Below are 228,990 nucleotides of genomic sequence, written 5' to 3'. Positions count from 1 at the left end.
CTGGCGCGGCCCCCTCGGATGAGGCGGTGCCGTGAAGCTGCGGAGCGAGGGGTGCCGTTTTGGAACGCCGGGCCGTACTGGGGTTGGTACAAGGCCGTGCAGTAGAACGCGCCCGGCGGCGCGGTGACTGGCGGTGACTCTAAGCGCAGGTGGGGAGGGTCGGGGAGCGCCGAGGTCAGGATGTGACTGTCTTGTTATGCCGACGGGGAAAGAGTGTGCGCGTCGGCTGGGAATACCGGGACAATAGGGTCTGTAATGCGGTGTTCACATAGTGAGAACGCGCAGTTCCGCTAAGGGGCTTGAGCGATTCTTGGTACTGACGGTCCGCTCAGCGGACTCTCCGGATATCGGACAACGGCAGAAAGCTGAGCGGACGAACCGGCCCCTCCGCTTCAGCTTTCGCCGACCCTTGTGTATGTGACACAGCGTGACGGAAACGGGCGCCCGGGGCGGGCCCGGAACGCCGAAGGGGCGGCACCCGTAGGTGCCGCCCCATGGTCGTGCGTCGCTGGTCAGGCCTCGTATGTCACCGCTCAGCCGTTCGAGGTGTCCGGAATGCTGGACGCGTCCTTCGCGGTGACCTCACGCAGCAGACAGGTCAGCCGCGCCGAGCAGACCCGCTTGTCCTGCTCGTCGGTGATCACGATCTCGTACGTGGCGGTCGACCGCCCGCGGTGCACCGGCGTCGCCACACCGGTCACCAGACCGCTGCGCACCCCGCGGTGGTGGGTGCAGTTCAGATCGACACCCACCGCGATCTTCGACACCCCGCCGTGCAGCATCGAACCGATGGAGCCCAGCGTCTCGGCCAGCACCGCCGAGGCGCCCCCGTGCAGCAGACCGTACGGCTGGGTGTTGCCCTCCACCGGCATGGTGCCGACGACCCGCTCGGCGGAGGCCTCCAGGATCTGGACCCCCATCCGGTTGCCGAGGTGCCCGGCCGAGAAGAGCGCCGGGAGGTCGACACCCAGCGCCGCGTACTCGTCGAGGACCTCCTGCGGGAACTTCACGTGCTGCTGCTCACCCATGCCCGGCTCCGTTCGTTTCGTACGTCTTCGTACGGCTGGTCTTCCTGAGCTGCCTGAGCAAACGCTTAGGCGGAGGCGGATTCTTCCAGACGGACGATCACGGACTTGCTCGCGGGGGTGTTGCTGACGTCCGCCGTCGACTCCAGGGGGACGAGCACGTTCGTCTCCGGGTAGTAGGCCGCCGCACACCCCCGCGACGTCGGATAGTGCACCACCCGGAAGCCGGGCGCCCGCCGCTCGCTGCCGTCCGTCCACTCGCTCACCAGGTCCGCGTACGACCCGTCGGCGAAGCCGAGCGCCGCCGCGTCCTCGGGATGGACCAGGACGACCCGGCGGCCCCCCTTGATGCCCCGGTAGCGGTCGTCCAGGCCGTAGATCGTGGTGTTGTACTGGTCGTGCGAGCGCAGCGTCTGGAGCAGCAGCCGCCCCTCCGGCACCCTCGGGTATTCGACCGGTGCCGCCGTGAAGTTCGCCTTCCCCGTCCTCGTCGGGAAGCGGCGCTCGTCGCGCGGACCGTGCGGCAGCCGGAAGCCGCCCGAGTCGGCCGCGAGACGCGCGTTGAAGTCCTCGAAACCGGGCACCACGCGCGCGATCCGGTCCCGGATCGTGGCGTAGTCGGCCTCGAACTCCTCCCAGGGCGTGGCCGATTCGGCGCCCAGGGTGGCACGGGCCAGCCGCGCCACGATCGCCGGCTCGGACAGCAGGTGCGGGCTCGCGGGCGGCAGATTGCCGCGCGAGGCGTGCACCAGACTCATCGAGTCCTCCACCGTCACGAACTGCTTGCCGCTCCGCTGCACGTCCTTGTCGGTGCGCCCCAGCGTGGGCAGGATCAGCGCGCGCGTGCCCGTGACCGCGTGCGAGCGGTTCAGCTTCGTCGAGACGTGGACGGTGAGCCGGGCCCGGCGCATCGCCGCCTCCGTCACCTCCGTGTCCGGCGTCGCCCCCACGAAGTTGCCGCCCATCGCGAAGAACACCTTCGCCTCGCCGTCGCGCAGCGCCTGGATCGAACGGACCACGTCGAAGCCGTGGTGGCGCGGGGAGACGATCCCGAACTCCTTGTCCAGGGCGTCGAGGAAGGCCGGCGCCGGGCGCTCGAAGATCCCCATGGTGCGGTCGCCCTGCACGTTCGAATGACCGCGCACCGGGCACACCCCGGCACCCGGCCGGCCGATGTTGCCGCGCAGCAGCAGGAAGTTGACCACCTCGCGGATGGTCGGCACGGAGTGCTTGTGCTGGGTGAGGCCCATCGCCCAGCACACGACGGTCCGCTCCGAGGCGAGCACCATCTCCAGGGTCCGCTCGATCTCGGCACGCCCGAGACCGGTCGCGGCGAGTGTCTCGTCCCAGTCGGCCTCCCCGGCCGCCGCCACGAACTCCTCGTACCCATGGGTGTGTTCGCGTACGAACTCCTCGTCGACCGCCCCGGCCGTCTCCAGTATCAGCTTGTTGAGCAGCCGGAAGAGGGCCTGGTCGCCGCCGATGCGGATCTGGAGGAAGAGGTCGTTGAGCGCGGCACCCCTGAGCATGCCCTGGGGGGTCTGCGGGTTCTTGAACCGCTCCAGGCCCGCCTCGGGCAGGGGATTGACCGAGATGATCCGCGCGCCGCCCGCCTTGGCCTTCTCCAGGGCCGACAGCATGCGGGGGTGGTTCGTGCCGGGGTTCTGCCCGGCCACGATGATCAGGTCCGCCCGGTGCAGGTCCTCCAGCGAGACGCTGCCCTTGCCGATGCCGATGGTCTCCGTCAGCGCCGACCCCGAGGACTCGTGGCACATGTTGGAACAGTCCGGCAGGTTGTTCGTGCCGAACTCGCGGGCGAAGAGCTGGAGCAGGAACGCGGCCTCGTTGCTCGTCCGCCCCGAGGTGTAGAAGAGCGCCTCGTCGGGGGAGCCGAGCGCCCGGAGCTCCTCCGCGACGATCGCGAAGGCCCGCTCCCAGGTCACCGGCTCGTACCGGTCGCCGCCCTCGGACAGCAGCATCGGCTCGGTGATCCGGCCCTGCTGGCCCAGCCAGTACCCGCTGCGGGTCGCGAGGTCCGCCACCGGGTGCGCGGCGAAGAACTCCGGGGTCACCCGGCGCAGCGTCGCCTCCTCGGCGACCGCCTTCGCCCCGTTCTCGCAGAACTCCGCCACATGGCGCTTGTCCTCCTCGGGCCAGGCGCAGCCGGGGCAGTCGAAGCCGCCCTTCTGGTTGACCTTGAGGAGGGTCCGCGCGGTGCGCCGCAGACCCATCTGTTCCTGGGCGATCCGCAGGGTGTGCCCGATGGCGGGCAGCCCGGCGGCGGCGTGCTGCGGCGGCGTGACCTGCGGTGCGTCCTGGACCGGGTCGCCGACCGGCGGCTTGCTGACCATCGCGCTCTCCCTTGAGCGGTAATCCTGAGGCGTACGTCTCCGATCCTGTCACGCGGCGGTGACAGGGCGGGACCCCGCCGGTGCCGACCGGAACGGTGGGAGGGAATGTCAGTCGTCCGTGGCAGGATCGTCATGTGGCCGAGACAGCATCGAAGAACCCCGCAGACACCCGTCCCCGCCTGCTCCTCATGGACGGGCACTCCCTCGCGTACCGGGCGTTCTTCGCGCTGCCCGCGGAGAACTTCACCACCGCGACCGGGCAGCCGACGAACGCGATCTACGGATTCGCCTCGATGCTGGCGAACACGCTCCGCGACGAGGCCCCCACGCACTTCGCGGTCGCCTTCGACGTCTCCCGCAAGACCTGGCGGTCCGAGGAGTTCCCCGAGTACAAGGCGAACCGCTCCAAGACCCCCGACGAGTTCAAGGGGCAGGTCGAGCTGATCGGCGAGCTCCTCGACGCGATGAACGCGCCGCGGTTCGCCGTCGACGGCTTCGAGGCCGACGACGTCATCGCGACCCTCGCCACCCAGGCCGAGGCCGCCGGCTTCGAGGTCCTGATCGTCACCGGCGACCGGGACTCGTTCCAGCTGGTCTCCGAGCACACCACCGTGCTCTACCCGACCAAGGGCGTCTCCGAGCTCACCCGCTTCACCCCGGAGAAGGTCCAGGAGAAGTACGGCCTCACGCCCTCGCAGTACCCCGACTTCGCGGCCCTGCGCGGCGACCCGTCGGACAACCTGCCCGGCATCCCCGGCGTCGGCGAGAAGACCGCCGCCAAGTGGATCAACCAGTTCGGCTCCTTCGACGAGCTCGTCGAGCGCGCCGAGGAGGTCAAGGGCAAGGCCGGCCAGAACTTCCGCGACCACCTGGAGTCGGTCAAGCTCAACCGCCGGCTGACCGCGATGGTCACGGACGTCGAGCTGCCGAAGGGCGTCACGGACCTCGCCCGCGAGCCGTACGACCGCGGGGCGGTCGCCCTCGTCCTCGACACCCTGGAGATCCGCAACCCCTCGCTGCGCGAGCGGCTCCTCGCCGTCGACCCGGGCTCCGCCGAGGACACCGCCCCGGCCCCGGAGGCGGGCGTCGAGATCGACGGCACCGTCCTCGGCGCCGGAGAGCTCGCCCCCTGGCTCGCCGAGCACGGCACCGAGCCCCTCGGCATCGCCACCGTCGACAGCTGGGCCCTCGGCACGGGGAACGTCGGCGAGATCGCCCTCGCCGCCGCCGGAGGCGCCGCCGCCTGGTTCGAGCCGAGCGCGCTCGACGAGGCCGACGAGCGGGCCTGGGCCGCCTGGATCGCCGACCCCGAGCGGCCGAAGGCCATGCACAACGCCAAGGGCGCCATGCGGGTCTTCCCCGAGCACGGCTGGAGCATCGCGGGCGTCACCATGGACACCGCCCTCGCCGCCTACCTCGTCAAGCCCGGCCGGCGCTCCTTCGCGCTCGACGCGCTCTCCGTCGAGTACCTCCACCGCGAGCTCGCCCCCGCGGCCGCCGCCGACGGCCAGCTCGCCTTCGGCGCCGACGACACCGCCGAGGCCGAAGCCCTCATGACCCAGGCGCGGGCCGTCCTCGACCTGGCCGCGGCCTTCGAGGAGAAGCTCGGCGAGGTCGGCGCCCGTGAGCTCCTCCACGACGTGGAGCTGCCCACCTCCGCCCTCCTCGCCCGCCTGGAGCGGCACGGCATCGCCGCCGACCGCGATCACCTGGAGGCCATGGAGCAGCAGTTCGCCGGCGCGGTGCAGCAGGCCGTGAAGGAGGCGCACTCCTCCGTCGGCCACGAGTTCAACCTCGGCTCGCCCAAGCAGCTCCAGGAGGTCTTCTTCGGCGAGCTGAACCTGCCGAAGACCAAGAAGACCAAGACCGGGTACACCACCGACGCCGACGCGCTCGCCTGGCTGGCCGGCCAGACCGAGCACGACCTGCCCGTGATCATGCTCCGGCACCGCGAGCAGGCCCGGCTGCGCTCCACCGTCGAAGGGCTGATCAAGACGATCGCCGCCGACGGGCGCATCCACACCACCTTCAGCCAGACGGTGGCCGCCACCGGGCGCCTCTCCTCCACCGAGCCCAACCTGCAGAACGTGCCGGTACGGACGGACGAGGGACGCGCCATCCGGCACGGCTTCGTCGTCGGCGAGGGCTTCGAGGCCCTCATGACCGCCGACTACAGCCAGATCGAGCTCCGCGTCATGGCCCACCTCTCCGAGGACGAGGGCCTCATCGAGGCCTTCACCTCCGGCGAGGACCTCCACACCACCGTCGCCTCCCAGGTCTTCTCGGTCGAGCGGTCCGCCGTCGACGCCGAGATGCGCCGCAAGATCAAGGCCATGTCGTACGGCCTGGCCTACGGTCTGTCCGCCTTCGGCCTCTCGCAGCAGCTGAACATCGACCCGGGCGAGGCCCGCGGCCTGATGGACACCTACTTCGAGCGCTTCGGCGGGGTGCGGGACTATCTGCGCCGGGTCGTCGACGAGGCCCGCGCCACCGGATACACCGAGACGATGCTGGGCCGCCGCCGCTACCTGCCCGACCTCAACAGCGACAACCGCCAGCGCCGCGAGGCCGCCGAGCGGATGGCGCTCAACGCCCCGATCCAGGGCACCGCCGCCGACATCGTGAAGGTCGCGATGCTGGGCGTCGACCGGGCGCTGACCGAGGCGGGTCTCTCCTCCCGGATGCTGCTCCAGGTCCACGACGAAATCGTGCTCGAACTCGCCCCCGGCGAGCGCGAGCGGGTCGAGGCCCTGGTCCGCGAGCAGATGTCGGCGGCGGCCGACCTCCGTGCCCCCCTCGACGTCTCCGTCGGTGTCGGCCACGACTGGGACTCCGCGGCGCACTGACCCACCCGGACCTCCGTGCCGGGTCCCGCACCGCACGGTGCGGGACCCGGCACGGAGGCGTGTCCGGGGTGGACCGGCGGCGGGGCCGGTGGGCGAGCGGGTCCCGAGGGCCGTGGCCCGGGCACGTCGGCGCGCGTCCGGCCCGCGGGAGCGGAGCGGATCAGCGAGATCCCTGACGGGAGCGTTCCGTCGAAGCGGCCCGGTCCGGCGCCTCCGCCGGCGGGGCAGGGGTGGCCGGGGCGTCCTGCCCCGGCGCGGGCGGCGTCCCCAGCAGCCGTACCCCCGTCCCGTACAGCACGAGGCCGACGGCGAGCCCCGCGCCGGCCCCGAAGCAGGCCGTCGGAATGACGTCCAGGGGCGTCTCGATCCTGCCCCAGCCCCAGTACGCGGCCCAGCGCAGCACCCGGTGGGCGATCCCGGCGAGGACACAGCCACCGATCAGACCGGCCGCCAGCAGCCGGCCGCGCCGCCCCGGGACCCGCACCCGGGCCGGCAGCTCCACCCCCGGGCCCGCGGCGCGCAGCGCCCGCGCGGTGAACAGCACGAGGAGCCCGAGGGCCAGCGCCGAACCCCCGTACTGCGCGTAGAGATAGACGGGGAACCCGGCCACCACGTCACCGAGGAACGGGACCGCCCGGGTCCCCCAGCGGTCGAGGTGGGTGAACGAGTCCCACACCACATGGGTCGTCGCGCCGAGGACCGCGGAGAGGGCGAACCACCCCGCGAGCACGGCCGGATGCCGCCCGCTCCGGACGCGGCCCCGGAGCAGCCCGTACACCGGCCCGCGCCAACGGGCGGGCAGCAGCGCCACGAGCGGTTCGCGAACGGTCAGCCACAGGGCCACCAGCACGGCGGCGATCCCGATGTCGGCCGTGACGATTCCCACGGGGGAGTGGGTGACGTCCCCGAGGACCATCGCACCGGGGAACGCCGTGGCGGCGAAATAGGTCATGTCGGGCGCGAACGAGCCCGCGACGAGGGCGGACGCGACGAGTGGTCCGCGCGCGGTCCCGTCCCGGCGCAGTCCGGGCAGCACGGCGGCGGCATGGCTCAGGGTGAACGGCAACGGGACTTCCCCCAGGTTCAGGTGGTGGCGGCCGGAGTACGTCGTCGGCCGCAGTGCAAGAGGGGTCCGACCCTCCGCCCGGTTCCCGCCCGGCGGCCGTTCGGAGACTCCCGGCACCCCGCCCGACCGCCGTTCGGACGCTCCCGGCCTTCCGTCCCGCTGCCGTTCGGGGGCTTCCGCCATCCCGCCCCGGCGGCGTCGGCGACGAGTTCCGTAAGCGGCCGAGAGGTGGCGAAACCGTGAAACACGGTCAGGCGCCGGTGCCCGGCGGACCGGAGTTGGCATAGGGTCGCCGGAGGTCTCGCGCGGGGAGCGCGGGACCTCCGTCGAGGGGGAAGGGACCACGGAGATGTCAGCGCACTTGGGCCGCAGGCTGCGCAAGGGGGCCACCAGCGGTGCGGTGATGGCGGCGGCGGTCGCCGCACTCGCCGCCTCACAGGCGCCGGAGATGATCCCGCCGCCCGCCGACAACGCCGGCGGTGACCGGGCCATCGGCGCGGGAGACACCGCGCCGCCGTCCGGCGACGGCTCCGCCACCGGCGATTCGCCGTACTACACGGTCCTGCCGCCGCTGAACACGCCGAACAAGCCCGGCACGAGCATCAACCTGCCGGTGATCACCGGCCCCGCCGAGGCCGGCATACCCGCGTCCGTGCTCTCCGCCTACAAGCGCGCCGAGCAGTCCATACGCTCGACCGACCCCGGCTGCAACCTGCCCTGGCAGCTGCTCGCGGGCATCGGCAAGGTCGAGTCGGGCCAGGCGCGCGGCGGCAAGGTCGACGCCAACGGCAGGACCCTCTCGCCGATCCTCGGGCCCGTCCTCAACGGTGTCGGCTTCGCCAACATCTCCGACACCGACCGCGGCGCCTACGACGGCGACTCCACGCACGACCGCGCCGTCGGCCCGATGCAGTTCATCCCGTCCACCTGGGCCACCTGGGGCCAGGACGCGAACAGCGACGGGAAGCGGGACCCGAACAACATCTACGACGCCGCGCAGGCCGCCGGTCTCTACCTCTGCGCCAACGACCGCAACCTCGCGCTCAAGGCCGACCTCGACCGGGCGATCCTCAGCTACAACCGCTCGCGGGAGTACCTGAACACGGTCACGTCCTGGTTCGAGTACTACAAGCGCGGCACCCACCAGGTCCCGGACGGCACGGGAGTGTTCCCGGTCGACCGCAGCGACGACCGCGGCCGGGGCAACCGTCCCACGCCGCCGTTCTCGCCCCTCCCGACGTCTCCCGACCCGAAGCCCTCCGACACGGGCGCCCCGAAGCCGAAGCCGACGCGGCCGGGCGAGCCCTCGAAGGTCACGCCGCCGCCGACGAAGCCGACCACGCCGACCAAGCCCCCGGTCACTCCGCCGACGAAGCCGCCCACCGTCCCGCCGGCCGTCAGGGTCGACCGGCTCACGACCGTCTCCACGGGGCAGCTGACCGCGACCACCGAGAGCGTCTTCGCCAAGGCGCCGACGGTCGCGGCGCTCGACGCCTCGGGCGCGCCGGTCGCCGGGGTGACCGTCCGCTTCGAGATCACCGGCACCACCGACGCCCGCTTCGCCGGCGGTGCGACGACCGTCACCGTCACCAGCGGATCGGCCGGTATCGCCGCCGCCCCGGCGCTGCGGGCCGGCGAGAAGATCGGTGCGTTCACCGTCAGGGCCGTCGTCGTGGGCAACAGCGCGAAGGCCGCCGAGTTCACCGCGACCGTCACCGAACGGCAGGCGGACGCCCTCGCCCGGGTCGCCGGCGACCCGCTGTCGGCCACCACCGGGACCGCCTTCACCCAGCCGGTGCAGGCGAAGGCCACCCTCAAGGGCGCGGTCGCCGCCGGCGTGCTCGTCGAGGCCAAGGTCGTCGTCTCCGCCACGGCCACCGAGGAGAGCACGGAGGGGCCGTACTTCAAGAACGCGGCGGGCGACACCGTCCGCACGCTCGTCCTGAAGACCGACGCCAACGGCCTGATCTCGCTGCCCGAGCTCCTCGCGGGCGACAAGGCCGGCGAGTACGTGCTGATCCTGACCGCACGCGGCGGCGTCAGCACGGAGATCAAGCTGACGGTCACCGCGCCCGCCGCGACGCCGACCCCGACCCCGACGTCGGATCCGTCGCCCTCCGGCACCGGATCGCCCGAGGCCTCCCCCTCGCCCTCGGCCTGACCCGCCCGCGCCCTCGCGCCGCGTCCCTCCGCGCCGCTCCTCCGCCCCCACCGGGCGGCGGGGCGGCGCTCCGCGTTTCCCGGACGCGGGGACGCCCACGGTGCAACGTGTTCTCATCTCGCGGTCGCGTTGCTACGGTGCCCCCGCCCTGACGACCTATCAGATCGCATCCCGGGAGGCCGACCATGCGCGCCCTCGTCGCCGCCGCCATCGGACTCGCCCCAGTCCTCCTCTTCGTCCTCCTCGTCTCCGTGGTCGATCTGCCGCCCGACGGACCCACCTCGCCCAAGCCGCTCCTGACCGCCGATCCCGGCCCCAAGAAGTAGGGGGCGACCGTGCGCCGCCGAGCCAGCCTCGTCCTGCTCGCCCTCGCCGTCTTCTGCGCCGCGATGGCCCCGACCCTGCGCTGGTACGCCTTCCCCCGCCTGGCGAAGATCCCGCCGAACCAGTACCAGGAGACCGTCCTGGAGGCGAAGCCCGCCACCCTCCTCAACTACTCCACGCTCAAGGCGGAGAAGGTCGAGAAGATCACGATCATCCAGACCCTCAAGGGCAACGTCGAGGAGTCGCGTCGCATCGAACGCGACGCCGGACGCGATGTCGTCGTCTGGGACGCCCTCGCCCACGTCACGGGCCCCGACGGCAAGATGGTCTCCCAGATCCCCGAGCGGTACATCTTCGACGCCCACACCCAGGACCCCGTGCACGCCACCGGTGAGTCCGTCGACGGCGACCCGGTCCGGCGCGAGGGCATCGAGTTCAAGTGGCCCTTCCTCACCGAGAAGCGCGACTACCGGTACTTCGACGCCCAGACCCGCACCTCGGCCCCCATCCACTACAAGGGCACCCGCACCTTCCGCGGCATGGAGGTCTACTACTTCGAGCAGACCGTCCCCTGGACCAAGGTCCCCATGCCGAAGACCATGCCGGTCAAGGGCATCACCCCGAAGCTCCTCGCCGACTCCGGCCTCACCCGCTGGTACACGACCAAGCGGATGTTCTGGATCGAGCCGGTCACCGGCGCCCCCGTCAACGGCGAGGAGATCCACAAGGAGGAGCTCCGCAACGCCAAGGCGCTGATGGGCCGGGACACCCTCACCGTCTTCGAAGGACACGTGAAGATGCGCGAGGACTACATCGAGAGCGTCGGCGAGATGGTCGCCGCCAACCGTCTGACGGTCCTCCTCCTCGTCTCCTACCTCCCGTGGAGCCTCACCTTCGCGGCGCTCCTCCTCCTGGCCCTCGCGCTCTGGCTGGAGGCCCGCTCCCGCCGTCCCGGGCCGCGACCGGCCGTCACCCCGGTCACCCCTCCCGTCTGAGCCGCGCACTCGTGAACCGGGTCGGCTCCGCCGCCGACGGGTCCTCCGGCCACGGGTGCTTCGGATAGCGGCCCCGCAGCTCCGCCCGCACCGACCGGTAGCCGTCCCGCCAGAACGACGCCAGGTCGGCGGTCACCGCCGCCGGCCGCCCGGCGGGGGAGAGGAGATGGACGAGCACCGGGACACCCGCCACCCGCGGCGTCTCGGCCAGACCGAACATCTCCTGGAGCTTCACCGAGAGCACCGGCCGCCCACCCCCGTACTCGACCCGGATCCGTGACCCGCTCGGCACCTCGATCCGCTCGGGAGCCAGCTCCCCCAGCCGCCCCGCCTCGCCCGAGGCCCAGGGCAACAGCCGCCGCAGCGCCTCACCGGCGGAGATCCGCCCCAGGTCGGCCCGGCGCGCCGCCCGGGACAGCTCCGGCTCCAGCCACTCCCCGGCCCGGTCGACCAGCGCCCCGTCCGCCACGTCCGGCCACGGGTCCCCCACCTCCCGGTGCAGGAACGCCAGCCGCTCGCGCAGCTCCCCGGCCTCCCGGCTCCACCGCAGCAGCCCCGGCCCCTCGCGCCGCAGACCGTCGAGCAGCGCCTCCCGTACCAGTGCGGGCTCCGCCTTCGCCCCGAGCGGCCGGACCGTCAGCTCGACCGCGCCGAGCCGGTCCACCGAGCGCGCGACCACGTCCCCGTCCTCCCACCGGACCTCCTCGCCGGTGGACCGCAGATGCCCGGCCGCCCGCCGCGCCATCTCCTCGTCCACCACCGCGGCCAGCCGCACCCGAGCCGTGGCGTCCCGCGCCGTACGGTCCGCCACCGCGACGGCCAGCCACGGGGCGGCACGCAGCCCGGAACCCTCGGCGAGCCGGGCCCCGCTCCCCGACACCATCAGATAGCCCCCCTGCTCCCGGGCCCTCGCCACCCGCTCGGGGAAGGCCAGCGCCGTCACGAGACCGGCCACCGCGTCCTCACCGGTCACAGGGGTCGCGGGGGTCGCGGCGGTTCCTCGGACGGCGGGGGTGCCGGCGTCTCCGGGGGCGCCCCCCGCTTCCGGCGCGCCCCCGCTCCCCGCCTCGGCAGCCGACCGCTCCAGGCGCCGTGCCTCCGCCTTCCAGCGGGCCCCGTACCCGTCGGACCCCCGCCTGGCGGCGCGCCAGGCCGCCGCCAGATCGTCCCCGTAGTCGCGCGGCGGCTCCTCGCTGAGCAGCGCCACCACCTCCGCGGCCCGCCGCGCCCCCACCTCCACCGCACCGTCCAGGAGGGCGCGACCGAGCCGGGGATGGAGCCCGAGCCGGGACATCCGCACCCCGCGTTCGGTGGCCCGGCCGGCCGCGTCCACCGCTCCGATCGACCCGAGGACCGAGCGGGCCGCCGTCATCGCCCCGGCGGGCGGCGCGTCGAGCAGCGCGAGCCCCTCCGCCGTCGGGTCGCCCCAGCAGGCGGCCCGCAGAGCGAAGTCCGCCAGATCGGCGACCTTGATCTCCGGGGACGGGAAGCGGGGCCTGCCCCCGTCGTTCGCCTCCGCCCAGCAGCGGTAGACGGTTCCCGGGGCCTCACGGCCGGCGCGGCCGAGGCGCTGGGTCGCCGTGGCCTCGGAGACCGTCACCGTCGCCAGCGAGCCGAGGCCGCGGGCGTGGTCGGTGCGCGGCTCACGGGCGAGACCCGAGTCCACGACGATCCGCACCCCCGGCACCGTCAGGCTGGACTCCGCCACCGAGGTCGCGAGCACCACCCTGCGCCGCCCACCGGGCTGGGTACCGCGCAGCACCGCGTCCTGTACCGCCGCGGGCGCCCGCCCGTGCAGCTGGAGCACCTCGGCGTCGACGTCGCCCAGCATCCCGGCGGTCCGCGCGATCTCCCCCGTGCCCGGAAGGAAGCAGAGGACGTCCCCGTCGTGGCGCTCCATCGCGAGCCGGACCGTCGCGGCGACGTGCCGGAGCAGCGCGGGGTCCACCCAGGTGCCGTGCGCGGGCCGGACGCCCGGGGGCGGCGCCGCGAAGAAGACCCGGCAGCCGTGCCCCTCGCCCTCGCTGCGCACCACCGGCGCGGGCCCGTCATCGTCCAGGGCGGTGAGGAGATCCGCCCAGGCCGCCGCGTCGCTCGTCGCCGACGCGGCGATCAGCTCCAGCTCCGGCCGCAGGGTGGCCCGTACGTCCACCAGGAACGCCATCGCCGTGTCGGCGTCCAGGTGCCGCTCATGGCACTCGTCGAGCAGGACCACGTCCACGCCCGCCAGCTCGGGGTCGCGCTGGAGCCGCTGGAGCAGGATGCCCGTGGTCACCACCTCGACCCGCGTCGAGGGTCCGGTCCGCCGCTCGCCGCGCACCGAGAAGCCGACCGTGCCGCCGACCTCCTCGCCGAGCAGCCACGCCATCCGCCGGGCCGCCGCCCGCACCGCCATGCGGCGGGGCTCGGCCACCAGGACCCGCCGCCGCCGGCCGTCCCCCACGAGTCCCGCGAGCGCGAGCGGCACCAGCGTCGTCTTGCCCGTGCCCGGCGGCGCGGACAGCACGGCCGTACCGCGCCGGTCGAGCGCTGCCAGCAGCTCGGGGACGGCATGGCGGACGGGAAGACGGTCGAGAGCGTCATGTCGGATCACGCACTCAGTCTCGTACGCGACGCGAAAAGGCGGGCCCCGTTGTCCACAGGGCCCACCTATAAGTACGACAGATATGAGGCGTCGGTCGGCCGCTACTCCGCGCGCTCGCAGACGAAGATCGCCGTCCCCGGGATCAGATTCCCCCGCAGCGGAGACCAGCCGCCCCACTCCTGGTTGTTCCACGCCGGCCACTCCGGCTCGACCAGGTCCAGCAGACGGAACCCGCCGGCCACCACGTCCCGCACCCGGTCGCCGATCGTCCGGTGGTGCTCCACGTACACGGCCCTGCCCTGCTCGTCCTGCTCCACATAAGGGGTGCGGTCGAAATAGGAGGCCGCGATCGACAGGCCCTCGGGGCCGGGCTCGTCGGGGAACGCCCAGCGGATCGGATGCGTCACCGAGAAGACCCACCGGCCGCCGGGCCGCAGCACCCGCCGCACCTCCCGGAACACCTTCACCGGGTCCGCCACGAACGGCACCGCGCCGTACGCGGAGCACGCCAGGTCGAAGGAGCCGTCCCGGAACGGCAGTGCGCCGGCGTCGGCCTCCACCAGCGGGACGTCCCCGCCGATCCGCAGCGCGTGCTGGAGCTGCCGGTGCGAGAGGTCGAGGGCCACCGGCCGCGCGCCCTGCGCCGCCAGCCACCGCGAGCACTGCGCCGCGCCCGCGCCGATCTCCAGGACGTCGAGGCCCTTCAGCGAGGAGGCCGGTCCGAGGAGCCCGGCCTCGGCCTCGTCGAGTCCCTCCGGCCCCCAGACGAACCGGTCGTCCCCGAGGAAGGAGCCGTGATCGCTCTGGTACTCGTCGGCGTTCCTGTCCCACCAGCCACGGCTGGCACGGCTGCTCTCCGCGTCCCCCGCGTCACGCCGGGTGGCCTCCGCCTCGTCCTCTGCCGAGTAGGGGGGGACTTCGTGTTCGTACTCTTGGTTCATCTCGCCCGCCGATGTAGTTTGCGCTCAGTGCCGCCGTGCGGAGCACCCGCCGTCGCGGCGTGGAAAGACACGAGTGGTGCCGGAGTTGAGTAGATCTGCCCCGGGTGCGCGCTTCGCGCATTGACCCTGTCCGGCCGCCCCCGTATGCTAAAGGTTGCGCTGCGGGCCTGCGCGCCTCAGACGGAGCAGGCCGCGCTCGTACCTGTTGTATGTCCCCTCGGTTTTCGAGGCTCCTCCCGTTCGCGGGAAGGCCGCCTCATTGGCTGTCCGGCTTCTCTTGGTGCGATACGGGCTCTCGGCGTAGCAGTACCTACGACTTTCTGTCCGTAACCGGAGCCCTTTCCCACATGACGAGCAGCACCGAGACCACCGCCACCAGCACCACCCCGCAGGTTGCGGTCAACGACATCGGTAACGAGGAAGCCTTCCTCGCCGCGATCGACGAGACGATCAAGTACTTCAACGACGGCGACATCGTCGACGGCGTCATCGTGAAGGTCGACCGGGACGAGGTCCTGCTCGACATCGGTTACAAGACCGAAGGCGTGATCCCGAGCCGTGAGCTCTCGATCAAGCACGACGTCGACCCGAACGAGGTCGTCAAGGTCGGCGACGAGATCGAGGCCCTGGTTCTCCAGAAGGAGGACAAGGAAGGCCGCCTGATCCTGTCCAAGAAGCGCGCTCAGTACGAGCGTGCCTGGGGCACGATCGAGAAGATCAAGGAAGAAGACGGCATCGTCACCGGTACCGTCATCGAGGTCGTCAAGGGTGGTCTCATCCTCGACATCGGCCTCCGTGGCTTCCTGCCGGCCTCCCTCGTCGAGATGCGTCGCGTCCGCGACCTCCAGCCCTACGTGGGCAAGGAGCTCGAGGCGAAGATCATCGAGCTGGACAAGAACCGCAACAACGTGGTCCTGTCCCGCCGCGCCTGGCTCGAGCAGACCCAGTCCGAGGTTCGCCAGACGTTCCTCACCACCCTGCAGAAGGGTCAGGTCCGCTCCGGCGTCGTTTCCTCGATCGTCAACTTCGGTGCCTTCGTGGACCTGGGTGGCGTCGACGGTCTCGTGCACGTCTCCGAGCTGTCCTGGAAGCACATCGACCACCCGTCCGAGGTTGTCGAGGTCGGCCAGGAGGTCACCGTCGAGGTTCTCGACGTGGACATGGACCGCGAGCGTGTCTCCCTGTCGCTGAAGGCGACGCAGGAGGACCCGTGGCAGCAGTTCGCCCGTACGCACCAGATCGGTCAGGTCGTCCCGGGTAAGGTCACCAAGCTGGTTCCGTTCGGTGCGTTCGTCCGCGTGGACGAGGGCATCGAGGGTCTGGTCCACATCTCCGAGCTGGCCGAGCGCCACGTGGAGATCCCGGAGCAGGTCGTCCAGGTCAACGACGAGATCTTCGTCAAGGTCATCGACATCGACCTCGAGCGTCGTCGCATCAGCCTCTCGCTGAAGCAGGCCAACGAGTCCTTCGGTGCCGACCCGGCCTCGGTCGAGTTCGACCCGACCCTGTACGGCATGGCCGCGTCCTACGACGACCAGGGCAACTACATCTACCCCGAGGGCTTCGACCCCGAGACCAACGACTGGCTCGAGGGCTTCGAGACCCAGCGCGAGGCCTGGGAGACCCAGTACGCCGAGGCGCAGGCTCGTTTCGAGCAGCACCAGGCTCAGGTCATCAAGTCCCGCGAGGCCGACGAGGCCGCCGCTGCCGAGGGTGCTGCCGCCCCGGCCGCCGGCAACGCCGGTGCGGGCATCTCGGGTGGTTCGTACTCCTCGGAGTCGGACGACAACTCCGGCGCCCTGGCGTCGGACGAGGCGCTTGCCGCCCTGCGCGAGAAGCTGGCCGGCGGCCAGAGCTGAACAGGCTCTCCGCTGAGCGCTAGCCGCTAGCGAAACGAGGCCCGCTCCCCTTCGGGGGAGCGGGCCTCGGTCGTTCTCCGGCCCCGTTCGCGTACGGACCGGCTCGGGGAGCCGAGCCGGTGGGTGGTTCAGGGGCACTCCCGAGCGGTGGTTCAGGGGGTGACGGGGATGTTCGTCAGGCCGTTGCCTCCGGTCACCGTGTTCGAGGCGTACACCGTGGTCGGGCAGGAACCGCTCCGGTTGGTGACGTTGATCGCGAGCCGCTGGGAGCCGGTCGCGCCCGTCAGGTTCGAGCGATTGCCCCGGAAGACGGTCCCGCAGCCCCAGCCGCTCTGCTGGGTGTGGGTCTCGAAGCCGTTGTTCGTCGTGTTCACCCCGGTGTTGCCCTCGACGAGGACGCCGTTGCCCTTCACGTCGACCCAGGAGTCGTCGTAGTTGGCGCCGGTGAGACCACGCCCGTCGAAGGTGTTGCCGACGATCCGCGCCCCGGTGGTGCCCTCCTTGATGTCGACGCTCTCGCCGCCGACGTCCGGCCCGATGACGTTGTTCAGGATCTGCGCGTTGTCGCTGCGGTCGGCGAGGTTGCCGGCGCTCCCGACGTACACCCCCTCGCCCATGCCCCGGCCGTCGTTCCCCGTGTCGTAGATCCGGGAGTTCTTGAGGACGCCGTTCTTGCTGGAGTTGCGGAAGTGGACGCCTTCCATGTCCAGGTCGTGCACGGTCACCCCGTCGATGACCACGCCGTCGGCGGTGTCGGCCATGATCCCCTTCTGGCCGCCGGTGAGGGTGATGCCCTTGACCGTCCAGTACGAGGCGCCGTTGAGATGCAGCCCGTAGCCGCCGCCGGCGGTCAGCACCGCGCGCGAGGAGCCGGTCAGGGTGATCCGGGCCGAGGAGGTGCCCGGGGTCGTGGCCTTGAAGTTCCCGGTGTACGTGCCGTCCGCGAGGTGGATCGTGTCGCCGGGCCGGGCGTTGGTGAGCGCCGTCTTCAGCTGGGCGGCGGTCGAGACCTCGACGGTCGCCGCCGAGGCGGGGGTGGTGACGAGGGGGACGGCGAGGAGGGCGGGGAGCAGGGGGAGGAGCAGCGTTCGGGTGCGCATGGGATGCCTTCCGTACGGGGGCGAGGGGGGTGTTCCTGTATGTGCACGATGGTCGGGATGCTGAACGCGATGCTGTCCCGAGACGGTAGGGAGGGGTGGTGGGCATGTCAAGGTCTGGACCAGTGGCCGGAGTTCGCCGACCCCGGGCGCGGCAGGTCCGTGAGCGACGTCGGTGGCGGAGCGCGCGCCGGAAGATCACGCCGCACGGGAATGGCGGTGCGGTGCGAGACGTTCCCAGAGAGGACACGAGGAGGAGCGGTAATCGTGCTTGATCCCCAGGATTTGTACGAATGGGACCCGAAGGGCCTGGCCGTCGTCGACCTGGCTCTGGCGCAGGAGTCGGCCGGGCTGGTCATGCTGTACCACTTCGACGGCTACATCGACGCGGGCGAGACCGGTGAGCAGATCGTCGAGCGGCTGCTCGACACGCTGCCCCACCAGCTGGTGGCCCGCTTCGACCACGACCGGCTCGTGGACTACCGGGCCCGCCGCCCGCTGCTGACCTTCCGGCGCGACCGCTGGACCGCGTACGAGACACCGTCCATCGAGGTCCGGCTCGTCCAGGACGCGACCGGCGCGCCCTTCCTGGTCCTCTCCGGCCCGGAGCCGGACGTGGAGTGGGAGCGCTTCGCCGTCGCCGTCCGGCAGATCATCGAGCGCCTCGGCGTGCGTCTCTCCGTCAACTTCCACGGCATCCCCATGGGCGTGCCGCACACCCGTCCCGTCGGACTCACCCCGCACGGCAGCCGCACCGACCTCATGCCGGGCCACCGCAGCCCCTTCGACGAGGCCCAGGTCCCGGGCAGCGCCGAGGCCCTCGTCGAGTACCGGCTCACCGAGTCCGGCCACGACACCCTCGGTGTCGCCGCGCACGTCCCGCACTACGTCGCCCGCTCCCCGTACCCGGACGCGGCGCTGACCGCCCTCGAGGCCGTCACGGCCGCCACCGGCCTCGTCCTCCCCGGTGTCGCCCACTCCCTGCGGACCGAGGCCCGGCGCACCCAGACCGAGATCGACCGCCAGATCGGCGAGGGCGACGAGGAGCTGGTCGCGCTCGTGCAGGGTCTCGAGCACCAGTACGACGCGGCGGCCGGCGCCGAGACCCGCGGCAGCCTGGTCGCCGAGCCCGTCGACCTGCCGTCGGCGGACGAGCTCGGCCGAGAGTTCGAGCGCTTCCTCGCCGAGCGGGAGGGCGACGCCTGAGCCGCCGGGGCAGGCCCGACGCCCGGGCCGCCGGAGGCAGGCCCTAAGCTGCCGCTCATGCTGAAGGTGGGCCTGACCGGCGGGATCGGCGCCGGCAAGAGCGAAGTGTCACGGCTGCTCGTCTCGTACGGGGCCGTGCTGATCGACGCGGACCGGATCGCCCGCGAGGTCGTCGAGCCCGGAACGCCGGGGCTCGCGGCCGTCGTCGAGGCCTTCGGGGACGACATCCTCACCGAGGAGGGGACGCTCGACCGGCCCAGGCTCGGCTCGATCGTCTTCGCCGACGCCGACCGCCTGGCCACGCTCAACGCCCTCGTCCACCCCCTCGTCGGCGCCCGGTCGGCGGAGCTGGAGAGCCGTGCGGGTGAGGGCGACGTCGTCGTCCACGACGTACCCCTGCTCACCGAGAACGGCCTCGCGCCGCTGTACGACCTGGTCGTGGTCGTGGACGCGTCCCCCGAGACCCAGCTCGACCGGCTCGTACGGCTCCGCGGCATGGCCGAGTCCGAGGCGCGGGCCCGGATGACCGCCCAGGCCACGCGGGAGCAGCGACTGGCGGTCGCGGATCTCGTGATCGACAACGACGGGCCGCTCGACGCGCTCGCACCGCAGGTGCGGAAGGTCTGGGACGAGCTGGAGCGCAGGGCGGCGACGGCATAGCGTCCGGCCCGCCGTGCGCCCGCGGAATGCGGGTGCCGGGTCCGGTGTTCAACCACCGGATCGAGGGGGAAGGATCCCATGGTGGCCGACAGAAACCCGGAAACGCACGTCATCGACTTCCGCGCCGCCGAGCATCTGCTGGCCGCGCGGGACCCTCGGGGCGCCCTGAAGCTGCTGGACTCGGTGATCGCCGCCCATCCCGAGAACACCGCTGCGCGCCTGCTGCGTGCCCGGGCGTTCTTCGCCGCCGCGCAGCTGCGTCCGGCGCAGCTGGAGTTCGAGCTGGTCCTGGAGCGTGAACCGGACAACGCGTTCGCGCACTTCGCGCTGGCCCGCACCTTCGAGCGCTCGGGTCTGACCGCCCAGGCGACCCGCCACTTCCGACTCGCCGCCGCGCTCGACCCCAAGCCGGAGTACCTCCAGGCGGCGGGCTTCGACACGGAGCGGTAGGGCCGGTGCGGCGGGGCCGGGTCGGCGGGGCGCTCAGCGTCCCCTTCCGCCGTGATCCGGCTCGTACGGCGGGATGTTCCGGCCCGGCTGCCAGTGCGGGCCCTGACGCATGTGCCGCACCACCATCACCAGGTCGCAGACGACCACCAGGAACAGCACCCCGCACGCCGCGGCCCAGCCGGGACGGCCCACCAGCGAGAACACGGTCGTGCCGAAGGCGGCCCACAGCAGTCCCCACACACCCAGCCAGAACCGCATGCGCAGGGGACTGCGCGCGGTCGCCGGTTCGTTCCCGGAACGCATGACGCTCACCGTCTCCCCTCCGAGCCCCTCGGAGGACACCTCCAGGATGGACCCGGCGGAGGGGTCGGGGGAACCGGTCAGTGGACGACGCTGTAGCTGCGCCACGGCAGGGCGCCCGGCGCGACCCGGTAGCTGGTGTTCATGGGGAGGTAGATGTTGTGCTCCCCCTTGCAGTCGGGCGTCGCGTACAGCCTGATGTCGACCAGGGTGTTGTTCTCGACCCGGTGCACCCCGCTCGGGGCGAGGAGGCGGTGGCAGCCGTTCACCGAGGGGCTCGTCACGGTCACCACGACCTCACGCTCCGTCTCGTACGAGAGCGTGCCGACCATGGTGCGGCCCAGGCTCGAACAGCCGGCGACGGCGAAGGTGAGCAGCACGGCCCCGGCAGCCGTCGTGAGACGCCGGCGAACGGACATGGCGGTTCCTCTTCTGTCGGAGTTCGGGTCCGCGGTGCGGCGGCACCTCGGGTTCCACCCGGTACAGGCCACCTTCGTGCCCGGGGGGTCCGGTGTCATCCGCTGCTGGGCCGCCCGGGCGAACCCGCCTGGCGGCCGTTGTCAGACCCCGGTCGTAAGGTCGGAGGTCCGGTCGTCGATCGTCACCCGGTGGAAAGGAGCGCGGAGCCGTGGCACACACCTGGATCAGCAGCGCCGCCGTGTTCCTGCCGGCCGCCCTGCCCCGCGAGGGCCGGGTCGCCTTCTGGGCCCCGGACGGCGGTGCGCTTCCCGACCCGGCGCACGGCGGCGCGGAGCGCGTCGAGCTGACCGTCGCCCGGCGCCACGGCAGCGGCGCCCGGAGCCGTGCCGTCCCCGCCCTGACCCTGCCGATCGACTCCGCCCTGCCCCATCTCGTCGCGGCCCGCCACCACCCGGCCGCGCACCCCGCCACGGCCGGCTGGGGAGCCGCCGCGCTGCACGCCCTGCACCTGGCGGCCCGCGGCCGCATGCTGCCGGGGCTCACCGCCGACGACCTGGACGCCTGGCGGGCCGGGCCCCTGGACGCCGACGACATCGCCCATCTGCGGGCCGTCGCCGCCGCCCTGCCGTACGAGGCGCACGCCGTGCCCGTTCCCGGGCGCGGCGCGCTGCGGCTGCCCGATCCCGAGGCCCTCGTCCGCGCCTTCCTCGACGCGGTCGCCGACACGCTGCCCCGTACCCCTGCCGCCGCTCACGCGGTGGGGGCGCCGTTCGCGGCCCGCGCGCCCCAGCACCTGCCCCGCGCGCGTGCCTGGGCGGCGGAGGCGGCGGCCGGGATGGACGCGGGCGTCCGTGTCTCGCTCCGCCTGGACCTCTCGCCGTACGAACTGTTCGACGCGGATGCCGGCGGCACCACCGACGGTGCCGCCGCGACTCCGAGGGGCGAGCGGCACGCCGCCGCCGCGCTCCTCCAGATCCACAGCCTCGCCGATCCGACCCTCGTCATCGACGCCACGGCCCTCTGGGCGGGGGACGGCGAGCACTTCGGGCCCCGGGCCCGGATCGACGCCGTGCTCGCCCTGCGCCGGGCCGCCCGCGTCTGGCCCCCGCTCGCCCGGCTCCTGGAGCGGGACGTGCCCGACGTCCTCGCGGTCACCGAGGACGAGCTGTACGAGCTGCTCGGCCCGGCCGCCGCCCGGCTCGCCGACGCGGGGGTCGCCGTCCACTGGCCGCGCGAACTCGCCCGCTCGCTCGGCGCCTCCGCCGTCGTCAGGGCCGCCCACGCCGCACCCGGCTCCGCGACCGACGGCACCGCCTTCTTCGACAGCGAGGAACTGCTGCGGTTCAACTGGCAGCTGGCCCTCGACGGCGATCCGCTCACCGAGCGCGAGATGGACCACCTGGCCGAGGCCCACCGGCCCATCGTGCGGCTCCGGGACCAGTGGGTCGTCCTCGACCCCGATCTCGTCCGCAAGGCCCGAAAGCGGGAGCTCGGCCTGCTCGAACCGGTCGACGCCCTCGCCGTCGCCCTCACCGGCACCGCCGAGGTGGACGGGGAGACCGTGCCCGCCGTCCCCGTCGGGGCACTCGCCGCGCTCCGCGACCGGCTCCTCGCCGGCCCCGAGGACGTGGAGGCTCCGCCCGGCCTCACCGCCACCCTCCGCGACTACCAGCTGCGCGGCCTCGCCTGGCTGGACCTGATGACCTCGCTCGGACTCGGCGGCTGCCTCGCCGACGACATGGGCCTCGGCAAGACCGTCACCCTCATCGCCCTCCATCTGCGCCGCGCCCGCCGCGCCCCCACCCTCGTCGTCTGCCCGGCGTCCCTGCTCGGCAACTGGCAGCGGGAGGTGGGGAAGTTCGCCCCCGACGTGCCCGTCCGGCGCTTCCACGGCGCCGAGCGCGACCTCGACGCCATCGAGGGAGGCTTCGTCCTCACGACCTACGGCACGCTGCGGACCAGCGCCGCCCAACTGGCCCGCCGCGAGTGGGGGATGGTCGTCGCCGACGAGGCCCAGCACGTCAAGAACCCGTTCTCCGCGACCGCGAAGGCGCTGCGCGAGATCCCCGCACCCGCCAGGGTCGCCCTCACCGGCACCCCCGTGGAGAACAACCTCTCGGAACTCTGGGCGCTCCTCGACTGGACCACCCCCGGTCTCCTCGGCCCGCTCAAGGCCTTCCGCTCCCGGCACGCCCGCGCCGTCGAGAACCACGAGGAGATCGAGCACGAGGAGGCCGTCGAGCGGCTCGCCCGGCTCGTGCGCCCCTTCCTGCTGCGCCGCCGCAAGTCCGACCCCGGGATCGTCCCCGAGCTGCCGCCCAAGACGGAGTCGGACCATCCCGTCTCCCTCACCCGGGAACAGGCCTCGCTCTACGAGGCGGTCGTCCGCGAGACCATGGCGCGGATCGAGGAGGCCGAGGGCATGGCCCGCCGGGGCCTCGTCATGAAGCTGCTGACCTCCCTCAAGCAGATCTGCAACCACCCCGCGCAGTATCTGAAGGAGGAGGCCCCGCGCGGCAGCGGGACCGCTCGGCTCGCGGGCCGCTCGGGGAAGCTCGCCCTGCTCGACGAGCTCCTCGACACGATCCTCGCCGAGGACGGCTCGGTGCTCGTCTTCACCCAGTACGTGTCGATGGCGCGGCTCCTCGCCGACCATCTGGCCGCCCGCGGCATCCAGGCCCAACTCCTCCACGGTGGCACCCCGGTGGCCGAGCGGGAGCGGATGGTCGACCGTTTCCAGGCCGGTGAGATCCCCGTCTTCCTGCTCTCCCTCAAGGCCGCGGGCACCGGCCTCAACCTCACCCGGGCCGGCCATGTCGTGCACTACGACCGCTGGTGGAACCCGGCCGTCGAGGAACAGGCCACCGACCGGGCCTACCGCATCGGCCAGACCCAGCCGGTGCAGGTCCACCGGCTGGTCGCCGAGGGCACGGTCGAGGACCGGATCGCCGAGATGCTCCTCGCCAAGCGGGCGCTGGCCGACGCCGTCCTCGGCTCGGGCGAGGCCGCCCTCACCGAACTCACCGACCGGGAGCTCGCCGACCTGGTGTCCCTGAGGAGGCCTTCGTGACCACGCCACGGGGCGCGCGGGGAGCCGCCCCCCGCCACGACGACCGCCGCCGCAGCTTCCCGCAGGTCGCACCCCGCGAGGCCCCCGACGGGCGGTTCGCCGCCACCTGGTGGGGCAACGCCTGGGTGGACGCCCTGGAGGACACCGCCCTCGACCCGGCCCGCCTCGCCCGGGGGAAGGCGTACGCGGGACGCGGCCATGTCGACGCGATCACCGTCACCCAGGGCCGGGTCGTCGCCTACGTCCACGGCAGCAGGCCCCGCCCGTACCGCACCGAGATCAGGATGCGGACCCTGGGCGACGACGGCTGGGAGCGGTTCCTCGAGGAGGCCACCGCACGCCCCGACCACATCGCCGCCCTGCTCGACAAGGACGTGCCCCACGCCCTGGAGGCGGTCACCGGACTGCTGCCCGCGCCCGGCGATCTCGTCCCCGACTGCTCCTGCCCGGACGACGGTTACCCCTGCAAGCACGCCGCGGCCCTCTGCTACCAGGCCGCCAGACTCCTCGACGAGGACCCGTTCGTCCTCTTCCTGATGCGCGGCCGCGGGGAGCAGGAGCTCCTCGCCGAGCTCACCCGGCGCAACGCCGCGCTGTCCGCCGCCGAGGCGACCGCCGCCCCGCCCCCGATGCCCACCGTCCCCGCCCGCGCGGTGATCGCCGCGACGGAGCGCCCCGCGCCGCCGCTTCCCCCGCCGCTGCCCCTCCCGGACCGGCCCGGCCGCCCCGCGGTCTTCCCGCCCGACCCCGACGCCCCCGACCCGCTCGCCCTCGACCTCCTCGCCTCCGAGGCCGCCGTCCGCGCCCACACGTTCCTCGTCACCGGGCACGACCCGGTCGCCGCGCTCACCCCGTGGCAGGACGCCGTCCGGCTGGCCGCCGCGCACCCGGGTTCCGGGCTCACCGCCTCGACCCGCGCCCTCTACCGCGACCTGGCCTACGCGCTCGACCGCACCCCCACGGACCTCGCCCGGGCCGTCGCCGCCTGGCGGCAGGGCGGCGCCGCCGGTCTCGCCGTGCTCGAGGAGCCCTGGGACCCGCCGGCGGGTCCGTTCGACCGGGCCCGACCCGCCCTGCTCGCCGCCGACTTCCCCGCCTTCCGCCCCTGGCGCAACCGGCTCTCGACCGAGTCCCTCCAACTCCGCCTGGGCCGGGACGGCCTCTGGTACGGCTACGAGTCGGACGCCGGCCGTGAGGACTGGTGGCCGCGCGGCGCCCCCGATCAGGACCCGGTCGGCGCCCTCACCGACCTGCTGGGACACTGACCGACACTCGAACGGACCCCACTCGATGGAGTGAAACCGGTCAACGGCCGGATCCGGCACGTGCGTTTGTCGCGTTGATTCCGGTACGGGCACTTGCCCGCACACCTCCGGAAGGCAGGAAGCCATGAGGCAGATTCGCCGAAGTGGTCTGGCCACACTGTTGGTCACGGGTGGGGCGCTCGCCCTCTCGGCCGGCGCCGCGCACGCCGACTCCGGCGCGCAGGGCGCCGCGGTCGGTTCGCCGGGCGTCGGCTCCGGCAACACGGTTCAGCTGCCGGTGCACGTGCCGGTCAACGTCTGCGGGAACACGGTCAACGTCGTCGGTCTGCTCAACCCGGCCTTCGGCAACCGGTGTTCCAACCACTCCACCGAGAAGGAGCCCGACGGCTACGGCTCGGAGGACGGCGGCGGCCGGTCCCACAAGGACCTGCCCGGCACCCCGCGCGGTGGCGAGCAGGCCGGCGGTCAGCACGGTGGCGGATCCTCCGACGGCGGCTCCTTCAACGGCGGCGGGTCCACGTCCGAGACCCATGTCGCGGGATCTCCCGGCGTCCTCTCCGGGAACGGCCTCCAGCTCCCCGTCGACCTCCCCGTGAACATCAGCGGGAACTCGGTCAACGTGGTCGGCATCGCCAACCCGGTCTTCGGCAACACCTCGGTGAACGGCCCCTCGAAGCCCGAGCAGCCGATCGAGACGCCGACCCCCCGCCCGCAGACCCCCGTCCGGAACGTGCCGGTCCCGCAGACCGAGACCGAGACGGAGAAGCCGGCCCCCGCGCCGCAGGGTGAGACGAGCCCGGTCGCGCTGGCCGCCACCGGTTCGGACAGCGTCGGCTACGCCGCCTCCGCGAGCGCCGCGCTGCTGCTCGGCGGGGCCCTGCTGTACCGTCGCGCGCGCCGCGCCGGAGACCAGGCCTGAGGGTCCCGCCCTCGCGGCCCGGCCGACGTGCGCCGACACCCGAGCTGTCAGCCCCGTCCACGGCCGGGGGCGCTCTCGCCGCCGCGACGCCAGGCCCGGAGCACCGTCTCGATGGCGGGAGCGACCCTCGTCCGGGCCTGGTGTCGGGGAACCCCGCCCATCAGCAACGAGTCGTACGGTGTGTCGACATGCCGTACGGAGGCGCGCACCGCGGCCGTGACGGCGCCGCGGTCGAGCGAGCGGCCCGCCGCGGTGCGCCCCACTCGCCCGCTGCCCTTCGCCGAGGCGTGGACGGCGATCTCCGTGGCCCGGTCCGCCGGGCAGGACGGGAAGAGCCGCACGATCTCGGCGAGGAGGACCTCGGTGATCTCCGCGTCGAGTGCCGCACGACGCACCGCGTCCCGCGCCCGGCGCCTGGCCCGGGCCTCCGCGTCGGCCAGGCAGGCCGATTCCGCTTCGGCGAGAGCGGTCTCCTCGACGAGGAGGCCCTGACGCTCGTACCGCGTACGGCGCCGGTTGTGACGTACGACCACGGCCCAGAGGGCGCTGCCCTCGCGGGCCCGGCGGGTGAGCGCCGTGTCGCCCCGGCGCAGGAAGACGAGATGCCCGAGGTCGGCGCAGTCGAGACAGACCGGGGAGTTGAACTCGACGATCATCCGCTCCAGCGGTCCCCGCAGGCACTCCGAGCAGCGGCGGCGACGCAGCGGTTCGACGACGACGGGGGCGACGAGGTCCATGTCCGCACCCCGTTCAGCGGAGGCCGGGCGCGGCGGCTGCGATGAACACGGCGAGTGCCTCCTTCGCCTGCGCGGAGCGGCGGGCGCGTTCCGCCTCGCCCTCCGCCTCGTGCATGCAGTGGGTCTCCTCGAAGGCACGCTCGGCCAGTCGTCGCACGTCCGGGTCGTCGCACACCAACTGGACGCGGAACAGGGCCTGCCGGGCGTTGGTGCGCCGACGGTAGGAGGCGTGACGGGACTCCTCGGCCTCCTCCGAGCCGGGCTCCTTGAACGCCCGGAACCAGCGGTCGTTCTGGCTGTGCCGGTAGTCGACGACCGCGCCCGCGTAGGCGCTGTAGGTCGCGATCCGTTCCTGGCGCAGTTGTTCCGTCCGGGCCAGCGAAGCCGTGCGCTCGGTGGCCCGTCCCTGGAACCAGTGGGTGGCGATGACGCCCAACAGGGTTCCCGCCACGGCTATCAGCGCCACATCCATGACCGACCGCCCCTCCCGTCCCCCTCGGACCCTCCGGCCCGTGGATCCTCAGTCCTTCAGATCATGACAGGAGGGAGGGGGGAACGTCACTGCCGGTAGCCGCTGAGGAAGCGGCCGATGCGGCTGATCGCGGCGTCGAGGTCGTCGGCGTACGGCAGGGTCAGGATGCGGAAGTGGTCCGGTCGGGGCCAGTTGAAGCCGGTGCCCTGGACGACCTGGATCTTCTCCCGCAGGAGCAGGTCGAGGACGAACTTCTCGTCGTCGTGGATCTTGTGCACCTTCGGGTCGAGGCGCGGGAAGGCGTACAGCGCCCCCTTCGGCTTCACGCAGGAGACGCCCGGGATCTCGTTGAGCTTCTCCCAGGCTCGGTCGCGCTGTTCGCGCAGCCGGCCGCCCGGGGCGGTGAGTTCGTGGATCGACTGGCGGCCGCCGAGCGCGGCCTGGATGGCGTACTGGGCGGGGGCGTTGGGGCAGAGCCGCATGGAGGCCAGCATGGTGAGCCCCTCCAGGTAGTTCCTGGCGTGCTGCCTGGGTCCGGTGACGACCAGCCAGCCGGAGCGGAAGCCCGCGACCCGGTAGGTCTTGGAGAGCCCACCGAAGGTGAGGACGACCAGGTCGGAGGCGAGGGAGGCGGCCGGGTAGTGGACCGCCTCGTCGTAGACGATCTGGTCGTAGATCTCGTCGGCGAAGACCATCAGGCCGTGGCGGCGGGCGAGATCGAGGATCCCCTCGACGATCTCCTTCGGGTAGACCGCGCCGGTGGGGTTGTTGGGGTTGATGATGACCACGGCCCGGGTCCGGTCGGTGATCTTCGACGCCATGTCGTCGAGGTCCGGGTACCAGTCGGCCGACTCGTCGCAGAGATAGTGCACGGCCTTGCCGCCGGCGAGGGTCGTGACCGCCGTCCACAGCGGGAAGTCGGGGGCGGGGATCAGGACTTCGTCGCCGTCCTCCAGAAGCGCCTGCACGGCCATGGAGACGAGCTCCGAGACGCCGTTGCCGAGGAAGACGTCGTCGACGTCGACCTCGGGGAGACCCATGGCCTGATAGCGCTGGGCCACGGCGCGGCGGGCGGAGAGGATGCCCCGGGAGTCGGTGTACCCGTGGGCCTTGGGAAGCATCCGGATCATGTCCTGGACGATCTCCTCGGGCGCCTCGAAGCCGAAGAGCGCCGGGTTGCCGGTGTTGAGGCGCAGGACGCTGTGGCCCGCCTCCTCCAGCGCGTTGGCGTGCTCGATGACCGGGCCCCGGATCTCGTAACAGACCTCGCTCAGCTTGCTCGACTGCCGGAACTCCATGTCCGACCTCCCCAGGTCCCCGGAATCAGTGTTGCTTGGTTTTACCAAGTTCCAGCTTGGAAAGTCCAACAACATGTCTAGACTGCGTCGCATGCCACGTCAGCCACGCCGCCGCAGCTACGACCAGCACTGCGCCGCCGCGCGCGCCCTCGACCTCGTCGGCGACCGCTGGACCCTGCTCGTCGTCCGCGAACTCCTCGCCGGGCCGCGCCGCTACACCGACCTCCATGCCGACCTCCCCGGCGTCAGCACCGACATGCTCGCGGGCCGTCTCAAGGACATGGAGGGCGCCGAGCTCGTCACCCGCCGCCGACTGCCCCCGCCCGCCTCGGCGTTCGTCTACGAACTCACCCCGCGCGGCCGTGACCTGCTGCCCGTGCTGCGCACCCTCGCGGCCTGGGGCGCGCCCGACCTGGGCGAGCCGCGCCCCACCGACGCCGTCCGCGCGCACTGGTACGCCATCCCGCTCCTCGGGGCGATCGCCGAGCTGGGCGCGGGGGTCGTCCAGGTGACCCTGGACGAGGGCGAGTTCCATGTACGGGTCGGGAACGACGGAACGGCGTCCTACGGGGACGGGGTGTTCGGGGTCGGTACGACGGAGGTGCCGGACGCCCGGCTGAGGACCGACACGGCGACCTGCCGGGCGCTCGCGAGCGGGGAGCTGACGCTGGCCGAGGCGATCGAGGCGGGGCGGGCGGCTCTCGAACGGCCCGTGGGGGCGGCCGGGGCGTAGCCCGACCGCGGGCGCGATCGGCCGAACCGCGATCGGCCGGACCGCGATCGGGCCGGTCGGGATCGGCTCGGCCGCGGTCGGTCCCGTCGGGTCCGGTGTCACCGGGATCGGCTCGGCCGTGGTCGGCCCGTCAGCGGCCCGACTCCACCGCCAGGCTGCGTGCCAGCCGGTCCCGGGCCTCGGTCTGCGCGGCGATCCGCGCGTCGAGCACGGCCAGCCGCTCACGGGCGATCTCCAGGCCACGGGCGGACGGCGGGGCCGAGGGCATGTCCCCGTCGAGGCAGGAGCGGAACGCGGAGACGTCGTCCAGGGTGAGCCCCGCGGCCAGCAGATACCGGATGTTCGCCACGCGGGTGACGGCACCGTCCCCGTACACCCGGTAGCCGTTGGCCGCGCGCTCCGACGCGATCAGCCCCGCCGTCTCGTAATGGCGCAGGGCGCGCGGCGACGCCCCCGTCCGCCGGGCCAGTTCACCGATACGCACGGGCGCCACCTCCTCGCCCAGTCGTATCACGCGACCAGCGCGCCCCCGTCGACGGGCAGCACGGTCCCCGTCAGGAAGGCGGCCTCCGGCGCCGCGAGCGTGGTGATCGCCCAGGCGACCTCCTCGGGCCTGCCGATCCGCCCCAGCGGGGTGTGCGCGAGCTGCCATGCCCGCAGTGCCCTCAGCTTCTCGGGGGAGAGGCCCGAGTGGTCCGCGATCGGGGTCTCGATCGCACCGGGAGCGACCGCCACCACGCGTACCCCGTCGGGCGCGAGCTCCACCGCCCAGCAGCGGGTCAGGGTCTCCAGGGCGCTCTTCGTCGCCGGATAGACCGAGTTGGCCGGCCAGCCGCGCTGCCCGATCGTCGTCGTCACGTTCACCACGACGCCCCGGGACGCGCGGAGCGCGGGAACGGCGGCCCGGGTGAGCAGGACCGGGGCGACCAGATTGGTCTCGAGGAGCGGGGCGATCACGGAGCGGTCGAGGGTTTCCAGCGGGCCTCCCTTGGCGATCCCGGCGTTGTTGACGAGCACGTCGAGACTGCCGTGGGCGGTCAGGGCCGCTCCGACGACGTCCTCGGGGGCGCCCTCCGCGGTGATGTCGGCGACGAACGGGTGGATGCCGGGATGCCCCTCGGCGGTCTCCCGCAGCGGCTCCTTCCGGCGGCCGACGGCGAGGACCGTCGCCCCCTGCGCTGCGAACGCGCGGGCGGTGGCGCGGCCGATGCCGGTGCCCGCGCCGGTGACGACGACGACCCTGCGGGGTGCGGTGCCGTCCATGGAAGCGGTGGTCATGAAGGGAGTGGTCATGAATTCGATGGTCGGACCCTGACGCCAATGGCAGGGTCAAGGCGTGACGTACGACGAACCGCACGAACTGTGGTCGGCCCTGACCTGGGAGACCCGCCGGCACGTGGACGCCGAGGTGATCCGGCGGAGACGGCTCACGGCGGTCCTCGCGATCCGGGAGTCCGGCCTCCTGCCCGAGCCGGATCTGAACGACTGCGTCGCCCTCGTCGGCGTACGCGAGGAGATCCTGGCCGACCGGCTCGTACCGCTGCCGCGCACGGACGTGGACACGCTCGCGGCGGATGTCGCGGTGCTGCCCCGCCGGCCCGTCGCCCTGGAACTGGAGTGGGACGGGGACACCTGGGGCTGGATCCTGCTGCTCGTCGCCGTCCTTCCCGGCCCCGAGTCGCGGCCGCACCAGCTGGCCCAGTGGCAGGAGGTCGTCTGGGAGGAACCCCTCGCCACGGCGCGGGCCCTCGCGGACCGGCTCGGCGTGCCCCTGAGCGGCCCCGGGGACGACGGGCCCGCGGGCCTGCGGGCAGGATGAACGGATGAGCGGGATGCGATACGAGGCGATCACCTGGGAACGGCTGGCGGAGACGCTCGCCGGGCGGCTCGACGCGCCGGCGCCGGCGGAGGGTGACGCGTGGCTCAAGGTCGGCATCGACGGACCGCCCGCCGCACCCGGGGGCGAGCTCGCCGGGCTGCTCGCCGAGGCGCTGCGGACGCGCGGGCGCTCCGTCCTCGTCGTGGGGACCGCCGGCTTCCTGCGGCCCGCGTCGCTGCGGTACGAGTACGGGAAGCAGGACCCCGACGCGTACTACGACGGGTGGACCGACACCGGGGCGCTGTGGCGGGAGGTCTTCGGGCCGCTGGACCCCGGCGGCACCGGGAGGGTGCTGCCCGATCTCTGGGACCCGGTGAGGGACCGCGCGACCCGCAGCCCGTACGCGACGCTGCCCCCCGGTGGGGTGCTCCTCCTGCACGGACCCTTCCTGCTCGGCCACTGGTTCCCCTTCGACCTCACCGTGCACCTGCGGCTCTCCACCGCCGCCCTCGCCCGGCGTACCGAGGAGGCCTGGACCCTCCCCGCCTTCGCCCGGTACGAGACGGAGGTCGAGCCCGGTACGGCCGCAGACGTGGTCGTCCGCGCGGACGACCCGCGCCACCCGGCCTGGACGGGGTTCGGAGACTAGGCCGTCTCTTCCGGATCTCGCCCGGCCGGGGCCGACGGGTCCGCGCCGCCCCGGCCTGCGCCTCCCGGCACGGGCCTTCCGGTCCGCGCCTCCCGGCACGGGCCCGTCGGCCGTCCGTCACCGTCAAAGTCACGGTCACCGTGACCGTCGGGCCGTCCCCTCATCCCGTCAGCCGGCCACCCGGTTCGTTCGCCGGTCTGCCGCCCATCAGCGTTACCGCCTCCGCGCCCGCCCGGCAGCCCGCCTCGGTGGCCTTCGCCGGGTCGGCTCCCGCGAGCCGGGCCGCCAGGAAGGCGCCGGTGAACGCGTCACCCGCGCCCGTCGAGTCCACCGGCCGCGCCGGAGGCGCCGCCACCCGCGCGGTGACCGCGCCGTCCTCGGCGACCAGGGCGCCCGCCGCCCCGAGGGTGACCACGACCAGCGGGAACCGGCGGCTCAACTCGGCCGCCGCCACCTCCGGATCGTCCCGGCCGGTGAGCGACCGGGCCTCGTCGGCGTTGGGCAGCAGGACCTCCGCGCCGTCCGCGGCCGCCAGGAACAGATCCACCCCCAGCTCCGCCAGGAACCCCGCCGAAGCCGGGTCCACACTCACCGGGACCCCCGCGTCCCGGGCGTCCCGCAGCGCCAGCCGGGCGGTCTCGCGGCTCGGCGCGGCGAAGAACAGATAGCCGGAGAGATGCAGCCGGGCCACGCCGTCGAGCAGGCCGGCCGACCAGTCGCCGGGGGAGAGGCGCAGGGCGGCGCCGCTGTCGGTCAGGAAGGTGCGCTCCGCCGAGGAGTCCACGAGCGCGATCACGGTCGCCGTCGCCGCCTCCGCGTCCCGGACCAGCAGGGGGCGCACGCCCGCACCCCGCAGCGCCCGCTCGTGCCAGTCGGCCGCGTCCGTCCCGACCCGGCCGAGGATCCGGACGTCGGGGCAGCCGGAACGCACCGCCCAGCAGGCCGCGTTGGCTCCGGCGCCGCCCGGCAGCGTCCGTATCTCCGCCGCCGTGTCGGTCGCGGGCGCCAGTGGGGTCCGGTGCCGGGCGACGACGTCCGTGACCACGTCCCCGACGACGAGCAGCGCACCCGCCGCCGGGCTCACCGGCCGCCCGCGCCGAACGAGGCCCCGCCGCCGGACGCCGCCCCGGAGCCGCGCGCGGGGTCGGCGGTGCGCGCCGCCCCCGCCCCGTACGCCCCGGCGATCCTCGCCGCGAGCCGCACATTGCCCCGGACCGCCGCCAGGTTGGCCTCCAGGGACGCCCCTTCCGTGTGCACCGTCAGATATTCGAGGAGGAACGGTGTCACCGCCTGCCCGGTGATCCCCTTCTCCTTCGCCGCCGTCAGGCCGCCCGCGAGCACCCGGTCGTGCAGGGCGGGATCCAGCTGCTCCGCCGGCGGCACCGGGTTGGCCACGATCAGCGCCGCCCGCGGCCCGCCGAGCCGGTCCTGGGCCCGTATCACCCCGGCCACTTCCTCAGGGGTCCGCAGCGTCCAGTCCACGGGCTCGCCCGAGGAGGCGAGATAGAAGCCGGGGAAGTGGTCCGTGCCGTACCCGACGACGGTCACACCGAGCGTCTCCAGACGCTGGAGCGTCGCGGGCACGTCGAGGATCGACTTGACCCCGGCGCACACCACGGTGATCCCGACCCGGGCGAGCAGCCGCAGGTCGGCGGATTCGTCCTGGGTGTCGGTCCACTCCCGGTGCACCCCGCCGAGGCCCCCGGTCGCGAACACCCGTATGCCGGCCGCGTCCGCGAGCCAGGCCGTCGCCGACACCGTCGTCGCCCCGGTCACGCCGGTCGCCAGGGCCGGGGCCAGGTCGCGGTGCCCCAGCTTCCGTACCGCGGGGTCCTCGGCGATCCGGGTCAGGGCCGGCCGGTCCAGGCCGACCCTGGCCGTGCCGTCGACCACGGCGATCGTGGCGGGGACGGCGCCCCCGGCCCGCACCAGCTCCTCCAGCTCCAGGGCCACGGCCAGGTTCCGCGGGCGCGGCAGGCCGTGGGCGATGATCGTCGATTCCAGCGCGACGACGGGACGCCCCTCGTGGAGCGCCTCGCGTACCTCTTCGGACACCTGTGTGGACATGTCCCATTCCTGGCGCGACCACAGGTCCCGCAAACCTCGCCGGCGAGCTCCGGCCACCCGGTGGGGGCGCCTTCGGATTCCGTCACGGAGCTCCCGGAGTCGTCCTCCGCGGCGGCCGCGCCACCCGTCCGGCGCTGCGGCGAAGGGCTCGTGCGGATTTCGTCGCCGCCGCTGGATCCGGGTATCGCGCCTGGTGGGAGGCGAAACGGAGGGTTTCCCTCCAGCCGGTCCCGGCCTCGGACCGGCTCCGGACCCCCGCTACAGTCACCGCCCATGACGACACATGACCAGCCCTCCTTCGCCGTGCACATCCCCGACGCGGAGCTCGAGGCGGAGCCCCTCGACCCCGCCCAGATCGTCTCCGGCACGCCCGAGGTGACGGGCAGGGTGCTGTGGGAGTCCGCCGACGGCAAGCAGCTGCGCGGCATCTGGCAGATCACGCCCGGCGTCGTCACCGACACCGAGGCCGACGAGCTCTTCGTGGTGGTCTCCGGCCGGGCGACCGTCGCCGTCGAGGGCGGGGCCACCCTGGAGATCGGACCCGGCGACGCCTGCGTGCTGCGCGAGGGCGACAGGACGACCTGGACCGTCCACGAGACCCTGCGCAAGGCGTACCACATCAGCCTCTGAAGTGGCCGGGGACGGCCGCGAGTCGAGAGTCTGGTAGGAAACCTTCCTATCGGCTAGCATCCCCGGCAGCGGCTTGGCGCGGCGCCCCACCCCAAGGGGCGTGACGCGCTCAGCGAGAGCTCTGACCCGGCCGCCGAGCACCACCCCGCCGTGTGGCGCCCCGAATCGCCACCCGGCCGGTCGCCCGTGTCCGTACCCCACGGCACGGGCGCCCCGGCCCGCCGCCGCGCGGCCGGCCCGTGGTGCGCAGCACCGGTGTCCAGCTCTCGCCGACCCCCAGGCCAGGGAGCCCAGGTATGCGCCTGAACGCCTCCGCCCCACCACGCCGCACCACCACCCCCCTCCCCTTCGTCCTCGCCGCCGTGCTGCTGCTCGTCGGCGGCCTCCTGCTCGCCCTTCCCGACCGGGCCGGAGCCGCCGCCGACGTCCTGATCTCCCAGGGCCGCCCGGCCACGTCCTCCTCCGTCGAGGACAGCACCTTCGGCCCGGAGAAGGCCTTCGACGGCGTCTCCACCACCCGCTGGGCCAGCGCCGAGGGCGTCGACCCCCAGTGGATCCGGGTCGACCTCGGCCCCTCGGCCACCGTCTCCCGCGTGAAACTCGTCTGGGAGGCCGCGTACGCCAAGGCCTACCGCGTCGAGATCTCCGCCGACGGCACCACCTGGACCCGCCTCGCCACCGAGACGGCGGGCAACGGCGGCACCGACGACTGGACCGGACTCACCGGCCAGGGCCGCCACCTCCGCGTCTACGGGACCGCCCGCGGCACGTCGTACGGCTACTCGCTCTTCTCGGTGGAGGTCTACGGCACCACCGGCACCACGGAGCCGCCCACCGGCGCCTTCACCGTCGTCGCGGCCGGTGACATCGCCGCCCAGTGCACGGCCTCCAGCAGTTCCTGCGCCCACCCCAAGACGGCCGCCCTGGCCCAGCGGATCGCGCCGTCCTTCTACCTGACGATGGGCGACAACCAGTACGACGACGCCCTGCTCTCCGACTTCCGCAACTACTACGACAAGACCTGGGGCGCCTTCAAGGCGAAGACCCGGCCCGTGCCCGGCAACCACGAGACCTACGACCCGGCCGGCCCGCTCGCCGGCTACAAGTCGTACTTCGGCTCGATCGCCTACCCGCAGGGCAAGCCCTACTACAGCTACGACCAGGGCAACTGGCACTTCGTCGCCCTCGACTCCAACTCCTTCGACGACGCCGCGCAGATCCAGTGGCTCAAGGACGACCTCGCGCGGAACACCAAGGGCTGCCTCGCCGCCTACTTCCACCACCCGCTGTACTCCTCCGGCGGCCACGGCAACGACCCGGTCTCCAAGCCGGTCTGGCAGATCCTCTACGGGGCCAAGGCCGACCTGGTCCTCAACGGACACGACCACCACTACGAGCGGTTCGCCCCGCAGGACCCCAACGGGCGGGCCACCGCCGACGGCATCGTCGAGATCGTCGGAGGCATGGGCGGCGCCGAGCCCTACGACATCGAGACCGTCCAGCCCAACAGCCAGAAGCGGATCAGCGGTCCGTACGGCGTCCTGAAGCTGGACCTCACCGACACCACCTACACCTGGCAGTACGTCGGCACCGACAACCAGGTCAAGGACTCCGGCCCGACCTACACCTGCCACTGATGTACCTCGCGACCACCGGTCGCCGCGACGCGCCGCCCACCCCCTCGGGGGTCCGGCGGCGCGTCCCGGGCACCGTCCTCGCCCTCGGCGCGGTCAGCCTGGTCACCGACATCTCCTCGGAGATGGTGACCGCCGTGCTGCCGCTCTACCTGGTCCTCGGACTGGGCCTCTCCCCGCTCCAGTTCGGGCTGCTCGACGGCCTCTCCACCGGAGCCACCGCACTCGTCCGGCTCCTCGGCGGCGCCACCGCCGACTGCGGCGGCCGCCACAAACAGGTCGGCGGAATCGGCTACGCGCTCTCCGCCTGCTCCCGGCCCGTCCTCCTCCTCGCCGGCGGCGCGACCGGCTGGATCGCGACCGCGCTCGCCGCGGACCGGCTCGGCAAAGGCGTCCGCACCGCCCCGCGCGACGCCCTCATCACGCTGCACAGCCCACCCGAGGACCTGGGCCGGGCCTTCGGTACGCACCGCGCCATGGACACCACCGGCGCCCTCCTCGGACCCCTGGCCGCCTTCGCCCTGCTGTGGGCGACGGCCGACGCGTACGACGCCGTCTTCGCCGTCAGCTTCTGCGTCGGCGCGTTCGGTGTCCTGCTCTGGGTGCTCCTCGTCCCCGGGCGGAACCCGGCCGACGGGAAGAGCCCGACCGATCCGCCGCCACGCGCGCGTGCCGGGTCCCGCGCCGGGCTCCCCGCCGGCTTCCGCGCCGGGCCCCTCGCCGGGCTGCGCTCGCCCGCGTACCGCCGGATCGTGCTGTGCGCCGGGCTCCTCGGAGCCGCCACCGTCGGCGACTCCTTCCTCTATCTGCTGCTCCAGCGGCGGCTCGCGTTCGACGCGACCTGGTTCCCGTTCCTGCCGCTCGGCGCGGCCGCCGTCTATCTGCTGCTCGCCGTGCCCGCCGGACGCCTCGCCGACCGGACCGGACGGCGCGGACCCTTCCTGTACGGGCACGGGGCCCTGCTCCTCGCCTACGGACTGCTGCTCGCCCCGCTGCCCGACACCGCGGTCCTCGTGGGCGTCCTGCTGCTGCTCGGCGTCTTCTACGCGGCCACCGACGGCGTCCTGATGGCCCTCGCCGGGCCCTTCCTGACCGAGGGCAGGCACGCCGGCGGCCTCGCGGTCGTCCAGACCGCGCAGGCCCTCGCCCGGGTCGGAGCGGCCGTCGCGTTCGGTGCCGTCTGGACCGCGAGCGGGCCCGGGACCGCGCTCGTCGCGGCCACGATCGCCCTCACGGCCGCCCTCTGCTGCGCCGCGCGCCTGCTGCCCGCCACCCCCTCGGGCAACGGCGACCCTCAGCCGTCCGAGAGCCTCGCCCCCGATCCCTCCGAGAGGACCGACTGACCCATGTCCGCCCCGACCGGCGCCCGTCCGTCCACCCGCACGCGCGTGTGGATCCTCGTCCTCGCCCTGCTGCTGCTCGGCGGCGGGGCCACCGCCTACACCCTGCGGGCGGCCTCGGGGCGCGAGGCCGCGACCACCGGCACCGCCGACCCCGGCTTCACCCTCGACGCCGCCACCGGCGCGCTCTACACCCGGGACACCGCGAGCGGGCGGGTCGCGCGCGTCGACCCGTCCGCGCCCGGCGGCCGGGTGGCGGGCGGCCCCTCCTGCGACCGTTTCCACGCGGCCGGTTCCACCGCCCTGTGCCTTCGGCGCAGGCCGGGCGTCCCGGCCCGCTCGTACGCTCTCGTGCTCGACCGGCGGCTGCGCGAGGTGCGCCGCATCGCGCTGCCGGGCATCCCCAGCAGGGCCCGGGTCTCGGCCTCCGGGAACATGCTCTCCTGGACGATGTTCGCGACCGGCGACTCGTACGCGCGCTCGTCCTTCTCGACCCGCACCTCGATCCTCGACCTGCGTACCGGGTACCTGGTGAAGAACATCGAGCAGATCCCCCTCACCCTCGGCGGCCGCCGCCACCACGCCCCCGACGTCAACTACTGGGGCGTCAGCTTCGCCGCCGACGACAACCGCTTCTACGCCACCGTCTCCACGGGCGGCCGCACCCATCTCGTCGAGGGCGACATGCGGAACTGGTCGGCCCGGGCCCTTCGGGAGAACGTCGAATGCCCGTCGCTCTCCCCGGACGGCACCCGGATCGCCTTCAAGAAACGGGTCTCCGAGGGCCCGCGCGAGCCGTGGCGGCTGTATGTGTACGAGGTGGCCACCGGACGCGAACACGCGGTCGCCGAACGGCGCGGCATCGACGACCAGGCCCTGTGGACCGACCCGGACACCCTGGCCTACGGGTACGGGGGAGACGTCTGGGAGGTGCCGGCCGACGGCACGGGAGCGCCACGCCGACTGGCGAGCGGGGCGTCCTCCCCGTCGGTGCCGAACTGACCGACGACCGTACGGAGGTGACGTACCGGCCGGCGGAGGTGCCGCACCGGCCGGCGGCGGTGCCGCACCGGCGGTGCCGCCCGGACCGGCCGCGCGGACCTCACGCCTTCCGGAGCGAGCCCCGGATCGCGAGCGCCGCCATCGGCAGCAGCAGACACGCGGCGATCGCGTTCAGCGAGCCGTACCCCGCCCGCGCGACGATCAGACCCGCCGCGAGCCCGCCGACGCCGGCGGCCGTGTTCATGATGAAGTCGGAGAGCCCCTGGACCGCCGCGCGGGCGGCCTGCGGCACCGAGTCCGTGAGCAGCGCCGAACCGGACACCAGCCCCGCCGACCAGCCCAGACCGAGGATGAACAGGCCGAGGGCGGTGCGGCCGTGGCTGGGCCCCGCCGTGCCCGCGACGAGCGCCGCCAGACCGATGAGACCGACCGCGAGCCCGATCACCGACAACCTCCCCAGCCGGTCGGAGAGCCAGCCCATCAGGGGCGAGAAGGCGTACATGCCGGCGATGTGCCCACTGATGACGAGCCCGATCAGCTGGATGTCCGCCCCGTGGTGGGTGAGGGCCACCGGCGTCATCGACATGATCGACACCATCGCGGTGTGCGAGCCGGCGACGGTGACCACGGCGAGCCGGGCCTTCGGGGACTCCCGTACGGCCCGCATCCCGGCCCGCAGGGAGCGTTCCTCCGGCGCCTCGCCCGTGCCCGTCTCGTGGAGCGCGCGGGCGGTGAGGAGCGGATCCGGGCGGAGCAGCACGGCCACCACGACCGCCGCCGCCACGAAGACTCCGGCGGCCCAGACGAAGGGGCCTGCGGTGGCCGGTATGCCCAGGCCGGCGACGCTCTCCCCGGCCGGCGCGGCGATGTTCGGGCCGAGCACCGCCCCGATCGTCGTCGCCCACACCACCGTGGAGATGGCCCGCGCCCTCCGGTCGGGTTCGGCGAGGTCGGCGGCGGCGAAGCGGGCCGCCAGGTTGGCCGAGGACCCGGCGCCGAAGCCGACGAGACCGAGCAGCAGCAGCGGGAAGCTCTCCACGACCGCCCCGAGCACCGCCACCCCGGCACCGACCGCGCCGATGAGGTACGCGAGGACCAGCCCGGCCCGGCGCCCGCGCGAGGCCATCAGGGCGGCCAGCGGCATGGCGAGCAGCGCGGGCCCGGCCACGGTCGCCGTCGACGCCAGCCCGGACAGGGCCTCGGAGCCGCTGACGTCCCTGGCCAGGACGGCGGAGAGCGCGACGCCGGTGGCGATGCCGAGGCCGCCGAGTATCTGGGTGGTGATGAGTACGGCCTGCACGCGCCTGCGCAGGGCCGGGAGCTCGGCGGGGGTGACGGAGGCGGATATGTGCGCGGGCAGGATGGCGTCAGGGGCACCGGGGCTGTGGGTCACTGACGTGAGTGTGCCAGCCGTCCCATCCGAGGGGAACGGCCCGTACCCCGGAGGTGAAACCCCTGATCAGAACAGGGGCGCGGGCAGTACGCCCTCCAGGGCGAGCAGCTGCCGCTTGGTCTCCGTACCGCCCCCGAAGCCGCCGAGTCCGCCGTCGCTCTCCACCACGCGGTGGCACGGCACCACCACCGGCAGCGGATTGGAGCCCATGGCCGCGCCGACCGCCTGGGCCGCTCCCGGCTGCCCCACGCGCCTGGCCAGCTCCCCGTACCCGACGACCGTGCCGTACGGCACACCGCTCGCCAGCTCGCGCAGCACCGTCCGGTTGAAGCCGGTCGTCAGGCTCCAGTCCAGGGGCAGGTCGACATCGCCCGGCTCGCCGGCGAAGTACCGGTCGAGACGGCATATCGCTTCCGCGAGCAGTCCCGAGGCGCACTCCACCGGCGCCGTGCCGAGCCGGCTCGCCAGCCGGCCGAGCATGTCCTCCCGCCGTGCCGCGTCGGCGTGGAACTCGACCCGCACGAGCCCCCGCCCGGTCGCGGCGAGGAAGAGCGGCCCGATGGCGCTCTCCATGACCGTCCACTCCACCGGGACGGCCCGCCCGTCACCCGTCGGCCCCGCTTCGATGTCCATGCCGCCCACGGTACGGCCCGCCACCGACAGCGGGGTCGCGAACGCCTCCCGCCCCCCGACCCGCCGCCGCTCCGCCACCGCCCGCGGACGCCTCCGGGAGGGCCGGGGCATCGCCGCCAAGATCACGGACCGGTCTCGCTCAGGTCTCACGACCGGAAATTCCCCGGTCACGTGGTCGTGAGGCGCGCGGCGCGCCATAATCTCGCCCCGGTAGTACTACCCAGCGGTACCGACTGTTTTCGGACGACGTGGCACCAGGGGTGGAGGACACACGCTCATGCAGGGCACGGTCGACGGATTCAGCTACGGGCTCGTCACGCCGGTGGCGGCCTTTCTCATGGCGTGCCTGGGCGGCGCCCTCGGCCTCCGGTGCACCACGAGATCGCTCCGCCACCGCGACAGCTTCAAGGCGGGCTGGCTCGCCCTCGGCGCCACCTCCATCGGCACCGGCATCTGGACCATGCACTTCATCGCCATGATGGGCTTCTCGGTCCGGCAGGCGCCCATCAACTACGACCTGCCCATCACGTTCGCCAGCCTGGGCGTCGCCGTGCTCATGGTCGGCATCGGGATCTTCATCGTCGGGTACCGGGGGGCGACCGCCCTCACCCTGGTCACCGGCGGCACCATCACCGGCCTCGGCGTGGCCACCATGCACTATCTGGGCATGGCCGGGATGCGTCTCCAGGGGCGCATCGAGTACGACACGCTCACCGTCGCGCTGTCGGTGGTCATCGCCGTCGTGGCCGCCACCACGGCCCTCTGGGCGGCCGTCTCCGTCCATGGATTTCTGGCCAGCCTCGGCGCGAGCCTGGTGATGGGCGTGGCCGTCAGTGGTATGCACTACACCGCCATGTCGGCCGTGAGCGTGCACCTGCACGGCACCGAGCCCGTCACCGGCACCGGCGACACCGCCACCTCGCTGTTGCTGCCGATGCTGATCGGCCCGGCGGTCTTCCTCATCCTCGCCGCGGTCGTGGTCATGTTCGACCCACTGCTAGTCATGGGCGACCCGGATTGGCAGCGGTCCGCGGCCCGGGCCCCGCGCCGCCCGGGAGTGCCCGCTCCGCGCCACGTGCCCTCCTACGGCGAGCCCGCCAACTGGACGGCCCGGCCCGCCGGCCGGGGGGCCCGCAGGAGCGTCCCCCGGGGCGGCCACCGCTCACAGGACTGGTGACGGAGGGCCGCCGCGGGCCGATCGCCCCCCGAGTGTCAGTGCCGGGTCGTACGGTGGTTGCATGCGGCCCGTTTCCAAGATCGAACGTTCGGTGGCGCCCTTCGAGGTCGTCAGCTCCTACCAGCCCAGCGGCGACCAGCCGACGGCCATCGCCGACCTGGAGCGGCGTATCCGCGCGGGCGAGAAGGACGTCGTGCTCCTCGGTGCCACCGGTACCGGAAAGTCGGCCACCACCGCGTGGATGATCGAGAAGCTCCAGCGCCCCACCCTGGTGATGGCGCCGAACAAGACGCTGGCCGCGCAGCTGGCGAACGAGTTCCGCGAGCTCCTGCCGAACAACGCGGTGGAGTACTTCGTCTCGTACTACGACTACTACCAGCCCGAGGCGTACGTCCCGCAGTCGGACACGTACATCGAGAAGGACTCCTCCATCAACGAGGAGGTGGAGCGGCTCCGCCACTCCGCGACGAACTCCCTGCTCACCCGCAGGGACGTCATCGTCGTCGCCTCCGTCTCCTGCATCTACGGCCTCGGCACCCCCCAGGAGTACGTGGACCGGATGGTCCCGCTCAAGGTCGGCGAGGAGCTCGACCGCGACCAGCTGCTGCGCCGCTTCGTCGACATCCAGTACACGCGCAACGACCTGGCGTTCACCCGCGGCACCTTCCGGGTCCGCGGCGACACCATCGAGATCTTCCCGGTGTACGAGGAGCTCGCCGTCCGCATCGAGATGTTCGGCGACGAGATCGAGGCCCTCTCCACCCTCCACCCGCTGACCGGCGAGGTCATCAGCGAGGACCGCGAGCTGTACGTGTTCCCCGCCAGCCACTACGTCGCGGGTCCCGAGCGCATGGAGCGCGCGGTCAACGACATCGAGCGCGAGCTGGAGGGCCGGCTCGCCGAACTCGACAAGCAGGGCAAGCACCTGGAGTCCCAGCGTCTGCGCATGCGGACCACGTACGACCTGGAGATGATGCGCCAGATCGGCTCCTGCTCCGGCATCGAGAACTACTCGATGCACTTCGACGGACGCGACCCCGGCTCCGCGCCCAACACCCTCATCGACTACTTCCCCGAGGACTTCCTGCTCGTCATCGACGAGTCGCACGTCACCGTGCCGCAGATCGGCGCCATGTACGAGGGCGACGCCTCCCGCAAGCGGACCCTGGTCGACCACGGCTTCCGGCTCCCGTCCGCCCTCGACAACCGCCCGCTGAAGTGGGAGGAGTTCCAGGAGCGGATCGGCCAGACCGTCTACCTCTCCGCGACCCCCGGGACGTACGAGCTCTCGCGCGGCGACGGCTTCGTCGAGCAGATCATCCGCCCCACCGGGCTCGTCGACCCCGAGGTCGTCGTCAAGCCCACCGAGGGACAGATCGACGACCTGGTCCACGAGATCCGGCTGCGCACCGAGCGGGACGAGCGGGTCCTCGTCACCACCCTCACCAAGAAGATGGCCGAGGACCTCACCGACTACTTCCTGGAGCTCGGCATCCAGGTGCGCTATCTGCACAGCGACGTCGACACCCTGCGCCGCATCGAGCTGCTGCGCGAGCTGCGCGCCGGTGAGTACGACGTCCTCGTCGGCATCAACCTGCTCCGGGAGGGCCTCGACCTCCCCGAGGTGTCCCTCGTGGCCATCCTCGACGCGGACAAGCAGGGCTTCCTGCGCTCCGGGACGTCCCTGATCCAGACGATCGGCCGTGCCGCGCGAAACGTCTCGGGTCAGGTCCACATGTACGCGGACCGGATCACCCCCGCGATGGAGCAGGCCATCGACGAGACCAACCGCCGTCGCGAGAAGCAGATCGCGTACAACACGGAGCACGGCATCGACCCGCAGCCGCTCCGCAAGAAGATCAACGACATCGTCGCGACCATCGCGCGCGAGGAGATCGACACCGAGGAGCTCCTCGGCAGCGGCTATCGGCAGGGCAAGGAGGGCAAGGGCGCCAAGGCCCCCGTCCCCTCGCTCGCCGCGCACGGCGCCAAGGGCGGGGGCAAGGCCGGCTCGACGGTGCAGCTGGGCGACCGGCCCGCCACCGAACTGGCCGCGATCATCGAGGAGATGACCGACCGGATGCGCGCCGCGGCCGCCGAGCTGCAGTTCGAGGTGGCCGCCCGGCTCCGCGACGAAGTGGGAGAGCTGAAGAAGGAGTTGCGCCAGATGAAGGAAGCGGGACTCGCCTGACCGGACACGGTCCGGTGTGTTGCAAGACCGACACAAATCCGGACCGCGGCTCTGCGGTGTCAGTACCTCTGCGTAGGGTGCTGACAACCGCACGCACCGGACAGCGGGCGCGGGGAACGCCAAACGAGAGGGGCAAGCGCGTGACGGTCAACATGACCAAGGGTCAGGCCATCAGCCTGGAGAAGCAGGGCGGAGGCAGCCTCAGCCAGGTGCGGATGGGGCTCGGCTGGCAGGCGGCACCGCGTCGGGGCCTCTTCGGCAAGCGCACGCAGGAGATCGACCTGGACGCCTCGGCCGTCCTCTTCGCGGACAAGCAGCCGGTCGACGTGGTCTTCTTCCGTCACCTGGTCAGCGACGACGGCTCGGTCAAGCACACCGGCGACAACCTCGTCGGCGGCGCCGGCCAGGGCGGGGACGACGAGGCGATCCTCGTCGACCTCCAGCGGGTCCCGGTCCACATCGACCAGATCGTCTTCACGGTGAACTCCTTCACCGGTCAGACGTTCCAGGAGGTGCAGAACGCCTTCTGCCGGATCGTCGACGAGGCGAACGGCCAGGAGCTCGCGCGCTACACCCTGGACGGCGGCGGCAACTACACCGCGCAGATCATGGCGAAGGTGCACCGGGTCGGTTCCGGCTGGCAGATGACGGCCCTCGGCAACCCGGCGAACGGCCGCACGTTCCAGGACCTGATGCCCGCGATCCTGCCGCACCTGTAGGCGGCCCGCGCAGCACGCACCCACAGCTCCCGGAGGCGGCAGGCCACCGGGAGCTGTCCCGCATGAGTCACACCATTCACCGAACCATGTGCACCGCTTCCACCACGTGCACCGCATGAGCCGCATGAACCGCGCCGGGAAACGCTGAGGGGACAGAGTCGATGACGGCCGAGCTGGTCCGGGGGCAGAACCACCCCCTGCCCGACACCCGACTGGAGATCCGGGTGTCGGCCGGTCACCCTGTCCTCGCCGGAGCCACGCTCTGCGACGAACAGGGCAGAGTTCCGGGCGTGGAGTGGATCGCCCACCCCGGCTCGCCCTCCCTCCCGGGCGTCGACGTCCCCCGGCAGGCGGCCGCCGACCACCGTCTCACCGTCGACCTGGAGGCCGTGCCCGGCGCCGTCCACCGCGTGTCGGTGCTCCTCGCGCTGCCCGGCCCGCGCACCGGTGGAACCACCCGCTTCGGAACGGTCGCCGCCCCCTTCGTCGCCGTCACCGATCACGACGGCACCGCGATCGCCAGCTACACGATCACCGGCCTCGACAGCGAGTCCGCCGTCGTCGCCCTGGAGCTGTACCGGCGCCAGGGCAGCTGGAAGGTCCGCGCCATGGGTCAGGGGTACGAGGGCGGGCTCGCCGCCCTCCTCGGCGACCAGGGCCTGGAGCGCCCGGCCGACCTGGCCGCGTCGATCCTGGCGGCGGTCGCGCCGGAGCCCGCCCCGGTCACCGCGCCGCAGCACGTCCCGGAGGCGGAGCGCGTACGCCGCACGGCGCCGGCGACCGCGTCGGACCCGGCCCCGACCGCCCCGGTGACACCGCCGCCGACCCCGGCGACGGGAACGGGCCCGGGCACGGGCGCGCCCACCCCGGCCATGGGCTCGACCACGCCCACCCCCGCGGCGGGCACCTCCGCCTCCGCCTCCTCCGCCTCCGGCGGCCCCGTCGACTACTCCCACCCGCGCCGCCGGGCGACACCCGCGTCCGCACCGGCGCCCGCGCCCGAGCCCCGGCAGGCTCCGCCCACTCCGGTCGCGGGGGACGCGTCGGGCTGGTCCATGGACGAGCGCCTGTACAACCAGGTCTGGGGCATGTTCGAGGACCTGGCCCGGACCGCCGCCGCCTACCGCAGCGCCTGCGACTTCGCGGAGTCCCGGCTCGACCGTGAGCTCGACGAGACCCTCTCCGACTACCGAGCCCGGGGCGGCGGCGCGAACGACGCCGCGCGGACCGCCGCCCGCGCCCGGCACGACGAGCTGGTGGAGCGGGCGCGCGAGGTCCTGGACCGGGACCTCGCCCAGCTCGCGGCCGAGTCCGAGGTCGTCGAGCCCGCCCTGCCGGTGGCGTTCGCCCGCTGGGACAACCCCGTCTGGCACGCCTACCGGGTCCCGGACGGGGACCCGATGGCCGTCCGGCTCGGCGACCTCCACCTCCCCGAGCGGACCGACCTGCGGATTCCCATGCTCGTCCGGCTGCCGCTGGAGCGTGGTCTCTGGGTGGACAGCGGCCGCGGCCGCTCCGAGGCCGCCGGCCTCCTCGACGAGGTCGAACTGCGGCGGCTCGCCCTGGACAGCGCTGTCGCGCACACGGCCCGGCTGCTCGCGGCGCATCCGGCGGGACAGTTCACCGTCCATGTCGTCGACCCGGCGGGCGCGGGCGCCGCCGCGCTCGCGCCGCTCGTGGAGACGGGCGTCCTCGCGGCCCCGCCGGCCCGGGGCGCGGCCGGGGTCTCGGCCGTCCTGGAGCAGCTCACCGAGCGGGTCGACCTGCTGCAGATGGCGCTGCGGGCCGGTGCCTCCGACGCCCTGCCGCCCGGTCTGGACACCGCTCGGCAGCTGCTGCTGGTGCACGACTTCCCGCACGGTTTCGACGACCGGGCGGTCACCCGGCTGCGCTACCTCGCCGACGAGGGCCCGTCGGTCGGTGTCCATCTGCTGATGGTCGCGGACCGGGAGGACGCCTCCGCGTACGGGCCGCTGCTCGATCCGCTGTGGCGCTCGCTGCTGAGGCTCACACCGGTCCCCGACGACCACCTCGCCGATCCCTGGGTCGGCCATGCCTGGTCGTACGAGCCGCCGATCCTTCCGCCGGGCAGCGGAGTCCTCCGGCAGGTCCTCGCGCGCGTGGCGGCCGCCCGCCATGGAAAGGGCTTCTGACCTGCGCTCTTGGGGGCTCTTTACCCTGCGCTTTACCTTTTCTTGGTCATTCGGGTAATGTTCTCGGCGCGGAGGGGAGTACTCCCCATGCGCGGCGTACCCGTCAATACGGACGGATCCTCAGGGTCCGATCCCGGGGCGTCGGCCCGGCGGCGATCGCATCGTCTCGGGTGGAAGAGACCTCCGGCAGCGACGACGCTGATCAGTAGCCGTACGACGCCGGAGGCGCAGTGGACGTTTCAATGACCATGTGGGTGCTGACCGTTCTCGGTCTGTGTGCCCTGATCGGTGCCGACTTCTTCATCGGGCGCAAGCCCCATGACGTGTCGGTGAAGGAAGCGGGGATCTGGACGGGCGTCTGGATCGTCCTCGCGGGTCTGTTCGGGCTCGGCCTGTGGTTCGCCGGTGAAACCCAGGCCTCCGGAGAGTTCTTCGCCGGCTACATCACCGAGAAGTCGCTCAGTGTCGACAACCTGTTCGTCTTCGTCCTGATCATGGCGAAGTTCGCGGTCCCCTCCCATCTCCAGCAGCGTGTGCTGCTGGTGGGCGTGGTGATCGCCCTGGTGCTCCGTACGATCTTCATCGCCGCGGGCGCCGCGATCATCGCGAACTTCTCGTGGGTCTTCTACATCTTCGGCGCGTTCCTGATCTACACCGCCTGGAAGCTCATCCAGGAGGCGCGCTCCGACCAAGAGGACGAGATCCCGGAGAACCGCGTCCTCAAGATGGCCGAGAAGCGGTTCGGCGTCGCCGACCGGTACCACGGCACCAAGCTGTTCATCAAGGTCAACGGCAAGCGGGTGATGACCCCGCTGATGGTCGTCATGCTCGCCATCGGCACCACCGACATCCTCTTCGCCCTCGACTCCATCCCGGCGATCTTCGGCCTCACCCAGGACCCGTACATCGTCTTCACCGCCAACGCCTTCGCCCTCATGGGTCTGCGGCAGCTGTACTTCCTGATCGGCGGCCTGCTCAAGAAGCTGGTCCACCTCAGCTACGGCCTGTCGGTGATCCTCGGCTTCATCGGCGTCAAGCTCGTGCTGCACGCCCTGCACGAGTCCGGGGTGCACGTCCCGGAGATCTCCATCCCGTTCTCGCTCGCGTTCATCTGCCTCGTCCTGATCGTCACCACGATCACCAGCCTCATCGCCTCCAAGCGACAGGCTCAGCGGGAGGCCGCCGAAAGCGTGGCCGACGCCGACGGTGCCGAGAAGGACAGCATCGGCGCCTGACGCGGCACACACGGCGACGGCCGGCCGGGGATCTCCCCGGCCGGCCGTCGCCGTTTCCGTCTCAGGTGGAGACGGGCTCCGGGGCGGGCCGCTGCCCGGCCCGGGCCGGGAGGGTCTCGGGCAGGAGGGCGAAGCAGGCCAGGCTGACGAGCGCGACCAGCGTCAGATAGGCCGCCACACCCCAGGGCGGGCCGGAGCCGCCGTCGGAGAGGGCGGTGGCGACCAGCGGAGTGAGAGCGCCGCCCAGGACGCCGGCGAGGTTGTAGCCGACGGCGGCGCCCGTGCAGCGGACCCGGGGCTCGTACAGCTCCGGGAGGTACGCGGCGACCACCGCGAACATCGTGATGAACGCGAGCAGCGCTCCCAGGAAGCCCAGGAACATCAGGAACGGCCGTGCCGTGTGCAGCAGCGCCACCATCGGGAACATCCAGAGCGCGGAAGCGGCGCACCCCGCGAGACAGAGCGGCCGGCGGCCCCAGCGGTCGCCGAGGAGGGCCACGAAGGGGGTGGCCGCGCCCTTGATCGCGACGGCCGCCATGACACAGGTCAGCATCACGGTGCTGCTCACCCCGAGCCGCTCGGTGCCGTAGGCGAGGGCCCAGGTGGAGACCGTGTAGAAGGTGGCGTACCCGACCGCGAGCGCCCCGGCCGTCAGCAGGACGAGCCGCCAGTGGTCGCGCGCGACCTCCGCCAGCGGGGCGCCCGCGCGCTTCCCCGCCGCGGACAGCTCCTCGAACTGGGGGGTCTCCGCAAGGGAGGAGCGCAGCAGCAGTCCGGCCGCCGCGAGCACACCCGCGGCCCAGAACGGCACCCGCCATCCCCAGGAGCGGAACTCGGCGTCGCTCAGGCCGGCCGAGAGCGCCAGCATCACCCCGTTCGCCAGGAGGAAGCCGACCGCCGGACCGATCTGGGGGAAGCTCGCCCACAGCGCACGCCGGTGCGCGGGGGCGTGCTCGGCGGTGAGCAGGACCGCCCCGCCCCATTCGCCGCCGAGGCCCAGGCCCTGGAGGAAGCGGAGGACGAGCAGCAGCACCGGGGCGGCGATGCCGAGCGTCGCGTACGTGGGGACGCAGCCGACCGCGACGGTGGCGCAGCCGGTCAGGAGCAGTGAGGCGAAGAGGACGGGGCGGCGTCCGTACCGGTCGCCGACGTGCCCGAAGAGGATCGAGCCCAGCGGCCGGGACACGAAGCCGACGGCGAAGGTGCCGAAGGCGGCCAGGGTGCCGGCGAGCGGGGAGAAGGTCGGGAAGAAGAGCGGCCCCAGGACGAGGGCGGCGGCGGTCCCGTAGACGAAGAAGTCGAAGAACTCGATGGCGGTGCCGGCGAGCGAGGCGGCGGCGACCCTCCCCATCGACGGCGGGGCGGCCGGCACGGGTGGAACACGGGGAGCGGGCAGCGACGGAGAGTGACTGGGGTCCATGCCGCGCCAACTACCCTGCCGCCGTCCGGGTTACGGGGGCGTGCGGAAGCGCGCGGCTGCTCAGCCGCGCGCTCTCGGTCGCCGGTGGATCACCAGCCGCGCTCGCGCCACTCCGCCAGGGACGGGCGCTCGTCACCGAGCGTGGTGTCCTTGCCGTGGCCCGGATAGATCCAGGACTCGTCCGGGAGGACCGCGAAGAGCTTGGTCTCCACGTCGTGGATCAGGCTCGCGAAGGCCTCCGGGTCCTTCCGGGTATTGCCCACGCCGCCGGGGAAGAGGCAGTCGCCGGTGAAGACGTGGGGGTGGCCGTGCTGGTCGTCGTAGACGAGGGCGATCGAGCCCGGGGTGTGTCCGACCAGCCGGCGCGCGGTCAGCTCGACCCGGCCCACCCGGATCGTGTCGCCGTCCTCGACGGGCACGTCGGTCGCGACGGGGATGCCCTCCGCGTCGTACGCCCCCGCGTAGGTGACGGCGCCGGTCGCGGCGACCACCTCGGCGAGCGCCTGCCAGTGGTCGCCGTGCCGGTGGGTGGTGACGACGGCCTTGATGCCGTCGTCACCGATCAGCGTGAGGAGCGTCTCCGCGTCGTTGGCCGCGTCGATGAGCAGCTGCTCGCCGGTCGCCCGGCAGCGCAGCAGATACGCGTTGTTGTCCATCGGACCGACCGCGACCTTGGAGATCATCAGGTCCGTCAGTTCGTGCACATCGGCCGGTCCGCCGACCTTCACCGCTCCGCTGTACGTCATGGGCTCAGCCTATCGCCGGGCACCGACGGGCGGGCGCCCGGCCGACGGCCTACAGCGGCGGGAGCTCCGGAAGGCCGTCGCCCTCGAGGACGGCGAGATGGGCGCCCTTGAGGTCGCGGCCGGAGAGCCAGCCGAGCAGCTCCACGGCGGGGCCGCCCAGGACGACGGGGGTGCCTTCGGCGCCGCCGGTCGTCCACGCGGGGCCGTTCTCCTCGTACCCGACGCGCAACGTCACCGGCGGGACCTCGGGGCGGCCGGACCAGCGGTCGGCGAGGAAGTCGATCTCCCGCAGGACGAACTCCTCGGGAAGGTCCTTCAGGTCGTAGCCGATCCCCAGGTCCACATGGTGCAGGTCCACCTCGACCCAGCGTCGGAAGGGGATGCGGGCGGCCGCGTCCGTGACGCCGTTGCGGAGTTCGACGGTCCGCGCCCAGTCGGCGGGTTCGGCGCCCACGGCCTGGAAGCGCTCGGCGCTCTCGCGCAGGTCGGCGACGTGGACGTCCAGTGGGCGCGGGGCGTCGCGCTCGATGTCGGTGTCGCGGGTCGCGGCGTCCTCGTACATGGGCCGGCCCCGGAGGACGTTCACCAGGGCATCGGCGTTGCGGGCGATGTGGGCCAGAACATGGCCACGGGTCCAGCCGGGAAGCCGTGACGGCTCGGCCAGCGCCGCGTTGTCCAGGGAGGCGGCCGCGTCGAGGAGTCGCTCGGTCGCTTCGCGTACAGAGGCCAGGTCACGCACATGGTCGATCATGGCGCCGACCCTAGCGCCGCCACTCGATCGGGTGAAGCGGTGCGATCGAGGCCGGAAATCGAATGTACGTGCTATAGGCTCGACGGAAGCATCCGGCATCCTTGGTTGTTGGGTACTCAGGCACATCAAGACATCTTTGCGACCCGCACTCTCTGTGCCTCCGCTCTCTCAAGAAAGGTGCGGACCGGCGTGACCGACCGTCTCATCGTCCGTGGCGCTCGTGAGCACAACCTCAAGAACGTCTCGCTCGACCTCCCGCGTGACTCCCTGATCGTCTTCACCGGGCTCTCGGGGTCGGGCAAGTCCTCCCTCGCGTTCGACACGATCTTCGCCGAGGGGCAGCGCCGGTACGTCGAGTCGCTCTCCTCGTACGCCCGGCAGTTCCTCGGCCAGATGGACAAGCCGGACGTCGACTTCATCGAGGGTCTGTCGCCCGCCGTCTCCATCGACCAGAAGTCGACCTCGCGCAACCCGCGCTCGACGGTCGGCACCATCACGGAGGTCTACGACTACCTCCGCCTGCTCTTCGCCCGCATCGGCAAGCCGCACTGTCCCGAGTGCCGGCGGCCGATCTCCCGCCAGTCGCCGCAGGCCATCGTCGACCGGGTCCTCGAGCTCCCCGAGGGCAGCCGCTTCCAGGTGCTCTCCCCGCTCGTGCGCGAGCGCAAGGGCGAGTTCGTCGACCTCTTCGCCGACCTCCAGACCAAGGGCTACAGCCGCGCCCGAGTCGACGGCGTGACCGTACAGCTGAGCGAACCGCCGACGCTGAAGAAGCAGGAAAAGCACACGATCGAGGTAGTCGTCGACCGCCTCACCGTGAAGGACAGCGCCAAGCGCCGCCTCACCGACTCCGTCGAGACCGCGCTCGGACTCTCCGGCGGCATGGTCGTGCTCGACTTCGTCGACCTCCCCGAGGACGACCCCGAGCGCGAGCGGATGTACTCGGAGCACCTGTACTGCCCGTACGACGACCTGTCCTTCGAGGAGCTCGAGCCGCGCTCCTTCTCCTTCAACTCGCCCTTCGGCGCCTGCCCCGACTGCACCGGCATCGGCACCCGGATGGAGGTCGACCCGGAGCTGATCGTCCCGGACGAGGACAAGTCCCTCGACGAGGGCGCCATCCACCCCTGGTCGCACGGCCACACCAAGGAGTACTTCGGCCGGCTCATCGGCGGTCTCTCGCAGGCCCTCGGCTTCAGCACGGACATGCCGTACGCGGGACTGCCGCAGCGCGCCAAGAAGGCGCTGATGTACGGGCACAAGACCCAGGTCGAGGTCCGCTACCGCAACCGCTACGGGCGGGAGCGGGCGTACACCACCCCAGCCTTCGAAGGTGCCGTCTCCTTCGTCAAGCGGCGCCACACCGAGGCCGAGAGCGACTCCAGCCGTGAGCGCTTCGAGGGCTATATGCGCGAGGTGCCCTGCCCCACCTGCGAGGGCACCCGTCTGAAGCCGATCGTCCTCGCGGTCACGGTCATGGAGAAGTCCATCGCCGAGGTCTCCGGGATGTCGATCAGCGACTGCGCCGAGTTCCTCTCCCGCCTCACGCTGAACGCCCGGGACAAGAAGATCGCCGAGCGGGTCCTCAAGGAGGTCAACGAGCGGCTGCGGTTCCTGGTCGACGTCGGCCTCGACTACCTCTCGCTCAACCGGGCCGCCGGCACCCTCTCCGGCGGCGAGGCCCAGCGCATCCGGCTCGCCACCCAGATCGGCTCCGGCCTGGTCGGTGTGCTGTACGTGCTCGACGAGCCGTCCATCGGTCTCCACCAGCGCGACAACCACCGGCTCATCGAGACCCTCGTACGGCTCCGGGACATGGGCAACACGCTCATCGTCGTCGAGCACGACGAGGACACGATCAAGGTCGCGGACTGGGTCGTCGACATCGGCCCCGGCGCCGGTGAGCACGGCGGCAAGGTCGTCCACTCCGGCACCATGAAGGAGCTCCTCGCCAACGAGGAGTCGATCACCGGGCAGTACCTGTCCGGCCGCAGGGCGATCCCCACCCCGGACATCCGCCGCCCGGTGGACCCCGGACGCCGGCTCACCGTGCACGGCGCCCGCGAGAACAACCTGCGGGACATCGACGTCTCCTTCCCGCTGGGCGTCCTCACCGCCGTCACCGGCGTCTCCGGCTCCGGAAAGTCGACCCTGGTCAACGACATCCTCTACACCCACCTGGCGCGCGAGCTGAACGGCGCCAAGTCGGTGCCCGGACGCCACACGCGAGTGGACGGCGACGACCTCGTCGACAAGGTCGTGCACGTCGACCAGTCCCCGATCGGCCGCACCCCGCGCTCGAACCCGGCGACCTACACCGGCGTCTTCGACCACGTCCGCAAGCTCTTCGCCGAGACGATGGAGGCCAAGGTCCGGGGCTACCTGCCCGGCCGCTTCTCCTTCAACGTCAAGGGCGGCCGCTGCGAGAACTGCTCCGGCGACGGCACCATCAAGATCGAGATGAACTTCCTCCCGGACGTCTACGTCCCGTGCGAGGTCTGCCACGGCGACCGGTACAACCGGGAGACCCTGGAGGTCCACTACAAGGGCAAGTCCATCGCCGAGGTCCTGAACATGCCGATCGAGGAGGCCCTCGACTTCTTCGAGGCCGTCCCGACGATCTCGCGCCACCTGCGCACGCTCAACGAGGTCGGCCTCGGGTACGTCCGGCTCGGCCAGTCCGCGCCGACGCTCTCCGGCGGCGAGGCGCAGCGCGTGAAGCTCGCCTCCGAGCTCCAGAAGCGCTCGACGGGCCGCACGGTCTACGTCCTCGACGAGCCGACCACCGGTCTGCACTTCGAGGACATCTCGAAGCTGATCAAGGTGCTGTCCGGCCTGGTCGACAAGGGCAACTCGGTGATCGTCATCGAGCACAACCTCGATGTCATCAAGACCGCCGACTGGCTCATCGACATGGGCCCCGAGGGCGGCAACGGCGGCGGCGTGGTCGTCGCCGAGGGCACGCCGGAGGAGGTGGCCTCGGTCCCGGAGAGCCACACCGGCAAGTTCCTGCGCGAGATCCTCGGCGCGGACCGGATCAGCGACGCCGGGGTGACGGTCCCGGCGGCCCGGGGCACGAAGAAGGCGGCGGCGAAGAAGGCCCCTGCCAAGAAGGCCGCGACGACCAAGGCCGCCGCGAGCAGGACCGCGGCCACCAAGGCCGCCGCTCCGGCGAAGAAGACGGCCACGAAGGCGACGGCCACGAAGGCCGCCGCCAAGAAGACGGCGACCCGGGCCCGCAAGGCCTGACCTCGGAGGCAGGGCCCCCGCCACGGGGGCCCTGCCGCACGGGGCACGCACCCCGGGCCCGGAGGTCGGCGCCGCGCACCACGCCGGTATCGTCGGTTCGGTCACGCCTTGCCCCGATCCACCGTGGAGCGCCCATGTCCGGCCAGTCCAGCCGCCGCACCGTACTGAAGGGCGCCGCTCTCGCCGGTGCCGCCGGGCTGGGAGTCGCCGCCTGCTCCACCGATTCCAAGCTCGGCCACGCCGAGGTGCCCACCCCGACCGCTCCGGTCGCCCTCGGCGCCCCGGACGAGGTCCCCGTCGGCGGTGCCAAGCTCTACCGCGAGCAGCGGGTCCTGGTGAGCTGTCCGGCCAAGGGCCAGTACAAGGCCTTCAGCGCCCAGTGCACCCACGCCGGCTGCGTCCTCGACAAGATCGAGAACAACGAGGGCAACTGCCCCTGCCACGGCAGCCGCTTCGACGTCACCACCGGCAAGGCGCTCAAGGGCCCGGCCACCGTCCCGCTTCCCGAGGTCCCGGTCCGCGTCGAGAACGGCAAGCTGGTCGCCGGCCCCGAGGCCTGAGCCCCGAAGCCCGAGCCCCGAAGTCCGAGCCGTCGACTGCAGGACTCCCCGGCTCCCCGGATTCGCGGGGTCGCCCGGGTCACGTCCAGTCCCAGTCGACCCCCAGGATCCCCGGGCGTACGCCCTGCTCCACGACGTGCACCGCCCGGTGCCGGCCGCTCAGGGTCAGCTCCGCACGGCCCCCGCGCGGCGCACCCGTAGACGCCTGCGCGAACCTCCGGCACCGCACCGGCAGGGCCGCCTCGTCGAAGCGCACCTGAAGCACGTACTGCCCGCCCGCGAAGCTGAACCCGCGGACGTACTCCCCGCTCGGCCCCGCCGTACCGTCCTCGAAGCCGTACGAGAAGAGATACGTGTCCCCGGCCCGCAGCCGGGCGTCGAAGAGCAGCTCCGCGATCAGCACCCCGGTCCCCGCGTGCCACCGCACCCGCCCGGTCCGGCAGTTCTCCACCGCCCGCACGGCCACCCGGGACGGATCGCAGCCGGGATCGCCGTGGTGGATGGCCAGATAGCGGTCCACACCGTCCCGGTGCGCCCGCACCACATGCTGCGACTCGCGTCCCACCAGCTCCCGCCCGGCCCCGATCCGCACCCGCTCGTGGTGCCCCACCGTGTGCAGCCCGCCGTCCGTAGGTGACTCCAGCTCCGCGAGCAGCTCCTCGACCGAGCCCGACGCCTCCACCAGGGAGCGGTACGACCGGGCCGCTGGGCGCTCCACCTCGGACCGCGCCGCCGTGTCGTCCGTGAGCAGCCGCAGCAGCGAGTTCCCGGGCAGCCGGAGCACCTCCTCGAGGGCGCTGACGGCCTTCAGCGACTCCGGCCGCTGGGGTCGGCGGGCGCCCTGCTGCCAGTAGCTCAGACTCGTCACCCCGACCTTGACGCCCCGGTGCGCGAGATGGTGCTGGACCCGCTGGAGCGGCAGTCCGCGCACGGCCAGCGCGGTCCGCAGGGCCAGATGGAAGGGGCCGGTGTGCAGTATCTGCACGAGATCTGCCTCGGTGTGGCTCACGAGGACTCCTCAGTGAACATTCACGGTGGGGGTGCGGACCGTCGCGCCGCGTGGGGTGGGCGGGCTGGTGGGCCGAGGGCGTCCGTTCACACCCGGGTCACACCGTTCACAGTCCGATGTCACCCCGCATTGAAGCGTGTTGACCGGATCCGGACAACGGAAGATGCTCCTGACCAGCGTCCGGACGTGCTCCTGCACCCCCCCATCCCCACCCCCCGCCCCAGGGAGGAACGCGATGCGCAGAAGAAAGCTGAACCTCGCGGCACTCGCCGCAGCCGCCCTCTTTCTCGTCCCCACCACCTCGGCGTCCGCCGCACCCGCTGCCGAGGACGCCGCCGCCCTCGGCTCCAAGCGGCTGAACATCACCATGCAGGCCCAGCAGAAGACCAACTGGTGCTGGGCGGCGGGCGGCAACACCATCGCCACCTGGTTCGGCCGCAACTACAGCCAGAACCAGTTCTGCAACGCCGCCTTCAACCGTCAGCAGGGCTACGACTGCCCCAACAACCAGGCCACCCTCGGCAACGTCCAGACCGGGCTGAGCTGGGCGGGCGTCAACCCCGGCTCGTACGTCACCGGCTGGCTGCGCTACTCGACCGTACAGACCGAGATCAACGCCGACCGGCCGATCGAGACCCGCATCCAGTGGTCCGGCGGCGGCGGACACATGCACGTGATCTACGGCTACGACGACGCCAACAGCTGGGTGTACTGGGGCGATCCCTGGCCCTCCAGCGACCGCTACAACTGGGCCTCGCACGCCTGGTACGTCGACAACAGCTCCTTCTCCTGGACCCACTCGCTCTACCGGATCGGGGCGTGACGGCCATGAACGCACGTGCCACGGGCGCCGGCCTCCTCACCACCGCCGCCCTCGTCCTCCTCGGGGCGCTGCCGGCGGACGCCGTCGAGGCCCTGCCGCCCGCTCCGACCCCCGAACAGGCCGCGTCCGCGCCGGGGACCCTGGACACCCTGTCCCGGTTCTTCGCCCGGGACGGCGCCGTCGCCCGCTCGGCCGCCGCGCCGCGCGTCGAGGGCGGATCCGTGCCGGTACGGATCCTCTCCCCGGACTTCGTCTCGGGGAAGGCCGGTGCGCCGGTCGCCCGGGTCGAGTTCCGGGCCAGCAGGGCGGTGTCCTCGGACGGCCAGAAGGCCTCGCTGTGGACGGTGAAGCGGGGCGGCGGCTGGCAGGTGGTGAACATCGCCACCGGCGACGACGAGATCCGCTACACGGAACAGGGCGGGCGGGTGCTGCCCGGCGGTCTGGTGTTCCGTGAGCCGCAGATCGACGCGTGGTACGTCCAGAAGGGTGCGAGGGTGCTCCCGCTGGACGAGGACGCGATACGGGCCGTCGGCCGGAACGGGACGAGCCTCGGCGCGTACCGGGAGCGGGTCGTCCGCGCGTACGGCGACAAGCTGCCCGGCTCGGCCTACGCGAAGAAGGGGGTGGCGGGCGGGTACGGGCCGCAGGCAGGAGCACCGGCGCCCGCGCCGGCGTCCCGATCGGCCGCCGCCGCCCACGCGGAGCCCGCCGTCACCGTGGCTTCGGCCACGGCGGGCGCGGGCGCGGCCCTGGGCCTGGTCCTGATGTCCGCGGCGGCGGTGCGTCGACGCCGCGGGGCGAAGGAGACCTGAGCCGCCCGGCGCCGGGGGCGGGCCGCACCGGCCCGCCCCCCGGCGCCTCCGGACGGCGCCCCGGACCACCCGGGGTCCGGGGCGCCGCTCAGAAGCGGAACCGGGCCTTGACCGGGTAGTGGTCCGACTGGCCCGCGTCGGCCGTCACCTCGCACGAGACGACCGTCCCGGTGGACGGGCCGAACAGGTAGTCGATCTTGATGCTGCGGCCGGTCAGCGGCTTCGTGGACCGGCCGTCGCGCGGCCGCGTGCTCGAAAGCCCCTCGTCGCACTCCTCGTCCGCCGCGTAGGCCGAGGTCAGGACGTCCTTGGGAAGGTCCGACGAGGCCGAGTCCGGCGGGGTGACGTTGAGGTCGCCGCCGTAGACGGTCCGGTAGCCGGGCTGGGTGTACGCGTGGACGATCTCCTGGAACTTCGCGGCCTGCTCCCTGCGCTTCGAGCCGTCCGCGTCGTCCGTCTTCAGGCCGGCGCTGAAGTGGGCCGTGCAGAACTGCAGCGCCTGGGCCGGGAGAACGGCGCAGATCGCGGTCCGCTGCTCCATGCGCTCCCAGACGCCGTCGACGGTCCTGTTCTGCGGCGAGGGCAGGTCGTACGAGTGGTACCAGACGTTGGCGTCCGGCACCGCCAGACCGATGCCGTAGGAGCCGCGGTCCTTCCAGGCCCCCGCCGAACCGGAGTTGTCACAGGTCCGGGCGGCCTTCACCGAGGACTTGTCGACGGCGAAGGCGATGGGAGCGAAACGTACGTCCCATCCGGTCCCCGTCCTCGCCTCCAGCTGTGCCTCGATCGACTTGGCGTGCGACTCGCACATCTCCTGGAGGAACACGGCACGGTACTGCTGCGCCTCCGCCGTGGTGCCCATCCGGTCGGTGATCCGGGAGCCCAGGGCGGACCCTTCGACCCGGTGGTTCCCGCAGGCGGAGTTGTGGTTCGCGCAGACGTTCCACGACATCACGCGGAAGTCGGCCGCCGGGGCGGGGGAGGCGGGGGCGGGGCGGCCGCCCGCGTCGCTCGCGTTCTCCTCGCCCAGGGCGACGAGCTGGAACTTCTGCCAGGAGCCGACCGTGTCCCCCCGTGCCCGCAGCAGCCCCGCGTCGGTTCCGGGGTCCTGCACCTCGGCGGTCACGTACTTGGGGCCGTCGTTCGTGACGGCCTTCAGGGCGTAGGTTCCGTCGGTCTGCTTCTCCAGCTGGAGCTTCTCCCAGTCGCCGGACGTGGTGCCCCGGGCCCGGAGCAGGTTCTGACGGCTGCCGGTGTAGCCCCGCTCGGTCGTGACGTAGTTCCCGTTGGCCTCCGAGCGCAGGGTGGCACTCGCCCCCTTGTCGTCGGTGTGCAGCGTGAACTTCTCCCAGGAACCCAGGTCGTCGAGCGAGGCCGCGGCCTTGCGGGCCCGCAGCATGGCCTGCCCGCTGCCGACGGTCTCGACCTCCACCGACACATAGAGCCCGCCGGCGCCCACGGACCTCAGCGCGTACTTGTCGCTCGCCGTGACGGGGACCGGACGGGCCTCCACCGCCTGGGCCTGCGCGGGTGTCATGGCGATCACCGCGAACAGAGCGGAACACAGCACCGCCAGGCGGCGCGCTGCCTGTCTCATCTTCTTACCCCACCTCGGGCCGGGAACGGACAAGCGGCGCACGGTACGGCACCTCCGCGACCGCGATCAACGATCACGAGGAGCGTCCGTCATGTCCCGCGGTGCCCGGGGCCGTGTCCCGTCGCGGGGCGGCGGGGTGTCACCGGGCCAGATACCCGCCGTCCACCGGCAGGATCGCTCCCGTCACGAACGACGCCTCGTCCGAGGCCAGGAAGAGGATGGCCGCGGCCACCTCCTCCGGCGTGCCGAAGCGGCCCATCGGATGGGCCCTGACGATCTCGGAGAGGTACTCGGGGCCGCCCGGCTCCACGCGCGCGGCGGCCACCCGTTCCGTCTCGATGGTGCCCGGGGCCACCGCGTTCACCCGGATCCCGTGGTCCGCCCACTCCACCGCCAGGTGCTTGGTCAGACCGGTGGCCACGAACTTCGCCGGACCGTAGACCGCCTGCCGGGCCTGACCGGCGACGCCCGAGATCGACGAGGTGCACACAATGGCCCCGCCGCCCGAGACGAGCATCGCCTCGATCGCGTACTTGCAGGTCAGGAACATGCCCCGGCCGTCCACCGCCATCACCTCGTCGAAGTCCGCACCCTCCGCCTCCGTGATGTCGAGCAGCGGGATCACGCCCGCGTTCGCGACCAGGACGTCCAGCCATCCGAAGCGGTCGACGGCCGTCGCGACGATCCGCCGGGCGTCGTCCTCCTTCGACACGTCGCCGACCACCGGGACGACCCCTTCGAGGGTCGCGAGCCGGTCCGCGTCGATGTCGGCGGCGACCACGTGCGCCCCCTCGCGGAGGAACCGTTCCACCGTCGCGCGCCCGATTCCGCTCGCCGCGCCCGTGATCACGCACACCCGGTCCGCCAGCCGTCCCGCCACTTGATTCGCCATGCCTGGCCAACGAGCGCGCGAGGCCGGAGTGTCGGTGCCCGCCAGTAGGGTGGGGAGCATGGCAGACCCCTCCAGCTACCGCCCCAAGCCGGGTCAGATCCCCGACTCCCCGGGGGTCTACAAGTTCCGCGACGAGCACCGCCGGGTGATCTACGTGGGGAAGGCGAAGTCCCTGCGGCAGCGGCTGGCGAACTACTTCCAGCCGATCACGAGCCTGCACCCGCGCACGGCCACCATGGTGACCACCGCCGCCTCCGTGGAATGGACCGTCGTGTCGACCGAGGTCGAGGCGCTCCAGCTGGAGTACTCCTGGATCAAGGAGTACGACCCCCGGTTCAACGTCAAGTACCGGGACGACAAGAGCTACCCGTACCTCGCGGTGACCATGAACGAGGAGTACCCGCGCGTCCAGGTCCTGCGCGGCCACAAGAAGAAGGGCGTGCGCTACTTCGGGCCGTACGCGCACGCGTGGGCGATCCGCGAGACCGTCGACCTGATGCTGCGGGTCTTCCCGGTGCGGACCTGCTCCGCGGGCGTCTTCCGGAACGCCGCCTCGGCGGGCCGCCCCTGTCTCCTCGGCTACATCGGCAAGTGCTCGGCGCCCTGCGTCGGCCGGGTCACCCCGGAGGAGCACCGCGAACTCGCCGAGGAGTTCAGCGACTTCATGGCCGGCCGTACCGGTACGTACATCCGCCGGCTGGAGAAGCAGATGATGCTCGCCGCCGAGGACATGGAGTACGAGAGGGCGGCGCGGCTCCGCGACGACATAGAGGCGCTGCGCCGGGCCATGGAGAAGAGCGCGGTCGTGCTCGCCGACGCCACCGACGCCGACCTGATCGCCCTCGCCGAGGACGAGCTGGAGGCCGCCGTGCAGATCTTCCACGTCCGCGGCGGACGGGTCCGCGGCCAGCGCGGCTGGGTCACCGACAAGGTCGAGGCCGTCGACACCGCCGGGCTCGTCGAGCACGCCCTCCAGCAGCTGTACGGCGAGGAGACGGGGGACACGGTGCCCAAGGAGGTCCTGGTCCCCGCGCTCCCCGAGGACGCCGAGGCCGTCACGGCCTGGCTGTCGGGCCGCCGCGGGTCCAACGTCTCGCTGCGGATCCCGCAGCGCGGCGACAAGAAGGACCTCATGGAGACCGTCGCGCGCAACGCCCAGCAGTCGCTGGTCCTGCACAAGACGAAGCGCGCCAGCGATCTGACCACCCGATCCCGGGCCCTGGAGGAGATCGCCGAGGCCCTGGACCTGGACTCGGCGCCGCTGCGGATCGAGTGCTTCGACATCTCGCACCTCCAGGGCGAGGACGTGGTGGCCTCGATGGTGGTCTTCGAGGACGGGCTGCCCCGCAAGAGCGAGTACCGCCGCTTCCAGATCAAGGGCTTCGAGGGCCAGGACGACGTCCGGTCCATGCACGAGGTGATCGGCCGCCGCTTCAAGCGCTATCTCGCCGAGAAGGAGAAGACGGGGGAATGGGACCCCGACGGCGTCGTGGAGGACCCGGACGAGGCCGGGCGGCCCAAGCGCTTCGCGTACCCGCCGCAGCTCGTCGTGGTCGACGGCGGGCAGCCGCAGGTCGCCGCGGCCCGGCGGGCCCTCGACGAGCTGGGGATCGACGACATCGCGGTCTGCGGGCTCGCCAAGCGGCTGGAGGAGGTCTGGCTGCCCGGCGACGACGACCCGGTGGTGCTGCCCCGCTCCAGCGAGGGCCTGTATCTCCTCCAGCGGGTACGTGACACGGCTCACGACTTCGCCATCCGCTACCAGCGCTCCAAGCGCGCCAAACGCATCCGGACCAGCCCACTCGACGCCGTGCCCGGTCTCGGTGACACCCGGAAAATGGCGTTGATCAAGCATTTCGGCTCGGTGAAGCGGCTCCGGCAGGCGACAATCGAGCAGATCTGCGAGGTTCCGGGCATGGGCCGGAAGACCGCGGAGGCGGTCGTCGTGGCCCTCGCACAGGCGGCCCCGGCCGCACCCGCCGTGAACACGGCGACAGGAGAGATCATGGAAGACGACGGGGGCGGCACGGCATGACCGCGCACGAGCAGCACACGCACGAAGAGCACGACCGAGAAGACGGAGCAGGACACGTGAGTACGGGCACGAAGGAGACCCCCGGCGACAACGGCGCCGAGGCGGCCATTCCCGAGCTGGTGATCATCTCCGGCATGTCCGGGGCGGGCCGGTCCACCGCGGCGAAGTGCCTGGAGGACCTCGGCTGGTTCGTCGTGGACAATCTGCCGCCCGCGCTGATCCCCACCATGGTGGAGCTCGGCGCCCGCTCCCAGGGCAATGTCGCCCGGATCGCCGTCGTCGTGGACGTCCGCGGCCGGCAGTTCTTCGACAACCTCAGGGAGTCCCTCGCCGACCTGGACGCCAAGCAGGTCACCCGCCGGATCGTCTTCCTGGAGTCCTCCGACGACGCCCTCGTCCGGCGCTTCGAGTCCGTCCGCAGGCCGCACCCCCTCCAGGGCGACGGCCGCATCACCGACGGCATCGCCGCCGAGCGCGACCTGCTGCGCGAGCTGCGCGGCGACGCCGACCTGGTCATCGACACCTCCAGCCTGAACGTCCACGAGCTGCGCGCCAAGATGGACGCCCAGTTCGCCGGCGACGAGGAGCCCGAGCTGCGGGCCACCGTCATGTCCTTCGGGTTCAAGTACGGCCTCCCGGTCGACGCCGACCTCGTCGTCGACATGCGCTTCCTGCCGAACCCGCACTGGGTCCCCGAGCTGCGCCCCTTCACCGGCCTCAACGAGGAGGTGTCGAACTACGTCTACAACCAGCCCGGCGCCAAGGAGTTCCTCGACCGCTACACCGAGCTGCTCCAGCTGATCGCCGCGGGCTACCGCCGCGAGGGCAAGCGGTACGTGACCATCGCCGTGGGCTGCACCGGCGGCAAGCACCGCTCCGTGGCCACCGCCGAGCGGCTCGCCGCCCGTATCGCCGCCGAAGGGGTCGAGACCGTCGTCGTGCACCGGGACATGGGGCGCGAGTGAAGCCGTACCGCCGTCGTGCCTCCACCCTCTCGGTGCGGCGTACGCTCCGCAGGCGCGGCGCCCAGCCGAAGGTGGTCGCGCTGGGCGGCGGGATGGGCCTCTCGGCCTCCCTCGCCGCCCTCCGCCGGATCACCGGCGACCTCACCGCCGTCGTCACCGTCGCCGACGACGGGGGCTCCAGCGGCCGGCTCCGGGAGGAGCTGGGCGTCCTGCCCCCGGGCGATCTGCGCAAGGCGCTCGCCGCGCTCTGCGGCGACGACGACTGGGGCCAGACCTGGGCCCGGGTGATCCAGCACCGTTTCCAGTCCAAGGGCGAGATCAACGGCCACGCCGTCGGCAATCTGCTGATCGTCGCGCTCTGGGAGCAGCTCGGCGACCCCGTGCAGGCCCTCGACCTGGTGGGCCGGCTGCTCGGCGCCCAGGGCCGGGTGCTGCCCATGTCCGCCGTACCCCTGGAGCTCCAGGCCCTGGTGAAGGGCCATGACCCGGAGCGTCCCGACGACGTGGACACCGTCCGCGGTCAGGCGACCGTGGCCCTCACTCCCGGCGACGTGCAGTCCGTCCACCTGGTGCCGAACGACCCGCCGGCGGTGCCCGAGGCGGTCGAGGCGGTCCTGGACGCGGACTGGGTGGTCCTCGGCCCCGGCTCCTGGTTCTCCTCGGTGATCCCGCACCTTCTCGTGCCCCAGCTGCTCGACGCGCTGGCCGAGACGAAGGCCCGGAAGGTGCTCTCGCTGAACCTCGCGCCGCAGCCCGGAGAAACCGAAGGCTTCTCCCCGCAGCGTCATTTGGAGGTTTTGGGACGACACGCCCCTAAACTCGCCCTGGACGTGGTGCTGGCCGACGAGGCCGCCGTGCCCGACCGCGAGTCCCTCGCCGATGCCGCCAAGCGGCTCGGTGCCGCGGTCGAGCTGGCGCCGGTGGCCGGGCCCGACGGCTCCGCGAAGCATGACCCGGAGCTGTTGGCCGCCGCGTACGACCGTATTTTTCGGATGCATGGAAGGATCGGCCCATGGCGATGACGGCAGCGGTGAAGGACGAGATCTCCCGGCTTCCCGTCACCCGGACCTGCTGCAGGAAGGCAGAGGTCTCGTCGATCCTGCGGTTCGCGGGCGGGCTGCACCTGGTGAGCGGCCGCATCGTGATCGAGGCGGAGCTGGACACCGCGATGGCGGCCCGCCGCCTCAAGCGGGACATCCTGGAGATCTTCGGGCACAGCTCGGAGCTGATCGTGATGGCTCCCGGCGGACTGCGGCGCGGCTCGCGTTTCGTGGTGCGGGTGGTGGCCGGAGGCGACCAGCTGGCCCGGCAGACGGGTCTCGTGGACGGCAGAGGCCGTCCCATCCGGGGCCTCCCCCCGCAGGTGGTCTCCGGGGCGACCTGTGACGCGGAGGCGGCCTGGCGGGGCGCGTTCCTCGCGCACGGCTCGCTGACGGAGCCCGGCCGGTCCTCCTCCCTCGAGGTGACCTGCCCGGGTCCGGAGGCCGCGCTCGCCCTGGTCGGCGCGGCGCGCCGGCTCTCCATCGGGGCGAAGGCCCGCGAGGTGCGGGGGGTGGACCGGGTCGTCGTCCGTGACGGCGACGCGATCGGCGCCCTGCTCACCCGGCTCGGCGCACACGAGTCGGTGCTCGCCTGGGAGGAGCGGCGGATGCGGCGCGAGGTCCGCGCCACCGCCAACCGCCTGGCCAACTTCGACGACGCCAACCTGCGCCGCTCGGCCCGCGCCGCGGTCGCCGCGGGGGCCCGGGTGCAGCGTGCCCTGGAGATCCTCGGCGAAGAGGTGCCCGAGCACCTCGCCGCCGCCGGCCGCCTCCGGATGGAGCACAAGCAGGCCTCCCTGGAGGAGCTGGGCGCGCTCGCCGACCCGCCGCTGACGAAGGACGCGGTGGCCGGCCGGATCCGTCGGCTGCTCGCGATGGCGGACAAGAGGGCGCAGGACCTGGGCATTCCCGGGACCGAGTCCAATCTGACCGAGGAGTTGGACGACAGCCTCGTCGGATGATCCGTACGGAATCCTGAACTCCGGGCTGCCGGTGCCTTTCTGAGGCACCGGCAGCTTTTTCGTACACCCGCGAGGCACCCTTGACAGGCCCATGGGCGCCCATGAGCCTGGCGTCTGTTCACCTTCGTGACAGACGACAACAAGGGGGGCTCATGAGACGCAGAGCGAGATCGATCCTCGCAGCGGCTTCACTGTTGATCGCGGGCGTGGCGGCGGCGCCCGTCGCCGGAGCGCAGCCGAACGACCGGGACGGCGGTGACGGCCTCTCCGTATGGCGGGCCCAGGTCACCAAGGAGCAGGTTCCGCTGCTCCTCGAAGCCGGTGCCGACGCCCATGAACTCACCGAACAGGTGCCCGCGAAGGGCTCCGCCACGGTCGAGCTCTTCCTCACCGGCCGGCAGGCCGGTCAGCTGCGCGGCCAGGGCGTCGAGCTCGCCGAGCACCAGCTGACCGCCCAGGCCGAGAAGCGGGTGGCCGCCGCGGGCGACGGCGTCTTCCGCCCGTACGGGGGCCCGAACGGCCTGAAGCAGGAGATCCTGGACACCGCCCGGGCCAACCCCGGGATCACCAAGGTCGTCTCCATCGGCAAGACCCTCAAGGGCCAGGACATCCTCGCCCTCAAGGTCAGCAAGGGCGCCCAGCGCGCCAAGGACGGCTCGAAGCCCGCCACGCTGTACATGTCCAACCAGCACGCGCGCGAGTGGATCACCCCCGAGATGACCCGGCGGCTGCTCCACCACTACCTCGACGGGTACGGCAAGGACGAGCGGATCACCCGGATCGTCGACACCACCGAGCTGTGGTTCGTGCTCTCCGCCAACCCGGACGGCTACGACTTCACGCATGCCGACCCCGACAACCGGCAGTGGCGCAAGAACCTCCGCGACAACGACGGGGACGGTCGGATCGCCCCCGGTGACGGCGTCGACCTGAACCGCAACTTCGCCTACAAGTGGGGCTACGACAACGAGGGCTCGTCCCCCGACCCCGCCGACGAGACCTTCCGCGGCAAGGGCCCCATGTCGGAGCCCGAGACCAAGGCCCTCGACGCCTTCCAGAAGCGCATCGGCTTCGCGTACGGCATCAACTACCACTCGGCCGCCCAGCTCCTGCTGTACGGCGTGGGCTGGCAGGTCGCCACCGACACCCCCGACGACGTGGCCCTCAAGGCCCTCGCCGGCACCCCGCAGAACTCGGCCGTGCCCGGCTACCGGCCGCAGGTCTCCTCGGAGCTCTACATCACCAACGGCGAGGCGGACGGACACGCCGCCAACGTCAACGGGACGCAGATGTTCACCCCGGAGATGTCGACCTGTGCCACCGCCTCCCGGGTCGACCCGAACGACGCCTGGAACCCGGCCGACTGCGCCTCCGTCTTCACCTTCCCGGACGACGAGAAGCTGATCCAGGCCGAGTTCGCCAAGAACATCCCCTTCGCGCTCGCCGTCGCCGAGACCGCGGCCCACCCGGACCGGCCCGTCTCCCCGGTCGGCATCGAGGCCCCCGACTTCACCCCGAAGACCTTCGCCACCTCCTACGCCCGCGGCGGGGAGCAGGAGATCGCCGTCACCGCGCGCAAGTCCCTGCGCGGCAAGACCCTGAAGTACCGGATCAACGGCGGTCGCACCCACAGCGAGGAGCTCGACGCCTGGAAGGGCGGCGAGACCTTCGGAGGCGAGGACAACCTCTACTTCGACGAGTACCGCGCCGAGGTCGAGGACGCCCGGCCCGGCGACTCCGTCGAGGTCTGGTTCACCGCCCGCACCCGCGAGGGCCGGGCCACCGCCTCCGCCCCCTTCACCTACAAGGTCGCCGAGCGGCCCCGCGGCGACGTGCTCGTCCTCGCCGACGAGGGCGGCACCACCGCCGCCCGGCACACCGCCGCCTATGTGAAGGCGCTCGCCGACAACGGCCGCAAGGCCGCCGTCTGGGACGTCGCCACCCAGGGCACCCCGGACGCCCTCGGCGTGCTCTCCCACTTCCGTACGGTCGTCTGGTACACCGGCGCCGAGCGGCCCTCCGGAGCCACCCAGCTCGCCGTCCGCGCCTACCTCAACGACGGCGGCAAGCTGATCAACGCCGGCGAGAAGTCCGGCGGCCTCACCCGGGTCGGCCTGGCCGAGACCAACGACTTCGCCCAGTACTACCTCGGCGCCTACCACCGCGCGGGCCTCAAGAACCCGCCCGCCTTCGCCGGCACCGGAGCCTTCGCGGGCATCGGCGCGGGCCTCGGCGCCGCCGCCGACAACCCGCTGGACAACGCCGGCGCGTACACCGTCACCTCGGACACGCTGAAGGCGAAGGACTTCCCGCAGTTCGCGAGCAGCGCCTCCGCCGGCGACTACCCGGGCATCCGCACCCCCTTCGAGCCCGCCGAGGGCGCGACCTTCGCGGCCGTCAAGCACGCCGACGACACCTGGGCCCGGCTCAGCAGGACCGTCGACCTCACCGGTGTCGCGGCCGCGGCCGCACCGCGCCTGGACTTCCAGGTCAGCTACGACACCGAGCCCGGCTACGACAACCTCGTCGTCGAGGCCCACACCGTCGGCCAGGACGACTGGACGACCCTGCCCGACCTCAACGGCGGCACCTCCGCCGAGCCCCCCGCCGACTGCGGCGAGGGCTACTACGTCCGCGGCCACCCCTTCCTCGCCCACTACCTCACCGTCGGCGAGGACGGCTGCGCCGCCACCGGCACCACCGGCTCCTGGAACGCCTTCACCGGCCCCTCCAACGGCTGGCGGCAGGCCTCCGTCGACCTGAGCGCCTGGGCGGGCAGGAAGGTCGAGCTCTCGATCTCCTACGTCTCCGACCCCGGCACGGGAGAGACGGGCGCCTTCGTCGACGACACCCGCCTCGTCACCGCGACCACCACCGAGGCGGAGGGCTTCGAGACCGCCTTCGGCGCCTGGACCGTGCCGGGCGCGCCCGCCGGCAGCCCCGGCAACGGCTCCGACTGGACGCGCTCCGCGGCCCTCTTCCACTCCCAGGCCGCGGTCACCACCCGCGACACCGTCCTCCTCGGCTACGGCCTGGAGCACGTGCCCGGCGCGACCGAGCGGGCACGCCTCGTCGGCCGCGCCCTCGGGGTGCTCCGCCGCTGACGGAGAGTAGTGGGGACAAAGGTCCCACGACGGCCCGTACCCGTTGGTAGGTACGGGCCGTCGGCCGTTTTACCTCACTTTCCGGGCTCGTACGGATGCGGCCGATGTCACTCGGGGCCCCCTGTGGGGGTAGGGTCGTAAGCGGTCGGGGACATCCCAAAAAACAAAAATCTCGCCGGCGTCGAGCACACCGGCGTACCTAACGAGGAGATCGGTTCGTGACGATCCGCGTAGGCATCAACGGCTTTGGCCGCATCGGCCGGAACTACTTCCGCGCGCTCCTTGAGCAGGGTGCTGACATCGAGATCGTGGCTGTCAACGATCTGGGTGACACCGCGACCACGGCACACCTGCTGAAGTACGACACCATCCTGGGCCGCCTCAAGGCCGAGGTGACCCACACCGCCGACACCATCACGGTCGACGGCCACACCATCAAGGTGCTCTCCGAGCGCAACCCGGCCGACATCCCCTGGGGTGAGCTGGGCGTCGACATCGTCATCGAGTCGACCGGCATCTTCACCAAGAAGGCCGACGCCGAGAAGCACATCGCCGGCGGCGCCAAGAAGGTCCTCATCTCGGCTCCGGCCAGCGACGAGGACATCACCATCGTCATGGGCGTCAACCAGGACAAGTACGACGCGGCGCAGCACCACGTCATCTCGAACGCGTCCTGCACCACCAACTGTGTCGCGCCGATGGCCAAGGTTCTCGACGAGAACTTCGGCATCGTCAAGGGCCTGATGACCACGGTCCACGCGTACACGAACGACCAGCGCATCCTGGACTTCCCGCACAAGGACCTGCGTCGCGCCCGCGCCGCTGCGGAGAACATCATCCCGACCACGACCGGTGCCGCCAAGGCCACCGCCCTGGTCCTCCCGCAGCTCAAGGGCAAGCTGGACGGCATCGCCATGCGCGTCCCGGTCCCGACCGGCTCCGCCACCGACCTGGTCGTCACGCTCGACCGCGAGGTGACGAAGGACGAGGTCAACGCCGCGTTCAAGAAGGCCGCCGACGACGGCGACCTCAAGGGCATCCTGTACTACACCGAGGACCCCATCGTGTCCTCGGACATCGTGAGTGACCCGGCCTCCTGCACCTTCGACGCCTCCCTGACCATGGTCCAGGACGGCAACACGGTGAAGATCCTGGGTTGGTACGACAACGAGTGGGGCTACTCCAACCGTCTCGTCGACCTCACCGTCTTCGTCGGCGGCCAGCTCTAAGCTTCAGGGCGGGCTTTCGATGTGAGCAGGGCTCGGGCAGCGCAACGCCGCGCTGTGCGAGCCCTGTTTGTGTGCTCCACCGCGTACCAAGGAGTCTGTGACAGATGAAGACGATCGACGAGCTTCTCGCCGAAGGCGTCTCCGGCAAGCGGGTGTTCGTCCGCGCCGATCTCAACGTGCCGCTCGACGGCACCACCATCACCGACGACGGCCGCATCCGCGCCGTCGTTCCCACGGTCAAGGCGCTCGCCGACGCGGGTGCCCGCGTCGTGGTCGCCTCGCACCTGGGCCGCCCGAAGGGCGCCCCGGACCCGGCGTTCTCGCTCGCCCCGGCCGCCGCGCGGCTCGGCGAGCTCCTCGGCGCCGAGGTGGCCTTCGCGACGGACACGGTCGGCGACTCCGCCACCGCCACCGTCGCGGGCCTCGCCGACGGCGGGGTCGCCGTGATCGAGAACCTGCGGTTCAACGCCGGCGAGACCTCCAAGGACGACGCCGAGCGCGGCGCGTTCGCGGACAGGCTGGCCGCCCTCGCCGACGTCTACGTCGGCGACGGCTTCGGCGCCGTGCACCGCAAGCACGCCTCGGTCTTCGACCTCCCGGCGCGCCTGCCGCACGCCGCGGGCTACCTCATCGCCACCGAGGTCGGCGTCCTGAAGAAGCTCACCGAGGACGTCAGGCGGCCGTACGTGGTCGCACTCGGCGGCGCCAAGGTCTCCGACAAGCTCGGCGTGATCGACCACCTCCTGGAGAAGGCCGACCGCATCCTCATCGGCGGCGGCATGGCGTACACCTTCCTCAAGGCCCAGGGCCACGAGGTCGGCATCTCGCTTCTCCAGAAGGACCAGATCCCGGCGGTCCAGGAGTACCTGGACCGCGCCAAGGAGCGCGGCGTGGAGTTCGTCCTCCCCGTCGACGTCCTGGTCTCGCCCGAGTTCCCGGACCTCAAGACCAAGGCTCCCGCCAACCCGACCACGGTCGCCGCGGACGCCATCCCGGCGGACGAGGAGGGCCTGGACATCGGTCCGGAGACCCGTAAGCTCTACGCCTCGAAGCTCGCCGACGCCGGAACCGTTTTCTGGAACGGTCCGATGGGCGTCTTCGAGCACCCTGACTACGCCGAGGGCACCAAGGCCGTCGCCCAGGCGCTCGTCGACTCCCCGGCCTTCACGGTCGTCGGTGGTGGCGACTCCGCCGCCGCCGTCCGCATCCTGGGCTTCGACGAGAAGGCATTCGGCCACATTTCGACCGGCGGCGGCGCCTCCCTCGAGTACCTCGAGGGCAAGACGCTTCCCGGCCTCGCCGCACTGGAGGACTGAACCTTTCATGAGCAGCACCCGCACCCCGCTGATGGCGGGGAACTGGAAGATGAACCTCAACCACCTCGAGGCCATCGCCCACGTCCAGAAGCTCGCCTTCGCCCTGACCGACAAGGACTACGACGCCTGTGAGGTCGCGGTCCTGGTCCCCTTCACCGATCTGCGGTCCGTCCAGACCCTGATCGACGGCGACAAGCTCAAGATCAAGTACGGCGCCCAGGACATCTCGGCGCACGACTCCGGTGCCTACACCGGCGAGATCTCGGGCCTGATGCTGTCCAAGCTGAAGTGCGCCTACGTGGCCGTCGGCCACTCCGAGCGCCGGCAGTACCACGCCGAGAACGACGAGGTCTGCAACGCCAAGGTGAAGGCCGCCTTCAAGCACGGCGTGACCCCGATCCTCTGCGTCGGCGAGGGCCTGGACATCCGCAAGGCCGGCAACCAGGTCGAGTACACCCTCGCCCAGCTCGACGGCGGCCTGAAGGACGTCCCCGCCGAGCAGGCGGAGACGATCGTGATCGCCTACGAGCCGGTGTGGGCCATCGGCACCGGCGAGGTCGCCACCCCGGACGACGCCCAGGAGGTCTGCGGGGCGATCCGCGGCCGCCTCGCGGAGCTGTACTCGCAGGAGCTGGCCGACAAGGTCCGCATCCAGTACGGCGGCTCGGTCAAGTCCGGCAACGTCGGCGCGATCATGGCGCAGCCGGACGTCGACGGCGCCCTCGTGGGCGGCGCGGCCCTGGACGCCGACGAGTTCGTCAAGATCGTCCGCTTCCGCGACCAGTGAGTATGCGGTAGCGGAGTTACGTCGTACCCTTGCGGGGGTCGGGCAGGTGCCCGGCCCCCGTCCGTATAAGTCCGAGGAAGTTGGTCCAGCCGTGGTTATGGGGTTCTCGATCGCCCTCATCGTCTTCAGCGGGCTGCTGATGCTGCTCGTGCTGATGCACAAGGGGAAGGGTGGCGGCCTCTCCGACATGTTCGGTGGCGGAATGCAGTCTTCCGTCGGTGGGTCCTCGGTCGCCGAGCGCAACCTGGACCGGATCACCGTCGTGGTCGGTCTGCTCTGGTTCGCCTGCATTGTCGTACTTGGTCTGCTGATGAAGTTGGACGGGTAACTCCAATCACTGGACGCGCGTTGGGCCTTACGTAGACTGGGGCATCTTCGAGCACCATCACGCAGGGAGTTACGACCGTGGCAAGTGGCAACGCGATCCGGGGAAGCCGGGTCGGAGCGGGGCCGATGGGCGAGGCCGAGCGGGGCGAATCGGCGCCGCGCGCCCGCATCTCCTTCTGGTGCTCGAACGGGCACGAGACGCAGCCGAGCTTCGCCAGCGACGCGGCGATCCCGGAGACCTGGGACTGCCCACGCTGCGGCTTCCCGGCGGGCCAGGACCGGGACAACCCGCCGGACCCGCCGCGCACGGAGCCGTACAAGACCCACCTCGCCTATGTGCGTGAGCGGCGCAGCGACGCCGACGGCGAGGCGATCCTCGCCGAGGCGCTGGCCAAACTGCGCGGCGAGATCTGACAACGGTGTGACGGTGTGACGAACGGGCCTTGCCCGCGAACTCGGTTCGCGGGCAAGGCCCGTTCGTGCGTCCGTGCGCGGAAGTCCCGTTGTCGGTGGCATCCCCTACCGTCGGTCGGAGACGGACCACGAGGTCCGACGGGACGCGGGGGAGAGGGACCGTATGACGACGACGACGGCGCCGGCCGGCGTCAAGGCCGTGCCCACCTGGCGGGGTGGCTTCGGGAGACTCTGGACGGCCGCCGTCGTCTCCCGGTTCGGCGACTCGCTGCGCACCGCCGCGCTGCCCCTGCTCGCCGCCTCGCTCACCGACGACCCCCTCCTCATCGCCTCCGTCACCGCCTGCGGCTTCCTGCCCTGGCTGCTCTTCGGACTCCTCGGCGGAGCCGTCGCCGACCGCGTCGACCAACGGCGCGCCATGTGGGTGGTCGACCTCGTACGGGGCGGCCTCATGGCCGCGTTCGCCGTCGCCGTCGCGCTCGGACACGCGGGCATAGCCCTGCTGCTCGTCCTCGCCTTCGCCCTCACCACCCTGCAGACCCTCTTCGACAACGCGGCCACGGCACTGCTGCCCGCCCTCGTGCCCACCGAGGCCCTGGCCGCGGCCAACGCCCGCCTGATGACCGGACAGCAGTTCGCCGGCGGACTGCTCGCCGCACCCGTGGTGCCCGCCCTGCTGCTCGCCGGGCCCGCCGTGCCGTACGCGGCCGACGCCGCCACCTACATCCTCGCCGCGCTCCTCATCGCCTCCCTGCGGACCGGAGCGCCCGAGCGGCCGCCCCGGCCGGCCGGGTCCACCCTCCGCGCCGAGATGGCCGAGGGGATCGCCGTCCTGCGCGGCGACCGGTCCCTGTGGTGGCTCTGCGCGGCCACCACCCTCTGCAACATCGGCATGGGCGCCCTGATCGCCACCCTCGTCGTCCTCGTCACCGACGGCCTCCACGCCGGGAACACCGGATACGCGGCCACGATCACCGGCTTCGCCGTCGGAGGTGTCGCCGGAGGCTTCCTCGCCCGGCGGATCGCCGAACGGACCGGACGCGTACGCGCGGTGTTCCTCGCCGGGACCGTCCAGACCGGCTGTCTCGTCCTGCTCGGGACGGTGCCCGTCCTCGGGGTGTCGATCGGCGCCATGGCGGTGTTCGGCTTCATGGGGACGGTGTGGAACGTCCAGCAGACGACCCTCATGCAGGAACGTGCCCCCGAGGGCATGCTCGGCCGCATCGCCGCGGCCTTCCGCACCCTCGCCGTCGCGGGTGCCCCGCTCGGGGCGCTGCTCGGCGGAGCCGCGGCCGCCGGCTGGGGACCGCACACACCCGCCCTCCTCGCGGCGGCGCTGTTCGCGCTCGCCGTCGCGTCGTTGGCCCCTCTGATCAATTAGGTTGGAGACGCAGCGGGGCAGACAAGCAGTACGAGAAGAAGTGGGCGATGTCCGAGATGAACAACGAAGGCCGCACCAGGCTCAACCGGCTGCCCGAGTGGGCGGCCCTCGGCAAGCACCGTGAGCAGCTGGGCGAGACCCATCTGCGTGACCTGTTCGCCGCCGAGCCGGAGCGTGGCACCGGCTACGCCCTGCGCGTCGGCGACCTCTACCTGGACTACTCCAAGCACCTCGTCACCGACGAGACGCTGACCCTGCTGCGCGAACTGGCCGCCGCCACCGGCGTCGCCGAGCTGCGCGACGCCATGTTCCGCGGCGAGAAGATCAACACCACCGAGGACCGGGCGGTCCTCCACACCGCGCTGCGCGCGCCCCGCGGGGCCGTGATCGAGGTCGACGGGGAGAACGTCGTCCCCGGCGTGCACGCCGTCCTCGACAAGATGGGCGCGTTCGCCGACAAGGTCCGCGCGGGCGAGTGGACCGGCCACACCGGCAAGCCGGTCAAGAACATCGTCAACATCGGCATCGGCGGCTCCGACCTCGGCCCCGCCATGGCCTACGAGGTCCTGCGCTCCTTCACCCAGCGGGACCTGACGCTCCGTTTCGTCTCCAACGTCGACGGCGCCGACCTGCACGAGGCCGTCCGCGACCTCGACCCGGCCGAGACGCTGTTCATCGTCGCCTCGAAGACCTTCACCACCATCGAGACGATCACCAACGCCACCTCCGCGCGGAACTGGCTCCTCACCGGTCTGAAGGCCGACCAGGACGCCGTCGCCAAGCACTTCGTGGCCCTCTCGACCAACGCCGAGAAGGTCGAGGAGTTCGGCATCGACACGGCGAACATGTTCGAGTTCTGGGACTGGGTCGGCGGCCGCTACTCCTACGACTCCGCCATCGGCCTCTCCCTGATGATCGCGATCGGCCCGGAGCGCTTCCGCGAGATGCTCGACGGCTTCCACCTCGTCGACGAGCACTTCCGCACCGCCCCGCCCGAGGAGAACGCGCCGCTGCTGCTCGGTCTCCTCGGCGTCTGGTACGGCGCCTTCTTCGACGCCCAGTCGCACGCCGTCCTGCCGTACTCCCACTACCTGTCCAAGTTCACCGCCTACCTCCAGCAGCTCGACATGGAGTCCAACGGCAAGTCGGTGGACCGCGAGGGCAACCGGGTCGACTGGCAGACCGGACCGGTCGTCTGGGGCACCCCGGGCACCAACGGGCAGCACGCGTACTACCAGTTGATCCACCAGGGCACCAAGGTCATCCCGGCCGACTTCATCGGCTTCGCCCGGCCGGTCGCCGATCTGCTGCCCGGTCTCGTCGCCCAGCACGACCTGCTCATGGCGAACTTCTTCGCCCAGACCCAGGCCCTCGCCTTCGGCAAGACCCCCGAGGAGGTACGGGCCGAGGGCGTCCCCGAGGAGCTCGTCCCGCACAAGACCTTCCAGGGGAACCACCCCACGACGACGATCCTCGCGGACGAACTCACCCCGTCCGTCCTCGGCCAGCTCATCGCGCTGTACGAGCACAAGGTCTTCGTCCAGGGCGCCGTCTGGAACATCGACTCCTTCGACCAGTGGGGCGTCGAACTCGGCAAGGTCCTCGCCAAGCGGATCGAGCCGGTCCTGACCGACGGCGAGGGCGCCGGCGAGCCGCTCGACAGCTCCACCGCCGGTCTGGTCTCCGCCTACCGCTCGCTGCGCGGACGGTAGGACCATGACGGGGGAGAACGCGATACGACTGCGACCGCCCAGGAACGCCGTGGACGAGCGGGCCGTCGCCTGGTGGCGGAGCCGGCTCCTGACGACCACCGCCGTACCGGTGGTGGTCCTCGGAGTCCTCGGCGCCCTCATCGGGCCCGCCCGGTTCTGGCTGCTGGCCGCGGCCACGGCCGTGGCGGCCCTGGGCCTCGCCTGTACCGCGTTCTTCCCCGCCTGGTGGTTCCGGGTCCACCGCTGGGAGGTCACCGAGGACGCCGTCTACGTCCGCACGGGGGCCTTCTGGCAGGAGTGGCGGATCGCCCCGATGTCCCGGATCCAGACCGTCGACACCTCGCGCGGCCCGCTGGAGCAGCTCTTCCGGCTCGCCACCGTCACCGTGACCACCGCCTCCTCCAAGGGCGCCCTCCGGATCGCGGGCCTCGACCACGAGCTGGCCGCCGACCTCGCCGAACGGCTGACCGCCATCACCCAGGACACCCCCGGGGACGCCACATGAGCGTGGACCGCGCCGAGAAGGTGGACCAGGAGACCGACTGGCTGCAACTCGATCCCCGGACCGTCCTCGTCCGTGTCGTCCTCTTCTCCGGCGTCCTCGCCGGAGCCGCGCTGCCCACCGCGTTCGGCCTGGCCGGCTCACGGCCCCTGTGGCAGGCCTTCGCGTGGGTCGCCACGGGCGTCGCCCTCGCCCTCGCCGTCGACATCGTCGCCGAGACCGTCCGCTTCCGCCGCACCCGTTACCGCGTCGGCCGCGAGCGCGTCGAACTCCACACCGGACTCCTCGTCGTCCAGCGCCGCTCGCTCACCCGCGAGCGCATCCGCAGCGCCGACCTCACCGCCAACCCCCTTCAGCGCGTCTTCGGCCTCGTCAAGGTCCGGATCGGCACCGGCGAACACACCTCGGGCGGCGAGTCCACCCTCGAACTCGACCTGGTCACCCGGGCCGAGGGCGAGCGGCTCCGGCACGAACTGCTCGCCCGCGCCGCCGTCACCGCCGCCGAGGACCCGGTCCACGACCCCACCCTGGCCGTCCTCGACCCGCGCTGGATCCGTTACGCCCCCGTCTCCTTCCTCGCCCCCGCCCTCGGTGGCGCGGCGGCCGGCGCCGTCATGCAGGTCAGCGAGTGGTTCGGCGCACAGGGGAAGGTCATCGACTGGATAGGCGACCGCTTCCGGGACGTCTCCGTCACCTGGATCATCGTGGACCTGATCCTCCTCGCCACCGTCGCCGGTGCCGTCGGCGCCCTCGGCCTCTGGGTCGAGATGTGGTGGAACTACCGTCTGGAGCGTGAGCCGGGCGGCACCGTGCGGGTCTCCCGCGGCCTCTTCACCGCCCGGTCGGTCTCCCTGGAGGAGCGCAGACTGCGGGGGATCGAGCTGGTCGAGCCGCTCGGCGTCCGGCTGTGCGGGGCCGCCCGCGTCGACGCCGTCGCCACCGGTCTCACCGAGAGCGGCGACGACCGGCACACCGACCTCAAGACCCTGCTGCCGGCCGTGGAGCGGGCCGTCGCCGACCGGGTCGCCGCCCAGGTCCTGCGCGAGCCGGAGCCGCCCACCGGGGCGCCCCTCGCCGTCCATCCGCGCGCCGCCCGTACCCGCAGGGTGGGCTGGGCGCTGTGGAGCGTCCTCGTGCCCGTGGCGGTCCTCGCCCTCCTCGGGCTGCTCCTCACCCCGGTCCTGCTCTACGTGGCGGCCGGCTGCGTGGTCGTCCTCACCCCGGTCGCCGTGCTGTTCGCCCTCGACGCCTACCGGAGCCTCGGACACGGCGTCAGCGGCGCCTACCTCGTCACCCGTTCGGGTACGGTCCGGCGTGCCACGGTCGCCCTGCAGCGCTCCGGCGTCATCGGCTGGACCGTCAAGCAGTCGTACTTCCAGCGGCGCGCCGGCGTCCTCACCCTGACCGCCACCACGGCGGCCGGAGCGGGGGCTTACGACATCCGCGACGTGGGCCGGACCCAGGGCCTGACCTTCGCCGCCGGGGCCGTACCGGACCTGCTCACGCCCTTTCTCGAACCCGTGCCCACGCGGGACACGCAGACCACGCGGGACGAGCGGGACACGCAGGAGGCCCGGCCCACCGAAAGGTGAACCGGGCCTCCGGGGCATCGCGTCAGGCGGACGCCGGCGGGTACAGACTCCGCGGCAGCTCCGAGGCCGCGGCCGCGTCGAGCAGCCACAGCGTGCGCGAGCGGCCGTAGGCGCCCGCCGCCGGGGCCTGCACCTCGCCCGCTCCCGACAGCGCGATCGCCGCCGCCTTCGCCTTGTCCGCACCGGCCGCGAGCAGCCAGACCTCCTTCGCCGCCCGGATCGCCGGAAGGGTCAGCGAGACCCGGACCGGCGGCGGCTTGGGCGCGCCGTGCACACCGACGACCGTCCGCTCGGTCTCGCGGACCGCGGGCAGCTCCGGGAAGAGCGAGGCCACATGGGTGTCCGGCCCGACGCCCAGCATCAGGACGTCGAAGGTCGGCACCCCGCCGTGGTCACCGGGACCCGCGGCGTCCGCGAGCTCCCGCGCGTACGCGGCCGCGGCGGCGTCGACATCGCTGCCGTACGGACCGTCGGAGGCCGGCATCGCGTGCACCCGCGCCGGGTCGAGCGGCACCCGGTCGAGCAGCGCCTCCCGGGCCTGGGTGACGTTCCGCTCGGGGTCGCCCTCGGGCAGGAAACGCTCGTCGCCCCACCACAGGTCGAGCCGCGACCAGTCGACGGCGTCCCGCGCGGGCGCCGAACCGAGCGCCGCGAGGAGACCGTTGCCGTTGCGTCCGCCGGTGAGCACCACCGAGGCGGAGCCGCGGGCGGCCTGGGCGTCCACGATCTTCGTGATCAGCCGGGCGGCCGCGGCCTCGGCCATCAGCTCCTTGTCGCGGTGGACGACCAGCTGGGGGGTGCTCACTTGGCCGCCGCCTTCTTGGCCGGGGCCTTCTTCGCCGTGGGCTTCGCCGTGGGCTTCGCCTCGGCGGCGGCCGGGGCCGCCTCCGCCTCGGGCTCCGCCGCGGGGGCGGTCACGGCCGCCTCCTCGTCCAGCCGTTCCAGACCGAACTTCAGCGCCGTGGCGTAGGTGTCGTCCGGGTCGAGACGACGCAGCTCCTCGGCGATCAGCTCGGCCGTGTCCCGGCGCTTGAGCGCCACCGCACGGTCCGGCTGTCCCTGGATGGAGAGCGTCGCGAGCGAGCCGTCCGGCCGGTCGAGCACGATCGGGCCGGTGCTGGTCTCCATCCGTACGGAGGTGAGACCGGGGCCGGTCGACTTCGAGCGCCGCACCGGCACCTTCAGCCGGTCCGACAGCCACATCGCGAGCAGCTCGACGCTCGGGTTGAACTCCTCGCCCTCCACCTCGGCGGAGGTCACCTCGCACACGACCTGGTCGAGCGCCGCGGCGAGCATCGAACGCCACGGGGTGATCCGGGTCCACGCGAGGTCGGTGTCGCCCGGGGTGTACGCGTCCGCGCGCGCGGTCAGCTCATGGATGGGCTGTTCGGCGGCGTACGTGTCGGTCACCCGGCGCTGGGCGAGCGCGCCCAGCGGGTCCTTCGCCGGGTCGGTCGGCGCGTTCACCGGCCACCAGACGACGACGGGCGCGTCCGGGAGGAGCAGCGGCAGGACCACCGACTGGGCGTGGTCGACGACCTCGCCGTACAGCCGGAGGACCACCGTCTCACCGGTGCTGGCGTCGGCGCCGAGGCGGACCTCGGCGTCGAGTCGTGCCTTGGAGCGGTCCCGCGGGGAGCGCGAGACCCGCTTGATGACGACGAGGGTCCGCGAGGGGTGCTCGCGGGACGCCTCGTTCGCAGCCTTCAGCGCGTCGTAGGCGTTCTCCTCGTCGGTGACGATGACAAGGGTGAGCACCATGCCGACGGCCGGCGTGCCGATCGCCCGCCGCCCGAGCACCAGCGCCTTGTTGATCTTGGAGGACGTGGTGTCCGTCAGGTCGGTCTTCATGGCCTGCGCCAGCTCCGTCCGTCTCGTGCGAGCATCTCGTCCGCCTCGACGGGACCCCAGGTCCCGGACTGGTACTGCGCGGGCTTGCCGTGCTTGTCCCAGAACTGCTCGATCGGGTCGAGGATCTTCCAGGACAGCTCGACCTCCTCGACACGCGGGAAGAGGTTCGAGTCGCCGAGCAGGACGTCGAGGAGGAGCCGCTCGTACGCCTCGGGGCTGGACTCCGTGAAGGACTCGCCGTAGGCGAAGTCCATCGACACGTCCCGGATCTCCATCTGGGTGCCGGGCACCTTGGAGCCGAACCGCACCGTCACGCCCTCGTCCGGCTGGACCCGGATGACGATGGCGTTGCGGCCGAGTTCCTCGGTCGCGGTGGAGTCGAAGGGGGAGTGCGGGGCGCGCTGGAAGACGACCGCGATCTCGGTGACGCGGCGGCCGAGCCGCTTGCCGGTGCGCAGGTAGAAGGGGACGCCCGCCCAGCGGCGGTTGTCGATCTCCAGCTTGATGGCCGCGTAGGTGTCGGTCTTCGACTGGGGGTCGATACCGTCTTCCTGGAGATAGCCGACGGCTTTCGCGCCGCCCTGCCACCCGGCCGCGTACTGGCCGCGGACCGTGGACTTGCCCAGGTCCTTGGGCACCTTCACCGCGCCGAGGACCTTGACCTTCTCGGCGGCCAGCGCGTCGGCGTCGAAGGAGGCGGGCTCCTCCATCGCGGTCAGCGCGAGCAGCTGGAGCAGGTGGTTCTGGATGACGTCACGGGCGGCGCCGATGCCGTCGTAGTAGCCGGCGCGGCCGCCGATGCCGATGTCCTCGGCCATGGTGATCTGCACGTGGTCGACGTACGACCGGTTCCAGATCGGCTCGAAGAGGGTGTTGGCGAAGCGGAGCGCCAGGATGTTCTGGACGGTCTCCTTGCCGAGGTAGTGGTCGATCCGGAAGACCTCGTTGGGCGGGAAGACCTCGTGGACGACCTCGTTGAGCTCCTTGGCGGAGACCAGGTCGTGCCCGAAGGGCTTCTCGATGACCGCGCGGCGCCAGGAGCCGTCCTTCTGCTCGGCCAGCCCGTGCTTCTTGAGCTGCTGGACGACCTTGGGGAAGAACTTCGGCGGCACGGACAGGTAGAAGGCGAAGTTGCCTCCGGTGCCCTGCGCCTTGTCCAGCTCCTCGATGGTGGCCTTGAGCTGCTCGAAGGCCTCGTCGTCGTCGAAGTCGCCCTGGACGAAACGCATCCCCTGGATCAGCTGCTGCCACACCTCCTCGCGGAACGGGGTGCGCGAATGCTGCTCGACGGCGTCGTGGACCTCCTGCGCGAAGTCCTCGTCCTGCCATTCGCGGCGGGCGAAGCCGATGAGCGAGAAGCCCGGCGGCAGCAGGCCGCGGTTGGCCAGGTCGTAGACGGCAGGCATCAGCTTCTTACGGGACAAATCGCCCGTGACGCCGAAGATCACCAGACCCGACGGCCCCGCGATGCGCGGGAGCCGTCGGTCTGCGGCGTCACGGAGCGGGTTGGCTCCGTGGACTGCGCTCAAAGTGCTTACGCCTCCGAAGGTGCGAGGCGCTGGAGCTCCGCCTCGGTGGACTTGAGAAGGTCGTTCCAGGACGCCTCGAACTTCTCGACGCCCTCGTCCTCGAGGAGCTGGACGACGTCGTCGTAGGCGATGCCCAGCTTCTCGACGGCCGCGAGCTCGGCCCGCGACTGGTCGTACGTGCCGCGCACGGTGTCACCCTCGACCACGCCGTGGTCGGCGGTGGCCTCCAGGGTGGCCTCCGGCATGGTGTTGACCGTGCCGGGGGCGGCCAGGTCCACGACGTACAGGGTGTCCTTGTACGCCGGGTCCTTGACGCCGGTCGAGGCCCACAGCGGACGCTGCTTGTTGGCCTGCGCCTTGTCGAGGGCGGTCCAGCGCTCGGAGGAGAAGACCTCCTCGAACGCCTCGTAGGCGAGACGGGCGTTGGCCAGGGCGGCCTTGCCCTTGAGCGCCTTGGCCTCGTCGGTGCCGATGCCGTCCAGGCGCTTGTCGATCTCCGAGTCCACGCGGGACACGAAGAAGGAGGCCACCGAGTGGATCTTGGAGAGGTCGAGGCCGCGCTCGCGGGCCTTCTCCAGACCCGCCAGGTAGGCGTCCATGACCGCGCGGTAGCGCTCCAGCGAGAAGATCAGCGTCACGTTGACGCTGATGCCGAGACCGATGACCTCGGTGATCGCCGGCAGACCCGCCTTGGTCGCCGGAATCTTGATCAGCGTGTTGGGGCGGTCCACCAGCCAGGCCAGCTGCTTGGCCTCGGCGATGGTGGCGGTCGTCTCGTGGGCGAGACGGGGGTCGACCTCGATGGAGACCCGGCCGTCCTGGCCGTCGGTCGCCTCGAAGACCGGCCGCAGGATGTCGGCGGCGTCGCGGACGTCCGCCGTCGTGATCATGCGGATGGCCTCGTCGACGGTCACCTTGCGGGCGGCGAGGTCGGCGAGCTGCTGCTCGTAACCGTCACCCGAGGAGATCGCCTTCTGGAAGATCGACGGGTTGGTGGTCACACCGACCACATGGCTCTGGTCGAGGAGCTCGGCCAGGTTGCCGGACGTGATCCGCTTGCGCGAGAGGTCGTCCAGCCAGATCGCGACGCCTTCGTCGGAGAGGCGCTTGAGAGCGTCTGTCATGAGAATTCCATCTCCATTAAGTCGTACGTATGCGCGTCAGCGCGCGGCGGCGGCGATCGATTCCCGGGCGGCGGCGACGATCGCCTCCGGCGTGAAACCGAACTCGCGGAACAGGACCTTCGCGTCCGCCGAGGCACCGAAGTGCTCCAGCGAGACGATCCGGCCGGCGTCCCCGACGTACCGGTGCCAGGTGAGACCGATACCGGCCTCGACCGCGACACGGGCCTTCACCGACGGCGGCAGGACGGAGTCCTTGTACTCCTGGCCCTGCTCCTCGAACCACTCCACGGACGGCATCGAGACCACGCGGGTCGGGACACCGGCGGCCTGGAGCTGCTCACGGGCCTCGACGGCCAGGTGCACCTCGGAGCCCGTGCCGATCAGCACGACCTCCGGAGCGCCGCCCTCGGCCTCGAAGAGCACGTAGCCGCCCTTGACCGTGTCCTCGTTCGGCGCGTACGTCGGCACACCCTGACGGGTGAGCGCGAGGCCGTGCGGGGCGCCCTTGCCGAAGACCTTGGTGTGACGCTGCATGATCTCGCGCCAGGCGATGGCCGTCTCGTTGGCGTCGGCCGGACGGACCACGTTGAGACCGGGGATCGCGCGCAGCGAGGCCAGGTGCTCCACCGGCTGGTGCGTCGGGCCGTCCTCGCCCAGACCGATCGAGTCGTGGGTCCAGACGTACGTCACCGGGAGGTGCATGAGGGCCGACAGACGCACCGCGTTGCGCATGTAGTCGGAGAACACCAGGAAGGTGCCGCCGTAGATGCGCGTGTTGCCGTGCAGCGCGATGCCGTTCATCTCCGCGGCCATGGAGTGCTCGCGGATGCCGAAGTGGATCGTGCGGCCGTACTTGTCGGCCTCCGGCAGCGGGTTGCCCTCGGGCAGGAACGACGAGTCCTTGTCGATCGTCGTGTTGTTGGAGCCGGCGAGGTCGGCAGAGCCGCCCCACAGCTCCGGGATGACCGCGCCGAGCGCCTTGAGGACCTGGCCCGAGGCGGCGCGGGTGGCGACACCCTTGCCCGGCTCGAAGACCGGGAGCTTCTCGGCCCAGCCGGCCGGCAGCTCGTTCGCCTGGATGCGGTCGAACTCGGCGGCGCGCTCCGGGTTGGCCGTACGCCACTCGGCGAGCGACTTCTCCCACGCGGCGCGGGCCTCACGGCCGCGGTCGCCGAGCGAGCGGGTGTGCGCGATGACCTCGTCGGTGACCTCGAAGGTCTGCTCCGGGTCGAAGCCGAGGACGCGCTTGGTGGCCGCGATCTCCTCGTCGCCGAGCGCCGAGCCGTGCGCGGCCTCGGTGTTCTGCGCGTTCGGGGCGGGCCAGGCGATGATCGAGCGCATCGCGATGAACGACGGACGCTCGGTCTCGGCCTCGGCGGCCCTGATCGCCGTGTACAGCGCGGCCGGGTCCAGGTCGCCGTTGGCCTGCGGCTCGACGCGCTGGACGTGCCAGCCGTACGCCTCGTACCGCTTCATCGTGTCCTCGGACACGGCCGTCTCGGTGTCGCCCTCGATCGAGATGTGGTTGTCGTCCCACAGCAGGATCAGGTTGCCGAGCTTCTGGTGGCCGGCGAGCGAGGACGCCTCGGCGGAGATGCCCTCCTGGAGGCAGCCGTCACCGGCGATCGCGTAGACGTGGTGGTCGAACGGGGAGGCGCCGGTGGCGGCCTCCGGGTCGAACAGGCCGCGCTCGTAGCGGGCGGCCATCGCCATGCCCACGGCGTTGGCGACACCCTGGCCCAGCGGGCCCGTGGTGGTCTCGACGGCGGCGGTGTGGCCGTACTCCGGGTGCCCGGGGGTCTTCGAGCCCCAGGTGCGGAAGGCCTTCAGGTCGTCCAGCTCGAGACCGAAGCCACCCAGGTACAGCTGGGTGTAGAGGGTCAGGGACGAGTGTCCCGCGGAGAGGACGAACCGGTCGCGCCCGACCCACTCGGGGTCGGCCGGGTCGTGCCGCATCACCTTCTGGAAGAGGGTGTACGCGGCGGGCGCCAGGCTCATCGCCGTACCGGGATGGCCGTTGCCGACCTTCTGTACGGCGTCCGCCGCCAGGATGCGGGCGGTGTCCACCGCGCGCTGGTCCAACTCGGTCCACTCGAGGTCTGTGGTGGTCGGCTTAGTGCTCACCCTGGGTCAGGGCTCCTCTCCACATGTCTGAAGCCGGTGACTGAGGGTGTACCGGCGTTGTCGAGCCTACCCCCGCCGGAACGTCCCTCTTTTCGTGTGCATGCCCCTCAAATGAGCGGACACAGCAAGACTGCCGCCGCCCGTGTGAGTTCGCCTCCCGAAGCGTGTCCACGCCTTGGGACACACCCCCTCAACACGACCCCACCCCCGCGAAGATCGGCGTCTGGGCAACGTCTACAGTGGCGTGGTACGCGCAAGCTTTGCCCCGTCTTCGTCCGGGCGGCTTGCTGGGAATTTCTCTGTCAGGGGTGTGCGTGACGGCCGTCGAGTCCCGACCCGCAGGGGTCGTCTTGACTCCCAGCCCGGGGGGCCATCGGCCGTTCGGGGCCCGCGTCAAGGCATATGTGGCGCTGACCAAGCCGCGGATCATCGAGCTGCTGCTCATCACCACCGTTCCGGTGATGTTCCTCGCCGAGCAGGGCGTGCCCGACCTGTGGCTGGTGCTCGCCACCTGCTTCGGCGGCTATCTGTCGGCGGGCGGCGCCAACGCGCTGAACATGTACATCGACCGCGACATCGACGCGCTGATGGACCGCACCTCCCAGCGTCCGCTGGTCACCGGTGTCCTGACGCCGCGCGAGGGCCTGGTCTTCGGCCTCACGCTCGCCGTGGTCTCCACCCTCTGGTTCGGGCTGCTCGTCAACTGGCTCTCGGCCGCCCTCTCGCTCGGCGCGCTCCTCTTCTACGTCGTCGTCTACACGATGATCCTCAAGCGGCGCACCGCGCAGAACATCGTCTGGGGCGGCATCGCCGGCTGTCTGCCGGTGCTCATCGGCTGGTCCGCCGTCACGAACTCGATGTCGTGGGCCGCGATCATCCTCTTCCTCGTCATCTTCTTCTGGACGCCGCCGCACTACTGGCCGCTGTCGATGAAGGTGAAGGACGACTACGCGCGCGCGGGCGTGCCGATGCTCCCGGTGCTGGCCTCCAACAAGGTCGTGGCCAAGCAGATCGTCGCGTACAGCTGGGTGATGGTCGCCGTCTCGCTGCTGCTCACGCCGCTCGGCTACACCGGCTGGTTCTACCTGACGGTGGCGCTGGTGACCGGCGGCTGGTGGCTCTGGGAGGCGCACGGGCTGCTCAACCGCGCCAACGCGGGCGCGACCGGCGCGAAGCTCAAGGAGATGCGCCTGTTCCACTGGTCCATCACCTATGTGTCGCTGCTCTTCGTGGCGGTCGCGGTGGACCCCTTCCTCCGCTAGACCGTCTCCTCCGGCCCGGGCCCTCCCTTCCGGAGGGGACGGGCCAGGCGCTCAGATGATCAGACCGGCAGACGGCCGGGTTACGTGGGATAGGCCACGTGACCCGGCCGTCGCCAGTAGATCTACCCCTCGGTAGCATCCTTTTCATGGCAGAAACGAAGCAGGCAGAGCGCAAGGCGGCCAAGCTCGCCAAGGAGATCAAGGCCTTCTCCAAGGAGCACGGCGGCTCCGAGGGCCACCTCGCGCACATCGGCCAGGCGGGCACCCGGATCGTCCTCGTCGGCACCGACGGCGGCTGGGGCGACCTGGTGGCCCCCACGTACGCGATCGCGCAGCAGGCCGCCGAGAAGGCCGGTCTCACCCTCCACGAGGAGTTCGACGGCGAGTTCGCCGCCAAGGTCGCCACGGGCCCGTACGAGTGGAGCCGGATGGCCGGTATCCAGATCGGCGGCCCCTCCAACGGCTGAGCCAACAACCTCGCGCGGGGCTCACCCGTTAGGACGTGTGGAGACGCGACACGTCCACACAGGGAGCCCCCCGAGATGATCGACACGCCGAGCCTGGTGGACCAGTACTGCCACGGGGTGCTCCGTACGGAGCTCGGCCTCGGCACCTTCGAGGCCCACCTCGGCGCCCAGCTCGGCGGGAGCACCGCGCTGCCCGCCGCGGGCACCACCTTCTTCGACACCCAGACCGGCTTCGCCGTGCGCCGCTGGTGCCCGCCGCTCCTCGGTCTGGAACCGCACTGCCCGCCCGCCCGCTATCTCGCCCGCCGCCGTGAGCTCGGCGTCGCCGAGGCGGGCAGGCGCCTGCTCCGGGCCTCCGGGATCGCCACCTATCTCGTAGACACGGGGCTACCGGACCAGCTGGCCGGCACCGGACTCCCCGACGATCTGACGGGACCCGCCGAGCTCGGCACCACCGGCGCCGCCGAGGCCCACGAGATCGTCCGCCTCGAACCCCTCGCCGAACAGATCGCCGACACCTCGGGGACCGTCGACGCCTTTCTCGCCAACCTCGCCGAGGCCGTCCACGGGGCCGCCGTCAACGCCGTGGCCTTCGCCTCCGTGGCGGGTGTACGCCAAGGCCTCGCGTACACGCCCGAGCCGCCGGGACCCGGGGAGGTGCGCGGCGCGGCGGGGCGCTGGCTCGCCGGACGGCCGGCGGGAGGGCGGCTCACCGACCCCGTCCTGCTCCGCCATCTGCTCTGGATCGCGGTCACCGCGGGGCGCCCCCTCCAGCTGCACACCGGGGACCGGGACCCCGCATCGGTCGCCGGCTTCGCCGCCGCCACCGGCGGACTCGGCACCGACCTGGTCCTGGTGCACTCCTATCCGCACCACCGCACCGCCGCCCGGCTGACCGGAGCGCACCCCCATGTGTACGCGGACCTGGGACCCGTCCTCGCCCACACCGGGGCGCGGGCGGCCGCCGTCCTCGCCGAGGTCCTGGAGCGGGCGCCGTTCGGGAAGCTGCTCTTCTCCAGCGGCGCCCACGGACTGCCCGAACTCCACGTGGTCGCCGCGAGCGTCTTCCGCACCGCGCTCACCCGGGTGCTCGGCGAATGGGTCATGGACGGCGCCTGGTCCCGTACGGACGCCCAGCGGGTCGCCGCCATGATCGCGGGGGACAACGCCCGCCGGGTCTACCGGCTGGCGCGGCCCGCTGTCGGACCGCGTTGGTAGCGTTCCCCGGCAAGATCGAACGGATCACGGGGAGCGGACGCCATGCGGGAAGTGACAGGACACCAGGTCGACGGGGCACGGATCGGACGCGTGCTCGAGGATGTCCGGGGGCAGACCTTCGAGCACTGGCACGACCTCCGGTACGGCGTCGGGATGTCGCTCGTGCGCCTCGGGGCGGCCCGCGACGAACTCCTCGACCACGTCGGGGCCCGCACCGTCGAGGACCCGGAGCTCGCCGCCGAATCCTCGAGGACGGCGCTGCTCACCGCCGCCGAGTGCGCCCTCGGCGTGCTGGGCGTCGGGTGCTTCCCCGAAGGGGACTGGGACGTGCCGCTGCCCCTGGTCGACCGGACGCTCTCCAGCGACGACCAGCTCTACATCGAGGGCGCGGACCCGGGGCACCGGGCACCCACGGCGCGCACCTGGGTCGACACGTTCGCCCTGTGCCTGATCAGCGGGCTGGTCTGGGAGCGGCGGCGGGTGATCGGTCCGCTGCTCGTGAAGGACTACGCGCCCGCGATCCGCTCGGGAGTGCCGTACTCACGGTTCGACTCGGTCTCGGAGCCGGCGGACCTCGCCGAGATGGACGCCCTCTGCGCGTATCTGACCGTGGAGAGCGGGCGCCACCCCGGCGCCGTACCCGGGGCCGTCCCGGTGCGCCGGCCCGACGCCGAAAAGCGCGCGAGCGCGGCCCGGGCCCTCGACGCGGCCGGCCCGCTCGGCCCCGACCAGCGGCTGCTGCGCGTGCTGCTCGACGACGACCGCGAGGGCTTCGAGCAGGCGCTCGCGGACCGGCTGGAGGAGCACCGCGCGGGCGTCGGAGCCGATCCGGCGCCCAGGACCCTGCTGCCGGTGGGCGCCGTCGCGGCGGCCGCGCTCGCGCACCTGGCGCACGACTGGGAGCCGGGCGTCCGCTCCGGCTACCTGCCCGAGGCGCTGTTGCGCGCACCGGTCCCCGTATAGCCGCATCCGCCCGGACCCCCGCTCCCGGGCGGGGATCCGGGCGGATCCGGGTGGTCCCGGACGGGCTCGGGCGTCGTCCGGCGAGCCTCAGGCGGTCGCGAGCTCGGGGTCGGCCTGGGCCGGGATGCCGGCGGCGGGAACCGGGCGCTCGCGGAGGCTCAGGGCGAGGCGCAGGACGGCGATCCACATCAGAGAGGAGCCGAGCATGTGGACGGCGACCAGGAGCTCGGGGACCCCGGTGAAGTACTGGACGTAACCGATCGCGCCCTGCGCGAGCAGCACGATCAGCAGCTCGCGGGCGCGGGCCCGGGTGTCGAGCGGGGCGTCCACCACCCGCAGGACCAGCCACATCGCGAGCGCCAGGGCGCAGACGACCCAGGCGGCGACGGCGTGGAGGTGGGCGGCGTTCGTCCAGTCCCACGGCATGCGGGGGACGTCGCTGCTGTCGCCGGCGTGCTTGCCGGCGCCGGTCACCGTCGTGCCGAGCACGATGAGCAGGGCCGAAGTGAGCGTGATCGCCCAGGAGAGCTTCCGCACCGGGCGCGGCACCCGCGGGCGGGGTGCGCTGTCGCCCTCGCCCGTCCGGTGCCAGGTGATGACGGCGACGGTGATCAGAGCGTTCGCGGCCAGGAAGTGGCCGGCGACGGTCCACGGGTTCAGGCCCATCCACACCGTGATGCCGCCGATCACGGCGTTGCTCATCACGATCCAGAACTGCGCCCAGGCCCAGCGGGTCAGGTTGCGGCGCCACGGCTTGGTGGACCGGGCGGCGATGATCGCCCAGCCGACGGCCGCCGACAGGACGTACGTCAGCATCCGGTTGCCGAACTCGATCATGCCGCGGTAGCCCTGCTCGGGCGTCACGATCAGGCTGTCGTCGGTGCACTTGGGCCAGGTGTCGCAGCCGAGACCGGAACCGGTCAGCCGGACCGCGCCACCCGTGACGACGATGAGGACGCTCATCACGACGGCGGAGAGCGCGGCGCGCCGGAGCGTCCTGGGGGACGGGGTCCAGCGCCTGGCGATGGAGGCGAGGGGGGTCAGCACGCGCCCTATCGTAGGACGGGGCTTGTGCACGCTTTCACGAGGGGTGCCTTGTCGGGAAACGTCACCCTCTGGGACCCCGCCGCTACTCCCAGCGGAAGAACCTCGCCGCCGCGCCGAGGCCGAGGACGGCCCAGACGGCGAGGGTCAGCGCGTCGCCCCAGGGCAGAGCCGCGCCGTCCTGGAGGACGGCGCGCAGGCCGTCGGAGAGGGCGGAGATCGGCAGCAGCTCCAGGACCGAGCGGGCCGCGTCCGGGAACTTCGCCAGCGGGACGATGACGCCGCCGCCCACCAGGAGCAGCAGGAAGACCAGGTTGGCGGCGGCCAGCGTGGCCTCCGCCCGTAGGGTGCCCGCCATCAGCAGTCCGAGGCCGGAGAACGCGGCCGTGCCGAGCACCACCAGGAGCAGCACGGAGAACGGGTCGCCGTGCGGGGACCAGCCGAGACCCAGCGCGATCGCCGTCAGAAGGGCGATCTGGAGGACCTCGGTGACCAGCACGGCCAGCGTCTTTGAGGCCATCAGCGCCCAGCGGGGGAGCGGCGAGGCGCCGAGGCGCTTGAGCACCCCGTAGCGCCGCTCGAACCCGGTCGCGATGGCCTGGCCGGTGAAGGCGGTCGACAGGACGGCGAGGGCGAGGACGCCCGGGGCGAGGAAGTCGACCGCCTTGTCCGCGCCCGTGTCCACGATGTCGACCGTGGAGAAGAGCACCAGGAGCAGCGAAGGGATGATCACGGTGAGGAGCAGCTGCTCGCCGTTGCGCAGCAGCATCCGGGTCTCCAGGGCCGTCTGCGCCGCGATCATCCGGCCGACGGGGGCGGCGCCCGGCTTCGGGGCGTACGTACCAGTGCTCACGACCGCAGTTCCTTGCCCGTCAGTTCGAGGAAGACGTCCTCGAGAGTGTGGCGCTCGACGGCGATGCCGTCGGGCATGACGCCGTGCTGGGCGCACCAGGTGGTCACCGTGGCGAGCAGCTGGGGGTCGACGGCGCCGGTGATCCGGTACGTGCCCGGGAGCGGCTCCGCCGCGGCCGTGCCGTCCGGCAGCGCCTTGAGCAGGGAGCCGAGGTCCAGTCCCGCGCGTCCGGTGAAGCGCAGGGTGTTCTCGGCGCCGCCGCGGCACAGCTGCTCGGGGCTGCCCTGGGCGGCGACGCGGCCGGCGTCGACGATGGCGACGTCGTCGGCGAGCTCCTCGGCCTCCTGCATGAAGTGGGTGGTGAGGACGACGGTCACGCCGTCGGCGCGCAGCTCGCGGACGAGGTCCCAGGTGGCGCGGCGGGCCTGCGGGTCGAGGCCGGCGGTGGGCTCGTCGAGGAAGACGAGCTCGGGGCGGCCGACGACGGCCATGGCGAGCGCGAGGCGCTGCTGCTGGCCGCCGGAGAGGCGCCGGTAGGTGGTGCGGCCGCAGGAGCCGAGGCCGAGCCGCTCGATCAGGGCGTCCACGTCCAGGGGGTGGGCGTGGAGCCTGGCCATGTGGCGGAGCATCTCGTCGGCGCGGGCGCCGGAGTAGACGCCGCCGGACTGGAGCATGACGCCGATCCGGGGGCGCAGGGCGGCCGCGTCGGCGATCGGGTCGAGGCCGAGGGCGCGCACGGTGCCGCCGTCGGGCCTGCGGTATCCCTCGCAGGTCTCGACGGTGGTGGTCTTGCCGGCTCCGTTGGGGCCGAGGACGGCGGTGACGGTGCCCGCCCGTACGTCGAGGTCGAGGCCGTCGACGGCGGTCTTGCTTCCGTACCGCTTGACCAGGCCACGGACCTGGACGACGGACTCGCTGTTCTTGGTCCCGCGCATGACGGGAAGTCTAGAGAGGGGCCGGAGGTCCTCCCGGCGCGGGGCCGGTCGGCGGATGGCGGGCGGGGATATTTTCCCGGCGACGATCTTGGACGGAGCGGCAGGTTCCGGTGATCCGGAACGCTGTCTTCCGTTCGCTGTGACCGGGTGGCATCGGCGCCGCGGAGCCGGTGTGGCCTGCGCGTACGGGCTTGCGGGGGCGGCCGGATCGGGCCGGTGATTCGTCCTATGAATGATCATTTCCGCAGGTCAGGTAAGCCTTACCTGAGTGACGCACGGCACCGCCACCACTCCCGGCGCCGCTTGTCAGGCCGAGATTAATTACGCAACAATGGCGTTGTGAAAAACGTTGGCGCGGCTCCGGTGGAGGAACTCGCGACCCGTGAGCGTTCGACGCGCAACCGGGTGGCGCGGTCGATCCTGGACCACGGGCCGTCGACCGTCGCCGACCTCGCCGGACGGCTCCGCCTCACCCAGGCCGCCGTCCGCCGGCACCTCGACTCGCTGGTGGCCGAGAACGTCGTCGAGGCCCGCGAGCAGCGCGTCTACGGGGCCCGCGCCCGTGGCCGCCCCGCGAAGGTCTTCGCGCTCACCGACTGCGGCAGGGACGCCTTCGACCAGTCGTACGACTCCCTCGCCGTCGAGGCACTCCAGTGGATCGAGCGCAACGCGGGCGGGGAGGCCGCCGTGGCAGCCTTCGCCCGCGACCGGATCGAGGCCCAGGCGGACACGTACCGCCGGGCCGTCGAGGCGGCCGACCCCGCGCAGCGGACCGAGGCGCTCGCCAAGGCCCTGACCGCGGACGGGTACGCTGCCACTGCGCGGAACGCGCCGGTCGGCGAGCAGCTCTGCCAGCACCACTGCCCGGTCGCCCACGTCGCCGAGCAGTACCCACAGCTGTGCGAGGCGGAGACGGAGTTCTTCTCCCGCCTCCTGGGAACGCACGTCCAGCGTCTGGCCACCATCGCGCATGGTGACGGCGTCTGCACCACGTTCATCCCGCACGGCGCCCCACAGACCACCGAATCAGCATCCGTAAGTACGGCCGGGAGGAACCCCGCATGACCACCGAGATCAGCCACCCCGAGCTCGAGGGCCTGGGTCGGTACGAGTACGGCTGGGCCGACTCCGACGCCGCCGGTGCCACCGCCAAGCGCGGTCTGAACGAGGACGTCGTCCGCGACATCTCCTCGAAGAAGAACGAGCCCGAGTGGATGCTGAAGCTGCGTCTCAAGGGTCTGCGGCTCTTCGACAAGAAGCCCATGCCGACCTGGGGCTCCGACCTCTCCGGCATCGACTTCGACAACATCAAGTACTTCGTGCGGTCCACCGAGAAGCAGGCCGAGTCCTGGGAGGACCTGCCGGAGGACATCAAGAACACGTACGACAAGCTCGGCATCCCCGAGGCGGAGAAGCAGCGCCTCGTCGCCGGTGTCGCCGCCCAGTACGAGTCCGAGGTCGTCTACCACCAGATCCGCGAGGACCTGGAGGAGCAGGGCGTCATCTTCGTCGACACGGACACCGCGCTGAAGGAGCACGAGGAGCTCTTCCGCGAGTACTTCGGCACGATCATCCCGGTCGGCGACAACAAGTTCGCCTCCCTGAACACCGCCGTCTGGTCCGGCGGATCGTTCATCTACGTGCCGAAGGGCGTGCACGTCGAGATCCCGCTCCAGGCCTACTTCCGTATCAACACGGAGAACATGGGCCAGTTCGAGCGGACGCTGATCGTCGTCGACGAGGACGCCTACGTCCACTACGTCGAGGGCTGCACCGCCCCGATCTACTCCTCGGACTCGCTGCACAGCGCCGTGGTCGAGATCATCGTCAAGAAGGGCGCGCGCTGCCGTTACACGACCATCCAGAACTGGTCGAACAACGTCTACAACCTGGTGACCAAGCGCGCCGTCGCCTACGAGGGCGCCACCATGGAGTGGGTCGACGGCAACATCGGCTCCAAGGTCACCATGAAGTACCCGGCCGTCTACCTGATGGGCGAGCACGCCAAGGGCGAGACCCTCTCCATCGCCTTCGCGGGCGAGGGCCAGCACCAGGACGCCGGCGCCAAGATGGTCCACATGGCCCCGAACACCTCCTCCAACATCGTCTCCAAGTCGGTGGCGCGAGGCGGCGGCCGCACCTCCTACCGCGGTCTCATCGAGATCGGCGAGGGTGCCCCGGGCGCCAAGTCCAACGTGCTGTGCGACGCGCTCCTCGTCGACACGATCTCCCGCTCGGACACGTACCCCTACGTGGACGTGCGCGAGGACGACGTCTCCATGGGCCACGAGGCCACCGTCTCCAAGGTCTCCGAGGACCAGCTCTTCTACCTGATGAGCCGCGGCCTCACCGAGTTCGAGGCCATGGCGATGATCGTCCGCGGCTTCGTCGAGCCCATCGCCAAGGAACTCCCAATGGAGTACGCCCTGGAGCTCAACCGGCTGATCGAGCTGCAGATGGAAGGCGCGGTCGGCTGACGACGCCACCGCCCCCGTTCGCAGCGACCGACTTCGTACGTACGCAGGAAGAGAGCAACACGACAGCCATGGCTGAGGCTCAGAACATCCCGGCGGGCTCCACCACCGCCGGCTCGATCGCGGTGGCCGCCGAGTCCACCGTCGCCACGCGCATGAGCGCGCCCCCGTCCTTCGACGTCGCGGACTTCCCGGTCCCGCACGGCCGCGAGGAGGAGTGGCGGTTCACCCCGCTCGCCCGACTCCGCGGCCTGCACGACGGCACCGCCGTCGCGTCCGGCGAGGGCGTCAAGGTCGAGATCGAGGCCCCCGAGGGCGTCACCGTGGAGACCGTCGGCCGTGAGGACGAGCGTCTCGGCAAGGCCGGCAAGCCGGTCGACCGCGTCGCCGCCCAGGCGTACTCCTCCTTCGAGAAGGCCTCGGTCGTCACCGTCGCCAAGGAGGCCGTCCTCACCGAGCCGATCCGCATCGCGGTGCACGGCCAGGGCGGGGTCGCCTTCGGCCACCAGGTCATCGAGCTCGGCGCCTTCGCCGAGGCCGTCGTGGTCATCGACCACACCGGTGACGCGGTGCTCGCCGCCAACGTCGACTACGTCCTCGGCGACGGCGCGAAGCTGACCGTCGTCTCCGTCCAGGACTGGGACGAGAAGGCCGTCCACGTCGCCCAGCACAACGCGCTGGTCGGCCGCGACGCCTCCTTCAAGTCCGTCGTCGTGACCTTCGGCGGCGACGTCGTCCGCATCCACCCGCGTGTGTCGTACGCGGCCCCCGGCGGCGAGGCCGAGCTCTTCGGTCTGTACTTCACCGACGCGGGCCAGCACCAGGAGCACCGCCTCCTGGTCGACCACAACACGCCGCACTGCAAGTCCAACGTGGCCTACAAGGGCGCGCTGCAGGGCCAGGACGCGCACGCCGTCTGGATCGGCGACGTGCTCATCCAGGCCGCCGCCGAGGGCACCGACACGTACGAGCTCAACCGGAACCTGGTCCTCACGGACGGCGCCCGGGTCGACTCCGTGCCGAACCTGGAGATCGAGACCGGCGAGATCGCCGGCGCCGGTCACGCCTCGGCCACCGGCCGTTTCGACGACGAGCAGCTCTTCTACCTGATGTCCCGCGGTATCCCGCAGGCCGAGGCCCGCCGCCTCGTCGTCCGCGGCTTCTTCGCGGAACTCGTCCAGCAGATCGGTCTGCCGGACGTCCAGGAGCGCCTCCTCGCCAAGATCGAGGCCGAGCTGGAGGCCTCCGTCTGATGGCCTTCGTCCGAGTCTGCGCGCTGAGCGAGCTGGAGGCCGACACCCCGAAGCGGGTCGAGGTCGACGGCACGCCGGTGTCGGTCGTGCACACCGAGGGCGAGGTGTTCGCGATCAACGACATCTGCTCGCACGCGAACGTCTCCCTCTCGGAGGGCGAGGTCGAGGACTGCGCCATCGAGTGCTGGCTGCACGGCTCCAGCTTCGACCTCCGGACCGGCAAGCCCTCCGGCCTTCCCGCGACGCGCCCCGTGCCCGTTTACCCCGTAAAGATCGAAGGGGACGATGTGCTCGTCTCCGTCACCCAGGAGTCCTGAGTCACCCATGGCAACGCTTGAAATCCACGACCTGCACGTCTCCGTCGAGGCGGAGAACGGCCCCCGCGAGATCCTCAAGGGCGTCGACCTGACCATCAAGCAGGGCGAGACCCACGCCGTCATGGGCCCCAACGGCTCCGGCAAGTCGACCCTGGCCTACTCCCTCGCCGGCCACCCGAAGTACACGGTCACCGGCGGCACCGTCACCCTCGACGGTGAGGACGTCCTGGAGATGTCGGTCGACGAGCGCGCCCGCGCCGGCGTCTTCCTCGCCATGCAGTACCCGGTCGAGGTCCCCGGTGTCTCGGTCTCCAACTTCCTGCGCACCTCCGCCACCGCCGTCCGCGGCGAGGCGCCCAAGCTGCGCACCTGGGTGAAGGAGGTCAAGTCCGCGATGGAGCAGCTCCAGATGGACCCGGCCTTCGCCGAGCGCAACGTCAACGAGGGCTTCTCCGGCGGCGAGAAGAAGCGCCACGAGATCCTCCAGCTCGAACTGCTCAAGCCGAAGATCGCGATCCTCGACGAGACTGACTCCGGCCTCGACGTCGACGCCCTGCGCGTCGTCTCCGAGGGCGTCAACCGCGTCCGCGAGACCGGCGAGGTCGGCACCCTGCTGATCACCCACTACACGCGGATCCTCCGCTACATCAAGCCCGACTTCGTGCACGTCTTCGCGAACGGCCGCATCGCCGAGTCCGGTGGCGCCGAGCTCGCCGACGTCCTGGAGAACGAGGGCTACGACAAGTACGTGAAGGGTGGCGCGTCCGCGTGACTTCTGCCCATCAGGGGCTCTCCGGCCTCCTCGACACCGAGGCGATCCGCAAGGACTTCCCGCTCCTGGATCGCGTGGTCCACGACGGCAAGAAGATCGTGTACCTCGACTCCGCGGCGACCTCGCAGAAGCCGCGGCAGGTCCTCGACGCGCTCAACACGTACTACGAGCGCCACAACGCCAACGTCCACCGCGGCGTCTACACGGTCGCCGAGGAGGCGACGGCGCTGTACGAAGGCGCCCGTGACAAGGTCGCGGCCTTCATCAACGCGCCGAGCCGCGACGAGGTGATCTTCACCAAGAACGCCTCGGAGTCGCTCAACCTCGTGGCCAACATGCTGGGCTGGGCCGACGAGCCCTACCGCGTGGACCACGAGACCGAGATCGCCATCACGGAGATGGAGCACCACTCCAACATCGTGCCGTGGCAGCTGCTCTCGCAGCGCACGGGCGCGAAGCTGAAGTGGTTCGGCCTCACCGACGACGGCCGTCTCGACCTCTCGAACATCGAGGAGGTCATCACCGAGAAGACCAAGATCGTCTCGTTCACGCTGGTCTCGAACCTGCTGGGCACGATCAACCCGGTGGAGACGATCATCCGTCGCGCCCAGGAGGTCGGTGCGCTGGTCTGCATCGACGCCTCGCAGGCGGCCCCGCACATGGTCCTGGACGTGCAGGCGCTCCAGGCCGACTTCGTGGCCTTCACCGGCCACAAGATGTGCGGCCCGACCGGCATCGGCGTGCTGTGGGGACGGCAGGAGCTCCTGGAGGACCTCCCGCCCTTCCTCGGCGGCGGCGAGATGATCGAGACCGTCTCGATGCACTCCTCGACGTACGCGCCGGCCCCGCACAAGTTCGAGGCGGGTACGCCCCCGATCGCCCAGGCCGTCGGCCTCGGCGCGGCCGTGGACTACCTGTCGGCGATCGGCATGGAGAACATCGCGCGCCACGAGCACGCGATCACCGAGTACGCCGTCCGGCGCCTCCAGGAGGTTCCGGACCTGCGGATCATCGGCCCCACCACGGCCGAGGACCGCGGCGCGGCGATCTCCTTCACGCTCGGCGACATCCACCCGCACGACGTGGGTCAGGTCCTCGACGAGGAGGGCATCGCCGTCCGGGTCGGCCACCACTGCGCGCGGCCGGTCTGCCTGCGGTACGGAATTCCTGCGACCACGCGGGCGTCGTTCTATCTGTACTCCACCCCGGCCGAGGTCGACGCCCTGGTCGCGGGACTCGAGCACGTACGGAACTTCTTCGGGTAGGGGCTTGGCCGTGAAGCTGGATTCGATGTACCAGGACGTCATCCTGGACCACTACAAGCACCCGCACGGGCGCGGTCTTCGGGACGGCGACGCCGAGGTGCACCACGTCAACCCGACGTGCGGCGACGAGATCACGCTCCGCGTGAAGTACGACGGCTCGCGCATCGAGGACGTGTCGTACGAGGGTCAGGGCTGCTCGATCAGCCAGGCCTCGGCGTCCGTCCTCAACGAGCTGCTCGTCGGCAAGGAGCTGGCCGAGGCGCAGAAGATCCAGGGCACCTTCCTGGAGCTGATGCAGTCCAAGGGCCAGCTCGAGCCGGACGACGCGATGGAGGAGATCCTGGAGGACGCGGTCGCGTTCGCCGGAGTCTCCAAGTACCCGGCCCGTGTGAAGTGCGCCCTGCTCAGCTGGATGGCGTGGAAGGACGCGACCGCCCAGGCCCTGGGCGACGCGGCGGAGAGGAAGTCGGCATGACCGAGAACGCCGAGGCCACGATGAAGCCGGCCTCCGAGGAAGAAGTCCGTGAGGCGCTGTACGACGTCGTCGACCCCGAGCTGGGTATCGACGTCGTCAACCTGGGCCTGATCTACGGCATCCACATCGACGAGTCGAACATCGCGACGCTGGACATGACCCTGACGTCGGCGGCCTGCCCGCTGACCGATGTGATCGAGGACCAGGCGAAGTCCGCGACGGACGGCATCGTCAGCGAACTGAAGATCAACTGGGTCTGGATGCCCCCGTGGGGCCCGGACAAGATCACGGACGACGGCCGGGAGCAGCTGCGCGCGCTCGGGTTCAACGTCTGACGGTCGCCGCGACCGACCGTTTCGCGCTTTCGAACGGCCATGCCCACCAGGCAGACTGGGGGGCATGGCCGTTCGCATGTATCAGCTCACCGTCGACTCCCACGATCTGCCGGCCCAGGCCCGGTTCTGGTCGCGGGTGCTGGACTGGCGGATCCTCTTCGAGTCCGAGGACGAGATCGTCATCGGTGCCGACGCGCTCGCCCTGCCGGGGATGTGCTTCATCGCCGTGCCCGAGGGCAAGACGGTCAAGAACCGGCTCCACCTCGACCTGACGCCCGACGACCAGGCCGCCGAGGTCGAGAGGATCCTCGCCCTCGGGGCGCGCCGGATCGATGTCGGGCAGGGCGCGGACGCCACCTGGGTGACCCTCGCGGACCCCGAGGGCAACGAGTTCTGCGTACTGCGGGCGAAGACCTCGCTCACCGACTGAACGGCGGCGGCGTCCCGGCGGCCAGGACGAGCTCGTGGGCCAGGTTCTCCTTGCGGATGCGCTGGTCCACGTAGAGCAGGGCGGTGACCAGCGGCGGGAAGACGGAGACGACCGCCTGGCTGATCAGCTGGCCGAGGGCGAGGAACGTGACGACGACGACCACGGAGACCACCACGGTCGCGGAGTCCTCGTCCGTGAAGTCGGTGGCCGCCAGCGGGGCCGACACCAGCGCGGAGAGGACCTGCTGGATCAGCATGCCGACGACGGAGGCCATGATCCCCGCGGCCAGCACACAGCCGAAGATCCGCCACCAGGAGCCGCGGACCAGGTGCGAGGAGCGGCGCATCGAGGCGACCGCGCCCTGACCCTCGATCACGGCCGCCGCCGGGGCCAGGCTGAACTTCACCCAGATCCAGAGGGCGAAGGGAAGGGTCGCCAGCGCGCCGAGGATCCAGAGCAGCGTGGCGACGAACGACATCGAGCCCTGGTCGCCCGCTCCCGTGCTCGCGTCGGCGAGCCCGGCGAAGAGCGAGACGACCATCGCGACGAAGGCGGCGGCGAAGAGCAGCATCGGGATCATCAGGGCCACGGTCGTCAGCAGCACGGTGCCGAGCACGGACGGCATCCGGGCCCAGGAGCGGCGCCAGATCGCGCCGAAGGTCGTGGGACGGCCGAGGACCGCCTCCTGGACGACGGCGGGGCAGGCCGCCGCCACCAGGGCGTTCGCGCAGAGGACCGTGATCATGCCGGCCAGCCAGACGCAGCCGAAGGCGATGATCAGCGGCCGGATGTCGTCCCACCGCGGCTCCTGCCCCGTGGGCAGGTCGAACACGGCGGGGAAGATGTCGCCGACGGCCAGGTACGCGATGCCGATCGCCGCTCCGATGACCACCAGGGCCGCGAGGTAGACGGCCGCCGCCACCCCCAGGAGCTGCTTCCAGTAGCGGCCGAAGGTCGCGAAGGCGCCGGTCAGGATCGTGCTGAAGCCGAGCGGCGCCAGGGGTATCACGCCGGGCTTCGGCGGCGGGGGCGGCGGCGGGTAGCCGTAGCCGTAGGGCGCGCCCGGGGGGCCGTAGGGCGGGCCCGGGGGTCCCTGAGGGGGACCGGGGGGATTCGTCATGCGGCACACCGTATCGGGCAACGATGCGTACGGCCGTACACATACTGTGTACGCTTGTACGCATGGGTTACGGACTGCTCGCCGGTGCCATCGTGGCGGAGATACTCGCCACCACCTCCATGAAGTACAGCGAGGGCTTCACGAGGCTCTGGCCCTCGGTCGTCACCGGCGCGGGCTATCTCATCGCCTTCGCGCTCCTCGCGCAGGCCCTCAAGACGCTCCAGGTCGGCACCGCCTACGCCATCTGGTCGGGCGTCGGCACCGCCGCCGTCGCCACCATCGGCATCCTCTTCCTAGGCGAGACCCTCAGCGTGGCCAAGATCGCCGGGATCGTCCTCATCGTCGCCGGGGTCGCCGTCCTCAATCTCGGCGGTGCCCACTGATGGCCCGCCCCCGCCGCCACGACCCCGAACGACGGGAGCGGATCGTGGACGCGGCGCTGCGGGTCGTCGGACGGTCCGGGATCTCCGGGCTCAGCCATCGCACGGTGGCCGCCGAGGCGGACGTGCCACTCGGCTCGACCACGTACCACTTCGCCTCCCTCGACGAACTCCTCGTCGCGGCGCTCCACAAGGCCAACGAAGGCTTCGGGCGGCTGCTGCGCGAGAGGGCCGCCCTCGCCGCGCCGGAGACCGACCTCGCCACCGGCCTCGCCCGGCTCCTGGGGGAGTGGCTGGGAGGCCGACGCGCCCACGTGGAGCTGGAGTACGAGCTCTACCTGGCCGCGCTGCGGCGCCCCACGCTCCGCCCCGTCGCCGCCGAGTGGGCCGAGACCGTCGTCTCCGTCCTCTCCCCGTACAGCGACCCCGTCACCGCGCGCGCCCTGGTCGCGCTCATGGACGGCATCTGCCTCCAGGTGCTGCTGACCGGCGTCTCCTACGACGAGGAGTACGCGCGAGAGATGCTGGCGCGGGTACTGCGGCCGGCCTGAGAAGAGCCGGTCACGGGCCTCGCGGCGGGTTCGTGCCGTCGTTTCTGCACGAAGGACCGAAACATCCTGTCCGTGCTCGTCGGAACCGCCGACGCCCCCGACCGTCACCTGAGACCGGTTGGCCCGAGCGGGGCCCCGCCGGTTAGGTTTTCCGTCATGACCACTGCTTCTCGTACCATCGGCGCCGTCGCCGCCGGCCTCGCCACCATCGCCGGCGACGGCACCGTTCTCGACACCTGGTTCCCCACCCCCGAGCTGACCGAGGCGCCCGGCCCCGCCGGCACCGAGCGGCTCAGCCCCGACGAGGCCGTGAACGCCCTCGGTGAGGGCGCCGCCAAGGCCCTCGGCGTGGACGCCCGCCGCGGCGTCGAGGTGGTCGCCGTCCGTACCGTCATCGCCTCGCTCGACGAGAAGCCGCTCGACGCCCACGACGCCTACCTGCGTCTGCACCTGCTCAGCCACCGTCTCGTGCGGCCGCACGGCCAGAGCCTGGACGGCGTCTTCGGCCTGCTCGCCAACGTCGCCTGGACCTCGCTCGGTCCGGTCGCCGTCGACGACATCGAGAAGGTGCGGCTCAACGCCCGCGCCGAGGGCCTGCACCTCGCCGTGACCAGCATCGACAAGTTCCCGCGCATGACCGACTACGTCGTGCCCGCCGGAGTCCGCATCGCCGACGCCGACCGCGTCCGGCTCGGCGCCCACCTCGCCGCCGGCACCACCGTCATGCACGAGGGCTTCGTCAACTTCAACGCCGGCACCCTCGGCACCTCGATGGTCGAGGGCCGGATCTCCGCCGGTGTCGTCGTCGGCAACGGCTCCGACATCGGTGGCGGCGCCTCCACCATGGGCACCCTCTCGGGTGGCGGCAACGTCGTCATCTCGATCGGCGAGCGCTGCCTGATCGGCGCAGAGGCGGGCGTCGGCATCGCTCTCGGCGACGAGTGCGTCGTCGAGGCCGGTCTGTACGTCACCGCCGGCACCCGGGTGACCATGCCCGACGGCCAGGTCGTGAAGGCCCGCGAGCTCTCCGGCGCCTCGAACATCCTCTTCCGCCGCAACTCGGTCACCGGCACCGTCGAGGCCCGCCCGAACAACGCGGTCTGGGACGGACTGAACGACATCCTGCACAGCCACAACTGATCCGGTGACTCTGCGTTAACAGAACGTAGGGTCACCGCACGCAGACAAGGCGAGGAGTCGACACCATGAGGGCGAAGCCCACGGTCGCAGGAGTGCTCACGATGGCGGCGGTGCTGCTGCCGGCCGGGACGGCCGCGGCGGACGAGACGCACAGTCACTCGCACAACGGGCCGAACGTCTCCCTGATCTCCACCGGGCAGATCGACGACCCGCTGGAGGACGTCCTGGAGCACGCGGCGATCCTCGGCCGCACCTACACCAGCGACTCCGCCTGATCCGACCGGACCAGCGCCTCGTACACCGCGCGCAGCCCGTCGACCGTCTCCCGGTCGGCGGGCTGCAGCGGTTCCCGCACCGGTCCGCCGAGCAGCGCCTTCACGGTGACCGTGCCGGGCAGACCACCGGCCATCATCCGCTCGGCGAGCGGCAGCAGCCGGGCGTTGAGCCGGGCCGCGCCCGCCGCGTCGCCCGCGTCGAAGGCGTCGAGGACGGCGCGCAGCCGAAGGGGCACCACGTTCGCCACCGTGCTGACGTAGCCGGCCCCGCCGACCGCGTAGAGCGGCAGGTTCATCTCCTCGCAGCCCGAGTAGTACGCGAGCGAGGTCTCCGCGATCACCCGGGTCGAGCCCAGCAGGTCGTACGCGCAGTCCTTCACCGCCACGATCCGGGGGTGCTCGGCCAGCCGCAGCATCGTCGCGGGCTCCACGCGGGTGCCCGTACGGCCGGGGATGTCGTAGACCATCACCGGCAGCCCGGTCGCGTCCGCGACCTTCCGGAAGTGCGCCTCGACGGCCGGCTGCGGCGGACGGCTGTAGTACGGGGTGACGACGAGCAGTCCGTCCGCCCCCGCCCCCTCGGCCTGGCGGGCCAGCTCGGCGGTGTGCCGGGTGTCGGCGGTCCCGACGCCCGCGACGATCGAGGGACCGAGCCCCACCGCGTCCCGCACGGCGCGGACGAGCGCGGCCTTCTCGGCGTCGGAGGTGGTCGGGGACTCGCCGGTGGTGCCGTTGAGGACCAGACCGTCGCACCCCTCGGAGACGAGCCGGGCGGCCAGCTTGCCCGCCTCGTCGAGGTCGAGCTCACCGGTGGGGGTGAACGGGGTGATCATCGCGCAGAGCGCGCGGCCGAAGGGCGCCGGGCGGGAGGAGGAAGGGCTCATCCCGGAAGTCTGGCCGCAGCGGACGGTGAAGGTCCACTTAGATCTGCTTCGGCTCAGAGATCACCGTTACTTAAGGATGGCCGTTCTGGCATCATCGACGGGCGCGACAGGGGGACATGGAGAACAGCACAGCATGAGCTCACACAGCACGGCCGACCGCCGGGTCGCACTCGTCACCGGCTCGTCCTCGGGCATCGGCGCCGCCGTCGCCCGCCGCCTCGCCGAGGCCGGCTACCGGGTCGTCGTCAACTCCGCGCGCTCCGTCGAGGCGGGCGAGAGGCTCGCCGCCGAACTGCCCGGCGCCGTCTACCTCCGGGCCGACGTCTCCGACGAGAGCCAGGCCGGGGAACTCGTCGCGCGGACCGTGGAGACCCTCGGCCGCCTCGACCTCCTCGTCAACTGCGCGGGCACCACCCGGTTCATCCCGCACGACGACCTCGAAGCCGCCTCGCCCGAGGTCTGGCGCCATCTCTACGACGTCAACGTCATCGGCGTCTGGCAGACCGTCACCGCCGCCGTCCCGCATCTGAGGAAGACCCGCGGCGCCATCGTGAACGTCTCCTCCCAGGCCGGCGTCCGGCCCGGCGGCAGCTCCATCCCGTACGCCGTCTCCAAGGCGGCGGTCAACCACATGACGAAGCTCCTCGCCAAGACCCTCGGCCCCGACGTACGGGTCAACGCGGTCGCGCCCGGTCTCGTCGACACCCCCTGGTTCGACGGGGTGGACGGCGCCGACGCGGCCAAGGCGCATGTGGCGGACGTCGTCCCGCTGCGCAGGGTCGGCCGGGCCGAGGACATCGCCGGGGCCGTCCACGACCTGGCCCACTCCTCGTACATCACCGGAGAGGTGCTGCTCGTGGACGGCGGCGGACACCTGCTCGGGTAGAGCCGCGGGCACCTGCGCGGGTGGATCCGCGGCCGTGGGCCGGGGGACCGGCCCCGGGTTCAGAGGGTGAGCTTGAAGCCGTCGTGGCTGCGCGCGAAACCCAGGGAGGCGTAGAAGCGGTGGGCGTCCGCCCGCCGCTTGTCGCTCGTCAGCTGGACCAGCGCGCAGCCGCGCTCCCGCGCACGGGCCACGGCCCGCTCCATCAGCTCCCGGCCGAGGCCGCCACCCCGTCGGTCGGCCCGGATCCGGACCGCCTCGATCAGGGCCCGCTCGGCGCCGCCCCTGCCGAGCCCCGGGATGTACGTGATCTGCAGGCAGCCCAGGACGGGTTCACCGTCCGTCAGGACCAGCATCTCGTTGCGCGGATCGGCCTCGATCTCCGCGAAGGCCCGCTCGTACGCCTCGGTGACACCGATCGAGGCGGGGTCCACCACCGTCTCCTCGTCGGCCAGGAGGGCGAGGACGGCCGGGAGTTCGGAGCGGGTGGCGGGGCGGAGCGCCAGGTCGCGAAGGATCATGGCGCGAAGTCTCGCACGGAGCTTCGCACAAAACCTCGCACGGGACCGGTGCTTGACCTCAACCTTGGTCGAGGTACGAGGGTGGAGTCATCCGAGGAACAGGAGACCTTTCCATGAACGCCGTCGCACACCCCGACGCCCGCCCCGACCTCCACCGCCCCGCGGTCGGCGCCGTCCTCGTCAGCACCTGGCGGGTCGGCACCCCCGAGCGTCAGCGCGCGGCCGTCGAGGCCATCCGAGCGGCCTGGGAGAGCAAGGAATGGCCCGACCTGGGGCTGCTCTCGTACAGCGTCTACACCGGAACGGACGGGGACACGCTGCTGCACTACTCGCAGTGGACCACCGAACAGGCCTACGAGGACTACGTCCTGACCTACCGCGACGGCCGGAACGCCGAGATCGACGCGGCCGTGCCCGACGTCGAGCGGGTGGAGCTCCACCGCTACGCGCCGCCGTACCGCTCCGCCGTCCTCGACGGATCGGCCGAGGGCTCGGTGCCCGGCGTGATCGCGGTCGTGGAGGCCGAGTTCGACGGGCCGGACGCGGGGCGCCAGCGGGCCTGGGTGGACGTCGTGTTCACCGCCCTGGACGAGGACGCGGTGCAGCGGCCGCCGTTCGGCGGCATCGGCGCGCACTTCCACCTCTCCACCGACGGCCGACGGGTCCTGAATCTCGCCGAGTGGGAGAGCGGACGGGGGGACGAGGAGTGGCCGGCACAGGGCGAGCCCGCGAGCGAGGCCTGGGAGCGCGTGCGGGGCTACCCGGGGCTGGCCGCGAGCCGGGTGCGGCGCTACACGCCGGCGCTCAGCCTGAGCGCCGGCGTCTGACCGGAGCGGCACGGGGCGGGTCCGCGCGGACGGAGCGCGCGCGGACCCCGGCCGCTACGGGCGGAAGCGCAGGACCTGCGGGTCGTGGTCGCTGTCCTGGTCGGCGAACTCCGCGTTGATGTGGACGCTGTCGTACTCGAAGTGGCGCACGCCGGGGCTCGTCAGGATCTGGTCGAGCACCTGGCTGTTGCCCTGGTAGACGTACGAGTAGCGCTCGCTGTGCGGCAGCGACTTCACGGCCGGGTACAGCGCGCCGCCGTCGGCCAGCGCCTTCGTCGTACCGGAGAACTCGAAGTCGTTGATGTCGCCGACGACCAGCACGTCGGCCTGCTTCTCGACCGCGAGGATCTCCTTCACGAAGCCGTTGACGGCCTGGGCCTGGAGCAGACGCTTCGCCTCGGACGAGCGGTTCGGCGGCTGGTGGTGCGAGACGATGGACTCGTCGCCGCCCTTCGAACCGAAGTGGTTGGCGATCACGAAGACCGTACGGCCGCGGAAGACGAACTCGCCCGCGAGCGGCTTGCGGCTGCTCTCCCAGGCGGTGTTCGCCGGGTCGACGCGACCGGGGGAGAGGGTCAGCGCGGCGTGGCCCTTGCTGCCCGTCACGGTGGTGGCGGTGGTGGCGTCGCCGCCCGCGCGGTCCGTGAAGGAGACCCGCTCGGGGTTGAAGAGGAAGACCTGACGGATGTTGCCGCCGGGCTCGCCGCCGTCCTTGTTGTTCTCCGGGTCGACCGAGCGCCACTCGTACGCGGGGCCGCCGGCCGCGACGATCGCGTCCGTGAACTTCTTCACCGTCTGGTCGGCGGCGACCGTGCCGTCGTTCTTGGCGCCGTTGTTGTCCTGGATCTCCTCCAGGGCGAGGATGTCGGGCGAGGCGAGGTTGTCGACGACGGCCTTCGCGAGCGCGTCGAACTTCTCCTGCGGGTCGCTCGGGTCGAGGTTCTCCACGTTGTACGTGGCCACGGCCAGCTCGTTCTTGTGCTGCTCGTCCGTGGACTCGCGCTCCAGGCCCCGGTCGACGACGGTGCCGAGGGTGCGGGCGGTGATCGTGTAGCCGCCGAACTGGTTGAAGTCGAGCGGGCCCTCGGTCGTGCCGGTCAGCCGGTCGCCGACGTTCGCCTTGGGGAACGGCTGCTGGGCGACCGGGGTCAGCGACTGGATCTGCAGACGGCCGGTGTTCTGGTCCTCGTAGGAGCCGTAGACCGTGCCGCCGCGCCAGTTGCGGTTCTCCCAGGGCTTCACCGTGACCCACAGCTCGGAGTACGGGTCGGTGGCGCCGACCACGCGCGAGGAGCCGATCCGGACGTTGGTGCCCTCGAGGGACTCGTAGTAGTCCAGGGCGTACTTCCCGGGGTTCAGCTGCAGGCCGTTGATCGAGCCCTCGGCGGCCGGGTCGCCCTCCGGGGCGTACGTGCCGGGCACGGACCAGGCGGAGATCGTCACCGGGGCGGGGACCGGGTTGCCCTGGGAGAGCACCGTGACGACCGGCTTGGAGAGCTGGGTGAGCGACTGGTTGCCGGAGTTCAGACCACCGGGGACGTACTCGGTGACCGTGCCGTTCAGGCTGACGGCGTCGCCGACGGCGACCGTCGGGACGGAGCTGGTGAAGACGAAGAGGCCCTCGCTGGTGGCCGGGTTCGCGTCCGCCTCGGGGTCCTGGATCCAGAATCCGCGCGAGCCGTACGTGCGGACACCGGTGACGATGCCCGTGACGCCGGTGACCTGCTTGCCGACGAGCGGGGAGACGCGGGTCGTGCCCTGGATGTCGTGGATGCGGACGCTCGCGGCGTCCTCGGCGGCGGCGGTCGTCGAACCGGCGAGCAGACCGGCGGCGAGGGCCGAGGCGACGACGGCGGATACCGCAGCGGATCGCGCGACGGTGCGGCCGGCAGATCTCGGTATGGAGGAAGGCATCAGGGGACTCCGAGGGTGCTTGGAGGAACGGCAGAATAATCTACGCGCGTCAATCTCTTTGCAGAGCGACCGACTTGTCAAGAGTCGACGGGTGTACGAAGGCTGACGGATCCGTGAACCGGCGGACGCCCTCCCGGATGCGTCTACGCTGAGAGCCGCTCTCCGAGCCCCCTTCACCGGTACCTCCCACCCCCTTCACCCGTACCTGTCACCCTTCACCCCCGGACGCGTCGAGGAGACCCCCCAGATGTCAGCGGAGCACCCCACCCTTCCCCCCGTTCGGCTCCGTGCGGACGCGGAGCTGGCGCGGGACGCCCTGGCCGCCCCCCTCGTCGCCCACGCGGTACGGCTCGCCCGCTGGGCCGGGCCCGACACCCGGGTGGACGCGGGCGGCGAACTCGTCGACGAGCAACTGCCCGAGGCCGTCGAGGTGCTGGGCCTCGGCGACGACGAGGACGGCGAGATCTGGGCGGGCGACGCCTGGCGACTCGCCGTCGACACCGGCCTGGTGGACGTCCAGGACGGCGACGAGACCGAGGCGGGCGACACCCCCGGGCGGGCCGCGCCCGGCGAGAACCTGACACTTGTCACGGGCGGTTCGCCGCAGGACGTCCTCACTCTCTGGCTGGACGGCTTCGACGCGGTCTTCGGCGACGCCGTCGCCCCCGTCCTCGACGACCTGGACGCCGTCGTCGGCGAGGACGGCGAGATCGACATCGAGTCGCTCGACTGGGACCCCGAGGTGGAGGCCGACTTCCTGGAGGGCGTGCTCGGCAACCTCTACCTGCTGACCGTCAGCGAGGGCGGGGCCGGCGAGGGACCGGTGCCGCTGCCCGCGCTCGCCGCGTCGATGGTCGTCCCCGACGACATGGGCGAGCCCACCGACGACGTCCTGGAGCAGGTGTCGGACGCGATGATGCGGCTCGACGAGCAGTTCCGGCTCCTGGAGACGATCGGGCTCGTCGAGTACCAGCCCGTCGACGAGGCCCTGATGGTCGAGGAGGGAGAGGAGCCCGCGCCGCCCGTCGACGACGAGGACGTCACCCGGTACGGCATGGTCAGGCTGACCTCGCTCGGCCTCTACGGCGTCCGGGCCCGGATGCTGGAGGCCGGCGTGGACGCGCCCGCCGTCGGCGACCTCGCCGACAAGGGCGCCGACGCGCTCCTCGACGGGATCTCCGGCTACCCGGAGGCCGCCGCACGCGAGGAGACCGCCGGCTGGCTGGCCGGCCGTGAGCCGCTCGAAGCCGCCCGCGAACTGCTGCGCGCCGCGCGCGGCGCGGACGCGGGCTCGCCGCTCCGCCGCCTCCACTGCCAGCAGACGCTGTCGCTGGTGGGCGCGGAGGCGGAGCCCGCGGTACGGGAGGTCCTGGACGACGCGGAACTCGGCGGCCTCGCACGGGTCTGGCTCGCCGAGCGGGGCGCGGCGGACGTGCCCGCGCCGCCGGAGTCGATGATCTTCTGGCTGGCCGTCGACACGATCGCGGCCCAGCTCGACGCCGACGGCGACCTGGAGGAGGTCCAGGAGCTGATCGAGGGCCTCACGGGACGCCACAGCGGCTTCTTCGAGGCGGCCTGGCGGGTGCAGCACCCGGCGACGGCGGAGGTCCTCGAGGCCATCGGGCGCCTCCACCGGGACAAGGGCGTGGCGAAGGAGGCCCGCAAGGCGGCCTTCAAGGCGCGGTCGAGGTCCGGCGCCTGACCCTGCGGGTGGCCGGGGCGGTGAGGGGCGTGGCCCGCGGGGCGGCTGAGGGCGGGGACGGGTCCTGCCCCGCGCGGGCCGCGCTCAGGGGCGCCGCGGGAGGGCGGTGGCGCGGCCTTACCCGCCGGCTGCGGGAGGGCGGTGACGGGGCCCTGCCCGCAGGGCCTTGTCCGCTGCCCGCGCCGGGGGCGTCCGTTGTCCGCAGGACTCCGGGTGACGGCCCGGGCGTCGGTCGCGGGGCGCCGGAGACGGGTGGGTGCGGGTCCGGCCCGCGGGTCCGGCGGGCGGTGTTCCCGTGGCGTTCAGGCGGTGTTCGTGGTGGCGCGGGAGGGTGGCCCGCGACAACCGGGCCAGCACAGGGAGAACGCCACACCATGCCCCTCAACCGCAGAGAGTTCACCAAGCAGTCCGCCGTCGCCGGTGCGGGGCTCGCCCTCACCGGCGTCGTCGGGGCTCTCGCCACCGCGCCCGAGGCGCTCGCCGCCGACGACCCGGAGACGTACGGGGCCGGCCACGGTCACGACCACGGTCACGGCCACGGCCACCGGCTCGGGTACGGTCCGCTCGTCGCCGACCCCGAGGGGACGCTCGCGCTGCCCGCCGGGTTCTCGTACCGCGTCGTCACCCACAGCGGGGTGACCCGGCTGGAGTCCGGCGAGTTCACGCCCTCCAACCACGACGGCACCGCCGCCTTCGCCGGGCCGCGCGGCACCACGTACCTGGTCAACAACCACGAGCTCAAGGGCACCCGTGACAAGTGGGACCACCCGGTCCCGCTCACCGAGGGGCTCGTCTACGACCCGGCGGCGGCCGGCGGCTGCACGGTCGTCGAGGTGCACCGCGACGGCACCGTCGCCGAGTGGGTCGGCATCGCCGGCACCTCCACCAACTGCGCGGGCGGCAGCACCGCCTGGGGCACCTGGCTGACGGGCGAGGAGAACTCGGACCGCGCCGGCGTCAACGGCATGACCAAGGACCACGGCTACATCTTCGAGGTCGACCCGCGCGACCGCCGCGCCAACCGGAACCCGAAGCCGATCAAGGCCTTCGGCCGGTACGACCACGAGGCCGTCGTCATCGACCCCAAGCGGGGGCACGCGTACCTCACCGAGGACGCCTCCAACCCCAACGGACTGCTCTTCCGCTGGGTGCCGCCGAAGGGCTTCGAGCACGGCCGCGGCAAGCTCCGTACCCTCGCCGACGACGCCGGTGTGCTCCAGGCCGCCAAGTGCGTCGACTCCTCGGGCCGGTTCGTGGACGACCTCTCCCGGGCGGGCCGGATCGGCACCGTCTACGGCGTGGACTGGGTCGACGTCCCCGACCGCGACGGCCGGACCACCTCCGTCCGCAAGCAGTTCGCGGACGGCCGGATCACCCGCGCCCGCAAGCTGGAGGGCATGTGGTGGGCCGACGGCGGCGCGTACGTCGTCTCCTCCTACGCGCGCGAGGAGAGCCCCGGCGCCGCGCACGACGGCCAGGTCTGGTTCTACGACCCCAAGCGCCGCACGCTCACCCTCAAGGTGCTGCTCGGTGTGAACGCGAACCCGGACGTGGACGGCGCCTACGACGGCCCCGACAACATCACCGTCTCCCCGTACGGCGGTCTCGTCATCGCCGAGGACGGCGAGGGCGTCCAGCACCTCTTCGGCGCGACCGACTCGGGCCGCACCTACCCGATCGCCCGGAACGACCTCAACGGCAGCGAGTTCACCGGCGTGACCTTCTCGCCCGACGGTGACACGCTGTTCGCCAACATCCAGGACCCGGGCATCATGGTCGCGATCACCGGTCCCTGGCGGCGTCAGCCCCGCCGCTGACCCCTGGTCAGTTCCATGGACTGACATCTAACATGTCAGTCCATGGACGCACTACGGCCCGTGGGCCGGACCCTGCTGCGCGACCGGGCCTACGAGGCGCTGCGCGAGGCCATCGTGCGCGGCGACCTCGCCCCCGGCGCCCCGCTGAAGGACGCCGATCTCGCCGAACGGCTCGGGCTCTCGCGCGCACCCGTGCGCGAGGCCCTGGTGCGGCTCGGCGACGAAGGGCTCGTCGAGTCCAAGCCGCAGAGCTACACCCGGGTCACCCGGCCGGTCAGCCGGGTCGTCAGGGACGCCGCCTCGGTGGTGCGGGTGATGCACGAACTCGCCGCCAGGACGGGCGTGCCGCTGCTCGGCCCCGAGGGCATCAGGGCCATGCGCGAGGCCAACGAGCGCTTCGCGGCGGCCGTCCGCGCCTCCGACGTCGAGGCCGCCCTCGACGCCGACGACGAGCTGCACCAGGTCCTCGTCGTCGCCAGCGGCAACCACGCCGCCGCCGCCACGATCGCGCGGTACACCCCGCTGATCCGCCGTGTCGAGCGGCGCCTCTTCGGCGATGCCGGGAGCTGCGGGTCGGCCGAACTGCACGCCCGGCTCATCGACGCGTGCGAGGCGGGGGACGCGGTGGGGGCGGTACGGGTCACCACGGAGATCTGGGCGGCCCTCGAACAGCTTGCGGACGACGCCATCGAGGTGGCCGAGGTCACCGGCATCCCCGCGCCCGTCGACCCGGCACGCCCCGTCTCGTAGCGCGTCCAGGACCGTCGACCAGCCGCCGTCACCCACCGGGAGCCGCTTTGCCGATCACCGACTTCGACCGCTACCCGCTCCTCTTCGGGCCCTCGCCGGTCCATCCCCTCGAACGGCTCACCCATCACCTCGGCGGCGCCACCCTCTGGGCCAAGCGCGAGGACTGCAACTCCGGTGTGGCGTACGGCGGGAACAAGACCCGCAAGCTGGAGTACCTGGTCGCCGACGCCCTCGCCCAGGGCTGCGACACCCTGGTCTCCATCGGCGGGGTGCAGTCCAACCACACCCGCCAGGTCGCCGCCGTCGCCGCCCGGGCCGGACTGCGCTGCGTCCTCGTCCAGGAGAGCTGGGTCGACTGGCCCGACTCCGTCTACGACAAGGTCGGCAACATCCTGATCAGCCGCCTCGCGGGCGCCGACGTACGGCTGGTGCGGGCCGGCTTCGGCATCGGCTTCAAGGAGAGCTGGGAGCAGGCCCTGCGGGAGGTCGAGGAGAGCGGCGGCAAGCCGTACGCGATCCCGGCGGGCGCCTCCGACCACCGGCTCGGCGGACTCGGCTTCGCGAACTGGGCGTACGAGGTGGCCGAGCAGGAGCGCGAACTCGGAGTCCTCTTCGACACGGTGGTCGTCTGCTCGGTGACCGGCTCCACCCAGGCCGGGATGGTCGCGGGCTTCGCCGCGCTGGCCGAGGAGGGCGGGCCCGCCCGCCGGATCATCGGCGTCGACGCCTCCGCGAAGCCCGTTCCGACCCATGAGCAGATCACCCGGATCGCCCGGGACACCGCCGCCCTCATCGGTGTCGAGCGACCGGTCACGGCGGCCGACGTGGAGCTCGACGAGCGCTATCACGCGGGCGTGTACGGCATCCCGGACGAGGCCACCCTCGACGCGATGCGGCTCGCCGCCCGCACCGAGGGCATGGTCACCGACCCCGTGTACGAGGGGAAGTCGATGGCGGGACTGGTCGACCTGGTGGACCGGGGGGAGATCGGCCGGGACTCGACCGTGCTCTACGCCCACCTCGGCGGCCAGCCCGCCCTCAACGCCTACAGCGCCCTGTTCTCCTAGGGGTGTCCGGCCAGGCGGGACGTTCCGGACACCCCCTGGGCCAGTTCGGCTCGGGGGCGCCCCGCCCGTCGGCGGGACGCCCCCGGGCGCCGAGGAGACCGGTCGCTCAGAGTGCCTGGGCGGCCGGCTTCACCATGCCCCGGACGGTCCGGGACTTCACGAACTCGCCCATCGCCGTCATCTCCCACTCACCGGTGAACTGCTTGATCAGCTTGGCCATCATCACGCCGGTCTGGGGCTCGGCGGTGGTCAGGTCGAAGCGGACCAGCTCCTCGCCCGTCGCCGCGTCGATCAGCCGGCAGTAGGCCTTGGCGACCTCGGTGAACTTCTGGCCGGAGAAGGAGTTGACCGTGAAGACCAGACCGGTGGCGTCGGCCGGCAGCCGGCCGAGGTCGACGACGATCACCTCGTCGTCGCCCGCGCCCTCGCCGGTGAGGTTGTCGCCGGAGTGCTTCACCGAGCCGTTGAGGATGGACAGCTTGCCGAAGTAGCAGCTGTCCAGGTGGTTGCGCTGCGGGCCGTACGCGATGACGGAGGCGTCCAGGTCGATGTCCTTGCCCCGGTACGCGGGCTCCCAGCCGAGGCCCATCTTGACCTGGGAGAGCAGCGGGCGGCCGCCCTTGACCAGGGACACGGTCTGGTTCTTCTGGAGGCTGACCCGGCCCTTGTCGAGGTTGATCTTGCCGCCGGCGGCGGGGGCCGGGGGAGCGGCCGGGGTGGTGGCGGCGATACGGGGGTCCACCGGAGCGACGGGCGGGGCCGGGGGCGCCACCGGAGCGGGCGGGGCGACGGGGGCGGGGGCCACCGGCGCGGCCGCCTGCGGGGCGGCGGCGGGCTCGTCGTCCACCGAGACACCGAAGTCGGTGGCGATGCCGGCCAGGCCGTTCGCGTATCCCTGGCCGACGGCGCGGGCCTTCCACGCGCCGTTGCGCAGATAGATCTCGACCACCACCAGCGCGGTCTCGGTGGCCAGCTGCGGCGGGGTGAAGGTGGCGAGGACGCTGCCGTCGTCCCCGTTGCGGAGGGTGGCCGTGGGCTCGATGCCCTGGAACGTCTGGCCCGCGGCGTCGGGGCTCGCGGTGACGACGATCCTCTCGATGCCGGCCGGGACGGCGGAGGTGTCGACCAGGATCGCGTCGGGGGCGGTGCCGCCGCCGGAGCGGTAGGTGACACCGGGGCCGGACGGCTGGTTGTAGAAGATGAAGTCGTCGTCCGAGCGCACCTTGCCGTCGGCGCCGAGCAGCAGGCCCGAGACGTCGAGCCGCACCGGGGCGGCGACGTCCACCGCCACGCGCGCGGCGGTGAGAGGAATGTTCGAGCCGGGGGTCATAGCGGTCATGCCAGGGCTAACGAACCGGGTCCCTTTGCCGTTCCCTTACCCTCGTCCGGTTCGGCCACCTTGATGACGCGGGTGGTTCCTGGCCTGCCGCTCGTTGCCGAAGCGGTACGACCCCGTCCAGCGGGCCATGACGAGCTGGGCGTCCCCCGACTCGACCTCGGCGAGGAACTTCTCGGCGCGGCCGCCGCGCAGCACGCCCGCGGCCCGGCCGAGATGGGTGAGGACGACGGAGCCGTCACGGCGCTGTTCGTACGTGAATCCATGGGGTCGTGGCATGCCGGGCATCCTGCCGTTCCCGGTCAGATCCGTCATATGAATATTCTTTCGACCCATGGGTGCAGTGGGGGCGGAGGGGCCGGTGGTTCCGGTGGGGGCACGGGGCGCTGTGGGCGGCAGCTGTTTCCGGACACAGGACGTGGACGAGGCGCGCGAGGAGCTCGACGCCCGCTACTACGCGAACCGCATGGATGTCGTCGACCGGGAGCGGCGCCCCTTCGAGGCCCGCTTCGACACGGTCGCGCTCGGCCCGCTGGTCATCGGCGACCTGAGCTGTGGGGCCGATGTGCGGATGAGTTTCGGGGAGCTCGGCGCGTACCACCTGAACGCGCCGCTCGACGGGCGGATGGAGATGCGCCAGGGCGGGTCCGCGATCGTCGCGACCGCCACCGACGCGCTGCTGCTCGACCCGGCGGGGGACACCTTCCTCGATCGCTGGAGCGGGGACTGCCGGGCCCTGTCGGTGAAGATCGGGGCGGCCGAGCTGCGCGACCGCCTGGAGCAGCTCGTCGGCCGTCCGCCCCGCGGCCCGCTCGTCTTCGCGCCCCGGCTGGACATCTCGCGCGGTCCCGGTCTGAGCTGGGTGCGCTTCGCCCGCCAGGTCGCCGCCGAGGCGCTCGCCGGAGAGGGCCTCGCCCGGCACGAGCTGGTGGCCCGTCCCTTGCAGGAGGCGCTGCTCAACGGGTTGCTGCTGGCCGCCGAGCACCCCTGGCGGGAGGAACTGGCCCACCCGGGCGAGCCCCGGCGCCCGGCACCGGTCAAGCGTGCGATGGACGCGGTGCGGGAGCGTCCCGAGCACCCGTTCACGACCACCGAGCTCGCCGCCCTGGCCCGGGTGAGCGTGCGCCGCCTCCAGGAGTCGTTCCGCGAGTACGTGGGGATGTCCCCGATGGCGTACGTACGGGAGGTCCGTCTCGACCGGGTGCGCGAGGAGCTGCGGGCGGCCGCGCCGGACCAGGTGAGCGTGAGCGAGGTGGCCTGGCGCTGGGGCTTCGCCCACCAGGGTCGCTTCGCCGCGCGCTACCGGGAGAAGTACGGCGAGTCGCCGTCCGGCACCTTGCGCGGCTGCCGCTGAGGTCGGGCCGCCGGCCGGCCGCGTCGGCGGCCGCCGGACCGTGCGCGTGCGGACCGGCGGCGGTCGTGCGCGTACGGACCGGCGGCGGTCGTGGGCGCTTCCGGCGTACGCCGGGGCGCGCGAGGGGGCGCGTACTTCGCCGACCAGCGTGCTTCCATGCGTCAACCCACCGCGCATTCCGGACAGGTGCCGCGTTCCGCGGCTCGCGATGATCTTTCTCCCGGCCTACGGTGGGGAGGTCCGGCGCCAGCGCGCACCGTGACCCGGGCCCCGGCCGGCTCCCCCGTATCAGTCCGGCCGGGTCCTGCGTATCCCTCCCGGCCGGCTCAGTGCGGCCAGCGCGGCGGGTTCACACAGAAGTGGCCGCCCAGGTACAGGTCGTCGGCGCTGCCCTCCGGCGGGTGGCCCTTGTCGGCGACGAGCTTCTCCGCGTAGACCTCCGAGTCGTCCTCCGGCGCGAAGCCGAGCGCCCGGGCCGTGGACAGGTCCCACCACGCGCGCGTGTTGGCCGAGGAGCCGTACACGATCGTGTGGGCGACGTCCTCGGCGGTGAGGGTGGCGTGCAGGAGGCGGGCGCAGTCGGCGGGGCTGAGCCACATCGACAGCATCCGCACGGAGGTGGGCTCGGGGAAGCAGGAGCCGATGCGGACGGAGACGGTCTCCAGGCCGTGCAGATCCCAGTAGAGCTGCGCCAGGTCCTCGCCGAAGCACTTGGAGAGGCCGTAGAAGGTGTCCGGGCGGTGCGGGGTGTCGACCGGGACGAGGGGTTCGCCCTCGCGCGGGCGGCGGGTGAAGCCCACGGCGTGGTTGCTGGAGGCGAGGACCACGCGCCGGACGCCCTCCTCGCGGGCGGCCTCGTACAGGTTGTACGTCCCGGCGATGTTGGCGGCCATGATCTTGTCGAAGGTCGACTCCAGGGAGATCCCGGCCAGGTGCACGATCGCGTCGACGCCCCGGACGGCCTCGCGCAGCGCCGCGCGGTCCGCGAGGTCGGCGACGATCGCGTCCGGCGCCCCGGGCACGGGGACGACGTCCAGGAGGCGGAGCTCGTAGCCGTACGGGGGCAGCAGCTCCCGCATCAGCGTGCCGACGCCTCCGGCGGCGCCGGTGAGCAGGAGTGTGCGGGGTGCGGGCATGGAGCGGGTCTCCTCCGTCGAGCGGGATGCGCGGCATTCATCTGAGCGGAATTCACAACCGTGGACACGCTAGGGAGCGGTCCGACGGAGCGTCAAGAGTGTGCGATGCGGCGTGTTCTCTCCTTGACCGGTGGTTCTGTGCTGTTCTAGCGTGCGGGACGTCAGCGTTCAAGAATATGGATGACAGTCATAACCGTGCACGCGATGGCCCTGCACGACGGACTTCCCTGGGAGCGACCGTGACCACTGCCCCGCTCGCCGGCCGGCTCGACGGCCTGCTGTTCTTCCCCGTCACGGCCTTCGCGCCGGACGGCTCCCTCGACCTCGACACCTTCCGCGCGCACGTGCGCGCGGGCGTCGACGCGGGCGCGGCCGCCGTGTTCGCCTGCTGCGGCACCGGCGAGTTCCACGCCCTCACCCCCGAGGAGTTCCGGGACTGCGTCGCCGCCGCCGTCGAGGAGTCGGCGGGCCGCGTACCCGTCGTCGCGGGCGCCGGCTACGGCACCGCGCTCGCCGTCCGGTACGCCCGGCTCGCCGAGGAGGCAGGCGCCGACGGGCTCCTCGCCATGCCGCCGTACCTCGTCGTCGCCGACCAGACCGGGCTGCTCCGCCACTACACCGAGCTCGCCGCCGCCACCTCGCTCGACGTCATCGTCTACCAGCGCGACAACGCGATCCTCACCCCCGCCACCGCCGTCGCCCTGGCCCGCACCGACGGGATCATCGGTCTCAAGGACGGCCTCGGTGACCTCGACCTGATGCAGCGGATCGTCAGTGCCGTCCGCGCCGAGGGCCTCGACCTGCTCTACTTCAACGGCCTGCCGACCGCCGAACTCACCGGCGCCGCCTACCGGGGCATCGGTGTCACCCTCTACTCCTCCGCCGTCTTCTGCTTCGCCCCCGACATCGCCCTCGCCTTCCACCGCGCCCTCACCACCGGCGACGACACCACCGTGAACCGGCTCGTCGACGTCTTCTACCGGCCGCTCGTCGAACTCCGCGCCCAGGGACGGGGGTACGCCGTCTCGCTCGTCAAGGCGGCGGTCCGCAGGGGAGGCCTGGACGTGGGCGGGGTGCGGCCGCCGCTGAGCGAGCCCGCGCCCGAGCACGTCGACGAACTCGTCCTGCTGGTCGAGCGCGGCAGGGCCCTCCTGAAGGAGATCGGCGCATGAGCGGGAGCACGGGCGGTGCCGCCGCCACGGGCGCGGTGCGCGCCGGCGCCTTCGTCTACCCCTGGGACGTCGACGGCGACCCCGCGGCGCCGGGACTCCTCGCGGAGCTGGGCATCGCGCAGGTCACGCTCGCCGCCGCCTACCACTCCACCCGGGCGCTGACCCCCCGCCATCCGGCCCACCGGATCGTCACCGCCGAGCACGCCGCCGTGCTCTACCCGCCGGACCCGGACCGCTGGGCGGGCCGTCCGCTCCGCCCGTACCCGGCGGGGGAGTGGGCCCCCGGCGACGCCTACGGACGGGCCGCCGAGGCCCTCGCCGCCACCGGCCTGGAGGTGCACAGCTGGGTCGTCCTCGCCCACAACTCCCGCCTCGGCGCCGAACATCCGGAGACCTCGGTCGTCAACGCCTACGGCGACCGCTACCCCTGGGCCCCCTGCGTCGCCCGTCCCGAGGTGCGCGCCCTGCTCGTCGACCTGGCCGCCGAGGCCGCCGTACGGCCCGGCGCGGCCGGCACCGAACTGGAGTCCTGCGGCTGGTACGGCCTCGCCCATCTGCACGCCCACGACAAGACCGGCGGCGTCGCCCTGGGGGAGCGGGAGCAGTACCTGATGTCGCTCTGCTTCTGCTCCTCCTGCCGGCAGGGGTACGGGGACGGGGGCGCCGACCCGGACGAGCTGGCCGCCGCCGTGCGCGCCGCCCTGGAACCCGTATGGACCGGATCGGGACCCGCGGGCGGTCTCGGCGCCGCGGAGGCCCCCGCCCTCGCGTGGCGCGCCGGGACGGCCCGTGCCTTCCAGGAGGCCGCCGTGGCCGCCGTACGGGCCGCCGCCCCGCCCGGCTTCCGGGTCCTGCTGCACGCCGACCCCGACCCGTACCGCTGCGGCGCCGACTCCGGCACGGACCCCGCGCACGTCCTGGGCCTCGCGGACGGGGTGGTCGCCCGCCCGCCGCGCGTCGCGGAGTTCGCGGCCCACGCGCGCCCGGGGACCGTCCTCGCGGCGAACCTGTCCGTCGTCACCGGCATGGGCGGCGCCCCCGACCGGCTGGCCGACACCGCGGAGCGGGCGTTGGACGCCGGCGCGACCGAGCTGCGGCTCTATCACGCCGGGCTGGCCTCGGACGAGGATCTGGCCGCCGTCCGGACGGCCCTGCGGAAGCTCGGCTAGCGAGCGCTCCGGTTCCTACTCCGGCTCCCGTGCCTGCTCCCGTGCCTGCCCCGGCTCCCGCCCCGGCTCCCGCGCCTGTTCCCGCGTCTGCTCCTGCTCCTGTTCCTGCTCCCGCTCCCGCGGGACGGACAGCAGGCGCGCGGCCGAGGCGCGGGTGTCCGCGACATGGGCGCGGGCCAGGGCCTCCGCGCCGTCCTCGTCGTGGTCGCGGACGGCCTCGTAGAGCCGCTCGTGCGCCCCGCACATCGGCTCGCCGTCCGACTGCGCCGAGGTGAGCCGGAAGAGCCGGCGCAGCCGGGAGTCGAGCGGGGCCATCAGCTCCACCAGGAGAGGGTTGCCGGAGAGCTCGACGATCTGCCGGTGGAAGTCGGCGTTGAGGGAGACGGCCTCGCGGAGCCGTCCGGACTCCGCCGCCCTCCTGGCGCGGGCCAGCAGCCGCTCCAGGTCCCGCAGCCGTGCGGGGCCCGCGTGCCGTGCGGCGAGCCGCGCGGCCAGGCCCTCCAGGTTCTCCCGTACGTCGAAGAGGTGCTCGGCGTCCTCCGGGCCGAAGTCCGTCACCACCGACCCCCGGCGCGGCTGCACCGAGAGGAAGCCCTCCGACTCCAGGCGCTGCATCGCCTCGCGCACCGGCACCCGGGAGACCCGCAGCCCGTCGGCGATCTCCCGCTCCACGAGCCGTGTGCCCGCCGGGTACTCCCCCTCGATGATCCGCTCGCGCAGCTCCACGTAGACCCGCTCCCGCAGGGACGGGTGGGTGTCCCCGATGGCGGTGCCGCGGGCGGCGGGGCTGTGGACGATCATGGGAGCGGCTCCAGTCGGGTCGCGGGGGGTGGTGCTCCCTCGATCTTCGCAGACCCGTTCGCGCCGCCGGCGAATCGGCCCCGAAAGCGTTGCCCGGTATTCGGTATACCAGATACGTTGACGCTGCACCGCGCTCACCAGGGGAGATTCCGGCACGGCCCCCTTCGAGCCCCAAGGAATCCGCTTCCGCGAAGGAGAACCATGTCCACCGGACCCCGGCCCGGCGCCCCCACCCCCGGCGAAGCCGCCGGCCCCCGCCCCACGGCCGCCGAGCCCGGCTGTCTCGTGGCGGCCACCCTGCCCGACGGCCGCACCGCCGACGTCCACCTCCTCGACGGCCGGATCGGCGCCGTCGAGGACCACGTCCCGGGCCGTCCCACCCCTCCCGGCGCCCTCCACCTCGGCGGCGCCCTGCTGCTGCCCGCCCTCGTCGACGGCCACGCCCACCTCGACAAGACCCTCCTCGGCGCCCCCTGGCGCCCGCACCGCGTCACCGCCACCCTGCGGGAGCAGATCGCCGCCGAACGGGAGTCCCGCCACACCGAGGAGGTACCCGTCGCCGAGCGGGCCGCCGCCCTCGCCCGCCGGATGGTCTCCCTCGGCACCGGGCACGTCCGCTCGCACGTCGACGTCGACCCGGACACCGGCCTCGACCATCTGCACGCCCTCCTCGGTGTGCGCGAGAAGTTCCGCGACCGGCTCGGGATCCAGCTCGTGGCCTTCCCGCAGAGCGGGGTCGTCACCGCCCCCGGCGTCGCCGACCTCCTCGACGCGGCGCTCGCCGACGGCGCCGACCTCGTCGGGGGCCTCGACCCGGTCGGCTTCGACGGTGACGCCGACGGTCAGCTCGACATCGTCTTCGGACTCGCCGAGCGCCACGGCAAGGGCATCGACCTGCATCTCCACGACGGCGGCGAGACCGGCACCGCCCAGCTGCGGAACATCGCCGCCCGCACCGCCGCGATCGGCCTCGGCGGCACGGTCGCCGTCAGTCACGCGTACGCCCTCGGCGAGGTCGACGACGCCGAACTCGACCGCACCGCCGCCGCCCTCGCCGCCGCCGGGGTCGCCATCATGACCAACGGCCCGAGCGGCCCGATGCCGCCGGTCCTGAGGCTGCGCGAGCACGGCGTCCGGGTCTTCGCGGGCTCCGACAACATCCGTGACACCTGGTGGCCCTACGGCACCGCCGACATGCTCGAACGCGCCACGATCATCGGCCTGCGGGCCGGGCTCATGACCGACGCCGAACTGGCCGCCGCCGCCTCCCTCGTCACCGGCGAGGCCGCCGCCGCACTCGGCCTCACCGGCCACGGCCTCACCCCGGGCAGCCGTGCCGACCTCGTCGCGGTCGCCGCCGGTTCCGTCGCCGAGGCCGTCGCCTCCCACCCCCGCCGGCTGCTCGTGCTGCACGCCGGGAGGATCGTCGGCCCCTTCCCGGACGACACCTACCCCGCACTCGTGCCGGCCGCCGGAGACGCGCGATGAACACCGGAACCCGGTGCCCGGCCTCCCGCCCGTCCTCCGTGTCCGCCGCACGAAGCCGGAGCGGTACGCGTCCCTGACGACACCGCCCGGGGCACGCGACCGATCCGGTACGGGGGCGGAGCCGGCCCGCCGTCCCCGTACCGCGGCCGCTCGTCGGAGCGGACGGCCGTCCCCCGCCACCACCCGGCCCGCACGGACCACCGGGTCGCGGAGGGGGAGGGCCACCACCGCCCGGGGCGGGCACTCACCGTCGACGAGCACGAAGCCGGCGCCGCGCCCGTCCTGCCCCCACCCCCCTCCTCACCAGGCCAGGTCCTCCAACGCGTCCAGATCCGGCACCGCCGTCACGATCGGCTCCGCGTCGCCCGTGCCCGCCCGCAGCTCCGCCCAGATCGTCTTCCCGCGCCGGGCGTAACGCGTCCCCCAGCGCTCCGCGTACTGCGCCACCAGATACAGCCCGCGCCCGCCCTCGTCCGTCGCCGTCGCGTGCCGCAGATGCGGCGAGGTGCTGCTGGCGTCCGAGACCTCGCAGATCAGCGTCCGGTCGTGGAGCAGCCGGACCCGGACCGGATCGGCGCCGTACCGCACCGCGTTCGTGATCAGCTCGCTGAGCACCAGCTCCGCCGTGAACGCCACGTCCTCCAGCCCCCACTCCACCAGCTTCGCCGCCGCCGCGTTCCGTACCGGCGAGACCGCCGACGGATCGCGCGCCACCTCCCACTCGGCGATCCGCTCCCGGTCCAGCAGATTCGTCCGGGCCACGAGCAACGCGATGTCGTCGCGCGGCGAGGGCGAGAGGAGGGTCGCCAGCACATCCGCGCAGGTCTGCTCCGGGCTCCGGTCCGGGCGCGCGAGCGTCGACCGCAGCAGCCCCAGACCCGTGTCGAGGTCCCGCCCCCGGTCCTCCAGGAGCCCGTCCGTGAAGAGCACCAGCTTGCTGTCCTCCGGCAGCCACAGCTCGGTCGTCTCGAACGGCACGTCGCCGAGCCCCAGTCCGAGCGGCAGCCCCGGCGCCAGCTCGGGGAAGTCGACCAGCCCGTCGGGACTCACGAACGCCGGACCCGGATGCCCCGCGCTCGCCACCGTGCACTGCCCGGACGCCGGATCGTAGATCGCGTACAGACAGGTCGCGCCGGTGATGCCCTCCTCACGGCGCCGTCCCTCGCCCTCCGGCCCCTCCGACTCCCGGTCGTCGATGCGGGCCGTCAGCTCGTCCAGATGCCCGAGCAGCTCGTCCGGCGGCACGTCGAGCGTCGAGAAGTTGTGGACCGCCGTCCGCAGCCGCCCCATGGTCGCCGCCGCGTGCAGCCCGTGCCCCACCACGTCGCCCACCACCAGCGCCACCCGCGCACCCGGCAGCGGGATCACGTCGAACCAGTCACCGCCGACCCCGGCCTTCGCCGGGAGGTAGCGGTACGCCACCTCCACCGCGCTCTGGTCGGGCAGCACCCGGGGCAGCAGGCTCCGCTGGAGCGTCACCGCCATGGCGTGCTCCCGGGTGAACCGGCGGGCGTTGTCGATCGCGACCGCCGCCCGCGCCGCCAGCTCCTCCGCGAACGACAGGTCCTCCTCCCCGAACGGCTCCGGGGTGTCCGCACGCCAGAAGTTCGCCATGCCCAGGACCACCCCACGGGCGAGCAGCGGCACCGTGAGCAGCGAGTGCATCCCGAACGCGAGGGCCCGCGCCGCCCCCTCCGGATCCTGCTCCCGCCAGCCCTCGGCCGCCGCCAGCTCCGCCTGGAACACCGCGTGCCCCGCGTTCAGGGCCCTCGCCATCGGGGTGCTCTGGACGTCGAACCGCACGGTGTCCCCGACCGGCTGCAGCGGCTGGTCGGGCCGGAGCCCGTTCATCGCCGTCCGCCGCATCTCCGTGCTCGCCGGGGCGGAGTCCGGCGGCTCCTCCCCGCGCAGCACCGGTTCGAGCAGCTCCACCGTCGCGAAGTCCGCGAACCGGGGCACGGCCACCTCCGCGAGTTCCTCCGCCGTCCGTACGACCTCCAGGGTCGTCCCGATCCGCACCCCCGCCTCGTAGAGCAGCTGGAGCCGGCCGCGGGCCACCGCCGCCCGGCCGGTCAGGGCCGCCAGCTCGGTGGTGTCCCGCATCGTCATCACACATCCGGACTCGCGCCCGGCCGGGAGCGTGGGCCGTACGCTCACCGCGAGCAGCCGGTCGCCCGCCCGGTGCACCTCGTCCGTCGCCGACCGGCCCGACTCCAGGAGCTCGACCGTCCGGGGGTCGAGGCCGAGCTCCGAGACGTGCCGCCGCTCCGCGTCCGCCGTGAGACCGAGCAGCCGCCGCGCCTCGTCGTTGGCGAGGAGCAGCCGGCGGTCCGGTCCCACGATCAGGACGCCTTCGCGCACCGCGTGCAGGACCGCCTCGTGGTGCTCCTTCATCCGGGTCATCTCGGCCGGGCCGAGGCCGTGCGTCTGCCTGCGCAGCCGCCGGCTCACCAGAGCGGCCCCGCCGACGGCGATCACCAGGGCGCCCGCCGCGGCTCCCACCAGCAGCGGCAGCCGCCCCTGCACCGCGTGGGTGATGCTCTCCACCTCGACCCCGCTGGTGACCAGGCCGACGATCCGGCCCCGGTCGTCCACGACCGGGACGACGGCCCGTACGGCGTCGTTGGGCGCGCCCCGGAACAGCTCGGTGAACGAGTTGCCGTCCACCACCGCGCGCGACAGGTCCCCGGTCGCCTTGCGGCCGATCAGCTCCGGTTCCGAGTCGGTGTAACGCACACCGTCCCGGTTGAGGACAGCGATGAAGTCCACCCCGGTGGCCCGCCGGGTGGCCTCCGCCCGGTCCTGGAGTTCCGCCGTCGGATCGGGGGAGACGAGTGCCGCGTCGACGCCGGGCGCCTTCGCGAAGGCCTCCGCCACCGCGAGCGAGCGGACCGCGGCGTCCCGCTCGGAGTCGCTGCGGGCCTGGTAGAACGTGATGAACACGGCTGCCGCGATCACCAGGAGCGCGATCAGCGCCTCCAGGGCGAACACCTGCCCGGCGACGCTCCGGAGCCCGTTCCCGCGCCCGCCGGGGTCCGTGTCGCGCGCCCTGTCCCGCCGGGCCGTCATCCCGTGCTCCGGGCGATGAGCAGCGCCACGTCGTCCGGCGCGCCCGGCCGTCGCAGTGCCTGCAGCAGCTCGTCACAGGTCTCCTCGAGGGGACCGCGCGCCTTGTCGAGGAGACCCACGAGCAGCGCGAGCCGTTCGTCGATCGCGTCGTGCCGGGTCTCGATCAGCCCGTCCGTGTAGAGCACGAGCCGGTCCCCGGGCAGAAACGGCACCCGGACCGTCCGGAACGTCCCGCCACCCACCCCCAGCGGCGCCCCCGGCGGAACGTCCACCAGCTCGGCCGGACCGTCCGCCGGCACCCGTACGGGCGGCAGATGGCCCGCGTTCGCGATCCGGCACCGGCCGTGGACCGGGTCGTGCACGGCGAACAGACAGGTCGCGATGTAGTGCTCCAGGCCCGCCGTGATCCGGTCCAGATGCCGCAGGACCTGGGAGGGCGGGAGATCGAGGTCCGCGAAGGCGCAGGTGGCGGTCCGCAGCCGCCCCATGGTCGCCGCCGCGTCGATCCCGCTTCCCATCACGTCACCCACGACCAGCGCCGTCTTGTCGTCGGGCAGCGGGATCACGTCGTACCAGTCGCCGCCGACCTCGCTCGACGCCTGTGCCGGCTGGTAGCGGGCCGCGACCTCCAGGCCCGCCCGCTCCGGGGGCGCGCCCGGCAGCAGACTGCGCTGGAGGGTCACCGCCGAGTTCCGCACGCTCTGGTACCAGCGCGCGTTGTCGATGCTCACGGCCGCGCGGGCCGCGAGCTCCGTCGCGAGCAGGACGTCGTCGCCGTCGAAGGGCAGGGCGTTGCGGTCGCGCTTGAGGTCGAGCGCGCCGAGGACCTCGCCGCGCGCGATCAGCGGCACCGCCAGGTACGAGTGGACTCCGGCCCGGGCGAGCAGCTCCGCGGCCTCGGGATTCCGCGCGATCCGCGAGAGGTCGCCGGGGCCGACGTGCTGCACCAGGACCGGCAGGCCGGTGTGCACACACCGGGTGACGAGCCGGTCCGCCCCGTACATGGTGATCGCCCCGGGCGGGTCCGCCGCCGGCAGCGCGGCCGTCCGGGCCGCGGCCTTCACCGCGAGCGCCCGGAACAGCTCGGGCCCCTCCTCGGGCGCGCCCGGTCTGCGCAGCGCCAGGACGGAGTCGAGGACGTCGACGGCGGCGATGTCCGCGAGTTCCGGCACCACCACGGAGGCCAGCTCGTCGGCGGTCTGTTCCACCTCCAGGGTGGTGCCGACCCGGGCCGAGGCGTCCGCGATGAGGGCGAGCCGTCGACGGGACCGGTCGGCGTCCGCGTCCGCCCGGTGGCGCTCGGTGACGTCGATCACCGAGGCGGCGACCCCGAGGACCCGGTCCTCGGTTCCCTCCAGTCGGTAGAACGAGACCGACCAGGCGTGGTCGCGGTCCGGGTCGGCGGGGGTCCGTCCGACGGTGGGATGGTCGAGCAGCGGCGTCCCCGTGGCCAGTACGGTGCGCAGCGCGGCCTCCAGGGCCTCGGCGTCGATCTTCGGGAGCATGTCGCCGATCCGCCGCCCGATGTGGAGGGCGGCCGGGAGACCGTTGATCCGTTCGAGGGCCGGGTTCACCCGGACGTAGCGCAGCTGGGTGTCGAGGACGGCCAGGCCGATCGGGGACTGGGAGACGAGCCGGTCGGAGAGCGCCAGCTCGGTCTCGACCCGTTCGACGGCGGCGTGGTCGGCGGCGATGCCGAGCGCGTACAGACCGCCCAGGTCGTCGGTGAGCCGCATGTTGCGGAACTCCACCTGCCGGACGGTGCCGTTCTTGTGCCGTACGGGGAAGGTGCCGGCCCAGGTCGTGCCCTCGCGCAGCACCTCGCCGAAGAGGCGCATCGCCTCCTCGCGGTGCTCCGTGCCGACGATCAGGCGGGCCACGTACTGGCCCAGGGCCTCGGTGGCACCGAAGCCGAACAGGTCCTCCGCCTGGGGGCTCCACAGCACGATCCGTCCGTGGGCGTCCACGACGATGGCGGCGACCCCGAGCACGTCGAGGAGACCCTTGCCGTCCAGGGGCATCCCGACCCGCCCCGTCGTCCCCGGGAAGGAACCAGCCGTCACACTGCCCTCCTCCCGCCGCGCCCATGCCTCCTTCCATGCTCGCCGCCTGCCGGTCGCCCCGCACCGCGAGCGCCCCGTGCGCGGTGCGGGCACGGGGGCCGGGGTGCGGGAACGGCGGTGTGCCGCACCGTCCGCCGTCCGCCCTCGGCGACCGGAGAGATTCCGTCCGGTGAGGACGGTCGCCGAGGACACTCGGCGAGGCCCGTCGGTGAGGACGGTCGGCGAGACCGCTCGGTGAGGCCGCCCGGCCGGGCCGGTCGGTGAGCCCGGTCGGCCGGGCCCGTCAGCGAGGCCGGGAGGAGTCCACGCCGATCGCGAGCAGCGCGGCCCGGGCCGCGTCGCACAGCGCGTCGTCGTCCGGCACGGACCGCCAGCTGCCGTGCTCCACCGGCCGCTCGTCCGCGTCGAGGAAGGCCCGCAGCACGGGTACGGCGGGGTGGGCGGCCGGGCCGATCCCGGCCAGCAGCCGGACCGTCTCCGTGACCGAGGGACGCGCACCGCCCCGGGCGAACGGCTCGATCGCGCCCACCAGCACCGGCACCACCTCGTCGGCGCGGCCGGTGATCCGCCAGAGCGCCTCGCCGGCCCGCAGCGGGAGCCGGCCGGTCGGGTACCGGTGGAGCAGCTCGCGCACCCAGCCGGCGTACGGGGTGCTCGCCGCGCCCAGTTCCCCGAGCACGGTCACCGCGCCGTCCCTCCCGAGCAGGGTGTCCTTGTGCGGCAGGAACAGGGCGAGCGCGGGTTCCCGGTCGCCGGTCAGCCTGCCGTACGCCAGGGCCAGCGAGCGCGGTGCGAACGCCTCCTGTCCCTCCGGCGGGGTGTCGATCAGCGCCCGGAGCCGGGCGCGGTCCACCACCGCCGCCGCCTCCGGGCCGATGGCCACGAGGGCGTCGGCGGCCCACACGGCGCCGGCGGTCTTCAGGAGCGCGCACAGTTCGGGGAGCGCGGGCGCCGCCGCCGGGCCCCAGTCCGTCAGGACCTGGCACAGGGCCCGGGTCTCGTCGGCCGAGCGCGAGGCCGAGAGCCGGGCCCGCAGCGGCGGGAGCAGCACCCCGGCGTGCGCGGCGAGCGGGGCGAGCGTCTCGCGCAGGCCGAGGTCGTGGGTCCACCAGCCGGAGGAGTGGATCCCGAAGTACGAGAACCCGGGACGTTCGCCGGCGAGACGCCGCGCGAGCGGGGCCACGCAGCGCGCGTCGCCGATCCGGGTGAGCGCCCACAGGGCGTGGTCCTGCGCGGGCAGGTACGGCTCGCCCTCGTCGTCGACCATGCCGGCGAGCCGGTCCGCCCACGGCCGGGCGGCGGCCCCGCACATGCCGAGGACCCGTACGGCGAAGAGCCGGTTGTCGGGTTCGGGGTCGTCGAGGTGGGCGGCCACCGTCGGCAGCAGGGCCGGGACGGCCGATCGCCACCGGCCCAGCTCCTCGGCCGCGGCCTCCAGGGCCTCGCGCCGGACCGACGCGTCCGCGTTCCCGAGCAGCCGCCCGGTCAGGGCGACCCGCGCCGCCCGGTCCTCGCCGAGCAGGCCGATCGTCCTGGTGAGGGGACGCCCGCCGAGGTCGCCGCCGTCCAGGACCTCGGTCACCACGCGCGCGTAGCGGGGGTCGTCGCCGCCGGGGTCGGCCGTCCGCAGCGCCTCCACCGCCCGCAGGCGCAGCGCGGCGGACGACCCCGGCTCCGTCAGCTCCCACAGCCGGCGCACCGTCCCGGCCCGCTCCGGGTCGGCGTGCCCGGCGAGCTCACCGGCCGCCTCCACGATCCGGTCCCGGACCTCGGGGACGGACTCCAGGGACCAGCGGGTCCACAGGGCGGCCAGCGTCTCGTCCGCCCGCCCCCAGGCCTCCGAGAGCGCCTCGACGACCACGGCGCGTATCCGGGGCGAGGCGTCGTGCAGCACCGGGAGCAGCACCGGGACGGCCAGGTCCCAGGCCTCCGCCCAGCCGGGGGCGATCCAGCGTTCCTCGGCCCTGTTCCCCTCGTGGGCGAGGCACGCGATCAGCTCCAGGAGGTCCGCCCGGGCCGTGACCTCCGGGTCGGCGGCCGCCCGGACCACGAACGGCAGTGCCGCCACGGCGGACGAGAAGACGGCGCCGCCCTGGTGGTGGACGTTCGTGAGGAGTTCGTCGGCGGCCGTGAGGGAGTCCTCGGGCCGGTACAGGGCCCGCAGCTGCCCCGGCACGTCCGTGGCAGAGCCGTAGGCGTGCCGCAGGGTGTCCCAGGCGATGGCGTCGATCCCGTCGTCCGGCGCACCGGAAGGCCGGGCCACGGCGCCGATCCCGTCGTCCGGCGCACCGGAGTGCCCGTCGTCCGGTGCGCCCGTGGGGCCGTGGGGGGTCACGCGTCGGCTCCCCGCTCCTCGTACGAAGGCTTCGCCCGCGCCCTCTCGGATCGCAGCGCGGCCGCCGTCACCACCGCGCCGAGCCCCTCCCACAGACCCACGCCGAGGAATCCGGCCGGCGCCCGGCCGGTGACGACCGCGAGGGTGAAGACGGCGCAGGTGAGGAGCCGGAAGGGGACCGTCCAGCGGAAGAAGGGCTTCCAGTCGGCGAGCGAGGCCAGAACGTAGTACACGCCCATGTTGAGCGCCGCCATGGAGGAGGCGGTCAGGAAGACCAGGGTGTGGTCGCCGTCCGCCCGCCCGCCGTCGGGCACCGGCTCGAAGCCCATCACCGTGAGCAGCGCGTCCGGTACGACCAGGCCCACCACCCCCAGCGCGGCGGCGAGGACACCGAAGACCGCGATGGTCCAGCCGGACAGGGAACGGGGCAGGCGCACGGCGGTCCTCCGCGAGGTGGGTGCAGGATCAGCGGTTCGAATGCGTGCTCGGACACGAGCGTGACCCTGCATATCGCGTGACGGGGCCCGACGGCCAATCGGGGTCCCCGCCACGTCACTTCGGCAGGTCGGCTCACTTCAGCGCCGCCGCCATCATCTTCTGCGCCACCGGGGCCGCCAGGCCGTTGCCGCTGACCTCGGAGCGGGCCGCGCCCGAGTCCTCGATCATCACCGCGACGGCGACCTGCTTCCCGGTGGCCGGGTCCTTCGCGTACGAGGTGAACCAGGCGTACGGCGTCTTGCTGTTGTTCTCGCCGTGCTGCGCCGTACCCGTCTTGCCGCCGACCTCGGCCCCGTCGATCGCCGCGTTGGTGCCCGTCCCCTCGTCCACCACCGTCCGCATCGCGCTGCGCAGCTGCCCGGCCGTCGAGGAGGAGACGATCCGCTCGCTGTCGCCGTCGTCGAACGTGCTGAGCGCGTCGCCGTCCGAGTCGACGACCTCCGACACCATGTGCGGGGCGGCGAGCAGGCCGTCGTTGGCGATCGCCGCCGACACCATCGCCATCTGCAGCGGGGTGGCGGTCACGTCGAACTGGCCGATGCCGGTGAGGGCCGTCTGCGCCTTGTCCATGCCGGACGGGTACACGCTCGCGTAGGCGCGGACCGGGACGTCCAGCTCGGCGTCGTTGAAGCCGAACTTCTCCGCCATCGCCTTCACCTTGTCCTGCCCCAGATCGGCGGCCATCTTGGCGAAGACGTTGTTGCAGGAGTACCGGAGCGCGGTGCGGATCGTGGCGTTCTCGCAGGGCGCCGAGGCGTTCTCGTTCTTCAGCACGGTCCGGGTGCCCGGCAGGGTGTACGGGTCGGGGCTCTTCGTCGCCGTGTCCACGGAGCCGTACAGACCGTCCTCCAGGGCGGCCGCCGCGACGACCAGTTTGAAGGTGGAGCCGGGCGGCAGCGGCTGGCGCAGCGCCCGGTTGACCAGCGGCTTGTCCTCGTCGGTGGTCAGGGCCTTCCAGGCGTCGCCGTCGGAGGTCCCGGCGATCTTCGACGGGTCGTAGGACGGGGTGGAGACCATCGCGAGGATCCGGCCGGTGGCCGGATCGACGGCGACGGCCGCGCCCTTCGTGTCCCCGAGCGCCCGGTAGGCGGCCTTCTGCACGTCCGGGTCGATCGTGGTGACGACCGTGCCCGGCTGTTGCTGCTTGCGGGTGACGGCGTCGAGCGGGGTCTTCAGCCGGTCGTCGGTGCCGTCGAGGACGCCGGAGTAGATGCCCTCCAGCTGGGTGGCGCCGTACGCCTGCGAGCTGTAGCCGGTGACCGCCGCGTACAGCTCACCGTCCGTGTACGTGCGCCGGTACTCGAGGTCCGTTCCCTCCGTCTTCTTCGAGCCGGTGACCGGTGAACCGGCCACGACGATGTTCCCGAGCGGCTGCGCGTACTGCGCGATCGTCTTCCGCCGGTTCTTGCTGTCGTCCGCGAGCGCCTTCCCCTCGTACGCCTGCACCCAGGTGGCCCGGCCCAGCAGGGCGAGCACCAGGAGCAGCACGAAGACCGAGGTGCGCCTGATCGTCTTGTTCATCGCACTTGGGGGGACGAACGGCCCGGTGGGGGACGTTCCGGATGTGGCCGGTTTCTCAGCGAACCTTCATGCGGGGCGGGCCTCCGTGTGGCCGCCGTCACCCCGTCCGGACGAACCCCGACTCGTACGCCAGGATCACCGCCTGCGTGCGGTCCCGGGCGCCCGACTTCGCCAGGACCGACGCCACGTGCGTCTTGACCGTGGCCGCGCCGACGCCGATCCGGCCCGCGATCTCCGCGTTCGTCAGGCCCGTCGCCACCAGGCGCAGCACCTCCGCCTCCCGTTCGGTGAGCCGCGCCACCCACGGCGGCGCCACCGGTGGCCGGTGCCGGGCGTGCTCGGCGGCCAGCCCCCGTACCGCCGCCGGGTACAGCAGCGAGTCGCTCCGCGCGACCAGCCGGACCGCGCCCACCAGGTCCTCCGCCGCCGCCCGCTTCAACAGGAATCCGGCCGCGCCGACGCGCAGCGCGTCGTACACGTACGCGTCGTTCTCGAAGGTGGTCACCACCACGATCCGGGGCGGCTCCGCCATTCCCGCGAGGATCTGCTCGGTGGCCCGGATCCCGTCGATCTCCGGCATCCGTACGTCCATGAGGACGACGTCCGGCCGCTCGGCCCGCACCACCGACACCGCCTCGGCGCCGTTGGCCGCCTCGCCGACGACCTCCAGGTCGGGCTCCGCGTCGAGGATGACCCGCAGGGCCGTCCGCACCATCCGCTCGTCGTCGGCGAGGACGATCCTGAGGGGGGCGCTCATCGGGGGATCCCGACGACGAGACGCCAGACGCCGTCCGCCGGACCGGCCTCGGCGGTGCCGCCGAGCAGCCGGGCCCGTTCGGCGATACCGCGCAGGCCGTGCCCGCCGTTCGGGCGGACGACCGGGGGCCGCGCGGGCAGGGGGTTCTCCATGGTGATCTCCACCTTCTCGGTACCGGCGTCGAGCCGTACGGTGACGGGCTCCCCGCCCGCGTGCCGGGCCGCGTTCGTCAGCCCTTCCTGAACGATCCGGTACGCCTCCCGGGACAGCGCCTCCGGTACGGGGGCGAGGTCCCCGGACACGGTCAGCGCCACCTTCGGTCCGGCGCCCCGCACCAGGGCCTCCAGGGCGTCGAGCCCCGGCCCGGGCCCCGGCCCCTCCTCGGACCGGTCGCCCCGCCGCAGCAGGCCGAGAACCCAGTCCAGCTCGCCGACCGTGCGCCGGGTGGTCTCCTCGATCGCGGTCAGCGCCTCCCGGACGAACTCCAGGTCCGCCCCTTCGCCGCCGTCCAGCACCCGGCGGGCCGCCCCCGCCTGGAGGGTGACCGCGCTCAGCGCGTGACCGACCGAGTCGTGCAGCTCCCGCGCGAGCCGGTTGCGGGACTCCGCCTCCGCCGCGCGCCGCTCGGCCGCCGCGAGCCGGTCCGCCGGGCTCGGTCCGAGCAGCCGGGGCGCCTGCCGGGCGAGCAGGGCCCCGGTCGCGGCGGCCACGGCGGCGAGCGCGAGCAGCATCAGGAGCCCCGCGGGGACCGCGGCCCAGGTCCACCAGGGGCGGTCGAGGCCCCAGAGCCGGCCGAGCTCCGACTCCCGCAGCGCCGGCGAGAACGGCAGCGCCAGCACGGACACCGCGAACGGAGGGAGCGCCAGGCTCGCCCCGCTGATCAGCGCCCCGGCGCCCAGGTGCAGGGTGAGCCAGCCGGCGGTCCTGGCCTTCGCCTCCCTGCCCCGGGCCGGGCCGTCCGCCAGAGTGTCCGCCGGAAGGCCGCACAGCGCCCGCGCCGTCGCCACCGACATGGGCCGGGCCAGGGGGAAGAGCGCGGCGACCGCGACGAGCGGAAGCCCCACCGCGTACGCCCCGAACTGCAGCCCGAGACTTCCGGTGAACAGCCCGCCCTCGCCGAGCAGCATCCCGACGACCACGGTGCCGACCATCCAGAACGGCATGAACAGCGCGCCGCCCACGATCAGATGGAGCCAGCGCCGTCTGGCCCGCTGCCCGAGGAGGGCGGCCGCGCACCGTCTCACGCCTCGGTGCTCCGGCGCCGCAGGACCACGGCCAGAGCGGCGGCGAGGAGGAGTCCGGTGATCATTTCGCCAGCGTAGGCGAGCCGCATCAGGGTCGTGACCTGCTTGGCCGGATCCGCCTCCGGTATGAGCGCCACCAGTGACATGTAGGCGCCCCAGCAGCCCGCCGTGCTCGAGCCGACCCAGGCCGCAGCGACGGCGGTCCGCACCTTCAGCGCCGCGGGCCGGCGCAGGACCAGGAAGAGGGTGGCGGCCACGCCGACGACCAGGAAGACGACCCACTGGGCCTCCAGGACGACGGCGTCGGAGTCCCGTTCGACGATCTGCCGGGCGGACATGCCCTCGGTCGAGCCGAAGAGCCACCGCACATGGAGCACGGCGGGGAAGAGCGCGAGGACGGCGCCGGCCAGAGCGGTGGCCCGTACCAGGGGACCCGAGAGACGGGCGGGGAGCCCACCGAGCCGCCCGCGCCGGAGGTGGCCCCAGCGGTCGCGCGCGTACAGGGCGAAAAGGGTCCCGAGGGAGAGGCCCTGGAGGATGAAACCGCCGTAGACGACGACGAAGACCCAGGGCTCCAGGAAGGGTTCGGCGGGAGCGGCCGCCCGCTCGTCACCGCCCAGGAGGGCCACGGCGAGCTGGGCGGGATAGCCGGTCATGATCGGGGCGAGCAGCCCGGTCGCCGCCCACATGGGGAGCACGAGGAGCCAGGCCGGCACCCGTCGCCCCCAGGGCCGGGTGAGGAGCAGGGCGAGGACGACCACGAGGGCGTCGGCCAGCACCGTGATCGAGTTGGCGACGGCCAGCAGCTCCCGGCGCTCCAGGAGCGCGCTCCCGGCGGGGATGCCGATCTCGCTGCCCGCCACCCAGGCGATCTTGAGCGAGACGTACGGGACGCAGGCGAGGATCGCGACGACGCGCAGCGCGCGCCGGGCGCGGCCGGGACGGTGGTCGGCGGGCGTCCGGTGGCCGGTGCCGTCCCGGTGGTCGGCGCCGGGCGCCGGGGCGGGGAGGTGAGCGGTCGGTGTCATGGCTCCACGCTCGCGGGTGCGCCCCCGGTGCCACCTCCTGCGGAGCGACGATCCGCCTCCGCCGCACGGGGGAGGCGGAGATGTCCCCGGGGCTGGTGACGAGGCCGCGCCACATCGTCGGTGAGGCCGCGCCACACCTTCGGAGGGAGGGGGCCGACCCGAAATTGACCCACGTTTTTCTAGATCAATTGAACCCGACCCAAGGGTCAATGGGGCCCTAGAGTAGTGATCATGAACGAGAACGCGCCCTTCGCCCCGCTCCTGACCCGCGCCGCCACCGCCGAGACCACCGCCGACCCCAGCAGCGTGATGACCCTCCTCGCCGACTCCGGCTCCACCGGCGGACAGCTCACCAGCTACCGCTCCTCCTTCGCGAAGGGCGCGGTCGGCGCCCCGGCGCACTTCCACACCAAGGCCTCAGAGATGTTCTTCGTGCTCGGCGGTTCGCTCCAGGTCCTCGTCGACGAGGAGCTGACCGTCCTGGAGCAGGGCGACTTCCTCCTCGTCCCGCCGCACACCCCGCACGCCTTCGCGGCCGCCCCCGGAGCCGAGGCCGACGTGCTGTTCGTCTTCACGCCCGGCATGGCCCGCTTCGACTACCTGCGCCTCCTCGGCCGGGTCATGCGGGGCGAGGCGAGCTTCGAGGAGATCAAGGCGTCCTCGGAGCGGTACGACAACCACTACGTGGACAGCCCGGTCTGGCAGAAGGCGCTCGCCGAGCGCGGCTGAACCGGCCGGGCACGGCCGACGGCTCCGCCGGGTGGGTGGCGCCGGGAACGTGCGGTGTCCCCTCCGGGGATGCGTTCAGAGGCGCCGGGTCGCCAGTGTCAGCCGGTCCCGCGCGTCGAAGAGCGCGTCCTTGATCATCTGCTCGTGGGCCGGGGTGAGCCGCGCCACCGGCACCGAGCAGCTGATCGCGTCCCGCGCCGGGGTCCGGTACGGGATCGCGACCCCGAAGCAGCGCAGCCCGAGGGTGTTCTCCTCGCGGTCCACCGAGAAGCCCTGCTCGCGGATGACCCGCAGCTCCTCGATGAGCTGCTCGCGGTCGGTGATCGTGTGCTCGGTCAGTGCCGGGAGGGTCTCGGGGAGCAGCTTGCGCACCTGCTCGTCGGTGTGGGTGGCGAGCAGCGCCTTGCCGAGCGAGGTGGAGTGCGCGGGCAGCCGGCGCCCGACGCGGGTGAACGGCCTCAGGTAGTGCTGGGACTGACGGGTCGCCAGGTAGACGACGTTGACGCCGTCGAGCCGCGCCAGGTGGATGGTCTCGGTGGTGTCGTCGGAGAGTCGGTCCAGGGTGGGCCGGGAGGCGGCCACCACCTCGTCGCCGTCGATGTACGAGGTGCCGACGAGCAGCGCCCGCACGCCGATGCCGTACCGCGTGCCGGTCGCGTCCGTCTCCACCCAGCCCAGCTCGACCAGGGTGCGCAGCAGCATGTAGAGGCTGGACTTGGGGTAGCCGACGGCTTCCTGGACGGCGGCGAGCGAGTGCATCCCGGGGCGTCCGGCGAAGTACTCGAGCAGCTCCACGGTCCGCACCGCGGACTTCACCTGCGCTCCGCCCGCGTCGGCAGTCGCCATGACCCTCGCCCCTTTTCGTCGTCCGGTCGTCCCGTGGCCACCTGGCTGAACGGGGCCCTTGTGGAGACGGCCGGGCCGTCCCTAAAGTCCCGTACAGATGCGTTCATCTACGGGAACTGTGTTCAGAATAGCGAACAGGGGCGTGGCGGTGGCGGCAGAACCAGTGTGGAGTGTGGACCCCCGGACGGGGAAGCCGCGCGAGCGGGTCGCGACGGAAGCGACGGCGGAGGACGTCGACCGGTCCGTACGGGCCGCGCACGGCGTCCGCGAGGCCCTCGCCGACCGGTCCGTACGGGCCGCCCTCCTCCGTACCGCCGCCGACCTCCTCGACGGGGCCGGTGAGCAGATCATCGAGACCGCCGACGCCGAGACCGCGCTCGGACCGGTCCGCCTCACCGGCGAACTCGCCCGCACCACGGCCCAGTTGCGGGCCTTCGCCGAGGTCGTCGAGGAGGGCTCCTTCCTCGACATCCGGATCGACCCGCCCGACCCCGGAGCCGTCCCGCCCCGGCCCGACCTGCGCCGCTGGAAGATCCCGCTCGGCGTCGTCGCCGTCTACGCCGCCAGCAACTTCCCGCTCGCCTTCTCCGTCCCCGGCGGCGACACCGCGAGCGCCCTCGCGGCCGGCTGCCCCGTGGTGGTCAAGGCCCATCCCGACCACCCGGCCACCTCCGAACTCTGCGCCTCCCTGCTGCGCAGGGCCGCCGTCAAGGCGGGCCTCCCCGAGGACGTCCTCGTCCTCGTCCACGGCTTCGACGCGGGGGTGGAGCTCGTCCGCCACCCGCTCGTCGCCGCCGCCGGCTTCACCGGCTCGGTCCGCGGCGGGCGGGCCCTCTTCGACGCGGCCGCCGCCCGTCCCGTCCCCATCCCCTTCCACGGCGAACTCGGCTCCCTCAACCCGGTCGTGCTCACCACCGCCGCCGTCGAGGAGCGGGCCGAGGAGATCGGCGCCGGCCTCGCCGGTTCCATGACCCTGGGCGCGGGCCAGTTCTGCACCAAGCCCGGCTTCGTCCTGGCCCCCTCCGGCGAGGCCGGCGACCGCTTCCTCGCCGCCCTCGCCTCCGGGGTCTCCGCCGCCGGACCGGCCGTACTGCTCGACCACCGGATGCGCGAGGCCTTCGTCACCGGGGTCGCCGAGCGCGCCGCGCTCGGCGGGGTGGAGAGCCCCGTCGCCCCCGGCGCGGTCGGTGCCCACACGGTCGGCGCCGGTGTCCTCGCCGTCGACGCCGGGCGCCTCACCGGCACCCGGGGCGAGGGCGACGACGGCCACCACCTCCTCCTGGAGGAGTGCTTCGGGCCCGTCACCGTGGTCGCCCGCTACGACTCCCGTACGGAGATCACCGAGGTCCTCTCCCGGCTGCCCGGCAACCTCACCGCCACCCTCCAGATCGCCGAGCGGGGCGAGGACGAGGACGCGGCCCCGCTCCTCGCCGAACTCACCCCGCTGGCGGGCCGGGTCCTCGTCAACGGCTGGCCCACCGGCGTCGCCGTCGCCGCGGCCCAGCACCACGGCGGCCCCTACCCCGCCACCACCTCCACCTCGACCTCGGTCGGCGCGACCGCGATCGAGCGCTGGCTGCGCCCGGTCACCTACCAGTCGACCCCCGACCGGCTGCTCCCCCCGGAGCTCCGTGACGGCAACCCGCTGGGGCTGCCCCGCCGCTGAACCCCCTCGTCCCACCGTCCGACGCGCACCACGATCTTGCCGAGGTGCGCGTCGGACTCCATCAGCCGATGGGCGTCGGTGATCCGCTCCAGGCCGTCGAAGACCTCGGCGATCACCGGCGTCAGCGAGCCGTCGCGGAGCCCCGAGCCGATGAAACCGGCCGAGCGCCGCCGCCCCTCCCCGGTCCCGGCGAGTGCCCGTTGGCGTACGTGTGGACCGTCTGCGGCCAGTTCGCCGAGAGGGCGACCGGCCGCGGGTCGAGCCAGCCGTACTGCACGGCCGTTCCCCCGGGCCGCCTCGCCCACCTCACCTGGTGGCGGATGACCACGGCGGGCCGCCTGCTCCGCTCCGAGGACCTCCCGCTCCGCGCGGTCGCCCAACGCTCCGGCTGCTCCTCGGAGTTCGCCTTCGCCAAGGCCTTCGCGCGAGAGTACGGCGTGGCCCCGGGCCGGTACCGCAAGGGCGCACGGGACCCGGGGCTCAGGCCCGGCGGCCCGGCAGGCGCAGGGACGCCAGGGTCGTGAGGGTCAGGAAGGCCGCGCTGATCAGGAGGCTCGCGCGCAGGGCCGTCTCCATCGACGCGGCCGCCATCGATCCGAAGACCGCGATCGCCAGCGCGCCCGCAGTCTGCCGGACCGCGTTCAGGAGGCCGGCGGCCGTGCCCGCGCGCTCCGCCGGGACCGCCTCCATCATCGAGGCGATCAGCGGCGGCAACGAGAAGCCCGCCCCGAGCGCCAGCGGCACCAGGAGCAGCGCCTGCGCCCATGGCGAGGTGCCGGCGTCCACCGTGAGCAGTCCGAGCAGGCCCGCCACCGCGACCGTCTGGCCGAGGACGATCGGCAGCCTCGGCCCGTACCGTGCCGCCGCCTTCGCCGACAGGATGTTCACTCCGGCGAGCAGCCCCGTCATCGGCAGGAACATCAGCCCGGCGGCCAGCGCCGACAGGCCGAGCACCTGCTGGAAGAAGAGGCTGAAGACGAAGAGCATCCCGTAGAAGGCCACGCTGTTCGCCGAGCCCGCCGCGACCGCGACCGCGACCGTCGTGTTCCGGAAGAGCCCGAGCGGCACCACCGGGTGCCGCCGCCGCGTCTCGATCACCAGGAACGCGGCGAACGAGACGCCCGCGACCCCCAGCGCCCACCAGGCCTCCGTGCCGCCCTCGATGGCGGCGAAGGTCAGCGACCCGAGCGCCGTCATCGCCGTCAGCTGGCCCGGCAGGTCGAGCGGGGCGGGCCTGCGCGCCGACGGCGCCACCCGGGTGAGCAGGACGAGCGCGAGCAGCCCCAGCGGCAGATTGACGAAGAAGATGCCCCGCCAGCTCCACGCCGTGGTCAGCGCCCCGCCCACGACCGGGCCGAGCGCCACCGCGACCGTGCCGCCCGCCGCCCACAGCGACACCGCCCGCGCCCGCCGCACCGGATCGCCGTACGCCTCGCGCACCAGCGCCAGCGAGGCCGGCAGCATCGCGGCGGCCGCCGTGCCCTGCACCGCCCGGGCCGCGAGGAGCTCCGGAAGGCCGGGGGCGAGACCGCAGGCGGCCGAGGCGAGGACGAAGACGACCACCCCGATCCCGTACGCCCTGCTCGCCCCGACCCGGTCGGCGAGCGCCCCGCTGGACAGCAGCAGCGCGGCGAAGGCCAGCGTGTACGCGTCGACCACCCACTGGAGTCCGGACATCCCGGCCCGCAGGTCCGCGCCGATCGCGGGCAGGGCGACGTTCACGACGGAGGTGTCGAGGGTGATCAGGGCGAAGCCGAGCATCGCGGCGGCCAGGGCGGGTCCGGGCACCCCGCCCCCGGCGGCCCGGGCGGCGGGGTGCCCGGGGGCACGGCCGGAGGACGGGGCGCGGCCGGAGGACGGGGCGGGGAGGGAGGACGGGGCGGGGGCGGGGGCCGTGGTGCGGTCGGTCGAGGACATGCCACCAGCTTCATGATCGGCGGAGCCGTACAGTAGTGGCCCGAATGCCATATGCCCGGAGGTTCTGGCCATGACCGCCCCGCCCCACGCGCGTCCGGCCCGCGTCCGTCGTGTCGCCGTGATCGCCGCCCCGCCCGTCTCGATGTTCAACCTGGCCATCCCCGAGATGCTGTTCGGCAAGGTCGAGATCGACGGCGCGCCCGGGTACGAGACCGTCATCTGCGCCCCGGACCCCGGGCCCGTCACCACCGCCGGCGGTCTCGACCTGGTCGTCCCGCGCGGCCTCGACGCCGTGGAGGAGGCCGACACCGTGGTCCTCGCGGGCGGCGGCTCCGCGACCGACCCCGACCCGCGCATCCTCGACGCCCTGCGTGCCGCCGCCGCCTCGGGGAAGCGGATCGCCTCCATCTGCACGGGCGCCTTCGCGCTCGCCGAGGCCGGACTGCTCGACGGCCGGGCGGCGACGACGTACTGGGCGTACCGCTCGCTGCTCGCCACCCGGCATCCGGCCGTCGACCTCCAGGACGACGTCCTGTTCGTCCAGGACGGACCCGTGCTCACCTCCTCCGGGTACGCGGCGGGCATCGACCTCTGTCTGCACGTCATCCGCACCGACCACGGCGCCGCCGTCGCCAACACCGTCGCCCGGCTGGCCCTCGTCGCACCCGTACGGCCCGGCGGCCAGACCCAGTTCACCCAGACCCCGCTGCCGCCCGAACGCGGGGTCTCGTTCGCCGACACCCGTGCGTGGGCGATGGAGCACCTCGACGAACCGCTCGGCCTCACCGACCTCGCCCGGCACGCCGGGGTCTCCGTCCGCACCCTCTCGCGGCGCTTCCACGCCGAGACCGGGGTCAGTCCGCTCCAGTGGCTGCTGCACCAGCGCGTGGAGCGGGCGAAGGAGCTCCTGGAGACCACCGCGCTGGCCGTGGACGGGGTGGCCCGGGCCAGCGGTCTCGGCACGGCGGACTCCCTGCGCCGGCACCTGCTGCGCCGCACGGGCCTCACCCCGAGCGGCTACCGGTCCTCCTTCAGCCGCCTCCCCGCCCCGCTCTGACGGCCCCGTCCCCGTTTCTTCCGCCCCTCCCCCCGCCCCGACCGCGTACGGGGCGGACGGGGGCGGACGCGGCGGTCTCCGTCCGGCCGCAACCGGCCCGCCCTCCCGCGCGTCCTCAAGGTTCATGATCCGACTCGCCACCGCAGCAGACCTCGACGCCGTCGCGACCCTCCACACCGAGGCCCGCGCCACCTACTACCGCGGCCACATCCCAGACGCGGACTTCCTCGGCCCCGAGGAGATCGCCCGCGCCCGGGCCGGCTGGGCCGCCGCCGTGGACCGCGGGGCCGTCCTCTGCGCCGTACGGGACGGGGCGATCGCGGGCATCGCCGCGTACGGCGAGCGCGACGGTCTCATGCACCTCACCCAGCTCCACGTCCTCCCCGCCCGCTGGCGCGCGGGCGTCGGCACCGAGCTCCACGCGGCCTGCGGCGACGCCTGGCGCGCCGCCGGGGTGACCACGGCCCGGCTGGAGGTCTTCGAGAAGAACAAGCGGGCCCAGGCCTTCTACGCTGCCCGCGGCTGGCTCCCCGACCCCGAGACCCCGCGCGACGGCGACCACCTCGTGCTCCGGCTCACACTGGGGCCGGAAACGGAATGAAATCCGCCGGTCGGGTCGTTGTCGCGACGGAACACCCCACCGTCGACCCCCGGAGAGAAGTCACATGCGCGTCGAGATCTGGAGCGACATCGCCTGCCCCTGGTGCTACATCGGCAAGGCGCGCTTCGAGAAGGGACTCGCGGCCTTCGCCCACCGCGAGGACATCGAGGTCGTGCACCGCTCCTTCGAGCTCGACCCGAACCGCGCCAAGAGCGACACCGGCCCCGTCCTGGAGATGCTGGCCGAGAAGTACGGCCGCACCCTCGACGAGGCCCGTGCCATGGAGGCGCACGTCGCGTCCAACGCGCACTCCGAGGGCCTCGGCTACCGGACCGACGGCCGTGACCACGGCAACACCTTCGACATCCACCGGCTGCTCCACCTCGCCAAGGACCGCGGACGCCAGAACGAGCTCCTCGACCTGGCCTACCGCGCCAACTTCGCCGAGGAGCGCTCCGTCTTCGACCCGGAGACCCTGGTGGCGCTCGGCGTCGAGGCCGGTCTCGACGAGACCGAGGTGCGGGCCGTCCTCGCCGACGACTCCGCCTACGCGGACGCCGTGCGCGCGGACGAGCGCGAGGCCGCCGAGCTCGGCGCGAACGGTGTGCCCTTCTTCGTCCTCGACCGCCGCTACGGCATCTCCGGCGGCCAGCCCGCCGAGGTCTTCACCCAGGCCCTGGAGCAGGCCTGGCAGGGCCGGGTCCTCCAGCCGATCGGCGGGGACGCGGCGGTCTGCGACCCGGACGGCAGCTGTGAGGTCCCCGGGGCCTGAGGCTCCTTGCCCGCACGGCGGTCCGACCGCCCGCACCCTCTCCGACCTGCGGAGATAAGCAAAGCTTGGATTTTCCCCATGATCTAACCCAATTGACGGGAGATCGTGGGGAATCCAGGCTGGGGGCATGGATTCCCTGGAACAGCCTCTCGGCGGCGCCGAGTTCGCGCCCAAGAAGACCTACCTCAACACCTCGGCGTGCGGGCTGCTGCCCCGCCGGACCATCGAGGCGGTCACGCTCCTCGCCGAGGAGACCGCCGACGGCCGTCCCGACGGCGCCGGAAGCTTCGACATCGTGGACGAGGCCCGTGCCGCCTTCGCCCGGCTCGCCGACGTCCCGCCCGAGCGCGTCGCGGTGGGCAGCTCGGTCGCCGTGCACTGCGGGATGATCGCCCAGTCGATGCCTTCGGGGTCCGAGATCCTCTTCCCGGAGGGCGAGTTCTCCTCCGTCATCACCCCCTTCACGATCCGCGGCGACCTCAAGGTCCGTTTCGCGCCGCTGGAGCGGCTCGCCGAGTCCGTCGGCCCCGACACCGCGCTCGTCGCCTTCTCCGCCGTGCAGTCGGCGGACGGCCGGACGGCCGACTTCGCCGCGATCCGCGCCGCGGCGGCCGCGCACGGCGCCCGGACGCTCCTGGACGCCACCCAGTCGGCGGGCTGGCTGCCGCTGCGTGCGGGGGAGTGGGACTACACGGTCGCCGGCGGCTACAAGTACCTGCTCTGCCCGCGCGGGGCGTCCTTCCTCACCGTGACCGAGGAGGCGCAGGACTCGCTCCTCGCGATCCACGCCAACTGGGTCACCGGCGAGGAGCTGTGGGTGAACAGCTACGGCCCGGTCCGTGAACTGGCCCGCACCGCGCGCCGCTTCGACGAGCCCGCGGCCTTCTTCTCGTACCACGGGGCGGCCCGCTCGCTCGCGCTCCTGGAGGAGATCGGCATCGAGCGGATCGAGGCCCACAACAAGGGTCTCGCGGCCCGCTTCCGCTCCGGTCTCCTCGCTCTCGGCCACGAGCCGGTCATGGACGAGTCGACCGTCGTCGCCGTGCCCCGTCTCGGGGACCGCGCGGACGCGCTGCGCGAGGCCGACGTCCTGCTCTCGGCCCGCGCGGGCAACCTGCGGGCGTCCTTCCACCTGTACAACGCGGCGGCGGACGTGGACCGGGCCCTGGACGTCCTCGCGGACTGAGCCCCGCGGGGCCCGTGCGGGCCCCGCGGTCGGGCGGTCGGGCGGTCGGCAGGCCCCGAGTCGTGGCCGGCGGTTTCCGGCCCGCGGCGGGTGGTTTCCGCGCCGCCCGTCAGCAGACCCCGGGGGGCGGCGGGCACTCGCCCGCCTCGCCCGCCTCCTCGCGGAGGTTCTCCGCCACGAGCCCGAGGAGCCGGGCCAGTTCCGCCCGGTCCTCGGGCCCGAGTCCGCTCAGGGAGAGCTGTTCCAGGTCCGTCCAGACGCCCTCGACGCCGGCGCGCAGCGCGCGCCCCTCGTCCGTCGCCTCGACGAGGACGGCTCGGCGGTCGGCCGGGTCCGGGCCGCGGCGGACGTGGCCGCACTGCTCCAGGCGCTGGAGCATCTTGGTCACCGTCGAGGCGTCCAGGCCCAGCGACTGGATGAGTTCGGACTGGCGGACCGGCCCGCGGTCCCAGAGCCGCATCATCATCATTTCCTGGCCGGGGTAGAGCTCGAGCTCCTTCAGCCGGCGCCCGGCGGCGATCCGGTGCATCCGGGCCACCCGGGCCAGGGCGATGCTGACCGGTCCGCCGTGGGCGGCGGACGGGGTCGGCTCGGTACAGACGGGGTCGGGTCCAGGCATCGGGGCTCCTCGGGAAGGCTCTCTCCACCAGATTACCTTGGTCGGCCAATCAATGGGTTACAGTGAATCCGGGCCAGATAGTTGGCCGACCACATAAACCTGTGAAGGGGACAGCCATGACCACCGCCTTCGACCCCGTCGACCTCGCCGGGACCCGGCTCGCCAACCGCATCGCCATGGCGCCCATGACCCGCAGCCGCGCCGACGGCGAGAGCCGCACCCCCACCGCGCTCGTCGCCGAGTACTACGCCCAGCGCGCCTCGGCCGGCCTCATCATCACCGAGGGCGCCCAGCCGACCGCCGTCGGCCAGGGCTACCCCAACACCCCGGGCCTGCACAGCGCCGAGCAGATCACCGCCTGGCGCGAGGTCACCGACGCCGTCCACGAGCGCGGCGGAAAGATCTTCGCCCAGCTGATGCACGCCGGCCGGATCAGCCACCCCGTCGTCCTCGGCGACGGCCTCCACCCCGTCGGACCCTCCGCCGTCGCCCCGGCGGGCAAGCTCTTCGCCGGCACCGGACTCATCGACTTCGTCGCCCCGCGCGAACTCACCGCCGACGAGATCCGGGAGACGGTCGACGGCTTCGCCACCGCCGCCCGCAACGCCGTCGAGGCCGGCTTCGACGGTGTCGAGATCCACGGCGCCAACGGCTATCTCGTCCAGCAGTTCCTCGCCTCCGGCTCCAACCACCGCACCGACGAGTGGGGCGGCCCCGTCGAGAACCGCATCCGCTTCGCCGTCGAGGTCGTCAAGGCCGTCGCCGCCGAGATCGGCCCCGAGCGCACCGGCCTGCGCGTCTCCCCGGCCAACACCTACAACGACATCGCCGAGACCGACACCGACGAGCTCTACCCCGCCCTCGTCGCCGCGATCGACCCGGTCGGCATCGCGTACCTCCACGTCACCGAGGCCGCCCCGGAGGTCCGCGGGCTGACCCTCGCCCTGCGCAAGGCGTTCACCGGCACCTTCATCCTCAACCCGGCCACCGAGGGGCCGACCGGGGCCGACGCCCTGACCCTGATCGAGGACGGCACCGCCGATCTCGTCGCGTACGGGGCGCTCTTCCTCGCCAACCCCGACCTGCCCGCCAGGCTGCGGGCCGGCGGCCCCTTCAACACCCCGGACACCGCCACCTTCTTCGGCGGCGACCACCGCGGTTACACCGACTACCCGGCGCTGTGACCGGGGCACCCGGAGGAACGGGGAGGGGGCGGGGGCCCGGCACCGGCCCCCCCCCCCCTCCCCGTACGACCGGCCGGGATCAGGCCCACGCCTCCGTGACCGCCCGGCCCGCGCCCTCCAGGTCCACCGTGCGGCCCGTCTCGCCGAGCGCCGCGCCCAGGGCGGCGAGCGAGGACCGCACGGCGCCCGGCGTCGCGTCCACCCCGTAGTGGTTGACCCGGATCATCTCCTTGGCCAGCGCCCCGCCGCCCGCGATCAGCGGCAGCGACGGATCGGCGGCCAGCGCCTTCGCCACCAGCTCCGAGGCGTCCACCCCGGCCGGCACCCGCAGCGTCGTCGCGACCGGGGCCGCGTCCTTCGCCTCGTACACATACGGTTCCAGACCGCCGCCCAAGGCCAGCGCGCCAGCGCGGGTCGCGGCCGCCGCGGAGGCGTGCCGCGCCATCAGGGCGTCCAGGCCCTCCGCCTCGATCCGCTCCACACAGGCCTCCAGGGCCAGCATCTCCAGCTGCGCCGGAGCGTGCAGCAGCGCCTTGCGGCCGCCGTCGATCCAGCGCTCCTTCCAGTCGAGGAGGGAGAGGTACGAGCGGCGCGGCGCGGCCGGGTTGGCGGCGAACCGCTCCCAGGCCCGCGCGCTCACCGACACCGCCGACACCCCCGCGGGGCCGCCCATCGCCTTCTGCGCGCCGATGATGCACATGTCCACGCCCCAGGCGTCCGGCAGCACCGGCTCGGCGCCGATCGACGCCACCGCGTCCAGGTAGAACAGCGCGCCGTGCGCCCGGACGACCTCGCCGATCTCCGCCACCGGGTTGGTGTTCCCGGTCGCCGCCTCCGCGTGCACCAGCGACACGAAGTCGATCTCCGGGTGGGCGGTCAGCGCCTGCTCCACCTGGGCGGCCGTCACCGCGGTGTGGAAGGGCACCTCCAGGTCGACCACGGTCGCGCCGCAGTCCCGCAGCCAGTTGCCGAAGGTCTGCCCGTACGGTCCCGTCACCACGTTCAGCGCGGTCGAACCGGCCCGCGCCCCACTGCGGATGCACCCTTCCAGCGGCAGCAGCGCCTCGCCCTGGGTGATCACCACGTCCTGCTCCGTGGAGAGCAGCGCGGCCACCCGGCGCTCGATCGACGCGAAATGCGCGGCGGTCAGCGGGGCCAGGTCCAGGAGCGGATGTGTCACGGTCACGGCGGTGCCTCTTCGACTCGGTGCGGTGCGGGCGGAACTCCGATCAGGGTACCGAGGCACCTTCCCGCCGCCCCCTGTCCCACCTGTACACCCCGTACGGGCCGCGCGGGACGGCCGACGGGCGGCCCCCCCGATCGGGGGTCCCGGCGGGGCACCCTCCCTCGTACAGTGCAGACATGAGCGATCACACGGTGCTGCACGTGAAGGGACGGGTGCTCGTCGGCCCCGAGGACGTACGGGACGAACTGTGGTGCGTCGACGGCCGGATCACCTTCGACCGACCCGCCGCCGAGGCGGTCACCGTCGAGGGCTGGGTCCTGCCCGGACTCGTCGACGCCCACTGCCACGTCGGCCTCGACCGGCACGGCCCCGTCGACGAGGCCACCAGCGAGAAGCAGGCCCTCACCGACCGGGACGCGGGCACCCTGCTCATCCGGGACGCGGGCTCGCCCTCCGACACCCGCTGGATCGACGAGCGCGAGGACCTGCCGAAGATCATCCGTGCGGGCCGGCACATCGCCCGTACCCGTCGCTACATCCGGAACTACGCCCACGAGATCGAGCCCGCCGACCTCGTGGAGTACGTCGGCCGCGAGGCCCGGCGCGGCGACGGCTGGGTCAAGCTCGTCGGCGACTGGATCGACCGTGACGCGGGCGACCTGACCGCCTGCTGGCCGCGCGCCGAGGTCGGGGCGGCCATCGCCGAGGCGCACCGGCTGGGCGCCCGGGTCACCGCGCACTGCTTCGCGGAGGACTCCCTCCGCGATCTCGTCGAGGCCGGCATCGACTGCGTCGAGCACGCCACCGGCCTCACCGAGGACACCATCCCGCTCTTCGCCGAGCGGGGCGTCGCGATCGTCCCGACCCTGGTCAACATCGCGACCTTCCCGCACCTCGCCGACGGCGGTCAGGAGAAGTTCCCCCGCTGGTCGGCCCATATGCGCCGGCTGTACGAGCGCCGGTACGACACCGTGCGCGCCGCCTTCGACGCGGGCGTCCCGGTCTTCGTCGGCACCGACGCGGGCGGCTCCCTCGCCCACGGTCTCGTCGCCGAGGAGGTCGAGGAGCTGACCCGGGCGGGCATCCCGCCGATCGACGCGCTCGCGGCCACCGCCTGGGGGGCCAGGGCCTGGCTGGGCCGTCCCTCCCTGGAGGAGGGCGCCCCGGCCGACCTCGTCGTCTACGGCGAGGACCCGCGCGCGGACGTCCGGGTCCTCGCGGCGCCGCGGCGGATCGTGGTCAACGGGCGGGTGGTGGGGTAGCCGACCACCCGCGCCGGAGGACCGGCGGCGGGGGCGGCGCGACGGCCGGCCCCCGCCGGGCGGTCAGCGGCGGGTCAGGAAGGCCAGCCGGGCCTTCTTCTCCGGGATGAAGACCTCCGGCAGGTCCACCTCGGGCAGCACGACCTCGGGGCCCAGCTCGAAACCGGCCCGCACCATGCGCGCGATCGCCTTCTCGTTGGCGGCGTCCGGCTCGACGACGACCCGGGTGTGGTCCCGCAGCGTGAAGCCGACGAGCACCGAAAGGAGACTGCCGGTGAAGCCGGGCTGCGGGGCGGCGTTCGGGGCGATGAGGAAGTGGGCGCCGACGTCCCCGGGGAGCACCTCGTAGCACTCGCTCACCCGGTCGGCCTCGGGGTCGTACGTCTGGAGGAGGGCGACCGGCTCGTCGTCCCGGCTGACCAGGAAGCCGTGGTGGGTGGTGAGCGAGTCGAGGTGCGCGTAGATGTCCCGGACCTGCTCGACGGTGGTGCCGACCATGCCCCAGAAGCGGGACCGCTCCTCGTTGACCCAGCCGTGCAGGAGCTCGGCGTCGCGGTCGGGGTCGATCGGCCGGACGGTGACGGTGCCGAAGCCCTCGACGTTCCGGACGTATGCGGCGGTGGTCATCCCTGCTCCTTGGTGAGGTACTGCCAGTCGGTGGTGACGGGGGCGAGCTCGCCCCTGAGCCACAGGGGAAGCTGGTCGCGGTGGTGCGGGTCGCCGGGGACGCCGGACGCGCCGAACGGCACGATCCACCCGCTCCGTTCGCGGTCGGCGAGGTCCCAGACGTAGCGCGCGGCGGAGGCGCGGGCGCTGCGGTCGGTCCACCCCGGCACGCTGGAGGTGGAGAGCACGCAGTCGTGGTCCCCGCCGAGCCCCGGCCACTGCGCGTCGTCCGGGTCGGGCAGCGCCTGCCAGGGCGCGAGCCGGTGCGTCACGCCCCAGGCGGCGGGGGCTTCGCCGGCGCCGACCTCATCGAGTGCCTCGCGCACGATCCGGTCCACGTCCCCGGCGGGCACGGGCCCGGCCACGAGCAGGGTCTCCAGGGCGTAGGCGACGCGCGGGCCGAGGGCCAGCCAGGGCCGGAACACCTCGGGGTACGGGGCGGGTTCGCGCAGCGCGGCGAAGGCCTCGTGGGCGGCGAGCCGGCGCACCACGGCGCCGCGCACGGCCGCGTACAGACCGGCGTCGGTGCTCTCGGCGTCCATCCGGCGGTCCCAGGCGAGCAGCCGCTCCCGTACGGCGGAGGCGGCGGGGGAGAGGGCGAGGGAGAGGGCGGGGACCGCACCGGCCCCGGCCTCGTCCGCGGTCGTGCCGCCGGCCTCCGCCTCGTCCGTGGTCGTGCCGCCGACCCGGGCCACGGCCGCGAGGAGCCGTGCCGCCGAAGGGTTGTCGGTGTCCCGGTGGACGGCGGTCACGGTCTCCGGGGTCCACTCCGCCGAGGCGCCGAGCAGCGCGTCGATCCGCTCCGCCCGGTGCGGCGGGGCGAACTCGACGCCAAGCGGCGCGGCCAGGCCCCGGGCGTTGGCCATCACGGCGTGGCCTGTCACCTCGGCGCGGGGGAGCGGCGCGGGGGACGCCTCCCAGGCGTGCGCCGGATCCCAGGCGGACACGATCCGCAGCGAGTTGGCCCGGTTCCGTACGGGGACGTGGCCGGCGACCCGGTGCAGCAGACCGCCCCGGGTGTCGGCGGCCAGGACGACGTTGACCGGCTCGACCCAGCCGTCGAGGGCCGTGTCCACCTCGGCGACGGTCCGGGCGCGCAGCAGTGCGGGCAGCACCTCGAAGCCGAGCTCGCCGGTGACCCGCGGCGGGTGGCGGAGGCTGACGGCCTCCCAGCCGGCGGTTTCCGCGGGCTCGTCCCGGTGCTCGTCGTCCGCGCCGATGATCACCGGGCCCCGGTCCGTCTCGATCACCTCGATCACGACCGCCTCCCCGCCGGAGACCTCGACGGTCTCCGTGTGCGCGGCGGCCGGGCGCCACCCCTCGGGGCCGTACGCCTCGATCCCGCCGTCCGGGAGCCGCCGCAGCCGCTCCCGGTAGAGGTCCTGGTAGTCCGCCATCGCGTTGGTGATGGCCCAGGCCACCGGGCCGGTGTGGCCGAAGTGGGCGAGTCCGGGGACGCCCGGCACGGCGATGCCCACCACGTCGTACTCGGGGCAGGCGAGCCGGATCTGCTGGTAGACGCCGGGTGCCTCGATGAACCGGTGCGGGTCGCCGGCCACCAGGGCCGCGCCGCTCGCGGTCCGCCCGCCGGCGACCAGCCAGCCGTTGGAGCCCGAGGTGCCGGGCCCGTCGGTCGAGAAGAGCTCCGTCCACTCCTCGCCGAGGCGCCGGGCGACCTCCTCGCGCCACAGCTTGGTGGGGAAGCCGGCGAAGAGGATGTGGGTCGTGAGCCAGACGGCGAGCGGGGTCCACGGCTCCCAGCGGCCGGGGGCGAGGCCGGTCTCCGTGAACTCGGGGGCGCGTCCGGCCCCTTCCGCCAGACCGTCGTTGACCCCGTCCACGTACGCGCGTACCCAGGCGGCGGTCCGGGGGTCCTCGCGTTCGAGCCGCTCGAAGCAGCGGCGGGCGGTGTCGGCGAGCCGGGACCGGCGGGCGAAGGTGTCCCAGGCGAGTTCCGCGGGGCCGAGGAAGGCCGCCGTGGTGCCCTGGGCGCGGTGTCGCTCGACCTCCAGCTGCCAGGCCCGGTCGCGGGCGGTGGCCCGGCCCTGGGCGAAGGAGAGTTCGTCCGGGTCCGCGGCGCGCAGATGGGGGACGCCCCAGGCGTCCCGGTAGACCTCGATGCTCACGGAGACCCCGATCCCGTCCTTGTGTCGCCATGGCTCTTTGCCATGTCCACTGCCAATTTCTTAGGTTAGGCTGACCTAAATTAATCTACAGGAGTTCAGGGGAGGGGATTGCGGTGGGTCACGGCTGGCAGGGTGCCGTTCTCAAGTTGTTCCGAGGCAAGGACTTCACGTTCACCGTGACGGGGGCCGAGCAGGTCACCGAGGACTACCGCCGGGTGCACTTCACGGACGGCGGGCTGCTCGCCGCCGCCGGAATCCACCCGACGATGTGGGTGCGCCTCTGGTTCGAGAGCGCGGGCAAGCCGCACCAGCGCGCCTACACCCTGGTCGACCCCGACCTGGAGGCCGGCACCTTCAGTCTGGAGTTCGCCCTCCACGACGGTGTCGCCAGCCACTGGGCCCGCGCCTGCGTCCCCGGTGACACCGTGGACGCGACGCTCCAGGGCACCGGCTTCGATGCCCCCGCCCCGCTGCCCGGACGGCTCCTCCTGGTCGGCGACGCGGCCTCCCTGCCCGCCGTCAACTCCCTGCTCGACGCGCTTCCGGGCGTCCCGGCCACCATCTGGTTCGAGACCCAGCACGCCTCCGACGAGGACCTGCCGGTCCGGCTCGACCCCGAGCACCACGAGCTGCGCCGGGTGCCGCGCGAGAACGGCGGGGCCGACCTCGTCGCCCGGGTGAAGGCCGAACTGCCCGGGCTCGCGGACTCCGATCCGTACGTCTGGATCGCCTGTGACACCGCGACCACCCGTACCCTCGCCGCCTACGCGCGCAAGGAGCTCGCCCTCCCCAAGGAGCGCGTCCACGCCCTCGGGTACTGGCGCGCGAGCTGAGCGCGCCGGGTTGACGATCCGTTACCCCGGCGCGGCGCCGGTCGTTCACACCGTTCCCTCGTGTACCCGTGTGCACCCGTGCGTGCGAAAGACGCGGGACACCCGGGAACGGTTGTGTCGAGAAAATTCGAAAGTGAACACGGAAACCCCCCTTTGGAGTGAACTCACGCCAGGCGACTGCCGGTTCACTCTCCGTGCGTAAAGATTCCGGTGTCTCAAGTCGCCGAGGCCGCGCCGACCCACCGTCCCCGTGGTGAGCGGCCGGCGACGCCATGTCTCTTGTGGGGGTTCCACCATCTTGAACAGCAACACCTTCGGCATGCCCGTACGCCGCACCGCCGCCGCCGTGACCGTCGCCGCCCTGGCCGTCGGCCCCGTGCTCCTCGTGGCCCCGGCGGCGCACGCCACGGGCGACGAAGGGCGCGCCACCGCCGTCGTCCTGCGGACCGGCCTCGACGTCTCGCTCGTCGGCAAGACGGTCGACGTGCCGGTCCGGGCCTCCCTCAACGAGGTCAAGGCGCCGGAGACCGAGAGCGAGACCGCGCTCACCGTGAAGGTGCGGGGGGCCGAGGGCGGGAAGCCGATCGACATCCTCGCCGCCGACGTCGCCACCTCGAAGGCCACCGTGGACGAGAAGAAGGCGGAGGGGTACGTCAACCTCGTCAAGGCCCGGGTCCACGTCCCCGGCATCCCGCTCCTCTCCCTCGTCGAGGTCGAGAAGGTCACCTCCAAGGCGCTGTGCGAGGTGGGGAAGAAGCCGGTCGCCGAGTCCAACGTCCTCGGTCATGTCATCGTCTTCGGCAAGAAGACCACCCTGTCCACCGGAGGCCGGACCCACGTCGAGGTGCCGGGCGTCGGCAAGGTGACCCTCGACCTCTCCCGTACGTCCACCACCTCCCGCACGGCGGCGGCGACGGCCCTCGAACTCAAGGTGGAGGTCGACCCGCTGAAGCTCGGCGTGGCCGCGGTCAACGGCACCGTGACCCTCGCCGAGGCCACCTGCGAGACCCCCGTGGGTCCGGCCCCGACCGAGAAGCCCACCGAGAAGCCGACCGAGCGGCCCACCGAGAAGCCCAGTGAGCAGCCCAGCGAGCAGCCCACGCAGGAGCCCTCGGCCAAGCCGAGCGACGCCGGCGGCATCAAGACGAACAACGGCGGCACCACGCCCACCGAGAACCTCGCCGCGACCGGAGGCAGCTCCACCACCCCCTACATCGCGGGCGGGGCGCTCGCCCTCCTGGTGGCCGGCGGCGGCGCCCTCGCGCTGACCCGCTCGCGCGCCCGCTCCCGAGGCTGACGGTCCGAGGGGGACGGCCGGGAAGGCGGCCCGAGGGGGACGCGCCGGGGGGCGTGGCGCGGGAGCGTGAACGGGTCCGGGGAGGGCGACGGTGACGACGTCGCCCTCCCCGGACCCGTCCGCCCGCGCCGTCAGCCGCCCATCAACAGGGCCTGGTCGAGGGCCTGGAGGAAGCGGTTCGTCGTCACCCGGTCCCGGACCGCGATCCGCAGCCAGTTCCGGTCGAGCCCCGGGAACGTGTCGCCCCTGCGGGCCGCGAAGCCCAGCGACCGCAGCCGCTCCCGCACCGCGTCCGCCCCGTCGATCCGGAGCAGCACGAACGGGCCCTCCGAACCCTCCACCGTCCGCACCTCGTCGAACTCCGCCAGACCGGCCAGCAGATGGGCCCGCTCCACCCCGATCCGGTGCGCCGCGTGCTCCGCCTCCGCGAGCGCCACCCGCGACATGCAGGCCTCCGCCGCCACCAGGGCGGGCGTCGACACCGGCCACAGCGGCTGCGCCCCTTCGAGCGCCTCGACCGTCTCCGGCCCGGCCAGCACGTACCCGATCCGCAGTCCGGCGAGTCCCCAGGTCTTGGTGAGGCTGCGCAGCACCACCAGCCCCGGCACATCGGTCCGCCCGGCCAGCGACTCGCGCTCGCCCGGCACCGCGTCCATGAAGGCCTCGTCCACCACCAGCGTCCGGCCCGGGCGGGCGAGCGCGGCGATCGAGGCGCCGGGATGCAGCACGGAGGTGGGGTTCGTGGGATTCCCGATCACCACCAGGTCGGCGTCCTCGGGGACCGCCGCCGGATCCAGCCGGAAGCCGTCCTCCTCGCGCAGCAGCACCCGGCCCACCTCGTGGCCGACATCGCGCAGCGCCGCCTCCGGCTCGGTGAACTGCGGGTGCACCACGACGGGTCTGCGCACCGGCAGGGCCCGCGCGAGCAGCACGAAGGCCTCGGCCGCGCCCGCCGTGAGCAGCACCCGGTTCGACGGCAGATCGTGCCGCTCCGCGACCGCCGCCCGCGCGGCCCGCGCGTCGGGGTAGGCGGCGAGTCCGGTCAGGGAGTCGGCGATCCGCTCCCGCAACCAGTCCGGTGGGGTGTTCGTCCGGACGTTGACCGCCAGATCGATGAGTTTCTCGTCCCGGACCTCGGCGTCACCGTGGTGGCGCAGGTCGTGGGCGTCGGTATGCGTGTGCATGTCCATGGCCGCCGTCGTGTGGGGGGTGGGGATGGTGGGGGGTGAGCCAGGCTCGCCAGCGATGTACCCGTGAGTCCGTGGCAACAACCGTACGCCTGGGGCATCTTCGTTCGGACGAACCGGGACGGATACGGCGAGAGCGCACGTTACGCGCCGGGTTTTCCGCTTCGGTACGACCAGCACGGCGCGGCTCCCCGACCCGGGAGGGACCCCCGCACACGCCGACGTCCCCGCACCCGTCCCCGCACCGGCTTCCCCGCCCGCACCGGCTTCCCCGCCCGCGCCGGCGTCCCCGCCGTCACGAGTGCCCCCGCCCGCCGCGAGCAGCGCGGCCGCCTCCGCCACCGACGCCGTGCCCGTCGCGGCCAGCGGCAGCGCCGACGGATGCGGTACGGGTACGGCCGCGAGCTCCCCGGCCGTGAACCCCCGCACCGGTACGCCGAGCACCGCCGCGGCCCCCGTGACGCCCGGCTCCGCCGCCCGCGCGTCGAGCGTGCCGAGCGACCGGACCTCCGCGCGCGTCAGCCCCGCCTCCCGCAGCACCGCACCGACCAGGGCGAGCACCTCGTCCACCGGAACCCCCGGCCGCGCCCCGACACCGAGGTGCGCCGACGCCACCCGATCCGATACCAAAGGCCCATGGCTGTAGTCGTCGCGCTCGGCGCGTTCCTCATGACGCTCTTCGGAGGCTGGGTCGCGGGACGCGTCACCGACCGGCGCCACCTCGTCCTCGGCCTCGCCGGCGGACTCATGCTCGGCGTCGTCGGACTCGACCTGCTGCCGGAGGCCCTGGAGGCCGCGGGCGACAAGGTCTTCGGTGTCCCGGAGGCCCTGCTGCTGTTCGTCGGCGGCTTCCTCCTCGCCCATGTCGTGGAGCGACTCCTCGCCGTACGGCAGGCCGCGCACGGTGTGGCGGCCGACGAGAGGGTCCCGCAGGTCGGTATGACGGCGGCCGCCGCGATGGTCGGTCACAGCCTCATGGACGGCATCGCGCTCGGCGCCGCCTTCCAGGTGGGCGGTGGCATGGGCGCCACCGTCGCCCTCGCGGTCATCACCCATGACTTCGCCGACGGCTTCAACACGTACACGATCACGAGCCTCTACGGGAACGCGCGCCGCAAGGCCGTCGGCATGCTCGTCGCGGACGCCCTCGCCCCGATCGTCGGTGCCGCCTCCACCCTGCTGTTCACCCTTCCGGAGGAACTCCTCGGCAGCTATCTCGGCTTCTTCGGCGGCGCCCTGCTCTATCTGGCCGCCGCCGAGATCCTGCCGGAGGCCCACCACGACCACCCCGCCCGCTCCACCCTGCTGTGCACGGTGGCGGGCGTCGGCTTCATCTGGCTCGTGGTGGGAGTCTCCGGCGGCTGACCTCACGCGACCGGACCGCCCGCGCACCGCTCGACGAACCGCGCGGCCACCTCGGGGGCACCGGCCCAGTGGGTGTGCACATAACTGGCGTGCACTCCCCCCTGGACGAAGCCCTCGACACGGTGCTCGGGCTGCCGCAGCCCCCAGGCGGCCAGTTCCCCGGCACCCGGCTCGATCACGGTCCGGTGGAACTCGTGACCCCGCATCCGCGCCCCCGCGGGGGCGAGCACGCTGTCGTTGACGGCGACGGCGTCCCGGTACCCGAGCGTGAGCCGCTCCGACATCCGCGCGTCCGCGTCGAGCACCCCGCACATGGGTGAGCCGTCGAGCGACCGCGCCAGATACAGCAGCCCTGCGCACTCGGCGGCGACGGGCGCCCCGGTGGCGGCGAGCGCGGCGACGGCCTTCCGCAACGGCTCGTTGGCGGACAGCTCACCGCCGTACATCTCGGGGAACCCCCCGCCTATGACGAGTCCCGAGGTCCCCTCGGGCAGGGCCTCGTCCCGCAGGGGATCGAAGGCGACGACCTCGGCCCCGGCGGCGGTGAGCAGCTCGGCGTGCTCGGCGTAGGAGAACGTGAAGGCGGCGCCCCCGGCCACGGCGACCCGCGGGGCGGGGCGGGCGGGCAGCACGGCGCCACCGGTGCCCGGCCGCCCGGCGGTCTCCGGCGACCAGGCCTCGGTGCGCAGGTCCGGCGCGCTGCGCGCCAGCGCGAGCAGTGCCTCCATGTCGCACCCGGCACGCACCTGTTCCGCCTGCGCGGCCACCGCCTCGACCGCCGCGGCCTGCCGCTCGGCGACCGGCACGAGCCCCAGGTGCCGCGACGGCGTGGCGACGGCGGGGGCCCGCCGCAGCACCCCCAGCACCGGAACCCCCGACTCCCCGAGCGCCTCCCGCAGGAGGTGCTCGTGCCGGTCCGTCGCGACCTTGTTGAGGATCACGCCCCCGATCCGTACCTCCGGATCCCAGGACGCGAACCCGTGCACGAGCGCCGCCACCGACCGCGACTGCGACGAGGCGTCGACGACGAGCACCACGGGTGCCTTGAGCAGCTTCGACACCTGTGCGGTGGAGGCGAGTTCGCCCTGGTCGGCGGCTCCGTCGTACAGGCCCATGACCCCTTCGACCACGGCCAGGTCGCAGCCGCGCGCCCCGTGTTCGAAGAGCGGCGCGATCAGCCCCGTACCGCACATGTACGCGTCGAGGTTGCGGCCCGGCCGTCCCGTCGCGAGCGCGTGGTAGCCGGGGTCGATGTAGTCCGGCCCGACCTTGTGCGGGGAGACGGCCAGACCACGGCCGGCGAACGCGGCCATCAGGCCGGTCGCGACCGTGGTCTTGCCCGCGCCCGAGGAGGGCGCGGCGATGACGAGACGTGCTACCACTCGATGCCCCGCTGGCCCTTCTGACCGGCGTCCATCGGGTGCTTGACCTTGGACATGTCGGTGACGAGATCCGCGAAGTCGACGAGCTCCTGCGGCGCGTTCCGGCCGGTGATGACGACGTGCTGGTGGCCCGGGCGGTCGCGCAGCACCTCGACGACCTCCGCGGTGTCGATCCAGCCCCAGTGCAGCAGGTAGGCGAACTCGTCGAGGACGTAGAACTTGTACTTCTCCTCGGCGAGGTCCCGCTTGACCTGCTCCCAGCCCTCGCGTGCCTTCTCCTCGTGCGACTGCTCGCCCTCGGCGACCTCGCGCTGGATCCAGGACCAGCCCTCGCCCATCTTGTTCCAGGTGACCGTGCCGCCCTTGCCGGTCTCGCCGAGCGCCTTGAGGGCGTTCTCCTCGCCGACCTTCCACTTGGCGGACTTGACGAACTGGAACACCCCGATCGGCCAGCCCTGGTTCCAGGCGCGCAGCGCCATGCCGAACGCGGCGGTCGACTTCCCCTTGCCGACGCCCGTGTGCACCATCACCAGGGCCCGGTTGCGGCGCTGACGGGTGGTGAGTCCGTCGTCGGGTACGACGGTCGGCTGTCCCTGCGGCATTAAGCGGCCCTCCTGGCGGTGGTCTTCGGGTTTCCCTGTACGTCCCGGACGAGGCCGGCGATGGAGTCGGCGCGCAGCTCGTCCAGGGTGACGGCGGTGCCGCCGAGTTCACGGGCGAGCTCCCGGGCGAGCCCGAGCCGGACGGGTCCGGTCTCGCAGTCCACGACGACGCAGGCCGTGCCCTCCGCGGCGTGCAGCCGTGCCGCGCGGGCGGCCAGCGCCACCGGGTCGGCGCCGCCGCCGGTCGCCCGGCCGTCGGTCACGACGACGAGCAGGGGGCGGCGCGAGGGGTCCCGCAGCCGCTCGATCCGCAGCACGTCGTGGGCCTTGAGCAGCCCGGCCGACAGCGGGGTGCGGCCGCCGGTCGGAAGCTTCTCGAGCCGGGCCGCGGCCGCGTCCACGGACGAGGTCGGCGGCAGCGCGAGCTCGGCGTCCCGGCCCCGGAAGGTGATCAGGCCGACCTTGTCGCGCCGCTGGTAGGCGTCGAGCAGCAGCGAGAGGACGGCGCCCTTCACCGCACTCATCCGCTTCCGCGCCGCCATCGAGCCCGAGGCGTCCACGGCGAAGAGCACCAGGTTGCCCTCGCGTCCCTCCCGGGTGGCCTGCCGCAGGTCGTCGCGGCGGACGACCAGGCCGGGCCCGGTCCGCCCACGGGTCTTCTGGTGCGGGGCCGCGGCCTGCACGGTCGCGGCCAGGTGCAGCTTGGTCAGCGCGCCCCGGGGGCGTACGGAGCCGGTGGTGCGGCCGTGCTCGGTACGGGCCCGGGAGCGGCGTCCGGCCGCGCCCTCGCCGAGACCGGGCACGCTGAGCACCTTGGTGCGGAAGGGCTCGGCGGCGGCCACGGCGGCCCGCTCGCCGGAACCGGCGCCCTGGGGCGCGGGGGCGGGCGCGGGGGCCTCGTCGGGCGAGGCGGCCTCCTCGGGAGCCGGCGCGTTCTCGACGGGGGGCCCGTCGGCCTGCGGCGGAACACCCCCACCGGGGCCGCCGTCACCGGGGCCGCCGTCACCGGGACCCCCGTCGTCGGGACCGCCGTCCCCGGGACCCTCGGGCTCGGGGTCCTCGTCCGGGTCGCCCTTGAACTGCTCCAGGGTCTCGTCGAGCTTGTCCTCGTCGAGGCCGGGTGCGTCGAAGGGGGAGCGGCGCCGCCGGTGGGGGAGGGCGAGGAGCGCGGCCTGCCGTACGTCCTCGGAGGTGACCTCGGTGCGACCGGCCCAGGCGGCGAGCGCGGTCGCCGTCCGCGCCATGACGATGTCGGCGCGCATGCCGTCCACCTCGAAGGCGGCGCAGGTGGCGGCGATCTGGAGCAGCACGGCGTCGCCGAGGGCCACCCGCGGCAGCAGGGCGCGGGCGGCGGTGATCCGGCCGCGCAGCGCGGTCTCCTCGCCGGCCCAGCGGGCGGCGAAGGCGCCCGGGTCGTCCTCGAAGGCGAGGCGTCGCCGGACGACCTCGACCCGCTGCTCCGGTTCGCGGGAGGCGGCGACCTCGACGGTCAGCCCGAAGCGGTCGAGCAGCTGCGGACGGAGCTCGCCCTCCTCGGGGTTCATGGTGCCGACGAGCAGGAACCGGGCGGCGTGCCGCACGGAGACGCCCTCGCGCTCGACGTAGGAGGAGCCCATCGCGGCGGCGTCGAGCAGATGGTCGATGAGGTGGTCGCTCAGCAGATTGACCTCGTCGACATAGAGAATGCCCCGGTGGGCGGCGGCGAGCAGCCCGGGCTCGAAGGCCTTGACCCCCTCGCTGAGTGCCTTCTCGATGTCGAGCGAACCGACGAGCCGGTCCTCGGAGGCGCCGACGGGCAGCTCGACCATGCGGGCGGCCCGCTCGGTCCCGGGCCCGGTCGCGTGGGGACCGTCGGGGCAGCCGGGGTCGGGCGAGTCCGGATCGCAGCTGAACCGGCAGCCGGTGACCACGGGCACGGCGGGCAGCAGCTCGGCGAGCGCCCGGACGGCGGTGGACTTGGCGGTGCCCTTCTCGCCACGGACCAGCACCCCGCCCACGGCCGGGCTGACGGCGTTGAGCAGCAGCGCGAGCCGCAGGTCGTCCATGCCGACGACGGCGGTGAACGGGTACCGGGTGCTCATCGGGTGGTCCTTTCCTCGAGTTCGATTCGCTGTTGTCCGCAAGGACGGCCCCGCGTCACGGCGCACCCGGCGGCACGAACGGCAGCCCCGCGGGAGCCCCCTGCTCGATCAGCCGCAGCAGCGCGTCCGTGTCCGCGTGCTCCTCGATCAGGTCGCCGAGCCGGTCCAGCTGCTCCTCCCGCAGCGCCCCGAACGAGGTGTCGGGCGCCGGAACGAACCGCCGTCCGGCAGCCGCCGCGACCTCCCGCAGGAACGCCCGCCGGAACCCGTCGCTCTCCAGGGAGCCGTGCCAGTGGGTGCCCCAGACGGACCCCACCCGGCACCCGTCCAGGAACGGCTCCCCGCCCTGTACGTCGGCGACGCCGTGGTGGATCTCGTACCCCTCGACGTGCTCCCCGAGGGCGGAGCCGACCGGCCGGGCGAGGGTCTTCTCCTGCGCGAAGCGGACCCGCACGGGCAGCAGCCCGAGCCCGTCGACGGCCCCGGCCCGGGACTCGACCTCGTCCTCGATGTGCTCGCCGAGGACCTGGAAGCCGCCGCAGATGCCGAGCACGGGCCGGCCCTCGGCCGCGCGCCGGGCCAGCGCGTCGGCGAGACCGCGTTCCCGCAGCCAGGCGAGCGCCTTGACCGTGCCGCGGGTGCCGGGCACCACGACCAGGTCCGCGTCGACGAGCTCCTCGGCCCGGTCGACGAACCGCACGACCACACCCGGCTCCGCCGCCAGCGCGTCCACATCCGTGAAGTTGGACATCAGCGGTACGGCGCAGACCGCGACCCGCAGCACGTCCTCGCCGACCGGCGGTGCGACGACGGACTCGCGCACCGCGCCCCGGAGGGAGACCCGCAGGCCGTCCTCCTCGTCGATGCCGAGCCCGTGGGCGTACGGCAGTACGCCGAAGGTACGGCGCCCGGTGAGCCCGTGGAGCATGTCGAGGCCCGGCTCCAGCAGGGTCACGTCGCCGCGGAACTTGTTCACGAGGTATCCGGCGACGAGTTCCTGGTCCTCGGGGGAGAGCAGCGCCGTCGTGCCGAAGAACTGGGCGAAGACCCCGCCCCGGTCGATGTCCCCGACCACGACGACGGGCAGCCGCGCGGCCCGCGCGATGCCCATGTTCACGATGTCGGTGCGCCGCAGGTTGATCTCGGCCGGGCTGCCCGCCCCTTCGCAGATCACGGCGTCGTAGGTGCTCCGGAGCTCCTCCAGGCACGCCATCACCGGCTCGAAGAGTTCCTTCTGCCGTCCGCCGTGGTAGCCGCGGGCGCTCAGCTCACCCACCGGCCTGCCCATCAGGACGACCTGGCTGGAGCGGTCGCTGCCGGGCTTGAGCAGCACCGGGTTCATGAGCGCGGTCGGCTCGACGCGGGCGGCCTGCGCCTGCATGGCCTGGGCCCGCCCGATCTCGGCGCCCTCGCGGGTCACGAAGGAGTTGAGGGACATGTTCTGCCCCTTGAACGGCGCCACCTTGAGGCCCTTGCGGACCAGCCAGCGGCAGATTCCGGCCGTGACGACGCTCTTGCCGGCGTCGGACGTGGTGCCGGCGACCAGCAGCCCCCCACCCCTCATGCGTTCCTCCGCTTCCGGGCCCCCAGGGCGCCGATGATCATGCGGCCGCCCACACAGGCGGCCAGAGTGAGTCCGGTGACCCGTCGCGACAGCCGTACCGCCCGGTCGATGTCGGCGACCTCGACGGGCCGCCCCTCCCCGTTGAGCACCGGCCGGTGCTCGACCCGCCCGCCGTACGAGAGGGTGCCCCCGAGCCGTACGCCGAGCGCGCCCGCGAAGGAGGCCTCGACCGGGCCCGCGTTGGGGCTCGGGTGCTTCGACGCGTCCGCCCGCCAGGCCCGTACGGCTCCCCGCGGGTCGCCGCCGGCGACGGTCGCGAGGGCGGCCGTCAGCCGGGCCCCGGGCCAGCCGGCCACGTCGTCGAGGCGCGCCGAGGCCCAGCCGAAGCGGCGGTGGCGGGGCGACTTGTGGCCGACCATCGCGTCCAGGGTGTTGACGGCCCGGAAGCCGACGAGGCCGGGCACACCGGCGACGGCGCCCCAGAAGAGGGCGCCGACCACGGCGTCGGAGGTGTTCTCGGCGACCGACTCGACGACGGCGCGGGCCATCGCCGGTCCGTCGAGGGACTGGGGGTCGCGCCCGCACAGGTGCGGCAGCCGCTCCCGGGCCACGTCCAGGTCCCCGGCGGCGAGCGCCCCGCCGATGGCGCGGGCCTCCCGGCCCAGGGTCGTACCGCCGACGACGGCCCAGACGGAGGCGGCGGTCAGCGCGACGGCGGCGGCAGGCCGGTCGCGTACGGCCCGTGCGGCGAGCGCCCCCAGGGCAGCGGTGGAGCCGGCGCAGACGAGGGTGTGCAGGGCGCCCCAGCCGCGGTGGTCGTGGTGGAGGCGCTGCTCGACGGCGGCGGCAGCCCGGCCGAACGCGGCGACGGGGTGGCCGCGGCGGGGGTCGCCGATGAGCAGATCGACGGCGAGACCCGCGGCCGCGCCGTAGGCGAATCCGTCCGGGGACAGGCGGCTGGTACTGCTGCGGCCGGGCATGGCGCTATGTCCTCACTCAGGGTCCGCGCCCTGGATCGACGTGACCGGCGGCGAGAGTTCCTGACTCCCGGACCCTTCGGATCCGGTCACAGTGGCGGGACCGCGCCGGAATCGCACCGGACTTCCTCTACTGCCGCCGTAATGGCCTCGGCAGTCCACCACGGCCCGAGAACACCCGTCAACTCACCCTTGACCTGCGTCGGGTCACTGTGCGAAGCACCACAAACACGGCGCCGGACATACGACGGCCGGGCGGCCCGCACCCGAAGGTGCGGACCGCCCGGCCGGGGTTCGCGGACCGTCAGACGACGATCAGGTAGATGCCGTACGCGACCGCCGCGAGGCAGAGGCCGAAGCAGGCGTAGGCGCCGGTGCGGGCCATCGCGGCGGAGCCTCCCTGGGCGGCGGCCTGCTCCTGCTTGGAGAGGCCGATGATGCCGAGGGTGAACAGGCCCACGAGCAGGAGGGTCGCCACGAGGCTGACTCCGAAGACGGAGCCGAGTGCTGCCCAGTCGATCTTCATGTGGTTCGTTCCTTACACCGCTGCGGCGGGGGCCGGGGGAGCGGCCGGGTCGGTGGGAACCGGCGCGGGGATGGTGGTCTTGAGGTCCTCGTCCGCGACGGCGGCGACGGAACCGGCGGCCGGCGGCGGGGTGACGGCCGCGATGGCGGTGGTCACGACGCCCGCGGGCTCGGCGTCGAGGTCGTCGGCGGTGACGTTGTTGTGGTCGACCGGCTTGCGGCGGGACAGCGACCAGATGACGGCCGAGCCGCCGACCAGGATGACCGCGACGGCCGCGATGCCCCAGGGGCCCTGCTTGGTGAGGAACTCGGCGCCGGCGCCGACCAGGCCCGCGGCGGGCAGGGTCAGACCCCAGGCGACGAACATCCGGGTCGCGGTCGACCAGCGGACGACGCCGCCCTTGCGGCCGAGACCGGCGCCCATCACGGCACCCGAGCAGGACTGGGTGGTGGAGAGGGAGAAGCCGAGGTGCGAGGAGGCCAGGATGACCGTCGCGGCGCTGGTCTGGGCGGCGAAGCCCTGCTGCGGCCGGAGGTCGGTGAGGCCCTTGCCCATGGTGCGGATGATCCGCCAGCCACCGAGGTACGTGCCGAGGGCGATCGCGACACCGGCGGAGACGATGACCCACATGGGCGGGTTGGAGCCGGGGGCGAGGACGCCGCCGGTGACCAGGGCCAGGGTGATGATGCCCATCGTCTTCTGGGCGTCGTTGGTGCCGTGGGCGAGGGAGACGAGACCGGCGGAGGCGATCTGGCCGACCCGGTAGCCCTTGGCGGTGTGCTTCTCGTCGGTCTTGGCGCCGATCTTGTACGTCAGCTTGGTGGCCAGCATCGCGGCGAGGCCGGCGACGAGCGGCGCGGCGACGGCGGGGATGAGGACCTTGGTGACGATGGTGGAGCCGTTCACCGCCGACCAGCCGGCCGACATGACCGCGGCGCCGATGAGGCCGCCGAAGAGGGCGTGGGAGGAGCTGGACGGGAGTCCGAGCAGCCAGGTCAGCAGATTCCAGAGGATGGCGCCGACCAGCGCGGCGAAGATCACCTCTGTACGAATGCCCTCTTCGTTGATGATCCCGCCGGAGATCGTCTTGGCGACCTCGACGGACAGGAACGCGCCGACGAGGTTCAGCACGGCGGACATGGCCACCGCCGTCTTCGGCTTGAGTGCACCGGTCGAGATGGTCGTCGCCATCGCGTTGGCGGTGTCGTGGAAACCGTTCGTGAAATCGAACACGAGAGCTGTCACGACCACAATGGCGAGCAGCAGCGTGATGTGTTCCATTTACCCAGGCAATCGTTTGACGTCAGTGGCGAGCCGAACGTAAGCAACCTGGGTGAACGGAAGGTGAACTGGGACCGGCGGCGTGGTGTCCCTATCCGGTGTCAAGAGATTCCGCTTAGCGTCCCGGAGGGCCGGCTGTCCACCATGCGGTCACCCCGCAACCCCGGGTAATACGGGCCATCACAGGGCACATGCGACCTGACCCGGTTCCTCCGCCGGCACCCGGTTCCGCACCCTGGAACGAATCATCCGACCGGGGGACCCCGCCGAGGAGACCCATGTCACTCCCCAGGGGGATCCGCCGTTCCCACCCGACCGGGTCCGTCCGGTGGCAGCTCCTGCCCACCCTGCCGAGACTGGGAGCGTGCGCCCGGCTACAGCGACGGCAGCGGCCGTCACCACTCTGCTCGGTGTCGGCGCGGCCGCGATCGCGGCCGGCCGGTACGCCAGCGACGTCGCCCTCAGGGCGCCGTCCGGACGTCCCCTGCCCGGGGATCCCCGACTCACCGTGCACGCGACGGGCCCCGACCGGATCACCCTCACCCGCAGCCTCGCCTCGCTGCGCCCCGGCACGTACGGCATCGAGGGCCACGGCCTGCACGCCGTCGTGGGCCCCGTCCTCGACCGGGTCCCGCACACCGCCGACACCGTCGTCCGCCGGCTGGAACGGGTCGAGCTCGGGGTGCTCGGCCCCGGCGCCCGCGTCCGCTTCACCCCCGCGCTGCACATCGGCACGCCCATCAGCGCCCTCGGGCTCGCCCACGAGGACGTCGAGATCCCCGGCGAACTCGGCCCCCTGCCCGCCTGGCTGGTGGCCGCCCCCCGCACCACCTGGGTGATCGCCCTGCACGGCCTCGGCACCACCCGCGAGCACCCGCTGAACGTCGTCCCCTTCTTCAACCGGCGCAAGATCCCCGTCCTGATCCCCGCCTACCGCGGCGACGAGGGAGCACCCGCCTCCCCGGACGGCCTGACCCACCTCGGGGACTCCGAGTGGCGCGACGTCGACGCCGCCATCCGCTACGCCGTCCGCCGGGGCGCGGCCAAGGTCGTCCTGCACGGCTGGGGGACCGGCGCGTCGATGGCCCTGCGCGCCGCGGCCGAGTCGGGGGTGCGCGACCGGATCAGCGGCCTCGTCCTCGACTCCCCGGTCCTCGACTGGGAGGCCACCCTCCGCAACCTCGCCGCGGCCCGCCACGTCCCCGGCCCGCTGCTCCCGCTCGCCGTCCGCGCCGCCCAGGGCAGGATCGGGGCCGCCCACGGCGGCGACCTGCTCAGGGACTCCTCCGAGCCGGGCGCCCTGCGCGTCCCCGTCCTGCTCCTCCACGGCCCCGACGACAGCATCTCCCCGTGGGAGCAGTCCGTCGAGCTCGCCGCCCGCCGCCCCGATCTGGTCACCCTCCAGACCGTGCGGCAGGCCCCGCACGCGGCGATGTGGAACGCCGACCCGGTCCGCTACGAGGAGGCCCTCCGCCGCTTCCTCACTCCCCTTCTCTGAGACCCCGCGACCCCCTCGTCCGCCGCCCTCCACCCCTCTCCGCCCCGCTCTTTCCGACGGGCCGGCCGATTCCGATTGGGCTTTCGGGCCGTCAGCGGGAAGACTGCCCCCGTGACGTCTCGAAAGCCCGATGAACCATTGGCGCGCAACTCCAGACTCCGACTCGTCCGCCCGCGGGCGCTGGCCACCGCCCGACGGGCGGTGACGACCCGGCGCACCCGGCCGGCGCCGCGGCCGCCCGAGGGCACTCCGCCCCGCGCGGAACTCGCCCGCCAGGCCCGGCACGTCCTCGCCGACGCCGTACGGATCGCCCGCTGGGCCGCCGTCGAGCGCGGCGCCGAAGCGGCCCTGCGCACCGGCCCCGGACCCGTCACCGCCCAGGAACGGGCCGCCGCCGCACTCGACCTGACGCCCGGCCAGATCAGCGCCGGCTGGGACCGCGCGCGGCTCGCCGGACTCGTGGAACTCCACGGCGACACCGCCCGCCCCGGCTGGCGGCTGCACGCCTGGGACCGCGACGACTCCGCCGTGCTGCGCGGCTGGGTCGCCCTCTTCGACGCGTGGTCCCTGGTGCACCCGGCCCCCGAGGGGGTCGCGCCGAGCGCCGTCGCCGAGGTCGTCGAGGCCGTCCCGCAGGTGCTCTCGCTGCTCCAGCTCTCCCAGGGCCCGGTTCTCGTCCCCGCCCTCCTCGACCTGCTCGGCCAGCGCGTCGAGGAGCTGCGGGAGGAGCGCTGCGAGGTCCCGGTCGCCGGACCGGCCCCCGAGGCACCGGACGTCCCCGGCCCGGACCACGGCACCGACGGGCTCCCGGCCCTCCTCGACTGGGCCCTCGAAGGCCTGGCGGCCGTCGGCGCGCTCACCCTCGACCCCGGCGCGGAGGGGCGGCACGCCACGCTGACGCCGCTCGGCAACTGGGCGGTCTGGGTCAAGCTGGAGCAGATCTGCGTCGCCGCGCAGAGCCCCGCCGGAAACATCGAGCAGTCCGCCGAGGACATGCTCCGCGGCTGCGCCCGGCTCACCCCCGGCCCGGCCCGCGCCGAGTACCGCGCCTGGCTCGCCGCCCGCACCCTCTCCAGCGCGGTGGCCGAGCTCCTCGCCGTCGCCCGAGGCGAGGACGCGCTGCTGCGCGGGCTCGCCTTCGAGGCGCTCCGGGTCGTCGGCGCCCCCGCCGAGGCGGAGGTGCGGGCCACCGTTGCCGAGCCGCCCCTGCGCCCGTACGCGCTGCTCTGGCTCGCGGAGTACGAGGGCGCCGACCCCGACGACGCCCAGGAGGTCCTCACCCGTGAGGAGGCCACCTGGCTCTGGGTGGACACGGCGGCCGCCGTCGCCGACCACGGTGAGAGCGCGCTGCTCGTCCGGCACCTCGAATCGGCCGTGCAGGGCACCGTCCCGGCGCTGCTCGACGAGGTCCGGGCCGTCGGCCATCCCCGTACGGTCCAGGTCCTGGTCGCCCTCGCGGCCGCCCACCCGGACCCGGCCCTGGCCAAGGCGGTCCGCAGGGCCGCGTTCCAGGTGCACACCGGGGGGTCGTGACCACGGGAGCGTGACGTCGGGGACGGGTGACCGGGGAGCGCGTGCCGCCGGCGCCGGGTCACACCGGTGCGCGCTCCCCGGGGAGCGCGCCGAGGGGCGTGCGCCCGCGCCCGGCGCCGCCCGGCTACTCCGCGGCGCCGGGGACGTACGTCCCGAAGCTCCAGATGTTGCCCTCGACGTCCCGGGCCGTGTAGTCCCGGGACCCGTACTCCTGGTCCTTGGGGGGCATCACGATCTCGACGCCGTGGGCGACCGCCCGCGCGTGGTGCTCGTCGACGTCGTCCACGTGCACGAAGACGCCGACCGGGCCCGCGCCGGCCATCAGCTTGTCGAACTCGCTGCCGGTGCCCCTGCTGCCGAGCATCACCATGCCGTTCCCGTACGCGAGCTCGGCATGGGCGACCAGCCCGTCCTCGCCCTCGTACACGGCGGTCGCGGTGAAGCCGAAGCCCTCCGTGAGCTGGGTGATCGCCGCCTTCGCGTCCTCGTACGTCAGCGCCGGACAGATGTGGGGGGCCTCAGCCATCCCGACCACTTCCCTTCGATTCGGCCGAATGTGACCTGGGTCTCAGTCTGGCAGCCCTCGTCGGGAACTCAGCGGAAGGTGTTGCACCGGGCCATGTCGCCGGTCCGGTAGCCCTCGTAGAACCACTGCTGGCGCTGGGCCGCGGAGCCGTGGGTCCAGTTCTCCGGGGTCACCCGGCCCTGGAACCGCTCCTGGATCCGGTCGTCGCCCACCGCGGCCGCCGCGTCCAGGCCGTCCCGGATGTCCTCGTCGGTCAGCCGGGTGAGGACGGGGCGGCCCGTCCGGTCGTCGGGCGTGGTCGTGGCGTGCCGCGCCCACACCCCCGCGTAGCAGTCGGCCTGGAGCTCGACCCGCACCGCGTTGGAGTTCGCTCCGGTCCGCCCGTCCTGGGCGCGGCTCAGGGTCCCCATCAGGTTCTGGATGTGGTGGCCGTACTCGTGCGCCACCACGTACGCCTGGGCGAAGGGTCCGCCGCTCGACCCGAACTTGGTCCGCAGTTCGTCGAAGAAGCCCAGGTCCAGATAGACCTGCCGGTCGCCGGGGCAGTAGAAGGGGCCGACCGCCGAGGTCGCCGATCCGCACGCGGTCGGCACGCGTTGGCTGAACATCACGGTGGCGGCGCTCCCGTAGGTGCCGCCCCGGCGCGCGTACTCGCTCCGCCAGAAGTCCTGGACGCTGTTGACGACGGCGACGATCCGGCAGTCCTCGCGGGTGTTGGCGTCCGAGCCCTTCCTGCAGCTCTGGTTCACCTGGGCCGCCGAGGAGGAGCTGGCCACCGGCTCCTCGCCGCCCCCGGAGAGCCCGAGCTGGTCCGGTCCCACCCCGAAGAGCACGCCGAGGACCAGGGCGATGAGACCGATGATGCCGCCGCCGACGGTCGCCCTGCCGCCCGGGACGCGGCTGCTCCGGACGTCCTTGACCTCCGAGGTGTCCAGGTCGGCGTCGTCGTCGAACTGCACGGTCCACCACCCTCCGCGTCACTGCCGCGGCAGAGGCCGCCGCCCTGCGCCGAGTATCGGACGATCTTCCGCCCTGCGCCCCTTTTGTCAAGCATCAGCGGAAATGTGAGAAAGCTCCGATCGCGCCCCGGGCCCCCTTCTGGCCGAAAAGCAGTTGCAGGGGCCCGTTAGACTGGCCGTATGGCCATTCTCCCCGTGCATTAGCGGCGTCGAAGCCTTCATCAGCCGTCCTTCCGCCGTTTCCCACCGCCCTGGAGTCTGTCCGTGATCACCGCTTCCGGCATCGAGCTGCGCGCCGGCGCCCGTGTCCTCATCGAGTCCGCTTCCTTCCGTGTCGCCAAGGGCGACCGCATCGGCCTCGTCGGTCGCAACGGGGCGGGCAAGACCACCCTCACCAAGTGCCTCGCGGGCGAGGGCATCCCCGCCGCCGGCCAGATCGCCCGCTCCGGCGAGGTCGGCTACCTCCCGCAGGACCCGCGCACCGGCGACCTCGACGTGCTGGCCCGCGACCGCATCCTCTCGGCCCGCGGCCTCGACGTCCTCCTCAAGAAGATGCGGATGAACGAGGAGCGCATCGCCACCGGTTCAGGCGCCACCCGCGACAAGGCGATGAAGCAGTACGAGCGCCAGGAGACCGAGTTCCTCACCAAGGGCGGGTACGCGGCCGAGGCCGAGGCCTCCACCATCGCCGCCGCCCTCGGTCTGCCCGACCGGGTGCTCGGCCAGCCGCTGCACACCCTCTCCGGCGGTCAGCGCCGTCGTGTCGAGCTCGCCCGCATCCTCTTCTCGGACGCCGACACGCTCCTCCTCGACGAGCCGACCAACCACCTCGACGCCGACTCCATCGTCTGGCTGCGCGACTACCTGAAGACCTACCGCGGCGGCTTCATCGTGATCTCCCACGACGTCGACCTCGTCGAGACCGTGGTCAACAAGGTCTTCTACCTGGACGCCAACCGCTCCACCATCGACGTCTACAACATGGGCTGGAAGCTCTACCAGCAGCAGCGCGAGGCCGACGAGAAGCGCCGCAAGCGCGAGCGCCAGAACGCCGAGAAGAAGGCCGCCGCCCTCAACTCGCAGGCCGACAAGATGCGCGCCAAGGCCACCAAGACCGTGGCCGCGCAGAACATGGCCAAGCGCGCCGAGCGGCTGCTCTCCGGCCTGGAGGCGGTGCGCGCTTCCGACAAGGTCGCCAAGCTCCGTTTCCCCGAGCCGGCGCCCTGCGGCAAGACCCCGCTGACCGCCGAGGGACTCTCCAAGTCCTACGGCTCGCTCGAAATCTTCACCGATGTGGATCTGGCGATCGACAAGGGCTCGCGCGTCGTGATCCTCGGTCTCAACGGTGCGGGCAAGACGACCCTGCTCCGGCTGCTCGCCGGAGCGGAGAAGGCCGACACCGGCGAGGTCACCCCCGGCCACGGCCTCAAGCTCGGCTACTACGCCCAGGAGCACGAGACGCTCGACCCCGAGCGCAGCGTCCTGGAGAACATGCGTTCGGCAGCGCCCGACCTCGACCTCGTCGAGGTGCGCAAGACGCTGGGCTCCTTCCTCTTCTCCGGCGACGACGTCGACAAGCCGGCCGGGGTCCTCTCCGGCGGCGAGAAGACCCGGCTGGCCCTGGCCACCCTGGTCGTCTCCTCGGCGAACGTGCTGCTCCTGGACGAGCCGACGAACAACCTGGACCCGGCCAGCCGCGAGGAGATCCTCGGGGCCCTGCGGACGTACAAGGGCGCCGTCGTCCTCGTCACCCACGACGAGGGCGCGGTCGACGCGCTGGAGCCGGAGCGGATCATTCTGCTCCCGGACGGCGTGGAGGACCTCTGGGGCCCGGACTACGCGGACCTGGTGGCCCTCGCCTGACCCGGAGACCGCCGAGTGATCATTCCGGACTGGATCATTCGGCTCATGGGTGATCCTTCATCTGAGTGAGGGCGTCTCGTACTCCCCGGCGCGGTGCTCTGCCGAATCCTTCCGGCAGGCCCGCGCCGTACGTGTGTTCCCCCTGTATCGCTGACCTGGCACTTCCCGTTCCGCGCGGTACGGAGGCGGCTTTCCGGCTCACCGGAATAAGTGCTTCCGGTCGTGACGGCGGCGCGCTCGTCCACAAACCCGGCGGCATGGACCTTGTCGAATGGGTGGCCAGGACGGACGGGAGGGGTGATCATGAGAAGTCCAGAGCGCACTTCCCATGAGGAGGCACGGGTGGCCGAGACTCTGAAGAAGGGCAGCCGGGTGACCGGCGCCGCGCGCGACAAGCTCGCGGCAGACCTGAAGAAGAAGTACGACTCCGGTGCGAGTATCCGGGCGCTGGCCGAGGAAACGGGCCGCTCCTACGGATTCGTCCACCGGATGCTGAGCGAGTCCGGAGTCACGCTGCGTGGACGCGGCGGAGCGACCCGGGGCAAGAAGACCGCCTCGGCCTGACATCGGGGCGGCTCGACCGGGCCACCGGGTCTCTCGGTGGCCACCCGGTCGGTCCTCGGACCGGCCAGGTGGTTACTGTGCAGTCACTTAGCATCGGATGCAGTGCTGCACCGGAACCGGAGGCGCCCCATGACTACGCTCGACGACTCTGAGCTCGTATTCGACAAGGACGGTGTACGGCTCACCGTCGAGGACGCCGTTGCCACGGTGACTCTGACCCATCCGGCGAAGCGCAACGCTCAGTCTCCCGCTCTGTGGCGGGCGTTGTCAGAAGTCGGCCGGTCGTTGCCCGGCAGTGTGCGGGTCGTCGTTCTGCGCGGCGAGGGAAAGTCCTTCTCCGCCGGACTCGACCGGCAGGCGTTCACGCCCGAGGGCTTCGACGGAGAGCCGTCGTTCATCGATCTCGCGCGCGGTTCCGACGAGGACCTCGACGCGGTCATCGCCGAGTACCAGGAGGCGTTCACCTGGTGGCGCCGTAGCGACATCGTGTCGATCGCGGCCGTCCAGGGACACGCCATCGGCGCGGGCTTCCAGCTCGCTCTCGCCTGCGACCTGCGGGTCGTGGCCGAGGACGTGCAATTCGCCATGCGCGAGACCAGCCTGGGCCTCGTCCCGGACCTGACCGGGACGCACCCGCTCGTCTCGCTCGTCGGCTACGCACGCGCGCTGGAGATCTGCGCCACCGGGCGCTTCGTCCACGCGGAGGAGGCCGAGCGCATCGGTCTCGCCAATCTCTCCGTGCCCGCCGACGAGCTCGACGCGGCGGTACGGGACCTCGGCGCCGCCCTGCTCGCGGCGCCGCGCGACGCGGTCACCGAGACCAAGGCGCTCCTCCGGGGTGCCTCGGGCCGCTCGTACGAGGAGCAGCGCGTCGCCGAGCGCGCCGCGCAGGCCCGCCGTCTGCGCGACCTCGCGGGCCTCGGCGACTGACACCCCCTAGCGCAGGTCCGAGACCACGACCGTGACCGCGGTGCCCTCCGGGGCGGCCGCGGTCACGGTCGCGCGGACGGCGCGCGCCACGTCCAGGGGGCGGGCCCCGGCCGTCACGGCCACTTCCACCCGCACTCCGTCGGCGCTCCGGCGTACCGGCGGGCCCAGCGTGTCCGTCACGCCCGCCACACCCGTCACCCCGAGCGCCGCGAGGGCCAGGGGGTCGTCCGTCGCCGGAGAGGTGGGGCCGGGCGGTGGGGCGGTGGGCTCCGCGGGCCCGGGCGGCGCCGTGTCGAGCAGCGCCGTCACGCGCAGGTCCACGGCCGCGACCACCAGCCCGATGCCGTCCTCGGCCGCCGCGATCAGTGCCGCCCGCAGCTCCTCGGTGAGCTCCGGCAGCGGCCGCCCGGCCACCGCGCCGAACGAGGCCCGGACGAGCAGCGCCCCCGCTCCGGCCGGCTCCGTCCCGGCCGTCCCTGTCCCGGATGCCCCCGTCTCCTTCGCTTCCGGTTCCGCTTCCGTCTCCGATGCCGGATCGGGGTACGCGGGGCCGATCCGCAGCGCGCCCGGCACCACGCCCCGGACCGCCTCCGCCGAACGGCCCAGTACGTCGCGCACCGTCCGCTCGGTGATCCAGGCCCCCTCCGCCGCCGTCCCGAGCGGCAGCAGCCTGCCCGGGGCCAGGCGGTCCCGCACCGCCGCCGTCCAACCCTCAGCTGTCGTCATTGCTCCAGCCTGCCGCATCCCCGGGGCGAGACCGGGTAACCGCCCTTAGTGTGGGCGAAGAACCCCGAAATATCCCAGAAGGGGCGAAATTCAATGGCGGACACCACTTACTCCGGCGACACCGCGCCCAATGAACCGCGCCGCACCTCCGTCACCAAGCGGGGTGGCGGTGATCCGGCCTCCCGGGGCCGGACGACGATCGCCGACGGCGTCGTCGAGAAGATCGCCGGCCTCGCCGCCCGGGACGTCGTCGGCGTCCACGCCATGGGCAGCGGAATCTCCCGCACCCTCGGTGCCGTACGCGACCGGGTGCCCGGCGGGGGCGGCGGCAAGGCGAACGCCACCCGGGGCGTGAAGGCCGAGGTCGGCGAGGTGCAGACCGCGCTCGACCTGGAGATCGTCGTCGACTACGGCGTCTCCATCGCCGATGTCGCGGGCGATGTGCGCGAGAACGTCATCAACGCCGTGGAGCGGATGACCGGCCTCGAGGTCGTCGAGGTCAACATCGCGGTCAGCGATGTGAAGCTGCCGGACGAAGAGGACGAGGAGCCGGAGTCACGGCTCCAGTAGCCGCCGAAGGCGGCGCGCAGGGGGCTCGGGAGGACTCGGAAAGGGGTCAGGAATGAGTATGGCGGTGGTCGGCCTGGTGGCCGGCATGGCTCTCGGCTTCGCCGGATACTTCGGCGGATTCGGAGCGTTTGTGCTGGTCGCGGCCTTGGGGGCGATCGGCTTCGTGGCCGGCCGCTTCCTCGACGGCGACCTCGAACCCGGCGATCTCTTCCGGGGCCGCGACCGCGGCGACCGGCGGCGGTGACCCGGGGTGGCCGCTGACCTTGCCTCCCGGGGCCCCGTGCGGGACCGGGGGGCGACGTCGATCGCCGACCGGGTCGTCGCGAAGATCGCCGCCCAGGCGGCGAGGGAGGTCGTGGGAGCCGTACCCGAAGGCGGCTCCAAGCCCCACGCCTCGGTCGTCGTCCACCGGGACGTCGCCCGGGTGGCGGTGAGCCTCGAACTCGACTACCCCACCGACGTCGGACGCCGGTGCGGGGCCGTACGCGGCAGGGTCCGGGCGCGCGTGGAGGAGCTGGTGGGCATGGAGGTCCACGAGGTCACCGTCCATGTGGAACGCCTCCACTCCCCGCTCACCCGGCAGGCCGCACCGAGGGGTCGCCTGTCATGACGACCGCCCCGGGCCCGGCCCGCGAACCCGACCCCGACGGCACCTCGGGCCCCGGACACGACGACATCTCGGGGCCCGACCCCGACGGCACCTCGGGCCCCGACGGCGACCGCGGTGACAGCACCGGCTCCGTCCCCGTCCTGACCGACGAGCCCGCCCCCGCGGCCCCCGTCCGGCGCTTCTGGGCCGTCCGCCGCATCCCCGCGGCCGTGCTCGCCGCCCTGGTCCTCGGCGGAGCCGGGCTGCTCCTCTACGACGTCGCGGCCGTACGGGCCGACCGCAGCGCCATGGCCTGGCGCCGCGAACTCGCCGACGGCCTCGCGACCCGGCCCCTCGACGACACCGCGGTCGTCCTGGGTGCCGTCGTCGCCGTCGTCCTCGGCCTCTGGCTGCTGATCCTGGCCGCGACCCCCGGCCTGCGCAAGATTCTCCCGATGCGCCGCGAACACGCCGACGTACGGGCGGGACTCGACCGGGAGGCCGCCGCCCTCGCCCTGCGGGACCGGGCCATGGAGGTCTCCGGGGTGCAGTCCGTCCGGGTCCGTGTCGGCCGGTCCAAGGTGGCCGCCAAGGCGGTCTCGCACTTCCGGGCGCTCGACGAGGTCCGCGGCGACGTGGAGACGGTCCTCGCGGCCGGCATCGACGAACTCGCCCTCGCCCGCCCGCCCGCGCTGTCGGTACGGGTGGCCCGGCCGTCCGGAAAGGGATGAGCCGGTGACGGTCCCCGTCCTCGAACGGACGATCCCCCCGAGGGGCGTCCTCCGGAAAGGAGCGAGCCGGTGAGAGTCGTCCTCCGGCGCGTCAACCGTGTCCTGCTCGGCCTCGCCGGGCTGCTCCTCGTCGTCGGCGGCGGGGCGGTCCTCGCCGCCGCGCTCGACCTGTCCGTACCGTCCTGGTGGCCCTGGTCGGGCCCCTCGGACGTACTGCTCACCACCGCCCAGCGGCAGCGGTGGCGGGACGAGGGCTGGTGGTGGCCGGTGGTCATCGCGGTGCTCGGGCTCGTCGTCCTGCTCGCCCTGTGGTGGCTGCTCGCCCAGTTCCGGCGCGCCAGGCTCGCCGAGGTCCTCGTCGACACCGGCGACGGCGAGGCGGCGACCCTGCGCGGCCGCGCCCTGGAGGGCGTCCTGGAGGCGGACGCCACCGCCCAGGAGGGCGTCGCCCGGGCCAAGGTCTCCCTCACGGGCCGCCGCACCGCCCCCCGGACCCGGGTCGCGCTCCACCTGGAGCCGTACGCCTCACCGGGGGACGCCCTGACGACCCTCAGCGCCCAGGCGCTCGCCCACGCCCGTACGTCCACGGGCCTGCCCGCCCTGCCCACCGAGGCGCGGCTGCGGGCGGTCAAGCACCGGGCCCGCCGGGTGTCCTGACGGCCTGCAGGGCGGCCCGCCGGTCCGCCCGGCGGCGGCCGCCGGAAACCGTCCGTCAGAAGCCGCTGCGCGCCCCGCCGTCCACCGGGAGCATCAGTCCCGTGAGGTACGAGGCGGCCGGGGACAGCAGGAAGGCGGCGGTCCGCCCGAACTCCGCCGGGGTGCCGTAGCGGCGCAGCGGGATGGTCGCCTCGTTGGCGGCGCGGGAGGCCTCCGCGTCGCCGGAGAGGGCGTCGAGGGAGCGCACCCGGTCCGTGTCGATGCGGCTCGGCAGCAGCCCGACGACACGCACCCCGCGCGGACCCAGGTCGTTGGCGAGGGACTTCGCGAAGCCGGCCAGGCCGGGGCGCAGTCCGTTGGAGATCGTCAGGCCGGGGATCGGCTCGTGGACCGAGGCCGACAGCACGAAGCCGATGACTCCGCCCTCGCCGAGCGTCTCGGCCGCCGCGCGGGCGAGCCGTACGGCTCCGAGGAAGACCGTGTCGAAGGCGGCCGCCCACTGCTCGTCGGTGTTGTCCGCCGCGAAGCCGGGGGCCGGGCCGCCCACGCTGATGAGGATGCCGTCGAAGCCGCCGAACCGCGCCCGCGCCTCGGCGACGAGCCGCGCCGGGGTCCCGGGGTCGGTGTTGTCGGCGGCGAGCCCGGCCGCGCCGGGTCCCAGCTCGGCCACGGCCTCGGCGACGGTCTTCTCCTCCCGTCCGGTGACGAGCACCTTGGCCCCCTCGGCGAGCAGGGCTTCGGCGGAGGCCCGCCCGAGCCCTCGCGTCGCCCCGGTCACCACGTACACACGGTCCTTCAGTCCAAGATCCATGGGCCTATCCTGCCGGGTCCCGATCCTCCGCGGCCAGTGCGAGGGCCGTGCCCACCAGGCCGATGTGACTGAAGGCCTGGGGGAAGTTGCCCAGCTGGCGGTCGGTCACCGGGTCGTACTCCTCGGCCAGCAGGCCCACGTCGTTGCAGAGGGCCACGAGGCTCTCGAAGAGCTCCCGGGCCTCCTCGGTCCTGCCGGTCAGCCGGAGCGCGTCCGCGAGCCAGAAGGAGCAGACCAGGAAGGTGCCCTCCTGGCCCGGGAGGCCGTCCACCGCCGCCGAGTCGGCGCTGTAGCGGCGTACGTAGCCACCGTGGAGCAGCTCCGCCCGTACCGCGTCCACCGTGCCCACCACCCGGGGGTCGTCCGGCGGCAGAAAGCCGACCTGGGGGATGAGCAGGGTCGCGGCGTCCAGCTCCGGCGAGCCGTACGCCTGGGTGAAGGTGTTGCGGGCGGGGTCGTAGGCCATCGCGCACACCTGTGCGTGGATCTCCTCCCGCATCGTCCGCCACCGCGCCACGTCCCCCGGCAGCGAGGGGTCCGCCTCCAGGGTGCGGACCGCCCGGTCGGCGGCCACCCAGGCCATCACCTTCGAGTGGGTGAAGTGGCGGCGCGGTCCACGGACCTCCCACAGGCCCTCGTCGGGCTCGCGCCAGGTCGACTCCAGGAAGCCGAGCAGGCTCAGCTGGAGGTTCCAGGCGTGCCGCTCGGCCGGGATCCCGGCCTCCCGCGCGCGGTGGAGCGAGTCCATGACTTCGCCGTACACGTCGAGCTGGAACTGGTCCACGGCCGCGTTCCCGGTCCGGACCGGCGCCGAGTCGGCGTACCCCCGCAGCCAGGGCAGGGTCGTCTCGGGGAGCCGGCGTTCCCCGGCGGGCCCGTACATGATCTGCAGATCGGCCGGGTCGCCGGCGACGGAGCGCAGCAGCCAGTCCCGCCAGGCGCAGGCCTCGTCGACGTATCCGGCGGCGAGCAGCGCGCCGAGGGTGAGGGAGGAGTCCCGCAGCCAGCAGGCGCGGTAGTCCCAGTTCCGCACACCGCCGACCTCCTCCGGCAGGGAGGTGGTCGGGGCGGCCATGATGCCGCCGGTCGGGGCGTAGGTGAGCGCCTTGAGGGTGATCAGGGAGCGCATCACGGCCTCCCGGTACGGGCCCCGGTAGGTGCAGCGGGCCGCCCACTCCCGCCAGTCCGCGAGGGACTGTTCCAGGGCATCGTGGGGGTCGACGAGGTCGGGGCGCGGCTCGTGCGAGGGATGCCAGGTCAGGACGAAGGCCACCTTCTCGCCGGCGGCGACGGTGAAGGAGGAGCAGGTGGAGAACTGCTGGCCCCAGGTCTTCACGGGCGGTTCGCTGCGCAGCCAGACCGCGTCGGGCCCGGCGATCGCGACCCGGTGCCCGTCCGAGCGGCGCATCCAGGGGACGACCGAGCCGTAGTCGAAGCGCAGCCGCAGGACGGCGCTCATCTCGACGCTGCCGCTGACGCCCTCCACGATCCGCATCAGATCCGGGGCCCTGTCCCGCTGCGGCATGAAGTCGACCACCTTGACGGTGCCGGTACGGGTCTCCCAGTAGGTCTCCAGGACGAGGGAGTCCTCGGCGTACCGCCGGGTGGCACAGGTGGTGGCGCCCTTGGGGGCGATCCGCCAGTGGCCGTTGTTCTCGTCGCCGAGGATCGCGGCGAAGCAGGCCGCCGAGTCGAAGCGGGGCAGACACAGCCAGTCGACCGATCCGTCGCGGCCGACGAGCGCGGCGGTCTGGAGATCGCCGATGAGGGCGTAGTCGTCGATACGTTGCGTCACGCTTTGGGCTGTTCCCGGAAGCGGCGGCGGTCAATCAGAGGGACGGAGTGGCCTGGATCGCTTCCGGGTCCTTCTCCGGGGTTCCGGGGGCGTCGTTTCCGGGCGAGTCGGACGAGGCGGAGGCCTTCCGGTCCAGCTTCTCCCGGCGGACCAGGATCACCCAGCCGACGGGCACCCCGGCCGCGAAGAGCCACCACTGCACGGCGTACGCCATGTGGGCGCCGATCGAGTCGTGGTCGGGTTCGGGGATCAGTTCGGGGGTGTCCCCGGCGGGGGCGGGCTCGGTCTGCTCCAGGTAGCCGCCGAGCACCTCGCCGCCGATGAGCCCGGCCTGCTGCCGGCTGTTGATGAGCATGACCTGGCGGTCCGGCAGACCCTTCAGGTCCTTGATGCCGCTGGCGCCGGTCGTCTCGTCGGCCTTGAGGCGGCCGGTGATCGTGACCTCGCCCTTGGGGGCGGGCGGCACCGGCGGGAAGGAGTGCTGATCGGCGGCGGCGGGCACCCAGCCGCGGTTGACCAGGACGATCCGGCCGTCCCGGAGGACCATGGGGGTCAGGATGTGCACGCCGATGCGGTCGTCGGAGGAGGTGCGGCGGCGGACGACCACCTCGTGGGCGGTGTCGAAGGTGCCGGTGGCGGTGGCGGGCCGCCAGTAGTCGGAGCGCGGGACCGTGTGGCCGGGAGACGTGAGCTCCTCCACCGGCAGCGGCTTCGCCGCGATGTTGTCCGCGATCAGGGAGTTCTGGGTGACCCGGCGTTCGTGCCGGTGGAATTGCCAGAAGCCCAGTTCGATCATCGTCGGGATGAGGGCGAGGGCGATCAGGGTGAGGATCACCCACTGCCGGGACAACAGGAAGCGGTACACGCCGTCGACGGTACAGCGTGGCGAAAGGCCCCCTCGCGGCGGGTGCCGAAGGGGGCCGAAAGCCGTCAAGGGATCGTTTCCTCACATGGACCGGACCGTGTCCGGTCACACCCTGTCGACGATGCCCACCTTTCCCTCCGCGCGGGCGCAGTGGCCGCCGCAGTACCAGCTGCCGTCGACCTCGACGCCCTGTCCGATGATCTGGACCCGGCAGTGCTCGCAGATGGGCGCCATGCGGTGAATGGCGCAGGCGAAGCAATCGAAGACATGGATCGCGCCCTGGGCGTGAATCTCGAAGGACATGCCGTAATCGTTTCCGCAGACCTCACAACGTGCCATGCGCCACAGGGTGGGGCTCCCGGCGGGCGCGCGCAGCTCGGCGCGCCCGCAGGGCCGGGGGTGTCACCCGTCTGCCGGGGCCACGTCCCTGAGCAGCTGGGTGTAGGCGGCCTCGTCGACGATCGGCGTGCCGAACGACTTGGCCTTGACCGTCTTGGAGGTGGCGGAGTCCGGGTCGTTGGTGACCAGCAGGCTGGTCAGCCGGGAGACGCTGCCCGCGACATGGAGCCCCGCGTCGACGGTGCGGTCCTCCAGGAGCTCCCGGTCGACGGAGGTGTCCCCGGAGAAGGCCACCCGCATGCCCTGCTTGAGCGGTTTGTCCGTCTCGTAGCGGCCGGGGTTGGGGTGCGGGCACGGCGGACGCTTCCGCGAGGGACGCCAGCTGTTCGCCCGGTACGAGGACCCGTGCGCGGACTGCCGGCCGATCAGGGGCTGCGCGGGCGACGAGGCCCACTCCGTCAGCGGCCGGCACTCCAGGAGCGGCAGCCGTACGTTGCGCTCGGCCGCCGCGTGCAGGCTCGGCCGGAACGCCTCGGCCAGCACCCGCGCGTCGTCCAGCGCGTTGTGCGCGCGCTGCTGCACGACGCCGAAGTGCGCGGCCAGCGACTCCAGCTTGTGGTTGGGCAGCGGCAGCGACAGCTCCTTGGCGAGCGCGATCGTGCACAACCGCTGCCGCACCGGAGCGGCGGACTCGGCGCGCGCGTACTCCCGGGCGATCATCTGCCAGTCGAACATCGCGTTGTGCGCGACGAGCACCCGTCCGTCGAGCCGGGCCGCGAACTCCGCCGCGATCTCCGGGAACAGCGGCGCGCCCTCCAGGACGTCCGTGGTCAGCCCGTGGACCCAGACCGGTCCGGGATCACGCTCGGGATTGACGAGGGTGTACCAGTGGTCCTCGACGTTCCCCTGGGCGTCCAGCCGGTAGACGGCAGCCGAGACTATCCGGTCGTCGCGGGCGAGTCCGGTGGTCTCCACGTCGACGACCGCGTACCCCTGCGGGTAGGCGGCCGGCCACGTCGCTGCTGTCGTACGGTCGTCAAGCACGGTCAATGAGAATACGGCCCGCGACGGACAACTCCGTCCCCGGTGTCCCCGGAGGACCCCGGAACCGGCCACGAGGCTCAGCCCAGCAGTGCCACCAGATCCCCGGCCGCGGCCTGTTCGAGACCGCAGCCGTCCACCGGGCCCGGCAACAGCCGGTAGACGGTGCCCGAGGCCCCGTCGGGTACGACGTCCCCGTCGAGGAGGGCCAGGAAGGCCCTCCGGCCGTCCGCGACCGTCCCCGCCGTCCTCGGCCCGTCCGCGCCGGCGCTCCGCCGGTCGGGCGCCCCGGACCTCCGGATCCGGTCCGCGAAGGCCTCCACCGGCTCGGCCGGGCGCCGTTCGTACCCCCACACCTCGTCCGGACCCCCGTAGCCGCGCCGCAGCACGTGCACCGCGTCCGTGCGGGCCGCGGCGTGCCAGACCGCCAGGTCCCACAGCGTGGTGCGCCCCGCGGTGAAGTACTGGTGGAGGTCCTTGCCGACCCGGGCGAGCTCCCCGCTGTGCGAACCCACGCTCTGGAAGCCGTCGGACGCCGGCAGGTGCAGATCCGTCCAGAGGAACGTGCGGTGCTCCAGATCGACGAGCATCGGCACATGGACCTGGGAGTCGCCCACGAGGTCGTACCGCTGGCGCACCGTCTTCGGGTCGTAGACGGCGTCCCTGCCCTCCCGGGACGGCAGGGCCATGAATCCGGCGAAGGCGTCCAGGAGCTGTTCGAACGGCACGTTGTTGTAGCTGAGGACGATCGGCATCGCGAAGCGCACACCCTCGTCGGCGAGAGCGGACAGATCCAGGTCGGCGTACTCGGTCGCACCCCTGGGCGCGGGCGCCGAGGTCAGATCACCGGAGTGGACGACCGACCGCAGCCCGTGGACGAGGTGGGTGAAGTCGCACAGCCCGACGTACGTCCAGTCGGCGTCGAACAGCGCGACCGACAGGTCCAGGTCGACCCGGGTCCCGGCCGGCTGGGTCCAGTGCAGGAACATCCGCAGGACCTCGCCCCGGGGCAGCGGCTGGTTCGAGCCGCGCGGCACCGCCACCAGGGCCTTGGCCGCGGCGCCCTCCGCGGACGGCACGGCGAGCCCGGACAGCGCCGCGTCCAGGACGGCGACGTCGAACCGGGGCGCGGCGCCGAGCCGTCGCAGCACCTCGTTCTCGAGGAGCCGGCAGACCTCCGTGGAGAGCGGGTACGCCAGGGGCGCGCGCCGGTCGTCCGTCGTCCACGCGTGCGTGACCCGGCCGCGCGGGAAGAACACCCGCCGGTCGCCCGGCAGATGGCGGATCCGCAGCCGCCCGAGTGCCGAGAGCAGGGGACCGGGGCCCGCGCCGGGCAGGGCGCGGCGCAGCGTCCCGGCCACGCGCTCGTCGAGGGTGTCGGAGCCGTACAGGCGCAGCAGATGGTCCAGGCGCCGCACCAGCTCGCCGGGGCGCTGGGCGAGCAGCGCGAGCGCGGTGTCCGGCTCCCGGTCGGCCAGGGCGGTCTCGACCCGGCCGGACCAGGTGTGCGGCTTGAGACGGAGGCCGTCGACCCGTACCACCCGGGGGTGCTCGGCGGCGGTCCGCCGCAGCGCCTCGCCGAGCGGGTCGTCCCCGGTGTCGAGCGAGGTGCCGCGCAGCACCGCGAAGGCCATCGCGACCCGGGGGTGCCGGGCGTGCCGCTCGTACGGATGGAGGACCTCGGCGGCCTTCTTCCACAGGCCCGGATGGCGCAGCAGGTCCTCGACCAGCGAGGTGGTGTCGAGTCCGTCCAGGAGGGAGAGGAGCCGGCGGCGCAACGGGCGCGGCACCGAGAGGAACCGCCGGGGCTCCAGCAGGTCGGCCTCCCCGCCCGACCGTACGGCCAGCAGCCGCAGGACGTCGGTGGCGGTGGTCAGCCGGCGGTCCAGCTCCTCCTCCACGGCCGCCCGCCTGGTCCGGTCGAGCCAGAGGGATCCCAGGAGCAGGGCCTTGGTCGCCCGTACGGGGATGTCGGCGGGCAGCCAGTCGAGGGAGGCGGGCGCGTGGGCGAGGAGGAGCTTCAGGTCGTCGCGGTCGCCGGGGGAGAGCGGGGTGCGCCGGGCGAGGAGGGTCAGCAGCGCGGTGACCACGTCGCCGGGCAGGTCGCGCCCGAGCGCGAGGAGGCGCAGCGGACCGGCTGTGGAAGGCTCCTCGTCGTCGGCCTCCCCTTCGTCCCCGGCGTTCCCGGGGTCGGGGGCCCGGTCGGCCGCGGCCGGGGGCGTCAGGAACGGGTCCTCGGGGTCGATGCGCCGGTGGCAGATCGGGCAGCCCGTGTACTCGGCGCCGTCCCAGCAGATCCCGCACGCCAGATGGGCGCAGGGCGCCACGGCGTGGACGCTGCCGGCCGTGCCGCACAGCACGCACGGCTGGTTCGGCCACTGCAGTAGCAGCGTGAGCACCCGGTCGACGTACAGGGCCGCGGTGTCGTCGGGGACGGAGGCCGGGAAGGAGCGGAACAGCGGCATGTGCGGGCGGTCCGCGCCCAGTTCGGCGTCGAGCCGGGAGAGGAGCCCGTGGCCCGCGTCCGCGAGCCCCGCGGGGCCGAGCCAGGCGAGTGCGGCCCGCAACTCGGCGGTGGGGGCGAAACCCCGGTCCAGGAGCTCGGCCTCCAGGGCGGTGAGGCCCTCGATGGTGGAGGGATCGCCGGGGCGGGGCCCGGCCTGATCGACGTAGACCGTACGGAGACGGCGGAGCAGGACGGACGACACCACAGACAAAAAGGGATCTCCAGAAGGGAGGGGAAGAGAGGGCGGGAGACGGAGAGTGAGCGCGCTACGGATGTCGTAGAAAGAGGAGAAGGAAGCACGCTTGCGGAGCCGTCCCCGCGTGCGCCGACTCTAGGACGGCACCGCACGCGTGTGCCAACGAATTAATCCGTCGCGTCGATCCGGGGACGGCCGTGGGGTCCCGGGGGTCCGGGTCGGGCCGTGGGTCCGGCCGGTCCGGGTCGGGCCGTGGGGTCCGGCCGGTCCGGGTCAGGCGGTGGGGTCAGGCCGGTCCGGGGTCGGGCCGTGGGATCCCAACAGGCCGTTCACCAAGGCCCGTACGGAGGTCACGAAGAGCCGCTCCGGGTCGACCGGGGCGGCCAGGGCGCGGGTGAGGGCGGGGTCGGGCGGGTCCGTCGTCGCCGTCTGCCAGAGCTCCGTCTCGGCGGGCGACTGGGCGGGGGAGCGTTCCCGGTTGCGCTCGACCAGGACATGGCCGACGACCTGGACCTGCACGGCCCGCACCACCTCCGCGGCCCGTGCGCCGCGCAGGCCCGCCGCGTGGACCTCCTGGGCCAGCGCGCGCTGGGCGGGCAGGAACATCCGCTCGGTCAGGCCCCGTTCGTGGACCATCGCGACCAGATGGGGACGCGCCCGGAGTTCGCGGCGGAGGGCGCGGGCGACGGAGACGATCCGGGCGGCGGGGGTGCGGCCGTGCGGGGTGATCGCGGCGAGGTCGGCGACCGTCCGCTCGACCAGCGCGTCGAGCAGGGACTCCCGGTTGCCGACGTGCCAGTAGATCGAGGTGACCGCGGTGCCGAGCTCGGCGGCGAGCCTGCGCATGGTGAGGGCGGCGGGGCCGTGCTGCTTCACCAGAGCGGCGGCGGTCTCCAGGACCTCCTCGCGGGTGAGTGCGGTGCGCGCCATCCGATCCCCCAACTCTGGCCCGTGCACGCCTATTTACCCTTCATCGTCGCCGGTGTAACTCTGTTACAGACCCGACTCCATGAAGGGCGGTACCTCATGGCACGAGTACGGTACGGGGCACGCGACGACGCCGAGATCACGGCGGCCCGCACGAAGAGCGCGAAGCTTCCCGACATCTGGTCCACCGGAGTGGTCGCCGTCTGGGAGACCGATCCGGACGTCGTCGCGGCGGTTCTGCCGCCCCCGCTGAAACCCACCGCACGTCCCCTCGTCCGCGCCAACATCTCCCGGGTCGACCTGCCCGGCTACCCCCTCGGCGCCGGCTCGGTCGCCGTCGCCGCCGCCCACGGCGACCAGGAGGGCTGGTATCCGCTCGTCATGCCGATGACCCACGAGCGGGCCCTGGTCGGCGGTCGTGAGGTCTTCGGCGAACCGAAGAAGCTCGGCGAGGTCCTCGTCGAACGCGACGGGCTCGTCGTCCGGGCCTCGCTCGCCCGGCACGGCATCGCCTTCGTCGAGGTGCGCGGCGCGGTCTCCGGCCCGCTGCCCACGCCCGGGCCCACCGAGAAGACCGACTTCTACTTCAAGTTCCTGCCGGGTGTGGACGGCACCGGCTTCGACGCCGACCCCGTCCTCGTCCACTGCGTCCGGAACGAGAAGGTGCGGAAACTGGAACGGATCACCGGGGACGTCGTCCTGCGCGAGTCCATGTACGACCCCGTCGCCGACCTCCCCGTCCGCCGGATCGTCGAGATCACCCTCGGCGAGAAGACCACCGACCAGAAGGGGCGGGTCGCGGAACGGGTCAGCGCCCAGGCCCTCCTGCCGTACATCCACCAGCGGTACGACGACCCTCAGCAGATCCTCGACGGCCCCCCGGAAGGGAGCGCCTGATGGAGCTGCGGCCGGGACAGGTCGCCGTCGTCACCGGCGCGGCGAGCGGCATCGGACTCGCCATGGCCCGCCGCTTCGCCGCCGAGGGCCTGGCCGTGGTGCTCGGGGACGTCGAGGCGGGCGCGCTCGCCGAGGCCGCCGAAGGGCTGACGGAGGGCGGGGCGCAGGTCCTCGCCCGGACCGTCGACGTCTCCGACCCCGACGACGTCCGGGCGTTCGCGGACGCCGCGTACGACGCCTTCGGCGCCGTCCACGTCCTCTGCAACAACGCGGGCGTCGGCTCCGGAGCCGAGGGCCGCATGTGGGAACACGAGCCCAACGACTGGAAATGGGCCTTCTCCGTCAACGTCTGGGGCGTCTTCCACGGCATCCAGGCCTTCGTCCCCCGCATGCTCGCCGGCGGCGAGCCCGGCCATGTCGTCAACACCTCCTCCGGCGACGGCGGCATCGCCCCGCTGCCCACCGCCTCCGTGTACGCCGTCACCAAGGCGGCCGTGGTCACCATGACCGAGTCGCTGTACGCCCATCTGAGGGCGGAGCACGCGCGCGTGGGGGCGTCCGTGCTCTTCCCCGGCCCGCACATGCTCCGCACCGGCCTGTGGGAGTCGCACCGCAACCGGCCCGAGCGGTACGCCAAGGAGCGGCCGCGCAGGACCCCGTACCGCAGCCTCGACCAGTGGGAGGCCGCGATGAAGGAGGCCGGGCACGAGGTGGCCTTCACCCCGGTGGAGGAGGTCGCCGAGCACGTCGTCGACGGCATCCGCGCCGACCGCTTCTGGATGCTGCCGGAGAGCGAGCACAGCGACCGGCAGATCCGGGCGCGCTCGCGGTCGATGCTCGACCGCGCCGACCCGTCGTACCTGGAGAGCTTCATTCTCGACTGAGGGGGCCCCGATGGCCGATCCGAACGATCCGTATCTGATCATCTCCTCCGACTGCCACGCCGGGCTGCCCACCGAGGAGTACCGGCCCTATCTCGACTCCCGCTTCCACCGCGCGTTCGACGAGTTCCTCTCCGGACGCGAGGCGCGCCGGGAGGCCATGACCCGGCTCGGCGTACGCAACGAGGCCTTCGCCGACAAGTGGTTCCACGACAACGAGGAGGGGCTGCGCGGCGGCTGGGACGCCGTGCAGCGACTCAAGGAGCTCGACGGCGACGGGGTCGCCGCCGAGGTGGTCTTCCCCGACGCGGACGCCGTCGACAGCCGGACCGCAGCCCCCTTCGGCGTCGGCCTCGGCCTCTCCGGCGACCAGGACCCGGAGCTGGGCATGGCGGGCGCGCAGGCGCACAACCGCTGGCTCGCCGACTTCGTCGGACAGAACCCCGAACGGCACTGCGGGGTGGCGCTGCTGCCGATCACCGCGGAGCCCGCCGCGGTCGTCGCCGAGATCCACCGAGCCAGGGAGTCCGGGCTCGGGGCGCTGATGATCCCCTCCATGTGGGTGGACAAGGAGCCGTACCACGACCGGCGCTACGACCCGGTCTGGGCGGCCGCCGCCGAGACCGGGATGCCGCTGGTCACCCACTCCGGCGCCGCGCCCCGCGAGGAGTACGGCGACCACCTCGGCATCTATGTCTCCGAGGTCACCTGGTGGCCGGCCAGGCCCCTGTGGTTCCTGCTCTGGTCGGGCGTCTTCGAGCGTCACCCCGGACTGCGGTTCGGGGTCGCCGAGTCCGGCTGCTGGTGGCTGCCGAACCTGCTCTGGTTCATGGACCGGCTCTACCTCGGCGCACACGGCGGCAAGAAGCTGTCCCCGTTCGCGGAACTGAAGCGGCCGCCGAGCGAGTACCTGGACCGGCAGGTCTTCGTCTGCGCCACCAACACCAAGCGGCGCGAGCTCGCCCAGCGGTACGAGATCGGCGTCGACAACATCCTGTGGGGCTCGGACTTCCCGCACCCGGAGGGCACCTGGCCCGACACGCGCGCGTGGCTCCGGAAGACCTTCCACGACATCCCGGTGGCGGAGACGCGCCGGATGCTGGGTCTTTCGGCGGCCGAGGTCTTCGGATTCGACGTCCGCGCACTGGATCCGATCGCCCGGCGCATCGGCCCCACCCCCGCCGACCTCGGCCAGCCCGCCGACCAGACCGCGGTGGAGGCCTCCTGGGCCCGCTCCCGCGAGGTCGGCCGCCACTGGCTGACCGACCACGACTTCCCGGTCCTGGGGGTCACGCCGTGACGGACCGCTACACGGTCGTCTCGGCCGACTGCCACGCCGGCGCCGACCTCCTCGACTACCGGCCGTACCTGGAGAGGAAGCACCACGAGGCCTTCGACGCCTGGGCCGCCTCCTACGTCAACCCGTACGAGGACCTGCTCGCCGACACCGCCGACCGCAACTGGAACTCCGAGCGCCGGCTGCGCGAGCTGGAGGCGGACGGCATCGTCGCCGAGGTCGTCTTCCCCAACACCGTCCCGCCGTTCTTCCCCAAGGCCTCCCTGATGGCCCAGCCGCCCACCGCGGCCGAGTACGAGCAGCGCTGGGCCGGGCTGCAGGCGCACAACCGCTGGCTGGCCGACTTCTGCGCGGCCGCGCCGGGGCGCAGGGCGGGAGTGGCACAGATCCTCCTCAACGACGTGGACGCGGCGGTCGCCGAGATCCGCCGCACCCGCGAGGCCGGGCTCACCGGCGGCGTCCTGCTGCCCGGGGTCCCGCCGGGCTCGACCGTGCCCGAGCTGTACTCGGAGGCGTACGACCCGATCTGGGCGGTCTGCGCCGAGCTCGACGTCCCCGTCAACCACCACGGCGGTTCCGCCTCGCCGCCGCTGGGCGACGAACCGGCCGCCCGGGCGGTCTTCATGGTGGAGACCACCTGGTTCTCGCACCGGGCGCTCTGGCACCTGGTGTTCGGCGGGGCCTTCCGGCGCAACCCGGGGCTCAAGTTGGTCCTCACCGAGCAGGGCTCGGGCTGGATCCCGGGCGTGCTCGACATGCTGGACTACTACCACGGGCGCCTGGTGTCGGCCGCGACGAAGGCCTCCACCGCGGAGTCGAAGTTCGGCGCGGGCCTCGCCGAGGCCATGGGCCGGGGCCCCAGCACGGTCTGGCGCGACAACTGCTTCGTCGGCGCGAGCTTCATGCGCCCCCACGAGGTGCCGCTGCGCGACCGGATCGGCCTCGACAAGATCATGTGGGGCAGCGACTACCCGCACGACGAGGGCACCACCCCCTACTCCAGGGAAGGACTCCGGATCGCCTACGCGGGGCTGCCCAGGGAGGAGGTCGCGGCGATGGTCGGCGGCAACGCGGCCCGTGTCTACGGCTTCGACCTCCGGCTGCTCGATTCCCTCGCCGCCGTCCACGGGCCGACGGTCGAGGAGATCGCCGAACCCCTGAAGGAGGTCCCCGCGGGCGCCACCAGCCCGGCCTTCGCCCCGGGCGGGTCGGTCCGCGTCTGGTGACCCGCCGGGTGCGACGCTCCTGACGTGACCGACGCACCCGAGGACACCGACGCCTCCGCACACGAGGCCCACGGCGGAGGCCTCGGCTCCCGTCTCAACTGGCTCCGGGCGGCCGTGCTCGGAGCCAACGACGGAGTCGTCTCCACCGCGGGCCTCGTCGTCGGCGTCGCCGGCGCCACCGAGTCCCAGGCGGCGCTGCTCACCGCCGGTCTCGCGGGACTGCTCGCCGGATCGATGTCGATGGCGGCGGGGGAGTACGTCTCGGTCTCCACCCAGCGCGACTCCGAGGAGGCCGCCCTCGCCCAGGAGAAGCGCGAACTGCGCGAGGACCCGGAAGCGGAACTCGCCGAACTGACCGGCCTCCTGGCGGCCCGCGGCCTCTCCGCCGACGTGGCCCGCGAGGCCGCCGAACAGCTCACCGCCCGCGACGCCCTGCGCGCCCACGCGCGCGTGGAGCTGGGCATCGACCCGGACCGGCTCACGATCCCCTGGCACGCGGCCGCCGCGAGCTTCCTCGCCTTCACCGTCGGCGCCCTGCTGCCCCTCCTCGCGATCGTCCTTCCCCCGGCTTCCGCCCGCCTCTGGGTCACGGTCGTCTCCGTCCTCGCGGCCCTGGCCCTCACCGGCTGGTGGAGCGCCCGCCTGGGCGAGGCACCCGCCGGCCGCGCCGTCCTCCGCAACGTGGCGGGCGGCGCCCTGGCGATGGCGGTCACCTACGGCGCCGGTTCGTTGCTGGGAGCGACGGGGATCTAGGCCGCTCGGGGGGTCCTTGTCGGAAGGCTCCAAGGCTTGCTGACAACTCGTCTCGCATACTTGTTGGTAACCACGTCTATCCGCACCCCGACCCTCACCCCTACCGTCATCGGCATGCCGAACCTGCCCGATGTCGTGCTCTGGTCCATACCGGCGTTCGTCCTGCTCACCGTCGTCGAGATGGTCAGCTACCGCCTCCGTCCCGACGACGACGCCGCCGGATACGAGGCCAAGGACGCCGCCACGAGCATCGGCATGGGACTCGGGAGCCTCTTCGTCGACCTCGTGTGGAAGATCCCGATCGTCGCGATCTACGCGGCCGTCCACGAGCTCACTCCGCTCCGGGTGCCCGTCCTGTGGTGGACGATCCCGCTGATGCTGCTCGCCCAGGACTTCTTCTACTACTGGTCGCACCGCGGGCACCACGTCATCCGCGTCCTGTGGGCCAGCCACGTCGTGCACCACAGCAGCCGCAGGTTCAACCTCTCCACCGCCCTGCGCCAGCCCTGGACCGGCTTCACTTCCTGGCCGTTCTATCTGCCGATGATCGCGCTCGGCGTCCACCCGGCCGCGCTCGCCTTCTGCTCCTCGGTCAACCTCGTCTACCAGTTCTGGATCCACACCGAGCGCGTCGGCAAGCTGCCCCGCCCCTTCGAGTACGTCCTCAACACCCCCTCGCACCACCGGGTCCACCACGCCTCCCAGGGCGGCTACCTGGACCGGAACTTCGGCGGGATCCTCATCGTCTGGGACCGGGTGTTCGGCTCCTGGGTCGGCGAGACCGACCGGCCCGTCTACGGACTCACCAAGAACATCGAGACCTACAACCCGCTGCGCGTCGCCACCCACGAGTACGCCGCCATCGCCCGCGACGTGAAGGCCGCGCACGACTGGCGCGAGCGCGCGGGACGGGTCTTCCGCGGCCCCGGCTGGCAGCCCGCCCCCACCGGCCCCGCTCCCGGCGGCCCCGCCCCCACCGGCCCCTCTTCCACCCCCGTCACCCCGGAGCGCGCCGCGTGAAGACCTCCTCCCGCGTGCTGCTCGCCGCCTTCGCCCTCGTGGCCGCCGTCGACCTGATCTCCCTGCTCGCCGGCGCCGAGCCCGGCCACCGGATCGCCAAGCCGTTCCTGATGCCGTTGCTCGCCGCGTACGCCGTCACCCGGGGCGCCCCCAGGCCGCTGACCCTCGCGCTGCTCTTCGGCTGGGGCGGCGACGTCCTGCTGCTCTCCGACGCGGACGGGGCCTTCCTCGCCGGCATGGCCTCCTTCGCCGCCGGGCACGTCTGCTACCTCGTCCTCTTCGGCCGACGGCGCACGTCCCCGGCGCTCGGCGTCCTGTACGCCGTGACCCTCGTCGGCACCGTCCTGCTCCTCTGGCCCGACCTCCCCGCCGATCTGAGGGTCCCGGTCGCCGGCTACTCGCTGCTCCTCACCGCCATGGCGTACCGGGCGAGCTCCCTCGGACTCCTCGCCGGAGCGGGCGGCGCCCTGTTCCTGCTGTCCGACACCCTCATCGCCACCGGGATCGCCGACTGGCCCCGGCTGCCGGTGCCCGACTTCTGGGTCATGCTGACCTACATCGCGGCGCAGTACCTGCTGACGGCGGGAGCGCTCCGCGCGATGTACGGTGAACGTCGTACAAACGTCTGACAGCAAGGACCGTCCACCATGCGCGCCACCACCATCCACGCCCCGTTCGACATGCGCGTGGAGGACGTGCCCGACCCGGTGGTGCAGGATCCCACCGACGTCGTCGTCCGCGTCCTGCGCGCCTGCGTCTGCGGCAGCGACCTCTGGGCCTACCGCGGTGAGTCCGCCCGGCAGCCCGGCCAGCGCATCGGCCACGAGTTCCTCGGCATCGTCGAGGCGGCCGGCTCCGAGGTCACCGGCTTCGCCGCGGGCGACCTCGTCGTCGCCCCCTTCGTCTGGTCCGACGGCACCTGCGACTACTGCGCCGAGGGACTCCAGACCTCCTGCCCGAGCGGCGGCTTCTGGGGTTCGGTCGGCTCCGACGGCGGCCAGGGCGAGGCCGTCCGCGTCCCCTTCGCCGACGGCACCCTCGTCAAGCTCCCCGCCGACGCCGCCTCCGACGACCGGCTCCTCACCGCGCTGCTCGCCCTCTCCGACGTCCTGGGCACCGGCCACCACGCGGCCCTCGGCGCCGGCGTGAAGCCGGGCTCCACCGTCGCCGTCGTCGGCGACGGAGCCGTCGGCCTCTGCGGCGTCCTCGCGGCCAAGCGCCTCGGCGCCGAGCGGATCATCGCCCTCGGCCGCCACACCACCCGTACCGACATCGCCCGTCTCTTCGGCGCGACCGACGTCGTCGCCGAGCGCGGCGAGGCCGCCGAGGCCGCCGTCCGCGAGCTGACCGGCGGCCAGGGCGCCCACGGCGTCATCGAGGCCGTCGGCACCGAGCAGTCCATGCGGACCGCCGTCGCCATCACCCGCGACGGCGGCTCCATCGGCTACGTCGGCGTCCCGCACGGCAGCGGCACCGGCCTCGACCTGTCCGTGATGTTCGACCGGAACATCGCGCTGCGCGGCGGCGTCGCCCCCGTGCGCGCGTACATCCCCGAGCTCCTCCCTGACATCCTGGACGGCACCGTCGACCCGTCCCCGGTCTTCGACCTCACCGTCGGCCTCGACGGCGTCCCGGGCGGCTACAAGGCGATGGACGAGCGCACCGCGCTCAAGGTCCTCGTCAAGCCGTAGTCCACACCGGGTCATCGGCCCCGGGCAGGCCCGGCGGGCGCGACCAGCCCGCCGGGCCGCCCTCGTACGCGACGGGCGACACGGCGTGCCGCAGCCGCCCCAGCGGACCCTCCGACGCGGTGACGTACCGCTCGGGCTCGTACCGGGGCAGGGTGTGGGTCAGCCAGTGGCCCGTCTGGGCGAGGGCGAGCCGGACGAGCCGGGTGCCGCCGTCCCGGTCCTGCTCGGTCAGGGACCGCAGCACCGCCGCCGCGAGCAGATAGCCGGTGCCGTGGTCCAGGGCCTGCGCGGGCAGCGCGCCCGGCTGCTCCGCCGAGCCCTCGACGACGCCGATCCCGGTCGCCACCTGGACCAGGCTGTCGAAGCCGCGCCGTCCGCCCCACGGTCCGTAGTCGCCCCAGGCGGAGAGCCGCGCGGTGACCAGCCCCGGGCGGTGCAGGCCGAAGCGGTCGAGCGCGCCCGGCCGGTAGCCGGTGACCAGCACATCGGCGGAGTCCAGGAGTTCGCCGAGGGTGCGCCGGTCCGACGGGCGGTCCAGATCGAGGGCGGCGGTCCGCTTGCCGACGTCCGTGTCCGCGTGCTGGTCGGGCAGTTCGGGGTTGCCGGGCGGGTCGATCCGCAGCACGTCCGCGCCGAGCAGCGCGAGCGTCCGGGTCGCGACCGGGCCCGCGATCACCCGGGTCAGGTCGAGGACCCGCAAGGGGCCCGTACGGCGCCGGGGCGGAGCCTCGTCGAGCCGCTCCCGGGTCAGGAGCGGCCGGGCCGCCACCTCGCGGCCCTGGGCGTGCGCCGCCCACTCGCCGGGGGTGCGCAGGGCCACGGCCAGGCCCCCGGCCGCGTACACCGCCGCCTCGACCTCGACGGCCGTCCGCTCGCCGATCGCCGCCGCGACGGCCTCGACCGAGTCGTCCCGCGCCCCGAGCGCGGCGAGCAGGGCGGCCCGGTGGTGCGGGTAGTTGGCGTGGGTGCGGACCCAGCCGTCGGCAGCCCGCCAGAACCGGGAGAGGGGAGCGAAGGACACCGGCGCGCGCCCGTCGACCCGCAGATGACGCTCGCTCACGAAGGCGGTGGCGACGGCCCCGTCGTCCACCCGTACGGGACCGGGGAGCCCGGCCCGTTCGACGGCGGCGAGCCCGGCGACCGCGACGGAGGCCCGGGCCAGCTCCATCACCGGCAGCCTGGCCGGCAGCAGCCCGGAGGACCCGCCGTACTCCACCCGGTCCGCCAGAGCGGGATCACCGCCGAGGGCCGACCACAGCAACTCCGTACCCGTGCGCACCGTATGCGTCATGCCGTTGTCCATGCACCGCACTATGGCACTCGGTGCCATGCGAAGGGCCCCGGTGCGGTACACCACACCGGGGCCCTCGTCGGGTCACTCGTCGACTAGCGGCGGACGGCGTCCAGCGCGTCGATCAGACCGGCTCCGTAGAAGCCGTTCTTGTTCTTGCCACCCTCGCAGACGGCGTCGATCTTGCCGTCGCCCTCGATGTCGTACGGGTTGGTGCACGTCTGCTTGTCGGCCTGCGCGTACAGCAGGGCCTTCAGCGCCGCCGGGCTCGCGTGCGGGTGCGTCGACTTGATGAGCGCCAGGACGCCCGCCACGTGCGGCGCGGCCATCGACGTACCGGCCTTGTAGTTGTAGCCGCCGTTGACCGTGGTCGACAGGATGCGGCCGTTGACCGCCGGGGCGTCCGGGGTCTGGTACTCGGTGCGGTCACCGCCGGGGGCGGCGATGTCGATGACGCCGAGACCGTAGTTGGAGTAGGACGCCTTCAGGTCCTTGGCTCCGGTCGCGGAGACCGTGACGACGCCCGGCAGCATGCCGGGGTAGTCCAGGCAGACCTTCGGGTCGATGACCCGGTCGCCCGGAGTGGTGTCGTTCGGGCTGCTGTTGTCGAGGATCGAGTCGGCCGCCAGGTCGAACTTGGAGTTGCCGGCCGCCGCGACGTTGACCGTGCCCTTGCGCTCCGCGTAGCGGCTCGCGCGGGTGACCGCCTCGATGAGGGCCTTCTGGTCCTCGTCGTTCTTGCAGGCGAACATCCACGGGTCGGTGTAGTAGCTGTTGTTCGTGACGTCGACACCGTGCTCGGCCGCCCACACGAAGCCGCAGACGACGGCCTCCGTGTAGAAGAAGCCGTCCGGGGTGGACACCTTGATGCCGGAGACCTTCACGCCCGGGGCGACACCGGTGACGCCGACGCCGTTCTTGGCGGCGGCGATCGTACCGGCGACGTGGGTGCCGTGGTCGCTCTCGCCCGGGTTCGGGCGCCACGAGCCGGGGGTGGTGTCGGGCTTGCCGGACACGCAGTTGGCGGAGGCCTTGGCGTCGAAGTTCGGCGCCAGGTCCGGGTGGGTGTCGTCGACACCGGTGTCGATGACACCGACGGTGACACGCTTGCTGCCGAGGGTCTTCTGGTGGGCCTTGTCGGCCTTGATCGCCGGGAGGTCCCACTGCAGGGGCTCCAGCGGGTCCTGCTCGTCCGTCGCCCTGGCCGCGGCGGCCTTGGCCTCGGCCGCGGAGAGCGTCTGCGCGCCCTCGTCGACGGTGGTGACGGACTGGGCGGAGAGCGGGGCGGTACGGGTCGAGCCGGCCGACACCACACCGTGGGCCTTGCGGATCGTCTTCGCGAACTCGGGGTTCTGCGAGTGGACGACTATCACGCCTATCTGGTCGTACGCGACGACCACTTCGCCACCGGCGCGGGCGATCGCCTTCTTCACCGAGGAGGCGGTCCAGCGGCCCCCCGCGACGTTCACGACGTACGACAGCTTCGGGCCGTCCGTCGTCACGGTCGCCGCCGGTGCGTCGCTCAGTTCCGCGGCGGAGGCGGCGCCGGAGGGAAGGAAGCCGAGCGAGGCCGTGAGCGCGAGACCAACCGGCAGAGCGAGAGCTCGGCCGCGCCTCGATCCCAGATGAGCCATGGGTTCTCCACATCATCCGTATGTACTGCCCACGCGCGGGTTTGCGCGCGGACAGGTGCATGACGAACGAAGCTATCGCTGATCTTCCCGGCCATTCAATGAGTTGAGAAGACTTCATGAAGATCTGACCGAAGAAATCCCTCGCGTGAACCGCTTCCCGTTCCGCTCCGTGCCGTTGGGCAGGGGAGGCGCTCCGACCGGAGCCCCTGTTCCCGCACCCCCCGGTGAGGCCCCCTTGACCATGCCGTCCGCCCCCGCGTCACGAGGAGATTCCGTGGCTACCGAAGCACCGCCGCCGCCCAGAAACGGGACGGAGGCCCCATCGGCTCCCGTTTCGCCCACGACGGAACAGTTCGTCGAGGTGCAGGAGGGCGAGGAGTTCGGCGAACTCCGCCGCACCTACCGCTCCTTCGCCTTCCCGCTCACGCTGGCCTTCATCGCCTGGTACCTGCTGTACGTGCTGCTCTCCAACTACGCGGGCGGCTTCATGGGCACCAAGGTCTTCGGCAACATCAACGTGGCGCTCGTCCTCGGCCTCGGCCAGTTCGCCACCACGTTCCTCATCGCCTGGCTCTACTCGCGGCACGCGGCGAACCGGCTCGACCCCAAGGCCGAGGTCATCAGAGAGCGCATGGAGGGCGAAGCATGAGCACCCCCGTCCTGCTCGCGGCGGGCAACGCCACCAGCGAGCACCGACCCCTGATCATCGCCCTCTTCGGCGCCTTCGTCGTCGCGACGCTGGTCATCACCGTCTGGGCCGGCCGGCAGACCCGCAGCGCCGCCGACTTCTACGCGGGCGGAGGCCAGTTCACCGGCTTCCAGAACGGCCTCGCCATCTCCGGCGACTACATGTCCGCCGCGTCCTTCCTGGGCATCAGCGGCGCCATCGCCCTCTACGGCTACGACGGCTTCCTCTACTCGATCGGCTTCCTCGTCGCCTGGCTCGTCGCCCTGCTCCTGGTCGCCGAACCCCTGCGCAACTCAGGCCGGTTCACGATGGGCGACGTCCTCGCCTACCGGATGCGCCAGCGGCCCGTCCGTACCGCCGCCGGCACCTCCACCATCGTCGTCTCGATCTTCTACCTGCTCGCGCAGATGGCGGGCGCGGGCGTGCTCGTCTCGCTGCTGCTCGGCATCACCAGCGACGGCGGCAAGGTCGCGATCGTCGCCCTCGTCGGCGTCCTGATGATCGTCTACGTGACCATCGGCGGCATGAAGGGCACCACCTGGGTGCAGATGGTGAAGGCCGTCCTGCTCATCGCGGGCACCCTCCTCATCACCTTCCTCATCCTGCTGAAGTTCGACTTCAACCTCTCGCAGCTGCTCGGCGCGGCCGCCACCAACAGCGGCAAGGGCGACGCCTTCCTGGAGCCCGGCCTGAAGTACGGCGTCTCCGCCCTCTCGAAGCTGGACTTCATCTCCCTCGGCATCGCCCTCGTCCTCGGCACCGCCGGACTGCCGCACATCCTGATCCGCTTCTACACGGTGCCGACCGCCAAGGCCGCCCGCAAGTCGGTCAACTGGGCCATCGGCATCATCGGCGCCTTCTACCTGATGACGATCGTCCTCGGCTTCGGCGCCGCCGCCCTGCTCAGCGGCGACACCATCAAGGCGTCCAACAAGGCGGGCAACACCGCGGCCCCGCTCACCGCCCTGGAGGTCGGCGGCGGTGCCGGCTCCACCGGCGGCGCGATCCTCCTCGCCGTGATCTCCGCCGTCGCCTTCGCCACCATCCTGGCCGTGGTCGCCGGTCTGACCCTCGCCTCGTCCTCGTCCTTCGCGCACGACATCTACGCGAACGTGATCAAGCGCGGCAAGGCCACCGAGAAGGAGGAGATGCGGGCCGCCCGCTGGTCCACCGTCCTCATCGGCATCGTCTCGATCGCCCTCGGCGCCCTCGCCCGCGACCTCAACGTCGCCGGACTGGTCGCCCTCGCCTTCGCGGTCGCCGCCTCGGCCAACCTGCCGACGATCCTCTACTCACTGTTCTGGAAGCGGTTCACCACCCAGGGCGCGCTCTGGTCGATCTACGGCGGTCTGATCTCCTCCGTCGTCCTCGTCCTCTTCTCGCCGGTCGTCTCCGGCGCTCCGACGTCGATGTTCAAGGGTGTGGACTTCCACTGGTTCCCGCTGGAGAACCCCGGCCTCGTCTCGATCCCGCTCGGCTTCCTCCTCGGCTGGCTGGGCTCGCTCTTCTCCAAGGAGGAGCCGGACGCGGGCAAGTACGCGGAGCTCGAGGTCAAGTCCCTCACCGGAGTGGGGGTCGCCGCCGCGGTCAAGCACTGACCGGAGCGCAGTCGGTCGTATACGTTCCGCAGCGAATCACCGGCCGCGTCGTAGAGTTCTACGACGCGGCCGCGCCGGTCCTCGTGACAATCTGCCCTGCTCGTTGTCCGCGTGCTCACGTAGGCTCGGACCACACGCAACCACAAGACGGGGAGGGGGCCCACAGTGCTCATCGACACCTTCGGCCGCGTGGCCACCGACCTGCGCGTCTCGCTCACGGACCGCTGCAATCTGCGCTGCACCTACTGCATGCCGGAGGAGGGCCTCCAGTGGCTCGCCAAGCCGGATCTCCTCACCGACGACGAGATCGTCCGGCTGATCCGCATCGCGGTCACCGACCTCGGGGTCACCGAGGTCCGCTTCACCGGCGGCGAGCCGCTGCTCCGCCCCGGCCTCGTCGGCATCGTCGAGCGCTGCGCGGCCCTGGAGCCCCGCCCCCGGATGTCCCTCACCACCAACGGCATCGGGCTCAAGCGCACGGCCGCCGCCCTTGAGGCCGCCGGCCTCGACCGGGTCAACGTCTCCCTGGACACCCTGCGCCCCGAGGTGTTCAAGGCCCTCACCCGGCGCGACCGTCACCAGGACGTCCTCGACGGCATGGCCGCCGCCCGGGACGCCGGCCTCACCCCGGTCAAGGTCAACGCCGTCCTGATGCCCGGGCTCAACGCCGACGAGGCACCCGACCTCCTCGCCTGGGCGGTCGCGGAGGGTTACGAACTCCGCTTCATCGAGCAGATGCCCCTCGACGCCCAGCACGGCTGGAAGCGCGACGGCATGATCACCGCCGGGGACATCCTGGAGTCGCTGCGCACCCGCTTCACCCTGACGCCCGAAGGCGCCGACGAGCGCGGCTCGGCCCCCGCCGAGCGCTGGGTCGTGGACGGCGGACCGCACACGGTCGGTGTCATCGCCTCCGTCACCCGCCCGTTCTGCCGGGCCTGCGACCGCACCCGGCTCACCGCCGACGGTCAGGTGCGGACCTGTCTGTTCGCCACCGAGGAGACGGACCTGCGGGCCACGCTCCGCTCGGACGCGTCGGACGACGAGGTCGCCCGGATCTGGAAGCAGGCCATGTGGGGCAAGAAGGCCGGGTCCGGCCTCGACGACCCGAGTTTCCTCCAGCCCGACCGCCCGATGTCGGCGATCGGCGGCTGAAGGGGCAGACCTCGGGCCTCAGGGCCTCGGGCCTCAGGCCTCGGCCGACTCCCAGTCGGCCAGCGGCACGACGTCCTTGAGGAAGCCCCGTACCCCCAGGAACTGGGAGAGGTGTTCCCGGTGCTCCTCGCACGCGAGCCAGGTCTTGCGACGCTCGGGCGTGTGCAGCTTGGGGTTGTTCCACGCGAGCACCCAGACGGCGTCGGCGCGGCAGCCCTTGGCGGAACAGATCGGCTTCTCTTCGCTCACCTGATCATTGTCCAACAAGGGCGATGCCGAGCAGCCACGGGGGGAGCTGCCCGGCATCGGTCCGTCGCTCCGACGGGGGATGCGGAGCGCGTAGGCAGTATGTCACGGCACATGGGGTCGGGTGCACAGGAACTTCACGATTGATCTGAGCTTTTCCTGAGGTTTCCGGCCACTGTCCGTGATCAGTTCCGGCCGTGAGCTCGCTCCGCTTCCGTGTCCGCCGACGTCTCCGCCGCATCGAGCGCGGGCCGTGTCGGAGGCGCCACGAAGGTGGACGGAAGAGACGGAGCCGACTCGCGGCCCGCGTTCGCGATGACCACGGCGATGTAGGGGAGCAGGACACCCAGGGCGAGCGCCACGACGGCCACGTGCCGCTCGACGTTCCACAGCACCGCGGCCGCGATCACGGAGAGTGTCCGGACCGTCATCGAGATGATGTAGCGCCGCTGCCGTCCCCGGACGTCGTCCGCGAGCCCCTGCCGGGCTCCCGTGATCCGGAAGACCTCGGTCCCGCCCTGCTTCGGCATCGCCGTACACCACCCACCGGTCGCGCCGGACCCTCCCCGGTCCGGACCTCACTCCCACGGTACGCCCGCCCCTCGGCACCGGCGAGACCGGGGCACGGATGGAGCTGTCCGACATGCGCCGTATGGCCTCCGGGCCGAGACTGGGCGCACATGCGTACAAGGAGGCGGCGATGGGTTGGTTGTGGGCGATCATCGTGGGGTTCGTCCTCGGTCTGATCGCGAAGGCGATCCTGCCGGGGAAGCAGCAGATCCCGCTCTGGCTGACGACCGTGTTCGGCATTCTCGGCAGCGTGCTCGGCAACGCGGTCGCGACCTGGATGGGTGTCAACGAAACCAAGGGCATCGACTGGACCCGCCACCTGCTCCAGCTGATCGGCGCCGTCGTCGTCGTGGGGCTGGGCGACATGCTGTGGGTCTCGATCAAGGGCAGCAGGCAGCGGACCTAGGCCGGAAGAGGCGGCCTCAGGGCCGCCCGGCGGGCGTCCCGCCGACGAGAGACGAGCGACGAGCGACGAGTCCGGGCCCGGAGCCCGGAAAGCCGGGAGGCCCGGTACGGCACATGATGTGCCGTACCGGGCCTCCCGGTCGTCGTTCGGTCAGGCGCCGACGAGCTCGATCGCCGCCAGGTTCTTCTTGCCGCGCCGCAGCACCAGCCACCGGCCGTGCAGCAGCTCCTCCGCCGAGGCCTCGGCGTCCTCGGCGGTGACCTTCACGTTGTTCACGTAGGCCCCGCCCTCCTTCACCGTGCGGCGCGCGCCCGACTTGCTGGGGGCGAGACCGACCTCGGTGAACAGGTCCACGACCTGGCCGAGCTCGGTCACCCGGGCGTGCGGCAGCTCGGAGAGGGCGGCGGCCAGCGTCGCCTCGTCCAGCTCGGCCAGGTCGCCCTGACCGAACAGCGCCTTGGAGGCGTTGATGACGGCCGCGCACTGGTCCGCGCCGTGCACCAGGGCGGTGAGCTCCTCGGCGAGCGCCCGCTGGGCGGCACGCGCCTGCGGCCGCTCGGCGGTCTGCGCCTCCAGCTCCTCCAGCTCCTCGCGGGACTTGAAGGACAGGATCCGCATGTACGTCGAGATGTCCCGGTCGTCCACGTTCAGCCAGAACTGGTAGAACGCGTACGGCGTGGTCATCTCCGGGTCGAGCCAGACGGCCCCGCCCTCGGTCTTGCCGAACTTGGTGCCGTCCGCCTTGACCATCAGCGGGGTCGCCAGCGCGTGCACCTCGGCACCGGGCTCCATGCGGTGGATCAGGTCCAGCCCGGCCACCAGGTTGCCCCACTGGTCCGAGCCGCCCTGCTGGAGCACACAGCCGTAGCGGCGGTACAGCTCCAGGAAGTCCATGCCCTGGAGCAGCTGGTAGCTGAACTCCGTGTAGCTGATGCCCTGCTCGGACTCCAGGCGCCGGGCGACGGAGTCCTTGGTCAGCATCTTGTTGACCCGGAAGTGCTTGCCGATGTCCCGCAGGAACTCGATCGCCGACAGGCCGGCGGTCCAGTCCAGGTTGTTCACCATGACCGCCGCGTTGCCTCCCTCGAAGGAGAGGAACGGCTCGATCTGCGTCCGCAGCCGGTTCACCCAGTTCGCGACCGTCTCGGGGTCGTTCAGGGTGCGCTCGGCGGTCGGCCGCGGGTCACCGATCTGGCCGGTGGCCCCGCCGACCAGCGCCAGCGGCCGGTGCCCGGCCTGCTGGAGCCGGCGGACGGTGAGGACCTGGACCAGGTGGCCGACGTGGAGACTGGCCGCGGTCGGGTCGAAACCGCAATAGAAGGTGACGGGACCGTCCGCGAGAGCCTTGCGCAGTGCGTCCTCATCGGTGGACTGGGCGAAGAGCCCACGCCACTTCAGCTCGTCGACGATGTCCGTCACGGTCGTCCGTCTCCTTGATTGATTGCGGTGATGCCGTGGCCCAGTCTAGGTGGGTCAGACCCCCTTGCTGACCGAGCTCATGTTGAAGTCGGGTACCCGCAGGGCGGGCATCGCGGCCCGGGTGAACCAGTCGCTCCACTCGCGCGGCAGCGTCTTCTCCGTCCGGCCCGCCTCCGAGGCCCGCGACAGCAGATCCACCGGCGACTCGTTGAACCGGAAGTTGTTCACCTCGCCGACCACCTCGCCGTTCTCGACGAGGTAGACGCCGTCCCGGGTCAGACCGGTGAGCAGCAGCGTCGCCGGATCGACCTCGCGGATGTACCAGAGGCAGGTGAGGAGCAGACCGCGCTCCGTCGCGGCGACCATCTCCTCCAGGGAGCGCTCGCCACCGCCGTCCAGGATCAGGTTCCCCGCTCCCGGGGCCACGGGCAACCGGGTGAGTTCCGCCGAGTGCCGGGTGGTGATCAGGCGCTCCAGCCGGCCGTCCCGCACCCAGTCCGTCGGCGCGATCGGCAGACCGTTGTCGAAGACGGACGAGTCGTCGCCCGAGGAGTGGGCGATCACGAACGGCGCGGACTCCAGTCCCGGCTCGTTCGGGTCGCTGCGCAGGGTCAGCGGCAGCGGGGAGAGGGTCTCGCCCAGCCGGGTGCCGCCGCCGGGCTTGGAGAAGACCGTACGGCCCTCCACCGCGTCCCGGGCCGTGGAGGACCACAGCTGGTAGATCAGCAGGTCGGCCACGGCCGTCGGCGGCAGCAGCGTCTCGTACCGTCCGGCGGGCAGCTCGATCCGGCGCTCCGCCCAGCCGAGCCGGGTCGCGAGCTCGGCGTCGAGCGCGGCCGGGTCGACGTCCTTGAAGTCGCGGGTCGAGCGCCCGGCCCAGGCGGAACGCGAGCGGTCGGGGGACTTGGCGTTCAGCTCCAGGGTCCCGTTGGGCTGGTCGTGGCGGAGCCGCAGCCCCGTGGACGTGCCCAGATAGGTGGAGGTCAGCTCGTGGTTGGCGAAGCCGTAGAGCTCACGGCCGCCGGCCCGGGCGCGGGCGAAGGCCTCGCCGAGCGCCGGGGCGAAGTCGCCGAAGACGGCGGAGGAGGTCTCCGCCGGAGCGTCCGTGAAGTCCGGGGACGAGGGGACGTCCTTCACCAGCGGCTGGGCGTCCTCGGCGGGCCCGGCGGCCCGTGCGGCGGCCTCGGCGGCCCGCACCAGCGGCTCCAAGTCGTCGGCGGTCACGGCGGACCGGGAGACGACACCGGAGGCGGTGCCCTGCGCGCCGTCGACGGTCGCGATCACGGTGAGCGTACGGCCGCGGGTGACACCGTTCGTGGTGAGCGCGTTGCCCGCCCAGCGCAGATTGGCCGACGACTCCTCGTCGGCGATGACGACACACCCGTCGGCACGGGACAGCTCAAGGGCCCGCTCGACGATCTCGTACGGCTTGCTGACGCGGCTCATCGTCCGGCCTCCTGCGTCGTGTTGAGAATGTTGACGCCCCGGAAGAGGGCGGACGGGCAGCCGTGGGAGACCGCGGCGACCTGGCCCGGCTGGGCCTTGCCGCAGTTGAACGCGCCGCCGAGGACGTATGTCTGCGGGCCGCCGACCTGCTCCATGGAGCCCCAGAAGTCGGTGGTCGTCGCCTGGTAGGCCACGTCCCGCAGCTGACCGGCGAGCCGCCCGTTCTCGATGCGGAAGAAGCGCTGTCCGGTGAACTGGAAGTTGTAGCGCTGCATGTCGATCGACCAGGACCGGTCGCCGACCACGTAGATGCCGCGCTCCACGCCCCCGATGAGGTCCTCGGTCGACAGACCGCCCGGGTCCGGCTGGAGCGAGACGTTCGCCATCCGCTGCACCGGCACGTGCGCGGGGGAGTCGGCGAAGGCGCAGCCGTTCGACCGGCCGAGGCCGGTGAGCTTGGCGATCCGCCGGTCCAGCTGGTAGCCGACCAGCGTGCCGTCCTTGACCAGGTCCCAGCTCTGCGCCTCGACGCCCTCGTCGTCGAACCCGACGGTCGCGAGACCGTGCTCGGCCGTCCGGTCACCCGTCACGTTCATGATCGACGAGCCGTACGCCAGCTTCCCCAGCTGGTCGAAGGTGGCGAACGAGGTGCCCGCGTAGGCCGCCTCGTACCCGAGGGCCCGGTCCAGCTCGGTGGCGTGCCCGATCGACTCGTGGATGGTCAGCCAGAGGTTCGACGGGTCCACGACCAGGTCGTACCGTCCCGCCTCGACGCTCGGCGCCCGCATCTTCTCGGCGAGCAGCCCCGGGATCTCGTCCAGCTCCTTGTCCCAGTCCCAGCCGGTGCCCGTCAGATACTCCCAGCCCCGCCCGACCGGCGGAGCGATCGTCCGCATCGAGTCGAACTCGCCCGTCGTCTCGTCGACGGCGACGGCGGTGAGCTGCGGGTGCAGCCGGACACGCTGCTGGGTGGTCACGGTGCCGGCCGTGTCCGCGTAGAACTTGTTCTCGTGGACGGTCATCAGCGTGGCGTCCACGTGCGCCACGCCCTCCGCCCGCAGCAGCCGCGCACTCCAGTCGGCGAGCAGCGCGCTCTTCTCCTCACCGGGGACGGAGAAGGGGTCGATCTCGTACGAGGAGATCCAGGTGCGCTCCTCGTGCACCGGCTCCTCGGCGAGCTCCACCCGCTCGTCGGACCCGGCCGCCGCGATCACCTTCGCCGACAGCTTGGCCATGGCCACCGCCTGCGAGGCGACCCGCGCGGCCCCGTCCATGGTCAGGTCGACCCCGGACGCGAACCCCCAGGCCCCGCCGTGCACCACCCGCACCGCGTAGCCCAGGTCCGTGGTGTCCGAGGAACCGGACGGTTTGGCGTCGCGCAGCCGCCACGAGGCGCTGCGCACCCGCTCCAGACGGAAGTCGGCGTGCTCGGCGCCGAGCGCGCGCGCTCGGGCGAGCGCCGCGTCGGCGAGCGCCCGCAGGGGCAGCGCGACGAACGAAGGGTCGATCTGATGGACCACGAGCGGCCTCGCTCTCGGTGATCGGAAGGCGGCGGTTGATCTGCTCCGGAAGTCAATCACGGGACGGGCCGCCGAGTCGGCGCATTGTGGTGCGCCCACGGCGGAACGCGCTCCAACAGGCCTTCCCCGGAGGTGCATTGGAGGGTCGGAATCAGGAAGAGGCATGGCTCCCGTGTTGATGGGATGAGATGATCGACGCCATGCACGGGTGGGTGAACGGAGTCAGGTCCTGGCTGTCGTCGCTGGACGAGGACGCACTCAGATCCCTGCTGACCTGGCATCAATGCTTACGGGGCGACAGACACGCCCACACTTCGGACCGCCCCCCGCGCCCGGCGCCCCCCTCACGGCGGGAACTCCACGCGGCGCGGGTCCGCCTCGCCAAGGCACAGCCGGGACAGCTGACGAGCATCACCGGCTGCGGACTCATCTGGGCGGTGAAGGCGCTCCACACGGAGTACGGCTTCTCGCAGCGCGCCCTCACGGACCCCACCCTCGACGAACTCCTCGCCATGCTCACGGTCCTCGACCCGCCCCTCGCGCGCTGCGCCCTCTACGGGATGCTCCTGCCCGGCACGAGCCGGCTGCCGGTGGGACCGCTGGCCCGGGAACACGAGTCCGCGTTACAGGCGGCGGCGGACAGCGGCCCGCCGCACGACGCGCACGAGATCGGCCCGCGCTTCGAGGCCCTGGAGGCCGCGTCGGACGAGCACCCGGGCGGTGACGAGGCCCCCGCGGAGACCCCGCCCGACTCCCCGACGACGAACCCCGAGTGTGAGGATGCCGCTCCCGTGCCCGACGCCGTGCCCGCACCCGCACCCGCTCCCGCTCCCGAGCCGACCGTCGCGTCCGCATCCGCCCCCGTGCCCGCTCCCGGACCGGAGACCCCGGTCGGCCCGGCGGCCTCGCTCGCCCGGCTGAAGGGGACCGGTGAGCGGCTGGCCGGCGTCCTGCGCGTCGCGGCGGACGCGGTCGAGACCGGGCAACTGCCCCCGGACGCAACCGTCGAGGCGATCAGCGCCTGGACCGAGGACCGCGAGCGGCTGACCGCGGCGCTCGCCGCCGAAGGGATCGCCTGGGGGCCGGATCTCGGATACGCCGAAGCCGGGGACGAGTTGACCCGTCTGCGGGAGGCGCGGGCCGAGCAGTGCGACGGCCTGCGCCGCAAGGCGAGCCGCTACGCGGAGCTCCTGGAGTGGGCCGACGACGAGGAGGAGGCCGCCGACCTCCGCCGCCACCTGGACCGCGTCGAGACACAACTGCGCGAACTCGGCGCCCCGGCGGGCGAGGAGCCCGCCGCCGATCGCCCCGGGGCAGGTCCGGGGGAAGCCTCAGGAGAGACGCCCGCCGAGGTCACGGGCGAGCCGGATGCCCGGTGCGGCGGACCGGGGGAGGAGGCCCCGGCGGGACGGACCGAGCACGGCACCGGGGACGCGACCACGAGCACGTGCCGGGTCCGGGCGGGCGCCTCCGCGATCGAGGCCGTCCGCCGGGCGGTGGAACCGCCGCCGCCGGCCCCGCTGCCCGCCCCGGACCCCGTACCCGACCGGGCCCCCGCCACCCCGCCGGAGCAGACGCCCCGGCCGACGCGGCCGCCGACGCCCACCACGGCGCCCGTCGCCACCACGGCACCCGTCCCCACGCAGGCCCCGCCCCCCGACCCCGCCCCCGACGCGCTTCCGCTCCCCGCCCCGTCCGTCTCCGTCCCCGCCGACCAGGCCCCCGCGCCCGCCGCCGCCCCGGCCGGCACACAGGATCCGCCCCCGGCCCCCGCCGCCGAGCCCCTTTCCGCCGCCGAGCCCGCCCCCGTACCGGCCCGGAACCCCGTCCCCGCGCAGACCCCGGCCCTCGTCCCCCCGCAGCCCCAGCCGTCCGCCCCCGCGCCCACCCCCGAATCCCTCCCCGTCGAGGACGAACCCTGGCCCTCCGGGGTCGACGCGCCCGACTGGGACCCTTACGCGCCCTGGGACACCGGCAGCGAGCCGCCCGTCGGCAGGCTGCTGCGGTACGGGCGGGTCGCCGAGGCGTACTGGATGACCGTGGCCTCCCGCGAGAGCGACGTCCGGGCCCGCACCCTCGCGTTCGCCGCCGCCGCCTTCGGCTGTGTCTCGGACAGCGAGGCCACCCCCGTACAGATGGCGCACGAACTCGACCCCGCGCTCGCCGCCCAGGACCGCGAGGCCCATCTCGTGGCCCTCGCGGCCGCCCTCCGCACCGGGCTCACCGCGCGCTGGCCGCACGGCCTCGTCAGCGGATTCGTCATGCCGTCCGGGCTCACCGGACCCTGGCAGCAGCTGCTCACCGTGCTCGTCGCCGCCGTCCGGGACGGCCGCGCCTTCGAGCCCGGCATGCTCCAGGGCAGCGCCGAGGGCCTGGAGGCCGCCACCCGCGAGGAGATCGGACTGACCGCCCGGCAGCTGCTCGACGACCTGCCGCGCCGCAAGATGAAGTACCAGCGGGCGTCCCAGGTGCTCCAGTACCTCGTCGGCCCCTCGGGCCCGGTGCGCCAGGCGCTGAACGAGGTCATCGAGTGGTCCGCCCAGAGCCCGGCGCAGTACACCGGCACACCCGGCTTCCGGTCCCTGGGCGAGGAGTTGTGGCGGGCGGAGGACATCGACCGGCTCATCGAGGACACCGACGCCCTGTTCCGTACCTCGAAGCAGGCCAAGGAGCCGATCACCGCCGGCGCGCTCCGGCAGCTGCACACCGCCTGCCGCTCCGTCGGCGAGCTCCTCATGCGGGCCGAGGCCGCCCACACCGCGGCCCGGCCGCACCAGGGGGTGAGCGACCGCGGCATCCCCGAACTGGCCTCGGTCCTCCAGGACGTGGCCGACGAGCCCGCCCCGGCCGGCACGGGCGGCGCGGCGCTCGCGCTGTTGCGGTCCTGGCTGACCGGCGAGCACCTGCGTTCCGCGGACACGGGCGCCGACCAGCTGCGCGCGAACGGCGGCTCGGTCCCGCCCGCCGACTCCCTCCTCCGGCTGCCCGACCTGCCCCGGGACGCCCTGGGCGACCCGGAGTTCTCCGACCCCAGGGCGGCCCGCCGGATCGCCGCCCTGCTGACCCCCGCGGACGCCGAGTACGCCCTCTCCCGCTACCTCGGCGACGGCGACCTGCACCTCGCCAGGGCGCTGATCGCCGCGGTCGAGAGCGAGCCGGAGGAGTACGGCTGCACCGACCCCGAATGGGTCGAGACGGCGGCCAGGAGGCTCACCCAGGGGCACGAGGACTGGCGGCGCACGGTCGCCGGGCACCATCGAGCGGCGGCCGGACTGCTCGCCCAGATGCGGACCCTCAACCAGCTCGCGGCCGATCAGGAACGGGAGTTCGTGGGCCGGCTCCAGGAGTTCGCCGACGGCGAGGACTCGGGCCGCTACCGCTTCGCCGTGGACCAGCTGCGCACCCTCCAGGACGAGCTGGTCACCCTTGTCGAGGACTACACCCGGCAGCTGCGCGAGAGTCTCGCCCAGCTCCGTTCCCGCCCCGACCAGCCGCTCTCCACCGGCGACCACGACCGGATCTCCCGGCTCATCGACGAGGGGGACACGGTCACGGCCCAGGAGTTCCTCGCCCTGGCGACGAGCCACACGCCGCTGCCCGAACAGGGCGCCCGGTACGACGACGGATCGGAGCTCGAGGCCTTCCTCACCGGTGTCACCGCGCCCGGCGCGCCGAAGGCCGGCGGCGAGGGCGTCGACGCCGACTGGTGGGCGAAGCGCTACGGGGACCCGGCGTCCTCGCTCACCCCGGCGGCGGTCAACGGCCTCGAGGCCTGGGCCGCGCTCTGCACCCCGCGCGGCCGGCGCGGCGAACTGCCCCAGCACCTCTCCCGGTTGCTGCGGCTGCTCGGCCTCGACGTCTCCCCGGGCCAGGTCACCGCCGAGCGGGTGGCCCTCGGCCAGGGCATGCGCCGTTTCAAGGTGCGCGCGCAGGTCGCCGAACGCGCCGGGTACGTCGCCGCGCTCGGCTCCCGGACCTCCTCGTACACCGTCCTGCTCATCTGGGAGGAGCAGCCGGCCGACGGCCCGCTGGCCCACCTGGAGGACGCCGACGTCGGCGCCAACATCGTGCTCTATCTGCATCCGCTCGGTCTGGAGGGCCGTCGGGGGCTCGCCGAGTCCGCCCGCTCCTTCGCACAGCAGTCGCTGGTCGTCGACTCCGCCGTGATGGGCTGGATGGCTGCCCGGGCCCCCGGCTCCTTCCGTTCGCTGCAGCGCGTGACCCTGCCCTGGGCGGCGTACAACCCGTACACGCCGTTCGTGGCGGGCCTCGTCCCGCCCGAGGTGTTCTACGGCCGCGACGAGGAGATGCGGGAGGTGATGGGCCGCGAGGGCGGCATGTTCCTCTACGGCGGCCGGCAGCTCGGAAAGTCCGCGCTGCTGCGCCGGGTCGCCGAGATCTTCCCGAGCCGCACCGACACCCACGTCGCCGTCTACCTCGACCTGCTCAAGGCCGAGATCGGCCACGCCGAGGCACCCGACCGGATCTGGAGCCGGCTCGTCGAGGACCTCAAGCGCAAGGGCGTCTTCAACAACAAGATGTCGGAACAGGCCGGTCCCGACGTCGTCGTGCGCAACATCCGCACCTGGCTGGACCAGGACGACACCCGCCGGATCCTGGTCCTCGCGGACGAGGCGGACGCGTTCCTCAACACCGACTCGCGCCGCGCCTACCGCGTCGGAAGCGAGTCGACGTTCCCGAACGTCATGCACTTCCAGCGGCTCATGGAGCACACCGAACGACGGTTCAAGATCGTCTTCGCGGGACTCCACCAGGTCCAGCGCTTCGGACACCTCTCCAACGTCTCCACCGTGCACGGCGGCCCCGACGTCCTGGTCGGCCCGCTCGGCACCCAGGCGGCCGTCCGGCTCGTCACCGAGCCCATGGCCGCCCTCGGCTACTTCTTCGAGCGCCCCGAACTGGTCTGGCGGATCCTCGCCATCACCAACTACCAGGCCAACCTGGTGCAGATCTTCTGCCGCGAGCTCGTCCGCGTCCTCCACGACCGGCCGTACACCTTCTCCGGGGGCCCGGTCCGGATCAGCGAGGAGGACGTCCAGAAGGTCGCCGCCTCGGAGACCGTGCGCCAGCAGATCGCCGAGCGGCTGCGCTTCACGATCAACCTGGAGGACCGCTACCGGGTCCTCGCCCTCGTCATCGCCCTGCTCAGTCTCGCCGACAACTACCGCGGCGACTACTCCGCGGGCGAACTGCTCCAGGAGGCCCGGGAGGCCTGGCCGGAGGGGTTCGAGATGCTCAGCGCCAAACAGGCGCAGATCTTCCTCACCGAGATGGTCGGCCTCGGCCTGCTCATCCAGCTCGGCGACCGCTCCCGCTTCGCCGTCCGCAGCCCCAACGTCGTCAATATGCTCGGCACCCGCGAGGAGCTCGAACTCGAACTGCGCGAGACCGAGTTCGGCCTTCCGTACGACTACAACCCGCATGCCGCCCGGCGCATCCTCGGCCGCGACGCCCGGCACGTCCAGACCTACAGCCCGCTCACCGAGGAGCAGCTCCACGAGACCGCCCAGTCCGGTGTCAGCCTCATCGGCACCACGGCCCTCCACCGGCCGGAGCTGGTCCGCCGGGCGGTCACCGCGTTCGCCGAGAACCGCGGGGTCGACGTCGTCCCGTACACCCACGGGGACGACCTCACCGCCCTGCTCGCGAGCCGGGGCCGCAAGGCCCATGTGATCATCGCCGACCTGCGCGGCGCCACCCCGGCCGAGCTGCGCGACGCCGTCCGCTCCATGCTGATCCACGCCGGTCCCGCCGCCGACCGGCTCGTCCGGCAGACCGAACCGCGCAGCGGCGGCAACGAGAACCGCTCCGTCGTGGTCGTCGCCGACGCGGCCGGCCTCGCCGAACTGGCCGCCGACGACGGGCACGAGGAGCTGGCCGTACGGTGGCTGCGCCCCGAACGGTGGACCGCGGACGCCCTGCGCGCCTGGTCGGAGTGCCCCTTCGTGTCCCGCGAGGACCGCGACCGGCTGGTCGCCGCGACCGGTGGCTGGCCCCGCTGGATGGAGGCCGCGGTGACGGACGTGTCCGTGCACGGCGCGACCCTGGACAACGCCGTCGAACGGATACGCGCCCTCATCGCCGGCTCCCGCAACATCGAGGAGCACCTGCGCCTCTCCGGTCTCGACACACGGGACCTCGACCTCCTCACGGCCTGGACCGGATACGTGGAGGAGGGCCAGGGCGTGCCGCGCGACGACGTGGGGGCTGCGATCGAGCTCTCCGACGCGGACACCGACGCCTGGCTGCAGCACCTGGGCCGGCTCGGCGTCCTCGACGAGACGCCCGAGGGTTTCGCGGTGGAACCGGTGACGTACCGCGCGGTGCGGTCCCGGGCGGCCGCCGGGGAGAAGTGAGGTGACGGGGGCGGAGACCGAGGCGGGGGCCGGGGCGCGCACGGGAGCGCGGGCCGTGCCTCCGGGTGAGCTGCCGGGCGTACGCGCGCAGCTGCGCGCGGTGGCCGCCGACCTCGCGGCCGGGCTCAACTGCCTCTGGCTGGTCACCGACGCGATGGTGGAGTCGGGGCTCGCGGACGAGCTGTACCGAGGGGCGCTGTCCGCCGCTCCGATACGAGTCGACATACCGCCCCCGGCCTCGGCACACCCGCACGCGACGGAACCGGAGCCGGGGCCGGGCGCGGGAGAGTTCGGCGTACGGGCGGACACCGGGGGTGGGGCGGACCGCGACGGGCCAGCGGACGGCGTCGGATGGGCGGACGCCGGCGGACCGGCCGACACCGGTGGATGGGCGGACGCCGACGAGCTGCCCTTTCTCGACCTGCCCGACGACGGCTTCGACCTCGACCTCGGCTGGTCCCTCGACGGCGCACCGCCCCGCGTACCGGCTCCCCGCAAGGAGCCCACCGGCCCCCGGCACGACCCGCACGGCCTCCTCGCCCGCCTCGGCAAGGAACTCTCGGTCGACGCCGACGAGGCCGTGGCGAGCCTGGTCGCCCCGGGCCGGTACGGCCGCCCCGTCGTCGGCATCCGCGCGTGGGCGGAAACGGAAGCGCCCGGCACCCGGACCGGAGCCCTACCCGGCACCCGGACCGGCACCCCGTCCGGCGTCGTGCCCGGAGCCCCGTCCGGAGCCCCGTCCGGCGTCCTGCCCACAGCCGCGCCCGGCGCCCCGCCCGGCGCCCCCGTCGAACGCCTCTTCCGCTCGCTCGCCGCCGCCGTCAAGGACGCCGGACTCCCGCCGGCCGAGCGCCCCCGCCTCCTGGTCGTCGCCCGCCTCCGCGACCTGCCGGAACCGCTCCCGGACGAGCTCCGGCACGGCCTCGGCGACACGGCCGTGCACTGGTGGTGGGGCGCGCTCGGCCGACTCGACACCGCCACCGCCATCGCGCCGGTCCTCGACCACGCGCCCGGCACCTCCGGCCGCGACCGCCACCGCCACAGCGACCCGCTCGCCGAGCGCATCCGCCGCGCGGTGCGGTCCGAGACCGTCGTCGAGGTCTGCGGCCCCGACCTGGAGCTCGCCCGGCTCCTCGCCCTGGACTGGGACGGGGCGCAGCACACCCTCGGCGCCGCGCTCGGGCGCTGTCTCGCCCGGTCGCCCGGACCCGTCCCGGCCGACTGCCCGCCGCTGCGGCGGATCGGCGCCCTGCTGCGGCCGGGCGCGGAACTGCGCCAGGCCTGGGCCAGGGGCGCCGTCGTCTCCTGGGAGGGCCGGCTCCGCGCCCACGTGGGCGTCTGGCACCCGGCGGCACCCTCCGCGCCGGCCACCGGCGAGGCCGAGGACCGTCTCACCGCGCTGGTCTCCCAGGCGCAGCAGCGGGTCCTGACCCCGTGGATCGAGGAGGCCCGGCAGCGACTCGCCGTGAGGGCCCTCGGCCATCTGAACCGCCCGGTGGCCACGCTCGTCGCCGGCTACTCCGCCCGGCCCCCCGCGTACCTGGGCCGCGACCCGGAGCGGGCGTTCCTGGAACTTCAGGTGGGCGAGCTGCTGCGCGCCCACATCGGCGGCGCCCTCGCACTGCCCGCGCGCGACGCGGCACTGCTGCGGCTCCTCGTCGACGCGCGGAACGTGCTGGCGCACCGGTCCGTGCTGTACGACCGGACACTCGACGAGCTGTGCGCCGAGCTCTCCCAGGCGGATCTGCGCGCCCCGTAGTCCCACGGAGGGCCACGTCAGAGAGGGTGCGGGGCGGCGAGCGGGCCGGTGGAGTCCCACCCCGCGACGCCCCCGAGCTGTAGGGACCCGACAGTGACACCCGTACGCCACTGTCGGAGCTCGATTCCTCATGTCGGTGGCGATACCGATAGGTTTTCGGCTACCAGACCGCTATCGAAAGGGTGATCCGTTGAGCCGCTCGGTTCTCGTCACCGGAGGAAACCGGGGCATCGGCCTCGCCATCGCCCGCGCGTTCGCCGATGCCGGCGACAAGGTCGCGATCACGTACCGGTCGGGTGAGCCGCCGGCCGGCTTCCTGGCCGTCAAGTGCGACATCACCGACGGTGAGCAGGTCGACCAGGCGTACAAGGAGATCGAGGAGCAGCACGGTCCGGTGGAGGTCCTCGTGGCCAACGCCGGCGTGACGAAGGACCAGCTCCTCATGCGCATGTCCGAGGAGGACTTCACCTCCGTCGTCGACACCAACCTCACCGGCACCTTCCGGGTCGTCAAGCGTGCCAACCGCGGGATGCTGCGCGCCAAGAAGGGCCGCGTCGTCCTGATCTCCTCGGTCGTCGGTCTGCTGGGCTCCGCGGGCCAGGCCAACTACGCCGCCTCCAAGGCCGGCCTGGTGGGCTTCGCCCGCTCCCTCGCGCGTGAGCTGGGCTCCCGCAACATCACCTTCAACGTCGTCGCCCCTGGTTTCGTCGACACCGACATGACCGCGGTGCTCACCGACGAGCAGCGCGCGGGCATCGTGTCCCAGGTGCCGCTGGGCCGCTACGCCCAGCCGGAGGAGATCGCCGCCGCGGTGAAGTTCCTCGCCTCCGACGACGCCTCGTACATCACTGGAGCCGTCATCCCGGTTGACGGCGGATTGGGCATGGGTCACTGATCACCATGAGCGGAATTCTCGAGGGCAAGCGCATCCTGATCACCGGTGTGCTGATGGAGTCCTCCATCGCCTTCCACACCGCGAAGCTGGCCCAGGAACAGGGTGCGGAGATCATCCTCACCGCCTGGCCGCGGCCGTCGCTGACGGAGCGCATCGCCAAGAAGCTCCCCAAGCCCGAGAACGTGAAGGTCCTGGAGCTCGACGTCTCCAACGACGAGCACCTCGCGCGTCTGGAGGGCCAGGTCCGCGAGCAGCTCGGTGACCGTCTCGACGGCATCGTGCACTCCATCGGCTTCGCCCCGCAGGACGCGCTCGGCGGCAACTTCCTCAACACGCCGTTCGAGTCGGTCGCCACGGCCATGCACGTCTCCGCCTTCTCGCTGAAGTCGCTGACGACGTCGCTGCTGCCGCTGATGACGGAGGGCGGCTCGGTCGTCGGCCTCACCTTCGACGCGCAGTACGCCTGGCCGCAGTACGACTGGATGGGCCCGGCCAAGGCCGCCCTGGAGGCCACCAGCCGCTACATGGCCCGCGACCTGGGCAAGCAGAACATCCGCTGCAACCTGATCTCGGCGGGTCCGATCGGTTCGATGGCCGCCAAGTCCATCCCGGGCTTCAGCGAGCTGGCCGCGGTGTGGGACAGCCGTTCCCCGCTGGAGTGGAACCTGGCCGACCCGGAGCCGGCGGGCAAGGGCGTCGTGGCGCTGCTGTCCGACTGGTTCCCGAAGACGACGGGCGAGATCGTCCACGTCGACGGCGGTCTGCACGCGATCGGCGCGTAACCGCTCCGCACAGCCGGAAAGGGCCGTGTGCCGCCCCTCGGGGCGGCGCACGGCCCTCGCCGTTCCGCAACTCCTGCCCGACTCGAAAAGTCGCGCGAATCACCCCAGACTGAGGCAGAGCGTGAGGTTCCTGCTGCTGATGGGGAGGAGGTACGGGCATGCGCGCGATACGTCACGGGTTCGGCGCGTTCGCCTCCGTCGCCGTACTGCTCACCGGGATAGCCGTCGCCGCCGAGGTGCGGGCCGCCCCGGCCCCGGCCGAGGAGCTCCCCGTCACCACCCCGACGCCCGAGGAGCGGGAGAACTTCGGCGCCTCCTGCCGCACCGTCGTCCAGGGCTCCCGCGTCACGGCCCACTGCCAGAACCCCTATCCGCGCACCGACCGGGTCCGCCTCCATGTGGAGTGCGAGCGCTGGTGGGACATCGACAGCGACAGCGCCCCCGTGGACGTCGGCCCCGCCGACTACGGCGAGCTGAACGGCCGTTGCTGGAAGGAGGTCCGGTCCGCCTGGGTCACCCACCAGCCGGCGGACCAGGCTCCGGACCCGGCTCCGGTACGGGGCTCCTGAGGCACAGGAAGGGATAGCCGGCCGCTTCCGTACCGGCCCGCTCGGCGTCGCCGTCCCGGATCGCGTCCACCAGGCGCGCGTGGTCCATGTGGTTCTCGGGGCGCAGCTCCTGCCCCACGTCGTCCCGCAGCCAGTCCCGCAGGAGATCGCCCAGGTCCGCGTAGAGCTCCGTCAGCACCTCGTTGCCCGAGGCGGCGACGACCGCGTGGTGGAAGGCTGCGTCGACGGTCACGAAGCGCTCCGCGTCACCGGACTCCCATGCCTCCTCGCGTCGTACGAGCAGGGCGTCCAGCTGCTTCAGATCGCGCTCGCTGCGCCGCCCGGCGGCGAACCGCGCGGCCGCGGACTCCAGGGTCGAGCGCAGCTCGGCCACGTGCCGGGGGTCGGATCCGGCGAAGCGCCGGTGCATGACGCCCGCGAGCTCACTGGTGGCGAGGACATAGGTGCCGGAGCCCTGGCGGATGTCGAGCAGCCCGTTGTGCGCCAGGGCCCGTACCGCCTCGCGCACCGTGTTGCGGGCCACTCCCAGCTGCTCGACCAGCTCGGGTTCGGTCGGGATGCGTGAACCCACCGGCCACTCGCCGGAGGTGATCTGGTTCCGCAGCTCGGCGATCACCTGATCGGAGAGGCCTGTGCGCCGGGGATGGCCGAGGGCCATGAAGCACCTTCCCATTCGTTCGAGATTGGACAACCAATCATCCCATGATTCTATGATGGCCTCATGCCTGACGAGCCCGAGACCCTCGAACCCACCGCACGACCGGCCGGAACCCTCGCCCCGGCGGCCATCGTGGCGCCGCCAGGAGCGGCCCCCATCGCCGGAGATTCTTCCGCACCGGGACGGGCGCACCGCTGGACCCTCGGCCTCGTCACGCTCGGACTCGTCCTGGCCGCGCTGAACCTGCGTCCCGCCATCACCAGCCTCGGCGCCCTCCTCGAAGAGGTCAGCGCGGACCTCCACATGAGCGGCACCGTCGCCGGCGTCCTCACCTCCGTCCCGCCGCTCTGTTTCGCGATCTTCGGCATCACGGCCCCGCGCCTCGCCCGGCGCTTCGGCCCCGCGGCCGTCGTCTGCGCGGGCATGGCCGCGATCTTCGCGGGCCTCGTCCTGCGGCCCTTCGCCGGCGGTACGGCCGGCTTCCTCGCCGCCAGCGCCCTCGCCCTCATGGGCATCGCCGTCAGCAACGTCCTGATGCCGGTCATCGTCAAGCGGTACTTCCCCGACCGCATCGGCAGCATGACCGGCCTCTACTCGATGGCCCTGGCCCTGGGCACGTCCGTCGCGGCGGCCGCGACCGTCCCGATGACCCAGGCCCTCGGCGGGGACTGGCGCATCGGCCTCGGCGTCTGGGCCGCCGTCGCCGCGCTGGCGGTCCTGCCCTGGATCCCTCTCGTACGCGACCGCGACCGCGGCATCGCGGGCACAGGCACAGGCACCGGGAACGAGGCCGGGGCCAAGGTCAGGACCAGGGCCGAGGCCAAGACCACCAGGGCCGATGTCGAAGCCACGGCCACGGCCGACAAGGCCGCCGCCCCGCTGCGCATCACCCGCAGCCGCACCGCCTGGGCCCTCGGCTGCTTCTTCGGCCTCCAGGCCACCGGCGCCTACATCACCATGGGCTGGATGCCGCAGATCTTCCGGGACGCAGGCGTCCCCGCCTCCACCGCGGGTGTGCTCCTCGCCGTCACCATGGTCATGGGCGTCCCGCTGGCCTTCGTGATCCCCCGGCTCGCCACCCGGATGAAGAACCAGGGCCCGATCGTCGTCGCGCTCGGCCTCTGCGGCCTCAGCGGCTACACCGGCCTCTTCCTCGCCCCGGCCGCCGGAGCCTGGGTCTGGGCGCTGCTGCTCGGCATCTCCAACTGCTCGTTCCCGCTCGCCCTCACCATGATCGGCATGCGTTCGCGCACCGGCGCCGGAGTCGTCAGGCTCTCGGCCTTCGCGCAGAGCGTCGGCTACCTCATCTCCATCCCCGGGCCGCTCCTCGTCGGCGTGCTCTACCAGCACAGCGGCGGCTGGGGACTGCCGATCGCCCTCATGGGCGGTCTGATGGTGCCGCAGATGATCGTCGGCACCCTGGCAGGCAGGGACCGGACGGTCGAGGACGAATGCTGAGATGCGAGACTGTCGCCATGCCAGTTCTCGAACCCAATCCCCCGAACGGCCAGAAGAAGCTGCTCCTCGTGTTCGGCGCGATGATCGGCATCACGGTCGTCATCGCCGTGATCGCCTCGATCGCCTCCCCGTGAGGCGCGCTCACCCTGACCCGAGGTAGGGCTGGCCCCCGTATCCCCTAGGGGGCGGGTGTCAGGGTGAAGTGGGTGGATCACCGGATGGGCCGACCGGTCCGCGATCCCTAGGTTGGAGACAACAGGGAAAACGGAGCTCTCACCCACGGAGGCGGTCATGACGGCCCGTACGTACACCCGCGTCCGACCGGCCGTGACCGGCGTCGACACCCGGCTGCCCTGGTGGGCCCTCGCCCTTCCGGCGGCCGCCTTCGTCGCCCTCCTGCTGCTCATGGCCGGGTCCGAAGGGGCCCGTGCGCCCCTGGGTGACGCCGGGGCCGGACGGGTCCTGGAGCGGATCCAGCAAACGCTCTCTCTCTGAGTCGACATGAGCCGTTTCGTGCGAAGCTGATGACCATGAGCGTCGACACACCCCGCAGGATCGTGCTGCTCCGACACGCGAAGGCGGACTGGAACCAGGAGTCCGACCACGAGCGCCCCCTCGCCGACCGAGGACGCGCGGACGCCCCCGTGGCGGGCCGCAGACTCGCCGAGACCGGCATCGCCTTCGACCTGGCCCTCTGCTCGACCGCCACCAGGACGCGCGAGACCTGGAAGCTGGCCGTGCAGGCGCTGCCGGAGCGCCCCAGGACGGTGTACGAGGAGCGGCTGTACGAGGCCTCGCTCGGCGAGCTCATCGCCCTGCTCAACGAGACCTCGGAAGAGGTCTCCGACATCCTGGTCATCGGCCACAACCCCGGGATGCACGCACTCGCCGAGGCCCTCGCAGGTGACGCCGAGGGCGACCTCCTGCCCCGGATGCATCGCAGCGGCTTCCCGACCTCGGCCTTCGCCGTCCTCGGCTTCAACGGCTCCTGGAAGTCCCTGGAGCACGGCGCCGCACGGCTCGTCGACTTCTGGACCCCGCACGACTGATCCGTACGGGGTGCACCGCCGTACGGAAAGGGCCCGGCCGTCAGCGGACGGCCGGGCCCTTTCCCCTTGCCTCAGTGCAGCAGGTCCTCGCCGCCGTCCGCGGCCTCGACCTCTTCGCGGGTGATCCCCAGCAGGTACAGCACGGTGTCCAGGAACGGCACGTTCACCGCCGTGTGCGCGGCCTCCCGCACCACCGGCTTCGCGTTGAACGCCACGCCGAGCCCGGCCGCGTTCAGCATGTCCAGGTCGTTCGCCCCGTCGCCGATCGCCACGGTCTGCGCCAGCGGCACACCCGCCTCCGCCGCGAACCGGCGCAGCAGCCGCGCCTTGCCCGCCCGGTCCACGATCTCGCCGGTCACCCGGCCGGTGAGCTTGCCGTCCACGATCTCCAGGGTGTTGGCCGAGGCGAAGTCCAGCCCCAGCCGCTCCTTCAGATCGTCCGTGACCTGGGTGAACCCACCGGAGACGACACCGACCTGGTAGCCGAGCCGCTTCAGCGTCCGGATCAGGGTCCGGGCCCCGGGCGTCAACCGCACCTCGGAACGGACCTTGTCGACCACCGAGGCGTCGAGCCCGGCGAGCAGCTCCACCCGCGCGTGCAGCGACTGCTCGAAGTCCAGCTCGCCGCGCATCGCGGCCGCCGTCACCTCGGCGACCTTGTCCTCGCAGCCGGCGTGCGCCGCGAAGAGCTCGATCACCTCGTCCTGGATCAGCGTCGAGTCGACGTCCATGACGACGAGCCGCTGGGCCCGCCGGTGCAGCCCGGCGGAGACCACGGCCACATCGACCCCGATGGTGTGCGCCTCGGTGGCGAGAGCGGTCCGCAGCGGCTCCGTCCCACAGCCGGAGACGGCGAACTCGACGGCGGTGACCGGGTACTTCGCCAGCCGGAAGATGCGGTCGATGTTGCCGCCGCTCTCCGCGATCCTGGCCGCTATGGCCGCCGTCTGCTCCGCGGTGATGGGGTTGCCGAGCACGGTGACGTGCGAGCGCCCCTCACCCCGGGGACGGTTGTCGCCCGTACCGGAGATGATCTCGGCCTGGAGCTTCAGCGACTCGGCCCAGCTGTGGATGGTGGCCCTGAGCTCGCCCTGCGACGCGACGGTCGGCTCGGTGACGAGCGCGCACAGGACGAGGCGGCCCCGGGAGACCACCTGCTCGATGTCCACGACGTCGACGGAGTAGGCGGCGAGGGTGTCGAAGAGTCCCGCGGTGATCCCGGGACGGTCCTTCCCGAAGATCTTGACGAGAAGGGTGGGAACGTCTGAGGTCTGCGATGCGCTCATGGTGCTTCCACCGTATCGGGCAGCGTGCGCCGCCCGACCCCCCGTCCCGCCCAGCGGACACCCGGGTCGTCGTGGCCCCGTCCCGAAGCCGCCCCCCGGACGGGTTCCCGGGGCGTGTCCGCCGGGTCTTCACACGGCCCGACTTTCCGTTACGGGACCGGGCCTGAAATAGTTCCCCAGGATGATTCGCCATCCCTGGACTCCCAGCGACGGGGGTACATCGGGGGACAAGTAGTGGGGCATGGAGTGCCAGAACTCGTACTGGAATTGAACGGCAGGACCTGGACGCTCGATCCGTCCAGGTCGTACACCCTGGGCCGCGACCCGCAGGGCGACCTGGTGATCGACGACGCCAGGGTCTCGTGGCGCCACGCCACCATCAGCTGGGGCGGTCGCAGTTGGGTCATCGAGGACCACGGCTCGACCAACGGCACGTTCCTGCAGGGGCAGCGGATCCACCAGGTGGAGATCGGTCCCGGCTCGGCCGTCCACCTCGGCAACGCGACCGACGGCCCGCGGCTCAATCTCGCCGGTACCCCCGCCCAGCAGCAGGCTCCGGCGGTCCACCAGCAGGCCGCGCCCCAGGCGCCGGTCCACCAGGTCCCCGTACCCCAGGCCGCCGAGCAGGCCGAGTGGATCACGCACCAGGCCCCGCCGCAGCAGAACTGGCAGCAGCCGGCCCCGCCGCAGCAGCAGGTACCCCAGCAGCAGGTCCCGCCCCAGCAGGGACCCGGCCGGCCCGGTGCCGCCGCGGGCGCGTCGTCGGCGTACGCGGACCGCAGCCCCACCACGTTCCACCAGCTGGCACTCGGCCACGTCATGCGCATCGGCCGTGCCCTCGAGAACGAGCTGGTCGTCTCCGACCTCCAGGTCTCGCGGAACCACGCCGAGTTCCACGCGACGCCCGACGGACGCTTCGAGATCCGCGACCTCGGCTCGCACAACGGCACGTACGTCAACGGTCAGCCGATCCCCAAGGGCGGCACCGCCCTCCTCGGCCCGCAGGACATCGTCGGCGTCGGTCACTCGACCTTCCGGCTCGTCGGCGGCCAGCTCGAGGAGTTCGTCGACACCGGTTCGGTCTCCTTCTCGGCCCGCCACCTCACGGTCACGGTCGACGGCGGCAAGCAGATCCTCAAGGACGTCTCCTTCGGCGTCCCGGAGAAGTCGCTGATCGGTGTCATCGGCCCGTCCGGCTCCGGAAAGTCCACGCTGCTCAAGGCGCTGACCGGCTACCGCCCGGCCAACGAGGGCGACGTCCTCTACGACAACCGAAGCCTCTACAAGCAGTTCGCCGAGCTGCGCCAGCGCATCGGTCTGGTCCCGCAGGACGACATCCTGCACAAGGAGCTGACCGTCCAGAAGGCGCTCCGCTACGCCGCCAAGCTCCGCTTCCCCGGCGACACCGCCGAGTCCGAGCGCGAGGCCCGCATCGGCGAGGTGCTGCGCGAGCTCAAGCTCGACATCCACAAGGAGAAGAAGGTCACCTCCCTCTCCGGTGGTCAGCGCAAGCGCGTTTCGGTCGCCCTGGAGCTCCTCACCAAGCCGTCGCTGATCTTCCTGGACGAGCCGACCTCCGGCCTCGACCCGGGCATGGACCGCGATGTCATGCAGTTGCTCCGCGGCCTCGCCGACGACGGCCGCACGGTCCTCGTCGTCACCCACTCGGTGGCCGAGCTGGGCCTCTGCGACAAGCTGCTCGTGATGGCCCCCGGTGGCTCGGTGGCGTACTTCGGCCCGCCGGACGAGGCGCTGAACTTCTTCGGCTACTCCACCTGGGCCGATGTCTTCTCCGCCTTCGAGAACTACCGCGACTACGACTGGGCGGGCCGCTGGAAGGGCTCGCAGCACTACCAGCTGTACGCCGCGGACATCGACGCCGTCGCCGCGCAGCCCGTCCAGATGCCGCAGCGGGCGATGTCCCGGCCGCCGAAGCCGCAGGGCTGGGGCTCCCAGCTGTGGACGCTGATCCGCCGCTACGTCTCCGTGATCGCCTCCGACGTGGGCTTCATGGCCCTGATGGTGATCCTGCCGGCCGTCCTCGGCGCGGTGTCCGTGGTCATCCCCGCCGACTTCGGCCTCGGCAGGCCCACGCCCCCGTCCCGGTTCAACGGCGACGCCGGCACGATCATGCTGATCCTCGCGGTCGGCATGTGCTTCAGCGGCGCGGCCAACTCGGTCCGTGAGCTGATCAAGGAACGGGTCATCTACGAGCGGGAGCGTGCCGTCGGCCTGTCCCGCTCCGCGTACCTGATGTCCAAGGTCATCGTCCTCGGCCTGATCACGGCCTTCCAGGGCGTGATCATCTGCGCCATCGGCTTCTCCACGCGCGCGCTGCCCGAAGAGGGCCTGTTCATGCCGCCGGCCGTCGAGCTGTGCATCCAGGTCATCGGGCTCGGCCTGACCTCGATGATGGTCGGCCTGGTCATCTCCGCGCTGGTGAAGACCGCCGAGAAGACCATGCCGCTGCTCGTCATGTTCGCGATCATCCAGGTCGTGTTCACCGGCATCCTCTTCCAGGTGTACGACTCGCCCGGCCTGGAGCAGTTCGCCTGGCTCATGCCCTCCCGCTGGGGCATCGCCGGCGCCGGCGCCACCCTGGACCTGGCACACCTGATGCCGCCGTGGGACCAGAAGAACCCCTCGAACGTCGACCCGCTGTGGGACCACACGGTCGCCCAGTGGAGCCTCGACCTCGGCATCCAGCTGTTCATGGCCGCCGTCTGCTGCGTCGCCGTGGCGCGGCTGCTGCGCCGCCACGAGCCCGAGGTCATGCGCAAGTGACCGACTGAGCGACCCGTACGCCGAAGGGCGGCACCCCAGTGCGGGGGTGCCGCCCTTCGGCGTACGACAGCGGACTCGGGGCCAGGCCCTGTGCGATCAGTACGCGCTGTTGACGTTGTCGATCGAGCCGTAGCGGTCGGCCGCGTAGTTGGCGGCGGCGACGAGGTTGGCGACCGGGTCGTACTGGTCGAACTTGGTGCCCGGGATGTGGTAGGCCTTGAAGGTCGGGTAGATGACCTGCAGCAGGCCCTTCGACGGGACGCCGTTGATGGCGTTGATGTCCCAGTTGTTGATGGCCCGCGGGTTGCCGCTGGACTCACGCATGATGTTCTTGTGCAGGCCGTTGTACGTGCCCGGGATGTTGTGCTTGTCCATGATGAACAGCGCCTCGCGGATCCAGCCGTCGAGGTTGTTCGCGAAGACCGGGGTACGGGCGACGGAACGGCTCGCGGCGGTCTTCGCGGCGGCGCGCTTCTTGGCGTCGGCCTTGGCCTTCGCCGCGGCCTTCGCCTTCGCCTGGGCCTTCGCCTGGGCGGCGGCCTTCGCCTTCGCGTCCGCCTTGGCCTTGGCGGCCGCCTTGACCTTCGCGGCGGCGGCGGCCTTGGCCTTGGCTTCGGCCTCCTGCTTGGCCTTCAGGCCGACGGTGCTCTGCTGCTCGGTGACGCTCTCGGCCAGGGCCTTCGCCTGCGGGCTGTTCGCGTTGTACGACCAGGCCACCTGCTGCGTACCGGAGAGAGCCTGCGGCTCGGTCTCGGTGGACCCGCCGCCCTGCACCAGGGAGAGGGTGAGCGCGGCGGCGCTCAGAGCGGCGACACCGGCGATCGTGGCCTTGTGGGTCTTCTTCAGACCACGAATGTGGCCAGGGGTGTTCGCAGACATAACGGACTACCTCTTCGAATCGCTGGGGGTCGTCGCTCGGCCGGGGCGGCGCTGCGCCTTCATCGGCGGCGACGGGGGCAATTCTTAGCGGCAGCAAAATCCTGTGGCAAAGGTGTGACGTACGATCCCGGGTAGTGGATCAGGGGCGTGTGCACGGGCCACAGAAGCGCCCTTATGTCTGACTCACCCCACCCTGACCCGCCCTCCGGACGTCCACTAGGGGCCTTCGTAAGTGACCTGGGTCCTATGCCCGGGCTCACATCGGCCCCGTGGCGAACTCACCCGGCGTTGCACCGGCAATGCGCACCGTGAGCCCCCTCCTCCCCGGGGTGTACGCACCCTCCCGGGCCCTACGACCTAGGTCCCCCGTCCCCCTCCTACGCGGTCCCCGGACGGATACGGACCGTCACCACCCGCCGGTACGGTGAGGACATGAGCCATCGACCCAGCTCCGGCCTGGCCGCCGTGAGCACCGCACTGCTGGCGATGAGCCGCCATCTGGAGGTCCGCGACGTCCTCAAGACGATCGTCGCCTCCGCCCGCGAGCTGCTCGACGCCGAATACGCGGCCCTGGGCGTCCCCGACGACCACGGGGGCTTCGCCCAGTTCGTGGTCGACGGCGTCAGCGACGAGCAGTGGAAGGCCATCGGCCCGCTGCCCCGGCAGCACGGCATCCTCGCCGCCATGCTCCACAAGGCCGAGCCCGAGCGGCTCGCCGACGTCCGCGAGGACCCCCGCTTCGAGGGCTGGCCGGCCGCCCACCCCGAGATGTCCGACTTCCTCGGCCTCCCCGTCAGGGACGGCGACGAGACCCTCGGCGCCCTCTTCCTCGCCAACAAGCGCTGCCCGAAGGAGACCGGCGGCTGCGGCTTCACCGCCGAGGACGAGGAACTCCTCTCGATCCTCGCCCAGCACGCGGCCATCGCCCTCACCAACGCACGTCTGTACGAGCGCAGCCGCGAACTCACCATCGCCGAGGAGCGCTCCCGGCTCGCCCACGAGCTGCACGACGCCGTCAGCCAGAAGCTCTTCTCGCTCCGGCTGACCGCCCAGGCCGCCGCCGCCCTGGTCGACCGCGACCCCGCCCGCGCCAAGGGAGAGCTCCAGCAGGTCGCCGCCCTCGCCGCGGAGGCCGCCGACGAGCTGCGCGCCGCCGTCGTCGAGCTCCGGCCCGCCGCCCTCGACGAGGACGGTCTCGTCCACACCCTCCGTACCCACATCCAGGTCCTGGACCGTGCCCACACGGCCCGGGTCACCTTCGAGAGCCCCGGGACCCGCGCACTGCCCGCCGCGCAGGAGGAGGCCGTGCTCCGGGTGGCCCAGGAGGCCCTGCACAACGCCCTGCGGCACGCGGACGCGGAGCTCGTCACCGTCTCCCTCACCCGGGCCGGCCAGGGCGCGCGGCTCACCGTCGCCGACGACGGCAAGGGATTCGACCCGCGTACGGTCCGCAGCGCCGGACGCCACCTCGGCCTGGTCTCCATGCGGGACCGGGCGGGCGGCGTCGGCGGATCGCTCACCGTGACATCGGCCCCCGGCGAGGGCACCACGATCGAGATGGAGGTTCCCGGTGGCTGACAAGCGGATCCGTGTCCTGCTGGTCGACGACCACCAGGTCGTCCGGAGAGGACTGCGCACCTTTCTGGAGGTGCAGGACGACATAGAGGTGGTGGGGGAGGCCTCCGACGGCGACGAGGGCGTCGCCAGGGCCGAGGAGCTCCGCCCCGACGTGGTCCTCATGGACGTGAAGATGCCCGGCACGGACGGCATCGAGGCGCTGAAGCGGCTGCGCGAGCTCGACAACCCCGCGAGGGTCCTCGTCGTCACCAGCTTCACCGAGCAGCGCACGGTGGTCCCCGCGCTCCGCGCCGGTGCCTCCGGATACGTCTACAAGGACATCGACCCCGACGCCCTGGCCGGCGCGATCCGCTCCGTCCACGCGGGGCACGTCCTGCTCCAGGCCGAGGTCGCGGGCGCGCTCCTCGCCCAGGACGACTCCCACGGGGGTACGGGGCGGGGCCCGGCCCTCACGGAGCGGGAGCGGGAGGTCCTCGGCCTGATCGCGGACGGCCGGTCCAACCGGGAGATCGCCCGCGCGCTCGTCCTCTCCGAGAAGACGGTCAAGACGCATGTCTCGAACATCCTGATGAAGCTCGACCTCGCGGACCGCACCCAGGCGGCCCTCTGGGCGGTCCGGCACGGCCTCACCAACTGACGCGCCCCCTCGCGCGCCGGGCGCACGACCGTTCAGTCCTTCATACCGTCGTGTGTATGTCCCCCGTTCGGCGCAACCTCATGAGGGGGACGGCGTTCTCCATGGCGTGCTGCTGCTGACCGGCCGCAGCGATGACCAGGAGGATGTACCCAGTGAAGAACCTCAAGAAGGCCGCCGCCCTCACCATGGTCGCCGGTGGCATCGTCGCCGCCGGCGCGGGTGTCGCCTCCGCCCACGGCGCCGAGGCCACGGGCCAGGCCCTCAACTCGCCGGGCGTCGCCTCCGGCAACCTGGTGCAGGTCCCGGTCCACGTCCCCGTGAACGTCTCCGGCAACACGGTCAACGTGATCGGCCTGCTCAACCCGGCCTTCGGCAACCACGCCGTCAACGGCTGAGCCGCACCAGGACCGACCGGCCCCCGGAGGACCCCCCGGGGGCCGGCCCCATTTTCCGGTGCGGTGGGTTCAGAACCCCCGGTCCCGCTCCCTCTCCTCCACATACGCGTTGTACGCGGCGACCTGCGCCCGCCGGGCCACCCGCTCCACCGGCCGCAGCGCCTCCCCCCGCGCCGCCATCTCCGAAGCGCTCACCGCGCCCCCGTGCCCGTGGTCGTACGCCAGGTCCACGAGGAGTCCCACCCGCTGCGCCAGCTCGAGGACCCGCACCGCGCGCGGCGGATACCCCGGCGCCAGCACCTCCCGGCCCACCTCGGCCCGCGCCCGGTACGCCTCCCGGGCCGCGTCCGCCGCCGGCCCCGAGGCCGCCACGTCCAGCCGGGTCAGCACCGCCGTGGCGTCCCGCAGCGCCTCGGCCAGTTCCCGCTCGGCCTCGCCGAGCGACGGCACGTCCGCCGGCGGAGCCTCCCGTACGGCCAGACAGCGCCAGACCACCTCCACGTGCACATCACCCACCGGGCCCGCCTCCGAGACCTCCGGCACGAGACCGTACGGCGCGCCGTGGCCCACCGCCGCCTCCGCCGCCTCCAGGGCGCGCGCGTTGAAGTCCGGCGGTCCGCTGAGCCCCAGCGGATGCCCCGGCGCGGGCAGAGCCACCCGCCACCCGGTCACCCCGAGCCGCCGCAGCCGGCCCAGCGCCAGCGTCAGCCCCACCGGCCGCGCCTCACCCGGCAGCCCCTCCACGCGGTGCACCGCGTCCTCCCCGACAATGGCCAGCGCCGCCTCGTCCGGCGACACCGCCCCGGCCAGCAGGGCATTGCCCCATGCGGCCAGGCGTCCTGAGCGTGGTTCCGAAAGCATCCCCCAAGACTAGGGCGCGTCCGGGGGACGCAAAGGAAGCCCTAGGGACCGGCCCGCTCCGTCGATAACGTAGGTTTTCCCCTGGACGCCGCGCCCACCGGCGCAAGGCGACGACACGACTCGACCGCAAGGGGAGACAACGCGCTCATGAGCGATGTACTGGAGCTGGTGGACGTATCCGTGGTCCGCGACGGACGGGCTCTGGTGGACGAGGTCTCCTGGTCGGTCAAGGAGGGCGAGCGCTGGGTGATCCTCGGACCCAACGGCGCCGGCAAGACCACCCTTCTGAACATCGCCTCCAGCTACCTCTTCCCCACCAAGGGCACCGCCCACATCCTGGGCGAGCAGCTCGGCGGCGTCGGCACGGACGTGTTCGAGCTCCGTCCCCGCATCGGCATGGCCGGCATCGCCATGGCGGAGAAGCTCCCCAAGCGTCAGACCGTCCTGGAGACCGTCCTCACCGCCGCGTACGGCATGACCGCCACCTGGCACGAGGACTACGACCCGGTCGACGAGCAGCGCGCCAAGGCCTTCCTCGACCGCCTCGGCATGAACGACTACCTGGACCGCAGGTTCGGCACGCTCTCCGAGGGCGAGCGCAAGCGCACCCTGATCGCCCGCGCGATGATGACCGACCCCGAGCTCCTCCTCCTCGACGAGCCCGCCGCCGGTCTCGACCTCGGTGGCCGCGAGGACCTCGTCCGCCGGCTCGGCCGCCTCGCCCGCGACCCGTACGCCCCCTCCATGATCATGGTCACCCACCATGTCGAGGAGATCGCGCCCGGCTTCACCCACGTCCTGATGATCCGTCAGGGCAAGGTCCTCGCCGCCGGCCCGGTCGAGATGGAACTGACCTCCCGCAACCTCTCGCACTGCTTCGGCCTCCCGCTCGTCGTCGAGCGCGTCGGCGACCGCTGGACCGCCCACGGCCTGCCCCTCAAGTAACGGACACGGCGCCGACGTCCCGCACAGTCGCCCGCGCCCTGTCCCGGAGTGCCCCACCCGCCCTACCATGACCATGTGGACATCGACGCATGGGTCTGGTGGCTGATCGGCGCGGTGGGGCTCGGCATTCCGCTGGTCCTGACCGCGATGCCCGAGTTCGGCATGTTCTCCGTCGGAGCGGTCGCGGGGGCGGTGACCGCCGCGCTCGGCTTCGGCATCGTCGCCCAAGTGCTCGTCTTCGTCGTCGTCTCGGTGGCGCTCATCGCGGTGGTGCGCCCGATCGCCGCCCGCCACCGCGACGACAGGCCCCGACACGCCAGCGGGATCGACGCCCTGAAGGGCCGTCAGGCCATGGTTCTGGAACGGGTCGACGGCAACGGGGGCCGTATCAAGCTCGCGGGGGAGATCTGGTCCGCGCGCACCCTGGACTTCGGACAGAGCTTCGAACCGGGCGAACAGGTCGACGTGGTGGACATCGACGGGGCGACCGCCGTGGTCATGTGACCGAACCTCGCCCATGACGCTCCGCCATCTGGGAAACTGGATCATCGAAAGCAACCCGGCAGTCAACCGGCAGCGAAGGGCACGGGGAACACGATGTCAGCAGTCATCATCGTCCTGATCATTCTGGTGGTGCTCGTCTTCATCGCCCTGATCAAGACGATCCAGGTCATCCCGCAGGCGAGCGCGGCGATCGTGGAGCGCTTCGGCCGCTACACCCGCACGCTCAACGCCGGACTGAACATCGTCGTCCCGTTCATCGACTCGATCCGCAACCGGATCGACCTCCGTGAGCAGGTCGTCCCGTTCCCGCCGCAGCCGGTGATCACCCAGGACAACCTCGTCGTCAACATCGACACGGTCATCTACTACCAGGTGACCGACGCGAGGGCCGCGACGTACGAGGTCGCCAGCTACATCCAGGCGATCGAGCAGCTCACCGTCACCACCCTGCGCAACATCATCGGTGGCATGGACCTGGAGCGGACCCTGACCTCCCGCGAGGAGATCAACGCGGCCCTCCGCGGCGTCCTCGACGAGGCCACCGGCAAGTGGGGCATCCGCGTCAACCGCGTCGAGCTCAAGGCGATCGAGCCGCCGACCTCCATCCAGGACTCGATGGAGAAGCAGATGCGCGCCGAGCGCGACAAGCGCGCCGCGATCCTCACCGCGGAGGGCACCCGCCAGTCCGCGATCCTCACCGCCGAGGGCGAGAAGCAGTCCGCGATCCTGCGCGCCGAGGGCGAGTCGAAGGCTGCCGCGCTGCGCGCCGAGGGCGAGGCCCAGGCCGTCCGCACGGTCTTCGAGGCCATCCACGCCGGCGACCCCGACCAGAAGCTGCTGTCCTACCAGTACCTCCAGATGCTCCCGAAGATCGCCGAGGGCGACGCCAACAAGCTCTGGATCGTGCCCAGCGAGATCGGTGACGCCCTCAAGGGCCTCTCGGGAGCCTTCGGCAACAAGGACGGCAGCGTCCCCGGCTTCAACACCAAGGGAGTCGGGGCCCAGAGGCGAGACGAACCCCCGGTTGACTGACGCATACACGTAATCTTCGTGCATGATCGGTGCGAGCCCCTCGACCCCGACGACCTCGGGGCGGGGAGGCGACTCACTGACCGTGTAAGGAGATGGCGTTGTCCATCTGGGAAGCCCTGGCAGTCTTCGCCGCCGGCATCGGCGCCGGCACCATCAACACCATCGTCGGATCGGGAACGCTCATCACGTTCCCGGTCCTTCTCGCGACCGGTCTCCCACCGATCACCGCGAACGTCTCCAACGCCCTCGGCCTCGTACCGGGTTCCGTCAGCGGAGCCATCGGCTACCGACGCGAACTCAAGGGCCAGAAGCGCCGCATCCTCCGCCTCGGCGCCGCCGCCCTCCTCGGCGGCCTCGTCGGAGCGATCCTGCTGCTCGCACTGCCCTCCGCGGCCTTCGACGCGATCGTCCCGATCCTCATCGGCCTCGCGCTCGTCCTGGTCCTCTTCCAGCCCCGGATCTCGGCGGCGGTCAAGCGCCGCCGAGAACAGACCGGCACCGAGGCCCACCCCGACGGCGGCCCCGTCCTCCTCGTCGGCCTCTTCCTCGCCAGCATGTACGGCGGATACTTCGGCGCCGCGCAGGGCGTGCTCTACCTGTCCCTGATGGGCCTGCTGCTCCACGACAGCCTGCAGCGGATCAACGCCGTCAAGAACATCCTCGGCGCCCTCGTCAACGGCGTCGCCGCCGTCTTCTTCCTCTTCGTCGCCGAGTTCGACTGGACGGCCGTCCTGCTCATCGCCGTCGGCTCCACCATCGGCGGCCAGATCGGCGCCAAGGTCGGCCGGGGGCTGTCGCCCGCCGTCCTGCGCGGAGTGATCATCGCGGTCGGCATCGTGGCGATCGTCCAGCTGACGCTCCGCTAGCCGCCGTAAGGGCCCGTCCTCCCCACACCGGGGAAGGCGGGCCCACACCGTACGGGACAGGGTTACGCGGCCGCCTTCGCCAGCCACTCCGGGAGCTCCGAGCGCTCACTCGCCCGCATCGCGAGCAGCATCGCGTCGGCGGGCGTCGGCTCGAACGGCTGGAACAGCAGCGGCATCCCCGCCTGCTCCGGCGTCCTGGCGGCCTTGCGGTGGTTGTCCTCGGCGCAGGAGGCGACCGTGTTCAGCCAACTGTCCCCACCGCCCTGGGCACGCGGCACCACATGGTCGACGGTCGTCGCCCGCCGCCCGCAGTACGCGCACCGGTGTTGGTCCCGGACCAGCACCCCCCGTCTCGACCACGGTGCCTGTCTTCGGAACGGCACCCGTACGTAGCGGCAGAGCCTGATCACCCGCGGCACGGGCAGGTCGACGGCGGCACCGCGCACCCGCAGATCGGGATGGGCGTGCTCGACGACGGCCTTGTCCGTCAGGACGAGCACCACCGCACGGTTGAGAGTGACCGTCGACAGCGGCTCGAAGCTCGCGTTGAGTACCAGCGTGTCCCGCATTGTGCCCACCTCCCGTGTGCAGGCCCGGCCCCGGAGCGGGGCGGTGGGGCCTGGATCAACGATGGCCGGGCCGGCCGGGGTCGGACAACGCAATATTTCCCGCGCAACAAAAGATGCCCGCTTCTGATCTCTCCAAGACCAGAAGCGGGCAAACAACAAACGAACGATCAGACCGCCGCGGGAGCCGCGTACTCACCGATCAACTGGGCACGCCCCAGCGTGTGGAACCGCAGGTTGAACCCGACCACCGCCGGCGACACGTCGCCGTCGGGACCGAGCTTCTCGCTGTCCACCGCGTACACCGTGAACACATAGCGGTGCTGCTCTCCCGCCGGGGGAGCGGCGCCACCGAAGTCCTTCGAGCCGTAGTCGTTCCGGACGTGCACGGCACCGGCCGGCAGCCCCTCGAACGACCCCGACCCGGCGCCCACGGGCAGCTCCGTCACGGACGCCGGGATGTCGAACAGCACCCAGTGCCAGAACCCGCTGCCCGTCGGGGCGTCCGGGTCGAAACACGTCACGGCGAAGCTCTTCGTCCCCGCCGGGAACCCCTCCCAGCGCAGCTGCGGCGAGGTGTTCCCCGCCGCGTACACCTGCGCGTCCTTCAGGACCCCGCCCGGCGCGATGTCGTCGCTCACCACGGTGAACGTCTCCACCGGCGGATGGAAGTCATGGGGGAGAGGAGCCCTCTTGCCCTCGGACACGTCGAAACCTCCGTATCGCCCGTACTGCGTCAGCAGCCTTCGTACAGCCGAGCCTAGAGCCAGTTGCGACGCCCGCCGACCTCGGCGAGCCACTGGTTCAGGTAGGCCGCCCAGTCGGTCGTGTGGAAGTCGTGCAGACCCACCTTGAACGCGCGGAAGGAGTCGCTGCCCTCACCGAACAGACCCGGCTTCTTGTCCATCTCCAGGACGACGTCCATCTCACGGTCGTCCGCGACGAAGCTGACCTCGACCTGGTTCAGACCCCGGTACTGCTGCGGGGCGAAGAACTCGATCTCCTGGTAGAAGGGCAGCTTCTGGCGCGTCCCCCGGATGTGCCCGCGCTCCATGTCCGCGCTCTTGAAGCGGAAGCCCAGCTGCAGGAACGCGTCCAGGATCGCCTGCTGCGCCGGCAGCGGGTGCACGTTGACCGGGTCCAGGTCACCGGAGTCCACCGCGCGGGCGATCTCCAGCTCGGTCGTCACCCCGATGTTCATCCCGCGCAGCTGCTGCCCGGAGACGGAGGTCACCGGCGTCTCCCACGGAATGTCGAGACCGAACGGCACCACGTGCACCGCGCCGGCCTTCACCTCGAAGGCACCGCCCAGACGCACCTTGACGAATTCGATGTCCTGCTTGTGCTCCTGGTCGCCGCCCTCCACCTCGACCCGCGCCTGAAGCCCGACGGAGAGCCCCTCGATCTGCTGGTCGACGTTGCCGCCCTGGATGCGCACCTCGCCCTGGACGACACCGCCCGGGACCACGTTCTCCTCGGTGAGCACCGTCTCCACGGTGGCCCCACCGGCACCCAGGCTCGCGAGCAGCTTCTTGAATCCCATGACCTTCACTCCTTCTCAGTCCTGACCCCTACATACGCGCGACGACCGTAACCGGTTCCCCACCGGGTACCACTACGCTCGGGCGCCATGAGCGAGAGCCCCGACCGTACGCCGCTCCCGCGGGCCTTCTTCGACCGCCCGGTCCTCGATGTCGCCCCCGACCTCCTCGGCCGCACACTCGTCCGCCGTTCACCCGCGGGGCTGATGGAACTGCGCCTTACGGAGGTGGAGGCGTACGCCGGCGCGATCGACCCCGGCTCGCACGCCTTCCGGGGACGCACGGCACGCAATGCCGTCATGTTCGGCCCGCCCGGCCACGCGTACGTCTACTTCACCTACGGCATGTGGCACTGCCTGAACCTGGTGTGCGGTCCCGAGGGCGAGGCGAGCGGAGTGCTGCTGCGCGCGGGGGAGATCCTCAGCGGCACCGAGCTGGCCCGTCCCCGCCGCCGCTCGGCCCGGTACGACCACGAGCTGGCCAAGGGCCCCGCCCGCCTGGCCACGGCCCTCGACGTCGGCCTCTCCCTGAACGGCACGGACACCTGCACCGACCCGGACGCCCCCCTCACCCTCCTTACGGGCACTCCGCCGGCCCCGGAGCACATCCGCAACGGCCCTCGCACGGGCGTCGGCGGCGACGGAGCCCCCCACCCCTGGCGCTTCTGGATCGACGGGGACCCGAGCGTGAGTCCGTATCGACCCCACACGCCCCGGAAACGCCCACTTGACTCGAACCGTCCGACCGCCTAACGTAGCCCGAGCAGCTGGTTACGGGCCTGCTTGTTCAAGCACCCCGCAGCTGCCACCCACTACTCAAGATGACTCCCCAGCAGGGGCGTATTTCGGCATGCCGAAATTCGAATTCGAATGGCTCGATTATGAGCCGCCGATGAAATCAGCTAAAGTAGTGACCACGCCGAGAGGCGAAAGGCAGCCAACAGGCCACCGGATTACAAACTCCGAACCGGAAACGGAACGGAAAACGATCTGGTAAGGTTGGAAACACGAAGGGAAGCCCGGAGGAAAGCCCGAGAGGGTGAGTACAAAGGAAGCGTCCGTTCCTTGAGAACTCAACAGCGTGCCAAAAATCAACGCCAGATTAGTTGATACCCCGTCCATCTTCGGATGGCGAGGTTCCTTTGAAAGTCCTGC

General features: G+C 72.6%; 206 protein-coding genes, 1 pseudogene and 1 riboswitch. Of the genes and pseudogenes, 120 read left to right on the top strand and 87 right to left on the bottom strand.

The window, feature by feature from the left end; all coding sequences use genetic code 11:
- Window positions 1-533 precede the first annotated feature (533 nt).
- Complete coding sequence (locus IE311_RS06120) at window positions 534-1,028, bottom strand: PaaI family thioesterase (protein WP_189830530.1); 495 nt, start codon at window positions 1,026-1,028, stop codon at window positions 534-536.
- A gap of 65 nt (window positions 1,029-1,093) precedes the next feature.
- A complete protein-coding gene (locus IE311_RS06115) occupies window positions 1,094-3,376 on the bottom strand; it encodes an FdhF/YdeP family oxidoreductase (RefSeq protein ID WP_189830529.1) in 2,283 nt (760 codons plus the stop codon).
- Between the two features lie 134 nt (window positions 3,377-3,510).
- On the opposite strand from IE311_RS06115, the gene polA reads away from it, so the two are divergent.
- Window positions 3,511-6,222 (top strand): DNA polymerase I, encoded by a 2,712-nt coding sequence (polA, locus tag IE311_RS06110; RefSeq protein WP_189830528.1) that lies wholly within the window; start codon window positions 3,511-3,513, stop codon window positions 6,220-6,222.
- A 160-nt stretch (window positions 6,223-6,382) separates the two neighbouring features.
- On the opposite strand, the gene IE311_RS06105 is transcribed toward polA, so the two are convergent.
- On the bottom strand, window positions 6,383-7,288 hold the full coding sequence (locus IE311_RS06105) for a DUF4184 family protein (RefSeq protein WP_189830527.1): 906 nt from the start codon (window positions 7,286-7,288) through the stop codon (window positions 6,383-6,385).
- 349 nt (window positions 7,289-7,637) lie between these two features.
- Between IE311_RS06105 and IE311_RS06100 the strand changes: the two genes are divergently transcribed.
- The 3 genes from IE311_RS06100 to IE311_RS06090 all read left to right on the top strand — a co-directional run bounded on the left by IE311_RS06100 (window position 7,638) and on the right by IE311_RS06090 (window position 10,768).
- The gene (locus IE311_RS06100) at window positions 7,638-9,449 is read left to right on the top strand and encodes a lytic transglycosylase domain-containing protein (RefSeq protein WP_189830526.1); all 1,812 of its coding nucleotides are present in this window, start codon (window positions 7,638-7,640) and stop codon (window positions 9,447-9,449) included.
- A 185-nt stretch (window positions 9,450-9,634) separates the two neighbouring features.
- Window positions 9,635-9,775 (top strand): SPW_0924 family protein, encoded by a 141-nt coding sequence (locus IE311_RS06095; RefSeq protein ID WP_106975990.1) that lies wholly within the window; start codon window positions 9,635-9,637, stop codon window positions 9,773-9,775.
- Between the two features lie 9 nt (window positions 9,776-9,784).
- Complete coding sequence (locus IE311_RS06090) at window positions 9,785-10,768, top strand: DUF3068 domain-containing protein (RefSeq protein WP_189830525.1); 984 nt, start codon at window positions 9,785-9,787, stop codon at window positions 10,766-10,768.
- Here the strand turns inward: IE311_RS06090 and hrpB are convergent.
- Both hrpB and IE311_RS06080 read right to left on the bottom strand, forming a co-directional pair.
- Window positions 10,752-13,361 (bottom strand): ATP-dependent helicase HrpB, encoded by a 2,610-nt coding sequence (hrpB, locus tag IE311_RS06085; RefSeq protein ID WP_189830524.1) that lies wholly within the window; start codon window positions 13,359-13,361, stop codon window positions 10,752-10,754. The genes IE311_RS06090 and hrpB overlap by 17 nt on opposite strands.
- Before the next feature lie 92 nt (window positions 13,362-13,453).
- Window positions 13,454-14,293 (bottom strand): class I SAM-dependent methyltransferase, encoded by an 840-nt coding sequence (locus IE311_RS06080; RefSeq protein ID WP_189830523.1) that lies wholly within the window; start codon window positions 14,291-14,293, stop codon window positions 13,454-13,456.
- A 347-nt stretch (window positions 14,294-14,640) separates the two neighbouring features.
- Between IE311_RS06080 and rpsA the strand changes: the two genes are divergently transcribed.
- Window positions 14,641-16,152: a 30S ribosomal protein S1 gene (gene rpsA / locus IE311_RS06075; protein WP_015032828.1), complete on the top strand. Its 1,512-nt coding sequence runs from the start codon at window positions 14,641-14,643 to the stop codon at window positions 16,150-16,152.
- 152 nt (window positions 16,153-16,304) lie between these two features.
- Here rpsA and IE311_RS06070 read toward each other — a convergent pair whose 3' ends face one another.
- Window positions 16,305-17,252, bottom strand: a complete 948-nt coding sequence (locus tag IE311_RS06070; protein WP_189830522.1) for a right-handed parallel beta-helix repeat-containing protein — start codon at window positions 17,250-17,252, stop codon at window positions 16,305-16,307.
- A 264-nt stretch (window positions 17,253-17,516) separates the two neighbouring features.
- On the opposite strand from IE311_RS06070, the gene IE311_RS06065 reads away from it, so the two are divergent.
- From IE311_RS06065 to IE311_RS06055, 3 genes are all read left to right on the top strand, one after another.
- Complete coding sequence (locus IE311_RS06065) at window positions 17,517-18,455, top strand: PAC2 family protein (protein ID WP_189830521.1); 939 nt, start codon at window positions 17,517-17,519, stop codon at window positions 18,453-18,455.
- 57 nt (window positions 18,456-18,512) lie between these two features.
- Window positions 18,513-19,115 (top strand): dephospho-CoA kinase, encoded by a 603-nt coding sequence (gene coaE / locus IE311_RS06060; protein ID WP_189830520.1) that lies wholly within the window; start codon window positions 18,513-18,515, stop codon window positions 19,113-19,115.
- An 81-nt stretch (window positions 19,116-19,196) separates the two neighbouring features.
- The gene (locus IE311_RS06055) at window positions 19,197-19,565 is read left to right on the top strand and encodes a tetratricopeptide repeat protein (protein ID WP_189830729.1); all 369 of its coding nucleotides are present in this window, start codon (window positions 19,197-19,199) and stop codon (window positions 19,563-19,565) included.
- A gap of 33 nt (window positions 19,566-19,598) precedes the next feature.
- On the opposite strand, the gene IE311_RS06050 is transcribed toward IE311_RS06055, so the two are convergent.
- A complete protein-coding gene (locus IE311_RS06050) occupies window positions 19,599-19,868 on the bottom strand; it encodes a DUF6343 family protein (protein ID WP_189830519.1) in 270 nt (89 codons plus the stop codon).
- Between the two features lie 77 nt (window positions 19,869-19,945).
- Window positions 19,946-20,284, bottom strand: a complete 339-nt coding sequence (locus IE311_RS06045) for a hypothetical protein (RefSeq protein WP_189830518.1) — start codon at window positions 20,282-20,284, stop codon at window positions 19,946-19,948.
- A 209-nt stretch (window positions 20,285-20,493) separates the two neighbouring features.
- Between IE311_RS06045 and IE311_RS06040 the strand changes: the two genes are divergently transcribed.
- The 3 genes from IE311_RS06040 (at window position 20,494) to IE311_RS37195 (ending at window position 25,539) form a co-directional block, all read left to right on the top strand.
- A complete protein-coding gene (locus IE311_RS06040) occupies window positions 20,494-23,355 on the top strand; it encodes a DEAD/DEAH box helicase (RefSeq protein WP_189830517.1) in 2,862 nt (953 codons plus the stop codon).
- Window positions 23,352-24,620 (top strand): SWIM zinc finger family protein, encoded by a 1,269-nt coding sequence (locus IE311_RS06035; RefSeq protein ID WP_189830516.1) that lies wholly within the window; start codon window positions 23,352-23,354, stop codon window positions 24,618-24,620. Before IE311_RS06040 ends, IE311_RS06035 begins: the two co-directional genes overlap by 4 nt.
- A 124-nt stretch (window positions 24,621-24,744) precedes the next feature.
- Window positions 24,745-25,539, top strand: coding sequence for a chaplin (locus IE311_RS37195; RefSeq protein ID WP_189830515.1), 795 nt, complete (start codon window positions 24,745-24,747; stop codon window positions 25,537-25,539).
- Between the two features lie 47 nt (window positions 25,540-25,586).
- On the opposite strand, the gene IE311_RS06025 is transcribed toward IE311_RS37195, so the two are convergent.
- From IE311_RS06025 to IE311_RS06015, 3 genes are all read right to left on the bottom strand, one after another.
- A complete protein-coding gene (locus IE311_RS06025; protein ID WP_189830514.1) occupies window positions 25,587-26,276 on the bottom strand; it encodes a DUF2293 domain-containing protein in 690 nt (229 codons plus the stop codon).
- Between the two features lie 13 nt (window positions 26,277-26,289).
- A complete protein-coding gene (locus IE311_RS06020) occupies window positions 26,290-26,748 on the bottom strand; it encodes a hypothetical protein (protein ID WP_189830513.1) in 459 nt (152 codons plus the stop codon).
- A gap of 86 nt (window positions 26,749-26,834) precedes the next feature.
- Complete coding sequence (locus tag IE311_RS06015) at window positions 26,835-28,046, bottom strand: pyridoxal phosphate-dependent aminotransferase (RefSeq protein WP_189830512.1); 1,212 nt, start codon at window positions 28,044-28,046, stop codon at window positions 26,835-26,837.
- Between the two features lie 91 nt (window positions 28,047-28,137).
- Between IE311_RS06015 and IE311_RS06010 the strand changes: the two genes are divergently transcribed.
- Complete coding sequence (locus IE311_RS06010) at window positions 28,138-28,779, top strand: winged helix-turn-helix transcriptional regulator (RefSeq protein WP_189830511.1); 642 nt, start codon at window positions 28,138-28,140, stop codon at window positions 28,777-28,779.
- Between the two features lie 130 nt (window positions 28,780-28,909).
- On the opposite strand, the gene IE311_RS06005 is transcribed toward IE311_RS06010, so the two are convergent.
- Together IE311_RS06005 and IE311_RS06000 are read right to left on the bottom strand one after the other, a co-directional pair.
- Complete coding sequence (locus IE311_RS06005) at window positions 28,910-29,263, bottom strand: MerR family transcriptional regulator (RefSeq protein ID WP_195831974.1); 354 nt, start codon at window positions 29,261-29,263, stop codon at window positions 28,910-28,912.
- Between the two features lie 26 nt (window positions 29,264-29,289).
- Window positions 29,290-30,072: an SDR family NAD(P)-dependent oxidoreductase gene (locus tag IE311_RS06000; RefSeq protein WP_229901750.1), complete on the bottom strand. Its 783-nt coding sequence runs from the start codon at window positions 30,070-30,072 to the stop codon at window positions 29,290-29,292.
- A gap of 43 nt (window positions 30,073-30,115) precedes the next feature.
- On the opposite strand from IE311_RS06000, the gene IE311_RS05995 reads away from it, so the two are divergent.
- Both IE311_RS05995 and IE311_RS05990 read left to right on the top strand, forming a co-directional pair.
- On the top strand, window positions 30,116-30,598 hold the full coding sequence (locus IE311_RS05995) for a hypothetical protein (protein ID WP_189830509.1): 483 nt from the start codon (window positions 30,116-30,118) through the stop codon (window positions 30,596-30,598).
- Between the two features lie 13 nt (window positions 30,599-30,611).
- Window positions 30,612-31,247 (top strand): nucleoside/nucleotide kinase family protein, encoded by a 636-nt coding sequence (locus IE311_RS05990; RefSeq protein WP_189830727.1) that lies wholly within the window; start codon window positions 30,612-30,614, stop codon window positions 31,245-31,247.
- Window positions 31,248-31,407: 160 nt separating this feature from the next.
- Here IE311_RS05990 and IE311_RS05985 read toward each other — a convergent pair whose 3' ends face one another.
- Entirely contained in the window at window positions 31,408-32,331 is a 924-nt protein-coding gene (locus tag IE311_RS05985; protein WP_189830508.1) for a carbohydrate kinase family protein, read from the bottom strand.
- Window positions 32,328-33,314: a pseudouridine-5'-phosphate glycosidase gene (locus IE311_RS05980; protein ID WP_229901749.1), complete on the bottom strand. Its 987-nt coding sequence runs from the start codon at window positions 33,312-33,314 to the stop codon at window positions 32,328-32,330. Before IE311_RS05980 ends, IE311_RS05985 begins: the two co-directional genes overlap by 4 nt.
- 273 nt (window positions 33,315-33,587) lie before the next feature.
- On the opposite strand from IE311_RS05980, the gene IE311_RS05975 reads away from it, so the two are divergent.
- From IE311_RS05975 to IE311_RS05960, 4 genes are all read left to right on the top strand, one after another.
- Entirely contained in the window at window positions 33,588-33,944 is a 357-nt protein-coding gene (locus IE311_RS05975; protein ID WP_189830507.1) for a cupin domain-containing protein, read from the top strand.
- A 296-nt stretch (window positions 33,945-34,240) separates the two neighbouring features.
- On the top strand, window positions 34,241-35,581 hold the full coding sequence (locus IE311_RS05970) for a discoidin domain-containing protein (RefSeq protein WP_189830506.1): 1,341 nt from the start codon (window positions 34,241-34,243) through the stop codon (window positions 35,579-35,581).
- A complete protein-coding gene (locus IE311_RS05965) occupies window positions 35,581-36,921 on the top strand; it encodes an MFS transporter (RefSeq protein ID WP_189830505.1) in 1,341 nt (446 codons plus the stop codon). Before IE311_RS05970 ends, IE311_RS05965 begins: the two co-directional genes overlap by 1 nt.
- A gap of 3 nt (window positions 36,922-36,924) precedes the next feature.
- Window positions 36,925-37,920, top strand: a complete 996-nt coding sequence (locus IE311_RS05960; protein WP_189830504.1) for a TolB family protein — start codon at window positions 36,925-36,927, stop codon at window positions 37,918-37,920.
- Window positions 37,921-38,020: 100 nt separating this feature from the next.
- On the opposite strand, the gene IE311_RS05955 is transcribed toward IE311_RS05960, so the two are convergent.
- Both IE311_RS05955 and IE311_RS05950 read right to left on the bottom strand, forming a co-directional pair.
- Window positions 38,021-39,313, bottom strand: coding sequence for an MFS transporter (locus IE311_RS05955; RefSeq protein ID WP_229901748.1), 1,293 nt, complete (start codon window positions 39,311-39,313; stop codon window positions 38,021-38,023).
- Between the two features lie 66 nt (window positions 39,314-39,379).
- The gene (locus IE311_RS05950) at window positions 39,380-39,946 is read right to left on the bottom strand and encodes a methylated-DNA--[protein]-cysteine S-methyltransferase (protein ID WP_189830503.1); all 567 of its coding nucleotides are present in this window, start codon (window positions 39,944-39,946) and stop codon (window positions 39,380-39,382) included.
- Between the two features lie 277 nt (window positions 39,947-40,223).
- Between IE311_RS05950 and IE311_RS05945 the strand changes: the two genes are divergently transcribed.
- From IE311_RS05945 to IE311_RS05925, 5 genes are all read left to right on the top strand, one after another.
- Window positions 40,224-41,123 carry an MHYT domain-containing protein gene (locus IE311_RS05945; protein WP_189830502.1) on the top strand — a complete coding sequence of 300 codons (900 nt, stop codon included), beginning with the start codon at window positions 40,224-40,226 and terminating at the stop codon, window positions 41,121-41,123.
- A 61-nt stretch (window positions 41,124-41,184) separates the two neighbouring features.
- Window positions 41,185-43,314 (top strand): excinuclease ABC subunit UvrB, encoded by a 2,130-nt coding sequence (uvrB, locus tag IE311_RS05940; RefSeq protein ID WP_189830501.1) that lies wholly within the window; start codon window positions 41,185-41,187, stop codon window positions 43,312-43,314.
- Window positions 43,315-43,454: 140 nt separating this feature from the next.
- The gene (locus IE311_RS05935; protein ID WP_189830500.1) at window positions 43,455-44,033 is read left to right on the top strand and encodes a TerD family protein; all 579 of its coding nucleotides are present in this window, start codon (window positions 43,455-43,457) and stop codon (window positions 44,031-44,033) included.
- 161 nt (window positions 44,034-44,194) lie between these two features.
- Window positions 44,195-46,186, top strand: coding sequence for a TerD family protein (locus IE311_RS05930; RefSeq protein WP_189830499.1), 1,992 nt, complete (start codon window positions 44,195-44,197; stop codon window positions 46,184-46,186).
- A 230-nt stretch (window positions 46,187-46,416) separates the two neighbouring features.
- Window positions 46,417-47,421 (top strand): TerC family protein, encoded by a 1,005-nt coding sequence (locus tag IE311_RS05925; RefSeq protein WP_189830498.1) that lies wholly within the window; start codon window positions 46,417-46,419, stop codon window positions 47,419-47,421.
- 61 nt (window positions 47,422-47,482) lie between these two features.
- Here the strand turns inward: IE311_RS05925 and IE311_RS05920 are convergent, their stop codons facing one another.
- From IE311_RS05920 to IE311_RS05910, 3 genes are all read right to left on the bottom strand, one after another.
- Window positions 47,483-48,772 (bottom strand): MFS transporter, encoded by a 1,290-nt coding sequence (locus IE311_RS05920; protein ID WP_189830725.1) that lies wholly within the window; start codon window positions 48,770-48,772, stop codon window positions 47,483-47,485.
- A gap of 158 nt (window positions 48,773-48,930) precedes the next feature.
- Window positions 48,931-49,587: an MBL fold metallo-hydrolase gene (locus tag IE311_RS05915; RefSeq protein ID WP_189830497.1), complete on the bottom strand. Its 657-nt coding sequence runs from the start codon at window positions 49,585-49,587 to the stop codon at window positions 48,931-48,933.
- A gap of 49 nt (window positions 49,588-49,636) precedes the next feature.
- Window positions 49,637-50,338, bottom strand: coding sequence for a maleylpyruvate isomerase family mycothiol-dependent enzyme (locus IE311_RS05910; protein WP_189830496.1), 702 nt, complete (start codon window positions 50,336-50,338; stop codon window positions 49,637-49,639).
- A gap of 189 nt (window positions 50,339-50,527) precedes the next feature.
- Between IE311_RS05910 and uvrA the strand changes: the two genes are divergently transcribed.
- Complete coding sequence (gene uvrA / locus IE311_RS05905; RefSeq protein WP_189830495.1) at window positions 50,528-53,587, top strand: excinuclease ABC subunit UvrA; 3,060 nt, start codon at window positions 50,528-50,530, stop codon at window positions 53,585-53,587.
- A gap of 134 nt (window positions 53,588-53,721) precedes the next feature.
- Window positions 53,722-54,147, top strand: coding sequence for a Rieske (2Fe-2S) protein (locus IE311_RS05900; RefSeq protein ID WP_189830494.1), 426 nt, complete (start codon window positions 53,722-53,724; stop codon window positions 54,145-54,147).
- A gap of 79 nt (window positions 54,148-54,226) precedes the next feature.
- Here the strand turns inward: IE311_RS05900 and IE311_RS05895 are convergent, their stop codons facing one another.
- The gene (locus IE311_RS05895) at window positions 54,227-55,156 is read right to left on the bottom strand and encodes a hypothetical protein (RefSeq protein ID WP_189830493.1); all 930 of its coding nucleotides are present in this window, start codon (window positions 55,154-55,156) and stop codon (window positions 54,227-54,229) included.
- Between the two features lie 235 nt (window positions 55,157-55,391).
- Between IE311_RS05895 and IE311_RS05890 the strand changes: the two genes are divergently transcribed.
- Entirely contained in the window at window positions 55,392-55,979 is a 588-nt protein-coding gene (locus IE311_RS05890; RefSeq protein WP_189830492.1) for a papain-like cysteine protease family protein, read from the top strand.
- Between the two features lie 5 nt (window positions 55,980-55,984).
- The gene (locus tag IE311_RS05885) at window positions 55,985-56,791 is read left to right on the top strand and encodes a hypothetical protein (protein ID WP_373313755.1); all 807 of its coding nucleotides are present in this window, start codon (window positions 55,985-55,987) and stop codon (window positions 56,789-56,791) included.
- Window positions 56,792-56,879: 88 nt separating this feature from the next.
- Here the strand turns inward: IE311_RS05885 and IE311_RS05880 are convergent, their stop codons facing one another.
- Window positions 56,880-58,388: a hypothetical protein gene (locus IE311_RS05880; protein ID WP_189830490.1), complete on the bottom strand. Its 1,509-nt coding sequence runs from the start codon at window positions 58,386-58,388 to the stop codon at window positions 56,880-56,882.
- A gap of 139 nt (window positions 58,389-58,527) precedes the next feature.
- Window positions 58,528-59,280 carry an SDR family NAD(P)-dependent oxidoreductase gene (locus IE311_RS05875; RefSeq protein WP_189830489.1) on the bottom strand — a complete coding sequence of 251 codons (753 nt, stop codon included), beginning with the start codon at window positions 59,278-59,280 and terminating at the stop codon, window positions 58,528-58,530.
- Between the two features lie 58 nt (window positions 59,281-59,338).
- On the opposite strand from IE311_RS05875, the gene uvrC reads away from it, so the two are divergent.
- The 14 genes from uvrC (at window position 59,339) to IE311_RS05805 (ending at window position 76,646) form a co-directional block, all read left to right on the top strand.
- Complete coding sequence (uvrC, locus tag IE311_RS05870; protein ID WP_189830488.1) at window positions 59,339-61,315, top strand: excinuclease ABC subunit UvrC; 1,977 nt, start codon at window positions 59,339-59,341, stop codon at window positions 61,313-61,315.
- The gene (rapZ, locus tag IE311_RS05865; RefSeq protein WP_189830487.1) at window positions 61,312-62,280 is read left to right on the top strand and encodes an RNase adapter RapZ; all 969 of its coding nucleotides are present in this window, start codon (window positions 61,312-61,314) and stop codon (window positions 62,278-62,280) included. The genes uvrC and rapZ overlap by 4 nt, the downstream gene beginning before the upstream one ends.
- Window positions 62,277-63,302, top strand: a complete 1,026-nt coding sequence (locus IE311_RS05860; RefSeq protein WP_189830486.1) for a gluconeogenesis factor YvcK family protein — start codon at window positions 62,277-62,279, stop codon at window positions 63,300-63,302. The genes rapZ and IE311_RS05860 overlap by 4 nt, the downstream gene beginning before the upstream one ends.
- On the top strand, window positions 63,293-64,282 hold the full coding sequence (gene whiA, locus IE311_RS05855; protein WP_073806627.1) for a DNA-binding protein WhiA: 990 nt from the start codon (window positions 63,293-63,295) through the stop codon (window positions 64,280-64,282). The genes IE311_RS05860 and whiA overlap by 10 nt, the downstream gene beginning before the upstream one ends.
- Before the next feature lie 152 nt (window positions 64,283-64,434).
- Entirely contained in the window at window positions 64,435-67,386 is a 2,952-nt protein-coding gene (locus IE311_RS05850) for a M14 family metallopeptidase (RefSeq protein ID WP_189830485.1), read from the top strand.
- Window positions 67,387-67,604: 218 nt separating this feature from the next.
- The gene (gene gap, locus IE311_RS05845) at window positions 67,605-68,615 is read left to right on the top strand and encodes a type I glyceraldehyde-3-phosphate dehydrogenase (RefSeq protein ID WP_189830484.1); all 1,011 of its coding nucleotides are present in this window, start codon (window positions 67,605-67,607) and stop codon (window positions 68,613-68,615) included.
- 104 nt (window positions 68,616-68,719) lie between these two features.
- Window positions 68,720-69,931: a phosphoglycerate kinase gene (locus IE311_RS05840; protein ID WP_189830483.1), complete on the top strand. Its 1,212-nt coding sequence runs from the start codon at window positions 68,720-68,722 to the stop codon at window positions 69,929-69,931.
- A gap of 7 nt (window positions 69,932-69,938) precedes the next feature.
- Complete coding sequence (tpiA, locus tag IE311_RS05835; RefSeq protein ID WP_030322488.1) at window positions 69,939-70,718, top strand: triose-phosphate isomerase; 780 nt, start codon at window positions 69,939-69,941, stop codon at window positions 70,716-70,718.
- Window positions 70,719-70,815: 97 nt separating this feature from the next.
- Entirely contained in the window at window positions 70,816-71,046 is a 231-nt protein-coding gene (gene secG, locus IE311_RS05830; RefSeq protein ID WP_017238647.1) for a preprotein translocase subunit SecG, read from the top strand.
- Between the two features lie 77 nt (window positions 71,047-71,123).
- Window positions 71,124-71,459, top strand: coding sequence for an RNA polymerase-binding protein RbpA (locus IE311_RS05825; RefSeq protein ID WP_071891222.1), 336 nt, complete (start codon window positions 71,124-71,126; stop codon window positions 71,457-71,459).
- A 163-nt stretch (window positions 71,460-71,622) separates the two neighbouring features.
- A complete protein-coding gene (locus tag IE311_RS05820) occupies window positions 71,623-72,840 on the top strand; it encodes an MFS transporter (protein WP_189830482.1) in 1,218 nt (405 codons plus the stop codon).
- 56 nt (window positions 72,841-72,896) lie between these two features.
- Window positions 72,897-74,552, top strand: coding sequence for a glucose-6-phosphate isomerase (gene pgi / locus IE311_RS05815; protein ID WP_189830724.1), 1,656 nt, complete (start codon window positions 72,897-72,899; stop codon window positions 74,550-74,552).
- 4 nt (window positions 74,553-74,556) lie between these two features.
- A complete protein-coding gene (locus IE311_RS05810) occupies window positions 74,557-75,057 on the top strand; it encodes a PH domain-containing protein (RefSeq protein WP_189830481.1) in 501 nt (166 codons plus the stop codon).
- On the top strand, window positions 75,054-76,646 hold the full coding sequence (locus IE311_RS05805) for a PH domain-containing protein (protein WP_189830480.1): 1,593 nt from the start codon (window positions 75,054-75,056) through the stop codon (window positions 76,644-76,646). The genes IE311_RS05810 and IE311_RS05805 overlap by 4 nt, the downstream gene beginning before the upstream one ends.
- 22 nt (window positions 76,647-76,668) lie before the next feature.
- On the opposite strand, the gene pgl is transcribed toward IE311_RS05805, so the two are convergent.
- From pgl to tkt, 5 genes are read right to left on the bottom strand one after another with little or no spacing between them, the layout of a single operon-like run.
- Complete coding sequence (gene pgl, locus IE311_RS05800; RefSeq protein ID WP_189830479.1) at window positions 76,669-77,451, bottom strand: 6-phosphogluconolactonase; 783 nt, start codon at window positions 77,449-77,451, stop codon at window positions 76,669-76,671.
- Window positions 77,448-78,497 carry a glucose-6-phosphate dehydrogenase assembly protein OpcA gene (opcA, locus tag IE311_RS05795; protein WP_189830478.1) on the bottom strand — a complete coding sequence of 350 codons (1,050 nt, stop codon included), beginning with the start codon at window positions 78,495-78,497 and terminating at the stop codon, window positions 77,448-77,450. The genes pgl and opcA overlap by 4 nt, the downstream gene beginning before the upstream one ends.
- Entirely contained in the window at window positions 78,494-80,026 is a 1,533-nt protein-coding gene (zwf, locus tag IE311_RS05790) for a glucose-6-phosphate dehydrogenase (RefSeq protein ID WP_189830477.1), read from the bottom strand. The genes opcA and zwf overlap by 4 nt, the downstream gene beginning before the upstream one ends.
- Window positions 80,027-80,031: 5 nt before the next feature.
- Window positions 80,032-81,150, bottom strand: a complete 1,119-nt coding sequence (gene tal / locus IE311_RS05785) for a transaldolase (protein WP_189830476.1) — start codon at window positions 81,148-81,150, stop codon at window positions 80,032-80,034.
- A gap of 36 nt (window positions 81,151-81,186) precedes the next feature.
- Window positions 81,187-83,274: a transketolase gene (gene tkt / locus IE311_RS05780; RefSeq protein ID WP_189830475.1), complete on the bottom strand. Its 2,088-nt coding sequence runs from the start codon at window positions 83,272-83,274 to the stop codon at window positions 81,187-81,189.
- 314 nt (window positions 83,275-83,588) lie between these two features.
- Between tkt and IE311_RS05775 the strand changes: the two genes are divergently transcribed.
- The 4 genes from IE311_RS05775 to IE311_RS05760 all read left to right on the top strand — a co-directional run bounded on the left by IE311_RS05775 (window position 83,589) and on the right by IE311_RS05760 (window position 87,184).
- A complete protein-coding gene (locus tag IE311_RS05775) occupies window positions 83,589-84,536 on the top strand; it encodes a heme o synthase (RefSeq protein WP_189830474.1) in 948 nt (315 codons plus the stop codon).
- A 146-nt stretch (window positions 84,537-84,682) separates the two neighbouring features.
- Entirely contained in the window at window positions 84,683-85,003 is a 321-nt protein-coding gene (locus IE311_RS05770) for a hypothetical protein (RefSeq protein WP_189830473.1), read from the top strand.
- 75 nt (window positions 85,004-85,078) lie between these two features.
- Window positions 85,079-86,221 carry an amidohydrolase family protein gene (locus tag IE311_RS05765; RefSeq protein ID WP_189830472.1) on the top strand — a complete coding sequence of 381 codons (1,143 nt, stop codon included), beginning with the start codon at window positions 85,079-85,081 and terminating at the stop codon, window positions 86,219-86,221.
- A 90-nt stretch (window positions 86,222-86,311) separates the two neighbouring features.
- Window positions 86,312-87,184 (top strand): immunity 49 family protein, encoded by an 873-nt coding sequence (locus tag IE311_RS05760; RefSeq protein WP_229901747.1) that lies wholly within the window; start codon window positions 86,312-86,314, stop codon window positions 87,182-87,184.
- An 87-nt stretch (window positions 87,185-87,271) separates the two neighbouring features.
- On the opposite strand, the gene IE311_RS05755 is transcribed toward IE311_RS05760, so the two are convergent.
- The 3 genes from IE311_RS05755 to IE311_RS05745 form a co-directional block, all read right to left on the bottom strand.
- Window positions 87,272-88,240, bottom strand: coding sequence for a COX15/CtaA family protein (locus IE311_RS05755; protein ID WP_229901762.1), 969 nt, complete (start codon window positions 88,238-88,240; stop codon window positions 87,272-87,274).
- Between the two features lie 73 nt (window positions 88,241-88,313).
- Complete coding sequence (locus tag IE311_RS05750; protein WP_189830469.1) at window positions 88,314-89,081, bottom strand: ABC transporter permease; 768 nt, start codon at window positions 89,079-89,081, stop codon at window positions 88,314-88,316.
- Window positions 89,078-90,016, bottom strand: a complete 939-nt coding sequence (locus tag IE311_RS05745; RefSeq protein WP_189830468.1) for an ABC transporter ATP-binding protein — start codon at window positions 90,014-90,016, stop codon at window positions 89,078-89,080. Before IE311_RS05745 ends, IE311_RS05750 begins: the two co-directional genes overlap by 4 nt.
- Before the next feature lie 339 nt (window positions 90,017-90,355).
- On the opposite strand from IE311_RS05745, the gene IE311_RS05740 reads away from it, so the two are divergent.
- The 9 genes from IE311_RS05740 (at window position 90,356) to IE311_RS05700 (ending at window position 97,337) form a co-directional block, all read left to right on the top strand.
- Complete coding sequence (locus tag IE311_RS05740) at window positions 90,356-91,081, top strand: helix-turn-helix transcriptional regulator (protein ID WP_189830467.1); 726 nt, start codon at window positions 90,356-90,358, stop codon at window positions 91,079-91,081.
- Entirely contained in the window at window positions 91,078-92,493 is a 1,416-nt protein-coding gene (gene sufB, locus IE311_RS05735) for a Fe-S cluster assembly protein SufB (protein ID WP_189830466.1), read from the top strand. Before IE311_RS05740 ends, sufB begins: the two co-directional genes overlap by 4 nt.
- Before the next feature lie 68 nt (window positions 92,494-92,561).
- The gene (sufD, locus tag IE311_RS05730; protein WP_189830465.1) at window positions 92,562-93,743 is read left to right on the top strand and encodes a Fe-S cluster assembly protein SufD; all 1,182 of its coding nucleotides are present in this window, start codon (window positions 92,562-92,564) and stop codon (window positions 93,741-93,743) included.
- On the top strand, window positions 93,743-94,060 hold the full coding sequence (locus IE311_RS05725) for a bifunctional 3-phenylpropionate/cinnamic acid dioxygenase ferredoxin subunit (RefSeq protein WP_030322524.1): 318 nt from the start codon (window positions 93,743-93,745) through the stop codon (window positions 94,058-94,060). The genes sufD and IE311_RS05725 overlap by 1 nt, the downstream gene beginning before the upstream one ends.
- A gap of 7 nt (window positions 94,061-94,067) precedes the next feature.
- A complete protein-coding gene (gene sufC / locus IE311_RS05720) occupies window positions 94,068-94,832 on the top strand; it encodes a Fe-S cluster assembly ATPase SufC (RefSeq protein ID WP_073806607.1) in 765 nt (254 codons plus the stop codon).
- Complete coding sequence (locus tag IE311_RS05715) at window positions 94,829-96,097, top strand: cysteine desulfurase (RefSeq protein WP_187624021.1); 1,269 nt, start codon at window positions 94,829-94,831, stop codon at window positions 96,095-96,097. Before sufC ends, IE311_RS05715 begins: the two co-directional genes overlap by 4 nt.
- Before the next feature lie 10 nt (window positions 96,098-96,107).
- A complete protein-coding gene (gene sufU, locus IE311_RS05710) occupies window positions 96,108-96,572 on the top strand; it encodes a Fe-S cluster assembly sulfur transfer protein SufU (RefSeq protein ID WP_189830464.1) in 465 nt (154 codons plus the stop codon).
- Window positions 96,569-96,907 carry a metal-sulfur cluster assembly factor gene (locus IE311_RS05705; RefSeq protein WP_055602247.1) on the top strand — a complete coding sequence of 113 codons (339 nt, stop codon included), beginning with the start codon at window positions 96,569-96,571 and terminating at the stop codon, window positions 96,905-96,907. Before sufU ends, IE311_RS05705 begins: the two co-directional genes overlap by 4 nt.
- Before the next feature lie 64 nt (window positions 96,908-96,971).
- The gene (locus tag IE311_RS05700) at window positions 96,972-97,337 is read left to right on the top strand and encodes a VOC family protein (protein ID WP_189830463.1); all 366 of its coding nucleotides are present in this window, start codon (window positions 96,972-96,974) and stop codon (window positions 97,335-97,337) included.
- Here the strand turns inward: IE311_RS05700 and IE311_RS05695 are convergent.
- Window positions 97,327-98,457, bottom strand: a complete 1,131-nt coding sequence (locus IE311_RS05695) for a DUF7847 domain-containing protein (protein WP_229901746.1) — start codon at window positions 98,455-98,457, stop codon at window positions 97,327-97,329. The genes IE311_RS05700 and IE311_RS05695 overlap by 11 nt on opposite strands.
- Before the next feature lie 62 nt (window positions 98,458-98,519).
- Here IE311_RS05695 and IE311_RS05690 point away from each other — a divergent pair, with 62 nt between their 5' ends.
- From IE311_RS05690 to IE311_RS05675, 4 genes are all read left to right on the top strand, one after another.
- On the top strand, window positions 98,520-98,840 hold the full coding sequence (locus IE311_RS05690; protein WP_229901745.1) for a DMT family transporter: 321 nt from the start codon (window positions 98,520-98,522) through the stop codon (window positions 98,838-98,840).
- Window positions 98,840-99,388, top strand: coding sequence for a TetR/AcrR family transcriptional regulator (locus tag IE311_RS05685; RefSeq protein WP_189830461.1), 549 nt, complete (start codon window positions 98,840-98,842; stop codon window positions 99,386-99,388). Before IE311_RS05690 ends, IE311_RS05685 begins: the two co-directional genes overlap by 1 nt.
- A 156-nt stretch (window positions 99,389-99,544) precedes the next feature.
- Window positions 99,545-100,528 (top strand): 2,3,4,5-tetrahydropyridine-2,6-dicarboxylate N-succinyltransferase, encoded by a 984-nt coding sequence (gene dapD, locus IE311_RS05680; protein WP_189830460.1) that lies wholly within the window; start codon window positions 99,545-99,547, stop codon window positions 100,526-100,528.
- 65 nt (window positions 100,529-100,593) lie between these two features.
- Window positions 100,594-100,803, top strand: coding sequence for a hypothetical protein (locus IE311_RS05675; protein WP_189830459.1), 210 nt, complete (start codon window positions 100,594-100,596; stop codon window positions 100,801-100,803).
- Here the strand turns inward: IE311_RS05675 and dapA are convergent.
- The gene (gene dapA / locus IE311_RS05670; protein WP_189830458.1) at window positions 100,782-101,687 is read right to left on the bottom strand and encodes a 4-hydroxy-tetrahydrodipicolinate synthase; all 906 of its coding nucleotides are present in this window, start codon (window positions 101,685-101,687) and stop codon (window positions 100,782-100,784) included. The two genes, IE311_RS05675 and dapA, sit on opposite strands and share 22 nt — an antisense overlap.
- Window positions 101,688-101,820: 133 nt before the next feature.
- Between dapA and IE311_RS05665 the strand changes: the two genes are divergently transcribed.
- Window positions 101,821-102,573: an SDR family NAD(P)-dependent oxidoreductase gene (locus IE311_RS05665; protein ID WP_189830457.1), complete on the top strand. Its 753-nt coding sequence runs from the start codon at window positions 101,821-101,823 to the stop codon at window positions 102,571-102,573.
- Window positions 102,574-102,632: 59 nt separating this feature from the next.
- On the opposite strand, the gene IE311_RS05660 is transcribed toward IE311_RS05665, so the two are convergent.
- Entirely contained in the window at window positions 102,633-103,091 is a 459-nt protein-coding gene (locus IE311_RS05660; protein ID WP_189830456.1) for a GNAT family N-acetyltransferase, read from the bottom strand.
- A gap of 113 nt (window positions 103,092-103,204) precedes the next feature.
- On the opposite strand from IE311_RS05660, the gene IE311_RS05655 reads away from it, so the two are divergent.
- Entirely contained in the window at window positions 103,205-103,918 is a 714-nt protein-coding gene (locus IE311_RS05655; protein WP_189830455.1) for an antibiotic biosynthesis monooxygenase, read from the top strand.
- Between the two features lie 54 nt (window positions 103,919-103,972).
- Here the strand turns inward: IE311_RS05655 and IE311_RS05650 are convergent, their stop codons facing one another.
- A complete protein-coding gene (locus IE311_RS05650; protein ID WP_189830454.1) occupies window positions 103,973-105,832 on the bottom strand; it encodes an endonuclease/exonuclease/phosphatase family protein in 1,860 nt (619 codons plus the stop codon).
- Between the two features lie 247 nt (window positions 105,833-106,079).
- Between IE311_RS05650 and IE311_RS05645 the strand changes: the two genes are divergently transcribed.
- The 4 genes from IE311_RS05645 to IE311_RS05630 all read left to right on the top strand — a co-directional run bounded on the left by IE311_RS05645 (window position 106,080) and on the right by IE311_RS05630 (window position 111,168).
- Window positions 106,080-107,534, top strand: coding sequence for a hypothetical protein (locus IE311_RS05645; protein ID WP_189830453.1), 1,455 nt, complete (start codon window positions 106,080-106,082; stop codon window positions 107,532-107,534).
- Window positions 107,535-107,908: 374 nt separating this feature from the next.
- Window positions 107,909-109,351: an alkaline phosphatase PhoX gene (locus tag IE311_RS05640; RefSeq protein WP_189830452.1), complete on the top strand. Its 1,443-nt coding sequence runs from the start codon at window positions 107,909-107,911 to the stop codon at window positions 109,349-109,351.
- A 42-nt stretch (window positions 109,352-109,393) separates the two neighbouring features.
- Window positions 109,394-110,101 carry a GntR family transcriptional regulator gene (locus IE311_RS05635; RefSeq protein ID WP_189830451.1) on the top strand — a complete coding sequence of 236 codons (708 nt, stop codon included), beginning with the start codon at window positions 109,394-109,396 and terminating at the stop codon, window positions 110,099-110,101.
- Between the two features lie 47 nt (window positions 110,102-110,148).
- Complete coding sequence (locus tag IE311_RS05630; protein ID WP_189830450.1) at window positions 110,149-111,168, top strand: 1-aminocyclopropane-1-carboxylate deaminase; 1,020 nt, start codon at window positions 110,149-110,151, stop codon at window positions 111,166-111,168.
- Window positions 111,169-111,274: 106 nt separating this feature from the next.
- Here IE311_RS05630 and IE311_RS05625 read toward each other — a convergent pair whose 3' ends face one another.
- Together IE311_RS05625 and IE311_RS05620 are read right to left on the bottom strand one after the other, a co-directional pair.
- Window positions 111,275-112,507: a TerD family protein gene (locus tag IE311_RS05625; protein WP_189830449.1), complete on the bottom strand. Its 1,233-nt coding sequence runs from the start codon at window positions 112,505-112,507 to the stop codon at window positions 111,275-111,277.
- Between the two features lie 36 nt (window positions 112,508-112,543).
- On the bottom strand, window positions 112,544-112,783 hold the full coding sequence (locus IE311_RS05620) for a hypothetical protein (protein ID WP_189830448.1): 240 nt from the start codon (window positions 112,781-112,783) through the stop codon (window positions 112,544-112,546).
- Window positions 112,784-112,838: 55 nt separating this feature from the next.
- Between IE311_RS05620 and IE311_RS05615 the strand changes: the two genes are divergently transcribed.
- On the top strand, window positions 112,839-113,858 hold the full coding sequence (locus tag IE311_RS05615) for an AraC family transcriptional regulator (protein WP_229901744.1): 1,020 nt from the start codon (window positions 112,839-112,841) through the stop codon (window positions 113,856-113,858).
- A 326-nt stretch (window positions 113,859-114,184) separates the two neighbouring features.
- Here IE311_RS05615 and IE311_RS05610 read toward each other — a convergent pair whose 3' ends face one another.
- Window positions 114,185-114,994 (bottom strand): NAD-dependent epimerase/dehydratase family protein, encoded by an 810-nt coding sequence (locus IE311_RS05610; protein WP_189830447.1) that lies wholly within the window; start codon window positions 114,992-114,994, stop codon window positions 114,185-114,187.
- A 239-nt stretch (window positions 114,995-115,233) separates the two neighbouring features.
- Here IE311_RS05610 and IE311_RS05605 point away from each other — a divergent pair, with 239 nt between their 5' ends.
- Together IE311_RS05605 and IE311_RS05600 are read left to right on the top strand one after the other, a co-directional pair.
- Entirely contained in the window at window positions 115,234-116,166 is a 933-nt protein-coding gene (locus tag IE311_RS05605; protein ID WP_189830446.1) for a 5-dehydro-4-deoxyglucarate dehydratase, read from the top strand.
- Window positions 116,167-116,201: 35 nt separating this feature from the next.
- Window positions 116,202-117,335: a hypothetical protein gene (locus IE311_RS05600; RefSeq protein ID WP_189830721.1), complete on the top strand. Its 1,134-nt coding sequence runs from the start codon at window positions 116,202-116,204 to the stop codon at window positions 117,333-117,335.
- A gap of 15 nt (window positions 117,336-117,350) precedes the next feature.
- Here IE311_RS05600 and IE311_RS05595 read toward each other — a convergent pair whose 3' ends face one another.
- Window positions 117,351-118,136, bottom strand: coding sequence for a GntR family transcriptional regulator (locus tag IE311_RS05595; protein WP_189830445.1), 786 nt, complete (start codon window positions 118,134-118,136; stop codon window positions 117,351-117,353).
- A gap of 201 nt (window positions 118,137-118,337) precedes the next feature.
- On the opposite strand from IE311_RS05595, the gene IE311_RS05590 reads away from it, so the two are divergent.
- Window positions 118,338-119,624, top strand: coding sequence for an amidohydrolase (locus tag IE311_RS05590; protein ID WP_189830444.1), 1,287 nt, complete (start codon window positions 118,338-118,340; stop codon window positions 119,622-119,624).
- 300 nt (window positions 119,625-119,924) lie between these two features.
- Here IE311_RS05590 and IE311_RS05585 read toward each other — a convergent pair whose 3' ends face one another.
- The 8 genes from IE311_RS05585 to IE311_RS05550 all read right to left on the bottom strand — a co-directional run bounded on the left by IE311_RS05585 (window position 119,925) and on the right by IE311_RS05550 (window position 132,139).
- A complete protein-coding gene (locus IE311_RS05585) occupies window positions 119,925-122,693 on the bottom strand; it encodes a SpoIIE family protein phosphatase (RefSeq protein WP_189830443.1) in 2,769 nt (922 codons plus the stop codon).
- Window positions 122,690-124,756 carry a SpoIIE family protein phosphatase gene (locus IE311_RS05580; protein ID WP_189830442.1) on the bottom strand — a complete coding sequence of 689 codons (2,067 nt, stop codon included), beginning with the start codon at window positions 124,754-124,756 and terminating at the stop codon, window positions 122,690-122,692. The genes IE311_RS05585 and IE311_RS05580 overlap by 4 nt, the downstream gene beginning before the upstream one ends.
- Before the next feature lie 283 nt (window positions 124,757-125,039).
- Window positions 125,040-127,091: a hypothetical protein gene (locus IE311_RS05575; RefSeq protein WP_189830441.1), complete on the bottom strand. Its 2,052-nt coding sequence runs from the start codon at window positions 127,089-127,091 to the stop codon at window positions 125,040-125,042.
- Window positions 127,088-127,528 (bottom strand): hypothetical protein, encoded by a 441-nt coding sequence (locus IE311_RS05570; protein WP_189830440.1) that lies wholly within the window; start codon window positions 127,526-127,528, stop codon window positions 127,088-127,090. Before IE311_RS05570 ends, IE311_RS05575 begins: the two co-directional genes overlap by 4 nt.
- Window positions 127,529-127,661: 133 nt before the next feature.
- Complete coding sequence (locus tag IE311_RS05565; RefSeq protein WP_189830439.1) at window positions 127,662-129,110, bottom strand: peptidoglycan D,D-transpeptidase FtsI family protein; 1,449 nt, start codon at window positions 129,108-129,110, stop codon at window positions 127,662-127,664.
- A 97-nt stretch (window positions 129,111-129,207) separates the two neighbouring features.
- The gene (locus tag IE311_RS05560; RefSeq protein ID WP_189830438.1) at window positions 129,208-129,867 is read right to left on the bottom strand and encodes a response regulator transcription factor; all 660 of its coding nucleotides are present in this window, start codon (window positions 129,865-129,867) and stop codon (window positions 129,208-129,210) included.
- Window positions 129,864-131,111, bottom strand: coding sequence for a sensor histidine kinase (locus IE311_RS05555; protein ID WP_189830437.1), 1,248 nt, complete (start codon window positions 131,109-131,111; stop codon window positions 129,864-129,866). Before IE311_RS05555 ends, IE311_RS05560 begins: the two co-directional genes overlap by 4 nt.
- Entirely contained in the window at window positions 131,108-132,139 is a 1,032-nt protein-coding gene (locus tag IE311_RS05550) for a hypothetical protein (protein WP_189830436.1), read from the bottom strand. The genes IE311_RS05555 and IE311_RS05550 overlap by 4 nt, the downstream gene beginning before the upstream one ends.
- Window positions 132,140-132,370: 231 nt before the next feature.
- On the opposite strand from IE311_RS05550, the gene IE311_RS05545 reads away from it, so the two are divergent.
- A complete protein-coding gene (locus tag IE311_RS05545; protein ID WP_189830435.1) occupies window positions 132,371-132,868 on the top strand; it encodes a cupin domain-containing protein in 498 nt (165 codons plus the stop codon).
- A gap of 75 nt (window positions 132,869-132,943) precedes the next feature.
- Here IE311_RS05545 and IE311_RS05540 read toward each other — a convergent pair whose 3' ends face one another.
- Window positions 132,944-133,714, bottom strand: coding sequence for an IclR family transcriptional regulator (locus IE311_RS05540; RefSeq protein WP_189830434.1), 771 nt, complete (start codon window positions 133,712-133,714; stop codon window positions 132,944-132,946).
- Between the two features lie 148 nt (window positions 133,715-133,862).
- Here IE311_RS05540 and IE311_RS05535 point away from each other — a divergent pair, with 148 nt between their 5' ends.
- Window positions 133,863-135,380 (top strand): aldehyde dehydrogenase (NADP(+)), encoded by a 1,518-nt coding sequence (locus IE311_RS05535; protein WP_189830433.1) that lies wholly within the window; start codon window positions 133,863-133,865, stop codon window positions 135,378-135,380.
- On the opposite strand, the gene IE311_RS37285 is transcribed toward IE311_RS05535, so the two are convergent.
- Window positions 135,305-135,685, bottom strand: a complete 381-nt coding sequence (locus IE311_RS37285) for a zinc-binding dehydrogenase (protein ID WP_189830432.1) — start codon at window positions 135,683-135,685, stop codon at window positions 135,305-135,307. The two genes, IE311_RS05535 and IE311_RS37285, sit on opposite strands and share 76 nt — an antisense overlap.
- On the opposite strand from IE311_RS37285, the pseudogene IE311_RS05525 reads away from it, so the two are divergent.
- A pseudogene (locus IE311_RS05525) lies at window positions 135,677-135,904 on the top strand (helix-turn-helix domain-containing protein); the annotation flags it as partial. The gene IE311_RS37285 and the pseudogene IE311_RS05525 sit on opposite strands and share 9 nt — an antisense overlap.
- On the opposite strand, the gene IE311_RS05520 reads toward IE311_RS05525, so the two are convergent.
- Window positions 135,861-137,297 carry an MFS transporter gene (locus IE311_RS05520; protein WP_189830431.1) on the bottom strand — a complete coding sequence of 479 codons (1,437 nt, stop codon included), beginning with the start codon at window positions 137,295-137,297 and terminating at the stop codon, window positions 135,861-135,863. The pseudogene IE311_RS05525 and the gene IE311_RS05520 sit on opposite strands and share 44 nt — an antisense overlap.
- A gap of 70 nt (window positions 137,298-137,367) precedes the next feature.
- On the opposite strand from IE311_RS05520, the gene IE311_RS05515 reads away from it, so the two are divergent.
- The 4 genes from IE311_RS05515 to IE311_RS05500 all read left to right on the top strand — a co-directional run bounded on the left by IE311_RS05515 (window position 137,368) and on the right by IE311_RS05500 (window position 140,913).
- Entirely contained in the window at window positions 137,368-138,354 is a 987-nt protein-coding gene (locus tag IE311_RS05515) for a GlxA family transcriptional regulator (protein WP_189830430.1), read from the top strand.
- 124 nt (window positions 138,355-138,478) lie between these two features.
- Window positions 138,479-138,955, top strand: coding sequence for a GNAT family N-acetyltransferase (locus IE311_RS05510; protein ID WP_189830429.1), 477 nt, complete (start codon window positions 138,479-138,481; stop codon window positions 138,953-138,955).
- 64 nt (window positions 138,956-139,019) lie between these two features.
- Entirely contained in the window at window positions 139,020-139,727 is a 708-nt protein-coding gene (locus IE311_RS05505; protein WP_189830428.1) for a DsbA family oxidoreductase, read from the top strand.
- 127 nt (window positions 139,728-139,854) lie between these two features.
- Complete coding sequence (locus IE311_RS05500) at window positions 139,855-140,913, top strand: aminotransferase class V-fold PLP-dependent enzyme (protein ID WP_189830427.1); 1,059 nt, start codon at window positions 139,855-139,857, stop codon at window positions 140,911-140,913.
- A 109-nt stretch (window positions 140,914-141,022) separates the two neighbouring features.
- Here the strand turns inward: IE311_RS05500 and IE311_RS05495 are convergent, their stop codons facing one another.
- Window positions 141,023-141,532 carry a MarR family winged helix-turn-helix transcriptional regulator gene (locus IE311_RS05495; RefSeq protein WP_189830426.1) on the bottom strand — a complete coding sequence of 170 codons (510 nt, stop codon included), beginning with the start codon at window positions 141,530-141,532 and terminating at the stop codon, window positions 141,023-141,025.
- 116 nt (window positions 141,533-141,648) lie between these two features.
- Between IE311_RS05495 and IE311_RS05490 the strand changes: the two genes are divergently transcribed.
- Window positions 141,649-142,716, top strand: a complete 1,068-nt coding sequence (locus IE311_RS05490; RefSeq protein WP_189830425.1) for an alkene reductase — start codon at window positions 141,649-141,651, stop codon at window positions 142,714-142,716.
- 79 nt (window positions 142,717-142,795) lie between these two features.
- Here IE311_RS05490 and IE311_RS05485 read toward each other — a convergent pair whose 3' ends face one another.
- Window positions 142,796-143,896: a pyridoxal-phosphate-dependent aminotransferase family protein gene (locus tag IE311_RS05485; RefSeq protein WP_189830720.1), complete on the bottom strand. Its 1,101-nt coding sequence runs from the start codon at window positions 143,894-143,896 to the stop codon at window positions 142,796-142,798.
- Window positions 143,897-144,078: 182 nt separating this feature from the next.
- Here IE311_RS05485 and IE311_RS05480 point away from each other — a divergent pair, with 182 nt between their 5' ends.
- The gene (locus IE311_RS05480) at window positions 144,079-145,164 is read left to right on the top strand and encodes an amidohydrolase family protein (RefSeq protein ID WP_189830424.1); all 1,086 of its coding nucleotides are present in this window, start codon (window positions 144,079-144,081) and stop codon (window positions 145,162-145,164) included.
- A gap of 63 nt (window positions 145,165-145,227) precedes the next feature.
- Here IE311_RS05480 and IE311_RS05475 read toward each other — a convergent pair whose 3' ends face one another.
- Together IE311_RS05475 and IE311_RS05470 are read right to left on the bottom strand one after the other, a co-directional pair.
- Complete coding sequence (locus tag IE311_RS05475; protein WP_189830423.1) at window positions 145,228-145,791, bottom strand: GNAT family N-acetyltransferase; 564 nt, start codon at window positions 145,789-145,791, stop codon at window positions 145,228-145,230.
- On the bottom strand, window positions 145,788-147,956 hold the full coding sequence (locus tag IE311_RS05470; RefSeq protein WP_189830422.1) for a penicillin acylase family protein: 2,169 nt from the start codon (window positions 147,954-147,956) through the stop codon (window positions 145,788-145,790). The genes IE311_RS05475 and IE311_RS05470 overlap by 4 nt, the downstream gene beginning before the upstream one ends.
- A gap of 113 nt (window positions 147,957-148,069) precedes the next feature.
- On the opposite strand from IE311_RS05470, the gene IE311_RS05465 reads away from it, so the two are divergent.
- Complete coding sequence (locus IE311_RS05465) at window positions 148,070-148,789, top strand: siderophore-interacting protein (RefSeq protein ID WP_189830421.1); 720 nt, start codon at window positions 148,070-148,072, stop codon at window positions 148,787-148,789.
- A 298-nt stretch (window positions 148,790-149,087) separates the two neighbouring features.
- Window positions 149,088-150,086: an SCO1860 family LAETG-anchored protein gene (locus IE311_RS05460; protein ID WP_189830420.1), complete on the top strand. Its 999-nt coding sequence runs from the start codon at window positions 149,088-149,090 to the stop codon at window positions 150,084-150,086.
- A 131-nt stretch (window positions 150,087-150,217) separates the two neighbouring features.
- On the opposite strand, the gene cobC is transcribed toward IE311_RS05460, so the two are convergent.
- Window positions 150,218-151,888 (bottom strand): Rv2231c family pyridoxal phosphate-dependent protein CobC, encoded by a 1,671-nt coding sequence (gene cobC / locus IE311_RS05455; RefSeq protein WP_373313753.1) that lies wholly within the window; start codon window positions 151,886-151,888, stop codon window positions 150,218-150,220.
- A 21-nt stretch (window positions 151,889-151,909) separates the two neighbouring features.
- On the opposite strand from cobC, the gene IE311_RS05450 reads away from it, so the two are divergent.
- Entirely contained in the window at window positions 151,910-152,638 is a 729-nt protein-coding gene (locus IE311_RS05450) for a ZIP family metal transporter (protein WP_189830418.1), read from the top strand.
- A gap of 2 nt (window positions 152,639-152,640) precedes the next feature.
- On the opposite strand, the gene IE311_RS05445 is transcribed toward IE311_RS05450, so the two are convergent.
- The 7 genes from IE311_RS05445 to IE311_RS05415 form a co-directional block, all read right to left on the bottom strand.
- Window positions 152,641-154,020 carry a cobyrinate a,c-diamide synthase gene (locus tag IE311_RS05445; protein WP_189830417.1) on the bottom strand — a complete coding sequence of 460 codons (1,380 nt, stop codon included), beginning with the start codon at window positions 154,018-154,020 and terminating at the stop codon, window positions 152,641-152,643.
- On the bottom strand, window positions 154,014-154,622 hold the full coding sequence (gene cobO / locus IE311_RS05440; RefSeq protein ID WP_189830416.1) for a cob(I)yrinic acid a,c-diamide adenosyltransferase: 609 nt from the start codon (window positions 154,620-154,622) through the stop codon (window positions 154,014-154,016). The genes IE311_RS05445 and cobO overlap by 7 nt, the downstream gene beginning before the upstream one ends.
- The gene (locus tag IE311_RS05435) at window positions 154,622-156,703 is read right to left on the bottom strand and encodes a putative cobaltochelatase (RefSeq protein ID WP_189830415.1); all 2,082 of its coding nucleotides are present in this window, start codon (window positions 156,701-156,703) and stop codon (window positions 154,622-154,624) included. Before IE311_RS05435 ends, cobO begins: the two co-directional genes overlap by 1 nt.
- Window positions 156,704-156,758: 55 nt before the next feature.
- Window positions 156,759-158,267 carry a cobyric acid synthase gene (locus tag IE311_RS05430; RefSeq protein ID WP_189830414.1) on the bottom strand — a complete coding sequence of 503 codons (1,509 nt, stop codon included), beginning with the start codon at window positions 158,265-158,267 and terminating at the stop codon, window positions 156,759-156,761.
- Complete coding sequence (locus IE311_RS05425; RefSeq protein ID WP_189830413.1) at window positions 158,264-159,247, bottom strand: cobalamin biosynthesis protein; 984 nt, start codon at window positions 159,245-159,247, stop codon at window positions 158,264-158,266. Before IE311_RS05425 ends, IE311_RS05430 begins: the two co-directional genes overlap by 4 nt.
- A 35-nt stretch (window positions 159,248-159,282) precedes the next feature.
- Window positions 159,283-159,422, bottom strand: a riboswitch (cobalamin riboswitch).
- 126 nt (window positions 159,423-159,548) lie between these two features.
- A complete protein-coding gene (locus tag IE311_RS05420; protein WP_189830412.1) occupies window positions 159,549-159,770 on the bottom strand; it encodes a hypothetical protein in 222 nt (73 codons plus the stop codon).
- 12 nt (window positions 159,771-159,782) lie between these two features.
- A complete protein-coding gene (locus tag IE311_RS05415) occupies window positions 159,783-161,051 on the bottom strand; it encodes an inorganic phosphate transporter (protein WP_189830411.1) in 1,269 nt (422 codons plus the stop codon).
- 364 nt (window positions 161,052-161,415) lie between these two features.
- Between IE311_RS05415 and IE311_RS05410 the strand changes: the two genes are divergently transcribed.
- Entirely contained in the window at window positions 161,416-162,549 is a 1,134-nt protein-coding gene (locus IE311_RS05410; protein ID WP_189830410.1) for a hypothetical protein, read from the top strand.
- 111 nt (window positions 162,550-162,660) lie between these two features.
- On the top strand, window positions 162,661-164,082 hold the full coding sequence (locus IE311_RS05405; RefSeq protein ID WP_373313752.1) for a hypothetical protein: 1,422 nt from the start codon (window positions 162,661-162,663) through the stop codon (window positions 164,080-164,082).
- A gap of 124 nt (window positions 164,083-164,206) precedes the next feature.
- On the opposite strand, the gene IE311_RS05400 is transcribed toward IE311_RS05405, so the two are convergent.
- Window positions 164,207-164,608, bottom strand: coding sequence for a VOC family protein (locus IE311_RS05400; protein WP_189830409.1), 402 nt, complete (start codon window positions 164,606-164,608; stop codon window positions 164,207-164,209).
- A 68-nt stretch (window positions 164,609-164,676) separates the two neighbouring features.
- Window positions 164,677-165,567, bottom strand: a complete 891-nt coding sequence (gene ypfJ, locus IE311_RS05395) for a KPN_02809 family neutral zinc metallopeptidase (RefSeq protein ID WP_189830408.1) — start codon at window positions 165,565-165,567, stop codon at window positions 164,677-164,679.
- A gap of 264 nt (window positions 165,568-165,831) precedes the next feature.
- Here ypfJ and IE311_RS05390 point away from each other — a divergent pair, with 264 nt between their 5' ends.
- The 3 genes from IE311_RS05390 (at window position 165,832) to IE311_RS05380 (ending at window position 168,924) form a co-directional block, all read left to right on the top strand.
- Window positions 165,832-167,430: an ABC-F family ATP-binding cassette domain-containing protein gene (locus tag IE311_RS05390; protein WP_189830407.1), complete on the top strand. Its 1,599-nt coding sequence runs from the start codon at window positions 165,832-165,834 to the stop codon at window positions 167,428-167,430.
- Window positions 167,431-167,772: 342 nt separating this feature from the next.
- On the top strand, window positions 167,773-167,994 hold the full coding sequence (locus IE311_RS05385; RefSeq protein ID WP_005477683.1) for a helix-turn-helix domain-containing protein: 222 nt from the start codon (window positions 167,773-167,775) through the stop codon (window positions 167,992-167,994).
- A gap of 129 nt (window positions 167,995-168,123) precedes the next feature.
- A complete protein-coding gene (locus IE311_RS05380; RefSeq protein WP_189830406.1) occupies window positions 168,124-168,924 on the top strand; it encodes an enoyl-CoA hydratase/isomerase family protein in 801 nt (266 codons plus the stop codon).
- A 6-nt stretch (window positions 168,925-168,930) separates the two neighbouring features.
- Here IE311_RS05380 and IE311_RS05375 read toward each other — a convergent pair whose 3' ends face one another.
- Window positions 168,931-169,650 carry a hypothetical protein gene (locus IE311_RS05375; protein WP_189830405.1) on the bottom strand — a complete coding sequence of 240 codons (720 nt, stop codon included), beginning with the start codon at window positions 169,648-169,650 and terminating at the stop codon, window positions 168,931-168,933.
- A gap of 93 nt (window positions 169,651-169,743) precedes the next feature.
- Here IE311_RS05375 and IE311_RS05370 point away from each other — a divergent pair, with 93 nt between their 5' ends.
- The 5 genes from IE311_RS05370 to amaP all read left to right on the top strand — a co-directional run bounded on the left by IE311_RS05370 (window position 169,744) and on the right by amaP (window position 172,197).
- A complete protein-coding gene (locus IE311_RS05370) occupies window positions 169,744-170,220 on the top strand; it encodes an Asp23/Gls24 family envelope stress response protein (protein ID WP_189830404.1) in 477 nt (158 codons plus the stop codon).
- A 52-nt stretch (window positions 170,221-170,272) separates the two neighbouring features.
- Window positions 170,273-170,464: a hypothetical protein gene (locus IE311_RS05365; RefSeq protein ID WP_055602871.1), complete on the top strand. Its 192-nt coding sequence runs from the start codon at window positions 170,273-170,275 to the stop codon at window positions 170,462-170,464.
- A 6-nt stretch (window positions 170,465-170,470) separates the two neighbouring features.
- Complete coding sequence (locus IE311_RS05360) at window positions 170,471-170,830, top strand: Asp23/Gls24 family envelope stress response protein (RefSeq protein ID WP_189830403.1); 360 nt, start codon at window positions 170,471-170,473, stop codon at window positions 170,828-170,830.
- Complete coding sequence (locus IE311_RS05355) at window positions 170,827-171,540, top strand: DUF6286 domain-containing protein (RefSeq protein ID WP_189830402.1); 714 nt, start codon at window positions 170,827-170,829, stop codon at window positions 171,538-171,540. Before IE311_RS05360 ends, IE311_RS05355 begins: the two co-directional genes overlap by 4 nt.
- A 69-nt stretch (window positions 171,541-171,609) precedes the next feature.
- Entirely contained in the window at window positions 171,610-172,197 is a 588-nt protein-coding gene (gene amaP / locus IE311_RS05350) for an alkaline shock response membrane anchor protein AmaP (RefSeq protein WP_189830401.1), read from the top strand.
- A gap of 55 nt (window positions 172,198-172,252) precedes the next feature.
- On the opposite strand, the gene IE311_RS05345 is transcribed toward amaP, so the two are convergent.
- The 7 genes from IE311_RS05345 to IE311_RS05315 form a co-directional block, all read right to left on the bottom strand.
- Window positions 172,253-173,008, bottom strand: a complete 756-nt coding sequence (locus IE311_RS05345) for an SDR family oxidoreductase (protein WP_189830400.1) — start codon at window positions 173,006-173,008, stop codon at window positions 172,253-172,255.
- 4 nt (window positions 173,009-173,012) lie between these two features.
- Complete coding sequence (locus IE311_RS05340) at window positions 173,013-174,803, bottom strand: glycoside hydrolase family 15 protein (RefSeq protein ID WP_189830399.1); 1,791 nt, start codon at window positions 174,801-174,803, stop codon at window positions 173,013-173,015.
- Between the two features lie 34 nt (window positions 174,804-174,837).
- Window positions 174,838-175,668: an SURF1 family cytochrome oxidase biogenesis protein gene (locus IE311_RS05335; protein WP_189830398.1), complete on the bottom strand. Its 831-nt coding sequence runs from the start codon at window positions 175,666-175,668 to the stop codon at window positions 174,838-174,840.
- Window positions 175,669-175,773: 105 nt separating this feature from the next.
- A complete protein-coding gene (locus IE311_RS05330) occupies window positions 175,774-176,007 on the bottom strand; it encodes a hypothetical protein (RefSeq protein ID WP_189830397.1) in 234 nt (77 codons plus the stop codon).
- A gap of 63 nt (window positions 176,008-176,070) precedes the next feature.
- The gene (locus tag IE311_RS05325; protein WP_189830396.1) at window positions 176,071-177,057 is read right to left on the bottom strand and encodes a DEDDh family exonuclease; all 987 of its coding nucleotides are present in this window, start codon (window positions 177,055-177,057) and stop codon (window positions 176,071-176,073) included.
- Between the two features lie 71 nt (window positions 177,058-177,128).
- Complete coding sequence (locus tag IE311_RS05320) at window positions 177,129-179,765, bottom strand: MXAN_6230/SCO0854 family RING domain-containing protein (protein WP_189830395.1); 2,637 nt, start codon at window positions 179,763-179,765, stop codon at window positions 177,129-177,131.
- A 258-nt stretch (window positions 179,766-180,023) separates the two neighbouring features.
- Entirely contained in the window at window positions 180,024-180,680 is a 657-nt protein-coding gene (locus IE311_RS05315; protein ID WP_189830394.1) for a TetR/AcrR family transcriptional regulator, read from the bottom strand.
- Window positions 180,681-180,776: 96 nt separating this feature from the next.
- Between IE311_RS05315 and IE311_RS05310 the strand changes: the two genes are divergently transcribed.
- From IE311_RS05310 to IE311_RS05275, 8 genes are all read left to right on the top strand, one after another.
- Window positions 180,777-181,574, top strand: coding sequence for an acetoacetate decarboxylase family protein (locus tag IE311_RS05310; protein ID WP_189830393.1), 798 nt, complete (start codon window positions 180,777-180,779; stop codon window positions 181,572-181,574).
- Entirely contained in the window at window positions 181,574-182,458 is an 885-nt protein-coding gene (locus IE311_RS05305) for an SDR family NAD(P)-dependent oxidoreductase (RefSeq protein ID WP_189830392.1), read from the top strand. Before IE311_RS05310 ends, IE311_RS05305 begins: the two co-directional genes overlap by 1 nt.
- A gap of 10 nt (window positions 182,459-182,468) precedes the next feature.
- Window positions 182,469-183,755 carry an amidohydrolase family protein gene (locus tag IE311_RS05300; protein WP_189830391.1) on the top strand — a complete coding sequence of 429 codons (1,287 nt, stop codon included), beginning with the start codon at window positions 182,469-182,471 and terminating at the stop codon, window positions 183,753-183,755.
- A complete protein-coding gene (locus IE311_RS05295) occupies window positions 183,752-184,978 on the top strand; it encodes an amidohydrolase family protein (protein WP_189830390.1) in 1,227 nt (408 codons plus the stop codon). Before IE311_RS05300 ends, IE311_RS05295 begins: the two co-directional genes overlap by 4 nt.
- A 24-nt stretch (window positions 184,979-185,002) precedes the next feature.
- Window positions 185,003-185,731 carry a VIT1/CCC1 transporter family protein gene (locus IE311_RS05290; RefSeq protein ID WP_189830389.1) on the top strand — a complete coding sequence of 243 codons (729 nt, stop codon included), beginning with the start codon at window positions 185,003-185,005 and terminating at the stop codon, window positions 185,729-185,731.
- Window positions 185,732-185,845: 114 nt separating this feature from the next.
- Window positions 185,846-186,751 (top strand): sterol desaturase family protein, encoded by a 906-nt coding sequence (locus IE311_RS05285; RefSeq protein WP_189830388.1) that lies wholly within the window; start codon window positions 185,846-185,848, stop codon window positions 186,749-186,751.
- Entirely contained in the window at window positions 186,748-187,380 is a 633-nt protein-coding gene (locus tag IE311_RS05280) for a lysoplasmalogenase (RefSeq protein WP_189830387.1), read from the top strand. Before IE311_RS05285 ends, IE311_RS05280 begins: the two co-directional genes overlap by 4 nt.
- Window positions 187,381-187,398: 18 nt before the next feature.
- Entirely contained in the window at window positions 187,399-188,442 is a 1,044-nt protein-coding gene (locus tag IE311_RS05275; RefSeq protein WP_189830386.1) for a zinc-dependent alcohol dehydrogenase family protein, read from the top strand.
- Here IE311_RS05275 and IE311_RS05270 read toward each other — a convergent pair.
- Both IE311_RS05270 and IE311_RS05265 read right to left on the bottom strand, forming a co-directional pair.
- Entirely contained in the window at window positions 188,432-189,745 is a 1,314-nt protein-coding gene (locus IE311_RS05270) for a CoA transferase (RefSeq protein WP_189830385.1), read from the bottom strand. The two genes, IE311_RS05275 and IE311_RS05270, sit on opposite strands and share 11 nt — an antisense overlap.
- Before the next feature lie 83 nt (window positions 189,746-189,828).
- Window positions 189,829-191,367: a S8 family peptidase gene (locus IE311_RS05265; RefSeq protein WP_189830384.1), complete on the bottom strand. Its 1,539-nt coding sequence runs from the start codon at window positions 191,365-191,367 to the stop codon at window positions 189,829-189,831.
- A 274-nt stretch (window positions 191,368-191,641) separates the two neighbouring features.
- On the opposite strand from IE311_RS05265, the gene IE311_RS05260 reads away from it, so the two are divergent.
- The 3 genes from IE311_RS05260 to moaA all read left to right on the top strand — a co-directional run bounded on the left by IE311_RS05260 (window position 191,642) and on the right by moaA (window position 194,808).
- Window positions 191,642-192,016 carry a DUF485 domain-containing protein gene (locus tag IE311_RS05260; protein ID WP_189830383.1) on the top strand — a complete coding sequence of 125 codons (375 nt, stop codon included), beginning with the start codon at window positions 191,642-191,644 and terminating at the stop codon, window positions 192,014-192,016.
- The gene (locus IE311_RS05255) at window positions 192,013-193,653 is read left to right on the top strand and encodes a solute symporter family protein (RefSeq protein ID WP_189830382.1); all 1,641 of its coding nucleotides are present in this window, start codon (window positions 192,013-192,015) and stop codon (window positions 193,651-193,653) included. Before IE311_RS05260 ends, IE311_RS05255 begins: the two co-directional genes overlap by 4 nt.
- A gap of 165 nt (window positions 193,654-193,818) precedes the next feature.
- Entirely contained in the window at window positions 193,819-194,808 is a 990-nt protein-coding gene (gene moaA / locus IE311_RS05250) for a GTP 3',8-cyclase MoaA (protein WP_189830381.1), read from the top strand.
- Window positions 194,809-194,841: 33 nt separating this feature from the next.
- Here moaA and IE311_RS05245 read toward each other — a convergent pair whose 3' ends face one another.
- Both IE311_RS05245 and IE311_RS05240 read right to left on the bottom strand, forming a co-directional pair.
- A complete protein-coding gene (locus IE311_RS05245; RefSeq protein ID WP_189830380.1) occupies window positions 194,842-195,057 on the bottom strand; it encodes a hypothetical protein in 216 nt (71 codons plus the stop codon).
- A gap of 182 nt (window positions 195,058-195,239) precedes the next feature.
- Window positions 195,240-195,584: a DUF3099 domain-containing protein gene (locus IE311_RS05240; RefSeq protein WP_189830379.1), complete on the bottom strand. Its 345-nt coding sequence runs from the start codon at window positions 195,582-195,584 to the stop codon at window positions 195,240-195,242.
- Between the two features lie 170 nt (window positions 195,585-195,754).
- Between IE311_RS05240 and IE311_RS05235 the strand changes: the two genes are divergently transcribed.
- Window positions 195,755-196,030, top strand: coding sequence for a GlsB/YeaQ/YmgE family stress response membrane protein (locus IE311_RS05235; protein WP_189830378.1), 276 nt, complete (start codon window positions 195,755-195,757; stop codon window positions 196,028-196,030).
- Window positions 196,031-196,180: 150 nt separating this feature from the next.
- On the opposite strand, the gene tyrS is transcribed toward IE311_RS05235, so the two are convergent.
- From tyrS to IE311_RS05220, 3 genes are read right to left on the bottom strand one after another with little or no spacing between them, the layout of a single operon-like run.
- Window positions 196,181-197,449, bottom strand: a complete 1,269-nt coding sequence (gene tyrS / locus IE311_RS05230; RefSeq protein WP_189830377.1) for a tyrosine--tRNA ligase — start codon at window positions 197,447-197,449, stop codon at window positions 196,181-196,183.
- A 54-nt stretch (window positions 197,450-197,503) separates the two neighbouring features.
- Window positions 197,504-198,895 carry a metallopeptidase TldD-related protein gene (locus tag IE311_RS05225; RefSeq protein WP_189830376.1) on the bottom strand — a complete coding sequence of 464 codons (1,392 nt, stop codon included), beginning with the start codon at window positions 198,893-198,895 and terminating at the stop codon, window positions 197,504-197,506.
- A complete protein-coding gene (locus tag IE311_RS05220) occupies window positions 198,892-200,415 on the bottom strand; it encodes a TldD/PmbA family protein (RefSeq protein ID WP_189830375.1) in 1,524 nt (507 codons plus the stop codon). The genes IE311_RS05225 and IE311_RS05220 overlap by 4 nt, the downstream gene beginning before the upstream one ends.
- A 200-nt stretch (window positions 200,416-200,615) precedes the next feature.
- Between IE311_RS05220 and IE311_RS05215 the strand changes: the two genes are divergently transcribed.
- The 5 genes from IE311_RS05215 to IE311_RS05195 all read left to right on the top strand — a co-directional run bounded on the left by IE311_RS05215 (window position 200,616) and on the right by IE311_RS05195 (window position 210,797).
- Window positions 200,616-206,792, top strand: a complete 6,177-nt coding sequence (locus IE311_RS05215) for a hypothetical protein (protein ID WP_189830374.1) — start codon at window positions 200,616-200,618, stop codon at window positions 206,790-206,792.
- A gap of 1 nt (window position 206,793) precedes the next feature.
- Complete coding sequence (locus IE311_RS05210) at window positions 206,794-208,551, top strand: hypothetical protein (RefSeq protein ID WP_189830373.1); 1,758 nt, start codon at window positions 206,794-206,796, stop codon at window positions 208,549-208,551.
- Window positions 208,552-208,741: 190 nt separating this feature from the next.
- Complete coding sequence (gene fabG, locus IE311_RS05205) at window positions 208,742-209,446, top strand: 3-oxoacyl-[acyl-carrier-protein] reductase (RefSeq protein ID WP_189830372.1); 705 nt, start codon at window positions 208,742-208,744, stop codon at window positions 209,444-209,446.
- 5 nt (window positions 209,447-209,451) lie between these two features.
- A complete protein-coding gene (gene fabI, locus IE311_RS05200) occupies window positions 209,452-210,228 on the top strand; it encodes an enoyl-ACP reductase FabI (RefSeq protein ID WP_189830371.1) in 777 nt (258 codons plus the stop codon).
- A 158-nt stretch (window positions 210,229-210,386) separates the two neighbouring features.
- A complete protein-coding gene (locus tag IE311_RS05195; protein WP_189830370.1) occupies window positions 210,387-210,797 on the top strand; it encodes a hypothetical protein in 411 nt (136 codons plus the stop codon).
- On the opposite strand, the gene IE311_RS05190 is transcribed toward IE311_RS05195, so the two are convergent.
- The gene (locus tag IE311_RS05190) at window positions 210,742-211,455 is read right to left on the bottom strand and encodes a FadR/GntR family transcriptional regulator (protein WP_189830369.1); all 714 of its coding nucleotides are present in this window, start codon (window positions 211,453-211,455) and stop codon (window positions 210,742-210,744) included. The genes IE311_RS05195 and IE311_RS05190 overlap by 56 nt on opposite strands.
- 63 nt (window positions 211,456-211,518) lie before the next feature.
- On the opposite strand from IE311_RS05190, the gene IE311_RS05185 reads away from it, so the two are divergent.
- The 4 genes from IE311_RS05185 to IE311_RS05175 all read left to right on the top strand — a co-directional run bounded on the left by IE311_RS05185 (window position 211,519) and on the right by IE311_RS05175 (window position 213,962).
- Complete coding sequence (locus IE311_RS05185) at window positions 211,519-212,913, top strand: CynX/NimT family MFS transporter (RefSeq protein ID WP_189830368.1); 1,395 nt, start codon at window positions 211,519-211,521, stop codon at window positions 212,911-212,913.
- A gap of 17 nt (window positions 212,914-212,930) precedes the next feature.
- Window positions 212,931-213,047 carry an SGM_5486 family transporter-associated protein gene (locus IE311_RS37045; RefSeq protein ID WP_268257172.1) on the top strand — a complete coding sequence of 39 codons (117 nt, stop codon included), beginning with the start codon at window positions 212,931-212,933 and terminating at the stop codon, window positions 213,045-213,047.
- Window positions 213,048-213,204: 157 nt separating this feature from the next.
- Window positions 213,205-213,408, top strand: coding sequence for a hypothetical protein (locus tag IE311_RS05180; protein WP_189830367.1), 204 nt, complete (start codon window positions 213,205-213,207; stop codon window positions 213,406-213,408).
- Between the two features lie 35 nt (window positions 213,409-213,443).
- Window positions 213,444-213,962, top strand: a complete 519-nt coding sequence (locus IE311_RS05175) for a SixA phosphatase family protein (protein WP_189830366.1) — start codon at window positions 213,444-213,446, stop codon at window positions 213,960-213,962.
- A gap of 71 nt (window positions 213,963-214,033) precedes the next feature.
- On the opposite strand, the gene serB is transcribed toward IE311_RS05175, so the two are convergent.
- Entirely contained in the window at window positions 214,034-215,248 is a 1,215-nt protein-coding gene (gene serB / locus IE311_RS05170) for a phosphoserine phosphatase SerB (protein WP_189830365.1), read from the bottom strand.
- 234 nt (window positions 215,249-215,482) lie between these two features.
- Between serB and IE311_RS05165 the strand changes: the two genes are divergently transcribed.
- Window positions 215,483-218,032, top strand: coding sequence for an ABC transporter ATP-binding protein/permease (locus IE311_RS05165; protein ID WP_189830364.1), 2,550 nt, complete (start codon window positions 215,483-215,485; stop codon window positions 218,030-218,032).
- 96 nt (window positions 218,033-218,128) lie between these two features.
- On the opposite strand, the gene IE311_RS05160 is transcribed toward IE311_RS05165, so the two are convergent.
- Entirely contained in the window at window positions 218,129-218,911 is a 783-nt protein-coding gene (locus tag IE311_RS05160) for a transglycosylase SLT domain-containing protein (RefSeq protein ID WP_189830363.1), read from the bottom strand.
- Between the two features lie 432 nt (window positions 218,912-219,343).
- Between IE311_RS05160 and IE311_RS05155 the strand changes: the two genes are divergently transcribed.
- From IE311_RS05155 to IE311_RS05145, 3 genes are all read left to right on the top strand, one after another.
- A complete protein-coding gene (locus tag IE311_RS05155) occupies window positions 219,344-220,489 on the top strand; it encodes a GAF domain-containing sensor histidine kinase (RefSeq protein WP_189830362.1) in 1,146 nt (381 codons plus the stop codon).
- A complete protein-coding gene (locus tag IE311_RS05150) occupies window positions 220,482-221,126 on the top strand; it encodes a response regulator (RefSeq protein WP_189830361.1) in 645 nt (214 codons plus the stop codon). Before IE311_RS05155 ends, IE311_RS05150 begins: the two co-directional genes overlap by 8 nt.
- A 152-nt stretch (window positions 221,127-221,278) precedes the next feature.
- On the top strand, window positions 221,279-221,521 hold the full coding sequence (locus IE311_RS05145) for a chaplin (RefSeq protein ID WP_189830360.1): 243 nt from the start codon (window positions 221,279-221,281) through the stop codon (window positions 221,519-221,521).
- A 69-nt stretch (window positions 221,522-221,590) separates the two neighbouring features.
- Here IE311_RS05145 and IE311_RS05140 read toward each other — a convergent pair whose 3' ends face one another.
- Window positions 221,591-222,382 (bottom strand): hypothetical protein, encoded by a 792-nt coding sequence (locus IE311_RS05140; protein WP_189830359.1) that lies wholly within the window; start codon window positions 222,380-222,382, stop codon window positions 221,591-221,593.
- A gap of 147 nt (window positions 222,383-222,529) precedes the next feature.
- Between IE311_RS05140 and IE311_RS05135 the strand changes: the two genes are divergently transcribed.
- From IE311_RS05135 to IE311_RS05120, 4 genes are all read left to right on the top strand, one after another.
- A complete protein-coding gene (locus IE311_RS05135; protein ID WP_189830358.1) occupies window positions 222,530-223,327 on the top strand; it encodes an ABC transporter ATP-binding protein in 798 nt (265 codons plus the stop codon).
- A 75-nt stretch (window positions 223,328-223,402) separates the two neighbouring features.
- A complete protein-coding gene (locus IE311_RS05130; protein ID WP_189830357.1) occupies window positions 223,403-223,831 on the top strand; it encodes an NfeD family protein in 429 nt (142 codons plus the stop codon).
- A gap of 93 nt (window positions 223,832-223,924) precedes the next feature.
- Window positions 223,925-224,863 (top strand): SPFH domain-containing protein, encoded by a 939-nt coding sequence (locus tag IE311_RS05125; RefSeq protein WP_189830356.1) that lies wholly within the window; start codon window positions 223,925-223,927, stop codon window positions 224,861-224,863.
- 92 nt (window positions 224,864-224,955) lie between these two features.
- Window positions 224,956-225,729, top strand: a complete 774-nt coding sequence (locus IE311_RS05120; protein ID WP_189830355.1) for a sulfite exporter TauE/SafE family protein — start codon at window positions 224,956-224,958, stop codon at window positions 225,727-225,729.
- A 62-nt stretch (window positions 225,730-225,791) separates the two neighbouring features.
- Here IE311_RS05120 and IE311_RS05115 read toward each other — a convergent pair whose 3' ends face one another.
- From IE311_RS05115 to IE311_RS05105, 3 genes are all read right to left on the bottom strand, one after another.
- Window positions 225,792-226,298, bottom strand: coding sequence for an HNH endonuclease (locus IE311_RS05115; RefSeq protein WP_189830354.1), 507 nt, complete (start codon window positions 226,296-226,298; stop codon window positions 225,792-225,794).
- Between the two features lie 167 nt (window positions 226,299-226,465).
- On the bottom strand, window positions 226,466-227,002 hold the full coding sequence (locus IE311_RS05110) for a YbhB/YbcL family Raf kinase inhibitor-like protein (RefSeq protein ID WP_189830353.1): 537 nt from the start codon (window positions 227,000-227,002) through the stop codon (window positions 226,466-226,468).
- 53 nt (window positions 227,003-227,055) lie between these two features.
- Window positions 227,056-227,838: a sporulation protein gene (locus IE311_RS05105; protein WP_189830352.1), complete on the bottom strand. Its 783-nt coding sequence runs from the start codon at window positions 227,836-227,838 to the stop codon at window positions 227,056-227,058.
- A gap of 87 nt (window positions 227,839-227,925) precedes the next feature.
- On the opposite strand from IE311_RS05105, the gene IE311_RS05100 reads away from it, so the two are divergent.
- The gene (locus IE311_RS05100; protein WP_189830351.1) at window positions 227,926-228,588 is read left to right on the top strand and encodes a DNA-3-methyladenine glycosylase; all 663 of its coding nucleotides are present in this window, start codon (window positions 227,926-227,928) and stop codon (window positions 228,586-228,588) included.
- Between the two features lie 126 nt (window positions 228,589-228,714).
- Here IE311_RS05100 and IE311_RS36565 read toward each other — a convergent pair.
- Window positions 228,715-228,990: hypothetical protein (locus IE311_RS36565; RefSeq protein ID WP_229901743.1), on the bottom strand; the 276-nt coding region annotated here is incomplete at its 5' end.

This window comes from Streptomyces zaomyceticus, from assembly GCF_014656215.1.
In the GTDB taxonomy this organism is placed as follows: Bacteria; Actinomycetota; Actinomycetes; order Streptomycetales; family Streptomycetaceae; genus Streptomyces; species Streptomyces zaomyceticus.
The sequence above is the reverse complement of the archived record's forward strand: the minus strand, read 5'-3'. Positions and strand labels throughout refer to the sequence as shown.

Coding starts and splice junctions, on each gene's coding strand:
- IE311_RS06120 (WP_189830530.1), bottom strand. CDS start 1,028: ATGGGTGAGCAGCAGCACGTGAAGTTCCCGCAGGAGGTCCTCGACGAG.
- IE311_RS06115 (WP_189830529.1), bottom strand. CDS start 3,376: ATGGTCAGCAAGCCGCCGGTCGGCGACCCGGTCCAGGACGCACCGCAG.
- IE311_RS06100 (WP_189830526.1), top strand. CDS start 7,638: ATGTCAGCGCACTTGGGCCGCAGGCTGCGCAAGGGGGCCACCAGCGGT.
- IE311_RS06095 (WP_106975990.1), top strand. CDS start 9,635: ATGCGCGCCCTCGTCGCCGCCGCCATCGGACTCGCCCCAGTCCTCCTC.
- IE311_RS06080 (WP_189830523.1), bottom strand. CDS start 14,293: ATGAACCAAGAGTACGAACACGAAGTCCCCCCCTACTCGGCAGAGGAC.
- rpsA (WP_015032828.1), top strand. CDS start 14,641: ATGACGAGCAGCACCGAGACCACCGCCACCAGCACCACCCCGCAGGTT.
- IE311_RS06070 (WP_189830522.1), bottom strand. CDS start 17,252: ATGCGCACCCGAACGCTGCTCCTCCCCCTGCTCCCCGCCCTCCTCGCC.
- coaE (WP_189830520.1), top strand. CDS start 18,513: ATGCTGAAGGTGGGCCTGACCGGCGGGATCGGCGCCGGCAAGAGCGAA.
- IE311_RS06050 (WP_189830519.1), bottom strand. CDS start 19,868: ATGCGTTCCGGGAACGAACCGGCGACCGCGCGCAGTCCCCTGCGCATG.
- IE311_RS06045 (WP_189830518.1), bottom strand. CDS start 20,284: ATGTCCGTTCGCCGGCGTCTCACGACGGCTGCCGGGGCCGTGCTGCTC.
- IE311_RS37195 (WP_189830515.1), top strand. CDS start 24,745: ATGAGGCAGATTCGCCGAAGTGGTCTGGCCACACTGTTGGTCACGGGT.
- IE311_RS06025 (WP_189830514.1), bottom strand. CDS start 26,276: ATGGACCTCGTCGCCCCCGTCGTCGTCGAACCGCTGCGTCGCCGCCGC.
- IE311_RS06020 (WP_189830513.1), bottom strand. CDS start 26,748: ATGGATGTGGCGCTGATAGCCGTGGCGGGAACCCTGTTGGGCGTCATC.
- IE311_RS06015 (WP_189830512.1), bottom strand. CDS start 28,046: ATGGAGTTCCGGCAGTCGAGCAAGCTGAGCGAGGTCTGTTACGAGATC.
- IE311_RS06010 (WP_189830511.1), top strand. CDS start 28,138: ATGCCACGTCAGCCACGCCGCCGCAGCTACGACCAGCACTGCGCCGCC.
- IE311_RS06000 (WP_229901750.1), bottom strand. CDS start 30,072: ATGACCACTCCCTTCATGACCACCGCTTCCATGGACGGCACCGCACCC.
- IE311_RS05990 (WP_189830727.1), top strand. CDS start 30,612: ATGCGATACGAGGCGATCACCTGGGAACGGCTGGCGGAGACGCTCGCC.
- IE311_RS05980 (WP_229901749.1), bottom strand. CDS start 33,314: ATGTCCACACAGGTGTCCGAAGAGGTACGCGAGGCGCTCCACGAGGGG.
- IE311_RS05975 (WP_189830507.1), top strand. CDS start 33,588: ATGACGACACATGACCAGCCCTCCTTCGCCGTGCACATCCCCGACGCG.
- IE311_RS05970 (WP_189830506.1), top strand. CDS start 34,241: ATGCGCCTGAACGCCTCCGCCCCACCACGCCGCACCACCACCCCCCTC.
- IE311_RS05965 (WP_189830505.1), top strand. CDS start 35,581: ATGTACCTCGCGACCACCGGTCGCCGCGACGCGCCGCCCACCCCCTCG.
- IE311_RS05960 (WP_189830504.1), top strand. CDS start 36,925: ATGTCCGCCCCGACCGGCGCCCGTCCGTCCACCCGCACGCGCGTGTGG.
- IE311_RS05950 (WP_189830503.1), bottom strand. CDS start 39,946: ATGGACATCGAAGCGGGGCCGACGGGTGACGGGCGGGCCGTCCCGGTG.
- IE311_RS05945 (WP_189830502.1), top strand. CDS start 40,224: ATGCAGGGCACGGTCGACGGATTCAGCTACGGGCTCGTCACGCCGGTG.
- uvrB (WP_189830501.1), top strand. CDS start 41,185: ATGCGGCCCGTTTCCAAGATCGAACGTTCGGTGGCGCCCTTCGAGGTC.
- IE311_RS05930 (WP_189830499.1), top strand. CDS start 44,195: ATGACGGCCGAGCTGGTCCGGGGGCAGAACCACCCCCTGCCCGACACC.
- IE311_RS05920 (WP_189830725.1), bottom strand. CDS start 48,772: ATGGGGAGGGTCGCCGCCGCCTCGCTCGCCGGCACCGCCATCGAGTTC.
- IE311_RS05915 (WP_189830497.1), bottom strand. CDS start 49,587: ATGACGTACAGCGGAGCGGTGAAGGTCGGCGGACCGGCCGATGTGCAC.
- IE311_RS05910 (WP_189830496.1), bottom strand. CDS start 50,338: ATGATCGACCATGTGCGTGACCTGGCCTCTGTACGCGAAGCGACCGAG.
- IE311_RS05900 (WP_189830494.1), top strand. CDS start 53,722: ATGTCCGGCCAGTCCAGCCGCCGCACCGTACTGAAGGGCGCCGCTCTC.
- IE311_RS05890 (WP_189830492.1), top strand. CDS start 55,392: ATGCGCAGAAGAAAGCTGAACCTCGCGGCACTCGCCGCAGCCGCCCTC.
- IE311_RS05885 (WP_373313755.1), top strand. CDS start 55,985: ATGAACGCACGTGCCACGGGCGCCGGCCTCCTCACCACCGCCGCCCTC.
- IE311_RS05880 (WP_189830490.1), bottom strand. CDS start 58,388: ATGAGACAGGCAGCGCGCCGCCTGGCGGTGCTGTGTTCCGCTCTGTTC.
- IE311_RS05875 (WP_189830489.1), bottom strand. CDS start 59,280: ATGGCGAATCAAGTGGCGGGACGGCTGGCGGACCGGGTGTGCGTGATC.
- uvrC (WP_189830488.1), top strand. CDS start 59,339: ATGGCAGACCCCTCCAGCTACCGCCCCAAGCCGGGTCAGATCCCCGAC.
- rapZ (WP_189830487.1), top strand. CDS start 61,312: ATGACCGCGCACGAGCAGCACACGCACGAAGAGCACGACCGAGAAGAC.
- whiA (WP_073806627.1), top strand. CDS start 63,293: ATGGCGATGACGGCAGCGGTGAAGGACGAGATCTCCCGGCTTCCCGTC.
- IE311_RS05850 (WP_189830485.1), top strand. CDS start 64,435: ATGAGACGCAGAGCGAGATCGATCCTCGCAGCGGCTTCACTGTTGATC.
- IE311_RS05840 (WP_189830483.1), top strand. CDS start 68,720: ATGAAGACGATCGACGAGCTTCTCGCCGAAGGCGTCTCCGGCAAGCGG.
- tpiA (WP_030322488.1), top strand. CDS start 69,939: ATGAGCAGCACCCGCACCCCGCTGATGGCGGGGAACTGGAAGATGAAC.
- secG (WP_017238647.1), top strand. CDS start 70,816: ATGGGGTTCTCGATCGCCCTCATCGTCTTCAGCGGGCTGCTGATGCTG.
- IE311_RS05820 (WP_189830482.1), top strand. CDS start 71,623: ATGACGACGACGACGGCGCCGGCCGGCGTCAAGGCCGTGCCCACCTGG.
- pgi (WP_189830724.1), top strand. CDS start 72,897: ATGAACAACGAAGGCCGCACCAGGCTCAACCGGCTGCCCGAGTGGGCG.
- IE311_RS05810 (WP_189830481.1), top strand. CDS start 74,557: ATGACGGGGGAGAACGCGATACGACTGCGACCGCCCAGGAACGCCGTG.
- IE311_RS05805 (WP_189830480.1), top strand. CDS start 75,054: ATGAGCGTGGACCGCGCCGAGAAGGTGGACCAGGAGACCGACTGGCTG.
- opcA (WP_189830478.1), bottom strand. CDS start 78,497: ATGAAGACCGACCTGACGGACACCACGTCCTCCAAGATCAACAAGGCG.
- tal (WP_189830476.1), bottom strand. CDS start 81,150: ATGACAGACGCTCTCAAGCGCCTCTCCGACGAAGGCGTCGCGATCTGG.
- IE311_RS05770 (WP_189830473.1), top strand. CDS start 84,683: ATGGCAGAAACGAAGCAGGCAGAGCGCAAGGCGGCCAAGCTCGCCAAG.
- IE311_RS05765 (WP_189830472.1), top strand. CDS start 85,079: ATGATCGACACGCCGAGCCTGGTGGACCAGTACTGCCACGGGGTGCTC.
- IE311_RS05745 (WP_189830468.1), bottom strand. CDS start 90,016: ATGCGCGGGACCAAGAACAGCGAGTCCGTCGTCCAGGTCCGTGGCCTG.
- sufB (WP_189830466.1), top strand. CDS start 91,078: ATGACCACCGAGATCAGCCACCCCGAGCTCGAGGGCCTGGGTCGGTAC.
- sufD (WP_189830465.1), top strand. CDS start 92,562: ATGGCTGAGGCTCAGAACATCCCGGCGGGCTCCACCACCGCCGGCTCG.
- IE311_RS05725 (WP_030322524.1), top strand. CDS start 93,743: ATGGCCTTCGTCCGAGTCTGCGCGCTGAGCGAGCTGGAGGCCGACACC.
- sufC (WP_073806607.1), top strand. CDS start 94,068: ATGGCAACGCTTGAAATCCACGACCTGCACGTCTCCGTCGAGGCGGAG.
- IE311_RS05705 (WP_055602247.1), top strand. CDS start 96,569: ATGACCGAGAACGCCGAGGCCACGATGAAGCCGGCCTCCGAGGAAGAA.
- IE311_RS05700 (WP_189830463.1), top strand. CDS start 96,972: ATGGCCGTTCGCATGTATCAGCTCACCGTCGACTCCCACGATCTGCCG.
- IE311_RS05695 (WP_229901746.1), bottom strand. CDS start 98,457: ATGACGAATCCCCCCGGTCCCCCTCAGGGACCCCCGGGCCCGCCCTAC.
- IE311_RS05690 (WP_229901745.1), top strand. CDS start 98,520: ATGGGTTACGGACTGCTCGCCGGTGCCATCGTGGCGGAGATACTCGCC.
- IE311_RS05685 (WP_189830461.1), top strand. CDS start 98,840: ATGGCCCGCCCCCGCCGCCACGACCCCGAACGACGGGAGCGGATCGTG.
- dapD (WP_189830460.1), top strand. CDS start 99,545: ATGACCACTGCTTCTCGTACCATCGGCGCCGTCGCCGCCGGCCTCGCC.
- IE311_RS05675 (WP_189830459.1), top strand. CDS start 100,594: ATGAGGGCGAAGCCCACGGTCGCAGGAGTGCTCACGATGGCGGCGGTG.
- dapA (WP_189830458.1), bottom strand. CDS start 101,687: ATGAGCCCTTCCTCCTCCCGCCCGGCGCCCTTCGGCCGCGCGCTCTGC.
- IE311_RS05665 (WP_189830457.1), top strand. CDS start 101,821: ATGAGCTCACACAGCACGGCCGACCGCCGGGTCGCACTCGTCACCGGC.
- IE311_RS05660 (WP_189830456.1), bottom strand. CDS start 103,091: ATGATCCTTCGCGACCTGGCGCTCCGCCCCGCCACCCGCTCCGAACTC.
- IE311_RS05655 (WP_189830455.1), top strand. CDS start 103,205: ATGAACGCCGTCGCACACCCCGACGCCCGCCCCGACCTCCACCGCCCC.
- IE311_RS05650 (WP_189830454.1), bottom strand. CDS start 105,832: ATGCCTTCCTCCATACCGAGATCTGCCGGCCGCACCGTCGCGCGATCC.
- IE311_RS05645 (WP_189830453.1), top strand. CDS start 106,080: ATGTCAGCGGAGCACCCCACCCTTCCCCCCGTTCGGCTCCGTGCGGAC.
- IE311_RS05640 (WP_189830452.1), top strand. CDS start 107,909: ATGCCCCTCAACCGCAGAGAGTTCACCAAGCAGTCCGCCGTCGCCGGT.
- IE311_RS05635 (WP_189830451.1), top strand. CDS start 109,394: ATGGACGCACTACGGCCCGTGGGCCGGACCCTGCTGCGCGACCGGGCC.
- IE311_RS05625 (WP_189830449.1), bottom strand. CDS start 112,507: ATGACCGCTATGACCCCCGGCTCGAACATTCCTCTCACCGCCGCGCGC.
- IE311_RS05620 (WP_189830448.1), bottom strand. CDS start 112,783: ATGCCACGACCCCATGGATTCACGTACGAACAGCGCCGTGACGGCTCC.
- IE311_RS05615 (WP_229901744.1), top strand. CDS start 112,839: ATGGGTGCAGTGGGGGCGGAGGGGCCGGTGGTTCCGGTGGGGGCACGG.
- IE311_RS05610 (WP_189830447.1), bottom strand. CDS start 114,994: ATGCCCGCACCCCGCACACTCCTGCTCACCGGCGCCGCCGGAGGCGTC.
- IE311_RS05595 (WP_189830445.1), bottom strand. CDS start 118,136: ATGATCGTCCACAGCCCCGCCGCCCGCGGCACCGCCATCGGGGACACC.
- IE311_RS05590 (WP_189830444.1), top strand. CDS start 118,338: ATGTCCACCGGACCCCGGCCCGGCGCCCCCACCCCCGGCGAAGCCGCC.
- IE311_RS05585 (WP_189830443.1), bottom strand. CDS start 122,693: ATGACGGCCCGGCGGGACAGGGCGCGCGACACGGACCCCGGCGGGCGC.
- IE311_RS05565 (WP_189830439.1), bottom strand. CDS start 129,110: ATGAACAAGACGATCAGGCGCACCTCGGTCTTCGTGCTGCTCCTGGTG.
- IE311_RS05560 (WP_189830438.1), bottom strand. CDS start 129,867: ATGAGCGCCCCCCTCAGGATCGTCCTCGCCGACGACGAGCGGATGGTG.
- IE311_RS05550 (WP_189830436.1), bottom strand. CDS start 132,139: ATGACACCGACCGCTCACCTCCCCGCCCCGGCGCCCGGCGCCGACCAC.
- IE311_RS05545 (WP_189830435.1), top strand. CDS start 132,371: ATGAACGAGAACGCGCCCTTCGCCCCGCTCCTGACCCGCGCCGCCACC.
- IE311_RS05540 (WP_189830434.1), bottom strand. CDS start 133,714: ATGGCGACTGCCGACGCGGGCGGAGCGCAGGTGAAGTCCGCGGTGCGG.
- IE311_RS05520 (WP_189830431.1), bottom strand. CDS start 137,297: ATGTCCTCGACCGACCGCACCACGGCCCCCGCCCCCGCCCCGTCCTCC.
- IE311_RS05515 (WP_189830430.1), top strand. CDS start 137,368: ATGACCGCCCCGCCCCACGCGCGTCCGGCCCGCGTCCGTCGTGTCGCC.
- IE311_RS05510 (WP_189830429.1), top strand. CDS start 138,479: ATGATCCGACTCGCCACCGCAGCAGACCTCGACGCCGTCGCGACCCTC.
- IE311_RS05505 (WP_189830428.1), top strand. CDS start 139,020: ATGCGCGTCGAGATCTGGAGCGACATCGCCTGCCCCTGGTGCTACATC.
- IE311_RS05500 (WP_189830427.1), top strand. CDS start 139,855: ATGGATTCCCTGGAACAGCCTCTCGGCGGCGCCGAGTTCGCGCCCAAG.
- IE311_RS05495 (WP_189830426.1), bottom strand. CDS start 141,532: ATGCCTGGACCCGACCCCGTCTGTACCGAGCCGACCCCGTCCGCCGCC.
- IE311_RS05490 (WP_189830425.1), top strand. CDS start 141,649: ATGACCACCGCCTTCGACCCCGTCGACCTCGCCGGGACCCGGCTCGCC.
- IE311_RS05480 (WP_189830424.1), top strand. CDS start 144,079: ATGAGCGATCACACGGTGCTGCACGTGAAGGGACGGGTGCTCGTCGGC.
- IE311_RS05475 (WP_189830423.1), bottom strand. CDS start 145,791: ATGACCACCGCCGCATACGTCCGGAACGTCGAGGGCTTCGGCACCGTC.
- IE311_RS05450 (WP_189830418.1), top strand. CDS start 151,910: ATGGCTGTAGTCGTCGCGCTCGGCGCGTTCCTCATGACGCTCTTCGGA.
- cobO (WP_189830416.1), bottom strand. CDS start 154,622: ATGCCGCAGGGACAGCCGACCGTCGTACCCGACGACGGACTCACCACC.
- IE311_RS05435 (WP_189830415.1), bottom strand. CDS start 156,703: ATGAGCACCCGGTACCCGTTCACCGCCGTCGTCGGCATGGACGACCTG.
- IE311_RS05430 (WP_189830414.1), bottom strand. CDS start 158,267: ATGAGGGGTGGGGGGCTGCTGGTCGCCGGCACCACGTCCGACGCCGGC.
- IE311_RS05425 (WP_189830413.1), bottom strand. CDS start 159,247: ATGCCCGGCCGCAGCAGTACCAGCCGCCTGTCCCCGGACGGATTCGCC.
- IE311_RS05420 (WP_189830412.1), bottom strand. CDS start 159,770: ATGAAGATCGACTGGGCAGCACTCGGCTCCGTCTTCGGAGTCAGCCTC.
- IE311_RS05415 (WP_189830411.1), bottom strand. CDS start 161,051: ATGGAACACATCACGCTGCTGCTCGCCATTGTGGTCGTGACAGCTCTC.
- IE311_RS05400 (WP_189830409.1), bottom strand. CDS start 164,608: ATGGCTGAGGCCCCCCACATCTGTCCGGCGCTGACGTACGAGGACGCG.
- IE311_RS05380 (WP_189830406.1), top strand. CDS start 168,124: ATGACTACGCTCGACGACTCTGAGCTCGTATTCGACAAGGACGGTGTA.
- IE311_RS05375 (WP_189830405.1), bottom strand. CDS start 169,650: ATGACGACAGCTGAGGGTTGGACGGCGGCGGTGCGGGACCGCCTGGCC.
- IE311_RS05370 (WP_189830404.1), top strand. CDS start 169,744: ATGGCGGACACCACTTACTCCGGCGACACCGCGCCCAATGAACCGCGC.
- IE311_RS05365 (WP_055602871.1), top strand. CDS start 170,273: ATGAGTATGGCGGTGGTCGGCCTGGTGGCCGGCATGGCTCTCGGCTTC.
- IE311_RS05355 (WP_189830402.1), top strand. CDS start 170,827: ATGACGACCGCCCCGGGCCCGGCCCGCGAACCCGACCCCGACGGCACC.
- IE311_RS05345 (WP_189830400.1), bottom strand. CDS start 173,008: ATGGATCTTGGACTGAAGGACCGTGTGTACGTGGTGACCGGGGCGACG.
- IE311_RS05330 (WP_189830397.1), bottom strand. CDS start 176,007: ATGGCACGTTGTGAGGTCTGCGGAAACGATTACGGCATGTCCTTCGAG.
- IE311_RS05315 (WP_189830394.1), bottom strand. CDS start 180,680: ATGGCGCGCACCGCACTCACCCGCGAGGAGGTCCTGGAGACCGCCGCC.
- IE311_RS05310 (WP_189830393.1), top strand. CDS start 180,777: ATGGCACGAGTACGGTACGGGGCACGCGACGACGCCGAGATCACGGCG.
- IE311_RS05305 (WP_189830392.1), top strand. CDS start 181,574: ATGGAGCTGCGGCCGGGACAGGTCGCCGTCGTCACCGGCGCGGCGAGC.
- IE311_RS05300 (WP_189830391.1), top strand. CDS start 182,469: ATGGCCGATCCGAACGATCCGTATCTGATCATCTCCTCCGACTGCCAC.
- IE311_RS05285 (WP_189830388.1), top strand. CDS start 185,846: ATGCCGAACCTGCCCGATGTCGTGCTCTGGTCCATACCGGCGTTCGTC.
- IE311_RS05275 (WP_189830386.1), top strand. CDS start 187,399: ATGCGCGCCACCACCATCCACGCCCCGTTCGACATGCGCGTGGAGGAC.
- IE311_RS05270 (WP_189830385.1), bottom strand. CDS start 189,745: ATGGACAACGGCATGACGCATACGGTGCGCACGGGTACGGAGTTGCTG.
- IE311_RS05265 (WP_189830384.1), bottom strand. CDS start 191,367: ATGGCTCATCTGGGATCGAGGCGCGGCCGAGCTCTCGCTCTGCCGGTT.
- IE311_RS05255 (WP_189830382.1), top strand. CDS start 192,013: ATGAGCACCCCCGTCCTGCTCGCGGCGGGCAACGCCACCAGCGAGCAC.
- IE311_RS05240 (WP_189830379.1), bottom strand. CDS start 195,584: ATGCCGAAGCAGGGCGGGACCGAGGTCTTCCGGATCACGGGAGCCCGG.
- IE311_RS05235 (WP_189830378.1), top strand. CDS start 195,755: ATGGGTTGGTTGTGGGCGATCATCGTGGGGTTCGTCCTCGGTCTGATC.
- IE311_RS05225 (WP_189830376.1), bottom strand. CDS start 198,895: ATGAGCCGCGTCAGCAAGCCGTACGAGATCGTCGAGCGGGCCCTTGAG.
- IE311_RS05215 (WP_189830374.1), top strand. CDS start 200,616: ATGCACGGGTGGGTGAACGGAGTCAGGTCCTGGCTGTCGTCGCTGGAC.
- fabI (WP_189830371.1), top strand. CDS start 209,452: ATGAGCGGAATTCTCGAGGGCAAGCGCATCCTGATCACCGGTGTGCTG.
- IE311_RS05195 (WP_189830370.1), top strand. CDS start 210,387: ATGCGCGCGATACGTCACGGGTTCGGCGCGTTCGCCTCCGTCGCCGTA.
- IE311_RS05190 (WP_189830369.1), bottom strand. CDS start 211,455: ATGGCCCTCGGCCATCCCCGGCGCACAGGCCTCTCCGATCAGGTGATC.
- IE311_RS05185 (WP_189830368.1), top strand. CDS start 211,519: ATGCCTGACGAGCCCGAGACCCTCGAACCCACCGCACGACCGGCCGGA.
- IE311_RS37045 (WP_268257172.1), top strand. CDS start 212,931: ATGCCAGTTCTCGAACCCAATCCCCCGAACGGCCAGAAGAAGCTGCTC.
- IE311_RS05180 (WP_189830367.1), top strand. CDS start 213,205: ATGACGGCCCGTACGTACACCCGCGTCCGACCGGCCGTGACCGGCGTC.
- IE311_RS05175 (WP_189830366.1), top strand. CDS start 213,444: ATGAGCGTCGACACACCCCGCAGGATCGTGCTGCTCCGACACGCGAAG.
- serB (WP_189830365.1), bottom strand. CDS start 215,248: ATGAGCGCATCGCAGACCTCAGACGTTCCCACCCTTCTCGTCAAGATC.
- IE311_RS05160 (WP_189830363.1), bottom strand. CDS start 218,911: ATGTCTGCGAACACCCCTGGCCACATTCGTGGTCTGAAGAAGACCCAC.
- IE311_RS05155 (WP_189830362.1), top strand. CDS start 219,344: ATGAGCCATCGACCCAGCTCCGGCCTGGCCGCCGTGAGCACCGCACTG.
- IE311_RS05140 (WP_189830359.1), bottom strand. CDS start 222,382: ATGCTTTCGGAACCACGCTCAGGACGCCTGGCCGCATGGGGCAATGCC.
- IE311_RS05135 (WP_189830358.1), top strand. CDS start 222,530: ATGAGCGATGTACTGGAGCTGGTGGACGTATCCGTGGTCCGCGACGGA.
- IE311_RS05125 (WP_189830356.1), top strand. CDS start 223,925: ATGTCAGCAGTCATCATCGTCCTGATCATTCTGGTGGTGCTCGTCTTC.
- IE311_RS05120 (WP_189830355.1), top strand. CDS start 224,956: ATGGCGTTGTCCATCTGGGAAGCCCTGGCAGTCTTCGCCGCCGGCATC.
- IE311_RS05115 (WP_189830354.1), bottom strand. CDS start 226,298: ATGCGGGACACGCTGGTACTCAACGCGAGCTTCGAGCCGCTGTCGACG.
- IE311_RS05105 (WP_189830352.1), bottom strand. CDS start 227,838: ATGGGATTCAAGAAGCTGCTCGCGAGCCTGGGTGCCGGTGGGGCCACC.
- IE311_RS05100 (WP_189830351.1), top strand. CDS start 227,926: ATGAGCGAGAGCCCCGACCGTACGCCGCTCCCGCGGGCCTTCTTCGAC.